At 64.8% G+C, this 224,578-nt stretch carries 210 protein-coding genes, 4 tRNA genes and 1 pseudogene (2 of these 215 cut by a window edge); 107 read left to right on the top strand and 108 right to left on the bottom strand.

From position 1 onward, the window contains the following. The 9 genes from ACO056_RS04970 to ACO056_RS04930 form a co-directional block, all read right to left on the bottom strand. Positions 1–733 carry the 5' portion of an SDR family NAD(P)-dependent oxidoreductase gene (locus ACO056_RS04970; RefSeq protein ID WP_421852699.1) on the bottom strand. It extends 47 nt beyond the left edge of the window, so the window shows 733 of its 780 coding nt (coding positions 1–733); the start codon lies at positions 731–733; its stop codon lies beyond the left edge, outside the window. 294 nt (positions 734–1,027) lie between these two features. Continuing rightward, on the bottom strand, positions 1,028–2,026 hold the full coding sequence (locus ACO056_RS04965; RefSeq protein WP_421852696.1) for an NADP-dependent oxidoreductase: 999 nt from the start codon (positions 2,024–2,026) through the stop codon (positions 1,028–1,030). Continuing rightward, positions 2,026–2,949: an HpcH/HpaI aldolase/citrate lyase family protein gene (locus ACO056_RS04960; protein ID WP_421852693.1), complete on the bottom strand. Its 924-nt coding sequence runs from the start codon at positions 2,947–2,949 to the stop codon at positions 2,026–2,028. Before ACO056_RS04960 ends, ACO056_RS04965 begins: the two co-directional genes overlap by 1 nt. After that, on the bottom strand, positions 2,907–3,362 hold the full coding sequence (locus ACO056_RS04955; RefSeq protein ID WP_421852690.1) for a MaoC family dehydratase: 456 nt from the start codon (positions 3,360–3,362) through the stop codon (positions 2,907–2,909). Before ACO056_RS04955 ends, ACO056_RS04960 begins: the two co-directional genes overlap by 43 nt. Before the next feature lie 31 nt (positions 3,363–3,393). Beyond that, complete coding sequence (locus ACO056_RS04950; protein ID WP_421852687.1) at positions 3,394–5,001, bottom strand: acyl-CoA carboxylase subunit beta; 1,608 nt, start codon at positions 4,999–5,001, stop codon at positions 3,394–3,396. Beyond that, complete coding sequence (locus tag ACO056_RS04945; protein ID WP_421852684.1) at positions 4,998–5,498, bottom strand: biotin/lipoyl-containing protein; 501 nt, start codon at positions 5,496–5,498, stop codon at positions 4,998–5,000. Before ACO056_RS04945 ends, ACO056_RS04950 begins: the two co-directional genes overlap by 4 nt. A gap of 1 nt (position 5,499) precedes the next feature. Beyond that, positions 5,500–6,972 (bottom strand): acetyl-CoA carboxylase biotin carboxylase subunit, encoded by a 1,473-nt coding sequence (locus ACO056_RS04940; protein ID WP_421852681.1) that lies wholly within the window; start codon positions 6,970–6,972, stop codon positions 5,500–5,502. Next, entirely contained in the window at positions 6,969–7,664 is a 696-nt protein-coding gene (locus ACO056_RS04935; RefSeq protein ID WP_421852678.1) for a TetR/AcrR family transcriptional regulator, read from the bottom strand. The genes ACO056_RS04940 and ACO056_RS04935 overlap by 4 nt, the downstream gene beginning before the upstream one ends. Continuing rightward, complete coding sequence (locus ACO056_RS04930) at positions 7,654–8,850, bottom strand: class I adenylate-forming enzyme family protein (RefSeq protein WP_421852675.1); 1,197 nt, start codon at positions 8,848–8,850, stop codon at positions 7,654–7,656. The genes ACO056_RS04935 and ACO056_RS04930 overlap by 11 nt, the downstream gene beginning before the upstream one ends. 109 nt (positions 8,851–8,959) lie before the next feature. Here ACO056_RS04930 and ACO056_RS04925 point away from each other — a divergent pair, with 109 nt between their 5' ends. The 3 genes from ACO056_RS04925 (at position 8,960) to ACO056_RS04915 (ending at position 11,675) form a co-directional block, all read left to right on the top strand. Next, positions 8,960–9,670, top strand: coding sequence for a hypothetical protein (locus tag ACO056_RS04925; RefSeq protein WP_421852672.1), 711 nt, complete (start codon positions 8,960–8,962; stop codon positions 9,668–9,670). 346 nt (positions 9,671–10,016) lie between these two features. Continuing rightward, positions 10,017–10,610: a hypothetical protein gene (locus tag ACO056_RS04920; protein ID WP_421852669.1), complete on the top strand. Its 594-nt coding sequence runs from the start codon at positions 10,017–10,019 to the stop codon at positions 10,608–10,610. A gap of 489 nt (positions 10,611–11,099) precedes the next feature. Further along, entirely contained in the window at positions 11,100–11,675 is a 576-nt protein-coding gene (locus tag ACO056_RS04915; protein ID WP_421852666.1) for a recombinase family protein, read from the top strand. Positions 11,676–11,684: 9 nt separating this feature from the next. On the opposite strand, the gene ACO056_RS04910 is transcribed toward ACO056_RS04915, so the two are convergent. From ACO056_RS04910 to ACO056_RS04865, 10 genes are all read right to left on the bottom strand, one after another. Continuing rightward, on the bottom strand, positions 11,685–12,866 hold the full coding sequence (locus ACO056_RS04910) for a GIY-YIG nuclease family protein (RefSeq protein WP_421852663.1): 1,182 nt from the start codon (positions 12,864–12,866) through the stop codon (positions 11,685–11,687). Then, the gene (locus ACO056_RS04905; protein WP_421852660.1) at positions 12,859–14,952 is read right to left on the bottom strand and encodes a DEAD/DEAH box helicase; all 2,094 of its coding nucleotides are present in this window, start codon (positions 14,950–14,952) and stop codon (positions 12,859–12,861) included. The genes ACO056_RS04910 and ACO056_RS04905 overlap by 8 nt, the downstream gene beginning before the upstream one ends. A 1-nt stretch (position 14,953) precedes the next feature. Beyond that, positions 14,954–15,283 carry a hypothetical protein gene (locus tag ACO056_RS04900; RefSeq protein ID WP_421852657.1) on the bottom strand — a complete coding sequence of 110 codons (330 nt, stop codon included), beginning with the start codon at positions 15,281–15,283 and terminating at the stop codon, positions 14,954–14,956. A gap of 283 nt (positions 15,284–15,566) precedes the next feature. Next, a protein-coding gene (locus ACO056_RS04895) for an IS3 family transposase (protein ID WP_421846432.1) occupies positions 15,567–16,717 on the bottom strand; the annotation gives its coding sequence in 2 pieces (ribosomal slippage) (positions 15,567–16,465 and positions 16,465–16,717; 1,152 coding nt in all). Positions 16,718–16,863: 146 nt separating this feature from the next. Further along, the gene (locus ACO056_RS04890; protein WP_421852654.1) at positions 16,864–17,628 is read right to left on the bottom strand and encodes a hypothetical protein; all 765 of its coding nucleotides are present in this window, start codon (positions 17,626–17,628) and stop codon (positions 16,864–16,866) included. Further along, positions 17,625–17,822: a hypothetical protein gene (locus ACO056_RS04885; protein WP_421852651.1), complete on the bottom strand. Its 198-nt coding sequence runs from the start codon at positions 17,820–17,822 to the stop codon at positions 17,625–17,627. The genes ACO056_RS04890 and ACO056_RS04885 overlap by 4 nt, the downstream gene beginning before the upstream one ends. Further along, on the bottom strand, positions 17,819–19,006 hold the full coding sequence (locus tag ACO056_RS04880) for a hypothetical protein (protein WP_421852648.1): 1,188 nt from the start codon (positions 19,004–19,006) through the stop codon (positions 17,819–17,821). Before ACO056_RS04880 ends, ACO056_RS04885 begins: the two co-directional genes overlap by 4 nt. Further along, complete coding sequence (locus tag ACO056_RS04875) at positions 19,003–21,759, bottom strand: class I SAM-dependent DNA methyltransferase (RefSeq protein WP_421852645.1); 2,757 nt, start codon at positions 21,757–21,759, stop codon at positions 19,003–19,005. The genes ACO056_RS04880 and ACO056_RS04875 overlap by 4 nt, the downstream gene beginning before the upstream one ends. Before the next feature lie 219 nt (positions 21,760–21,978). Next, positions 21,979–22,917, bottom strand: coding sequence for a hypothetical protein (locus tag ACO056_RS04870; protein WP_421852642.1), 939 nt, complete (start codon positions 22,915–22,917; stop codon positions 21,979–21,981). Positions 22,918–23,084: 167 nt separating this feature from the next. After that, the gene (locus ACO056_RS04865) at positions 23,085–23,543 is read right to left on the bottom strand and encodes a hypothetical protein (RefSeq protein ID WP_421852640.1); all 459 of its coding nucleotides are present in this window, start codon (positions 23,541–23,543) and stop codon (positions 23,085–23,087) included. Positions 23,544–23,808: 265 nt separating this feature from the next. Here ACO056_RS04865 and ACO056_RS04860 point away from each other — a divergent pair, with 265 nt between their 5' ends. Continuing rightward, the gene (locus ACO056_RS04860) at positions 23,809–24,294 is read left to right on the top strand and encodes a hypothetical protein (protein ID WP_421852637.1); all 486 of its coding nucleotides are present in this window, start codon (positions 23,809–23,811) and stop codon (positions 24,292–24,294) included. Positions 24,295–24,429: 135 nt separating this feature from the next. Here ACO056_RS04860 and ACO056_RS04855 read toward each other — a convergent pair. The 4 genes from ACO056_RS04855 to ACO056_RS04840 form a co-directional block, all read right to left on the bottom strand. After that, positions 24,430–24,505, bottom strand: a tRNA-Lys gene (locus tag ACO056_RS04855). After that, positions 24,496–25,035 (bottom strand): 2-amino-4-hydroxy-6-hydroxymethyldihydropteridine diphosphokinase, encoded by a 540-nt coding sequence (gene folK / locus ACO056_RS04850; RefSeq protein WP_421852634.1) that lies wholly within the window; start codon positions 25,033–25,035, stop codon positions 24,496–24,498. The genes ACO056_RS04855 and folK overlap by 10 nt, the downstream gene beginning before the upstream one ends. Further along, a complete protein-coding gene (gene aguB, locus ACO056_RS04845) occupies positions 25,019–25,885 on the bottom strand; it encodes an N-carbamoylputrescine amidase (RefSeq protein ID WP_421855306.1) in 867 nt (288 codons plus the stop codon). Before aguB ends, folK begins: the two co-directional genes overlap by 17 nt. A gap of 91 nt (positions 25,886–25,976) precedes the next feature. Further along, a complete protein-coding gene (locus ACO056_RS04840) occupies positions 25,977–26,831 on the bottom strand; it encodes a class I SAM-dependent methyltransferase (protein WP_421852631.1) in 855 nt (284 codons plus the stop codon). A 148-nt stretch (positions 26,832–26,979) separates the two neighbouring features. On the opposite strand from ACO056_RS04840, the gene msrA reads away from it, so the two are divergent. Further along, positions 26,980–27,507, top strand: coding sequence for a peptide-methionine (S)-S-oxide reductase MsrA (gene msrA, locus ACO056_RS04835; RefSeq protein ID WP_421852628.1), 528 nt, complete (start codon positions 26,980–26,982; stop codon positions 27,505–27,507). 108 nt (positions 27,508–27,615) lie between these two features. Here msrA and ACO056_RS04830 read toward each other — a convergent pair whose 3' ends face one another. Continuing rightward, the gene (locus ACO056_RS04830; protein ID WP_421852625.1) at positions 27,616–28,887 is read right to left on the bottom strand and encodes an RsmB/NOP family class I SAM-dependent RNA methyltransferase; all 1,272 of its coding nucleotides are present in this window, start codon (positions 28,885–28,887) and stop codon (positions 27,616–27,618) included. 71 nt (positions 28,888–28,958) lie between these two features. Between ACO056_RS04830 and ACO056_RS04825 the strand changes: the two genes are divergently transcribed. After that, complete coding sequence (locus ACO056_RS04825) at positions 28,959–29,135, top strand: DUF1674 domain-containing protein (protein WP_421852622.1); 177 nt, start codon at positions 28,959–28,961, stop codon at positions 29,133–29,135. 9 nt (positions 29,136–29,144) lie between these two features. Here the strand turns inward: ACO056_RS04825 and ACO056_RS04820 are convergent, their stop codons facing one another. From ACO056_RS04820 to dksA, 3 genes are all read right to left on the bottom strand, one after another. Beyond that, positions 29,145–30,653, bottom strand: a complete 1,509-nt coding sequence (locus ACO056_RS04820) for an ABC transporter substrate-binding protein (RefSeq protein WP_421852619.1) — start codon at positions 30,651–30,653, stop codon at positions 29,145–29,147. A gap of 85 nt (positions 30,654–30,738) precedes the next feature. Then, positions 30,739–31,101, bottom strand: a complete 363-nt coding sequence (locus ACO056_RS04815; RefSeq protein WP_421852616.1) for a PilZ domain-containing protein — start codon at positions 31,099–31,101, stop codon at positions 30,739–30,741. A 213-nt stretch (positions 31,102–31,314) separates the two neighbouring features. Further along, a complete protein-coding gene (dksA, locus tag ACO056_RS04810; protein WP_421852613.1) occupies positions 31,315–31,773 on the bottom strand; it encodes an RNA polymerase-binding protein DksA in 459 nt (152 codons plus the stop codon). Positions 31,774–32,033: 260 nt separating this feature from the next. Here dksA and ACO056_RS04805 point away from each other — a divergent pair, with 260 nt between their 5' ends. After that, positions 32,034–32,384 (top strand): hypothetical protein, encoded by a 351-nt coding sequence (locus tag ACO056_RS04805; protein WP_421852610.1) that lies wholly within the window; start codon positions 32,034–32,036, stop codon positions 32,382–32,384. 16 nt (positions 32,385–32,400) lie between these two features. On the opposite strand, the gene ACO056_RS04800 is transcribed toward ACO056_RS04805, so the two are convergent. Genes ACO056_RS04800 through ACO056_RS04770 form a run of 7 tightly spaced genes read right to left on the bottom strand, consistent with a single transcriptional unit; the run spans position 32,401 to position 36,331 of the window. After that, positions 32,401–32,709 (bottom strand): type II toxin-antitoxin system RelE/ParE family toxin, encoded by a 309-nt coding sequence (locus ACO056_RS04800; protein WP_421852607.1) that lies wholly within the window; start codon positions 32,707–32,709, stop codon positions 32,401–32,403. Beyond that, positions 32,709–32,975, bottom strand: coding sequence for a ribbon-helix-helix domain-containing protein (locus tag ACO056_RS04795; protein ID WP_421852604.1), 267 nt, complete (start codon positions 32,973–32,975; stop codon positions 32,709–32,711). Before ACO056_RS04795 ends, ACO056_RS04800 begins: the two co-directional genes overlap by 1 nt. A 59-nt stretch (positions 32,976–33,034) precedes the next feature. Next, on the bottom strand, positions 33,035–34,165 hold the full coding sequence (locus ACO056_RS04790) for a GNAT family N-acetyltransferase (protein WP_421852601.1): 1,131 nt from the start codon (positions 34,163–34,165) through the stop codon (positions 33,035–33,037). Beyond that, positions 34,162–34,968 (bottom strand): glycerophosphodiester phosphodiesterase family protein, encoded by an 807-nt coding sequence (locus ACO056_RS04785; protein ID WP_421852598.1) that lies wholly within the window; start codon positions 34,966–34,968, stop codon positions 34,162–34,164. The genes ACO056_RS04790 and ACO056_RS04785 overlap by 4 nt, the downstream gene beginning before the upstream one ends. After that, on the bottom strand, positions 34,940–35,407 hold the full coding sequence (locus ACO056_RS04780; RefSeq protein ID WP_421852595.1) for a RidA family protein: 468 nt from the start codon (positions 35,405–35,407) through the stop codon (positions 34,940–34,942). Before ACO056_RS04780 ends, ACO056_RS04785 begins: the two co-directional genes overlap by 29 nt. Next, the gene (locus ACO056_RS04775; RefSeq protein WP_421852592.1) at positions 35,397–36,032 is read right to left on the bottom strand and encodes an HAD family hydrolase; all 636 of its coding nucleotides are present in this window, start codon (positions 36,030–36,032) and stop codon (positions 35,397–35,399) included. The genes ACO056_RS04780 and ACO056_RS04775 overlap by 11 nt, the downstream gene beginning before the upstream one ends. Beyond that, on the bottom strand, positions 36,032–36,331 hold the full coding sequence (locus ACO056_RS04770) for a DUF3572 family protein (RefSeq protein WP_421852589.1): 300 nt from the start codon (positions 36,329–36,331) through the stop codon (positions 36,032–36,034). The genes ACO056_RS04775 and ACO056_RS04770 overlap by 1 nt, the downstream gene beginning before the upstream one ends. A 29-nt stretch (positions 36,332–36,360) precedes the next feature. On the opposite strand from ACO056_RS04770, the gene ACO056_RS04765 reads away from it, so the two are divergent. Continuing rightward, positions 36,361–36,723, top strand: coding sequence for a response regulator (locus ACO056_RS04765; protein ID WP_421852586.1), 363 nt, complete (start codon positions 36,361–36,363; stop codon positions 36,721–36,723). Between the two features lie 4 nt (positions 36,724–36,727). Here the strand turns inward: ACO056_RS04765 and ACO056_RS04760 are convergent, their stop codons facing one another. Continuing rightward, positions 36,728–37,267, bottom strand: a complete 540-nt coding sequence (locus ACO056_RS04760) for a Pycsar system effector family protein (RefSeq protein WP_421852583.1) — start codon at positions 37,265–37,267, stop codon at positions 36,728–36,730. Between the two features lie 194 nt (positions 37,268–37,461). Here ACO056_RS04760 and ACO056_RS04755 point away from each other — a divergent pair, with 194 nt between their 5' ends. The 4 genes from ACO056_RS04755 to ACO056_RS04740 all read left to right on the top strand — a co-directional run bounded on the left by ACO056_RS04755 (position 37,462) and on the right by ACO056_RS04740 (position 41,528). Next, complete coding sequence (locus ACO056_RS04755) at positions 37,462–37,701, top strand: acyl carrier protein (protein WP_421852580.1); 240 nt, start codon at positions 37,462–37,464, stop codon at positions 37,699–37,701. 4 nt (positions 37,702–37,705) lie between these two features. After that, the gene (gene spt, locus ACO056_RS04750) at positions 37,706–38,935 is read left to right on the top strand and encodes a serine palmitoyltransferase (protein ID WP_421852577.1); all 1,230 of its coding nucleotides are present in this window, start codon (positions 37,706–37,708) and stop codon (positions 38,933–38,935) included. Next, positions 38,935–39,744: a GDSL-type esterase/lipase family protein gene (locus ACO056_RS04745; RefSeq protein ID WP_421852573.1), complete on the top strand. Its 810-nt coding sequence runs from the start codon at positions 38,935–38,937 to the stop codon at positions 39,742–39,744. The genes spt and ACO056_RS04745 overlap by 1 nt, the downstream gene beginning before the upstream one ends. 71 nt (positions 39,745–39,815) lie before the next feature. Beyond that, positions 39,816–41,528 carry a hypothetical protein gene (locus tag ACO056_RS04740; protein WP_421852570.1) on the top strand — a complete coding sequence of 571 codons (1,713 nt, stop codon included), beginning with the start codon at positions 39,816–39,818 and terminating at the stop codon, positions 41,526–41,528. Positions 41,529–41,672: 144 nt separating this feature from the next. On the opposite strand, the gene ACO056_RS04735 is transcribed toward ACO056_RS04740, so the two are convergent. Beyond that, a complete protein-coding gene (locus ACO056_RS04735) occupies positions 41,673–43,802 on the bottom strand; it encodes an acetate--CoA ligase family protein (RefSeq protein WP_421852567.1) in 2,130 nt (709 codons plus the stop codon). A gap of 137 nt (positions 43,803–43,939) precedes the next feature. On the opposite strand from ACO056_RS04735, the gene ACO056_RS04730 reads away from it, so the two are divergent. The 5 genes from ACO056_RS04730 (at position 43,940) to ACO056_RS04710 (ending at position 48,826) form a co-directional block, all read left to right on the top strand. Beyond that, positions 43,940–44,013, top strand: a tRNA-Gly gene (locus tag ACO056_RS04730). 195 nt (positions 44,014–44,208) lie between these two features. Continuing rightward, positions 44,209–45,441 (top strand): tyrosine-type recombinase/integrase, encoded by a 1,233-nt coding sequence (locus ACO056_RS04725; RefSeq protein ID WP_421852564.1) that lies wholly within the window; start codon positions 44,209–44,211, stop codon positions 45,439–45,441. Positions 45,442–45,721: 280 nt separating this feature from the next. Then, entirely contained in the window at positions 45,722–47,164 is a 1,443-nt protein-coding gene (locus ACO056_RS04720; protein ID WP_421852561.1) for a DUF6438 domain-containing protein, read from the top strand. A 12-nt stretch (positions 47,165–47,176) separates the two neighbouring features. After that, positions 47,177–48,085, top strand: coding sequence for a TIR domain-containing protein (locus ACO056_RS04715; RefSeq protein ID WP_421852558.1), 909 nt, complete (start codon positions 47,177–47,179; stop codon positions 48,083–48,085). Positions 48,086–48,112: 27 nt separating this feature from the next. Next, positions 48,113–48,826, top strand: coding sequence for an adenylate/guanylate cyclase domain-containing protein (locus ACO056_RS04710; protein WP_421852555.1), 714 nt, complete (start codon positions 48,113–48,115; stop codon positions 48,824–48,826). Between the two features lie 763 nt (positions 48,827–49,589). On the opposite strand, the gene rmuC is transcribed toward ACO056_RS04710, so the two are convergent. Further along, on the bottom strand, positions 49,590–50,441 hold the full coding sequence (rmuC, locus tag ACO056_RS04705) for a DNA recombination protein RmuC (protein ID WP_421855303.1): 852 nt from the start codon (positions 50,439–50,441) through the stop codon (positions 49,590–49,592). A gap of 1,642 nt (positions 50,442–52,083) precedes the next feature. Between rmuC and ACO056_RS04700 the strand changes: the two are divergent. Then, positions 52,084–52,392, top strand: a pseudogene (locus ACO056_RS04700) (IS5/IS1182 family transposase); the annotation flags it as partial. A gap of 585 nt (positions 52,393–52,977) precedes the next feature. Here ACO056_RS04700 and ACO056_RS04695 read toward each other — a convergent pair. After that, a complete protein-coding gene (locus ACO056_RS04695) occupies positions 52,978–54,102 on the bottom strand; it encodes a CDP-alcohol phosphatidyltransferase family protein (protein ID WP_421852552.1) in 1,125 nt (374 codons plus the stop codon). A 408-nt stretch (positions 54,103–54,510) separates the two neighbouring features. Between ACO056_RS04695 and ACO056_RS04690 the strand changes: the two genes are divergently transcribed. The 18 genes from ACO056_RS04690 to ACO056_RS04605 all read left to right on the top strand — a co-directional run bounded on the left by ACO056_RS04690 (position 54,511) and on the right by ACO056_RS04605 (position 75,041). Continuing rightward, positions 54,511–55,560, top strand: a complete 1,050-nt coding sequence (locus ACO056_RS04690; protein ID WP_421852549.1) for a glycosyltransferase family 4 protein — start codon at positions 54,511–54,513, stop codon at positions 55,558–55,560. A 388-nt stretch (positions 55,561–55,948) separates the two neighbouring features. Next, a complete protein-coding gene (locus ACO056_RS04685) occupies positions 55,949–57,232 on the top strand; it encodes a glycosyltransferase family 4 protein (protein WP_421852546.1) in 1,284 nt (427 codons plus the stop codon). Positions 57,233–57,281: 49 nt separating this feature from the next. After that, on the top strand, positions 57,282–58,379 hold the full coding sequence (locus ACO056_RS04680) for a hypothetical protein (RefSeq protein WP_421852543.1): 1,098 nt from the start codon (positions 57,282–57,284) through the stop codon (positions 58,377–58,379). Continuing rightward, positions 58,379–59,185, top strand: a complete 807-nt coding sequence (locus tag ACO056_RS04675; RefSeq protein WP_421852540.1) for an ABC transporter permease — start codon at positions 58,379–58,381, stop codon at positions 59,183–59,185. The genes ACO056_RS04680 and ACO056_RS04675 overlap by 1 nt, the downstream gene beginning before the upstream one ends. Next, entirely contained in the window at positions 59,182–59,880 is a 699-nt protein-coding gene (locus tag ACO056_RS04670) for an ABC transporter ATP-binding protein (RefSeq protein WP_421852537.1), read from the top strand. Before ACO056_RS04675 ends, ACO056_RS04670 begins: the two co-directional genes overlap by 4 nt. Further along, positions 59,877–60,737 (top strand): SAM-dependent methyltransferase, encoded by an 861-nt coding sequence (locus ACO056_RS04665; RefSeq protein ID WP_421852534.1) that lies wholly within the window; start codon positions 59,877–59,879, stop codon positions 60,735–60,737. The genes ACO056_RS04670 and ACO056_RS04665 overlap by 4 nt, the downstream gene beginning before the upstream one ends. After that, positions 60,734–61,390 carry a hypothetical protein gene (locus tag ACO056_RS04660; RefSeq protein ID WP_421852531.1) on the top strand — a complete coding sequence of 219 codons (657 nt, stop codon included), beginning with the start codon at positions 60,734–60,736 and terminating at the stop codon, positions 61,388–61,390. Before ACO056_RS04665 ends, ACO056_RS04660 begins: the two co-directional genes overlap by 4 nt. Continuing rightward, a complete protein-coding gene (locus ACO056_RS04655) occupies positions 61,387–63,627 on the top strand; it encodes a glycosyltransferase (protein WP_421852528.1) in 2,241 nt (746 codons plus the stop codon). Before ACO056_RS04660 ends, ACO056_RS04655 begins: the two co-directional genes overlap by 4 nt. Then, positions 63,624–64,043 (top strand): hypothetical protein, encoded by a 420-nt coding sequence (locus ACO056_RS04650; RefSeq protein WP_421852525.1) that lies wholly within the window; start codon positions 63,624–63,626, stop codon positions 64,041–64,043. Before ACO056_RS04655 ends, ACO056_RS04650 begins: the two co-directional genes overlap by 4 nt. Next, positions 64,043–64,915, top strand: a complete 873-nt coding sequence (locus ACO056_RS04645; RefSeq protein WP_421852522.1) for an FkbM family methyltransferase — start codon at positions 64,043–64,045, stop codon at positions 64,913–64,915. Before ACO056_RS04650 ends, ACO056_RS04645 begins: the two co-directional genes overlap by 1 nt. A 17-nt stretch (positions 64,916–64,932) precedes the next feature. Continuing rightward, positions 64,933–66,219, top strand: coding sequence for a glycosyltransferase family 4 protein (locus ACO056_RS04640; RefSeq protein ID WP_421852518.1), 1,287 nt, complete (start codon positions 64,933–64,935; stop codon positions 66,217–66,219). Positions 66,220–66,254: 35 nt separating this feature from the next. Beyond that, positions 66,255–67,460: a polysaccharide biosynthesis/export family protein gene (locus ACO056_RS04635; protein ID WP_421852515.1), complete on the top strand. Its 1,206-nt coding sequence runs from the start codon at positions 66,255–66,257 to the stop codon at positions 67,458–67,460. A 14-nt stretch (positions 67,461–67,474) separates the two neighbouring features. Then, complete coding sequence (locus ACO056_RS04630; RefSeq protein ID WP_421855300.1) at positions 67,475–68,746, top strand: MFS transporter; 1,272 nt, start codon at positions 67,475–67,477, stop codon at positions 68,744–68,746. Then, on the top strand, positions 68,739–70,805 hold the full coding sequence (locus ACO056_RS04625; RefSeq protein WP_421852512.1) for an alpha-galactosidase: 2,067 nt from the start codon (positions 68,739–68,741) through the stop codon (positions 70,803–70,805). The genes ACO056_RS04630 and ACO056_RS04625 overlap by 8 nt, the downstream gene beginning before the upstream one ends. After that, positions 70,802–71,836, top strand: coding sequence for a UDP-glucose--hexose-1-phosphate uridylyltransferase (locus ACO056_RS04620; RefSeq protein ID WP_421852509.1), 1,035 nt, complete (start codon positions 70,802–70,804; stop codon positions 71,834–71,836). The genes ACO056_RS04625 and ACO056_RS04620 overlap by 4 nt, the downstream gene beginning before the upstream one ends. Then, a complete protein-coding gene (galK, locus tag ACO056_RS04615) occupies positions 71,833–72,960 on the top strand; it encodes a galactokinase (RefSeq protein WP_421852506.1) in 1,128 nt (375 codons plus the stop codon). Before ACO056_RS04620 ends, galK begins: the two co-directional genes overlap by 4 nt. A 69-nt stretch (positions 72,961–73,029) precedes the next feature. After that, the gene (locus ACO056_RS04610) at positions 73,030–74,169 is read left to right on the top strand and encodes a glycoside hydrolase family 68 protein (RefSeq protein ID WP_421852503.1); all 1,140 of its coding nucleotides are present in this window, start codon (positions 73,030–73,032) and stop codon (positions 74,167–74,169) included. Beyond that, complete coding sequence (locus ACO056_RS04605) at positions 74,169–75,041, top strand: ROK family protein (protein ID WP_421852501.1); 873 nt, start codon at positions 74,169–74,171, stop codon at positions 75,039–75,041. Before ACO056_RS04610 ends, ACO056_RS04605 begins: the two co-directional genes overlap by 1 nt. Here ACO056_RS04605 and ACO056_RS04600 read toward each other — a convergent pair. From ACO056_RS04600 to ACO056_RS04585, 4 genes are all read right to left on the bottom strand, one after another. Then, the gene (locus tag ACO056_RS04600; RefSeq protein WP_421852498.1) at positions 75,025–76,029 is read right to left on the bottom strand and encodes a LacI family DNA-binding transcriptional regulator; all 1,005 of its coding nucleotides are present in this window, start codon (positions 76,027–76,029) and stop codon (positions 75,025–75,027) included. The genes ACO056_RS04605 and ACO056_RS04600 overlap by 17 nt on opposite strands. 14 nt (positions 76,030–76,043) lie before the next feature. Further along, positions 76,044–77,420, bottom strand: coding sequence for a 2OG-Fe(II) oxygenase family protein (locus tag ACO056_RS04595; RefSeq protein WP_421852495.1), 1,377 nt, complete (start codon positions 77,418–77,420; stop codon positions 76,044–76,046). A gap of 5 nt (positions 77,421–77,425) precedes the next feature. Continuing rightward, on the bottom strand, positions 77,426–78,940 hold the full coding sequence (locus tag ACO056_RS04590; protein ID WP_421852492.1) for a tryptophan halogenase family protein: 1,515 nt from the start codon (positions 78,938–78,940) through the stop codon (positions 77,426–77,428). A gap of 136 nt (positions 78,941–79,076) precedes the next feature. Then, the gene (locus tag ACO056_RS04585) at positions 79,077–81,590 is read right to left on the bottom strand and encodes a TonB-dependent receptor (RefSeq protein ID WP_421852489.1); all 2,514 of its coding nucleotides are present in this window, start codon (positions 81,588–81,590) and stop codon (positions 79,077–79,079) included. Between the two features lie 406 nt (positions 81,591–81,996). On the opposite strand from ACO056_RS04585, the gene ACO056_RS04580 reads away from it, so the two are divergent. Together ACO056_RS04580 and ACO056_RS04575 are read left to right on the top strand one after the other, a co-directional pair. After that, a complete protein-coding gene (locus tag ACO056_RS04580) occupies positions 81,997–83,190 on the top strand; it encodes an acyl-CoA dehydrogenase family protein (protein WP_421852486.1) in 1,194 nt (397 codons plus the stop codon). Between the two features lie 62 nt (positions 83,191–83,252). After that, entirely contained in the window at positions 83,253–84,383 is a 1,131-nt protein-coding gene (locus ACO056_RS04575; protein ID WP_421852483.1) for an acyl-CoA dehydrogenase family protein, read from the top strand. 152 nt (positions 84,384–84,535) lie between these two features. Here ACO056_RS04575 and ACO056_RS04570 read toward each other — a convergent pair whose 3' ends face one another. Both ACO056_RS04570 and mutM read right to left on the bottom strand, forming a co-directional pair. Beyond that, positions 84,536–85,507: an NAD(P)H-dependent flavin oxidoreductase gene (locus tag ACO056_RS04570; RefSeq protein WP_421852480.1), complete on the bottom strand. Its 972-nt coding sequence runs from the start codon at positions 85,505–85,507 to the stop codon at positions 84,536–84,538. 68 nt (positions 85,508–85,575) lie between these two features. Continuing rightward, complete coding sequence (gene mutM, locus ACO056_RS04565; protein ID WP_421852477.1) at positions 85,576–86,388, bottom strand: bifunctional DNA-formamidopyrimidine glycosylase/DNA-(apurinic or apyrimidinic site) lyase; 813 nt, start codon at positions 86,386–86,388, stop codon at positions 85,576–85,578. Between the two features lie 60 nt (positions 86,389–86,448). Between mutM and ubiE the strand changes: the two genes are divergently transcribed. Genes ubiE through ACO056_RS04550 form a run of 3 tightly spaced genes read left to right on the top strand, consistent with a single transcriptional unit; the run spans position 86,449 to position 89,896 of the window. Next, positions 86,449–87,201: a bifunctional demethylmenaquinone methyltransferase/2-methoxy-6-polyprenyl-1,4-benzoquinol methylase UbiE gene (gene ubiE, locus ACO056_RS04560; RefSeq protein WP_421852474.1), complete on the top strand. Its 753-nt coding sequence runs from the start codon at positions 86,449–86,451 to the stop codon at positions 87,199–87,201. A 10-nt stretch (positions 87,202–87,211) separates the two neighbouring features. After that, positions 87,212–88,765 carry a 2-polyprenylphenol 6-hydroxylase gene (gene ubiB, locus ACO056_RS04555; protein WP_421852471.1) on the top strand — a complete coding sequence of 518 codons (1,554 nt, stop codon included), beginning with the start codon at positions 87,212–87,214 and terminating at the stop codon, positions 88,763–88,765. A 12-nt stretch (positions 88,766–88,777) separates the two neighbouring features. Further along, positions 88,778–89,896 (top strand): acyltransferase family protein, encoded by a 1,119-nt coding sequence (locus tag ACO056_RS04550; RefSeq protein WP_421852468.1) that lies wholly within the window; start codon positions 88,778–88,780, stop codon positions 89,894–89,896. Here the strand turns inward: ACO056_RS04550 and ACO056_RS04545 are convergent. Then, positions 89,893–90,297: a hypothetical protein gene (locus ACO056_RS04545; RefSeq protein ID WP_421852466.1), complete on the bottom strand. Its 405-nt coding sequence runs from the start codon at positions 90,295–90,297 to the stop codon at positions 89,893–89,895. The two genes, ACO056_RS04550 and ACO056_RS04545, sit on opposite strands and share 4 nt — an antisense overlap. Positions 90,298–90,406: 109 nt before the next feature. Between ACO056_RS04545 and coaBC the strand changes: the two genes are divergently transcribed. Together coaBC and dut are read left to right on the top strand one after the other, a co-directional pair. Continuing rightward, on the top strand, positions 90,407–91,600 hold the full coding sequence (gene coaBC / locus ACO056_RS04540) for a bifunctional phosphopantothenoylcysteine decarboxylase/phosphopantothenate--cysteine ligase CoaBC (protein ID WP_421852463.1): 1,194 nt from the start codon (positions 90,407–90,409) through the stop codon (positions 91,598–91,600). After that, positions 91,587–92,057: a dUTP diphosphatase gene (gene dut / locus ACO056_RS04535; RefSeq protein ID WP_421852460.1), complete on the top strand. Its 471-nt coding sequence runs from the start codon at positions 91,587–91,589 to the stop codon at positions 92,055–92,057. The genes coaBC and dut overlap by 14 nt, the downstream gene beginning before the upstream one ends. A 46-nt stretch (positions 92,058–92,103) precedes the next feature. Here dut and ACO056_RS04530 read toward each other — a convergent pair whose 3' ends face one another. The 4 genes from ACO056_RS04530 to secB form a co-directional block, all read right to left on the bottom strand. Continuing rightward, the gene (locus ACO056_RS04530) at positions 92,104–92,805 is read right to left on the bottom strand and encodes a DUF4136 domain-containing protein (RefSeq protein ID WP_421852457.1); all 702 of its coding nucleotides are present in this window, start codon (positions 92,803–92,805) and stop codon (positions 92,104–92,106) included. Positions 92,806–93,015: 210 nt separating this feature from the next. Continuing rightward, on the bottom strand, positions 93,016–94,035 hold the full coding sequence (gene trpS, locus ACO056_RS04525; RefSeq protein WP_421852454.1) for a tryptophan--tRNA ligase: 1,020 nt from the start codon (positions 94,033–94,035) through the stop codon (positions 93,016–93,018). Between the two features lie 6 nt (positions 94,036–94,041). After that, positions 94,042–95,619 (bottom strand): murein biosynthesis integral membrane protein MurJ, encoded by a 1,578-nt coding sequence (murJ, locus tag ACO056_RS04520; protein ID WP_421852451.1) that lies wholly within the window; start codon positions 95,617–95,619, stop codon positions 94,042–94,044. A gap of 42 nt (positions 95,620–95,661) precedes the next feature. Beyond that, a complete protein-coding gene (gene secB / locus ACO056_RS04515) occupies positions 95,662–96,189 on the bottom strand; it encodes a protein-export chaperone SecB (RefSeq protein ID WP_421852449.1) in 528 nt (175 codons plus the stop codon). A gap of 288 nt (positions 96,190–96,477) precedes the next feature. Between secB and ACO056_RS04510 the strand changes: the two genes are divergently transcribed. The 3 genes from ACO056_RS04510 to ACO056_RS04500 are packed head-to-tail and all read left to right on the top strand — an operon-like array spanning position 96,478 to position 98,942. Then, positions 96,478–97,152 (top strand): Tim44/TimA family putative adaptor protein, encoded by a 675-nt coding sequence (locus ACO056_RS04510; protein WP_421852446.1) that lies wholly within the window; start codon positions 96,478–96,480, stop codon positions 97,150–97,152. Between the two features lie 6 nt (positions 97,153–97,158). Next, complete coding sequence (locus ACO056_RS04505) at positions 97,159–98,373, top strand: murein transglycosylase A (RefSeq protein ID WP_421852442.1); 1,215 nt, start codon at positions 97,159–97,161, stop codon at positions 98,371–98,373. Further along, positions 98,370–98,942, top strand: coding sequence for a Smr/MutS family protein (locus tag ACO056_RS04500; RefSeq protein ID WP_421852440.1), 573 nt, complete (start codon positions 98,370–98,372; stop codon positions 98,940–98,942). The genes ACO056_RS04505 and ACO056_RS04500 overlap by 4 nt, the downstream gene beginning before the upstream one ends. Here ACO056_RS04500 and dapE read toward each other — a convergent pair. Then, positions 98,926–100,068: a succinyl-diaminopimelate desuccinylase gene (gene dapE / locus ACO056_RS04495; RefSeq protein WP_421852437.1), complete on the bottom strand. Its 1,143-nt coding sequence runs from the start codon at positions 100,066–100,068 to the stop codon at positions 98,926–98,928. The two genes, ACO056_RS04500 and dapE, sit on opposite strands and share 17 nt — an antisense overlap. Before the next feature lie 236 nt (positions 100,069–100,304). Beyond that, a complete protein-coding gene (locus ACO056_RS04490) occupies positions 100,305–100,973 on the bottom strand; it encodes a glutathione S-transferase family protein (RefSeq protein WP_421852434.1) in 669 nt (222 codons plus the stop codon). A gap of 196 nt (positions 100,974–101,169) precedes the next feature. Between ACO056_RS04490 and ACO056_RS04485 the strand changes: the two genes are divergently transcribed. After that, positions 101,170–103,134 (top strand): putative bifunctional diguanylate cyclase/phosphodiesterase, encoded by a 1,965-nt coding sequence (locus tag ACO056_RS04485; RefSeq protein ID WP_421852431.1) that lies wholly within the window; start codon positions 101,170–101,172, stop codon positions 103,132–103,134. A gap of 6 nt (positions 103,135–103,140) precedes the next feature. On the opposite strand, the gene yihA is transcribed toward ACO056_RS04485, so the two are convergent. The 6 genes from yihA to ACO056_RS04455 form a co-directional block, all read right to left on the bottom strand. Further along, complete coding sequence (gene yihA, locus ACO056_RS04480; RefSeq protein ID WP_421852428.1) at positions 103,141–103,803, bottom strand: ribosome biogenesis GTP-binding protein YihA/YsxC; 663 nt, start codon at positions 103,801–103,803, stop codon at positions 103,141–103,143. Further along, entirely contained in the window at positions 103,800–105,620 is a 1,821-nt protein-coding gene (gene yidC / locus ACO056_RS04475) for a membrane protein insertase YidC (protein ID WP_421852425.1), read from the bottom strand. The genes yihA and yidC overlap by 4 nt, the downstream gene beginning before the upstream one ends. A gap of 37 nt (positions 105,621–105,657) precedes the next feature. After that, positions 105,658–105,870 carry a membrane protein insertion efficiency factor YidD gene (yidD, locus tag ACO056_RS04470; protein ID WP_421852422.1) on the bottom strand — a complete coding sequence of 71 codons (213 nt, stop codon included), beginning with the start codon at positions 105,868–105,870 and terminating at the stop codon, positions 105,658–105,660. Beyond that, positions 105,867–106,322 carry a ribonuclease P protein component gene (gene rnpA / locus ACO056_RS04465; protein ID WP_421852419.1) on the bottom strand — a complete coding sequence of 152 codons (456 nt, stop codon included), beginning with the start codon at positions 106,320–106,322 and terminating at the stop codon, positions 105,867–105,869. Before rnpA ends, yidD begins: the two co-directional genes overlap by 4 nt. A gap of 8 nt (positions 106,323–106,330) precedes the next feature. After that, a complete protein-coding gene (gene rpmH, locus ACO056_RS04460) occupies positions 106,331–106,465 on the bottom strand; it encodes a 50S ribosomal protein L34 (protein ID WP_298165898.1) in 135 nt (44 codons plus the stop codon). 431 nt (positions 106,466–106,896) lie between these two features. After that, positions 106,897–107,676, bottom strand: coding sequence for a universal stress protein (locus ACO056_RS04455; protein ID WP_421852416.1), 780 nt, complete (start codon positions 107,674–107,676; stop codon positions 106,897–106,899). Positions 107,677–107,816: 140 nt separating this feature from the next. Between ACO056_RS04455 and ACO056_RS04450 the strand changes: the two genes are divergently transcribed. Further along, entirely contained in the window at positions 107,817–108,482 is a 666-nt protein-coding gene (locus ACO056_RS04450; protein ID WP_421852414.1) for an HAD-IA family hydrolase, read from the top strand. Here the strand turns inward: ACO056_RS04450 and ACO056_RS04445 are convergent. Next, positions 108,479–109,351: a LysR family transcriptional regulator gene (locus ACO056_RS04445; protein ID WP_421852411.1), complete on the bottom strand. Its 873-nt coding sequence runs from the start codon at positions 109,349–109,351 to the stop codon at positions 108,479–108,481. The two genes, ACO056_RS04450 and ACO056_RS04445, sit on opposite strands and share 4 nt — an antisense overlap. A 93-nt stretch (positions 109,352–109,444) precedes the next feature. On the opposite strand from ACO056_RS04445, the gene ACO056_RS04440 reads away from it, so the two are divergent. From ACO056_RS04440 to ACO056_RS04430, 3 genes are read left to right on the top strand one after another with little or no spacing between them, the layout of a single operon-like run. Then, positions 109,445–110,170 (top strand): CoA transferase subunit A, encoded by a 726-nt coding sequence (locus ACO056_RS04440; RefSeq protein WP_421852408.1) that lies wholly within the window; start codon positions 109,445–109,447, stop codon positions 110,168–110,170. Then, complete coding sequence (locus ACO056_RS04435) at positions 110,170–110,805, top strand: CoA transferase subunit B (RefSeq protein ID WP_421852405.1); 636 nt, start codon at positions 110,170–110,172, stop codon at positions 110,803–110,805. Before ACO056_RS04440 ends, ACO056_RS04435 begins: the two co-directional genes overlap by 1 nt. 4 nt (positions 110,806–110,809) lie before the next feature. After that, positions 110,810–111,493, top strand: a complete 684-nt coding sequence (locus ACO056_RS04430; RefSeq protein ID WP_421852402.1) for a glutathione S-transferase N-terminal domain-containing protein — start codon at positions 110,810–110,812, stop codon at positions 111,491–111,493. Here the strand turns inward: ACO056_RS04430 and ACO056_RS04425 are convergent. Genes ACO056_RS04425 through ACO056_RS04410 form a run of 4 tightly spaced genes read right to left on the bottom strand, consistent with a single transcriptional unit; the run spans position 111,490 to position 115,029 of the window. Continuing rightward, complete coding sequence (locus ACO056_RS04425; RefSeq protein WP_421852399.1) at positions 111,490–111,912, bottom strand: DUF983 domain-containing protein; 423 nt, start codon at positions 111,910–111,912, stop codon at positions 111,490–111,492. The genes ACO056_RS04430 and ACO056_RS04425 overlap by 4 nt on opposite strands. A gap of 40 nt (positions 111,913–111,952) precedes the next feature. Next, positions 111,953–113,506 (bottom strand): DHA2 family efflux MFS transporter permease subunit, encoded by a 1,554-nt coding sequence (locus ACO056_RS04420; RefSeq protein ID WP_421852396.1) that lies wholly within the window; start codon positions 113,504–113,506, stop codon positions 111,953–111,955. Beyond that, positions 113,490–114,560 carry an HlyD family secretion protein gene (locus ACO056_RS04415; RefSeq protein WP_421852393.1) on the bottom strand — a complete coding sequence of 357 codons (1,071 nt, stop codon included), beginning with the start codon at positions 114,558–114,560 and terminating at the stop codon, positions 113,490–113,492. Before ACO056_RS04415 ends, ACO056_RS04420 begins: the two co-directional genes overlap by 17 nt. Then, the gene (locus ACO056_RS04410) at positions 114,553–115,029 is read right to left on the bottom strand and encodes a MarR family winged helix-turn-helix transcriptional regulator (protein ID WP_421852390.1); all 477 of its coding nucleotides are present in this window, start codon (positions 115,027–115,029) and stop codon (positions 114,553–114,555) included. The genes ACO056_RS04415 and ACO056_RS04410 overlap by 8 nt, the downstream gene beginning before the upstream one ends. A 125-nt stretch (positions 115,030–115,154) precedes the next feature. Between ACO056_RS04410 and ACO056_RS04405 the strand changes: the two genes are divergently transcribed. From ACO056_RS04405 to ACO056_RS04395, 3 genes are read left to right on the top strand one after another with little or no spacing between them, the layout of a single operon-like run. Beyond that, entirely contained in the window at positions 115,155–115,778 is a 624-nt protein-coding gene (locus tag ACO056_RS04405; protein WP_421852387.1) for a lysophospholipid acyltransferase family protein, read from the top strand. Then, the gene (locus tag ACO056_RS04400; protein ID WP_421852384.1) at positions 115,771–116,568 is read left to right on the top strand and encodes a DUF1295 domain-containing protein; all 798 of its coding nucleotides are present in this window, start codon (positions 115,771–115,773) and stop codon (positions 116,566–116,568) included. The genes ACO056_RS04405 and ACO056_RS04400 overlap by 8 nt, the downstream gene beginning before the upstream one ends. Continuing rightward, positions 116,550–117,053 (top strand): DUF2306 domain-containing protein, encoded by a 504-nt coding sequence (locus tag ACO056_RS04395; RefSeq protein WP_421852381.1) that lies wholly within the window; start codon positions 116,550–116,552, stop codon positions 117,051–117,053. The genes ACO056_RS04400 and ACO056_RS04395 overlap by 19 nt, the downstream gene beginning before the upstream one ends. 3 nt (positions 117,054–117,056) lie before the next feature. Here the strand turns inward: ACO056_RS04395 and ACO056_RS04390 are convergent, their stop codons facing one another. Next, on the bottom strand, positions 117,057–118,829 hold the full coding sequence (locus tag ACO056_RS04390) for a bifunctional metallophosphatase/5'-nucleotidase (RefSeq protein WP_421852378.1): 1,773 nt from the start codon (positions 118,827–118,829) through the stop codon (positions 117,057–117,059). A gap of 125 nt (positions 118,830–118,954) precedes the next feature. Here ACO056_RS04390 and ACO056_RS04385 point away from each other — a divergent pair, with 125 nt between their 5' ends. After that, the gene (locus ACO056_RS04385) at positions 118,955–119,590 is read left to right on the top strand and encodes a TetR/AcrR family transcriptional regulator (RefSeq protein ID WP_421852375.1); all 636 of its coding nucleotides are present in this window, start codon (positions 118,955–118,957) and stop codon (positions 119,588–119,590) included. Positions 119,591–119,643: 53 nt separating this feature from the next. On the opposite strand, the gene ACO056_RS04380 is transcribed toward ACO056_RS04385, so the two are convergent. Then, the gene (locus tag ACO056_RS04380; protein ID WP_421852372.1) at positions 119,644–120,114 is read right to left on the bottom strand and encodes a thermonuclease family protein; all 471 of its coding nucleotides are present in this window, start codon (positions 120,112–120,114) and stop codon (positions 119,644–119,646) included. Between the two features lie 171 nt (positions 120,115–120,285). Here ACO056_RS04380 and ACO056_RS04375 point away from each other — a divergent pair, with 171 nt between their 5' ends. Then, positions 120,286–120,630 (top strand): hypothetical protein, encoded by a 345-nt coding sequence (locus tag ACO056_RS04375; protein WP_421852369.1) that lies wholly within the window; start codon positions 120,286–120,288, stop codon positions 120,628–120,630. A 1-nt stretch (position 120,631) separates the two neighbouring features. Here ACO056_RS04375 and ACO056_RS04370 read toward each other — a convergent pair whose 3' ends face one another. The 4 genes from ACO056_RS04370 to gluQRS all read right to left on the bottom strand — a co-directional run bounded on the left by ACO056_RS04370 (position 120,632) and on the right by gluQRS (position 123,277). Next, positions 120,632–121,501 (bottom strand): 3-hydroxyacyl-CoA dehydrogenase NAD-binding domain-containing protein, encoded by an 870-nt coding sequence (locus ACO056_RS04370; RefSeq protein ID WP_421852367.1) that lies wholly within the window; start codon positions 121,499–121,501, stop codon positions 120,632–120,634. An 85-nt stretch (positions 121,502–121,586) separates the two neighbouring features. Next, positions 121,587–122,162 (bottom strand): cob(I)yrinic acid a,c-diamide adenosyltransferase, encoded by a 576-nt coding sequence (locus tag ACO056_RS04365; RefSeq protein WP_421852364.1) that lies wholly within the window; start codon positions 122,160–122,162, stop codon positions 121,587–121,589. A gap of 12 nt (positions 122,163–122,174) precedes the next feature. Further along, positions 122,175–122,411: a hypothetical protein gene (locus ACO056_RS04360; RefSeq protein WP_421852361.1), complete on the bottom strand. Its 237-nt coding sequence runs from the start codon at positions 122,409–122,411 to the stop codon at positions 122,175–122,177. After that, positions 122,408–123,277, bottom strand: coding sequence for a tRNA glutamyl-Q(34) synthetase GluQRS (gluQRS, locus tag ACO056_RS04355; RefSeq protein WP_421852358.1), 870 nt, complete (start codon positions 123,275–123,277; stop codon positions 122,408–122,410). The genes ACO056_RS04360 and gluQRS overlap by 4 nt, the downstream gene beginning before the upstream one ends. A 540-nt stretch (positions 123,278–123,817) precedes the next feature. On the opposite strand from gluQRS, the gene guaA reads away from it, so the two are divergent. After that, complete coding sequence (gene guaA, locus ACO056_RS04350) at positions 123,818–125,377, top strand: glutamine-hydrolyzing GMP synthase (protein WP_421852355.1); 1,560 nt, start codon at positions 123,818–123,820, stop codon at positions 125,375–125,377. Between the two features lie 210 nt (positions 125,378–125,587). Next, positions 125,588–126,943 (top strand): serine hydrolase domain-containing protein, encoded by a 1,356-nt coding sequence (locus ACO056_RS04345; protein ID WP_421852352.1) that lies wholly within the window; start codon positions 125,588–125,590, stop codon positions 126,941–126,943. A gap of 69 nt (positions 126,944–127,012) precedes the next feature. Here ACO056_RS04345 and ACO056_RS04340 read toward each other — a convergent pair whose 3' ends face one another. Next, positions 127,013–127,909 (bottom strand): LysR family transcriptional regulator, encoded by an 897-nt coding sequence (locus tag ACO056_RS04340; protein ID WP_421852349.1) that lies wholly within the window; start codon positions 127,907–127,909, stop codon positions 127,013–127,015. Positions 127,910–128,018: 109 nt separating this feature from the next. Between ACO056_RS04340 and ACO056_RS04335 the strand changes: the two genes are divergently transcribed. From ACO056_RS04335 to ACO056_RS04325, 3 genes are read left to right on the top strand one after another with little or no spacing between them, the layout of a single operon-like run. Then, positions 128,019–129,596 carry a proton-conducting transporter membrane subunit gene (locus tag ACO056_RS04335; protein WP_421852346.1) on the top strand — a complete coding sequence of 526 codons (1,578 nt, stop codon included), beginning with the start codon at positions 128,019–128,021 and terminating at the stop codon, positions 129,594–129,596. Between the two features lie 46 nt (positions 129,597–129,642). After that, on the top strand, positions 129,643–132,051 hold the full coding sequence (locus ACO056_RS04330; protein WP_421852344.1) for a YbcC family protein: 2,409 nt from the start codon (positions 129,643–129,645) through the stop codon (positions 132,049–132,051). A 3-nt stretch (positions 132,052–132,054) separates the two neighbouring features. Beyond that, positions 132,055–132,918 carry a DUF6671 family protein gene (locus tag ACO056_RS04325; RefSeq protein WP_421852341.1) on the top strand — a complete coding sequence of 288 codons (864 nt, stop codon included), beginning with the start codon at positions 132,055–132,057 and terminating at the stop codon, positions 132,916–132,918. Positions 132,919–132,927: 9 nt separating this feature from the next. On the opposite strand, the gene ACO056_RS04320 is transcribed toward ACO056_RS04325, so the two are convergent. The 4 genes from ACO056_RS04320 to ACO056_RS04305 form a co-directional block, all read right to left on the bottom strand. Next, complete coding sequence (locus ACO056_RS04320) at positions 132,928–133,764, bottom strand: DODA-type extradiol aromatic ring-opening family dioxygenase (RefSeq protein ID WP_421852338.1); 837 nt, start codon at positions 133,762–133,764, stop codon at positions 132,928–132,930. 76 nt (positions 133,765–133,840) lie between these two features. Further along, complete coding sequence (locus tag ACO056_RS04315) at positions 133,841–135,373, bottom strand: cryptochrome/photolyase family protein (RefSeq protein WP_421852335.1); 1,533 nt, start codon at positions 135,371–135,373, stop codon at positions 133,841–133,843. Next, the gene (locus ACO056_RS04310; RefSeq protein ID WP_421852332.1) at positions 135,370–136,896 is read right to left on the bottom strand and encodes an FAD-binding domain-containing protein; all 1,527 of its coding nucleotides are present in this window, start codon (positions 136,894–136,896) and stop codon (positions 135,370–135,372) included. Before ACO056_RS04310 ends, ACO056_RS04315 begins: the two co-directional genes overlap by 4 nt. Then, positions 136,893–138,125, bottom strand: a complete 1,233-nt coding sequence (locus tag ACO056_RS04305) for an FAD-binding domain-containing protein (RefSeq protein WP_421852329.1) — start codon at positions 138,123–138,125, stop codon at positions 136,893–136,895. The genes ACO056_RS04310 and ACO056_RS04305 overlap by 4 nt, the downstream gene beginning before the upstream one ends. A 265-nt stretch (positions 138,126–138,390) precedes the next feature. On the opposite strand from ACO056_RS04305, the gene ACO056_RS04300 reads away from it, so the two are divergent. Further along, positions 138,391–141,804, top strand: coding sequence for a glycosyltransferase (locus tag ACO056_RS04300; RefSeq protein WP_421852326.1), 3,414 nt, complete (start codon positions 138,391–138,393; stop codon positions 141,802–141,804). Here ACO056_RS04300 and ACO056_RS04295 read toward each other — a convergent pair. After that, the gene (locus ACO056_RS04295; protein WP_421852323.1) at positions 141,760–143,163 is read right to left on the bottom strand and encodes an ATP-binding protein; all 1,404 of its coding nucleotides are present in this window, start codon (positions 143,161–143,163) and stop codon (positions 141,760–141,762) included. The genes ACO056_RS04300 and ACO056_RS04295 overlap by 45 nt on opposite strands. An 8-nt stretch (positions 143,164–143,171) precedes the next feature. After that, on the bottom strand, positions 143,172–143,861 hold the full coding sequence (locus tag ACO056_RS04290) for a response regulator transcription factor (RefSeq protein WP_421852321.1): 690 nt from the start codon (positions 143,859–143,861) through the stop codon (positions 143,172–143,174). A 362-nt stretch (positions 143,862–144,223) separates the two neighbouring features. On the opposite strand from ACO056_RS04290, the gene ACO056_RS04285 reads away from it, so the two are divergent. Beyond that, positions 144,224–147,400: an autotransporter domain-containing protein gene (locus tag ACO056_RS04285; RefSeq protein WP_421852318.1), complete on the top strand. Its 3,177-nt coding sequence runs from the start codon at positions 144,224–144,226 to the stop codon at positions 147,398–147,400. Between the two features lie 61 nt (positions 147,401–147,461). On the opposite strand, the gene ACO056_RS04280 is transcribed toward ACO056_RS04285, so the two are convergent. Beyond that, positions 147,462–148,607: an aminotransferase class I/II-fold pyridoxal phosphate-dependent enzyme gene (locus tag ACO056_RS04280; RefSeq protein ID WP_421852315.1), complete on the bottom strand. Its 1,146-nt coding sequence runs from the start codon at positions 148,605–148,607 to the stop codon at positions 147,462–147,464. Between the two features lie 129 nt (positions 148,608–148,736). Between ACO056_RS04280 and ACO056_RS04275 the strand changes: the two genes are divergently transcribed. Beyond that, complete coding sequence (locus ACO056_RS04275; protein ID WP_421852312.1) at positions 148,737–149,252, top strand: hypothetical protein; 516 nt, start codon at positions 148,737–148,739, stop codon at positions 149,250–149,252. On the opposite strand, the gene ACO056_RS04270 is transcribed toward ACO056_RS04275, so the two are convergent. The 6 genes from ACO056_RS04270 to ACO056_RS04245 form a co-directional block, all read right to left on the bottom strand. After that, entirely contained in the window at positions 149,249–149,935 is a 687-nt protein-coding gene (locus tag ACO056_RS04270; RefSeq protein WP_421852309.1) for a TadE/TadG family type IV pilus assembly protein, read from the bottom strand. The genes ACO056_RS04275 and ACO056_RS04270 overlap by 4 nt on opposite strands. Further along, a complete protein-coding gene (locus ACO056_RS04265) occupies positions 149,926–150,546 on the bottom strand; it encodes a TadE/TadG family type IV pilus assembly protein (protein ID WP_421852306.1) in 621 nt (206 codons plus the stop codon). Before ACO056_RS04265 ends, ACO056_RS04270 begins: the two co-directional genes overlap by 10 nt. After that, positions 150,546–152,540 carry a pilus assembly protein gene (locus ACO056_RS04260; protein ID WP_421852303.1) on the bottom strand — a complete coding sequence of 665 codons (1,995 nt, stop codon included), beginning with the start codon at positions 152,538–152,540 and terminating at the stop codon, positions 150,546–150,548. The genes ACO056_RS04265 and ACO056_RS04260 overlap by 1 nt, the downstream gene beginning before the upstream one ends. Before the next feature lie 348 nt (positions 152,541–152,888). After that, a tRNA-Cys gene (locus ACO056_RS04255) sits at positions 152,889–152,962 on the bottom strand. Positions 152,963–153,049: 87 nt separating this feature from the next. Then, the gene (locus ACO056_RS04250; RefSeq protein WP_421852300.1) at positions 153,050–153,850 is read right to left on the bottom strand and encodes a crotonase/enoyl-CoA hydratase family protein; all 801 of its coding nucleotides are present in this window, start codon (positions 153,848–153,850) and stop codon (positions 153,050–153,052) included. A 29-nt stretch (positions 153,851–153,879) separates the two neighbouring features. Continuing rightward, on the bottom strand, positions 153,880–155,079 hold the full coding sequence (locus tag ACO056_RS04245) for an LL-diaminopimelate aminotransferase (protein ID WP_421852297.1): 1,200 nt from the start codon (positions 155,077–155,079) through the stop codon (positions 153,880–153,882). A gap of 149 nt (positions 155,080–155,228) precedes the next feature. Here ACO056_RS04245 and ACO056_RS04240 point away from each other — a divergent pair, with 149 nt between their 5' ends. The 5 genes from ACO056_RS04240 to lptG all read left to right on the top strand — a co-directional run bounded on the left by ACO056_RS04240 (position 155,229) and on the right by lptG (position 161,181). Continuing rightward, the gene (locus ACO056_RS04240; RefSeq protein WP_421852294.1) at positions 155,229–157,127 is read left to right on the top strand and encodes a PHA/PHB synthase family protein; all 1,899 of its coding nucleotides are present in this window, start codon (positions 155,229–155,231) and stop codon (positions 157,125–157,127) included. A gap of 182 nt (positions 157,128–157,309) precedes the next feature. Beyond that, positions 157,310–158,110, top strand: coding sequence for a phasin family protein (locus ACO056_RS04235; protein WP_421852291.1), 801 nt, complete (start codon positions 157,310–157,312; stop codon positions 158,108–158,110). 186 nt (positions 158,111–158,296) lie between these two features. Beyond that, positions 158,297–158,725, top strand: coding sequence for an ATP-dependent Clp protease adapter ClpS (clpS, locus tag ACO056_RS04230; RefSeq protein ID WP_421852289.1), 429 nt, complete (start codon positions 158,297–158,299; stop codon positions 158,723–158,725). Positions 158,726–158,858: 133 nt separating this feature from the next. Continuing rightward, complete coding sequence (lptF, locus tag ACO056_RS04225; RefSeq protein WP_421852286.1) at positions 158,859–160,091, top strand: LPS export ABC transporter permease LptF; 1,233 nt, start codon at positions 158,859–158,861, stop codon at positions 160,089–160,091. Next, positions 160,081–161,181 (top strand): LPS export ABC transporter permease LptG, encoded by a 1,101-nt coding sequence (lptG, locus tag ACO056_RS04220; RefSeq protein ID WP_421852283.1) that lies wholly within the window; start codon positions 160,081–160,083, stop codon positions 161,179–161,181. The genes lptF and lptG overlap by 11 nt, the downstream gene beginning before the upstream one ends. Here the strand turns inward: lptG and ACO056_RS04215 are convergent. After that, a complete protein-coding gene (locus ACO056_RS04215) occupies positions 161,165–162,058 on the bottom strand; it encodes an MBL fold metallo-hydrolase (RefSeq protein ID WP_421852280.1) in 894 nt (297 codons plus the stop codon). The genes lptG and ACO056_RS04215 overlap by 17 nt on opposite strands. A gap of 70 nt (positions 162,059–162,128) precedes the next feature. On the opposite strand from ACO056_RS04215, the gene ACO056_RS04210 reads away from it, so the two are divergent. Genes ACO056_RS04210 through ACO056_RS04200 form a run of 3 tightly spaced genes read left to right on the top strand, consistent with a single transcriptional unit; the run spans position 162,129 to position 163,763 of the window. Then, positions 162,129–162,473, top strand: a complete 345-nt coding sequence (locus ACO056_RS04210) for an ArsR/SmtB family transcription factor (RefSeq protein WP_421852277.1) — start codon at positions 162,129–162,131, stop codon at positions 162,471–162,473. Next, positions 162,470–162,982 (top strand): rhodanese family protein, encoded by a 513-nt coding sequence (locus ACO056_RS04205; RefSeq protein WP_421852274.1) that lies wholly within the window; start codon positions 162,470–162,472, stop codon positions 162,980–162,982. Before ACO056_RS04210 ends, ACO056_RS04205 begins: the two co-directional genes overlap by 4 nt. 4 nt (positions 162,983–162,986) lie before the next feature. Next, positions 162,987–163,763 carry a sulfite exporter TauE/SafE family protein gene (locus ACO056_RS04200; protein ID WP_421852271.1) on the top strand — a complete coding sequence of 259 codons (777 nt, stop codon included), beginning with the start codon at positions 162,987–162,989 and terminating at the stop codon, positions 163,761–163,763. On the opposite strand, the gene ACO056_RS04195 is transcribed toward ACO056_RS04200, so the two are convergent. Continuing rightward, positions 163,760–164,866 carry a fatty acid desaturase family protein gene (locus tag ACO056_RS04195; protein WP_421852268.1) on the bottom strand — a complete coding sequence of 369 codons (1,107 nt, stop codon included), beginning with the start codon at positions 164,864–164,866 and terminating at the stop codon, positions 163,760–163,762. The two genes, ACO056_RS04200 and ACO056_RS04195, sit on opposite strands and share 4 nt — an antisense overlap. A 130-nt stretch (positions 164,867–164,996) precedes the next feature. Between ACO056_RS04195 and ACO056_RS04190 the strand changes: the two genes are divergently transcribed. Together ACO056_RS04190 and ACO056_RS04185 are read left to right on the top strand one after the other, a co-directional pair. Next, positions 164,997–166,169: a GNAT family N-acetyltransferase gene (locus ACO056_RS04190; protein ID WP_421852265.1), complete on the top strand. Its 1,173-nt coding sequence runs from the start codon at positions 164,997–164,999 to the stop codon at positions 166,167–166,169. A gap of 111 nt (positions 166,170–166,280) precedes the next feature. Further along, positions 166,281–167,420 (top strand): AI-2E family transporter, encoded by a 1,140-nt coding sequence (locus tag ACO056_RS04185; RefSeq protein ID WP_421852262.1) that lies wholly within the window; start codon positions 166,281–166,283, stop codon positions 167,418–167,420. Here ACO056_RS04185 and ACO056_RS04180 read toward each other — a convergent pair. Beyond that, positions 167,410–168,741 (bottom strand): dicarboxylate/amino acid:cation symporter, encoded by a 1,332-nt coding sequence (locus ACO056_RS04180; protein WP_421852259.1) that lies wholly within the window; start codon positions 168,739–168,741, stop codon positions 167,410–167,412. The two genes, ACO056_RS04185 and ACO056_RS04180, sit on opposite strands and share 11 nt — an antisense overlap. Positions 168,742–168,821: 80 nt before the next feature. Between ACO056_RS04180 and glmM the strand changes: the two genes are divergently transcribed. Genes glmM through thiD form a run of 3 tightly spaced genes read left to right on the top strand, consistent with a single transcriptional unit; the run spans position 168,822 to position 171,229 of the window. Beyond that, positions 168,822–170,159 carry a phosphoglucosamine mutase gene (gene glmM / locus ACO056_RS04175; protein ID WP_421852256.1) on the top strand — a complete coding sequence of 446 codons (1,338 nt, stop codon included), beginning with the start codon at positions 168,822–168,824 and terminating at the stop codon, positions 170,157–170,159. 12 nt (positions 170,160–170,171) lie between these two features. Beyond that, positions 170,172–170,396: a DUF1272 domain-containing protein gene (locus ACO056_RS04170; protein WP_421852253.1), complete on the top strand. Its 225-nt coding sequence runs from the start codon at positions 170,172–170,174 to the stop codon at positions 170,394–170,396. A 47-nt stretch (positions 170,397–170,443) separates the two neighbouring features. Then, positions 170,444–171,229, top strand: coding sequence for a bifunctional hydroxymethylpyrimidine kinase/phosphomethylpyrimidine kinase (gene thiD, locus ACO056_RS04165; protein WP_421852250.1), 786 nt, complete (start codon positions 170,444–170,446; stop codon positions 171,227–171,229). On the opposite strand, the gene ACO056_RS04160 is transcribed toward thiD, so the two are convergent. Further along, entirely contained in the window at positions 171,230–171,817 is a 588-nt protein-coding gene (locus tag ACO056_RS04160) for a hypothetical protein (protein ID WP_421852247.1), read from the bottom strand. A 30-nt stretch (positions 171,818–171,847) separates the two neighbouring features. Continuing rightward, positions 171,848–172,729, bottom strand: coding sequence for a TIGR00730 family Rossman fold protein (locus tag ACO056_RS04155; RefSeq protein WP_421852244.1), 882 nt, complete (start codon positions 172,727–172,729; stop codon positions 171,848–171,850). Positions 172,730–173,015: 286 nt separating this feature from the next. Here ACO056_RS04155 and ACO056_RS04150 point away from each other — a divergent pair, with 286 nt between their 5' ends. From ACO056_RS04150 to ACO056_RS04120, 7 genes are all read left to right on the top strand, one after another. After that, the gene (locus ACO056_RS04150) at positions 173,016–173,540 is read left to right on the top strand and encodes an RNA polymerase sigma factor (protein ID WP_421852241.1); all 525 of its coding nucleotides are present in this window, start codon (positions 173,016–173,018) and stop codon (positions 173,538–173,540) included. Between the two features lie 2 nt (positions 173,541–173,542). Then, complete coding sequence (locus ACO056_RS04145; protein WP_421852238.1) at positions 173,543–174,526, top strand: FecR family protein; 984 nt, start codon at positions 173,543–173,545, stop codon at positions 174,524–174,526. A 162-nt stretch (positions 174,527–174,688) separates the two neighbouring features. Further along, positions 174,689–177,784, top strand: coding sequence for a TonB-dependent receptor (locus tag ACO056_RS04140; RefSeq protein WP_421852235.1), 3,096 nt, complete (start codon positions 174,689–174,691; stop codon positions 177,782–177,784). Positions 177,785–177,888: 104 nt separating this feature from the next. Further along, positions 177,889–179,415, top strand: coding sequence for a tryptophan halogenase family protein (locus ACO056_RS04135; RefSeq protein ID WP_421852232.1), 1,527 nt, complete (start codon positions 177,889–177,891; stop codon positions 179,413–179,415). Between the two features lie 16 nt (positions 179,416–179,431). After that, complete coding sequence (locus ACO056_RS04130; RefSeq protein ID WP_421852229.1) at positions 179,432–180,148, top strand: SapC family protein; 717 nt, start codon at positions 179,432–179,434, stop codon at positions 180,146–180,148. A 4-nt stretch (positions 180,149–180,152) separates the two neighbouring features. After that, entirely contained in the window at positions 180,153–180,803 is a 651-nt protein-coding gene (locus ACO056_RS04125) for a DUF6445 family protein (protein WP_421852226.1), read from the top strand. A 272-nt stretch (positions 180,804–181,075) separates the two neighbouring features. Then, a complete protein-coding gene (locus tag ACO056_RS04120) occupies positions 181,076–182,377 on the top strand; it encodes a tyrosine-type recombinase/integrase (RefSeq protein ID WP_421852223.1) in 1,302 nt (433 codons plus the stop codon). A 645-nt stretch (positions 182,378–183,022) separates the two neighbouring features. Here ACO056_RS04120 and ACO056_RS04115 read toward each other — a convergent pair. The 7 genes from ACO056_RS04115 to ACO056_RS04085 form a co-directional block, all read right to left on the bottom strand. Beyond that, positions 183,023–184,927 (bottom strand): DUF3604 domain-containing protein, encoded by a 1,905-nt coding sequence (locus tag ACO056_RS04115; RefSeq protein ID WP_421852220.1) that lies wholly within the window; start codon positions 184,925–184,927, stop codon positions 183,023–183,025. A 22-nt stretch (positions 184,928–184,949) separates the two neighbouring features. Then, the gene (locus ACO056_RS04110) at positions 184,950–185,951 is read right to left on the bottom strand and encodes a HupE/UreJ family protein (RefSeq protein ID WP_421852217.1); all 1,002 of its coding nucleotides are present in this window, start codon (positions 185,949–185,951) and stop codon (positions 184,950–184,952) included. Next, on the bottom strand, positions 185,951–186,862 hold the full coding sequence (locus tag ACO056_RS04105) for a peptidyl-prolyl cis-trans isomerase (RefSeq protein ID WP_421852214.1): 912 nt from the start codon (positions 186,860–186,862) through the stop codon (positions 185,951–185,953). Before ACO056_RS04105 ends, ACO056_RS04110 begins: the two co-directional genes overlap by 1 nt. A gap of 61 nt (positions 186,863–186,923) precedes the next feature. Next, on the bottom strand, positions 186,924–187,877 hold the full coding sequence (locus ACO056_RS04100; protein WP_421852211.1) for a TauD/TfdA dioxygenase family protein: 954 nt from the start codon (positions 187,875–187,877) through the stop codon (positions 186,924–186,926). 25 nt (positions 187,878–187,902) lie between these two features. After that, positions 187,903–189,303: an MFS transporter gene (locus ACO056_RS04095; protein ID WP_421852208.1), complete on the bottom strand. Its 1,401-nt coding sequence runs from the start codon at positions 189,301–189,303 to the stop codon at positions 187,903–187,905. 13 nt (positions 189,304–189,316) lie between these two features. Further along, on the bottom strand, positions 189,317–191,671 hold the full coding sequence (locus tag ACO056_RS04090) for a TonB-dependent receptor (RefSeq protein ID WP_421852205.1): 2,355 nt from the start codon (positions 191,669–191,671) through the stop codon (positions 189,317–189,319). A gap of 796 nt (positions 191,672–192,467) precedes the next feature. Continuing rightward, positions 192,468–192,541: transfer RNA gene (locus ACO056_RS04085), tRNA-Gln, on the bottom strand. Positions 192,542–192,697: 156 nt separating this feature from the next. Between ACO056_RS04085 and ACO056_RS04080 the strand changes: the two genes are divergently transcribed. The 5 genes from ACO056_RS04080 to ACO056_RS04060 all read left to right on the top strand — a co-directional run bounded on the left by ACO056_RS04080 (position 192,698) and on the right by ACO056_RS04060 (position 196,920). Further along, the gene (locus tag ACO056_RS04080) at positions 192,698–194,038 is read left to right on the top strand and encodes a Ppx/GppA family phosphatase (protein WP_421852202.1); all 1,341 of its coding nucleotides are present in this window, start codon (positions 192,698–192,700) and stop codon (positions 194,036–194,038) included. Further along, positions 194,035–194,706 carry an RlmE family RNA methyltransferase gene (locus ACO056_RS04075; RefSeq protein ID WP_421852199.1) on the top strand — a complete coding sequence of 224 codons (672 nt, stop codon included), beginning with the start codon at positions 194,035–194,037 and terminating at the stop codon, positions 194,704–194,706. The genes ACO056_RS04080 and ACO056_RS04075 overlap by 4 nt, the downstream gene beginning before the upstream one ends. 81 nt (positions 194,707–194,787) lie before the next feature. Then, the gene (locus ACO056_RS04070) at positions 194,788–195,024 is read left to right on the top strand and encodes a DUF2312 domain-containing protein (protein ID WP_298195336.1); all 237 of its coding nucleotides are present in this window, start codon (positions 194,788–194,790) and stop codon (positions 195,022–195,024) included. A 65-nt stretch (positions 195,025–195,089) separates the two neighbouring features. Continuing rightward, positions 195,090–196,418 carry an amidohydrolase family protein gene (locus ACO056_RS04065; protein WP_421852195.1) on the top strand — a complete coding sequence of 443 codons (1,329 nt, stop codon included), beginning with the start codon at positions 195,090–195,092 and terminating at the stop codon, positions 196,416–196,418. Positions 196,419–196,422: 4 nt separating this feature from the next. Then, positions 196,423–196,920, top strand: a complete 498-nt coding sequence (locus ACO056_RS04060) for an arsinothricin resistance N-acetyltransferase ArsN1 family B (protein ID WP_421852192.1) — start codon at positions 196,423–196,425, stop codon at positions 196,918–196,920. Here ACO056_RS04060 and ACO056_RS04055 read toward each other — a convergent pair. Continuing rightward, positions 196,917–197,603 (bottom strand): type II CAAX prenyl endopeptidase Rce1 family protein, encoded by a 687-nt coding sequence (locus tag ACO056_RS04055; protein ID WP_421852189.1) that lies wholly within the window; start codon positions 197,601–197,603, stop codon positions 196,917–196,919. The genes ACO056_RS04060 and ACO056_RS04055 overlap by 4 nt on opposite strands. A gap of 119 nt (positions 197,604–197,722) precedes the next feature. On the opposite strand from ACO056_RS04055, the gene ACO056_RS04050 reads away from it, so the two are divergent. From ACO056_RS04050 to ruvB, 9 genes are all read left to right on the top strand, one after another. Continuing rightward, a complete protein-coding gene (locus ACO056_RS04050) occupies positions 197,723–198,487 on the top strand; it encodes a YebC/PmpR family DNA-binding transcriptional regulator (RefSeq protein WP_421852186.1) in 765 nt (254 codons plus the stop codon). Between the two features lie 16 nt (positions 198,488–198,503). Continuing rightward, positions 198,504–198,854, top strand: a complete 351-nt coding sequence (locus ACO056_RS04045) for a DUF3147 family protein (protein WP_421852183.1) — start codon at positions 198,504–198,506, stop codon at positions 198,852–198,854. A 124-nt stretch (positions 198,855–198,978) separates the two neighbouring features. Further along, a complete protein-coding gene (gene ruvC, locus ACO056_RS04040; protein WP_421852180.1) occupies positions 198,979–199,455 on the top strand; it encodes a crossover junction endodeoxyribonuclease RuvC in 477 nt (158 codons plus the stop codon). Between the two features lie 52 nt (positions 199,456–199,507). Beyond that, positions 199,508–200,062 (top strand): DUF4337 family protein, encoded by a 555-nt coding sequence (locus tag ACO056_RS04035; RefSeq protein ID WP_421852177.1) that lies wholly within the window; start codon positions 199,508–199,510, stop codon positions 200,060–200,062. 53 nt (positions 200,063–200,115) lie between these two features. Continuing rightward, on the top strand, positions 200,116–200,736 hold the full coding sequence (ruvA, locus tag ACO056_RS04030; protein WP_421852174.1) for a Holliday junction branch migration protein RuvA: 621 nt from the start codon (positions 200,116–200,118) through the stop codon (positions 200,734–200,736). Positions 200,737–200,894: 158 nt separating this feature from the next. After that, on the top strand, positions 200,895–201,212 hold the full coding sequence (locus tag ACO056_RS04025) for a hypothetical protein (RefSeq protein ID WP_421852171.1): 318 nt from the start codon (positions 200,895–200,897) through the stop codon (positions 201,210–201,212). Between the two features lie 78 nt (positions 201,213–201,290). Then, a complete protein-coding gene (locus ACO056_RS04020; RefSeq protein ID WP_421852168.1) occupies positions 201,291–201,539 on the top strand; it encodes a type II toxin-antitoxin system ParD family antitoxin in 249 nt (82 codons plus the stop codon). Further along, positions 201,532–201,828, top strand: coding sequence for a type II toxin-antitoxin system RelE/ParE family toxin (locus ACO056_RS04015; RefSeq protein ID WP_421852165.1), 297 nt, complete (start codon positions 201,532–201,534; stop codon positions 201,826–201,828). Before ACO056_RS04020 ends, ACO056_RS04015 begins: the two co-directional genes overlap by 8 nt. Then, entirely contained in the window at positions 201,825–202,856 is a 1,032-nt protein-coding gene (gene ruvB / locus ACO056_RS04010) for a Holliday junction branch migration DNA helicase RuvB (RefSeq protein WP_421852162.1), read from the top strand. The genes ACO056_RS04015 and ruvB overlap by 4 nt, the downstream gene beginning before the upstream one ends. Positions 202,857–203,343: 487 nt before the next feature. Here the strand turns inward: ruvB and ACO056_RS04005 are convergent, their stop codons facing one another. Then, positions 203,344–203,988 (bottom strand): hypothetical protein, encoded by a 645-nt coding sequence (locus ACO056_RS04005; RefSeq protein ID WP_421852159.1) that lies wholly within the window; start codon positions 203,986–203,988, stop codon positions 203,344–203,346. Between the two features lie 4 nt (positions 203,989–203,992). Here ACO056_RS04005 and ACO056_RS04000 point away from each other — a divergent pair, with 4 nt between their 5' ends. Next, positions 203,993–204,094 carry a PEP-CTERM sorting domain-containing protein gene (locus tag ACO056_RS04000; protein ID WP_421852156.1) on the top strand — a complete coding sequence of 34 codons (102 nt, stop codon included), beginning with the start codon at positions 203,993–203,995 and terminating at the stop codon, positions 204,092–204,094. Between the two features lie 103 nt (positions 204,095–204,197). Here ACO056_RS04000 and acnA read toward each other — a convergent pair whose 3' ends face one another. Together acnA and ACO056_RS03990 are read right to left on the bottom strand one after the other, a co-directional pair. Then, a complete protein-coding gene (acnA, locus tag ACO056_RS03995) occupies positions 204,198–206,867 on the bottom strand; it encodes an aconitate hydratase AcnA (protein ID WP_421852153.1) in 2,670 nt (889 codons plus the stop codon). A gap of 197 nt (positions 206,868–207,064) precedes the next feature. Then, on the bottom strand, positions 207,065–208,021 hold the full coding sequence (locus ACO056_RS03990; RefSeq protein WP_421852150.1) for a DMT family transporter: 957 nt from the start codon (positions 208,019–208,021) through the stop codon (positions 207,065–207,067). Between the two features lie 118 nt (positions 208,022–208,139). On the opposite strand from ACO056_RS03990, the gene ACO056_RS03985 reads away from it, so the two are divergent. Continuing rightward, positions 208,140–209,570, top strand: coding sequence for a L,D-transpeptidase family protein (locus ACO056_RS03985; RefSeq protein WP_421852147.1), 1,431 nt, complete (start codon positions 208,140–208,142; stop codon positions 209,568–209,570). A gap of 237 nt (positions 209,571–209,807) precedes the next feature. Further along, positions 209,808–210,125, top strand: coding sequence for a GIY-YIG nuclease family protein (locus ACO056_RS03980; RefSeq protein ID WP_421852144.1), 318 nt, complete (start codon positions 209,808–209,810; stop codon positions 210,123–210,125). 242 nt (positions 210,126–210,367) lie between these two features. Here ACO056_RS03980 and ACO056_RS03975 read toward each other — a convergent pair whose 3' ends face one another. From ACO056_RS03975 to ACO056_RS03940, 8 genes are all read right to left on the bottom strand, one after another. Then, on the bottom strand, positions 210,368–210,991 hold the full coding sequence (locus ACO056_RS03975; protein WP_421852141.1) for a murein L,D-transpeptidase catalytic domain-containing protein: 624 nt from the start codon (positions 210,989–210,991) through the stop codon (positions 210,368–210,370). Positions 210,992–211,012: 21 nt separating this feature from the next. Further along, positions 211,013–211,519, bottom strand: coding sequence for a GNAT family N-acetyltransferase (locus tag ACO056_RS03970; RefSeq protein WP_421852137.1), 507 nt, complete (start codon positions 211,517–211,519; stop codon positions 211,013–211,015). Between the two features lie 10 nt (positions 211,520–211,529). Beyond that, on the bottom strand, positions 211,530–212,054 hold the full coding sequence (locus ACO056_RS03965; protein WP_421852134.1) for a retropepsin-like aspartic protease family protein: 525 nt from the start codon (positions 212,052–212,054) through the stop codon (positions 211,530–211,532). Between the two features lie 64 nt (positions 212,055–212,118). After that, positions 212,119–213,252, bottom strand: a complete 1,134-nt coding sequence (gene ispG, locus ACO056_RS03960; RefSeq protein ID WP_421852131.1) for a flavodoxin-dependent (E)-4-hydroxy-3-methylbut-2-enyl-diphosphate synthase — start codon at positions 213,250–213,252, stop codon at positions 212,119–212,121. A gap of 8 nt (positions 213,253–213,260) precedes the next feature. Continuing rightward, positions 213,261–213,833, bottom strand: coding sequence for a GNAT family N-acetyltransferase (locus tag ACO056_RS03955; RefSeq protein ID WP_421852128.1), 573 nt, complete (start codon positions 213,831–213,833; stop codon positions 213,261–213,263). Positions 213,834–213,880: 47 nt separating this feature from the next. Continuing rightward, positions 213,881–214,306, bottom strand: coding sequence for a hypothetical protein (locus tag ACO056_RS03950; RefSeq protein WP_421852125.1), 426 nt, complete (start codon positions 214,304–214,306; stop codon positions 213,881–213,883). Between the two features lie 172 nt (positions 214,307–214,478). Further along, positions 214,479–215,906, bottom strand: coding sequence for a metalloprotease TldD (gene tldD / locus ACO056_RS03945; protein ID WP_421852122.1), 1,428 nt, complete (start codon positions 215,904–215,906; stop codon positions 214,479–214,481). A gap of 46 nt (positions 215,907–215,952) precedes the next feature. Further along, positions 215,953–216,174, bottom strand: coding sequence for a zinc-finger domain-containing protein (locus tag ACO056_RS03940; protein ID WP_421852119.1), 222 nt, complete (start codon positions 216,172–216,174; stop codon positions 215,953–215,955). Between the two features lie 133 nt (positions 216,175–216,307). On the opposite strand from ACO056_RS03940, the gene ACO056_RS03935 reads away from it, so the two are divergent. Then, entirely contained in the window at positions 216,308–217,264 is a 957-nt protein-coding gene (locus tag ACO056_RS03935) for an ABC transporter ATP-binding protein (protein ID WP_421852116.1), read from the top strand. Between the two features lie 402 nt (positions 217,265–217,666). Further along, on the top strand, positions 217,667–219,298 hold the full coding sequence (gene nadB, locus ACO056_RS03930; protein WP_421852113.1) for an L-aspartate oxidase: 1,632 nt from the start codon (positions 217,667–217,669) through the stop codon (positions 219,296–219,298). Between the two features lie 144 nt (positions 219,299–219,442). Here the strand turns inward: nadB and ACO056_RS03925 are convergent, their stop codons facing one another. After that, the gene (locus ACO056_RS03925) at positions 219,443–219,685 is read right to left on the bottom strand and encodes a GlsB/YeaQ/YmgE family stress response membrane protein (protein ID WP_421852110.1); all 243 of its coding nucleotides are present in this window, start codon (positions 219,683–219,685) and stop codon (positions 219,443–219,445) included. A 540-nt stretch (positions 219,686–220,225) separates the two neighbouring features. On the opposite strand from ACO056_RS03925, the gene ACO056_RS03920 reads away from it, so the two are divergent. Together ACO056_RS03920 and ACO056_RS03915 are read left to right on the top strand one after the other, a co-directional pair. Further along, a complete protein-coding gene (locus tag ACO056_RS03920) occupies positions 220,226–222,253 on the top strand; it encodes a ribonucleoside-diphosphate reductase subunit alpha (protein ID WP_421852107.1) in 2,028 nt (675 codons plus the stop codon). 212 nt (positions 222,254–222,465) lie between these two features. Beyond that, positions 222,466–222,855, top strand: coding sequence for a PepSY domain-containing protein (locus ACO056_RS03915; protein WP_421852104.1), 390 nt, complete (start codon positions 222,466–222,468; stop codon positions 222,853–222,855). Between the two features lie 53 nt (positions 222,856–222,908). On the opposite strand, the gene ACO056_RS03910 is transcribed toward ACO056_RS03915, so the two are convergent. Further along, a complete protein-coding gene (locus tag ACO056_RS03910; protein WP_421852101.1) occupies positions 222,909–223,169 on the bottom strand; it encodes a DUF2171 domain-containing protein in 261 nt (86 codons plus the stop codon). 196 nt (positions 223,170–223,365) lie between these two features. Here ACO056_RS03910 and ACO056_RS03905 point away from each other — a divergent pair, with 196 nt between their 5' ends. Together ACO056_RS03905 and ACO056_RS03900 are read left to right on the top strand one after the other, a co-directional pair. Beyond that, the gene (locus ACO056_RS03905) at positions 223,366–224,424 is read left to right on the top strand and encodes a ribonucleotide-diphosphate reductase subunit beta (RefSeq protein WP_421852098.1); all 1,059 of its coding nucleotides are present in this window, start codon (positions 223,366–223,368) and stop codon (positions 224,422–224,424) included. After that, a protein-coding gene (locus tag ACO056_RS03900) for a RelA/SpoT domain-containing protein (protein WP_421855298.1) crosses the window boundary here: on the top strand, positions 224,421–224,578 show its 5' end (the start). 1,129 nt of this gene lie beyond the right edge of the window; only the first 158 of its 1,287 coding nucleotides appear in the window; it begins with the start codon at positions 224,421–224,423; the stop codon falls past the right edge of the window. Before ACO056_RS03905 ends, ACO056_RS03900 begins: the two co-directional genes overlap by 4 nt.

Raw genomic sequence — 224,578 nt, 5'->3', positions numbered from 1 at the left:
CGAACGACGAGCGATCCGAAAGCAACCACATGACGGCCTCGGCCACTTCGCGAGGCTGGCCAAGGCGGCCGATAGGGTGATTGGCGACCGCCGCATCGTGCACGCCCGGCGTCTGAAACAGTGCGGCTGTCAGATCGGTATAGATGAAGGCGGGGCAGACCGCATTGATGCGGATGCCCTGCGCCGCATATTCGAGCGCGGCGGTCTTGGTCAGGCCGACGACGGCATGCTTGCTGGCGACATATGCGCTGTGGCCGGCCCATCCGATGATCGCAGCGGCCGAAGCTATGTTGACGATCGCACCGCGCCCCTGCCGCTTCATCACACCGAGCTCAGCTTGCATGCAATGCAGAACGCCCATGACATTGACGTCCAGCACCCGGCTGAAGACCTCCGCCGGATAGTCGAGAACATCGGATGAAGCGCCCACAATCCCGGCGTTGTTTACCGCCCCGTCCAGTCTCTGGTGAAGCTGGGCCGCATGCTCGATTGCGGTGTGGACATCGGCCGCAGACGTGACGTCGCCGGCGTGGCAGCTTACGCGCAGTCCCTGCGTTAGCAGTGGCTCGGCGACGGTCTCCATTGCCGCTGCATCGAGATCGAACAGCGCAAGGTTTGCACCCGCAGCTCCCAGCGCTTCAGCGACCGCCCGGCCAATTCCAGCGCCTGCGCCGCTGACGAAAATAGTTTGGCCGGCAAGGCCGCGATCGTTTTCCGGCGCAATGTTCGTCATGTCGATGTTCTCTTTCGTACAGCCGTCACCAGCGGGTTGGGTGTTCCGGAAAGGCAGGCGCGCGCTCGAATATCTGCCCCGGTAGCCTTGGCAGGATGGCCGTTGCCGAACGGCTTATCCATGACGCCATCCGCCAGTTTCCTGCCGCGCCTCGCCATCGATCAGCCGCAACTTTCGCACTCAGACGGGTTCAAGGTAGGGCGCACTACCTTCGGTCTGCTCGATGATGCAGAATGGCGGTTATCTGCAAGAGCAGCCGGTCAGCCGCGGGTCGAGGAAATGCCCGCCGACGCTCTAAAGCCGGATCAGGCGTTTCCCGTGGTTCTCGCCGCGATAGAGTCCGGCGAGCGCGTCAGGCGCCGCGGCGATCCCTTCGAGCACGTCTTCCTCATAGCGCAGCGCGCCGGATCGCACCCAGGCGGCGAGCTGGGACGTAGCGGCGGGTACTTCGGCCGCATGATCGAAGATCACAAAGCCTTCCATGCGCGCGCGCTTGACCAGCAGGTGCCGCTCAACGCGTGGGCCGACCGGCCAATCGCTCCAGTCCGGGATCGATGCTGTGCCGCAGACCACGACCCGCGCGCCCTGTGCGAGCAAAGGATAGACCGCGTCGCTGATCGCCCCGGACACGTTGTCAAAATAAACATGCACTCCGTCCGGACAATACCGTTCGATCGCCTCGGCCAGACCGGGCGCGCGGTAATCGATGGCGGCATCGTAGCCGAACCGCTCGGTGCAGGCCGCCACCTTTGCCGGGCCGCCTGCAATGCCAACCGTGCGGCATCCGAGAAGGCGAGCGATCTGGCCCACCGCGCTACCGACCGCGCCGGCTGCGGTCGAAACAAGCACAGTGTCGCCGGGGCGCGGCTGCCCGATCCTGTTGAGCGCGAGCAGCGCCGTCGTGCCGTTGATCCCGAGCACGCCAAGCGAAAGCGAGAGCGGCAGATCGGTCTCTTCCACCTTGCGGACCACGGCATCGCCGGCAACCGTCGCAAACTCCTGCCAGCCGAACCAGCCGGTGAGCAGATCCCCCGGCGCATAGTCCGGATGGCGGCTCTCGATCACCTCACCGGCTGCCAGCGAGCGCATGACCGAGCCGATGGCTACGGGCGCGGAGTAGTTGCCGACGTCAGCAATCCAGCCGCGCATCGCCGGTTCGACCGAGAGATAGCGATTGCGCACGAGGATCTCGCCCTCATCCGGCAGCCGGACTTCGCCCTCCACAGCGGCGAAATCCTCTTTCTGCGCAACCCCGGTCGGTCGGCTCACAAGCAGGACTTGCCGATTGCGCATCACCCCTCGCCTGCTGCCGCCAGGATCCGCCGTGCCTGCACCAGATGCGGGCGGTCGAGCATCTTGCCCTCGAACGCGACCGTACCGACCGCAGGGTCCGCCGCGAACAGCGCGACGATCGCGCGGGCGCGTTCCAGTTCGTCCGCGCTGGGCGTGAAGGCCGCGTTGATCACCGGCACTTGCGCCGGATGGATCGCGATACGCCCGCTAAAGCCCTCGGCCCGCGCGCGTCGGGTACTCGCCAGAAGCGCGGCTTCAGCCCGGATGTCGACATGCAGCGTCTCGACCGCCTGCGCGCCCGCGGCATGGGCCGCAAACAGGGCCATCGACCGCGCCGCGCGAAACGCTTCGAACCAGACGCCGTGCTCGTCGGTATTGGCGGAGGCCCCGATATCGGCCGCAATATCCTCCGCCCCCCAGGTCAGCGCGGTGAGCCGCGGGATCGGACCCTCGGCATATTGTGAAAGCAACAGCACCGCGCGCGCCGTCTCGGTCGCGACGGGAAATATCCCGACCGAACCTGCCGCCACGCCGCCCATGCGCTCGGCCCTGTCGAGGTGCTGGCCCAGCAGCAGGGGGTCAGCCCTGCCTTCGGCCTTGGGCAACATGATCCCCGCAAGGCCCGGGCAGGTGGCGGCGGCGATATCGGCCAAAGCCTCGGCGCTGCGCAGCGGATTGATCCGCACCCACAGCTCCGGCGCGGACGCAGCCTTGCCGGCGCTGCCGATGAACTCCGCCACCAACCCGCGCGCGAACGCCTTGCGCCCCGGCGCCACGGCATCCTCCAGATCGAGGATCAGCGCATGGGCCCCGCTCTCCAGCCCCTTCGCCAGCTTTTTCTCGCTGTCGCCCGGCACGAACAGCCATGAACTGCGCACGGTCACGCTGCCGGCTTCCGCCGCTGCAGCGCGGCCCGTCGGCACGAGGCGACGAGATCGCCGTGCTGGTTGTAGGCTCGGTGCAGGAACGTCACCACGCCCTGATCGCCGCGCGATTTCGAAGGCCTGAGCTCCGCCACCTCGGTCTCCACCCGCAGCGTATCGCCGATGAACACGGGTTTGGGAAAGCGCACATCGTCCAGTCCCAGATTGGCGACCGCCGTGCCCAGCGTCGTCTCGCCCACGCTGATCCCGATCATCAGCCCCAGCGTAAAGATGCTGTTGACGAGGCGCGTGCCGAACTCGGTCTGCTTCATGTATTCCTCGTCGAGGTGAAGCTGCGCCGGGTTGTGCGTCATCGCCGAGAACAACAGGTTGTCGGTTTCGGTCAGGGTCCGCCGGATCGGGTGGTGAAACACCTCGCCCACGGTCAGTTCCTCGAACCAGCGCCCTGCCATCATCTCTCTCCTTGTTTGAACGGGCTCGCCATCAGAACCGGAACACGCCGTTTCCGGGCTCTTCCATTGGCGCATGCGCTATTGCCGAAAGCGCGATGCCCAGCGCGTTGCGGGTATCGGCCGGGTCGATGATCCCGTCGTCCCACAATTCCGACGTGGCGTGATACGCGCTGAGCTGCGTCTCGAATGCCTTCAGCGTCTCCGCCCGCACCGCATCGAGCACTTCGGGCGATGGCTCCGTCCCGCCGCGCCGCAATTGCTGCAGCTTCACTTCCGCCAGCGTGTTGGCCGCCTGCTCGCCGCCCATCACGCCGATCTGGTGGTTCGGCCAGCTGAACAGGAAGCGCCCGTCGAACGCGCGGCCGCACATCCCGTAGTTCCCCGCGCCGAACGAGGCATGGCACATCACCGTCAGCTTGGGCACATGGCTGCACGATTGCGCCATGATCATCTTCGCGCCGTCCTTGGTGATGCCCGCCGCCTCATATTCCGCGCCGATCATGTAGCCGGTGATGTTCTGCAGGAAGAGGATCGGCGTGTTGTTCTGGTTGCACAGCTCGATGAAATGGCCGCCCTTCTTCGAGCTGTCGTTGAACAGGATGCCGTTGTTGGCGAGGATGCCGACACGGTAGCCCCAGATCGTCGCATAGCCGCAGACCAGCGTCGGCCCCCACGCCGGCTTGTACTCGTGAAACCGGCTGCCATCGACGATCCGCGCTAGCACCTCGCGCATGTCGAAGCCCGATTTGATGTCGCGCGGAAGAATGCCGTACAGCTCGCGCGGATCGTAGAGCGGCAGATCGGCCGTGGCCTCGCGCGTCAGGTACGTCTTCGGCAGGTCCCACTGCGCCACGATATCGCGGCCAATCGCGATGGCATGGCGCTCGTCGTTCGCCGGATAGTCGCAAACCCCGCTGACCCCGGTGTGCAGATCGCAGCCGCCGAGCGCATCCGCCGTAATGATCTCGCCCGTCGCAGCCTTGACCAGCGGCGGCCCGCCCAGAAACACCGCGCCGGTGCCGCGCACGATCACACTGTAGTCGCTCAAGGCCGGGACATAGGCCCCGCCCGCGGTGCAATGCCCGAAGACCAGCGCGACCTGCTTGATCCCCCGCTTGCTCAGCAGCGACTGGTTGCGGAAAATCCGCCCCGCCATGTACTTGTCGGGAAACAGGTCCGATTGCAGCGTCAGCTGGCCGCCCGCGGAATCGCACAAGTGTACCACCGGGAGGTGGTTCTCCAGCGCGATATCAAGCGCGCGGACGATCTTCTTGACCGTGAGCGGATACCAGGCGCCGCCCTTGATCGTGGGGTCATCGGCGTGGATCACCACCTCGCGGCCTGAAACGACGCCGATCCCGGTGATGCAGCTGGCCGAGGGCGCCTCGCCGCCATAGGCCTCGCAGGCCGCCAGCGTGGAGAATTCGAGAAACGGCGTGCCGGGATCGAGTAGCAGCCTGATCCGCTCGCGCGGCGTCAACTTGCCCTGGCTCGAAAGCCGCTCCAGCGCCGAAGCGCCGCGCGCATGGCGGGCCGCTTCCTGCCGCGCGCGGAATTCGGCGATGAGCCCGGCGTTGTGCGCATAGCGCAGCTTGAAGTCCTCGCTGTCGGTCTTCACCGCAGATGGCAGGATCGTCACTGGCCCTCCTCGCTCTGGCTCTTGAACGCCACCAGCACCGCGCCGCGATCGAACGAGGCATTGACCGCAACCGGCACCGCCGCGATCTCGGCATCGCGCGGCGCGGTGATCGTGGATTGCAGCTTCATGCTTTCGATCACCATCAGCTTGTCCCCGGCGCGGACCTGTTGTCCGGGCTCGCAATCGACCGAGACGACGAGCCCCGGCATATCGGCGCGCACTTCGTCTTCGATGCTCGCAGCGCCTGCCTCCACCGTACCCGGCAGCGCGAAAACCGTGGTCTCCCCGCCGGTCCGCACGAAGACCTCGCTGGCGGTGCGATAGATCCAGCCGGTGTGCGGCATCCCATCCAGCAGAAACGAGAACCGGCGCGGGTCGGAACTGTCCGCAAGGCTCAGCCGCACCGGCTGCCCATCGATCCGCAAGGCAAGCTCGGGCTTGAGGCGATCGACCGCGATGTCTGTGGTAACGTCGGCAAAGGCCAATTTCAGCTGCATATCAGTTGCTCCACCCGCCGATGGCGGCATGGAGGTCCGGCACCCGCGCGATCATCGTGCGAAACGCCGGATCGCCCGCCAGCGCGGCGCAGATGGCGGCCACCGGCGGCGCGCCGGGTTCGGGCACCAGCTCCCCGGCATGCCGCGCGAGAAAGCCGGTATCGAGTTCGCCCGCGCTGAACGCCGGATGCACGGCAATGCGGTGCAGGTAATCGATGTTGTTCGCGATCCCGAGCAGCGTCGTCTCGCGCAGCGCCGCCGCCAATTTGTCCCCCGCCGCGGCGCGCGTCTCCGCGTGGACCACCAGCTTCGCCAGCAGCGGATCGAACGCTGCCGTTACTTGCTGTCCTTCGGCAATGCCGGATTCGATCCGTGCCGCCTCCGGCCAATCGAGCACCCCGCACACACCCGTCGCAGGCCGGAAATCGAACTCGGGCTGCTCCGCGCAGATGCGCACTTCGATGGCGTGGCCCTGCACGCCCAGCCGTTCCTGCTCGAGCGTGAGAGGCTCGCCCGCAGCGATCTTCAGCTGCCATTCCACCAGATCGAGCCCGGTGATTTCTTCGGTCACCGGATGCTCCACCTGCAGGCGGGTGTTCATTTCGAGGAAGTAGAACGCGCCGTCACCGCCCAGAATGAACTCGATGGTACCCGCATTGCGATAGCGCGCCGCCGCAGCCAGATTGACCGCCGCCGTGCAGATGGCCTCGCGCAAGTCCGCAGCCAGGTTCGGTGCGGGGGCTTCTTCCACCACCTTCTGATGCCGGCGCTGGATCGAGCATTCGCGCTCGTGGAGATGCACAACCTTCCCCGCGCCATCGCCCAGCACCTGCACTTCGATATGCCGGGGCTGGCTCACCAGCTTTTCGGCATAGACCCGCTCGTCCCCGAAATAGCGCAGCGCCTCGCTGCGCGCCGCGCTGATCGCGCCTTCAAGTTCCTCGCGGACCGCGACAATCTTCATGCCCTTGCCGCCGCCGCCTGCCGAAGCCTTGATCAGCAGCGGAAAGCCGATCGCCTCGGCCGCCGCAACAAAGGCGGCAGCATCGCCGGTGTCCAGGGCACTCGGTGCCACCGGCACGCCCTGCGCCTCGGCAAATGCACGCGAGGCGATCTTGTCGCCCATCAGTTCGATGGTCTGAGCAGAAGGGCCGACGAAAACGAGGCCTGCGTCCTCGACAGCCCGCGCAAACTCCGCATTCTCCGAAAGGAACCCATACCCCGGATGGATCGCATCGGCCCCCGCAGCGTGGGCAGCGGCAATGATCTGCGCGGCATCGAGATAGGCCCCCGCCGGAACCGCGCCCTGCAGTTCCCGCGCGTCATCCGCCATGCGCACATGCGGCGCATCCCGGTCGACGAAGTGGTAGACCGCCACGCTGCGCAGGCCCAGGCGCCGCAGGGTGCGGATCACCCGGCAGGCAATCTCGCCGCGATTGGCGACCAGCACCGTACCGATGGCCCGCCCGCTCATGTGCGCTCCCCGCGATTGGCGATCGCCTCCAGCCGGTCGGTCAGCGCAGCAAGGCGGTCCAGCGCGGCGGGTTCCCGAACCGGCGCCTGCAGCCCGCGATAGACGATATCGACAATCGCCTCTGCCGCGTCGACCGGGCTGAAATCGCCCTCACCCCGGATATAGGCAAAGCAGTGGTGCTCGACGCTGCCGAACAGCAGATCGCGCACGATCCTGAGGGGCACATTGCGATTGAGCTCGCCCGTCTCCATCGCCTGCCGAACGATGCCGGTGGTGAGGATCGTGTACTTCTGGTTGAGGTCGTAGACCACGGTCTCGCGGTAGTTCGGCAGCGCGCGGATCTTCTTGAACACGAGGTCCGCGAGATCCGGATCGCGGTGCACCATGTCGAGGTGACGCCAGACCATGTAGCGCAGCTGGTTGCGGCAGCCTTCGATCAGCCTGAGCCCGCGGTCATAATCTTCCAGCGCGCGTTCGTACCACTCCGAAACGACCGCCAGCAGCAGCGCGTCCTTGCTCGGAAAATAGCGATAGACCGCGCCTTCGACGACGCCGACCGCGCGGGCGACATCGCCCATGCCGACCTGATCGAAGCCGCGTTCGCGGGTCAGTTCGCGCGCCGCAGCGACAATCTCGGCGCGGCGCTGTTCTGGCGAAAGCCGCTCGGCCCGCTTGCGGGTGCTAGTCGTCATCAGACGCGCCTTCCTGGCTGTAGTGGGCGGCATATTGCGCGCGCAGCACATGTTTCTGGACCTTGCCGGTCGCGGTCTTGGGCAAAGCCTCGACCACGATCAGCGCCTTGGGCCGCTTGAACGCGCTCAGGCTTTCCCGCAGCGTGCCCATGAGCGCCGCCTCGTCATACTGCGCGCCCTCAGCCAGCGCGATGAAAGCGGTGATCGCCTCGATCCAGTGCGGATGCGGCAGGCCGACCACCGCGACTTCGCCGATACCGGGCGCGGCGGTGTAGATCGCCGTCTCGACTTCCAGCGAGGAGACGTTCTCGCCGCCGCTCTTGATGATGTCCTTGAAGCGGTCGGTGAACCACAGCACTCCGTCTGCATCGAAGTATCCGGCATCGCCTGAACGGAACCAGCCGTCGCGGCAGGCGGCAGCGGTGGCGGCGGGATCGCGGAGGTATCCGGCAAACACCTGCGGCCCGCGATAAACGATTTCCCCGCGCTCGCCCGGCGGAAGCGCGCGGCCTTGCTCGTCCTGCACCTCGATCTGCACATTGGCCGAAGGCGTGCCCATCGCGCCGGCATGGCTGTCATGCAAATCGGGCTTCAGGATCGCGGTGATCGGATTCATTTCGGTCTGCCCGAACAGCAGCGCCATGCCGAAGCCGAACACCTTGCGCAGCCGTGCCAGTTCCTGCGCGCCGATCGGCGCCATGGCATAGACGCCAAGCCGCAGGCATGAAACGTCGCGCGGGCGGGCGGTTTGCTCGGCGAGCAGTTCGCGGTACATCATCGGCAGGCCGAAGATCACCGAGATGCGGTGGCCAGCGATCAGGTCGAGCAGGTGCTTCGCGTTGAAGCCGCGCAGTGGGTAGATCGTCGCGCCCGCCGCAATCGCGGGCATGCACAGCGCATAGAGCTGCGCCGTATGGAACATCGGCATCATCGCCGCCATGCGGTCCGCCGGAACCAGCGCCATGTCGATCACGCCGCCCAATGCCGCAAGGTAGCAGGCCAGATGCGTGTTGCTCACGCCTTTGGGCGCGGATGTCGTGCCGCTGGTGTATGTGGCTTGAAGTGAGCGAGATATCTGCCGACGAGGAAGGCATCGAACATACCTGGCTGGCAGCTGCCACCAAGTCCGTCCCTTCGATGCTCTGCGTTGCGCTGGTGTTTCGCCGCGGTCTGCAAAGCCATGCACAGGCGTTTATCCCAAAGCGGCCCTGGCCTCATCACCATCGACGGAGTCACCTATCACTCATGCGTCATCTGAGCGGGACCGCCAAAATGCCAGCATCACGAGGAAATCCATGAAGGTAATGATCTTTGCTGCGGCTCTGCCGTTCGCTCTCGCCAGTTGCGCACCCCAAGCCGAGCAGGCGGCCACGGTGGCTGTCACCGCATGTCAGCGAACAGACGTCCAAGACGTTGTAGGCAAAGAGGTGCGGAACATGATGCTTAAAGCTGTGTCCGACCGAGGCTACATGGTGGCGCTGCTAGGCTTGGACGCTGCCTTGGCCAAGTCTCTCGAAGAGGCCCACGTCACGTTCACGGATGTTGGCGTCTACACCGGAGCCGGCGTCGAAAGCCCGTTCAAGCAGATCATCTGCGCTGGCAGCCTGCAGATTGATGCCAGCACGACCCGCGCTGGACAGGACATCGTCACCATGCCGCACCTTCGTTGGACGGTGAACTTCTCGCAGCCTGCCGAGGAGCCGGCCACGGCAGCGTTCACAGTCGCAGTCGATCCGGCGAGCCTCCGGGACGGGCTTCTGGTCAATGGCAAACCGCCTGCCAACACGGAACAGAAGGCAGACGAAGCCGCCGTGCCTGAGGCATCGGCGGAGAAATCAGCAGTTGATGCAGCCGCTGCCGCCGATGCGGCAGCCGAGCAAGCAAGAGCAGCACAAGCCGAAGCTGAGGCTGCAGGGGCAGAAGCTGCGGCAGCCAGCGATAGCACAAAGCCTCAGCCCCGTCGCCAGCCTACGGATGACGATCTTTACGCCCCGCACAACAACTGACCCGGATTAGGGACCACGATGGTGATGCTCTCAATTGCGGCCCTCGCTGCAGGTTTCATGCTCACTGGGGCCGACAGGCTGGCTCCAAGCCTCGCAACCGAACTTTGCCTTGATAGTCGCAACCGACAGACCGCTGCGGAACTGATTGGCAGATGGTCGGAAAACTATCCGTTCTCTCGGGTCATCATCGGCAGCGATGGTCAGTATGGGGACGTTGGAGTCGCCGGCCCCGCTGTTGTTGGGGTGGACTAGACATTGGGGTGCTTTCGCCGAGGAAACGAACCGACGGCGACGGATTCGTGATCCATTTCTTGGCATGAGCCCGCAAGGCGCGCGTGATTTTCTGATGACCGACCTTGGAGCTTACCTCCTTCTTCCACTCCCGTTCGAGGACCGCGCCCGGCGGAATGACGGCTATGAAGCGCTCTATGTTCGCGACAGCGGACTACATCGGCGACTGATCTTCCAAAGCCCAACCATTTTCCTAGAGATGCTCGACAGGGCTGGGCGTAAAGGGGGCTCGGTCGACGAACTTCGCCAACAGCGTCTCAATGGCTTCATCGGGCCGAGATGGGAGTCATTTGTTGTCGTGAGCATCCTCGACCTCGTCGGTGAGCGATGCAAAGCCTTCGCGTATCGCCATGAGGAGCGCGATGAGATCGACCTCATTCTCGAATGGCGCGATCGTTCCCCGACTGAGCGATGGGCGATCGAAGTGGCGAGCCGTAAATTTGCGAACCATCCATCCAGTAGTTTTGCGGGGTCCTGCGACTACTTGGGCATCGTCGAGAGTAGCCGCTTCCTTGTGTTTCGAGATGACTCGTGCACTGGAGAGGCGCGCGGAAAGGGGGGAGTCCCTGCATTGACGCTGCCTCGCATCTTCGAACGCATCAAGAAACGAATGCGCTCGTCCGCCGCAACCCTTAGCCTCCCCGATTGACGTATAAAGACTTTCGGACCGATCCATACGAGAACATGAATAAGGCAATGGTGATTGGAGCAGCGCTGGCTGCCTGCCATTCGCCGCCACGATTGAATGGAAGCCCTTGGTAGTCGCACAATAGCATAGAACTGACAGACTGATTGAAGATCGTTGCTATAAGGAGCTCGCTGCTTGCTCTGTTTGGTATCACTAGCCCAAGACGAGCTGACTGACAGATATCAGCCTGCATGCGGTCGAAATTCGTATAAATTCAGCGCTTGCTGATTATAAGAATTTTGTAAATTAATAGATTCCCAATCAATCTAAAGGTTTATTGATTTGATATCCAAAATAATATGCATCTTTTATGGAACTATTACTGATACAGTCATTTCACACATAAAACGCTCGTTTTTGACACACCTTGCTTGCTTGTTACGAAACTTAGCTTGATCTTATTTACGATACAGCTTAATTTTCGAAACACACTTTCAATACAGGTGCGATATGTCACGAGTATTTGCTTACGTCCGCGTGAGCACTGGCGACCAGTGCTCAAGTAACCAAGTTTTAGAAATCGAAGCTGCGGGCTTCCGCCTTGAGCCTCGGCGTGTGATCGCCGAGACCGTTTCAGGCTCTACCGCTGCAATGGAGCGCGAAGGCTTCCGCAGGCTAATGGACCGGTTGGACTGGGATGACGTTCTTGTGGTCACCAAGCTAGATCGACTGGGCCGCAATGCGATGGACGTACGCGCGACAGTCGAGCGACTGGCCGACATGAATGTTCGGGTCCACTGCCTCGCGCTCGGCGGCGTTGACCTCACGAGCCCAGCTGGAAAGATGACCATGTCGGTGATCGCCGCCGTTGCGGAGTTTGAACGAGATCTGCTTGTTGAGCGCACACAGGCAGGTCTGTTACGCGCGAAAGCTCAAGGCAAGAAGTTGGGAAGGCCGCAGTCGCTGACAGATGAGCAGCAAGTCCTCGTTCGGCAAAGGAGGCAGGAAGGCGCCTCACTTGGTCAGTTGGCCAAAGAGTATGGTGTCAGCCGTTCGCTTATCCAACGTGCAAGCCAGACTACCTGAGTGGAACCGTCACCGCGCTTCCACTAGACGACCAGCGTTAGGATCGTAAATCCAATGCAGGATGGAGCGATCACGAATGCGCCCCACTGCCTCATCGATCACGTTGAGCGGCACAAGGAACCACTCACGCGGTTTGACCATGTGGCCGAACCGGTCAGGGATCGACAGATTGATCTGCGCGGCCGCAAACACCTTGTGGATCAGGCTTTCGAGCTTCTGGCAGTTCACGCCGTAAACCTTGTAGGTCGCGATCACTTCGACACCTGCGAGCAGATAGGTCGAACTCTTCTCGGCCCCGGAAATTCGGGCTTCCACTGATCCGCTGGTGACACCGATCTTGTGCATGATCTCGCGGTGCTCAGCCACAACCGGGTGCTCTGACTTGCTCCGCAGGACATAGATCGTGCCTGTCTCTGCCTCACCATCTTCTGCCCGATCAGCGAACAAAGGACCTGGTGCCGGGTCCGTGATGCGACGACCGGCGTCGTCTTCGTTGAGCTGGCGCTGGAGGGAGCGCATCAACATGCCGCTCTCAGTGCCGTTATCAAAGATCACGCGCAGACGTGCATCGGTGCGGCCCTGAGGGTTGGTGAACATCTCGTCCATCTCGGCCACATAGCAAATCTGGCCGAACACGATGAAGAATGCGCCAGGGCGGATTTCGGCCTTAAGTTCGAAGGGCCGGGTAATGCGCGTACCGTTCGCCAAATCTTCCTTCACCTGCCTGAACAAGGCTTCGAACTTCGCGAAATCGAGGCACTTTTCGCGGCGGGCGATTTCTTCCGCCGCCCGTTTGTCCTCGGCAGAGCGAACATGCCGGAGCTGGGTGATGTCCTCGCCCTCACCAAGGCCCGCAAGCTCCGCCATCAGATCGTCAGGATCTAGGTCTTCCTCTTCCTCGACATCCGGCGCGACCCTATCGAGGAGGCTATGCTTGTCGAAGGTGGCCAGCAGGGCGCGGCAGTCCTCTTGTGCGCGCAAGCGGTCCAGCCGCACGGCATAGAGGCGCTCGAAAATGTCGCGGTCCTCGCCATGCAGCGGGAGGCGCCCGTGCTCCTCGTAGAAGCGTTCGATATCCTCGAACCCTGCGATGATGCGCTCTTCGCGCGGGGTGTAGGAGGCTTGCTTCTTCGCGGCTGGCGCAAAATCGGCCAGTTCATCGGCGAGGGCATCAAGGTCGAGCTCACTCATAGCGGCCCTCCGCCTTGAAACGCATGAAGGCTGCCGCGCCTTCGGCAAGGCGCTGTTCCCATGCATCCGCTGTGGTAATCGAGGGCAGGCGCCCGCGCTCCTTCTTGAACTTCACCGCTCGCGCGGCGAGGTCCTTGGCCTCCTCGGCAGTGATCTTGGTGCGCTTGCCGGAAATCGCCGCCTGCACCTGCTTGAGCACCTTTTCGTCCATAGCCTTGGAGAGCACGGCATAGGCCGCCTGCCACGGATTTATGCTGTCGATGAGGTCAATGTCGAGTTCGCGCACGTCCAGGGCGATCTGGCGAACGCCGTCGATCAGAGCGGTGTTGGCACGGATTTCGCCGTCGTCTGCAGCAGCTGACCCCAACGCGAGTGCCTTGGACTTCTGCGTCAGGTTGAGCGCCGCGATGGCATGCTGGCGCACGGCCTCCTGGTCCTCTGCCGAGAGCTCGGGATACCGATCGCGCACGATCTTGCCCATCGCGACCTGAGTCAATTCCTGCGGCGGCGTCTCCTCGTCGAACATGCCGCGCTCGGCCACCGTCTTGGTCTGGACGAAAGCCGCGATCACCTCGTTGAGGTCTTCCTGCACGATGCGGGTGGCCTCGGGGCTCTTCGGCTCGACGAGGCCGGCAATCTCGAAGTGATACTGCCCCCTCTCCTCGTTCACGCCGATATTGACCTTGCCTTCCTGATAGCCAGCGGGGCCATAGTCGAAATCCGGCAGCGGGCCGCGGTTCTTCGGCGTGAAGGTAAAACGGGGTGCGAGCACCTGCTCCATCAACAGGCTGGCGGCGATGGCTTTCAGGGTGTCGTTGATTGCCTCGGCAACGGCGGCTTCGCTGGCATCGGGTTCGGCGATGAGGTTGGTGAAGGAGGCAAGCTCCTTGCCCGGCGCATCACGGGTGGCGCGGCCGATGATCTGGATGATCTCGGTGAGGCTGGAGCGATAGCCGACGGTCAGCGCATGCTCGCACCAGATCCAGTCGAACCCTTCCTTGGCCATGCCCAGCGCGATGATGATGTCGACATGATCGCGGTCGTTCTTGTGCGCCGGGTCCTTGAGCGCGGCAAGCACCCTCGCCCGGCGCGCGGGATCGCTGTCATCCACCAGATCGGCGATCTTGAGCACCCGGCCATCGGGCAGCGCGACCAGTTCGAAACCCGTTACCGGATCGGCCCCGGTCCATTTGCCGAGGTAGTGAAGGATCTCGTTCACCTCTGCGACCTTGTCCTTCGTGCTCTCGCGCGCATTGACCGAAGGAATATGGACGATCGTCTTGCGGCCGGGATCGAGGCAGTGCTCGATCGCTGATAGGTACCCATGGCTCTTGCTGTTGGGGTCCCAGCCGTAAAGGAAATAGCCGATGTTGAGCGCCTTCAGGTGCTCATAGCCGTTGAGCTGCTCGTAGTAGGTATAGGTAACGGTCTCGAACTTCGCCTCGTCCTCAGGGGGCAGCACCGGGGCGGCATCGCCCCGGAAATAGCTGCCGGTCATCGCCACGATATGGACCTTGTCGCGGGCAATGAAGGCGGCGAGCTGCGCGCCCAGCCGGTTGTCCGGGCTGGCAGAGACGTGGTGGAACTCGTCCACCGCGATTAGACGGCCATCGAAGGCCTCCACGCCCAGCGCATCCACCGCAAAGCGGAACGTGGCATGGGTGCATACCAGCACTGGATCGCCGCTGGTAAGGAACTGACGCACGGCCTTTACCTTGGAGGGATCAACCCGCTCCTCGTCCGGCCCCGGCGCGTTGCACAGGTTCCACTGCGGCTTCACGGTCCAATCGGCCCAAAAGCCGTAGGAAGCGAGCGGCTCATCGGCAAAGCTGCCGCCGATCGACTTTTCCGGCACGACGATGATCGCCTGGCGCAGCCCCTGATTGTGGAGCTTATCGAGCGCGATGAACATGAGCGCGCGGCTCTTGCCCGAGGCCGGCGGCGACTTGATCAGCAGATACTGCTCGCCGCGCTTGTTGTAGGCGCGCTCCTGCATCGGGCGCATGCCAAGGGCATTGGCCTTTGCGGAGACGCCGGTTCGCGCGGTTTGGAAGCTGACGGCTGGGATGGGTTTGGCGGTGGTCATGCTAGTTTGTCGTCTCGGTGATCTCTTCCAGAAAAGCTCTGCTTGAGGCCCGCTCGGCTGCTTTCAAACGCAGGACTTCCTCCTTCTTTTGGCGAAGAAACTTCGCAGAGTCCCAATCAGGATTGCCGATCGCAATTGAGTTTTTGGGCAAACTGAACTTGCGTCTCAACGCATCAACAATGGCGAATGCTTCGAGACCGAGGTCTGCATAGCCTTCCCAGCGCGCCTGAAAAAGCTCTTCGTAATCCGGAGGAAATGAATGTTCGGAAGCTGCAATGACGAACCGTTCGGTCCCAAGCGCGATGTTAGGTAGAGAAAGGATGCGATACATTAGGTCTGGGCTTATACTTGTCCAGTCGATGTTATCGGGAAAGGCAGGCGGTTCGGGAGAGTCGACCTGCGGTGCGTAGTATTCTTCTCCGCTGTCGGTCCTACCAGCGGGCCTACCTTCGGCAGTGCCATCATCGCCAACAACCTCGACGCACTTCTCAACATACTGGTCAAGGATGCAAACGATACGAACGGCAGCATATCGTCCAGAATTGCGTCGTCCGATCCAATAGGCAACGAGATCCTTTCCGATGGTGGTGACGTGCTCCCCTGATTGTTACCAGTCAGAGGTAGAGTCTCGCTCCTTCATGATGGGTGTTTGAGGGGATGGCAACGTGTCTGGGGGCATGCCCCCAGACACGTTGGCCGGCGATCTCGGCGGGGGTCTTCCCGCCCAGTTTGGAGTGTGGCCTGACCGTATTGTAATCGTGCCGCCAGGCAGCGAGCACGAACCGGGCATGAGCTAGCGAGGTAAACAGCGTCTCGTTGAGACATTCGTCGCGCAGGCGCCCGTTGAAGCTCTCGACGAAGCCGTTCTGCATCGGCTTGCCCGGCGCGATGTAGTGCCACTCGACCCGGCGCTCCTGCGACCAGCGCAGGATGGCCGACGAGGTCAGCTCGGTGCCATTGTCGCTGACCACCGTATGCGGCTTCCCCCGGATGCCCATCAGGCCGGTCAGTTCCCGGGCCACCCGTGCACCCGACAGTGATGTATCGGCCACCAGCGCCAGGCACTCGCGTGTGTAGTCATCGACCACGCACAGGATGCGGAAGCGCCGACCGCAGATCAGGCTGTCAGAGACGAAGTCGAGCGACCAGCGCTGGTTCGGGCCATCGGGCAACACCATTGGCCTGCGTGTGCCCAGAGCGCGCTTGCGCCCGCCACGACGGCGCACGCGCAGCCCTTCCTCCCGGTAGATGCGCAGCAGCTTCTTGTGATTGGGTGCGATGCCCTCCCGCGCCAGCAGATAGCCCAGGCGGCGATAGCCGAACCGGCGACGCTCCGCCGCCAGCTCGCGCAACCGTTGCCGCAGCGTGCCGTCATCCGGCCGTGTCGGCTCGTAACGGATCACCCTGCGGCTCACGCCAACCAATGCACACGCCCGACGCTCGCTCACCCCGTGATGCTCCCGGGCATGGGCGACGGCTTCCCGCTTGGCGCCGGGCGTTACCATTTTTTTGATGCCAGATCCTTCAACACGGCATTGTCGAGCATCGCCTCGGCCAAGAGCTTCTTCAGCCGGGAGTTCTCCTCCTCGAGCGTTCGCAACCGCCGGGCCTCGGACACCTCCAGCCCGCCGAACTTCGACTTCCACTTGTAGAACGTCGCCGAGCTGATCCCGTGGCGGCGGCAAACCTCCGCCGTCGGCAATCCGCCCTCCTGCTCCTTCAAGATCGCTATGATCTGCTCTTCGTTGAACCTGCTTCGCTTCATATCGTCCGACTCCTTGCGCCAGACTCTACCAAAAAGCGGTCACATTTCAGGGGAGCACGTCAGTGGCAACGACGCCGACGAGCACGCCGACAAAGCCAATGACCGCGTCGTTCATGTCGCCGCTGGCCTATCAATGAGCCTGAGCATTAGCGTCTATCCTCGCGCTCTTTGCGAAGTGCACGATCGAGCCACTTCGGCACCTGACTCACTTGAGAGAAGAAGATGTTCTCTGGCAGCTCATTCCAAAATGCAGTGATCGCATCGGCAAAGCGCAGCAGATCATCGTCGCTGACGGCTAAGGACGAGTAGTCCAAGGCGGAGACGAAAAATGCCGGAAGGCCGTCTTTCTTGCCAACCAGATCGGGCGCGATGGCTTTTAAGGTCTCGAAAGAAGGTCCATTCCCATGCTTGTAGACGTTAGTGACCAGCTGGCATCGGAACAGCTGATCAAACAATCCGAGCGTGCGCACCGGCCAACTACAGGCCTCGAAGAGATCGAAAAGCTCATCGAGCTTCACCGACCAAACTGCAGCATGCGCATGCTTGCCGAAGCCGTGGTGGCCAAGTTCTCGACCCAACCAGTCCCGCACTTGCTTTTCCCACTCGTGAAACATGCCCGCTATGATGCTAAGACGCGTGTTGTCGCGCAGATCAGAGAGCCTCTGATAAAAGCTGACGCTTTCATCCCATGATTGCTCATAATCGGAACCAGGATCGTCGCGATCGGGGTCAAAGGGCCTGCCTGCGAGCCATGCGTCTGCGAACGCATTGGCGTCGGCCTCCATGCTTTCATCCGTGAAATGATCGAGCAGGCGTCGCTTGCCCTCCGCAACATAGAACTCGTGGCTGGCAATCAGGTGCTCGCGCGTAGGCCTCCACATCTGCAAGAAGACACGATCAGGTTTTGTCATGCCGCTGCCTTCCTGCCCGTCAACTTGGTATCGAGTACGCAGAGCTTTTCCAGCCTTACTGTGTGGTTGCGAAAGCGGAGGCCGATGCATGCGCGCTCCTGCATCAGGCGCACGCCAAAGGCTTTAGCCATCGCGGAAACGCCCCTGCGCGCGGTCTGGAAACTGACGGCGGGAATGGGCTGGGCGGTGGTCATGCTGACGCGCTTCCTGCCGTATTCTTCCCGATCGCCCAAGTCCGTTCGATCGCCTCGTCGTCTGCAAGGAAGAACTCCCCGCCGAGGGGGCGCCCCGCATGAATGAGGTCTGAGATCATGGCTTGCTCGCCGGCCTTGGCATGGGCGGCGACGGGATACGGATCGAGCCCTTCATCCAGCGTCGATTTCAGGATACGCCAGCGATAGGCACCAGCGGGCAATGCGCGGTTGTGATCATCCCGGCGCACTGCTGGGCTGCGCGAGAAACCGACCTTGATGATGCGCCTGCCTTCGCTAGCATAGCCGAGGAAATGATCCGCATTGCCTTCCAACTGCAGGATGTAGAGGTGCTTGGGCCCTTCCGCTTCCCGCACCATGTAAGCGGACTGTGAGACGGGCCCGGGACGGCTGGGCTTCAGTGCATCGCGCCCCCGCTCCAGCACGAAGTCCGAGGTCATCTCGGCGCCGAACAGCGGCCTTGGCACGAGTTCAAGATCGAGAATCTTGCGGGCTTCGGTTCGGGTGAGGAACGCGCCGAAACGGCTGATCGCCATGCCTCTCTCGGTCGCATAGGTCTCATTGGCAAAGTCGGAGACCAGCGGCGCGCTATCGGGTGCGACCTGCCACGCGCGCAGGGCGCGGAAGGCGTGGTTCCATGAACCGGCCTTGGGCTCCACCTCATGCTTGCGCTTCAGGCCAGCGGGGGAAAGGAAGGTCTCGGTATCGCCTGTTTGATGCGAAAGCTGATAGATGCCGACCACCCGTCCGCGCATCTCCTTCGGGACGCTGGCCGTGTTGTTGCCATAGACCACGCCCAGAAAGCCGGGCTGGGTTTCCGCAAGGATCGTGCGCAAGCGGCCTTCGTCGGTGAAGGTCAGGCAGGGCCAGTCTTCGGGAGTGAAACCCCAATAGGCGGTGAGCACGACCTTGGGATCAGGCCCCTCTAATGTCGCGAGGGGATTGAGCACCTGATTGCCAGCGAGGCCATCTTGATGCGCGCGCTCGAATGCCTCCACGCTGCCATAGACGCTAACGATCCTCTGCCCCTGCGCAGGCATCATCGCTTGACCGCGTTCCGGCCAGCCATGCGCTTGGAACAGGTTGGCGAGCCGCCCGTCATAGTGCTGCGCGATCACCGCGCTGATTGCCTTGGCGTCCCACCCCGGTTCGCGCCGGGCGTTCATGCGGCTTTCCCCTTGGCGGTCATCTTGGTGTAGAGTTCGAAGAGCTTTTCCAGCCGTTCGGTGTCGTTGCGGAAGCGGCGGCCGATGTAGATGCGTTCCAGCACCTCGTCGTTGCGATCGTGCGCGGCGCGCAGGTCTTCGGGCATGGCTTCGGGATCATAGAGGTCAGCGATCGTCGCCGGGAAATGCGCCTCGCGGGCGAGGAGGATGTCCTCCGCGCAGCGCGTGAGGTCGGCCTTGTTCTGGTCGGTCAGGGTGGGGACTGGGAAGGCATTCCAACCCAGTGTGTTGGAATACCGATATCGCGTCTCCAGTTTGCCGCACACAGTGGCAATCCACACCAGATGCAAGCTCGAAGCGATTAGCCCAATGCACCAGACTGGCGCGTCATAGAGCGCGTAGGCAGCGTTGGAAATTATACATCCCTCTGGAAGCACTCCAACGGGAAGGAAGTTCCTGTTCTCACTTGTGTGGATGGGAACAATAACGGTGCGCTGACCGGGGCACCCCTGAACTTGTCGGAACCGGTGCGGATAAAGTGCGGCTGGTCGAGTTTCTTTCGCCTTGCTGGCCTCCCGAAAAACCCTCACCTGCTCAATGCGCTTGTTCAGGAATGAGCTGAATGGAGCATCTCGCGCCTGTTGGTCGTCAACCCAAATGCAGAACCTTGGAATACCTTTGATAAATTCATCTGACCCATAATATGGGCGTAAGAATGGCTGGTCCTGAGGAAATTCAGTAAGCGCAATTCTCTTATCTGCCGGGGAAAGGACAAGGTGTCCTCCATCCGTTGGCTTGTTGCCCCAGAACATCACTGGGAGACCGTTCAAGGGCTTTGAAGCCGCCTCGATGTAAAGATTGGGGCCAGCCACGATGTATGGGCTAATGTTTGAAACAGCGCGTTCAACGACGCTGCCATCAACGCCAGAGTCGTAGATTTTTGCCTCTTTGCCGTCATTGTGCGAAATGCCAACGACAACAACGGTAACGCCTGCGTTGTTGGAGGCTAAATTCTGCCATTTGAAGGAGGAATGCGCAAAAAATAGGCGCGCTCCATCGCTCAATATCAGAGGCCAAAACATATGCACAAGCTGACCTTGACATATTGAATTTGTTGAAACGAACGCCGCCCGCGCGTTCTGACCTTTTATGAACATCTTGGCTTTGTAGAACCATCCCATCACGTAATCGAACGACTTCCAATATGGTGTTATCGCTTGGAACAGATCTTTGAGGTCATCTTTCTGCTCGTCCTCTTGTGAGCTAAAACCCGAGTATGGGGGGTTGCCACACAGGTACGTCTCGCCTCCTTCATTCTCGAAATCGATCTCTGCCTGATCCAACGGCGTCTCGAACAGGTCGTTCGCCTGCACCTTCACCCCCGTCCCGGTCGGCGGGCAGATGCTCAGCCAATCCAACCGAAGGGCATTCCCGCAAGTAATCCAGTTCTGGCTGTCGAGCGGCAGGAACTCGGCAAGTGCCTCCTTCTGCCCACGATAGGTCACGTCGCACTGGTATTCGGCGATGATCAGGGCCAGCCGGGCGATCTCGGCGGGGAAATCGCGCAGTTCGATTCCGCGGAAGTTGGTGAGCGGAATGTCGCTGCGCCGATCGGGCTCGCCGCGCCGCCGGTTGATCTCGGCCTCAAGCTCCCGCATCTGCTTATAGGCAATCACAAGGAAGTTGCCCGAACCGCAAGCCGGATCGAACACGCGAATCTTCGCCATCCGCTGGCGCAGGTTCAGCAGCTTGCGCGCGTTATCGCCCGCCTCCTCCAGCTTGGCACGCAGGTCATCGAGGAACAGCGGGTTCAGCACCTTCAGGATATTCGGCACCGAAGTGTAGTGCATCCCCAGCGCGCCGCGCTCCTCATCATCCGCCACGGCCTGGATCATCGAGCCGAAGATGTCCGGGTTGATGCGTCGCCAATCGAGGCTGCCGATATGCAGCAGATAGGACCGCGCGATGCGGCTGAAGCGGGGGCATTCGGTAGAGCCGGAGAAGAGCTGCCCGTTCACATAGGGGAACACATCGGCATAGCGCTTGATCCCCGCCGCCGCACGATCGGCCAGCTTGGTATCCATGGCGCGGAACACTTCGGCCATGACGAGGTGCGTATCGGAGGAATCGCGCGCGCTCATCTGCTCGATCGTGCGGCTGAACAGCCCCTCGCCCACGAAGATATCGGTATCCTCGGCAAAGAAGCAGAAGATCAGCCGCGCCATGAAGTGGTTCATGTCGTGCCGACGATCGGCGCTGGCCCAATCCGGGTTGTCCTTCAGCAGCTCGACATAGAGCTTGTTGAGCCGCCCGGTCGCCTTGATGTCGAAAGCACTCTCGCGGATTTGCTCGACCGTGGTGATGCCAGCCAGCGGCAGGAAGAAGCCGAAGTGATCGGCGAACTGGGCATAGGCGCAGGCAACCGTGCCGCCCCCGCTCATGTCCTCGGCCTGAAACTCGATGCCATCGGTGGCGAGGATGAACTTCGCCTTCTGCGATGCTGTCTTGGCGCTGGCGCGCAGGGCGGCGAGCGTCGCGTCCACCTCTCCGGGCGCGCAGGCGGCGATATGGATGTTGCCGCGCTGGAGCACGGCGCCGGGCACGTCTGACTGATTGGTGTTGCCCGCCCTCAACCGCGCAATTGCGGTCTCCTTGTTCCCGAAGGCGCGCAGGAACTGGAACGGAAACTCGGCCCGATCAAACGGTTCGAGCGCGAGGGTGGATACGGCTTCATCGATCTCGACGGGGTTCATGGGGGGAGCTTAGCGCTCCAACGCAAGGGTCGTCCAGCGATGGCCGAGTCTGTCCATGCGAGGGAATCCGGAAAACACCTCCACCACTTAAACTTGGCGGAAGTGAATTCCGAAATTCAGAGTTGGCTGTTTCAATGGCCAAGCGCGGCAAGCTCTCAACGCGGCGCGTGACCCATCGATACGGCTTGCCCCTTCCTCCCTCATCAAGCCAACCTATCATCAATCGATCTCGAATGGTTTGTCGTAGCCTGATCGCTTGCTTGAGTGGCGTCGCCGCCAGAATGCGTCTACGTCGAAGTCGTGGACCTTGGAAGCGCGGTTCAACCTGTCGCGATGCCATTCGACGAGCCTGCGCTTCCAGATCGACCTGAGGTGCTTGCCGTCGCCAACGCTGAAGACTGCGTCGAAGATCGAGTAGTGGGATAGCCCTTCGGCGATGCGCAACGCTAGCCTGTCGGGATAACCCTGCAGCACGGTCTGGAAGCGATATCCGTCCCCCTTGGGCACCCGGATTTTTCCGTCATGCGGTAGCTTTGCGACGTAGCACGCCATTCGCCTGACCTCGTCGAAGTCAAACAGTTCACGCTCCATGACGGGCTGTGCGTCGAACGCGTTTTTCCACGAGCGAGACCCATTCAACTCCTTCTTTGCATCCTGGAACTTACGCCGAGATACCTTTCCCCATGCGATTGCGTGGGCGTGCAACATCAGAGTTCGTCCCTCGCCGCCAGCAGGGTAGTTCAGGAGGGGTTGGTTTTCGACCTCAACGATCGCGGACAGGCCGAGTGCCCTGATCGCTTTGTATACCTTCCGTTTGAGAGCACCGACTCTCAATATGGGAGTCCGATCGGACGTTAGGCCTAGATCGTCAGCGAACGTGATATGGAAGAACCTCATGCTAGGCTCGTCAAAGACCGGCTCGAGATCGTCGATCACCTCGAAAAGAATCTCCGCAGCCTTCTGCCGAGCGACAACATCGCACAGCCGCATGTCCCCCATGCATCCGTTGATACCGATGAGAGCTTCGAGCCTGCGCCGAGCAAGCTTCGAGGGTTTGAGATGATTGATGCCCCGTACAACACGGTTACAGAAGGCACCTGCTTTCGAGAGTTGGTGATTCAGCGTCGCTTCAGGCGACCTGACAGGGTATTTTGACATTTGGAAAAATCCTGCTGGAGCAGAGCAAGTCCCGAGGGTGGTTAAGAGCACTCGAGGACACCAAACTGAGCAGATTGCTGCTGTTGGCCACGCTGCCTACATATACTTCATGGCCCGACCACTATGGGAGCGGGCGCAAATGCCCCCTCCCATAGATCTTACGAGCGCTACTGCTTGCTGGCCTGATCCTTGGCGATCCGGCTCGGGAACGTGTTCGCCGCCTCATAAGCCTGCACTTCACGAAGGCGATAGCGGACACTGCGCCCCAGATAGGTCACCCTCGGTCCTTCACCCTTGTAGCGTTGCGCTCTGACGTACTTTACCGACTGGCCCCACCGGGCCGCGAGCCACTTCTCATCGAAGTATCGCTGTTTCGCGGATGATCCGCCGGTCGCAGTCAGCTTGGCAAGGATCGTCCGAAGCCGCTTGAGCTCCTTGCGACAATCCGCGTCGCTCAGCAGCTCGGGCTCTGTACGTCCTGTAGCGGGCTGCCTCTGCCCTATCTTACTCGTTGTCTTGCCCGGTTTGACGGCACCATCGTTGGCCAAGCGTGCGTTGGCGACATTCGATCCTGACTTTCGTGATGCGCCCAGTGCATGATCATTGGAGGTCTTCTTCTTTGTCATGTTCAACTCCATCGTTGGAAAGAGGGCGCCAAATTCGCAACCCATGGAGTCTCTTTACCGATCATGATTTTCCACCATTTGCGGGCGAGATATGCCGCCAAACATTCATAGATTAGGGCAAAATTGATGTGTTTTGTCCGGCTGTAAACGGATAAACGGAATCAAATTTGTATCCGTTTGACGAAGGATAAAACAGCGAATGACGAGGCGGACGCAATCTCCTGCGCTTGCAACGCAGAACTTTGAAAGGCGTGCTCAACGCATCATGGTCGAATGGCTGCGTCGCCTCGACCGGTTCTCGAACCTTCCACCGGCCGAACGCATCCTGATCGAGCACCCGGACGATTGGATGCGGAGATCGAGCTACCGCTTGATCCGAAACCTTATCCGCCGAGAGCAGGAGCACACCTTAGCTCCACTCGTCGCCAAGCTGGAGGGCGAACACAGACGCGGACGAGGCGTCGCTGGTCAGCCATTCAAACAAGGGCTTCTGGTGATGCAGATCCTGGTCCAACTGCCTGCAATCACCGCACCAGCGATGACCCGGAGTGGTCCGTCAGAGAGCGCGGATCGCCGCTTCATCGCTGATGCCAAGCGCAGAAACGAGCTTGGCGATGCAATGCAGTATGCTCACCTGCACAACGTGCCCTCAAAGTACTTCAACGCGTTCATCCGTCATGCGGGCACGAAGCGAATCAGAGCGATGCTGAAACACGATCGCCGGGAACCGGGGTTCAAGCTGAAGGTCTGAACGACGCGCGAGGCCCATACCGACCCCGCTACTTTGCCATGCAGTGCCGCCAAGTGCCATGCTGCGTGGTTGCTATGTGGTTGCTATTAGGAAAAATCGCCTTGATCGATTTCTCGGTAAGCTATTGATTCTAAATGGTGAGCCCTGCTGGGTTCGAACCAGCGACCTACTGATTAAAAGTCAGTTGCTCTACCGACTGAGCTAAGGGCCCACATGCAGACGGCGAGGGGACGCCCTACGGACCGGGGCGGGCCGGGTCAAGCGGGCGTGGAGGTGGCGGATGGTGCAGGTGCCCGCCGGATCGCGCCAATCCGGGGCGACAGAGGCGGCGGGAGTGAGGACGAAGGTGCGCTGGCGGAAGCGCGGATGCGGGATTGTGAGCGACTTGCTGTGCCAGAGGCCGCCGCTCCACAGCACGATGTCCAGATCGAGCGTGCGGGCGCCCCAGCGCTGGCCGCGGCGGACGCGGCCGAAGCGGGTTTCGACGGTCTGGAGCAAGGCGAGCAGCGCGGGCGGATCAAGTGTCGTGGCGACGCCCGCGGCGGCGTTGGCGTAGCGGCGGCGCGAGGGGCCGATCGGGGCGCTGGCGATGATGGGGGACATGGCCTCGACGGTGAGCCCCTCCCCCGCCATGGCGGCGAGCGCGGCGCGCAGGACCTGCGTCGGCGGGCCGTGGCGCGGATGGCGCTGGTTGGAGCCGAGCGCGATCAGGTAGCGCTGAAGCTCAGATATCTTCGGCAAGGCGGGTGTAGAGCTGGGGCCGGCGATCGCGGAAGAAGCCCATGCCGGCGCGGTGGCGGGCGGCTTCGGCGAGGTCGAGCGCCGAGACCAGGACGCCAGTTTCCTCCGCGCCATAGGCCGCGAGGAAATCGCCCCATTGGTCGGCGATGAAGCTGTGCCCGTAGAAGCGCTGAGGAGGCGTTCCTTGCATGCTCTCGCTGCCGATGCGGTTGGCGGCGATGACGGGCATGCAGTTCGATACCGCATGGCCGATCATCGCGCGGCGCCAGATGCGGCTGGTATCGAGGCCGGGATCGTAAGGCTCGCTGCCGATAGCGGTGGGGTAGAACAGGACTTCGGCGCCCATCAGCGCCATGGCGCGCGCGCATTCCGGATACCACTGATCCCAGCACACGCCGACACCGATGCGGGTGCCGAAGACATCCCACACCTTGAAGCCGGTGTTGCCGGGGCGGAAATAGTACTTCTCTTCATAGCCCGGGCCGTCCGGGATATGGCTCTTGCGGTAAGTGCCCACGATCTCGCCATCAGGGCCGATCATCGCGAGAGTGTTGTAGTAGTGGTGCCCATCGCGCTCGAAGAAGCTGGTGGGGATGGCGATCTTCAGGCTGCGGGCGAGCGCCTGCATGGCCCCCACCGAAGGGTGTTCGGCCAAGGGATGCGCGAGGGCGAACAGGGCCTCATCCTCGACCGTGCAGAAATAGGGCCCGGCGAAAAGCTCGGGCGGGAGGACGACTTGCGCGCCCTGCCCTGCCGCCTGCTCCACCAGCGCGCTGACCGCAGCGATGTTGGTCTGCGCGTCCGGCGCATTCAAGGCGAGTTGGAGGGCGGCGACGGTGAGCTGGGTCATGGCGGGGGAATTGGTGGTTCCGGGGGGGATTGTCAAAGGGTAAGCCCCCTCTCCCAACCCTCTCCCCTGAAGGGGAGAGGGCTCTAGGTAATCAAGGGCGCTTGGCGAAGAGCAGCGTCATGCGGTCGCTTTCGCCGATGGCTTCGTACTTGGCGCGATCCTTGTCCTTCAAGGTGAGGACGGGGGGCAGCGTCCAGACGCCGTCGGGCCAGTTGGCGCTGTCCTTGGGGTTGGCGTTGATCTCGCTCTTGGCGACCAGCTTGAAACCGTGGGCTTCGATGAGCGCGATGACATCGGCCTCGCGCATGTAGCCCATGGTGCCGAGAGTGTAGGACGCGGGCGCATCGGCCTTGGCGCGGTGTTCCTCGATGCCGAGGAGGCCATCATCCTTGAGCAGCGCGCGGATCGCGGTGAGATCGTTGTAGAGGAATCCATCGGGCCACATGTTGTGGACTTCGCGCATGATCATTACGCGGTCGACCGTACCCTTGCGATCGGCCGGGATGGCATCGAGCGTGAAGGCGGGGATGCGCTCTGCCGGCACGCCCGTCCAGCCGGCGGCCTTCGGCGGGAACGCAGCGGGGAACGCAGCGAGGCGGGTCTTCGTATCGCCCGAGGCGGCGGTGAGGCTGGCGGTGATGCCGATGTATTGGCCCTTTTCACCCAGATAGGGGACGAGGATGCGCGTGTACCAGCCGGCAGAGGGCATATAGTCGGCCACCGTCATGCCCGGCTTGATGCGGAAGAAGGCCAGCGTTTCGGCGGGATGGCGGAAGGCATCGCGGACGCGGTCACCATCGCGCCGGGGATCGGCAAGGGCCTTGGCCATGGCGGGATCCGCCGCGCTCGTCGCGTGGGCAGGAGCATCGGGCGCCGCCTGCAGTGCGGCGGGAATAGCGGCGACGGCGGCAAGCAGGATGGCAGAGAACAGGGCGGCTTTGCGCATGGGGGTAACTCCGGGGCTGATTCGAGCGAATGAGGTAGCCTAAGCGGGCAGGAGGCGATGACAACCGGGGCATTCGTTCCTATCTGGCCGATATAACTGACTGGGCATGACATCGGGGGCATTGCCCTCGGAAGCAAGGAACAAGTTGATGGCGCAGGCAATCATGGCAGGCGGGTGCTTCTGGTGCACCGAAGCGGTGTTCCGCGACGTGACAGGCGTGACCGACGTGGAAAGCGGCTATATCGGCGGCAGCGTGCCCGATCCGACCTACAAGCAGGTGTGCAGCGGGACGACCGGGCATGCCGAAGCGATCCGCGTGACGTATGATCCCGCGCTGCTGTCGCTCGACGATCTGCTCGATATCCATTTCGCGACGCATGATCCGACGACGCTGAACCGGCAGGGCAATGACGTCGGCACGCAATACCGCTCAGCGCTGTTTCCGACCGATGACGAGCAGCGCGAAGCGATGGAAGCGGCGATTGCGCGCGCCGCTGCGGCGAGCCCGAAGCCGGTGGTGACGACGATCGAAGGGCCGGCCACCTGGTATCCGGCGGAAGATTACCATCAGGAATACTGGCAGGGCGAAGGCCAGCGCAATCCCTATTGCCTCGCGGTGATCCCGCCCAAGCTGCAGAAGCTGCGCAAGAGCTTTGCGGCACGTGTGAAGGGGTAAGGTCCAGCACCGGCGTGGCGCCTGGCCGCTCTGGATTCCCGCCTTCGCGGGAATGACGAGGGACAAGGAATTGGGCCCTGGGAGAAGAATAGGGACTGTCCCTATTTTCTACTTCTCCCACATCGCGGCGAAGAAGCCGTCGATGCCGCCGTGTTCGGCAAGCATGCCGGGATCGCTGCGGAACCAGCCTTCGGCCGTAGGGGTCAGGCCGGCGGGAAGCTGGTCCGGCGTGACGGCGACGCGGCCGAGGGCCTTGACCCATTCGGCCTGCGCCTCGCCCTCGCCCGGCTCAAGCGAGCAGACCGCATAGACGAGACGGCCGCCAGCGCGGATCGCGCCCGAGGCGCGTTCGAGCAGCCCGCGCTGGAGGTCCTCGAGGCCGGTCTGGTCGATTCTGCGGTGGAGCACGTCCGGATGGCGGCGGCAGGTGCCGGTGGCGCTGCAGGGCGCGTCGATGAGGACGGCGTCGAACAGCTCCGCCGGGGGGCGCCACTGCATGGCATCGGCAGCGACGATTTCGACTTCAGCTTCAAGCCCGACGCGGGCGACGTTTTCGCGCAGGCGTTCGAGGCGGCGGGCGGACTTGTCGAGCGCAGTGACCTGCCAGCCGGCGGCGGCGAGCTGCATCGTCTTGCCGCCGGGCGCGGCGCAGAGATCGAGGACGCGGCGCCCCTCGCCGGGCCCGAGCAGGCTGGCGGGGATGGTAGCAGCGAGGTCCTGCACCCACCAGGCGCCTTCGGCAAAGCCTTCGATGGCCTCGATCGCGCCCGCACGGGCGAGGCGCACGTGGCCGGGCGCGAGCGAGATGCCGCCAAGGCGTGTCGCCCATTCGGCGGTGCGCGCGGGATCGCGCAGGGAGAGATCGAGCGGCGGCGGGACGGCAAGGCCGGCAGCGATGGCATCGACACGGGCGGGCCAGGCGCTGGTCCAGCGTTCGAGCGTGGCGGCGGGAAGCGTGGGCGTGGCGGGCAGGCCATCTCCGCGCAGCACGGCGGAGAACACCCCGTGCGCAAGGCGGCGCGGTCCGCCCACGAGCAGCGGCAGGCCGGTGGCAATCACCGCATGCGGCGGCAGGCCAAGGCGCAGCGCCTGCGCGAGCATGAGCCGCAACACGCTGCGCGCCTTGGCGTCTTCGGGGAGAATCTGGCGAGTGGCGCCATCGATCAGCCGGTCGAAATCGGGCAGCCAGCGCAAGGCTTCTTGCGCAATGGCGAGGGCGAGCGCGCGATCATCCCCGCGCTCGATCGCGCGCAGGACAGGCGGGGCGGCCTGATCGAGCGGATCACCCCGGCGCAGCACGGCATCGAGCAGGCGCAGCGCGGCGCGGCGGGCGGGGACGCCGGGGATATCCTCTTCGGCGGCTTGGGAAGAACGGGCCATTGGCCAGCCTATCGCGCGTGGTGCCCATCTTGGCAATTGCGCTTGCGAGCAGACCCCGGCAGACAGCCCGGATGGACAAGCCGATTTCCCGCGCGACCCAGCGCCCCGCAGGCTTTACCCGGCCAGCGCACTGGACCAACGAACCCGCCCCTGCGCCGGCGCCAGCCGAACAGCGCGACGATCCCGACGGGCTCGATCCCACGCGCTTTGGCGACTGGGAGAAGAACGGGATCGCGATCGATTTTTGAGCGCGGCGATTACTTCGGCAGCGCTGCCAGCGGCGGCAGCGGGTGCCAGCCCCAGGGATTGAGCGCGAAACCGGTGACGCCGGAGCGCACCAGCGACCAGCGCAAGGGCCGGGCAATCGGGATATAGGCGTTGGCCGAGGTCATCTCGGCCTCGGCCTCACCCAGCAGGCGGGCGCGTTCGCGCATGTCGGTGGTCTGCCGGGCCTGGGCCAGCAGCGTATCGCCTGCGGCGAGGCAGGCGGGCTTGTGGACCGAGCAGGCCAGCTGATTGAGGAACCATGAGGCGCGGCCATAGCGCGCGGTCGTGTCGATCAGGCGCAGGTCTGCCGGTTTGTCTTCGGCGACTTGCACCGTGACAATGCCGATGGCCTTGAAATCGGACGCGATCAGATCGATCACGCGGCGCGTGCCCGGTCCGTTTGGCGCGGCGATGCGCAGGAGCGGGGCGGGCTTGCCTGCGGCCATGTAGTGGGTGACACGCTCTGCCGCGAGGGCGCGGCGCTGTTCGAGCGCGACGCCGACCCAGCGTTCACCCACGGTGCCGGCATCGCCTTCGACCCCGGCGGAGACCACGCGGGTGGTCGGTTCCCAGCCGCCGATGTTGAACGCGCCGATGATGGCATCGCGATCGATGGCAAGCGCGAGGGCTTCGCGGTTCGGCGCATCGGCGAGGAAGCCGCTGTCGTTATCGACGAGGAGGCCGAACATGCCGATGACCGGATCGAGCTGCACGTTGCCGCGCGCCAGACTGGTTTCCTCGGCCAGCGGGAGCGAATCGATCCTTCCGCCGAGCACGAGATCGGCAGAACCATCGTTGAAGCGGCCGACCGCCTTGTTCGCGGGGAGGAACTCGACCACGAGGTTGCGCGCGTGGCTGGCGAAGCCTTCTTCGGGCGTGAGGCCGCGCTTTTCCGGCGGGATCAGCGAGAGCACGGTCTTGTCGCCGCGCCGGGCAAGCCCCATCGGGCCGGCGCCGCGGTGGGCATTGGGCAGGCCAAGTTCGGGCTGGGCGAGCAGCGTGAGCAGATCGGGGACTGGGGCAACGAGATCGATCTCGATCACCCGGTCGGCCATCACGCGGACTTGCTCGATCGAGGCAAGATCGAGCCCTAGCGCTGTGCCCTTGAGCTGGGCGAGCGCCCCCCGCAGCGCGGCGACGGCGGTTTCGGCCGTGATCCGCGATCCGCCGGGCCAGGTCCCGTCGCGCAGGCGGAAGATGTAGCTCTGGCCATCGTCGGTGATGATCCAGCGATCGGCAATGGCGGGGACGATGTGCCCTTCGGCATCGAAGGCGACGAGCCCTTCGACCGTGGCGCCGCGCAGCGTGCGCGCGGCAGGCGAGAGGCGCACGCCACTGGGACCGAGCGCGCTGCGATCACCGATCAGGGCTACCGGCAAGGGCCCCTCGCTGCGCCGCCCGCATGCCGAGACGCCGAGAAGCAGCGCACCGATCCCGGCAAGGCCGAGGGCAGCAACCAAAGCGCGGCGGGGCACGGAAAGATCGGGAACGCGCACCATTACCGGCGGTGCTAGCACGCGTGGCCGCGCGGGTCAGCGCCGGAAGGGCGGCAGACCAGCAAGAATCATCAGATTTTTTGCAAGATCAGATCTTGCGCAGGCGTGCCGGATCGACCGCGGCGAGGACGGGCTTGACGAAGCGCGGCATTTCGGACGCCTTGGTTGCAAGCGGCTCGCGCGCGAGCTTGGGATCGATTTCTTCGACGAAAGCGATGCCGAAGCGGTTTTCCTGGATCCAGGCGACGACGCCTTCAACCCAGCCGATATTGCGCAGATTGATTTCGAGCTTGGCGCCGCGAGTGACCTTGACGTGCCCTTCGGCCATCATCCCGCCGCCCGAAAGGTTGCGCACCTTGACCCGGTGCTCGTCCCCCGCCCCGGCAAGACGCACGTCTGCCATGAGAAAGAGGCTGTCACGCCCAACCTGCCGATGATCGAGTTCAGTCACGCCCGGTTTCCGTCTCATCTGCCGAAGAAGGTCTCCGCGATCAGCCGGTGGATCCGGGCTGAACGCTACGAAGAAAATTCACAGAACTTTCTAGCGATTTGCTAAGCGAGGCTGCCTAACGAAACCTTAAACCGGTACGCTGTTAACGGACATTTGCGCAGGCTGTGCCGGAGCGGGACAGTCTGCAGGCAAAGCCTTTCGCGGGGCCGAACCTTACATGTCGCGGGAGATTTTCTCGCGCCGTTCGTGGGCTTCCTGCGCCTCGACCGTCATCGTGGCGATCGGACGGGCGATCAGACGGCCAAGCCCGATCGGTTCACCCGTGACTTCGCAGTAACCATATTCGCCTTCATCGATGCGGCGCATTGCAGAATCGATCTTGGCGATCAGCTTGCGCTGCCGATCGCGCGTGCGCAGTTCGATGCCCCACTCCGTCTCGCTCGACGCGCGATCGTTGAGATCGGGTTCGCGGATCGGACCATCCTGCAGCGCGGAGAGCGTGCCGGCCGAAGCGGACAGGATCGACTTCTTCCATTCGAGCAGCAGGCGGCGGAAATAGTCCTGCTGCGCTTCGCACATGTAAGGTTCGCCATCGGAAGGCAGATAATCGCCTGGCATGGCCCGGCGGGCTTTGGCCAGAACGTCGATCTCGTCACTCAAAACCCCAGCCATCCGGCCCTCCAAGCTGCTGCTCTTGCGACCCTTAGGCGCCGCTTCGCCCACGGGCGGGCGATCATGGCTCCCGGTTTGGCGGGCCTATAGGCAAGTGGCGGAATCCGCACAAGGTTTTCCTCAGGGGCAATCCCAAGTTGTACCCAGCCCCTTCGTGTGGGGTCTTTTTTGCGTCGTTAACCACTTGTTGACCAAGTTTGGTGACTTTGTGCTGCAGCGGGCCAGCCTGACCGGGGGCCGAAGGGACAGGGGAAGAGTTAATGGCACAGACTTGGATCAAGCTGGTCTCCGAGACCGAAGCTTCCACCAGTGACGTCGACAGCATTGCAACCGACACCCTGGTTGCAACCTGCCTCGCGGCGGCGGCGGCGGGCGATATGGACGCGCTGTTCGACCTTGGCGTTGCCTTTTCGACCGGCAGCCACGGCGCGCCCTGCGACCTGATCGAGGCGCACAAGTGGTTTAACCTCGCCGCAGTGGGCGGACACGAGGAAGCCGCTATCTGCCGCGCCGAAGTTTCCGACGACATGACCGCGCGCGAAATCGCCGAAGCCCAGCGCCGCGCGCGCGAATGGCTGCGCATGATGCGGACCGATATCCGCGCGGCTTGAGGCCAGGCCTTAAACTTCAGGCGAATTCGTCGCGGAAGCGCGATAGTTGATGCATCCGGGCGTGAAGCACCGTGACGATGCCGACTGTCTCATCGTCCAGCAACCGCCAGTAGATGAAATGGCTTTCGTAACGACAGAAATAGCCAGGTTGGCCAAACGCGCCCGGAATGGGGCGCCACGGGACCAACCGTGCCGCAATTGCCTCAAACCTTTCGAACAGTCCGCGCAAATATCGCTCGGCCTGCTGATCGCCCCATTGATCCAGCGTGTAGGCGTAAATCTCAGCCAGCCGCTCTTCTGCAACCTGCTGAATCTGGTAGGACATCACTGCCTGGTGCGAGCACGATGGCGGGCAATGATGTCATCCGCTGTTACTGTACGATAGCTTGAGGCCGGCGCCGAGAAGGCAATCGCAAGTTCTGCCTTCAACTTCTCGAAGCGCTCCTGCTCTGCCTTTTCCATATCCTGCCGGATAAGGTGGCGGACATATTCGCTCACGTTCTCGAAGGCGCCATCATCGTCAACGTTGGCAGAGACGAAATCGCCCAGTGCGCCGCTGACCCTGACATTGAGCGTCATTTCCTTGCCCATCTGCGCCTCCTGATGACTTGTCCTCAACATAAGGACATTTCTTTACAGGCGCAATGGCGCTAACCCTTCCGGAACGGGGTGCGTTCGCCGAGCCACATCTGCTCCTGCGCCACGCCGCGGCGTTCGCGTTCGAGGAAATCGGCGACGGCGCTGCGGAAATTGGGGTCTGTGATGTAATGCGCGGACCAGGTCGGCACCGGTTTGTAGCCGCGCGCGAGTTTGTGTTGCCCTTGCGCGCCCGCCTCGACGCGCTTCAACCCCAGCGCGATGGCAGCGTCGATCGCCTGATAATAGCACAGTTCGAAATGCAGGAAGGGCTTGTCGACCACGGCGCCCCAATAGCGCCCGTAGAGCGCTTCGCTGCCGATGAAATTGAGCGCGCCGGCCACCGGCTGTTCCCCGATGAAAGCCATGACCAGCAGGATGCGGTCCGCCATGCGTTCGCCCATCAGGGTAAAAGCCTCACGCGTGAGGTAGGGCTGGCCCCATTTGCGCGCGCCGGTGTCCTGATAGAATATCCAGAAGGCGTCCCAGTGTTCGGGCAGGATCGCCTCACCGGTCAGCGCGCGGATCTCGACGCCGTCCTGCGCTTTCGCGCGCTCCTTGCGCAGGTTCTTGCGCTTTTCGGAGGAGAGAACGCCGAGGAAATCGTCGAAGCTGGCGTAGCCTTCGTTGTCCCAGTGGAACTGGGTATCGGTGCGCAGCAGCCAGCCGGCTTCCTCGAACAGGGGAAGCTGCGCGGGTTCGATGAAGGTGGCGTGGGCCGAGGAGAGCTTGTTCTGCTCGCAGATCTGTTCGGCCACCTTGAGCAAGGGCACGCCAAGCGCCGGGTGATCGCCGGTGAGCAGGCGCGGACCCGTGGCGGGGGTGAAGGGCACGCTGATCTGGAGCTTGGGATAGTACTGCCCGCCCGCACGGTGCCAGGCATCGGCCCAACTGTGATCGAACACGTATTCGCCCTGGCTGTGGCCCTTGAGATAGGCCGGGAGCGCGGCGGCTGCGACGCCGGCGGCATCCTCGATCACGAGCGGGAGGGGGGACCAGCCGCTGCGCCCGCCGACACTGCCGGATTCTTCCAGCAGCGTGAGGAAGGCGTGGGTGGTGAAGGGATTGCCTTGCCCTGCCAGTGTGTCCCATTCGGCGGAAGGGATTTCGCCGACAGCGTGGTGGACGCGCGCAGTGATGCTCACGGGCGGGCGGCCCTGCTCAGCCCCGCTCCTTCCGCGATCGGACCATCGCCGTGCCGCAGTGCGCGTTCCATGAGATCGGGCGTGTTGACCGTCCACGTGAGCACCGGGAAGCCCCGGCGGCGCTGCGCGCCGGCAAAGCGGCTCGGCATGTCCGAAATATCGTAGGCGAGGAAATCGGGCTGCGCGCGCCACAGCATCATGTGGCGCTGCGTGCGCGCGAACAGTGTGCGGCTGCCTTCTTCCGACATCACCAGACCGCGCACGATGTGCGAGGAATGGCGCGCGAACCAGCGGGGAACGCGCGGATCGAAGCTCATCACTGCGACAGGTCCGAGATAGCCTTCCAGCATCCGGCGCACCGCAAGGCAGATCGCGGGGATGCGCGTGGAGGGCCGCGTCTTGACCTCGATCAGCAGGGGTACGCGTCCGGCCACGAGATCGAGCAGCTGGCGCAGGCTCGGGATCGTGTCTTCATCGTTGCCGACGATGTGGATCTGCGCAAGCTTGGCCGCGCTGCGTTCGATCAAGAGGCCGGTTTCCGCCGTCAACCGATCGAGCTCCCAATCATGGAAGACCATGGCCTGCCCATCGCTGCTGCGCTGGACATCGCATTCGATGCCAAGCCCGGCCTCGATCGCAGCGGCGAACGCAGACATGGCGTTTTCAGGCAGAGTCGTCCCATTGGGCCCGGGACCGTGAAGGCCGCGGTGCGCATAGGTCACGCCCTTGAGCCAGGCCACCTTCTCCGCCTGCGGAGGCGGTGTCAGCAGGCGATCAAGCAGGAAGGACAGCAAATACAGCATCGATTTCCACTGCGCAGCCGAGGGGGAGCGAAGGCACGCCGACGGCGCTGCGGCTGTGCTTGCCGGCATCGCCGAACATCGCAACCATGAGCTCCGAGGCGCCATTGGCGACCTTGGGCTGATCGGTGAATTCCGGGGTGCAGGCGACGAACGCACCGAGCTTCACGACACGGACGATCCGGTCCAGCGAGCCCAGCGCAGCCTCGGCCTGGGCGAGCAGCATCAGCCCGCAACCGCGCGCGGCAGCGAAGCCCTGCTCGACCGAGAGATCCTCGCCCAGCCGGCCCTTGACCAGCGCGCCATCGACGAACGAGACCTGGCCCGAGACATAGAGGAAACCGCCAGCCTCGACCGTGGGGACATAAGCGGCGACCGGGGCAGCGGGAGCGGGCAGCGAAAGGCCGAGTTCGGCCAGCTTGGCAGCGGCATTATAGGTCATCGTTGACTCCGTTTATGCGGTCCATAAGCCAGGGCAGCGCATGCTCCCATTCGTCGATACGGGCATGAGCATGGCCCTTTACATGCGCGCAATCGATGTGGCGCGCGATCATCGGCTCACCGCAAAGGTGCAGCCGGCTGACATGCGGGGCGATGTCCATGACCGAGCCGTGGTGCTGCGGCAGATCATCGATGAACACCGCGCGGCTGGGCTGGTATTCATCGAGAATGGCCTTGAGCGCCGGGCCTTTGGGGCCCTGGTTGGTAAAGACGCGCGCCGTGATGCCGACATCGCGCAACTGGCGGGCGCGGGCCTCGCGGCGATCATCGTTGAGATTCGTGAGGATGACGACATCGGCATGCTGCGCAAGCGCATTGATGCCCTCGACCGCGCCGGGAATCGCCGGCTGGCGGTGCATCTCGGTATCGAAGAACAGGCCGAGCAGGCGCCATATCTCCGCCGGGGGGACGGCATCGCCGGTGCCGGCATAGCGCATGGCCTTGCCGAAATCGCTGTTTTCCATCACGAAATCGATGCCGTGCTGTTCGCCCAGCCAATCCTTGTAAGGCGCGACCATGTGCAGCAGCACTTCGTCGCAATCGCTGATCACCAGCGGTTTCGTCATCACAATTTCTCCCGGGCGGCAGCCAGATCGGCCGGGGCGAGGCCCAGCGCTTCTGCCGCTGCAATCAGATCCGCCTCATGCCCGCAGAGAAACTCGAGCACCGCGCCCTGCACGGCCGCATCGCCGAGCCCGGCGCGCAGTTCATCGGGGGTGAGCCCGGTGAGCGCGAGGAACCGTTCGGCCCGCGGCGCATCGCCCAGCACCCAGCCCAGCGCCTGCAGCGCAGTGGCGGCAGGATCAGGAAGGGAGGCGGATGCGCGGGCGATTGTCAGGGCCTTCCGGGGTGAGTAGGCAAGCATCTGGGTGGGTATGAGGATATCGGGGCTCAGTGGCAAAAAGAATACTGGTTGTCGAGGACAACGACCTCAACCGAAAGCTCTTCTGCGATGTGCTGAAAGCAGGCGGCTTTGCTGTCGAGCCGCTCGCCGATGGGCGCGATGTGCTTGTCCGCGCAAGAGAATTCGTGCCGAACCTGATCATCATGGATATCCAGCTGCCCAACATTTCGGGGCTGGAGCTGATCGAGGCCCTGAAGGGCGATCCCGAACTGAGGCCGATCCCGGTGCTGGCGGTGACCGCCTATGCCGGCAAGGGCGACGAGGAACGCATCCGCGAGGCGGGGGCGGAAGGCTATCTCGCCAAGCCGGTCTCGATCGGGCCGTTCATGATGGCAGTGCGCGCGCTGGTGTGAGCACTCAGCCTCTGGCCATCACGTGTTCGATGGCAAAGACCACCACGGTCAGCGTCAGGCCAAGCATGAACAGGCGGTAGGCAAGGCCGAGGAAGCGGTACTTCTTGTGCTGGAGGACCTGGCCGTTCTGGTACATGTCATGGAGCATGGTGCGGAACACGGTTTCGTCCGCACGCAGATCGGCAAGGATGCTCTCGGTCCATTCGTCCTCGTCCATCGCGGTGAACGTGCCGAAGAACAGCTTGTTGGGGCGGGTATGGACCGCGCCGGACGACGAAGGGCGGCCGATCGAGGGAAGCACCGCCATGACTGCGCACATCGCCGAGGCGAAGGCGAAGGCCGCGAGCACGAGCAATGCTGCGGGCAGTTGGCCGTTTTTCGCTTGCCCCATGGTGATGGTGAAGACAACGAAGGTTGCCCCCATCAGGATCGAGGCCTTGGAATCAGCCATCTGGCTCAGCGTCAGATTCAGCGTCTGGGCGGTCCGCACGAGATGGATCGCATGGTTCGAATAGCCCGAAGGGGAAAGCGGCGAAGGGCTCACCTTCGTTGGTTCCGGCCGAGAATCGACAGGGTGGTTCGGATCGGCCAGTTGAGCTCTCCCCCCGCAAGGCAACGCGCTGTTGCACGTTGGTGACAGGTTGCCACACTATCCTTGCGCTTGACAAGCGATGCCGCTGGCCGCTTTTCAGCCTTAATCTTGGGGCAAGGGCGCCTCAAAGCCGGAGAACACGAAACATGGATCGCGCCGCTATCGCCGCCCGCATTGCCGAAGTGATCGAACCGTTCAACAAGAACGCGATCGCAATCGATGAAACCACCTCGTTTGCCGGGGATCTCGAGTGGGACAGCCTCACCGTGATGGACTTCGTCGCCGCCATCGAGGACGAGTTTGATATCATCATCAGCATGAACCAGCAGGCCGAGATCGAAACCTACGGCCAGCTGATCGATGCCGTGAAAACCCTGCAGGGCTGAAGCCATGAACGACATGACCCCGCCTGAAATGCCCCGGACCGACCTCTTCTCGAAGTTCGATCCGCTGATCGAAACGCGCCGTTCGTTGCTGGCGACGGGCGTGACCGATCCGTTCAGCCTCGTGATGGAGAAGGTGCTTTCGCCCACCACCGCGATCTGCAACGGGCGCGAGACGATCCTGCTCGGCACCTACAACTACATGGGCATGACCTTCGATCCCGACGTGATCGCGGCGGGCAAGCAGGCACTCGACGATTTCGGCAGCGGCACCACCGGCAGCCGCGTGCTCAACGGCACGTATGCGGGCCACCGCGCGTGCGAGGAGGCGCTGAAGGAATTCTACGGCATGGACCATGCCATGGTGTTCTCGACCGGATACCAGGCCAACCTCGGCATCATCAGCACGATCGCGGGCAAGGGCGATTACATCGTTCTGGACATCGACAGCCACGCCTCGATCTGGGACGGCTGCAAGATGGGCGACGCGGAAGTCGTGCCCTTCAAGCACAACGACATCGAGGCGATGGAAAAGCGCCTGAAGCGCATTCCCGCAGGCGCGGGCAAGCTGGTCGTGCTTGAGGGCGTCTATTCGATGCTGGGCGATATCGCGCCGCTGAAAGAGATGATCCGCATCGCCAAGGAAAACGGCGCGATGGTGCTGGTGGATGAAGCCCACTCGATGGGCTTCATCGGGCCGAACGGGCGCGGCGTGGCCGAGGACCAGGGTGTGCTCGAGGATGTCGATTTCGTGATCGGCACGTTCTCCAAGTCGGTCGGCACGGTGGGCGGCTTCTGTGTTTCCAACCACCCGAAGTTCGAGATCATGCGGCTGGTGTGCCGCCCTTACGTGTTCACCGCGAGCCTGCCGCCGAGCGTGGTGGCGACCGCCGCAACCTCGATCCGCAAGCTGATGCATGCCGGCAACAAGCGCGCGCACTTGTGGGAAAACTCGCGCACCCTGCATGGGGCGCTGACGAAGCTCGGCTTCAAGCTGGGCACGGCGGAGCCGCAGAGCGCGATCATCGCGGTGATCATGCCCGATCTCGAGCGCGGGGCGATGATGTGGGAAGCGCTGCTGCACGAAGGCCTTTACGTGAACCTCGCCCGGCCGCCGGCAACGCCGGCCGGGATGACCCTGCTGCGCTGCTCGCTCTGCGCCGAACACACCGCCGAGCAGGTGGAGATCATCACGGGCATGTTCGAACGCGCCGGCAAGGCCGTGGGCATCATCTGATGCGCCAGGGGATCATGGCGGGAGCGGCAGCCGCGCTGGCATTGTGGGCGGCCCCGGTGTCGGCGCAAACCGCCCCTGCACCCGCCTTCCCCCCGCCCTCCCCGCCCGTCACCGCGCCGGGCGACGGGATGCTGGAGAAGCCCTGTACCGACCAGACCGGCCTGTGGTTCGGCCATCCTTACGTGAAGGCCAACGACTGGGCGTGGGAATGCAAGTACGCCGAGGCGGACAAGCAGCTCGCCGCACCGCCGCGCGTAGTGTTCATCGGCGATTCGATCACCGAGAACTGGGTGCCGCTCGCGCCTGCGCTGTTTGCAGGCGGCGCGATCGGGCGCGGGATCAGCGGGCAGACCAGCCCGCAGATCCTCGTGCGGTTCTATCAGGACGTGGTGCGGCTGCGCCCGCGCGTGGTGCACATCATGATCGGCACCAATGACCTTGCCGGAAACACCGGGCCGAACAGCCCGGAGATGTACAAGAACCACGTGATGGCGATGGTCGACATCGCGCGGGCGAACGGCATTGGCGTGGTGCTGGGCAGCATCCTGCCAGCAGCGAAGTTCCCGTGGAAGCCGGCGCTGAGCCCGGCCCGGCAGGTCATCATGCTCAACGCGTGGCTGCGCGAACTCGCTCGGGCACGGGGTGCGGTCTATGCCGATTACCACGGCGCGCTGGCCAATGCCGAGGGCGGCATGAACCCCGATATCGCGCCCGATGGCATCCATCCCAACGCCAAAGGCTATGCGGTAATGGAGCCGATCACCCGCGCCGCGATTGCCGAGGCGGAAAAGACCGCAGCGCCGCGCTGACGGGCAACGCGCGGATTGCCAGACGCCGTCGCACGTGCCAGCCTCCCCGCGTGCAAGGGGGAGGCAAGTTGTTGAGCAAGGCTGTAATCCAATCGATCATCGGGGCGGCCATGTTGGGGCTCTCGGTTCCGGTACAGGCGCAAGTCGGCCACGATATGGCGGGCAACGACATGCAGGCGCCCTCCACCGGCAAGCCGCTGAGCGAGGCGCAGACCGCCGAGGGCGCGGCCAAGGCGGCGGATCAAGGACACGCCGATCACGCCGCGGGCGGGCATTCGCATGACGACAACGCCGTGCCCAAGGTGCCGACGCTGCTGACTGGCTATGGTAACGGCGGCTTTGCCGTGACGACCGCGGTGCCCCAGGCGCAGGCGTTCTTTTCCAATGGCCTCGAACTGGGTGCGGCCTTTGCGCACAAGGCGGCGATTGCGGCGATGGGCGAGGCGGTGCGGCTCGATCCTGCCTGCGCGATGTGCCTGTGGGGCGAGGCGCTCGTTTCCGGGCCGACGATCAATTACGGCAGCGAACCCAAGGAGCGCGCGCCGCTGCTGGAGATGGTCCGCAAGGCCAAGGTGCTGGCGGCGAAAACCGGCACTGCGCGTGAGCGGGACCTGATCGATGCGCTGATCCTGCGCTATCTGCCGGGCAAGGACGTCCAGGCTCGGGATGTGGCCTATGCCGCAGCGATGCAGAAAGTGGCGGCGCGCTACCCCGATGACAACGAGATCGCGGTGCTGACGGCAGACGCGCTGATGGTCTCCGCATTTGTGGAGGACGCCGACGATTTCGATCACAAGGCGATCGACGCGGCGATTGTGCTGCTGGAGCGAGTGCTTAAGCGCGCGCCCGAGCACACACCGGCGATCCACTTCTACATCCACGCCACCGAAGTCGCTGGCGAGCCGGCCAAGGCCGAGCGCTATGCTGACAAGCTGGCGAGGCTTGCGCCCAATGCCAGCCATCTCGTCCATATGCCCAGTCACACGTATTTCTGGGTCGGGCGCTATCAGGATGCCGCGGACACCAACTGGCGCGCGGTGGAGATCGGCAAGGCCAATGCCAAGCGGTTGGGCCTGCCCGAACCCAAGGGGGTGTGGGACCTGCCCTATCACGCGCACAACGTGATCTTCGGGCTTGGCGGCGCGATGATGGCGGGCGACGCGCGCACAGCGCTCAATCTGGCGCGGCCGCTGGTAGAGCGCTCAGCCGAGCGCGAGAAGGCCGAGCCGTTTTCGCAGATGCTGGCGGCGGCGGGCTACTTTGCGATGGCCCGCTTCGATGATCCGGCGGCTGTACTGGCGCTGGCCGAACCGAAACTGCCCTACCTCAAGGCAGCGCGGCACTATGCGCGTGGCGAGGCCATGGTGTGGCTGCGCGATCTGGCCGGGGCCAAGGCGGAGCTGGCCGCAATTCCGGCTGCGGTGGCGGAGAAAGGCAAGGACGGCAAGATCGACCGCGACCACCGTGCGCCGGAGCAGATGCTGGGCATTATCCGCGGCGTCCTCGAAGGCCGCATCGCCATGGCCGAGGCGCGCCCGAAGGACGCGGTGAAGGCCTTCACCGCGGCGGCGGAGATCGAGGAAACGAAGGATTTCATGCAGTTTTCCGACCCGCCCGCGTTCTGGTATCCGGTGCGGCGCGATGTCGCTGCGGCGCTGCTGGCATCAGGCGATGCGGCAGGCGCGCGGGCAGCGGCGGAGGAATCGCTGCGGCTGCGGCCAAGGGATGCGGTGGCGGAAGACCTGCTGCGCAGCGCCGAAGGGATGGCGATGCAGGTGCATTGACGCTTTTGCCCCTCCGTCAGCCCTTCGGGCTGCCACCTCCCCATTTGTGCTTCGCAAAAATGGGGAGGAATAAGGAAATCCTCTCCATTTTCCCGCAGGGCAAATGGGGAGGTGGCCCCGGCGCAGCCGGGGTCGGAGGGGTTTTTACCCTTCCACCAGCATCAGGGCATCGAGCGCGACGACGCCCTGCCCCAGGGGATGCAGGATCACCGGATTGAGATCGACCTCGCGGATGCGCGGTTCGGCGCGCAGTATCCGGCCAAGCGCGACGATGAGCTGCGCAAGCGCGGGAACATCGAGCGCAGGCGCGCCGCGGTAGCCCGCAAGGATTGCGGCGCTCTTGAGCTTCATCAGTTCGGCCTCGACCGCTTGCGCTGTCATGTCTGCGGCGAGGAGACGCACGTCGCCAAGGATTTCAGCCGTGACGCCGCCGAAACCGGCGAGGAGCACGGGCCCCCATTCGGGATCGTTCTTCGCGCCGACGATCATTTCAACTCCGCGCGCGCCCATCGCCTCGATCAGCACGCCATCGAGGGTGATCGCGGCGGACCAGGCCGCGACGCTGGCGTGCATCCGATCCCACGCAGCGCGGACGGCGGTAGCGTCTGAAAGGTTCAGGATCACGCCGCCGGCATCGCTCTTGTGGCTGAGCGCGGCGGCCTGCGCCTTCATCGCGACGGGATAGCCAAGCGCATCCGCCGCCGCGACCGCGGCATCGGCGCTGGCGGCGAAAGTCCCCGCCGGGAAGGGAATGCCGAGCGGGCCGAGCAGCGCCTTGGCCTGATATTCGGGGATCACGCCGGCATGATTGGCAAGGCCGGGGACAGGCAGCGGCGCCTCCGCGTTGATCGTCACATCCCGCGCGGACCACTGCGTAAGGCGCGTGATCGCTCGCAGCGCGCGTTCGGTGGTGGGGAACCAGGGGACGCCGGCAGCGCGCAGCTGGGCGATGCGCTCGGCCGGGACGGCGGCGCCTTCATCGAGGCCGGCGAAAATCAGCGGCTTGGTGAGCGGGCGGGCCGTCGCGGCGGCGAGGATCGGCGGGAACTTGATGGTGCACGTGACGGGTTCGGCCTGGATGATCCCCGCCAGCACGGTGCCGACGCGCGGATCTTCGAGCAAGGCATCGAGGCAGCGCGTGTAGATCGCCGGTTCGGAGAGCCCTTGTGCGGTGATATCGAGCGGATTGCTGACAGGGACGAAAGGCGGCAGCGCAGCGCGCAGGGCAGGCGAATCCGCATCGTGCAGCGGAGCCAGCGGCAGGCCGAGCGTTTCGGCAAGATCGAGCGTTAGCGCCTTGAACGCACCGGATTCGCCGAGCACCGCAGTATGGCCCGAAGGCAGCGCGGGGCAGCGCAGCGCGATTTCGGCGATGTCGCCCAGCTCTTCGAGGGTTTCGGCCATGATCACCCCGGCGCGGGTGACCTTGGCGCGCATCAGGGCATGATCGCCCGCCATCGCTCCGGTGTGCGTCGCAGCGGATTCGCGTGCGGCGCTGGATGTGCCGGGGTGGAGCAGGACGATCGGCTTGCCTGCAGCAGCGGCGCGCGCGGCGGCGGCGAGGAATCGCTCGGGCTTGCGGAACTGCTCGACGATCATGGCGATGACATCGGTATCGGGCTGATCGATCAGCCAATCGACATAGTCTTCGACCCCGCTCGCGGCTTCGTTGCCGGTGGAGACGGAATAGGAGACGCCGCAATCGCGCGCGAGCAGCACGGTGCCGAGCACGGCAGCCATCGCGCCGGATTGCGAGACGACGCCGATGGCACGCTTGCCGGCGGGGGGCCGCGCCTCGGTCTCGACGAAGGTGAGCGGGATGCGATCGACGTAGTTGACGAGGCCGAGGCAATTGGGGCCTTCGACGACCATGCCCGCTTCGTGGGCGATACGCGCGATCTCGTGCTGTTCGGCAAGGCCCTCCGGCCCTCCTTCGGCAAATCCGGCGGCGAAGATTACCACGCCGCCGACCTTGCGCGCGGCCAGCGCCCGCACAGCATCAAGCACACCGGCGCGCGGGATGGCGAGGACCGCGGCATCGACGCCCTCAGGCAGGGCCTCGATTCCCGGAAGGCAGGCGCGGCCGCCCAGCGTTTCGCGCTTGGGATTGATCGGATAGACCGCGCCAGTGAAGCCATTGGCATCGAGATTGGAAAGCAGCGTGGTGCCGAGCGCGCCCGGCTTGTCCGAAGCGCCGACGACGGCAACCGAACGCGGCCGCAGCAGCCGCTCGAGCGCCGGGGGAACATAGGCAGGCGCGTGATTGTCGGGCACTTCACTCTCCGGATGGGTTATGTTTTATAACAATAGCCACTGCGGCGGAGCAGGGCAAGGCGCACGGCGAACACCATCTTGGGCAGTGGGCGAACGGTTGACGGGAAGGCGCGCGGCGTGGCAGAGGCCAGAGCGCTGCGGGTATAGCTTAGTGGTAAAGCACCAGCCTTCCAAGCTGGCTATGCGGGTTCGATTCCCGCTACCCGCTCCAGCTCTCAGTCTCAAGACATCCCCGACAGCTTTACAAACCCCTGAAATCTAGGATATTTTTGGCCTTGGCCGGCTCATTGGATCGCGTAAAATTTCAGGACAGCTCTCAAACTTGGGGGCCACCTCGCGAAAATATCGGGCCGGAACATGCTCCTGGCCCCCAACCTGGGGGCCACGTCACGGAAAGGCCCCGACTATGCCTTTGACAGATATAGCGATTCGTAACGCCAAGCCTCGGCAGAAGGCCTACAAGCTGTGCGACATGCAGGGCCTGTTCGTTCTCGTCCAGCCATCAGGCGGCAAGCTGTGGCGGATGAAGTACCGCTTCGGAGGCGTCGAGAAGAAGCTGGGCTTTGGCACCTACCCTCAGGTCAGCCTGCGCGATGCCCGCAAGAAGCGGGACGAGGCACGCGATCTGTTGGCAGGCGGCAAGGATCCTTCCCTTGAGAAGCAGCGCGAGAAGCTCAGAGCAGGCGCACTGGCCGACAACACCTTCACCAGCATCGCCAGTGAATATTGCCGCAAGCGCCGCCGGGACGGTGACAGAGCCTGGGCACCGGCTACCGCTGCGCGCTGTGAGTACCTGCTCAGCCTGCTCGACAATTCGATCGGCAAAATGCCCATCCACGAGATCGAGCCGATCGATGCTCTCGCGGCGATCCGCAAGATCGAGAAGCGGGGCAAGCTGGAAAGCGCGCGGCGGACATTGCAATTGGCCAGCGCTGTCTTCCGCTATGCCGTCGCTACTGCCCGTTTGCGATCAGACCCCACACGTGACTTGCGCGGCGCGCTGATGACCCCGACTGTGACCCACTATGGGGCGGTCACCGACGCCAACGAGGTCGGCGACCTGCTCAGGGCAATCGACGGCTACGAAGGCCAGGGCATGACGAAATGGGCGCTGCAACTTGCGCCGCATGTCTTCGTGCGTCCCGGCGAACTGCGCCATGCGCGCTGGGATGAGATCGACCTGGAAACCGCTCTATGGACCATCCCGGCCGAAAAGATGAAAATGCGCAAGCCGCATCACGTGCCGCTCTCACGTCAGTCGATCGCGATCCTCCAGGAAATCCGCTCGATCACGGGATCGTCGGGCTACGTTTTCCCGTCGATGCGATCCCGAACGCGGCCGATGTCGGAGAACACCATCAATGCGGCGCTGCGCCGCCTCGGCTATGCTAGCAACGAAATGACCGCGCATGGCTTCCGTGCGATGGCGAGCACTCTTCTCAATGAGTCAGGCAAGTGGTCTCCGGACGCCATCGAGCGAGCGCTGGCCCATGGTGACAGCGACAAGGTGCGTGCGGCCTACCATCGCGGCACCCATTGGAAGGAGCGGGTCCTGATGGCGCAATGGTGGTCCGATCTCCTGGATTCGCTGCGGAGTGGCGCCACCATTTTGCCCTTTCCAGGGGCGGTGACTGGCTGACCGCTTTGGAGGTCAATCAGATCGCCGATTGGCTTATCGCATCTCTACATTGATCGACTGCAATTTGGGCCGGTAACAGACTGGCGGCTCACAAATGACGAGTGGACAGAAGCAGACATGAGACGACAGGCAAAGCAGCTGACTGTCAAATCAGCTACTCTTCCGCCGCTAAACCCCAAGATAGTTGAGGCGGCTTACCCCACCTTAGCTCGCTCCGCGCAAGTCGGTCGCATTGCCACTTCGCGCGTCCATCGTCATGCTTTGCCCCCGGGAGACAACCATGCGATTCGAGCGTGCACGGGCGTGCGGCATTCTATTGTTTATCGTTGCTGCTAGCGCATGCGAGGCGGCCGATCCGGCACCAACGATAGGCTTCTATAAGCTGGACGATCAACGCCTTACCGGCGAGACGACGGTCTTGGGGAAGGACGGCGGCTTCAGCGACTTCACCGTGCTCGTGACCGTGAACCCGACCGGTCAGGTGATCGCCGCCGAGCCGATCGACAACTACCAAAAACTCGATCCCGCGCCGGCGCTTGCCCTCGTTCGTACTTGGACGTTTCATCCGCAGACATTCGACGGTAAGCCGGTGAATGCCATCGGCAGAGTCAGCATCAGCTACCGGAAGCAGCCAATTCCCCCGGACACTGCAATTCCTTTTCCGATGCGCGATGACGCGGATTTCGAAATCACGCTCCATCGTGGCGCGTGCTTTGGTAGTTGCCCCGATTATAGCGTGACGGTGCACGGCGACGGCTTGGTCGAGTTCGATACTGGCGACGATCCTTCCAAAGGCACGGCGGGGCAAGTCCATCTTGAATATAACGGCCACAATGTTTTGCTGCCGGGGCGGCACAAGGCAAACATAGATCCCGCTGCGGCGGCGCGTTTGCTCGATCGATTCAGGGCCGCGCGCTTCTTTGGATTACGGAAAGAGTATTTCTACGGTGCAACTGACAATCCGACGCAGGTCCTTACTGTCAGGATAGGTAAGACAAGCAAGACTGTGACGGACTATATTGGCACGATGGCGGGTATGCCCCAGTCCGTTGTTGATCTGGAAGAGGCGGTCGACGCCGTCACGGGCACCGCGCGTTGGGTGGACGGCAACCTCCAGACACTCGATGAACTCGACGCGGCGCATTTCGAGTACCATTCACCGTCAGCCGCGATGCTTGCAGCCGCCTTGGCATCGAAGCTGCGTGGCTATCGCCAGTCGGAGGGTACCGAAAAGTTGCTGATGGAATTGGTCGACCGCAGAGTGCCCCTCGACGCTAGGATCGACGGCCAAGTGCTGCGCACAATCCTCGTTCGCGCTGCGGCAATGCGCGGGAGCGATGCGCTGTTTGGGAAGCTTGCCGAACGCGACGCGCTCGCCGCCGTCCCGCGTGCAGCCCTGACGGAGGCCTTAAACCATGTCGGCTGCAGCGTGGGGATCGCACGTGCGCTTGTGAAAGCCGGCGCAGATCCCAAGGCGCCCGGCGAAGATGGGACGGCCCTGACGGCGCTTCGAGGAAGCGTAGCCACCTGCGAGGAGCATCCCGACAAGGAGCTTGAGATGGCTCGGACACTCATTGAGTTGGGTGTGCCGCTGGAGGCCTGCGACAGCCTTGGCTGGACTGCCCTGATGGGCTGCGATTCTCCCGAGCTCGTAAAGCTTTTGCTGGCACTACCTTGCTGCAACACTATGCGCGAATGCCCAATGCGTACCGAGCATAAATAGGGAGAACGGACAATGGCACTGGCAGATCGTTATGCGGACGATGCGACCCGGCTCGAAGCCGTACGGACTCATAAATTTGCTGGGGGATGTGCAGACCTCGCGGCGGCAGTTTCGGCTGCAGCCGAGGTCGTGTCCTTTCAGCCAGGCGAGCCGCTTATTCAGCAACTCGGCGAAGATCGTGATGTCTATCTGATCCTCGCCGGTACTTGCGACATCATCGTCAACGGACGCAAAATACGCGTCCGCGGCCCCGGCGATCATGTTGGAGAGATGGCCGCGATCCAACCGGGTCAGGTACGTTCCGCGAGTGTGATAGCGGTCGAAGAGGTCGTCGCGCTGAAACTGACCGAGCCGCAGCTCGTCGATCTTGGTAATCGCTTTCCGGCGATCTACCGGACGATCGCTCAGGAGCTCGCCCGGCGACTGCTGCAGCGCAACGCGTTGATCGGCGCTTTTCGAGAAAAAATTCGCGTATTCATAATCTCGTCGCGTGAGGCCGTGGACATCGCGCGCATGGTTCAGGATGCGCTTCACCGTGATTTCACGACGGAGCTCTGGACCGACGACGTCTTCAAGATTGCAAGCTATACGCTGGTGGATCTCGAGGCGAAGGTCGATCAGGCCGACTTCGCCATCGCCATCGCACATGGCGACGATATTACCGAGAGCCGCGGACAAGAATGGCCGGCGCCGCGTGACAATGTAATTTTCGAGCTTGGCCTGTTCATGGGACGCCTCGGCCGCGAGCGCGCTATCCTGATGGAGCCCCGTGACGAGAAGCTCAAACTGCCAAGCGACTATGCCGGCGTACAGACCGTGCCCTATGTTTGGAGACCGGGTTCCGACGCCGCCGTCCATCTCGCGCCCGCCTGTAACAAGCTGAGGCGCTACATGCTCGACAATGGACCGCACAATGGCTGAGATCGGCAATCGCGAGGGGTGTGTAGCATGCCGGTGAACGACGCCTTTCTAAAGGACCGCGTGGACGCGCTCTTCGACACGAATTTCAACAGTCGTGACGGCCGTGTTGTGCCGGAATCGACAGACGTCGCGTTGCGCGATGGCACGGTGAAGATCGAGGCAGCTTTTCTCTATGCCGACCTGGCCGGATCGGCGACGCTCTCGAAAGTCTGTCCCTGGAGCACGACGGCGAAGATCATACGGGCCTTTCTGGATTGCGCGACCCGGCTTATCATCAAGCATGGCGGCGTTGTGCGCAGTTTCGATGGCGACCGGGTGATGGGTATCTTCATCGGCGACAGCAAAAATAGCGCCGCCTCGAATTGCGGCCGCGAAATCCATTGGGCAGTGCGGAATATCATCCAGCTTCAGGCCGCGAAGAAATTCCAGTCAATCCGAAACAACGGCATACAAATCCGCCATGGGGTAGGCATTGACGTTGGCGAGGTCCACGCAGTTCGTAGCGGGATACGAGACAATAATGACCTGATCTGGATAGGGAAAGCGGCGAGTTTTTCGGCCAAGCTGTCCGATATCCGGGACGCGCCCTATCACACTTACATATCGTCGCGATGCTATAACAAATTGAATGAGGCAGCGAAGTTTGACGGCAAAGGGGAGAATATGTGGCTCAAGGCAAGCTTCTCCTTTGCCGGCGATACCGAAACTGTCTATAAGTCGAACCACTGGAAGAAGCCCTGAACGATTTGGAAGCCGGCCCTGCTGTTGTCGTTTGGGTAATGCTCGAATGCAGGGGCGGCAATGCCAGGACCCTGCCTTCCGATCCGGATCAATGGTAGATATTCGCTTTGTGAAGCATCGCTCCAGGAGCGGCTGAGATGTGCGACGAAGCTCGGACGTGAGAACCCGCTTGAACAGGCGCCGACACCTTTCGTGTGGTTAGCGTCTGATTCCGAGGCCCGCCGAACGCGCCCAACTGAGCACTTCTCCGCGTGCTGTGTCCGATGCGATCGGTAACCAGGGGGCAATCAACAGCTATGACGAATACGATATTCTCGGTGAGGTGGACGCATTCATCAGCCTCTGATCGGAGAGCATGACCGTGCTGTAAAAGATGTCCGGCGCCTTCAGCCAGATCTCAACAGACAGCCGGTCCTTTAGACTGCCGAATGGGCGCCGCCGGAAGGCAGCAGCGCGAAGACCCCTTTCGGTCAGTGTTCGCCCGAAAGCAGACAGGCCGCTGTCGGCCCAATTCCGGTCGCTGTGCGTGGCAAGTCAGGTAACGTCTGAGCTTCGGGTATCGACCAACTTTTACCATCCCACCGCAGATGTTTAGAAGTCCGCTCGCGCTGAAACCCAACGTTGCCATACGTCCCGACAGGAGTCGCCGCGAGTGCTGCCATAGCGAGGTTATTTTTGGGCGCTGAAACCCGTTGCATGTTCAGCGTCCGAATGAGTCTACCACAACCCTGCTGATGTGAGCGGAGGCTGATAAATCCTTGGCTTAAATCGGCGAAAGCTCCTGGTCGTCTTCCTCGCCCAGCACCAGTTCGATGAGTGCTGGCGTTTCGGGTCCCTCTAGGGTTTCAACGTCGCGCAGCTTACGGTTGACCGCCCGGGTGCGCTTGCCAGCCTCGTCGACGGTTTTGCGGGCGGTGTCGAGCTGCTTGCCGAGCTTCTCCCAGACTTGCCCGTACTTGAGGAACTCGGCTTTCGCTGCGCCGAGAACCTGCCAGACCTCGCTTGAACGCTTTTCGATCGCCAGCGTGCGAAAGCCCATCTGCAAGCTGCTGAGGAGCGCAGCTAGCGTGGTGGGGCCCTGTATCATGATGCGGTGCTTAGTCTGGATCTCGCTGGCAAGGCCGGGGCGCCGTATCACCTCGGCGAACAAGCCCTCGGTCGGTAGGTACATGATCGCGAAATCGGTCGAATACGGCGGATGGACATATTTCTCGCATAGCTTGTCCAGCGGATCGGAATCCGGATCGAGATGGTCTTCGCGGACATAAATCCGAAGTACCGCCGGGCTACCGCGACGGCCGCTCCGACCCAGGCGTTGCTTCAGACCTGAAAGCGATCTGGGTGCACCCACTTGGGCAACCGATTGGACGCTGCCCAGATCAATGCCGAGCTCTAGCGTAGTAGTCGCTACCGCGGTGGTTGGCTGGTCGCCAGCCTTGAGGCGTGTCTCCAGCATCTCGCGGAGCTCCTTTGACAGGCTGCCGTGATGCGGGAAGAACTCTTCCGGCACATTGGCTCGTTCTGAACGCTCGCGGAGGCGATCCGCAAGGGCCTCGACTGTTCGGCGCGATGCGGCGAAGGCAAGGTTGCTAGATCCGCGCAGGTTGGAGAAGATATGGTCAGCGATCTGGCTGAGCGCATCATGAGCATCACTCTCGGCGATCTCGTCGATACCTGTACGCGCCGCGATTCAGCCCAGCTACAACTGAACTCACCCGTAGGAACTTCGCTTGGGCGGAGCGTCGCGGCGCATGGTATCTGCGCTCATGATTTGGGGCAGGAAGGCTACAGAGCAGGGCGTCCGCCAAGTAGGCATGCGATCACTTATCCTCGAGCATGGCGGTGTTCTCATCACTATTGGTAGCGAGCCGACCCCTAAGTCGATGGCGGCGGCGGCGCTTCTCGAACAGTTGGCGGATGAGGGGTTGGCAGAGCGGGCAGATGATGGCCACCGCCTGAACTGGTCCCAGCTTTTCGTGTTGTTAGAGGACGAGGAGGCCGCAGAAGAGCTTGCGAGACTTGACCTTCCGTCGTTCACAATGGCAGTTCCGAAAATTGTCAGCCGGAACTCATTGACCGACCGAGATTTCTCGGTCGCAATCGATGGCTGGTTAGATGCGGAACGTCGACCATTGTCTGGTGCCAGGCTCAAGGGTGGAGCGCTCGAAGTCGATGGCAGTTTTGAACTCGTTACTCCAAGCGTCTGGAACCTGATCGAGCGCATCCGGCGGTTTGCGCGCCGTCAGGAAGGGGAACGGAACGAAGCCGAGCAACGCCGGGCCTGGGGAGAAATCCGTAAGTTGGCCATGGCAGCTGGCGCCTCGCTCGACGACTTTCTTTATAGAACTGTGGTTCTCACTCCGGACCGGCTGCAGATGGCGGTGCGTCGCTCGGAAGGACTAGGCCTAGTGGAGGTCGAGCCGTGGTTCGAGGGCGCGCCCGCCGACTGGCTCGAAGTATTTGATAAGTCGAGCCAGGTGCGCGGCCGATACGACCTGCCGACGCCTGACGGGATCATCCAGATCATGATCTCACCCGAAGTCGGCACTGTACTGCGCGAGGTCAAGCGCATGCCCGGTCGGCGCGTGGCTGGTGAGCGTGCGCAGGCATTCCTCCTCAATCCCATTGCGGCACTGGGGCCGGACGCGGCGGCAGTCGTCGACGAGGAACAGTTTGAAAAGGCCAAGCAGCAGGCGGGCATTGTGTTCGAACGGTTCGCTGCAGTGACACCGGAAATCCATGGTGAAGGTGCCCTAGGTCTTCTCATTACGAGCGGAATAGGTGACGCGATCGAGACACGCGAGATCATGCTCGAGGAAGCCGACGTGATCGAGTTCGTTGAGGGCGTAGAGCGAAACCTTGATCGCGGGCTTCAGCTTTTTGCCTGGGATGAATACGAGTTCGAACTTGATGGGGACAGCAGATTACACTGCGAAGCCCTTCGCCGGGCGCTCGGCCGTCGTCAGGACGGGGTTATCACGCACGGGCAGGTCTACGATCTCTCCGGCTATTCGGAGCGCGTTGAGGGAATTGGCCAGGAGAAGTCCTTCTACTCCCCGCAGATAGCCAAGCGCGACGATGAAGAGGGCTGGTTCCCCGAGAACCTCGTTCCGATTATCGGATGGACTAATCCAGGCACTGACCAACCCTGCATTTTGCCGCTAACCGACGAACTGTCGGCCGAATTACGCAGCGAGTTGGAAAAAGCGAAGGGAACCGGAGCCACGTCGGTCCATTTGACTGGGTGCCCGACGCCCATATGGGCCGATACCGCCTACCGATCGAAGAAGAACGAGGCGTTCCTCGCCAAGTGCATGTTCACCAGCCACATCCATCAGAAAAAGCCGCCACGCCGGCCGATGCCCGAGCGCATCGCCAGAGCCAATGCCAAACGCTCCGCCATACGCTCGGCGGTCGAGCATGTGTTCGCCGGCCAGAAACACCGGATGGGCCTGATCGTCCGCACTATCGGAATCGCGCGGGCTCGCATCAAGATCGGCATGGCGAACCTGGCCTATAACTTCCAACGCCTCGCCTGGCTTGAAGGGCGTACTGCGCCCGCATGACGCGAAAACCGGCCCCGGAAGGGCAGTCCAGCACGGAAGTCAGCGATAAAGACCAGGAGAACGGTGCTCCGCACGCTCAAATCTGGCCTCTCTTCGCCTCCACGCCGAAATCAGCCGGTTCTTCGAAGTGTCCAGCTCCACGATTGTCCAGTTTCGGCGAAACCAGACGTGCACATTTGTGACGGCGACTGGCAGAATTGTCCCAGACCACGTCAATCCAAGACTGTTCTGTCGGCCCGGATGACCGACATATTTCGATCCATCGATCCGAGGGCGGGAACGACTGGAATTGAGGTGGCAATCGACGTCCATTGTCGCAACAGGCAAGGAGAAACTCAGTCAGCGGAGCGGCTAGAAATTGCCTGCCTTCGCTTGCCGGGGTATCGGAGCACCGCCCAGCGAGTGGTCCACAAGTGGATCACGTTCAAGCTTCAAACCCGATTTACGGAAAGGGAGTGGGGCCATTGCGTAGGGCCTCATTTTCTGCTGCGGTGCAGAATTTCATTTAATTACAGGTAGTTAGGAGAGCTTTGCGGTTCCCGCTACCCCACCTTTCCGACGACCGGCAGCGCCCTGAAACGTCGATCAACGACGTCCGGCACTCCGGGCTAGGATCACGGTGATGGCGAAGAACCAGCACACCGCGACGCTCAGGAAGATGTAGGGCACCCAGATCGCCTTGCCCAGCACCGCCAGCAGCGCGGCGGCGAAGGCGATGAAATCGCGCATGGTCAGCCAGATCAGGATATCGACCAGCCAGCGCCTTGTCGGCTTGCGGCGGAGGTGAACCTTGACCGCTTCGAAGTTGATCGGCTCACCCAGCATCTGCGCGCGTCGGCCGATCTGTGCGAGGCCCGCCAGGAGCAGGGCGAGGCCGGCAAGACCCGCGATCGCCGCAATGGTATCGCCGCGCAACCAGAGATTGGCCGAGAGGCCGGCGACGAACGCCAGATTGGTTGCGGCGTCAATCAGGCTATCGAGCCGGGCGCCTGCCGGTGAGGTGCGGAAGGTCGCGCGGGCAATTTCGCCGTCCACCCCGTCGAAGACCGAGGCCGCCTGAAACAGCAGCGCGCCGATCAGGGCGCCGTGCGCTGGCGAGCCCAGCATGGCGATGAGCATGCACAGGGCAATCAGCGCGGTTCCGGCGGTTGCGTGGAGCGGCTCGATCCAGGCAAAGCGAAACACAAGCCGCGTGATGCTGCGCGAAACCGGCCGGTTGAAGGTGCGCGAGAACAGTCCGTCCTGCGGCTTGGCAGTTGCGAGCAGGAACAGGCGGTCTGCCTCGCGCAGGGCCTGATCCGGGTTTGCCGCAGGCATGCCCGGGCGCGGTGCCCGATTGCCCATGGTTTCGCGCGCCTTGCGCGTGAGGGCCGCAAGCGCATCGAGGGCATCGACCACAAGGGCATCGCTGTCTGGCGCTCCGTCTGCGCCGATCCGCAGGGGGCTTGAACCAGCGAGCCGGCGGCATTCGCTGACGCAGCGGCGCGAGGGAAACCATGGCCCTGTGGCAACGCCCACACTGATCGGCGCGCCTTGCGCCCCTGTTGCAATCGCATGGATCAGCCGCGCCGCCAGCGGCAACCCGGCGACGAGATACTCGGCCGTCCGCGCATCGGGGAACACGAGATGAACCGGCCGCAACCCGGAAGGCGGAGCCAGAGGCTCATCGGTTGGCAGCGCCAGGTCCAGACCTCGTTGTCTGTCGTTCATCAAGTGCATGCCATCCCTGTTGGGGCAGATCCGAGACGCCATCGTGTCAATCGACGAGGCCTTGGCCGCGCCGCATCAGGGTTCTGCTGTAGTGCCGCCCGGGGGGAATCGACGTATGCGCGAATACACGGGGCGGATTGTGGAGCTTTCGCGGATTCAGGTGACATGGCGGCGTTAACACTCGGGATTGAAATGTGGGCTCGGCAAGCAAACGAAACCAAATTGGTTTGATTCGACGCTGATTAGGCCCTAGCATATCTTCGTGTAAGACGTTAATACATTGAAATTGTCACCATATTTTTTACCTCAAGAGTAAAAGTGCCTTCCCGCTCCATGACGAAAATCTGTGTTGACTGCCGCTACATCGGGCCGCGCCCTAGCGGGATTGGCAAAGTGCAGCAGGCATTGGTGGATTATCTACCCATTCTGGCGCCGGATCTGGAGTTTATCTTCCTGAAGCGGACTGACGCGCCGCACCGGCTTTCGTCTGCCGCGAACGCGCGCGAGGTGGTTGTTCATGCAGCAGCAAACAGCCCTGCGACAATGTGGTGGCTGCCGAGAGTGGCCCCGCTTGAGGACGTGCAGTTGTTCCATGCAACCTTCAACATCATGCCCGCCGGCCTGACGATGCCCTGCGTCACGACCGTGCACGACATCATGTGGCTGACTAATCCGGAATGGTGCAAAGCACGCTTCTCGCGCCCGCTCGAAGGCCGGTTCTATCGCCACGGCATCAACCGCGCCCTGCGCAGCGCCGCGGCGATCACCACGGTCAGCGACGCGAGCAGGCAGGAATTGCTGCGCTGGAAGCCCGAGCTTGCCGGGCGGGTTCATGCCGCGCTGCTCGGGGTTACCGGCGAACACCGGCCGGTTGGCAATGCGGCCGAACACCTTGCCGGACTTGGGCTCGAACCTGGAAAGCGGATCGTGCTGACGGTGGGGCAATATGTGCCCTACAAGAACCACGAAGGCGCCTTGCGCGTCTTTGCCGAAGCTTGCGGCAACCGCGAGGACACCTGCTTCGTCTTCGTGCAGCGACTTAGCAGGAATGCCGAGGATCTGCGCGCGCTTGCCGGGTCCCTTGGCATTGCCGAGCGGGTGCATTTCCTCGAGGCCGTCGACGATGCCTCGCTCGTGGCGCTTTATGCTGCGGCGGATTGCCTGCTGCACCCATCGTTCTGCGAGGGCTTCGGGCTGCCATTGCTTGAAGCGATGGCCTGTGGCTGCCCCGTGGTCGCCTCCGATCATTCGGCCATGCCGGAAGTGCTGGGCGGCGCCGGTCTGCTCGCGCCAGTTCACGACACCGCCGCGATGGCCGAAGCCCTGCGCCGCGTTCTCGACGAACCGGGCCTTGCAGAAACGCTGCGCAGCGCGGGCCTCGCCCGGGCGGCAACATTTTCGTGGGAGCGTTTTGCAGTGCAAAATCTGGCGGTCTACCGCAGCGTGCTGGGGTGCTGATGGCATGGCTTAGGCGCGCTTACCTATCGCAGTATACGGTCTTTACCTCAGTAAAAAACATCCATTATGGATATATCGATAGTATATCGTACATTTCATGATTCATCGAACTTTCGACTCGTCGCGCAATTCATTCAATATGGCGCAATCCTTGAATTACACATTTTGTCACATTTGTTTGTCATATTGCGGGCGCAAAAACATTTGTGCTACTCCGACAAAGTCCGGCCTAGCGCAAAGTGAATTGGTTTGATGGTGTCGTCGATCGAGTTTGCAGAATTGCGGGCGGTGGACTCTTTGCATGCGGAGCGTTGCAAAGCCCCTTGCCGCACCTGCGAACGAGCACACGAACGTGACCTCGGGTTCGCTCCTGAATTGACCGCCCGGCATGGTTGAGCGGCCCTTTCTGCTCGACGTGAGCCGCCTGGTCTGGCGGAGCTGGTCCCGCAGGCTCCCCACCGGAATTGACCGGGTCTGTTACGCCTATCTGCAGAACTTCGCAGAGCGCTCGCTGGCGGTCGTGCAGCACCGCGGCGTTGCGCGGGTACTGACACCGCGCCATTCGGACGAACTGTTTGCCGCACTGCAAGTGCCTGACGCCGATTTTCGCGCGCGGCTTGCTTTGCTTGCCCCGCGCGCGCTCTCGCTTGCGCCGAGGCGGATCGACGGGCGCGGTGCGTTTTATCTGAACGTCGGCCACACCGACATCGATCTGGCGAGCCTGCCGGACTGGACGCGCCGCAGCAACGTCAAGCCGATCTACCTCATCCACGATCTGATCCCACTGACTCATGCCGAGTTCTGCCGCACGGAGGCTGTCGAGCGGCACCGCGGGCGCGTGATGAACGCGCTGTTTTCTTCGGCCGGCGTGATTGCCAATTCGCGCTCGACGGCGGACGAACTGGAATCGTTCGGGCGCAGCCATGGCATTCCGATCCCGCCGATCACGGCGTCCTGGCTGGCCGGCGCAAACCTGGGTTCGAACGATGTCGTCCCGATCAAGACGGGGCAGCACTTCGTCTGCGTCGGCACGATCGAAGGGCGCAAGAACCACTTCATGCTGCTGCAGATCTGGCAGCGGCTGGTGGAACGGCTGGGGCGAGCAGCGCCCAAGCTCGTGCTGATTGGCCAGAAAGGCGCCGAGGCCGAGCATGTCCTCAACATGCTCGATCGCGGCCGCGGCATTCGGGATCACGTGATGATCCTGTCGCACTGCGAGGATGCCGAGCTCGGTCGCTGGATCCGCTCGGCGCAGGCCCTGCTGCTCCCTTCGTTTGCCGAAGGGTTCGGCCTGCCGGTGGTGGAAGCCATGGCGCTCGGCACCCCGGTCATTGCCAGCGATCTGCCCTGTTTCCGCGAAATCGGCTGCGGCATCCCGACATTGCTCGACCCGCTCGACGCGATCTCGTGGGAACGGATGATCCTCTCGTTTCTCGAGAATGGTCCCGAAAAAGCGCGCCAGCTGCGCATGCTCGGCAGCTATTCGCCGCCGACCTGGAGCACCCACTTCGCGCAGATCGAAGGCTGGCTAGAGGAATTGAGGGCCTTGCCTCGATCCTTCGGCGCAATGCCGCACCCGCGCATGAGCGGCGAGAGGCCTATCGTTCGATCGGTCGGTCCCGTGCCGTTCCCGCCTGTGGTTGAAGGCCAGCACGCCCTGCTGGGTGAATGAGCACGCGGCCAGTGCTCCCTCGAAGGCCTTACGAAAGATCGAAATACCCGTGTTGAAACGCTTCCCTTTTGCCGATCCCCTGTTTCTGCTGGCTGTCGTTCTGCCAACTGCGATTGCCGTGCTCTATTTCGCGCTGTTCGCCGCGGATATCTACATATCCGAGGCTCGCTTCGTGGTGAGAAGCCCTGACAAGCAAACCAGTTCCGCGCTTGGTTTCGTACTCGGGGCAAGTGGCCTCAGCACCTCGGGCGACAAGAGCTATACTGTGGTCGAATATGTCCGCTCGCGCGATGCGCTGCGCGATGCCAATCGCGACAACGCGGTCCTGAAAGCCTATTCGCGCGACGATCTCTCGATGTTCGACCGCTTCGGCGGGCTGTTCAACGGGAAGACGTTCGAGCATTTCTACGCGTATTTCTCCGCGAAAGTGGGCATCGACTTCGACGCCGGGACGCAGGTCACCCGGCTTTCGGTTTCAGCCTTCAGCCCCCACGATGCGCAGATGATCAACCAGCGGCTGCTCGGGCACGCCGAACAGCTGGTCAACCGCCTCAACGAACGCGCGCAGAAGGATACGATCCAGCTCGCACAGGCCGAAGTCGATCGTGCCAAGGACCGCGCGCGCAATGCCGCCGTGGCGCTTGCGGAGTTTCGCAATTCGCGCCGGATTCTCGATCCTGAGAAGGAAGCGACGGTGCGGTTGCAGATGGTGTCCAAGCTGCAGGACGAGTTGATCGGCGCGCGGACCGAGCTGGCGCAGATGCAGCAGTATACGCCGGAAAATCCCCAGATCCCGACGCTCAAGACCCGCATCGCGGCGCTTGGTGCGGAGATCGCGGACCAGACCGGCCAGATCGCCGGTGCGCCGAATTCGCTTTCGGGTGACGCAGTGCGGTACCAGGCGCTGCAGCTTGATGCCGAAGTTGCCGCCAAGCAGCTCGCCGCGGCGCTTGCCTCGGTGCAGGACGCGGAAGCCGAGGCGCGGCGCAAGCAGGCCTATGTCGAGCGGATTGCCGAGCCCAATCTACCCGATTATCCCCTCGAACCGCACCGCTGGAAGGGTATTCTGGCCACTTTCATCCTGGGCCTGATTGCCTGGGGTGTGCTGCGCACGCTGATCGCCGGGATCCGGGAGCACCACGACTGATGGCCAGCATCGGTCCGCAGCCCACCGCCCCGTTCGCGCATAGCCTGCAGGTGCAGCTGCGCATCCTGCGTGCGCTGTTCATGCGCGAGGTGCTGACGCGGTACGGGCGGCACAACATCGGCTTTCTGTGGCTGTTCGTGGAGCCGATGATCTTCACGCTCGGGGTTACTGCCTTGTGGACCGCGACCAAATCGGTCCACGGCAGCAACCTTCCGATCGTGGCTTTTGCGCTGACCGGCTATTCCAGCGTGCTCTTGTGGCGCAACATGCCCGGTCGCTGCATCGGCGCGCTGCAGGGCAGCCTTTCGTTACTGTTCCACCGCAACATCCGCGTGCTCGATATCTACCTTGCGAGGTTGATGCTCGAGTTTGGCGGCGCGACGATCTCGTTCACCACGCTCAGCCTGCTGTTCATTTCGATCGGCTGGCTTGCCCCGCCGCATGACATTCTCGAGATCGCCGGGGGCTGGCTGACCATCGCTTGGTTCGGATCCGCCCTCGCCATCTGGCTTGGCGCGCTCTCCCACGAGTATGAGCTCGTCGACAAGATCTGGCATCCGGCGGCCTATCTGATCTTTCCGCTCTCGGGCTCGGCCTTCATGGTCGATGCGCTGCCGAAGATCGCGCAGGAAATCGTCCTCTACATCCCGATGGTCCACGGCGTGGAAATCGTGCGCGAAGGCTACTTCGGCTCTGCGGCGCGCGCGCATTACAATCTCGGCTACGTCCTGCCGCTCAGCCTGCTGCTGACGGCGCTGGCACTGTTTCAGGTCCGCAAGGTTGCGCGGGTAGTGGTGCCGGAATGATTTCCGTCAGCGATCTGCGCAAGGTCTACCCCACCCGGACGGGCGGAAAGGTGGTGCTCGACGGGATCAACTTCAATCTCGGCATGGGCGAACGGCTGGGCATCCTCGGCCGGAATGGTGCGGGCAAATCGACCCTGGTGCGCCTGATCAGCGGGGCCGAGCGGCCGACTTCGGGCCGGATCGACAGCAGCATGTCGATATCCTGGCCGCTCGCGTTCGGCGGGGGGTTTCAGTACAACCTCACCGGGACCGACAATATCCGCTTCATCAGCCGGATCTACCAGCAGGATTTCGAGCGCAACCTCGCCTATGTCGAGGACTTTGCCGAGCTCGGCCCCTACCTGCGCGAACCGCTGAGGTCCTATTCCTCTGGCATGAAAGCACGGCTCGCTTTCGCGATCTCGATGATCATCGAGTTCGATTGCTTCCTGATCGACGAGATCGCCTCGGTCGGGGATGCGCGGTTTCACGACAAGTGCAACCACGAACTGTTCGAACGCCGCGGCAACCGCGCCATGATCATCATCTCGCACGATGCCGCCTACGTCCGCGACCACTGCACGCGCTGGGGCGTGCTGCATGACGGCAAGTTGAAACAGTACGACGACTTCGAGCTCGCCTACGCCGACTTCAAGGAACTGATCGGCTGGCGGCCGCCTCCCGGCTGGCCTTTTGTGGAACCTGTAATCGCATGACTTTGAATGCACTGAAGAAATTGACGCGGCTGTTTGCGCAAGCGGTCGTCGTGCCGGGGGAAGCGTCGTTCGTGCACCCGGTCTCGCAGGCGTGCACCTACAAGCAGATGCAGGACCCGCTCTATGCGCAGTGGAGCCATGCGCTCTACGAGAACCCGAGCACCCACCGCAAGCAGTGGGAGTTCTGCTATATCCTGCAAGCCTTGCACACGGCCGGGATGCTGGAAGAGGGGCGGCGCGGACTGGGCTTTGGCGTGGGCGACGAGCCGCTGACAGCCGCCTTCGCGGCGCGGGGAATCGGCGTGATGGCGACCGATCTTGAAGTCGAGCGCGCGGCGCAGCAAGGCTGGGTCGAAACCGACCAGCATGCCCGCAGCAAGGAAGTGCTGAACGGACGCGGGCTGTGTCCGCCCGAGCAGTTCGAGCGGCTGGTCGACTTCCGCTTCATGGACATGAACCGGATCGACCGCGATCTGACCGGTTTCGATTTCTGCTGGTCCGCCTGCGCGCTCGAGCATCTCGGTTCGATCGAGCAAGGGCTGGCCTTCATCGAGGCGTCGCTCGATTGCCTCAAACCCGGGGGGGTTGCCGTGCACACCACCGAATTCAACTGCCAGTCGGATGATCAGACGCTCGACAATGCCTCGACCGTGCTGTTCCGGAAGCGCGATTTCCTTGCCCTGGCGCGCCGCCTGCGCCGCCGGGGGCATGACATCGTGCTCAATTTCGACCTCGGCGACCAGCCGCTCGATCAGCATATCGACGTGCCGCCCTATGCCCAGGAAAATCACCTCAAGCTGCAAATCGCGCAGTGGGTGACAACTTCGTACGGGCTGGTGGTGAGGAAGGCCGCATGATGAAGCCGAGGCTTGGGGGCGGCCTCGCGAAGTCGCTGCGCAAGAGCGCGGGTGCGGTCGTTGCGGGAATAGGCCGAGCGGCGGATATCGACATGACCGATCGCGCCTCGCTTGTTGCTTCTTCGCAGGCTGCTGCGCTGGGTGACAGCCGTTTTGCGGCCCAGATCGCCACTGCGGATTCCCTGCGCGATCAGCAGCGCTGGGCTGAGGCCGAGGCGGCCTATGCCGCCGCGCTCAGGCTCTATCCGTGGGAGCGCAGCTACTGGGTGCAGCGCGGCCACATGGCGAAGGAACAGAACGCCTTCGACCGCGCCGAGATTGCCTATCGCACCGCCTGCGCCTTCGGTGCGCAGCCGTCGGATGTGATCGAACATTTGCGCTTCGTCATGGCGCGTAGCGGCTGCGACGAGGGACAGGCGCCGATCCGCTTCCATACCGAGGGCTCGGGTGCGCTGCAGGTGCCGGGAGAGCCGGACGTCGCGGTGTTCGGGCGGCTGCTGTGGCAGGTTGGCGGAATTGCCGATCATCATACGCTTGACCTCCTGCGCCGCTGCGGCTCGTGCGATGAGCTGGTGGTGGCGATGGTGCAGGACACCCGCTTCGAGCGCGCGAACCGCATCTGGCTCGAACTGGTTGGGGAGCACGAGCTATGAACCGGTTCCCGCCCGACGCGCAGTGCCCGTCGTTCTCGATCGTGATCAACACGCTCAATCGCGGCACTCTGCTTGGCGATGCGATCCAGGGTGTGCTCCAGCTCGATTATCCGTCGTTCGAACTGATCGTCGTCAATGGTCCCTCGACCGACAATTCGGAAGAGGTGCTTGGCGCATGGCACGGGCGGATCAAGCATTTGCGCTGCGACGTTCCCAATCTCTCGGTTTCGCGCAACGTGGGTATCGAGGCAGCGGCAGGTGATATCGTCGCGTTTCTCGACGATGATGCGGTGCCTCACCCGCTATGGTTGCGCTACCTTGCACGGCATTATGCCAATCCCGCGACCGGCGGTGTGGGAGGCTTCACCATCGATAACACCGGGGTGCGCTGGCAGGTGCGCAAGACCGTGTGCGACCGGTTCGGCAATGCGTTCTTTCCCGAGGACTTGTTTGACGAACGCCCCCTGAACTTTCCCGGCTCGCCGCTCTATCCGAGCCTGCTCGGCACCAATTCGAGTTTTCGCACAGCGGCGCTGCGCGAGATTGGCGGGTTCGATCACACCTTTGCCTATCTGCTTGACGAGACCGACGTCTGCCTGCGCCTCGTCGATGCGGGCTGGCACATTCACTACGAACCGGCGGCAATGGTGTTTCACCAGTTCGCCGAGAGCCATATCCGCTCGCACACGCGCAAGCCCAAGACGCTCTACCCCTCGGTGGTCAGCAAGACCTACTTCATCAATCGCCATGGGCAGAAGGAAGGGTTCGGCAAGGTAGCCGAGCAGCTTGCCGCCTATCGCAACGAACTGCTGCGGGCCAACGCCTGGCTGGCGGACCACGGCGACATTTCTTCACAGCACCGCGTCCAGCTCGATCTCGATGTCGAGCAGGGTAGCGAAGATGGTTTGCGCCGGAGTTACGAGGCGATTGGTGCGGGCAAAGCGCGGGGTGACTTGCGCCGTGATATTGCGCCTGAACCGCTCATGTCGGTGCAACGGCCCAAGGGCATGCGGGTCGCGCTGGTCTCGCAGGGGTTCCCGCCGGAGAATGACGCGGGGATCGCGCGGTGGACGGGGCTGCTGGCCACCGGCCTGCGCGATCTGGGCATCGCCGTGCATGTCATCACGCGCGCGGATGGTGAGCCGTTCAGGCGGTTCCAGGGCGGAATCTGGCATCACGGCGTTTCGCGCCAGCCGGCAAACGCGGCCCGGATTGCCGGGCGCTATGGGGTGCCCGAAAGCGGCGTCGCAGAGTGGATGGCGGCGATCATGCAGGAGATCGACTTCCTCAAGACCTTCGGGCTCGATCTCGTATCGTTTCCGATCTGGGATCTGGAGGCCCTGCCAGTGATCGACGATCCCGATCTGGCTGCCGTCGTCAGCCTCCACACGACATATGGCCTCGCTCGCCCCTACAAGCCTGAATGGTCCGAGCGGATCATCCACGGCCGCGCCTTCGTCGATCGCATGATCGCTGCCGAGAGCGCCTTGCTAGCGCGAGCTCCGGCAATTCTCGCGAACAGCGGGGCGATTGTATCCGAGATCGAGCAGATCCACGGGGTGGCCGTTGGTGAGAGCGCCCGGATCGTGCCCCATGGCACGCCCGATCTGCTGGCCGCTGCGGGCCTTACCGTCGAGGCAAAGGCAAGGCAGCGCGATCAGGCTGGTGTGCTGAAAGTTCTCTTTGCCGGCCGGTTCGAGCCACGCAAGGGCTATGACCTGGCGCTGCGTGTAGCGGCTCGACTGGCAGACGATCCGCGTATCCGGTTCTCCTTCGCGGGGACCAGCCTCACCGACAGCGTGGCAAAGGACATCCGCCGCCAGTTTGGCGTCGATCCGCGCAGCCTTGCCAATGCCACCTTCCATGGTGACGTCGACCGGACAACGCTCGACCGGCTGTTCGTCGAACATGACGTGGTCATGATGCCGAGCCGCTTCGAATCCTTCGGGCTGGTCGCGATCGAGGCGATGTCCGCAGGAGCGCCGGTGCTGGCACTGGACCGCGGCGGTCCTACCGAGATCATCGACGCTTCGGCCGGATACCTGTTTGCCACCGAAGACGCCTTCGTTGCGGACGCGTGCAAGCTGATTGCGCGCTGGGCGCAGGACCGCGCTAGCCTGACACGTTTTGCCGAGGGAGCCTACGACACCTTCCGCAAGCGCTACACGGTCGCCGCGATGGCTGAGGGGGTGGCCGAGTTCTATCGCAGTGCCATTTCGCAGGGGAGCGCCCGATGATCGACGAGCAATGGTTTGCGACGGTCCGTTGCTTGACGGGCGCGCGGATTTCGGAGGACGAGGCTGCAAGACTTGCCGCTGTCCTGTGCGTGGAAGACGAGGTTCTTCCCTATCTGCTGCTGCGCACGGCCGCCTTTGCCGACTGGCCCCTGGCGCGCGGTGCCTTTCGCCAGGCGATCCGCTCTGTCATCCGCCCGAAGCTGGCGGGCAGACCAGCGGGCAGGAGCCAGAAAGAATCCGCGGAGCGCGACGCATTTGCGGCTGCGGTCATCGCGGGGATCACGCGCACCAGCCCGAAGCGTTCACCGGCGGAACTGCTGCGGCAGGCGAGGCTCGCGGACCAGAACGCAAGCCTCGATCCCCACATTTTCATTGCTTCGGCAGACCCGGCAAATGGCCAAGAGAAAGCGGACTGATGGAAGAGACAACGACTGATATTGCGGCGCGTCTGGCGATGCTTGAACAAAAGCTCGATGCCGTGATGGCGAAGGTGAGCGAGGTGCGTCAGCTGGTGGGGCCGTATTCCTCGTTGTTTCCCGATGGTTCGATGCTTACCCAGACGATCCATAACCTGAAGTACTTCATCGACCCCGACGATCTGATCATCGCTCCCCAGATGGTGATTTACCGTCAGTGGGAAGCCGATGTGTCGGAAGTCTTTCACCACCTGTGCGGGCCCGAGACGGTTGTCGTCGATGTCGGCGCCAACTTCGGCTATTTTTCGGTGCTGTCCGCAAATATCATCGGCAATCAGGGTTCGGGACGCGTCTTCGCGTTCGAGCCGAATCCGAAGCTGGCCGAACTGCTCCGGCGCAACATCGAGATAAACTGGTCCATCGCGCCGGTCACGTTCCATCAGGCTGCAGTTGCGGACACGCCGGGCGAACTGACACTCTATGTACCCAAGGGCCATGGCGCGAATGCCAGCCTCTCTCCGCCCGAAGGCATCGAAAGTGTCGCGGTCACCGTTCCCGCGGTGTGCCTGGACGACGTGCTGCCGCCGGACCTGATCGTCGACGTCATGAAGATCGACGTCGAAGGGCACGAACTATCCGTGCTGAAGGGAGCGCACGGCGTGATCGGCCGCAGCCCTGGCATTCACCTGATCATGGAATGGTCGCGCAAGCAGATGCAGCAGGCGGGGATCGATCCGGCGGCCGTGCTGGCCGAACTCGAAGGGTTCACGCCCCACCCCATCGAACTCGGCAAGGCACCGCTCGCCAATCCGCAGACGATGGAGTGGCTGCTGGCGCAGGACTATATCGACGTGCTGTTCGTGCGGACATGACGGGCGGGTTCTGATTGATGAAGATCGCTGTCGACGCCTTCAACATCGCGCTGCCGCATGGCACCGGCGTTGCCACTTATGGGCGGAGCCTGGCGAGCGCTGCCAGCCGGTTGGGGCATGACATCCATGTCCTGTTCGGCTCGCGCCGCGCGCATTCGCGCGTCTCGCTGCTCAACGAAATCGCACTTGCGGAGGGTGACGGCGAAATAAAGGGCAAGCGGGCTTCGCAGCTTGCTTCGGCCTCCGCGTTCCTGAGTGCGGCGCGCGGCGTGGTGCGGCCGCTCAAGGCGATGCCGGTGCCGGTTTCGGGCCAGGTGCTGCTGCCGCAGCGATTGCAGGTGCAGGCTGCGCAGTACTGGAACGCACAGAACCTCTATGGCGGGTCCGATCAGGTCTTTCGTGCGACGGGCCAGTTTACCGGCGTGGCGGTGGAAGGTGTCGATCTGGCGCACTGGACCTATCCGCTGCCGGTCCGGATGCCGGGCGCGCGCAACGTCTATACGCTCCATGATCTCGTGCCGCTGCGGCTCCCCTATACGACGGCGGACCGCAAGCGTGCCTATTACCGGCTGTGCCGCCGGATCGCGGACGAGGCTGATCATATCCTCACCGTTTCCGAAGCTTCGCGCCGCGACATCATCGAGATACTCGGTGCCAGCGAGGACCGGGTAACGAACCTCTATCAGGCCAGCGACATCGGCACCGCACTGGGCACTGTCGATGAGGCATTCATCACGCGCTATGTCGAAGGGCTGCTGGGCGTGGGGCTGCGCGAGTATTTCCTGTTTTTCGGGGCGATCGAGCCGAAGAAGAACGTGGCCCGGCTGGTCGAGGCCTATCTTGCCAGTTCGGTACAATCGCCGCTGGTCATCGTTGGCGGACCGGGTTGGGGCAGTGAACAGGACGTCAAGCTGCTGAAATCGCTGGCCGGGCTCGATGGCCGCAAGCGCATCGTGTGGCTGGGCTACCTGCCGCGCGACATGCTGGCCATGCTCATCGCGGGCGCTCGGGCAACCGTGTTTCCCTCGCTCTATGAGGGATTCGGCCTCCCGGCGCTGGAATCGATGGCGCTGGGGACGCCAATCATCACCAGCAACGTCTCCTCGCTGCCCGAAGTGGTGGGGGAGGCCGGCGTGCTGGTCGATCCCTATGACGTCCGCGCAATCGCCCAGGCGATCATCGCGATGGACAGCGACGAAGCGGCGCGCATCGACTTTGCCCGGCGCGGCCTTGTTCAGGCCGCCCGGTTTGACAGTACTGCCTATGCCCAGCGGCTTTCCGGCTTCTACGCAAAGATCGCCTAGCCCCTGCCGAAGTTTATCAGATGGAACCTCTTCCCATGCCCGAGATTGCCCCGAAAACCGGATCCGCTCTGCCGCCGCGGCGCGGCAGGCGCGCCATCGCCCTTTCGGCAGGCTCCGCGGCGCTGCTGCTGATGCTGGGGGGATGTGCTGCGCTGGGCGGATCGGGCCCCACCACCGGGAGCATTGTCCGCGCCTCTCGGCCCTCCGCAGCCGCAGGCAGCATCGCGCTGGTCGAGCTTGATGCGGACGCCATTTCCCGGCTGGATGCCGCGAAGACCAGCAAGAGCTTTGCCGATGTGTTCGGCGATTCCCCCGTCGATCCGACGATCATCGGCCCGGGGGATGCGATCGATATCGCAATGTGGGAGGCGCCGCCGGCCGTACTGTTCGGCCCTGGCTCGAGCCTCATGGGCATGGCTTCCACCCAGACCATCAATCTGCCCCAGCAGATGGTCGGCTCGGATGGGCGGGTCACGATCCCGTTTGCGGGCAGCATTGCCGTTGCGGGCCGAACGACCCGGCAGGTCGAGCAGGACATCGTTGCCCGCCTGCGCGGCAAGGCGCACGAGCCGCAGGCGATCGTGCGCCTCTCGCAGAACGAGGCGCGCACGGTGACGGTGCTGGGCGAAGTCGGTGCCTCGCGCCGCCTGCCGCTCACCGGGCATGGCGAGCGGCTGCTCGATGCGCTGGCCGCCGCCGGCGGGAGCCGCCAGCCGGTCGGCAAATCGACCATCCAGATCACGCGCGCGTCCTCGACACTTTCGATGCCGCTGGATTCGGTGATCCGCGATCCGCGCCAGAACATCCGGCTGCGCCCTGACGATGTCGTGGCTGTGCTGTTCCAGCCGTTCAGCTTCATTGCGCTGGGGGCGAGCAATCTCAACGCCGAAGTGCCGTTCGAGGCGACCGGCATGTCGCTGGCGCAGGCACTTGGCCGGATCGGCGGTCTGCGCGACGAGCGGGCCAATGTGCGCGGGGTGTTTGTCTTCCGGTACGAGAACCCCGCGGTCCTCGGCCCGGCGGCGGCCGGACGGCCTGTCCGTGCCGATGGCACGATCCCGACGGTGTACCGCATCGATCTCGGCGCGCCTTCAAGCCTGCTGGTCTCGCAGAACTTTCCGATCCACGACAAGGACGTGATCTACGTCTCCAACGCGCCGGTGGCAGACTTCCAGAAGTTCATCGGCATCGTCTCGTCAGCGACGTTCTCGGTTGTCGGGATTACCAACGCGATCCGCTAAACCAGTTCCTCGATCTGGCCGAGGCGCTCCTTGCCGAAGAACATTTCCCCATCGACGAAGAAGGTGGGGATACGGGGCTGCTGATCCAGCCGCTGGTCGGCGCGCTATCAGACCGCACCAATTCCCGCTTCGGCCGCCGCACGCCCTATTTCCTGATCGGCGCGGTGATGTGCAGCCTGGGCCTGCTGTTCATGCCATTTTCCGCGAGCATCCTGATGGCGGCTAGTCTGCTGTGGCTGCTCGATGCGGGCAACAACATCACGATGGAGCCTTACCGCGCCTATGTCAGCGACCGGCTCGATGCGCGCCAACACGAGATCGGCTATCTCAGCCAGAGCGCGTTTACGGGGCTGGCGCAGTGCCTTGCGTTCCTGTCGCCCTCGATCCTTGTCTATTGGGTGGGGATCGACCGCGATGCAGTGGATGCGCACAATATCCCGACGATCACGCACATCTCATTCCTGATCGGCGCGGTGCTTTCGATCACGACGATCCTGTGGTCGATCTGGCGCGTGCCCGAATTGCCGCTGAGCGAGGACGAGAAGGCACGCATCGCCGCCGCGCCCCGGTCTGCCGGCGCGACTTTGCGCGAGATCTGGGATGCCATCGTCGAAATGCCGCAGGCGATGCGCCAGATGGCGTGGATGAGCCTGTTCCAGTGGTACGGATTCTCGATCTACTGGTCTTACAGCGCGCTTTCGATCGGGCGGTCGATCTACGACACGGCGGACAAATCGAGCGTGGCGTTCCGCGCGGCGGTGCTGACGACGCAGCAGCTGGGTGCGTTCTACAACCTCGTCGGCTTTGCGGCGGCGCTGGCGATGGTGCCGATCTCTCGCGCGCTGGGAGCATCGCGGGTGCACATGGCCTGCCTTGCCGCCGGCGGGATCGGCATGATCGCCCTCGCCCACGTGGCGAGCGCGCCTTCTGCGCCCGGCCCCTTGTTCACGGCGCTGGCGATGCCTGATCTGGGCAGCCACACCCCGCTGCTGCTGATCGCGGTGACGCTGGGCCTTGCCTGGGCGAGCATCATGGGCAACCCCTACATCATCCTGGCGGGCTCGATCCCGCCAGAGCGGACGGGCGTTTACATGGGCATTTTCAACATGATGATCGTGATACCGATGCTGCTCAACGGCCTCACGTTCGGGTGGATCTACAACCATGTGCTGGGTGCGGACCCGCGCAATGCGCTGAGCTTTGCAGGCGCGCTGCTGGCGGCGGCCGCGATCACCATGCTGCGCGTGCGCGATCCGCGTTCCGCTGCAGGGCTGGCGCATGCCTGACGCTTCCGCGCCCCGGATCATCGCTCTGGAAAGCCCGGGATGCAGCGCCGTGTGGGAACTGCCCCCCGGCGAGGCGCCGCTGTGGCGCTACTGGGGCCCGCGCCTGCCCGATGGTGCGCGGCCTTCCGCAAGCTTGCGCAGCGAACGGCCTGAACCCAGCTTCTCGCTCCATTTCGACCAGCCGCTGACAGTGTTTCCCGGCTTTGGCATGGGCTGGTTCGGGCAGAGCGCGCTGCTGGCGGACCGGGGTGGTCGCGACTGGTCGTTTCAGGCGGGCGAATGCAAGGTTGAACAGCCGGACGCGCAAACCGTGCGTTTCGTGCTGCACGATGCGGTGGCCAGGATTGCGGTCACCACGAATTACACCCTCGATCCCGCGACCGACGTGATGACCGTGCGCACCGCGCTCTCCAACGAAGGCGATGCGCCGCTTCACGTGCACTGGCTGGCGGCGGCGGCATTGCCGCTGCCTGCGGACGCGGCGGAAGTCCATTCGCTGGCCGGGCGGCACAATTCGGAATTCGTGCCGGTGCGCGACCCGCTCACTCGCAGTGTGTGGCGGCGCGAGAACCGGCGCGGGCTGACCTCGCACGATTGCTTGCCCGGCGCGGTGGTGACGTGTGGCGATGGCAGCGCCTATGGCGCGCAGATCGCGTGGTCGGGCAATCACGCGCAGACGATCGAGTGGATCGACGATGGGCGGTGGCAGTGGCAGCTGGGCGAATGGCTCGCCCCCGGCGAGGCGATCCTTGCGCCCGGCGCGGTGCTGCAGAGCCCCGAGGTGCTGGCAACGTCCTCCGCCGAAGGACCCAACGGGGTGGCGCATGCCTTCCACCGCGGCATCCGCGCGCGCATGACCTGGCCCGGCGGAGCGGAAAGCGCGGCGAAGCGCCCGGTGCATATCAACACCTGGGAAGGCTTCTATTTCAAGCACGACGAAGCCGCGCTGATGGATCTGGCGCGGGCCGCGGCGGGCATCGGGATCGAGCGTTTCGTGCTGGATGACGGCTGGTTCGGCAAGCGCGACGACGACACCTCATCGCTCGGCGACTGGACCGTCGACAGGCGCAAATATCCGCGCGGGCTCGGGCCGCTGGCGAAGACGGTGACCGATCTCGGCATGGAATTCGGCCTGTGGGTCGAGCCTGAAATGGTCAACCGCAATAGCGATCTCTATCGCCGCCACCCCGATTGGGCGCTGCATGTCGATGGACGGCCGCTGCTTGAGGCGCGCAACCAGCTGGTGCTCGATCTCGCGCGGCCGGAAGTGAGCGCTTATCTCTTCGATGCCATCGCAGCGCTGCTGCGCGAGCTGCCGATCAGTTACCTCAAGTGGGATCACAACCGCGATCTCGTCCATGCCGGAAACCTGCCGCACTACCGCGCGCAAGTGCTGGCGACCTATGCGCTGATGGACCGGTTGCGCGCGGCGTTTCCGGCGGTGGAGATCGAAGCCTGCGCGGGTGGCGGCGGGCGGATCGACGCCGGCATCATCAAGCGCACGCACCGCTTCTGGACGAGCGACTGCATCGACGCCGTTTCGCGCGCGGGCATGCAGCGGGGGTTCCTCCAGTTCATGCCGCCCGAAGTGATGGGCAGCCATGTGGGGGCGAGCCCGGCGCATTCGACCGGGCGTTCGCAGTCCATGGCGTTTCGCTGCGGGGTGGCGCTGCCGGGGCACTTCGGCGTCGAGCTCGACGCCCGCAAGCTGGGCGATACCGAGCGCGCCGAGCTGATGGCCGGGATCGCTCGCTACAAGGCAATGCGGGAACGCCTGCACGCCGGGCGTGTGTGGATGGGCGATGTGGGCGACGGCACTGTGTGGCAGGCCCATGGATCGGCCGAGGACATGGTCGTGCTGGTCACGCGCACATCGCCCACCACGATGCGCCACCAGCCTAACCTGAGGCTGCCGATGGCCCTGGCGGGGCGCACGTATACGATTGCATCAGAGAACGGCGTGCTGGCCAAGATGGACGGTGGCTGGCTCGCGCGCGTAGGCATCGCTGTGCCTCCGCTGCCCGGCGAGGCGGTTCTGGTGCTTGAGGTGCGTTCATGAGTTTCGATCCGTCCGAACATCCCCATCGGCGTTACGATCCGCTGAGCGACACTTGGCTGCTGGTTTCCCCGCACCGCGCCAAACGGCCGTGGCAGGGTGCGGAAGAAGTGCCCGATGTGACACGTCCAGCGGCGCACGATCCCGGCTGCTACCTGTGCGCGGGGAACACGCGGGTGAGCGGGGAACGCAACCCGGACTACACCGGGCCTTACGTGTTCCAGAACGATTTTGCGGCGCTGCTGCCCGATACGCCGGCACCTGATGCCGGGAGCGGCTTGTTCCGCGCGGAGCAGGCCACCGGCGAAGCGCGCGTCATCTGCTTCTCGCCCGATCACGGCCGCACCCTGCCCGAGCTTACGGTGGCGGAGCGGCGCGCGGTGATCGACTGCTGGTGCGCCGAAGCGGCGGACCTTGGCGCGCGCTACAGCGTGGTTTCGATCTTCGAAAACAAGGGCGCGATGATGGGGTGCTCCAACCCCCATCCGCACGGGCAAGTCTGGGCGACGAGCCACGTGCCGCAGCTGATCGCGACCGAGGACCGCACGCAGAAGGCATGGCTGGCGGACAAGGGCCGGCCCATGCTGGCCGAGCTGGTGGAAGCCGAAGCCAATGGCCCGCGCGTGGTCTGCGCGAGCGAGCACTGGCTTGCCATCGTACCGTTCTGGGCGGTCTGGCCGTTCGAGACGCTGCTGCTGCCGCGCGGGGATGTGGCGCGGCTGCCGGACCTTTCGGGGGATCAGCGCGGCGATCTGGCGGAGATTCTGGGCGATCTCACCACGCGGTATGACAACTTGTTCCAGTGCCCGTTCCCCTATTCGATGGGCTGGCATGGTGCACCGTTTGGCGAGGAGCCGAGCTCACACTGGCGGCTGCACGCGCATTTCTATCCGCCGCTGCTGCGCTCGGCCTCGGTGCGCAAGTTCATGGCAGGCTTCGAAATTCTGGCCGAAACGCAGCGCGATCTGACGGCTGAACAAGCAGCGGAACGGCTGCGCGCTTGCGGCGGCCCGCATTACCGGAGCCGCGCATGATCACAGAGCAATTTGCGCAAGCTTTCGGCCAGCAGCCGGCGCTGCTGGTGCGCGCACCGGGGCGCGTGAACCTGATCGGCGAGCACACCGACTACAACGACGGCTTCGTGCTGCCAGTGGCGATCAGCGTGGAATCGCGCGTCGCCGCAGCGCCGCGCAGCGACCGGCGGATCCGCGTGATGGCCTGCGACTTTGGCGGGGCGGTGGCGGAATGGGAGCTCGATGCGCCTTATGCCGCAAACCCGGCGGCGCCCTGGGCCGACTATATCCGCGGCATGACCGCAGCAATGATCGCGCGGGGCCACAGGCTGACGGGTGCGGATCTTGCCGTGAGCGGAACGGTGCCCAAGGGCGCCGGGCTTTCCTCCTCCGCCTCGCTGATGGTCGGCATCGGCAAGGCGCTGGCAGAGCTTGCCGGGGCGTACATTGCGCCCGCCGAGATCGCGCTCATGGCGCAGGCCGGCGAATGCGACCATGTCGGCATGCGCTGCGGGATCATGGACCAGCTGGCGTCCGCCTGCGGGGTCAAGGATCATGCGCTGATGATCGACTGCCGCTCGCTGGCAGTGCGCCCGGTGGCACTACCGGAGGGCGTGGCGATCCTGATCGTCCATTCGGGCGTCGAACGCGGGCTGGTCGAGGGTGCCTACAACGAGCGCCGCGCGCAGTGCGAGGCGGCGGCGGCAGCGGTTGGCGTTGCGGCCTTGCGCGATGCGGACCTTGCGATGCTGGAAGCGGCCGGGCTCGATCCGCTGACCCTGGCGCGGGCGCGCCACGTGGTGACCGAGAATGACCGCGTGCAGGCGGCCGCAGAAGCGCTGGCCTCCGGCGATCTGGTGGCGATGGGCGCGCTGATGGCCGCATCGCACGCCTCGATGCGTGACGATTTCGCGATTACCGTGCCGCGCATCGATGCGCTGGTCGCCGAACTTGGCACGTTGATCGGGCCGGAAGGCGGCGCGCGGATGACCGGCGGCGGCTTTGGCGGCGCGGTCGTGGCGCTGTGCCGGGCCGACCGCGCTGATGCGGTGCTGGCCGGGCTGACCTACCGCAAGCCCGACGGCGGAGTGCCGCTGGTGCTGCGCGAAACCGCCTGTGACGGGGCCGGTATCGTCATGATGTGATCCCCGCGCCGCTCCCAGTTCCGGGCTGCACAGGCTGCTGCCCTTCATTCGTTTCAGGACCGAGTTTTCATGCCCGTACTCACTTCCCCGACCACGCTCTGGACCAGCGAACATCTTCGCGCGCTGCGGATCGAGCCCTGCCATCAGATCCCGCTGGTCGATGGCACGAGCCTGCGCCACCCGCTGCCAGGCCTCGACTTGTGGGACCTCTGGCCGCTGCAGTTGGCGGACGGGAGCACGGCGGTGCTCGAAGGCTGGACGCTCTGGTTCGTACTCTCGGCCCCTGCGGGCGAGGATCCCGAGGCGCGGCATGACATTGTCCGCATCCGCCTGATGGCCTCGCGCGGGAGCGAATGGCGCGATCATGGCAATGCCCTGCCCGACCATCTCAATCCCGGCAGCCGCGAATGGGCAGGGTCGGCGCTTTATGATCCGGAAAGCGCCGCCGTGACGCTCTACTGGACCGCCTCGGGCCTGCGCGGGGAAGAGCCGCGCTCGTTCACGCAGCGCATGTTCGAGACGACGGGCACACTGGCCGGCGATGCGGATGCCTTCACCATTGCCGGCTGGAGCGAACCGCGCGAGATCGCTGGCGGGCCGATCCCGCACTATGTGCTGGTGAACGCGCACGAAGGCGTGCCGGGCATGATCAAGGGCTTCCGCGATCCGGCACATTTCCGCGATCCGGCAGACGGGGCCGAATATCTGCTGTTCACCGGATCGCTTAAAGGTTCGGAAAGCGGGTGGAACGGCTGCATCGGCCTGCTGCGGCGCGAGGGCGACGATTGGGCGGTGCTGCCGCCGCTGCTAAGCGCGGACGGGCTCAACAACGAACAGGAACGCCCGCATATCGTGTTCCACGCGGGGCACTATTACCTGTTCTGGTCGACGCAGCGGAAGGTCTTTGCGCCGGGTGAGCCCAACGGTCCGAACGGGCTTTACGGCATGGTGGCCGAGCACATGGAAGGACCGTGGCTGCCGCTCAACGGGAGCGGGCTGGTCGCGGGCAATCCCCCCGAAGCGCCGGTGCAGACCTATAGCTGGTGGGTGACGCATGAGCTCACCGTGCATGGCTTTGTCGATTATCCGAACTCGCTCCAGGGCAACGACCACGGCGATGCGGCGTGGCGGCGGGCGCACTTCGGCGGGGTTCCCGCAGAGCCGTTCCGGCTGGTGCTCGACGGGACCCGCGCGGAGGTCGCAGGCTGATGGCGGCGCGCTTTGGCCTGATCGAGGCGGGCGGCACCAAGTTCGTGCTCGGCGTGGCAGACGCGGAGCGCACGATCTACGCGCGCGAACGCATCCCGACGACGACGCCGGACGAAACGCTCGGCGCGGCGGTGGAGTGGTTTGCGGCGCAAGGCGCGGACTATGCCGCGTTCGGCATCGCCTCGTTCGGGCCGCTCGATCTGGAGCCCGCCTCGCCGGGCTATGGCTCTGTTCGCCCCACACCCAAGCCGCACTGGAGCGGGGCGAGCCTGATCGCGCCCTTCCAGGAACGCTTCGGCGTGCCGGTGGCGATCGATACCGACGTGAACGGCGCGGCGCTATCTGAAGCGCTGTGGGGCGCGGGGGCCGGATTGGGTTCGGTGCTCTACCTCACCATCGGCACCGGGATCGGCGGCGGGTTCTGCAGCGACGGGCAATTGCTGCGAGGGCTTTCGCACCCGGAAATGGGCCATATCCGCATGCCGCGCCATCCGGAGGATCTGGACTTCGCTGGCACCTGCCCGTTCCATGGCGACTGCCTTGAAGGCCTCGCCTGCGGACCGGCGGTAATCGCGCGCTGGGGCATGTCGCTTTCGGAGCTGCCCGAAGGCCACCCCGGCAAGCGCATCATCGCCTGGTACATCGGCCGCGCGCTGGCGACGTTCCAGACAGTGCTGGAGCCCGCGCGCATCGTGTTGGGCGGCGGGGTGACGGCCACGAAGGGCCTGCTGGACATGATCCGCGCGGAGGCCCTCGCGGCAAATGGCGGCTATACCGTGGGCAAGATCGACGAGCTGATCGTGCCGCCGGGCCTTGGCGATAATGCCGGACTGCTTGGCGCGCTGGCCTTGGCGTTCAGGTCGATTCCCTGATCAGCAGGCGCGGCTGGAGGATGACCGAGTGGATCTCCTCCCCGGCAATGCGCTGCACCACGATGTTGACGAGGTTTTCCGCACCCTGTTCCAGATCCTGCGCGATCGTGGTGAGCGGGGGCATGGTGTGCTCGCCAAGCGGCAGCCCGTCGTAGCCGATCACCTTGACGTCGCCGGGGACGGCCAGCCCCTGTTCGGCCAGCACGCGCATGGCAGTGACGGCGATGACGTCCGACGCGGCGACGACACCGTCCGGCCGGTTTGATTTGGTGCGGAAGTACTTGCCGATCTCGCCGTGCGCTTCATCCGCCACGAGGTGCGTGGGCACCACGCCGAACTGCACAGAGCCGCCCATCCGCGCCACAGCCGAACGGCAGCCTTCAAGCCGTTGGCCGATTTCGATGGCGCGCGGATCGCCGAAAAACACGATATTGCGGCAGCCGCGCTCGATCAGATGCTGCGCGGCGAGCGCGCCGCCGCGGAAGTTGTCGGACCCCACCGAACAATGCGCCTGCCCCGCGATGTGCGAGCCCCAGACCACCAGTGGCCGATAGAGTTCCGCCACGCGGTCGAGCACCGCGGACTGGTCCGACTGGCCGATCACGATGATCCCGTCCGACTGGCCCGAGCGCGCGAGCTTGAGCAGCCAGTCCTCATCAGTCGGCACCACGCGGGAGAGAAGCAGGCTATAGCCGCGCCCGGTCAGCTTGTCCGCCAGCAGGCCGAGCATGGTGATGAAGAACGGATCGGAGATGTTCTGCCGCAATTCGTGGCCGAGCGGGATGACCACGCCGATCGTGTTCGTCTTGCGCATGCGCAAGTTGCGCGCGGTGGCATTGGGGGTGAAGCCGTGCTTGCGCGCAAGCGCCACGATCATGTCACGCGTGGCGGGCGTGACCAATTCTGAACCGGACAATGCGCGCGAGACAGTGCCGCTGGTAACACCGGCCAGCTGGGCAAGTTCCTTGAGGGTCTTGGGCGCATTCATGGCAAAAGCGGTCTTCAGGCGGAGGTGGGAACCACATCAAAGGCGATGTTGAGCCGTTCTCCCGCCGCGAACGGATAGGTGCCATGCCACAGGATCGACGGGAAGACCACTAGCTGGCCTGCGCGTGGCGGTATCACGGCGTAGGGGTCAAGCGTGACACCAAGTTCGGGCGGCGGCGCGCCGAGGTGGAGTGCGCCGGCGGGGGCCGGGCCCGGATCATCGGGCAGCGCGACATAGAACACGGCAGAAAGCCAGCCGGCGGGGTGGCTGTGCGTAACGTTGAAGCCCCCCGCCCCGAGGCGGACGGACCAGCTGCCGGAAATCTGCAAGCCCCCGCGCGGTCGGCCCAATACCGGGTGGCGCGGATCGGGCGGCGGCAGCGTTGCCACGAAATCGCGCATGGCCTCCATCAGCCGCGCTCGCACGGTGCCGAGGAGCGGCTCGTGGCGCAGCAGGATCGAGCGATCGGTCTGCGTGCCGCGGCGCACCGATTGTTCGGCATAAGGCAGCGCGGCGGTGTGCAGGCGGCGCAGGAGGGCAGCGAGTTCGGTGATCTCGGTGCTGGAGAGGCCCGGATCGAGCACGGCGCGGAGCACCGGATCGCCATCGAGCCACGCTGCGCGCGGATCGCCGAGCAGGCGCCAGGCGGTGGAGAGATAAGGCCAGACCTGCCCGGCAAGGCGTGTGGCCGTGAGCGGCAGCGCAAGATCTCGCGCAGCCACGGCATCTTCGGCGCGCAGCGCGGTGCGGATGCGGCAGAGCGCGAGGAAATCATCGTCCACACCTGCCAGCGCGGCAAGGCGGACCTGTGCATCTGCGCTGTCGCCACTCTCGCTCGCAAGGAAGGCGCGGGCAATCGCAAGCGCTCTGGTTTCGCCGAGCTGCGCGGTAGCTTCATCAAGGATCCGGCGGGCAGCAGGCCAATCGCGCTGCTGGGCGCGCAAAGTGAACCAGCCCAGCCAAAGGCCCTGATGGCGCGGCTGTGCCTTGACCGCGTCGGCAAAGCCCGCGTCATAGGTTTCGGCATCGCCGTGGCTGTAGCGCAGGCTGGCGAGCACGCGCTGGCCATCGAGCCAATCAGGCTTGGCGGCTAGCGCGCGGGCGAGCACGCGGTCCGCCTCGGCCACCTCACCTTCCGAGGTGAGCGCGAGCGCCTGGTTTCTCAGGACATCGGGGTTTTCGGGCCAGAGCCGCGCGGCCTTTGCAAACAGGGCCGCCGCCGGGTAGCCGAGTTCATAGGCCGATTGCGCGCGCAGGAATGCCGTCAGCGGATCATTGGGCGCGAGGCGTGCGGCTTCGTTGATTGCCTTGTCGGCACCCAGCATGTTCTGCACGGCACGGGCCGCGCGTGCCCGTTCGCGCCAGACTTCGGCTTCGATCGGGTTTCCCATGCGCGTCAGGCCGCCGACGCAGCGCCGGTGAGGCCGGCGATATAGGCTTCGTGGCTGGGCAGCTTGGCCGCTTCCGCCGCCATCGCCGCGCGCAGTTTGGCGAGGTAATCGCGCGCGTCGATCCCGCGGTGCTCGATCAGCGGATCAAGGCCTTCGGGATAGTTGTGCTGGCCGATGTGGACCGCGAGCCACGAGGGGGGCGCGAACAGATCCATCTCGCGCGCGATCAGGCGGCCGTGGCGGCGGAAGTGTTCCATCTTGACCGCGAGCGCATCGGGCACGTCCATCGCGGAAACATAGCGCCAGAGTTCGTGATCCTGCCGCTGGGTGAGCTTGTAGTGGAGGATCAGGAAATCGCGGATCCGGTCCGTTTCGGCGTGGGCGATGCGGTTGAATTCGTCGATCGTTGCGGGATCGAAATCGCGGTCCGGGAACAGGCCGATGAGCTTGGAAATATTGGCCTGGATGAGGTGGATCGACGTCGATTCCAGCGGTTCGAGGAAGCCGCTCGAAAGGCCGACCGCGATCACGTTGCGGTTCCAGTGCAGCTTGCGGCGGCCGGTGCGGAAGCGGACAAAGCGCGGATCGCCGAGCGCCTCGCCATCGAGGCGAGAAGCGAGCAGGCTGGCGGCCTTGTCGTCCTCCATGAACTGGCTCGCATAGACATAGCCGTTGCCGATGCGGTGCTGGAGCGGAATGCGCCACTGCCAGCCGGCCTCGCGCGCGGTGGAGCGGGTATAGGGCGTGGGCGGACCGGCGCTGGCGCAGGGCATCGCGACGGCGCGGTCGCACGGCAGCCAGTGGCTCCAGTCCTCGAACCCGGTCTGAAGCGCGCCTTCGATGAGCAGCGCGCGCAGGCCCGAGCAATCGATGAACAGATCGGCCTCGAGCTTTTGCCCGCCTTCCAGCGTGACGCTTTCGACGAAGCCGGTTTCGCCGTTCAGCGTGACATCATTGATCTTGCCTTCGACGCGCCTGACACCGCGCGCTTCGGCGTGTCGGCGCAGAAAGGCCGCGTAGAGCGAGGCGTCGAAATGGTAGGCGTAATCGAAGGTGGAGAGCAGCGAGCGCTGATCGGGGACCGGGCGCGCCATGCGGCCGGCGCGGGCGATCTGCCAGGCCATCGACAGCTCTTCGAGCGGAAAGGCGCCGGGCTCCGCGCGCGTGCGCAGCCAGTACTGGTGCAGCGGCACCATATCGAAATTGCGGCCATGCGGGCCGAAGGGGTGGAAATAGCGGCTGCCGTTGCGGCCCCAGTCGACGAATTCGATGCCGAGCTTGAAGGTGCCGCGCGTCTCGCGGATGAAATCGGCCTCGCTGATGCCGAGCGTCTCGTTGAACAGGCGGATCGGCGGGATCGTCGCCTCGCCCACGCCGACAATGCCGATTTCATCGGATTCAACGAGCGTGACGACGCAATCGCGCTTGAGCATGGTGGCGAGCATGGCTGCAGACATCCAGCCTGCCGAGCCGCCGCCAACGACAAGCACCGAACGGATCCGCCGATCGCTCTGATCCACCTTGCAAACCCTTTTCCCAATGCCCCGCCGTTTCCCGGCCAAGGCTGATCCTTACGCAAAAAGGGGTGGGTGCGGAACCATCTGGCCGCGCCCACCCCTCTTCATTGTGCCTGCCCGCCTGGGGCCGTTCAGCCGATCAGAAGCTGAAGCGGACCGAAGCGTTCACGTTGCGGCCGAGCGCCGGAGAGATACCGCCGACGAAGCGGCCACCGCCCGCGCTGTAATCCGTGCCAGCCGGCCCGAGCGCGGTCAGCTTGTTGAACAGGTTGACGACGTTGACGCCAAGCTCGAGGTTCTTGATCGGGCGAACCTTGATGTTCGCGCCGACCACGCTGCCGCCCGGCCATTCGTTGCCTGCACCATCGAGCGTGCTGGTCACGCCGGTGATGTTGGCGCCAAGCCCGATCATGTCGTTGACGTCGTAGTTGGCCGCGAAGGTGTACGAGAGGTCGGGAATGTTGTTCGACCGCGAGAACACTGCACCCGGGTTCGACGGCTGCTTCTTCGCCTTGTTGTACGTCATGTTGGCGAGGAGGCTGAAACCGCCCAGGCTGACCGTGCCGTAGAATTCCGCACCCGTCGTCTTGTACTTGTCGGAGACGATGCAGGTGAAGGTCGTCGGGCTGCCGGTGACGATCGGGCAGATCGTCTGGCTGAGCTCGTAGGTCGTGATGTTGAAGTGGCTGTGGTACGCCGTCAGTTCGACCGTGTAGCGGGCCGCGCCGATGTTGCCGCGGTTCTTCAGGCCGATCTCGTACTGGTAGACGTTGTCCGCAACCGCTGCTTCACCCTTGGCATTGAGCGTGCCGTCGTTGTTGAAGTAGCCGTTGAAGGTCATGCGATCCGCATTGAAGCGCGTGCCCTTCGAAGCGCGGACGAACAGGTTGAGGTTGTCAACCGGCTTGAAGCTGGCACCCACCGACCACGACGTCAGGCTCTTGCTGTAGTTGATGTTCTCGCGTGCACCGTCGGGCAGGTAGTAGGGAAGGCTGACTGCCTGCGAGTTGCCGGTGACCGGGTTCACCGCGTTGGTGGTGATGAAGTGCGTGACAGCATTGCCGTTGGCATCGTTGGCGTTGATGCCCGATCCCGAACCGTGGTTGATGTCGTGGCGCACCGAGGCGTCGAGCTCGAACTTGCCCACATCGAAGATGAGGTCCGCGTACGGCGCGTTATCGGTGAAGGTGTAGTCATAAGTACGGGCGCAGCAGCCGCCCCAGTTGTTGTTGTAACCGGTGAAGCCATTGGCGCTGAGCAGGTGACCGCTCGAATCGAGCAGATCGATCGGCGAGGCGGCCGGGGTCAGCGACGCGTTGAACTGGTTGGGGTGCCAATCCATCGCGATTTTCTGGTTCATGTAGAACCAGCCGGCAGTCAGGTTGGCCTTGACCGAGCCGCCGAGATCACCCTGCCAGTTGAGCTTCATGTCGTTGACGAAGCTGCCGACGTCGCGGATGCGCGTGTAGACCGAGACGTTGTTGTTGTAGAACGCTTCGGCGACGTCCTTGCCGGCGTTCGGGCCGGCCGAGTAGACCGCGCGGGCGACAACGCCGCCGTTCTTGGTCGAGCCGATCAGGCCCGAGAGCGGGGCGACGCTGAGGAAGTTCGACGAGAAGCCGCCGTGCATGCTGGTGTAGCGCGCGTTGTTGTCGACAGTGATGCCGTTGTCGAACTTGTAGTGCAGCTGCGCCTGGAGCGACTTGGAATTGGTGGTGATCCCGTTGAGCGGGGTGCTGGCAAGGCCGCCGCTGTTGAAATCGACGTAGTTGATATTGGTGTTGAACACCGAGAAGTTCGACGCACGGCGCGGATCGAAACCCGGGCAGGCCGAGAGGCCGGAAACCTTGCCGCCCGAGAGGTTGCCGCAGACGATACCGCCCTGGGTGTTGGGCTCCTGCGTGTCCTGCGCCTTGAAGTAGAGGCGGAAGAAGCCGCGGTTGTCATCGAACTCGCGGGTGATGTTGCCCTTGATCAGGTACGAGTTCGAGAGGTTGTAGCCCGCGTGCCACGGACCATGGCCGACGTCGTAGAAGCCACCGATGTTGAAGTAGGTCTTGTCGTCGAGACCGCCCGAGAAGCGGAAGCTGGCCTTGGTGTAATCGTAGGTGAGGTTGCGCTCGACCTGGATGTAGCCACCTTCGCTGCGATCGGTCTTGCTGATGTAGTTGATCACCGCGCCCGGCGCCTGGCTGGCGAGGGTGGCCGCAGTGCCGCCGCGGATCGCGTCAACGCGCTGGTCCATCGGGCTCGACTTGGTCCAGTAGTCGTTGTTGCCGAACTGCATGTCGCCGTAGAGCACGGTGGGAAGGCCATCTTCCTGCAGCTGCACGAAGGTGGCGCCGCCGGTGGCGACGGGCAGACCGCGAACGGCGAAGTTGCCGTTACCGCCAGGACCAGAGATGTTCGGCTGGAGACCCGGCAGCAGGCGAAGCAGATCGCCTTCCGACATCGGGCGGAAGTTTGCGATGACGGCGCTATCGACCGAGGAGATCGAGACCGAGCTGTCGAGCTTGCTCTTGGTGCCGGTCGACGCGGTGACGACGATTTCGCTCAGCGTATCAGCGGGGGCATCGCCGGTGGCGGCGGGCGCAGCGGCATCGGCGGCGGGCGCAGCAGCTTCAGCGAACACCGGCGTCGAAAACCCGGCCATGGCCAGCGCAATAACCGATGCACACGATTGAATTGATGAAAGCTTCACAGGTTTCCCTCCCGATTGCGAGCACTTTTGTGCGTGCGACAGCAGCGAATCGAAGCCTCGAGACGCCTGCATGGCGTGTCTCTGGCAAAAGGTCGGGCCAAGTGCAAGCAGGAATTCAAGCGATTGAATCGATCCCGGCGCAAGAGTGCGGCAAGTGTGCCTTCTCTGCACCGGGTGGCGGATCACCCTTGCGGCCACGCACGCGAGCGCCTTGTCTGCATGACTGAACCAACGCCCCTCTTGACGTTTACGTAAAGTGGAAGGATGGAGGGTGCAAGAGAACGCCATCGCACGCGCGTGGCGAGTCTCGCTGCGTCAGGGCCGTAAAAAAGGCCACGAACTCAAAACGGAGAGCCCCATGCATCTTGATTTCAGCCCCGAGGATCTGGCCTTCCAGCAGGAAGTCCGCACCTTCATCGCCGAAAACTATCCGGCCGAACTGCGCGGCAAGCAGGACGAAGGCGACGAGCTTTCGAAGGAAGACTTCCTCTCCTGGCACAAGGTGCTGGCAAAGAAGGGCTGGATCGCCCCGGCATGGCCGGTCGAATATGGCGGCACCGGCTGGACCGCGACGCAGAAGTACATCTGGTCCGAAGAGACGGCGCGGGCGGACTGCATCCGCCTGATGCCGTTCGGCCTCTCGATGGTCGGCCCGGTGATCTACACCTTCGGCACGCCCGAACAGAAGGCGAAATACCTCCCCGGCATCCTTTCGGGCGATGTGTGGTGGTGCCAGGGCTATTCGGAGCCGGGTTCGGGTTCCGACCTTGCCTCGCTGCGCACCAAGGCCGTGCGGGACGGCGATCATTATGTGGTCAACGGCCAGAAGACCTGGACGACGATGGCGCAGCACGCTGACTGGGGCTTCTTCCTGGTCCGCACCGATCCCGATGCCAAGCAGCAGGAAGGCATCAGCTTCCTCCTCATCGACATGAAGTCGCCAGGTATCACCGTGCGCCCGATCATTACGCTGGGCGGTGAGCACGAGGTCAACGAAGTCTGGCTCGAGGACGTGCGCGTGCCGGTCGAGAACCGCATCTACGAGGAGAACAAGGGCTGGACATGCGCCAAGTTCCTCCTCGCCCACGAGCGCACCGGGATCGCCGGGGTCGCGGCTTCGAAGCGCGGCATCGAGAAGGTCAAGACCATCGCCCGCACCGAGCTGGACGGGGACAAGCCGCTGCTCGCCAACGCGTTCTTCAAGCGCAAGATCGCCGAGCTGGAGATGGACCTCACCGCGCTCGAATTTACCGAACTGCGCAGCCTGGCCGGTGAAAGCGCCGGCAAGGGGCCGGGGCCGGAATCGAGCCTGCTCAAGATCAAGGGTTCGGAGATCCAGCAGCGCCTGACCGAGCTGACCCTGGAAGCGGTGGGCCACTATGGCGCGCCTTATTTCCGCGGCTTCGGAGAAGGCGACAACGAGCACCCGATCGGGCCGGACTACGCGCACCGCGCCGCGCCGACCTACTTCAACACCCGCAAGACAACGATCTACGGCGGTTCGAACGAGATCCAGCGCAACATCATCGCAAAGATGGTGCTGGGGCTTTGAAATGACATGAGGCCGCCGCGCAGAACACGGACGCGGCGGCCCTGAAGCGGGATTTGAGGACAATGGATTTCAGCTACACCGAAACGCAGGACATGCTGCGTGACACGCTCGCGCGCTTCCTCGCCGACACCTATGATTTTGAAACGCGCAAGAAGATGCTGCTGCGCCCCGAAGGCCGCGATCCGGGCATCTGGAAGGCGCTGGCAACCGAGCTCGGCATTCTGGGTGCGCCCTTTGCCGAAGAACACGGCGGCCTTGACGGCGGCGCTCTCGAAAACATGATCATGATGGAAGAGCTGGGCAAGGTCATCGCGATCGAGCCCTATCTCCAGACCGTGGTGATCGGCGGCGGTGCCTTGAAGCGCGCGCCCGCAGCGATGGCCGATGCGGTGATCCCCGAGATCATCGCGGGCAATGCCGTGATCGCGTTTGCCTATGCCGAGCCGCAGGGCCGCTATGACCTTGCGAACTTGCGCACGACTGCCAAGGCCGACGGCGCGGGCTTCGTGCTCTCGGGCCACAAGGCGGTGGTTTATGCGGCGCCATGGGCAACGCATCTCCTCGTTACCGCGCGCACCGGCGGCAGCCAGCGTGAACGTGAAGGCGTGGAGCTGTTCCTGATCGATGCCAGCCTTCAGGGCATCGTGCGCCGCGATTATCCCACGGTCGACGGCTTCCAGGCGAGCGAGATCTATTTCGAGAACGTGGCGATCCCCGGCGATGCGCATATCCCCGGCGGCATCGGCCTTGTCGAACAGCTGGTGGACGAGGCCACCATGGCGATCTGCGGCGAGGCCATCGGGATCAGCCGCAAGCTGCACGAAGGCACGCTCGACTACATCAAGCAGCGCAAGCAGTTCGGCCAGCCGATCGGCAAGTTCCAGGTGCTGCAGCACCGCATGGCCGACATCTTCATCGAGGTGGAGCAGATCGCCTCGATGGCGCTGATGGGCACGCTGAAGCTTGATCTGCCGGCAGAGGAACGCAAGGCAGCGGTGAGCCTCGCCAAGGCAAAGGTCGCGCGTTCGATCAACTTTGTCGGGCAGAACGCGATCCAGACCCATGGCGGCATCGGCATCACCGTGGAGCTCGCCATCGGCCACTACTTCAAGCGCGGCACGATGATCGAGAACCAGTTCGGCTCGGCGGACTTCCACCTTGGCCGGTTCGAGGATCTGACGCTGGCAGCTTGAGGCTTCGATCAAGCGCTTGCTCTCTCCCCTTCAGGGGAGAGATACGAAGGCTTGGCAGCTTGCTGCCTTGCCGAAGTTGAGAGGGGGCAGTGGCTTGGCGCCAGTCCCCCACTCCCAACCCTCTCCCCTGAAGGGGAGAGGGCCTTGACGGCTCAGACCATCCCCGCAAGCCGCTCGCGGATGATCGCATTGGCCTGCGCCATGATGCGATCGACCAGTTCCTTGCAGGTCGGGATATCGTGGATGAGGCCGGCGACCATGCCGCAGCTCCACGCGCCGGCTTCCATGTCGCCGTCCATCATGATCCGCGGATAGACGCCCGCGACTTCCTCGATGATGTCCTCGAACTTGATGTCCGGCCCGAGGCGGCGCTCCTTTTCGAGGAGGCGTTCGACCGCGGCGTTGGTCAGCACGCGTTCGGTGTTGCGCAAGGGGCGCATGACGAGGCGGGTATCGAGCTCGGAAGCGGCGACGAGCGCCTGCTTCACCTTCTCATGCACCGGCGCTTCCTTGGTGGCGATGAAGCGCGTGCCCATGTTGATGCCTTCCGCGCCCAGCGCGAGCGCGGCAACAAGGCTGCGGCCATCGGCCATGCCGCCCGAAGCTACGAAGGGGATGGTGAGCTCCTCCGCCGCGCGGGGCAGCAGGATGAAGTTCGGGATATCATCCTCGCCCGGATGGCCGCCGCATTCGAAGCCGTCGACCGAGATCGCATCGCAGCCCACGCTTTGCGCTTTTACGCTATGGCGCACCGAGGTGCACTTGTGGATCACCTTGATCCCGGCGTCCTTGAAATAGGGCAAGAACGGCGCGGGATTGTTGCCCGCGGTCTCGACCACCTTGACCCCGCCTTCGATGATCGCGCGGATATAGCCGGGATAATCGGGCGAATTGACAGTGGGCAGGAAGGTGAGGTTCACGCCGAACGGCTTGTCGGTCATGTCCTTGCAGCGCGCGATTTCATTGGCGAGATCGGCGGCGGTTTTTTGCGTGAGGCCGGTGATGATGCCGAGCCCGCCCGCGTTGGAGACGGCGGCGGCCATCTCGGCGAAGCCGACATAGTGCATGCCGCCCTGGATGATCGGGTGCTCGATGCCAAACAATTCGGTGATGCGGGTCTTCATGTGTGCGCTCTCCCTTTTGCCGGGAGATTGGACAGCCGAGCGGCTGGGCGCAAGGCCTCGCCGTCCTCCTATTTCTGGCAGGAGGCGCAGAAGAAGGTGGAGCGGCCGCCCTGCACTACGCGGCTGACAGGCTTGCCGCAGCCACACGGCTCGCCCTCACGCCCGTAGACACGCCAATCCTTGGCGAAATAGCCAAGCTCGCCATCGGGACGGACGTAATCGCGCAAGGTTGAGCCACCGGCGCGAATCGCTTCTTCCAGCACGGCACGGATTTCGGGCACCAGCCGGGTTAGCGCGGCGCGGCTGACCTTGCCCGCCTCGCGCTCCGGGTGGATCTTCGCGCGGTGGAGCGCCTCGCAGACGTAGATATTGCCGAGGCCCGCGACGATCTGCTGATCGAGCAGGAGCAGCTTGATCGCGGCGAACCGGCCGTCGAAAGCCTTGGCGAGGTGGCCTGCGGTGAGGCCGGGGCCGAGTGGTTCGGGGCCCATTGCAGCGAACTGCGGCCATTTCTCCAGCGCAGCGGTATCGACCAGATCGACCGAGCCGAAGCGGCGCGCATCGTTGAGTGCGAGGATACGCCCTGCACCTGTCGCCATCACGAGATGGTCGTGCTTGCCGATTTCCTCGGGATCGATTCGCCAGCGCCCGCTCATGCCAAGGTGGAAGACCATGGTCTGCCCGCGATCGACGTGGATCAGGCCGTACTTGGCACGCCGCGAGAGGCCCGTGATGCGCGCACCGGTGAGCGCCTGCACCAGATCGGGCGGAAACGGGCGGCGCAAGTCCGCGCGGCGGGTCTCGATGCGCGCGATGACCTGTCCATCAAGGACATGGGCAAGGCCGCGGACAGTGGTTTCGACTTCTGGTAACTCGGGCATAGCGCAATTGCACCTAACAGGCTTTGCCGTGGCGGCAATTCCCACGTAAAGGCGCGGGGTATGACTAACGCAACTGCTGCCGAGCCCGAAACCGTCTCCTTCGGCTATGAGGAGGTGACCCCGGAAGAAAAGACCGAGCGCGTGGGCGCGGTGTTTTCCTCCGTGGCGAAGAACTACGACCGGATGAACGACGCCATGTCGGCGGGCATGCACCGGTTGTGGAAGGACCGCTTTGTGCGCCGGGTGAAGCCGCGCGAGGGTGAGACGATCCTCGACATGGCGGGCGGCACCGGCGACATCGCCTTCCGCATGGCGCGCCACGGCGCGGCGATCACGGTTTCGGACATCAATCAGGACATGCTGGACGTCGGCATCGAGCGCGCCGAGAAGCAGGGCATTCAGGGCCTCACATGGTCGCGCCAGAATGCCGAGGAACTGACGTTCGAGGACCGCGCCTTCAACGCCTATACGATCGCGTTCGGCATCCGCAACGTGACCCGGATCGACAAGGCTCTGGCGGAAGCACACCGCGTGCTGAAGCCGGGCGGCCGGTTTTTCTGCCTCGAGTTCTCGACCACCGAATGGCCGGGCTTTGCCGAAGTCTACGACCTCTATTCGCACAAGGTGGTGCCGCAGCTGGGCCAGATGATTGCCGGGGATGCGGATTCCTATCGCTACCTCATCGAATCGATCCGCCGCTTCCCCAAGATGCGCGAGTTCGAGGGGCTGATCCGCGCCGCCGGCTTCCGCCATACCAAGGTTGAGGCGATCCTGGGCGGGGTCGTGGCAATCCATTCGGGCTGGAAGATCTAAGGCCAGCGCTTTGACCCGGCACATCACTCATATCCGCCGCCTGCTGGGCTGGGGCATCACGCTTGCCCGGCACGGCGCGCTGATCGGCATCGAGAACGACCGCAACACACCGCCGCCGGTGCGGCGGCTGGTCAAGCTGGCGCGGTGGGCTTCGCTGACCGGCAAGGGGCGCGAGCGTGACTATGCCGGGGCATTCCGCGCCATCGGCCCGGCCGCGATCAAGCTGGGGCAGACGCTGGCGACACGGCCCGATCTTGTCGGCCCGGAGCCTGCAGCGAACCTGCTCAAGCTCCAGGACAAGCTGCCGCCGGTGGCCTTCGCGCAGATCCGCCGCGAGATCGAGGAAAGCTTCGAGCGGCCACTGGAATCGCTGTTTGCCGAGTTCGAGGAGGAGCCGGTCGGCGCGGCTTCGGTGGCGCAGGTCCACCGCGCGGTGACGACCGACGGCCGCAAGGTCGCGGTGAAAGTGCTGCGCCCGGGCGTGCGGGAGAAGTTTGCAGCCGATATCGCGACCTACGAATGGGCGGCAGCGCATCTTGAGGGCTTTGGCGCCGAAGCCGCGCGGCTGCGTCCGCGCATGGTGATCGCCAATTTCAAGCGCTGGACCTTGCGTGAGCTCGATCTGCGGCGCGAGGCGGCCTCGGCCTCCGAACTTGCCGAGCAGATGCATGCCTTCCCGGGCTACCGCGTGCCGAACATCGACTGGGACCGCACCAATGGCCGGGTGATGACGCTCGACTGGATCGACGGGATCAAGATCAGCGACAACGCTGCGATCGACGCTGCCGGGCATGACCGCAAGGCGTTGGCGAGCCGGCTGGTGATCGCGTTCCTGCGGCAGGCGATCAGCGGCGGGTTCTTCCATGCCGACATGCACCAGGGCAACCTGTTCATCGAAGCCGACGGCACGATCACCGCGATCGATTTCGGCATCATGGGCCGGATCGACCGGCGCGCGCGGCAGTGGCTGGCCGAGATCCTCTATGGCCTGACGACCGGCAATTACACGCGCGTGGCGGAAATCCATTTCGAGGCGCAGTACGTGCCGAGCTACCATTCGGTCGCCGAGTTCGCCACGGCCCTGCGGGCTGTCGGCGAGCCGATGCGCGGCAAGCCGGTAAGCGAGCTATCGGTCGGCCAGATGCTCGACGGGCTGTTCGCGATCACCCGCGATTTCGACATGCAGACCCAGCCGCATCTGCTGCTGCTGCAGAAGACCATGGTCATGGTCGAAGGCATCGCCACCCAGCTCGATCCTTCGATCAACATGTGGGACGTCGCGGCGCCCTTCGTGCGGGACTGGATTCGCGACGAACTGGGTCCGGAAGCCGCGATTGCCGACCGCATCCGCGAGAACGTCAAGACGCTGCTTGGCCTGCCCGACCTCGTTCGCCGGGTGGAGGAGCGCTTCCCGCCCAAGGGTGGTGCGCCCGAAGATCCGCCGCTCCCCCCGGTCGCGCTGATCGGCGATGGCGGCAGCCTCAAGTGGCTGGGCTATGCGCTGGCGGCAGCGCTCGGCGCGGCAGCGAGCGCGGGCGTGATCATGCTCGGGCCCTGGTCGTGAGGGGGGGCTGAGATGGGCAAGAGACCTCCCCTTCCCGGCCTGCGCCTCGACAAGCGGCATTTCAACGCGCTCGACCTCTCGCGCCTGCTCGCGGCCTGCGCGGTGCTGTTCTGGCACTACCAGCACTTCTTCGTGCCGCCGGTGGAGTTCCATTTCAATGTGAACCGCCCGAAGGTCTCGCCGTTCTACCATGAACTGTGGTGGCTGTTCGATTATGGCCACGTCGCGGTGCAGTATTTCTGGGCGGTTTCGGGCTTCGTCTTCGCGCATGTCTATCTGGCGGACGAAGGCGCGCGGGGGCGGTTCTGGCTGGCGCGGGTGGCGCGGCTGTGGCCGCTGCATCTCCTCACGCTCGGCCTCGTCGCGGTGCTCCAAGCGACCTACAGCGGGATGAACGGCACCGAATTCATCTACCACCACCAGGACATGAAGCATTTCGTGCTGAGTCTGGGGCTGGCGCATTACTGGGGCTGGCAGGCGGACCAGTCGTTCAACGGGCCTTCGTGGTCACTTTCGACCGAGATCGTGGCTTACGCAGTATTCTGGCTGCTGCTGCCGGGACTACGCCGCTCGCCCACCGTGCTGGCGCTGACGGCGGCGGTCATGGCGTTGGCGCTGTTCTTCCGGAAAGCGCCCGATGGCCCGGTGTTCACCTGCATCGGCTATTTCTTCGGCGGCGCGGCGGTCTATGGCGCGGCGCTGCGGGGCGGACTTCGCACGGGCGTGCTGACGGTGCTGGCAGCGGGGCTGACCGTGTCAGCGGTGTGGATGGGGCGCAGCTTGCACTGGGAGGACGGCGCGACGCTGGCGGGCACTTTCGCGGCGCTGTTCGGCGTCCTGGCGATCGACACGGCCGACCGCAGCGACCGGCTGGCAGCGGCGCGGCATCTCGGCGATGCGTCTTACGGGGTCTACCTCTGGCACTTCCCGATCCAGCTCGGGCTGGTGCTGCTGATCGATAGCGTGCTGGGTTCACGCGGCATTGCGCGGCAGCCGGCCTTCCTGCTGTTTTTCGTGGGCGCGAGCGTGCTGGCGGGCTTTGCCTCGCACCGCTGGTTCGAGCGGCCGGCGCAGCGGCTGGTGCTGAAGCTGGCCGGGCGGCGGCGGGCGGCGGGAGCGGTTGCCGCTTAACCCGCGATTTCGGCAATCTTGTGGTGCGGCAGGAGGCGCCAGGCCGCGAGCGCCAGCACAACATGGCCCGCTTCGGCTGCCATCGGCAAGGCCCAGCCGGGATAGGTGCCCACGGCTGCCAGATTGACCGCTCGGCCCGCCAGCGTCGTGCCGAACAGCATCGCGGGCACCAGCAGCAGATCGGCGTTACGGCGCCACGCGCCCCACATCATGCACACAGCGCCGACACCGAAGAACGAGGTCATGTCACCCCGGATCGTCGAGAGGCCGGCGATCCCGATGGGCGCGATGCCGAAGACCGCACCGGAGCCCGTCGATTGCGGGGTGAGGAGAAACGAGCCGGCCATCGAGAGGTCGAACATCCCGACGAGAAAGATCAGGGCAGTCAGGATCAGGCGCATCGCTCGGTTTCCTTATGTTTGTTCCAGCGTGGGCCAGCCCGGAGGCTGACGCAAGGGCGGTGCAGCAAAACCATTGCGCGGCGCGGCCCGCCATTGCACAAGCGCGGCCATGCAGGGCAAGCGCATCCTCCTCATCATCGGCGGCGGCATCGCGGCCTACAAGGCCAGCGAGCTCGTCCGCCTGATCCGGCGCGAGGGCGCCGCAGTCACCTGCGTGCTCACCGAAGGCGGCAGCCATTTCGTGACGCCGATGACGCTGGCGGCGCTTAGCGAGAACGAAGTTCACACCACGCTGTGGGACCTCGATGCCGAGGCGAAGATGGGCCACATCCAGCTTTCGCGGAATGCCGATCTGCTGGTGGTCTGCCCGGCGACGGCCGACCTGATGGCACGCATGGCCGGCGGGCTCGCGAACGATCTCGCGACGACCTTGCTGCTCGCAACCGACAAGCCGGTGCTCGCCGTTCCCGCGATGAACGTGCGGATGTGGGAGCATCCCGCGACCCGGCGCAATGTCGCGGCGCTGCGCGCTGATGGCGTGGACGTGATGGAGCCCGATGAAGGCCCGATGGCCTGCGGCGAGTTCGGCCCCGGCCGCCTGCCCGAGCCGCCCGCGATCCTCGCCGCGATTGCCGCGAAACTCGGCGGGGCGCCCACCGGGCCACTGGCGGGGAAACACCTGCTCATAACCGCCGGGCCGACGCATGAGCCGATCGATCCCGTACGCTACATCGCCAACCGTTCGAGCGGAAAGCAGGGCTTCGCGATTGCCGCCGCCGCCGCGCGCGCCGGGGCGCGGGTGACGTTGGTGGCGGGGCCGGTAACCTTGCCGACACCCCCGGGAGTGAACCGCGTCGATGTCGAAACCGCGCGCGAGATGGCCGCTGCCGTCGCGGCTGCGCTACCCGCTGATGCCGCGATCATGGTGGCGGCGGTGGCGGACTGGCGGGTCGCTGCAGAAGCGGGACAGAAGCTCAAGAAGGATGGTTCCGGGCTTATTCCGCCGCTGAACCTTGCCGAAAATCCCGATATTCTGGCGCGCCTGGGTGCGGCGCCGGACCGGCCACGCCTGCTGGTGGGCTTTGCCGCCGAGACCGAGAACGTGGTCCCCCATGCGCAGGCCAAGCTCATCAGGAAGGGCGCGGACTGGATTGTGGCGAATGACGTTTCCGGCGACGTGATGGGCGGCGCACTGAATGCAGTCCACATCGTGCGCGCCGACGGGGTGGAGAGCCTGCCCGAGATGCCCAAAGATGCGGTCGCCGCCGCGCTGGTCGAAAGGATTGCCGATGCACTCGACTGAACCCGTTCCGGTGATGGTCAAGCGCCTGCCCGGGAATGACGACCTGCCCTTGCCAGCCTACGCCACCAGCGGCGCGGCAGGGATGGACGTGGTTTCAGCCGAAGATGTCGATCTCGCCCCCGGCGCGCGCCATGCGGTGGCGACAGGGCTTGCAATGGCGATCCCCGAAGGTTTCGAGATTCAGGTGCGGCCGCGCTCGGGCCTCGCGCTGAAGCACGGGGTGACCGTGCCCAATACGCCGGGCACGATCGACAGCGATTATCGCGGCGAACTGAAAGTCATCATGATCAACCTCGGCGCGGAGACGTTCTCGATCCGCCGGGGCGACCGGGTGGCGCAGCTGGTTCTGGCCCCGGTGACGCAGGCGAGCTGGCTGGAAGTCGAATCGCTGGACGAAACCGCGCGCGGTGCGGGCGGGTTCGGCTCGACGGGAGGCCTTGCGGCACTCCCCGGCTGAGCCGCCAAAGTCCTCTCCCGTTCACGGGAGAGGATTTGAACGCGCGTCAGCGCTTCTTTTCGGGTGCGATCGAGATCTTCACCGTCTCACCGCTGTGGCCGGGGAAGCCAGTGAACATCGCCTCGACCAGATTGGGCACGAGATAGGGAAGGCGGTTCGAGGTGGAGGCGGCCTCCGCCTTGCCTTCGAACAGGCGCTTGCCATCGGCGCGGCGATCGATCTTGAGATCGACACCACTGGTGTAGACCGTCACGACATCGACGTTGTCGTACCCGCCGCCGTAAAAGAACGGATCGTAGAAACCGTAGCCCCAGGGCCCGCCAAAGCCGCGGCGACCCCAGCCGCCGCCGTAACCACCCCAGCCGCCGCCCCAGCGCGGGCCCCAGCCCGGACCGTACCAGCCGCCCCAATAGGGATCGCCGATGCCGGTGGTGCGCAGCTTGTCACGTCCCTTGTCGACGCCGTAATCGAACTGGACGACGAGATCGGCCGCTTGCGGACTGGTGGCAGGCACGTAGCCCACCTTTTGCAGCTGCGCCGAAACGAGGCTGGCGTATTGCGAGAATTCGAGACCGCCAGCGTTGCGCGGATCCTCAGGCACAATCGCGAAGGTCTGGCCCGCGGGGGCCGGCAGTTCGGCCTGAAAGCGCGAGACATTGGCGTTGAAGGGGGTAGCGCAAGCGCCAAGCGCGAGCAGCAGGGGCGCTGCCAGCATGGCAAAGCGATTACGCGTGGGCATCAGACTCATATCCGGCGACTCCTTGGTGCGTGAGCCGGCTCCCCTGTCAGCCAGCACCGCTTGCATTGGTAGCACGCAAAAAGAGTGCGCGTCAGGTGCTGAATGGCGGTTGAACGGATGGGCGAAACCCCCGCAATTCCGGGCTATTCTGGCTTCAAAGCACCGATGTGATGCAATTTGTTACATTCCTGCAGCAGGCCGCCAACACAGCAAGACAGGTTACCCCCGGAGCAGACCAAGCGAGGCATAAGCGCGCTCAAGCGTCGGCGCGGCAAGCGCACGTGCCCGCGCAGCGCCGCTCGCCAGGATCGCATCGAGCGCGGCGGTATCGGTGCGCAATTCGCGGTAGCGCGCGGTGATCGGCGCGAGCTTCTCGACGAGCAACTCGCCGAGCGCCGGCTTGAACGCACCGAAGCCCTGCCCGCCGAACTGAGCAAGGACTTCGGCCTGGCTGATCCCCGCCATCGCGGCATAAATGCCGACGAGATTCGCCGCTTCGGGACGCTCCTTGAGCTCATCGACCCCGTCTGGCAGCGGTTCGGGATCGGTCTTGGCCTTGCGCACCTTCTGCATGATCGCATCGGCATCGTCGGTGAGGTTGATGCGGCTCATGTCCGAAGGATCGGACTTCGACATCTTGGCGCTGCCATCGCGCAGGCTCATGATCCGGGCGGCTTCGGGCGGAATGATCGGCTCTGGCAGGGTGAAGACCGGCGCCTCTTCAGTCGCGAAGTCGTTGTTGAACTTCTGCGCGATGTCGCGCGCGAGTTCGAGGTGCTGCTTCTGGTCTTCGCCCACGGGCACGTGGGTCGCCTGATAGAGCAGCACATCCGCCGCCTGCAGCACCGGATAGGTAAAGAGAGCCACGGAGGCGCCCTCGCGGTTCTTGCCCGCCTTGTCCTTCCACTGCGTCATGCGGTTCAGCCAGCCCATGCGCGCGGTGCCTGTGAGCAGCCATTGCAGCTCGGCATGGGCGGGAACCTGCGTCTGGTTGAACACGATCGAGCGCGCGGGATCGATCCCGCAGGCAACCAGCGCCGCCACCATCTCGCGCGTGCCCGCTGTCAGCGCGGCGGGATCGTGCGGCATCGAAATCGCGTGGAGATCGGCGAGGAAATAGAGGCACTCGCCCCCCTTGGCGGTCCACTCGTCCTGCATCGCCACCCAGTTCCGGATCGCGCCCAGATAGTTGCCGAGGTGGAGATTGCCGGTGGGCTGGATGCCCGAGACGATACGCATGGACGGTTACTCTGGTGCTTTGCCCCTGCGCCGCAGGAGCAGTTTGAGATCATCCCGCGAGAACGCGCCGAGCAGGATGGCGCTGAGCCCATAGACGAGGCTGCCCGCCGAAACCAGCACGGCGAGCGTGAGAAAGCGCACGAACCAAGTGCCATGGACATAGGGCATGAGCAGGCCCTGCCCCGCCCAGAGCGCGCCGCCCATGGCAAGCGCCGCCAGCGCGAGACGCGGTGCACGGCGCTTGAGGCGGTCATCGGTAATGAGCTGCCCGCGCTGGACCAGCGTGCGAAAGAGCATGGCGACGTTGACGGTGGAGGCGATCGCGGTCGCCAGTGGGGGCCCGACATGCTGGAGCGGCACGATCAGCGCCAGATTGAGTACGAGGTTCACGCCCATCGAGATAGTCGCGTAGCGCACCGGGGTGACCGTATCCTGCCGCGCATAATAGCCGGGCGTAAGCACTTTCACGAGGATGTAGCTTGGCAGGCCAATCGAGAAGGCGGCGAGCGCCTGCGCGGTGAAATGCGCATCCTGCGGCGTGAAGCGGCCATAGCCGAACAGCGCGGCAGCAATCGGCTCGCCGCAGAGCACGAGTGCGACGGTGGCAGGAAGCGTGAGGAGAAGCGCGAGCTCGAGCCCGCGGTTCTGCGTTTCCATCGCACCCGCTTCGTCCCCACCGCCGAGCTGGCGCGAGATCGTGGGCAGCAGCACGGTGCCAAGGCCGATGCCGATGAGGCCGAGCGGCAGCTGGTTCAGCCGGTCCGCCATGTAGATGTAGGTCACCGAACCGTGCGCAAGGAGCGAGGCGGCAAGCGCGGTCGAGATGACGAGGTTGATCTGCACCGCGCCGGCACCTGCGGCAGCAGGCCAGATCAGCGCCATCAGGCGCTTCACGTCGGCATCGAGCCGGGGCAGGCGCAGGCGCAGGCTGACCCCGGCGCGGCGGCAGGCCCAGACCAGCCAGGCCAGCTGAAACGCACCCGAGACGGACACGCCGATTGCCTGATTGCGCGCGGTGATCATCGGGTCGGCGGAGTGGAACAGCAGCAAGGCCGCAATCAGCGTCACATTGAGCAGGATCGGCGCGGCCGCATTGACCCAGAACTTGTGCAGCGAATTGAGGATGCCGCCGCAGAGCGAGACCAGACTGATCAGCATCAGGTAGGGGATCGTCATGCGCGAAAGCGTGACCGCGAAGGCGAACTGATCGGCGCTGACGCCGTTGAACCGGCCCGAAAGCACAAAAGTGACCGGCCAGGCGAAGACTTCGAGCAGCACGGTCATCGCGATGAGTACCGGCAGCAACACGGCCAGCGCGCGCTCGGCGAAATCGAGCCCGTCAGGCAGGCCCTGCCCTTCCGCATCGCCCACCTTGCGGTTGAACATCGGGATGAAGGCCGAAGCGAACGCGCCCTCGGCGAAGAGGGCGCGGAACATGTTGGGCAGACGGAAGGCGACAAGGAACGCGTCCGACGCGAAGCCTGCGCCCACATAGCGGGCAAACAGGCTATCGCGCACAAGGCCGAGCACGCGGCTGGCGAGCGTGAGCCCGCCAATCGTGCCGGTCGCCTTCAAAAGGTTCATGGCATCTGCTTCATGGCTGGAAGGGCCATGAAAGTGGCCGGATCAGGCCTGCCCGGCCGTGCCGGCCGCCAGTTCCTCGGCCTGCCGGGCCTGAAGCTGGGCGAGATAGAGGCCATTGAAATCGATCGGTTCGAGCAGCAGCGGCGCGTAACCGGCATCGCGCACCGCGTCCGAGATGATGCGGCGAGCGAAGGGGAACACGAGGCGCGGACCTTCGGCGAACAGGAACGGATGGGCCTGATCGTCGGTCACGTTGCGCATGCCGATCAGCGCGCCATAAAGCAGCTCGACGACATACATCGTGCCCTGCGGCGCCTTCGACGTGGCGGTGATCTTCATCTCGATCTCATGCACGTCGGGGCCCAGCGGGCGCGCGCCGATGTTGAAATCGATCGAGACTTCCGGCGCATCGGTCCACTGGTAGCTTTCCGGCGCATTGGGGTTCTCGACCGAGAGATCCTTGATGTACTGCGAAATCAGGCCGATCGCGGGGCTGGTATCTTCGCCATTGGGGACGGGACCAGACGTGTCGAGATCGAGCGGGGTGATGATATCGCCTTCTTCGGCCATGATCGTGCTTTCATGCGAATGGAATGGAACGGATCGGAAAGGGTTGGCGCGCCGCCTAGCACCTGCCGGAGTCCGGGGCAATCACGCTTGCGCTGCGGGGGCAAGGGCACCGGTTGCGCCAAAGTGCCCCTAGAGGCAGGCGAAAAACCACCTCCGCAAGGCAAACAAGGTGCCGTCCACGCGTTGTTCATTTGTATTTTGTAACCACATAGGGCACGATTGAAGTGTTGGCGGCGATCGGGACCACGCAAGCCCGGATGCCGCCCTGATTATGCAGGATATGGCCTTGTGATTGTTGAAATTGTGATTCTCGCGATGATCGCAGCATTCCTGGGCCTGCGACTCTATGCCGTGCTGGGGCGCCGTCCGGAACAGAACGAAGAGCCGCTGCGCCGCCGGGTGGAACAGCCCGATCCTGCGAGTGCGTCGCGCAGCCTGCAGCCGCGGCTGCCGGAAAAGACCACAGCCACCCCCCGCGCGTTGCCGCTCCCGCAGGATAGCCAGCTCGATTCCCGCGCCGAAGCGGGCATTCGCGCAATCGTCGGCGCGGACCGCCGCTTTGATGTCGGCCAGTTCCTTGCCGGTGCGCGCGGCGCCTATGGCATGGTGCTCGAAGCCTTCTGGCGCGGTGACAAGGAAGAACTTTCGCAGCTGTGCGACAGCGACGTCTACGCCGGCTTTGCCGAAGCGATCGACGCGCGCAGTGCCGCTGGCGAAGCGATTACAGCCAAGCTGATCCGGATCGAGGAAGCCCGCATCGTCGATGCCAGCTACACCTCGCCGCTGGCGCGCATCACCGTCAGCTTCGTCGCCGATGTGGCCTCGGTCACCCGCGATGCGAACGGCGCGGTCGTGGCAGGTTCGCTCGATGACGCGATCGAGACCCGCGATATCTGGACCTTCTCGCGCGATCTCACTTCACGCGATCCCGACTGGGTGGTCGACGAGACCGACGAAGGCTGATCCTGCGTGGCTGTTCGGGTGGCAGGACGGGCCGGCAAGCTGGCCTGGCTTGCCATACTCGCACCTGCATTCCTTTCCGGCTGCATTCCGCTGATCCCGCCCGGCGCGCCGGTTCCTCCGGTGCCGCCAACCGCGCCCAATGCCGCACTGGTCGGTACGCGCCCGGGGCCGCTCGCGGCAGGGCTCGGCTTCAGCGACGCTAATGCGCGCGCCGCGCTTGCCGCCTTCGTCACGAGTTGCCCGCGCCTGACGCGGCGCACCGATACAAGCGGCCTCACCCGTCCCGAAGACTGGGCTCCCGCCTGCACCGCAGCCGCCGGATGGCAACCGGGCGATGCGCGCGGGTTCTTTAGTCGCTATTTCGAGACAGCAACCGTAGCGCAGGGCAATGCGCTGGTGACGGGCTACTACGAGCCGGAAATCGCGGGCGTGCGCCTGCACCAGCCGGGTTTCGACGTGCCGGTCTATGCCTTGCCCCCCGATCTGGTCCGCGCGCGGCCGGGGGATGCGCCGCCGCTGCCTGATGGCAGCCAGCCGCTCGGCCGCTATGACGAGACCGGGCGCTTCGTCCCCTATTACGACCGTACCGCCATCGAAAGCGGCGCGCTCACCGGCAAAGGGCTGGAACTGGCCTGGGTGGCCGACCGCGCCGAACTGTTCTTTCTGCAAGTGCAAGGCTCGGGCCGGCTGCGCGCACCCGATGGCACAGTCATCCGGCTCGGTTTCGCGGGGCAGAACGGCTATCCCTATACCGGCATCGGCAGCGTGATGCGCGCGCAGGGGCTGATCGGCACGGGACCGGGACAATACCCCGGCTCGATGCAGGGCATCTTGCGCTATATCCACGAGCATCCGGTCGAGGGCAGCGCGCTGATGCAGCAGAACCAGAGCTACGTGTTCTTCCGAGAGCGGACGGGGCCAGACACGGTGGGCGCACTGGGTGTACCGATTGCCCCGCGCACGACGCTGGCGGCAGATCCGGCCTATGTGCCGCTCGGCGCGCCGGTGTGGCTGCAGGGCGATAGCGGGAGCGGTGGTCAGAACATTGGGGGCCTTTGGGTGGCGCAGGATACCGGCGGCGCGATCAAGGGGCCCAACCGGTTCGATAGTTTCTGGGGCGCGGGTGAGCAGGCACGCACCATTGCGGGCGGCATGCGCGCGCAAGGGCAGGCGCTGATCCTGCTGCCCAAAGGCACCCTTGCCCGGCTTTACGGACAATGAGGGGCGCGCCGCGCGGGCTGAGCCCGGATGAAGCCGCACTGTGGCGCCGCGTCGCCGCTACGGTAACGCCGCTGCATCCCAAGCGGCCCGTGCTCGCCCCCCCAGCAGTTGCCGCGCCGAGCGAACCGCCACCGCCGCCGCCCAAGCGCGTCAAAGGCCGCGTGCCGCCGCCGCGCCCCGAGCCTGCCCCGGTCGCAACGCCGGTGCGGCCACTCACCAGCGGCGGACTCGATTCAAGCTGGGACCGCAAGCTGGGGCGCGGGCCGATCCAGCCCGATGTGACGATCGACCTCCACGGCCTTACGCTCGCCATGGCGCACGACCGGCTGAACGGCGGCATTGCACAGGCGCTGGCGATGAGCGCGCGGGTGATCCTGCTGATCGCGGGCAAGCACCGGCCGGTGCCGGAAAACGACTTGCGCGGAGAAAAGCGCGGGGCGATCCGCGCCAAGTTGCTCGACTGGCTGGCGGCGAGCCCTCATGCCGGGCGAATCGCCTCGGTCCGCCCCGCCCAGCCGCGCCATGGCGGCGACGGTGCGGTCTACATCGTGCTCAGGAAAGCGCGCTAAGCGCGATCCGGCGATAGATCCGCACGAGGACTTCGAGGTCCTCCACCGCCACGGCTTCGTCAGTCTTGTGCATCGTCGCGTTGGTGAGGCCAAATTCGATCACCGGGCACAGCGCGCGCAGGAAGCGGGCGTCGGAGGTGCCGCCGGTGGTGGAAAGCTCGGGATCGAGGCCGGTTTCCGCCTTGACCGCCGCCGAAACCAGCGCGGACTGGGCACCCGGGAGCGTGATGAACGCCTCACCATGCAAGGTGGCGCGCACTTCGGTGCGGTACCTTGCGGCGATCTCGGTCACGCGGTCGACCAGCGCTTGCCCGGTGTGGTGATCGTTGTAGCGGATCGAAAGCCGCGCGCGCGCTTCGGCGGGGATCACGTTGGTAGCGCGGTTGCCGACTTCGAGATCGGTCACTTCGAGGTTCGAGGGCTGGAACCACGCGCTGCCTTCATCGAGCACGATGGTATCGAGCTCTGCGAGTAGCGCGACAAGGCGGGGAATCGGATTATCGGCGAGATGCGGATAGGCAACGTGGCCCTGCGCGCCCTTTGCGGTAAGCCACACATTGACCGAACCGCGACGGCCGATCTTGACCATGTCACCCAGCCGGTGGACCGAAGTCGGCTCGCCCACGAGGCAGAAATCGGGGATCGCGCCCACTTCGCGCATGTACGCAATGAGCGGGACGGTGCCGTACCTGGCGGGGCCTTCCTCATCACCGGTGATGATGAAGCTTATCGTGCCTGCCTCGGCGGGGATCTGCTCCACCGCGCAGACCATCGCCGCAATCGCACCCTTCATATCGACCGCGCCGCGCCCGTAGAGCAGCTTGCCGCCCGGCACATCGCGCAGGTCTGCGGCGAACGGCGCGCTCGACCAGCCCTCGCCCGGGGGGACGACATCGAGATGCCCGGCAAAGGCAAAGTGGCGCGAGCCCGCCGGGCCCTGCCGGATGGCGAAGAGGTTCTCGACCGGGCCCTCGGGAGGCTCTCCCGCAAGGAAGCGGTGCACCGCAAAACCCAGGGGGGCGAGCATGGCTTCGAAACGATCGAACACCGCGCCGGTGGCGGGGGTAATGCTGGGCGCCTCGATCAGCGCGGCGGTGCGGGCGAGGACATCGGAAAGTGCGGCCATGCCCCGGCGTTAGACGAGGCCGCTGCGGGAGGGAAGCGCCCAAGGGGTGAGGCCGCATGACCCGCGAGGTAATTGCCGGTGCGCGGTTTCACCGCGAAAACTACGCGCACGGCAACCGGCAGGAGGACAACGGCCATGCAATCACGGGCGTTTCACAACTTCTGGCTGAAAGTGGCAGCGGTGATCGTGCAGCTCCTCGCGATCGGGCCATTGTGGCGCCCGGCGCAGGACTGATGTCAGGCCTTGGCGGCTGCGTCGAACCTGGGGATGGACCAGGCCTCGTCGGCGGCGGCCACGCGCCAGGCTTCGAGCCACTCGTGCTCCCAGATCGCGTCCATATAGGCAGCGGCAAAGCCCGGCACCGGCACGCCATACTGGCGCAGCCGCACCACCACGGGCGCGAAGAAGATGTCTGCCGCGCCGAAGGTGCCGAACAGGAAAGGTCCGCCCTGCCCGAAGCGGGCGCGGGCCTGCGCCCAGAGTGTGAGCACGCGCTCCACGTCGGCGTGCACGGCAGGCTCGAGCGGTTTGGCGATCGGCGCCATGCGCAGGTTCATCGGCAGTTCGCTGCGCATCGCGGCGAAGCCAGCATGCATTTCGGCGACCATCGCGCGCGCCATTGCGCGGGCATCATCCGCCTTGGGCCAGAACCTGTCGCGCCCCACCTTGTCAGCGAGGTATTCGAGTATCGCGAGGCTGTCCCACACCACGATCTCGCCGTCCCACAGCACCGGCACCTTGCCTTGGGCGGGGGCAAGCTCGGGAATGGCGCGCTTCGCCTCTTCCCAATTGTCGCCATAGAGCGGGATCACCCGGGTCTCGAACGCAAGGCCGGACTGGCGGGCCGCGAGCCAGCCGCGCAGCGACCAGCTTGAATATGAACGGTTTCCCAGGATGAGCTTCATGATCAAGGAGACCTAACTTCTCTGCGCGGCCCTGTCGAGACTGGCTGGGTCGAGACTGGCTGCGTCGAGACTGGCTGGGTCGAGACTGGCTGGGTCGAGAGAGGCCGGAAGGTTAGTTTTTTCATCCGGGCCCCGCCGGGGTCGCGCGGATAACCGCTGCAACCGGGCGCAAAGGGCGCGCGCGCGAAAAGGCCGCATGACATCGAAGGCTGACGCGGCGGCTCCGTCCTTACCGGCGGCAGACGGAACCCTGGAAGCGGGGTGCGCTCGGCGTCCCCTGCGCGTCGAACAGTTTCTGCGCCTGCGCAAGCAACTGCCGGCGATGTACATCATCCTCACAGTGAGCGCTGCAGGGCTGGCTTATACCCATGCGGGGATTGCTCCGCGCCTGCTGACATTCGGGCTGCCCATCGCGCTGATCGCCGCGTGCCTCCTCCGTCTGGTGCAATGGATACGGCCAATCGACGAAAGCGCGGTGACCGAGGTCTACGCGCAGCACGTGCTGCAACGTACCGAGATCGTGGCGACCGGCCTTTCGCTGATGTTCGTCTCATGGGCTCTCGCGCTCGACCAGTATGGCCATGGCGATGAGCACGGCCATGTCACGGTGTTCATCGCAATCACCGTCATGGGCTGCATTTTCTGCCTGAGCTATCTGCCGCGAGCAGCGCACCTCGTCTGCTTCACCGTACTCGGCGTATTCCTGACCTACTGCCTCGCCCGCGGAACTGTGACGATGGCCGCGATGGCGCTCAACCTCCTGCTGGTGGTGGCGGTCGTGCTGCGCGTGCTGCGCAGTTCGTTCGGATCGTTCACCGCGCTGGAGGATTCGCGGGAGGCTCTGCAGCACGAACGGGCCCAGGCGCAGCGCCTTGCCGAAGAGAACGCGCGGCTGGCCCATTCCGATCCGCTGACGGGACTGCCCAACCGGCGTTATTTCTTCGCCCGCCTCGATGCCCTGCTGGCGCGTGGCGACCGGGCGGCGCCCTTCACGATCGGATTGATCGATCTCGACCGCTTCAAGCCGATCAACGACGTCCACGGCCATGCCCAGGGCGACAGGCTGCTACAGGTGATCGGCGAGCGGCTGCGCGATGCGAGCGGACCCAACACAGTGATTGCACGCCTTGGCGGCGACGAGTTCGGCCTGATCATCGAGGATTCGATGCAGGCGGCTGAAGTGACCGGAGCCTGGTTGTGCCAGCGCGTGCAGGAGCCGGTCCCGCTTGGCGATATCGTGGTCTCGGTCGGCTGCTCGGGCGGGCTGGCCACCTGGCCGGAGGCGGGCGCTTGCGCGCATGACTTGTTCGACCGCGCGGACTTTGCGCTCTACCACGCCAAGAAAGCACGGCGTGGCGGGATCGTGCGCTTTTCGGCCGAGCTTGAGCGGATCATCCGCTCCGAACAGGCGCTGGAAGCGGCACTCCAGAGCGCGGACCTCAAGCGCGAGCTGGCGATGGTCTATCAGCCGATTGTCCGTACGCGCTCGCTGGCCATGGTCGGCATGGAAGCGCTGGCGCGCTGGGAATCCCCGGCGGTCGGCGCGGTGCCGGCCGAAGAGTTGTTTGCCGCAGCCGAGCGGCTCGGCATGGGACGCACCGTTACGCTTGCCGCCTTCGAACGAGTGCTCGATGATTTCCCGCAGCTGCCGCTGGACCAGCGCATGTCGTTCAATCTCGCGCCGACCGATATCGCCGATCCCGGCACGGTGTCTGCGCTGATCGAGCGGATCGCGAGTAGCGGGATCGAAGCAGAGCGGCTGGTGTTCGAGATCACCGAAACCTCCCTGATTGGTGATTTCGCTGCCGCAAGGGCCGCGCTCAAACGGCTGCGCACCTGTGGGGCAAAAATCGCGCTCGACGATTTCGGAACCGGCTATTCCAGCCTCAGCACGCTGCACATGCTGCCGATCGACATCATCAAGATCGACCGCAGCTTCGCGGCGAGGCTCGATGATGGCGAGGGCCGGCGGCTGATCCGGGCGATCTTCAGCCTGACCCGCTCACTGCGGCTCGAATGCGTGTTCGAAGGGATCGAGACTGAAATGCAGCTCATGGAAGCGACACTCGCAGGCTTCCACTATGCTCAGGGCTATTTCATCGAGCGTCCTGTGGCGCTGGACACACTGCTGGAGCGCCGGGCGGACCGCAGCGCGGCGTGATCCCGGTCAGATCGCCGCGTCTTCGAGGATCGCCGCGCGCAGTTCGGGGATACCCATCTTGAGCTCCGCCGACGTCACGTGGATCTGCGGGTACGCTGCCGTCCGCTTGCGCGCCGCTGTCTCGGTTGCAGCGACAGTCGCCGCGAGCTCGCTGGCCTTGATCTTGTCGGCCTTTGTGAGCACCACGCGGTAGCCCACGGCGGCCTCATCGAGCATCCGCATCATGTCCTCGTCGACCGGTTTGATGCCGTGGCGCGCGTCGATCAGCAGCAGCGTGCGCTTGAGCACGACGCGGCCGCGCAGGAAATCGCGGACGAGGCGCTTCCACTGCTCGGTGACACTGGGCGGTGCCTTGGCAAAGCCGTAGCCGGGCATATCGACCAGCCGCATCTGGATCGGCTCGCCCACGTCGAAGAAGTTGAGTTCCTGCGTACGGCCCGGGGTCACCGATGTGCGCGCCAGCGAGTTGCGCCCCGTGAGCGCATTGAGGAGCGAGGACTTGCCGACGTTCGAGCGGCCCGAAAACGCGATCTCGGGCACTGTGGGATCGGGCAGGAACTTGAGCGCTGGCGAGGACTTGAGGAATGCGATGGGCCCTGCGAACAGGCGCCGGGCGCGCTCTTCAAGCGCGGCGCGCGCCGCGGCTTCCGCTTCGGTCAGATCGGTCATCGCGTTTTCGGCTTGCTCGGAGTCGACTTCTGCTCACGCAGGGCCACGCGGTCGATATCGAGCTGATCCTTGCTGGCCTGCGCCTTCAATTGCGGGTGCCTGCTGTAGAGATACTTCTGCTGCGCGATGGTGAGCAGGTTCGAAGTGATCCAGTAGATCAGCAGGCCTGCCGCAAAGGGCGCCATCACGAACATCATCATCCACGGCATCAGCGACATGACCTGCTGCTGTGCCGGGTCCATCGCCGCAGGCTGCAGCTTGAACTGCGCCCACATCGTGATGCCGAGCAGGATGGCCAGCACGCCGATCGCGAGGAACGAAGGCGGGGTAAACGGCAGCAGACCGAACAGGTTCAGCACATGCAGCGGATCGGGCGCCGAGAGGTCCTTGATCCAGCCGAAGAAGGGCTGGTGGCGCATCTCGATGGTGAGCACGAGCACCTTGTAGAGCGCAAAGAACACCGGGATCTGCAGGAAGATCGGCAGGCAGCCAGCGAGCGGGTTCACGCCTTCCGCCTTGTAGAGCGCCATGATTTCCTGCTGCTGCTTCTGCTTGTCGTCCTTGAAGCGCTCCTGGATGACCTTGAGCTTGGGCTGGATCGCACGCATCGCCGCCATCGAGGCGAACTGGCGCTGCGCCACCGGGAACATCATGCCGCGCACGATCAGCGTGAGCAGGATGATCGCGAGGCCGAAGTTGTGCACCGCGCGGAACAGCGAATCGAGCAGCCAGAAGATCGGCTTCTCGAACCAGCGGAACCAGCCCCAGTCGATCGAGAGCGAGAGGTTGGTCGCCCCCTGCTTCTCGTAAGCCTCGAGGACGTTGTTTTCCTTGGCACCGGCGAAGAGGTGCACCGTCTGCGTCGTGGTCTGCCCCGGCGCGATGGCCGTCACCGGATAGATGAGGTCTGCGCGGAAGATATCGGGCGAAACGTTGCGGAAATCACCCTTGGGCTGGACCGCGCCGTTCGATGTGTCAGGGATCAGGGCAGAGAGCCAATAGATATCGGTGAAACCGATCCAGTTGGCGGAGCCTGCAGGGCTCACCGTGCCGGCCGTCTTCACGTCCGAATAATTGTTCTCGAAAGTGACTGCCCCGTCGAACGCGGCGATCGGGCCTGAATGGACGTTCCAGGTGTCGAGGCTCGCGGTGCGGTCGGTGCGGTTGACCAGCGCAAAAGGCTTGACCGTAACCGGCGCGCCGCCCGCGTTGCTGACCGACTGGGTCAGCGTGATCATGTAGTTCTCGTCGACCGCATAGCGGATCGCGAAAGTCTGGCCGGTGGGATTGGTCCAGCGCAGCGTGATGGGGGTCGCGGGGGTCAGCTTCGCGCCATCGGCCTGCCACAGCGTATCCGGTCCGGGCGCGGCCACGCCGTTCTGGCCGATCCAGCCGACCTGCGCATAGTGCTGCGCGGGCGTGCCGGCGGGGGAGAACAGGCGCACCGGCGGGCTGTTCTTGTCCAGCGTCTCACGGTGGCGGGCCAGCGTCAGATCGTCGACCAGACCGCCGAGGAGGTTGATCGAACCCTTGAGGCCGGGTGCATCGACCGGAATGCGGTTGCCGGCGGCGAGCGCCTGGGCGAGATCCTGCTTTTCAAGCGCGACGTCAGCCGGTGCCTGCAGGCCGCCTTCGCGCGTCGGCTTCATGGTGGGCGCGGGAGCGGGGGCAGTACCGGCCGGCGCACCCGGAGCGGCTGCACCAGTGGCGGCAGACTTGGCGGGCTGCGGGTAATAGTACTTCATGCCAAGGTCCCAGCCGACCAGCATGAGGGCCATTAGCACCATCGCCAGAATCACATTGCGCTGATTTTCCACTCTGCCTCGCGTATATCTTCGTGTGCCGGTAGATGAATCACGGCACCGGGTCATGGCCGTGGCCACCCCAAGGATGGCAGCGCAATAGCCGCTTCACCGCCAGCCAACCACCCTTAATCGCACCGTGTTTGGCGAGTGCCTCGATCGCATACTGCGAGCACGACGGACTGTAGCGGCAGGAGGGTGGCAGGACCACCGAAGGACCAAGTTGCCAGAGCCGCACGAGCACGATCAGCACGCGGCGGATCACTTGTCGCGCCCCTTTGACTCCTGGCCCTTTGCCCCCTGGCCCTTCGACTTGCCTCTGGGGCCGGGCCGACGCGGCGGATCGCCCTTGCCGGCAGCGACGCGGGCCAGCGCGGCTTCGAGTTCCTGGCGCAGCAGTCCGAAATCGCGCTCGATCCCGTTTTCGCGGCCGATCAGGACATGGTCTGCCCCGACGATGCCTTGCGAGGGCAGGATTTCCCGCGCCAGCGCGCGCAGGCGGCGCTTCATGCGGTTGCGCGCGACCGCGTTGCCGATGCGCTTGGTTACGGTGACCCCGAACCGCCGCAAGCCATCCGGGCGCGAGAGCGGGTTGACCAAAAGCACGAAACCGGGCCTTGCGACCCGGATTCCGTTGTTCGCGGCGAGAAAATCGGCGCGCTTTGCAATGATTTCCAGCCGGGGCCCCGCCGCATCAGCGGCCGGGGTGGCTGGCACTTCCGGGATCAGGCCGAAAGCTTCTTGCGACCGCGGGCGCGGCGCGCACGAAGGATCTTGCGGCCGCCAACCGTGGCAGTGCGGGCGCGGAAGCCGTGGCGGCGGGCACGCACGAGGTTGCTGGGCTGGAAAGTGCGCTTCATCGGTTTGCTCTTTTCGTCTGGCGAATCGGTTGGCCGGCCGACCTCGCAGGGCAAGGGGCGGAATCAGGAGCGCGCCGATACGCCGGGACGCCCGCGCAGTCAAGCACCGCAGCGGCGCAGACCCCTCTGGCGACCCCATGACCAACCGATAACGTTCACAGAAAAAAGGCCCGGTCGTTGCCAACCGGGCCTGAAAGTTTGGGAGAGGATGCCTGAAAGGCGATTTTGATATGCAACCACCCCGCCCTCTTCGCAAGTGCGAAATGGGTCAGAATGGTTGCATTTTTTGCAATACAGCGGACACAATCGGCGAAGAAGCGCCGGTTTCCTCCGGCTTTACAGCGGTATGACTCAGCGCGATCCCGCAGATGCAAAAACCAGATGACCTACGGCGTTGCGTCGCAGCATTCCCCTAAGGGAACCTCCTGCCATCAATGCGCAAGCAGCAAGGGCACCATCGACTTGTCCAGCAGCTCGCGCGAGACCCCGCCCAGCAGGAGTTCGCGCAGCCGGCTCTTGCCGAACAAGCCCATCACGATCAGCCCCGCGCCAAGTTCGTGCGCCTTGTCCGCGATCGTCGCGGCGATCCCGCCTTGCCGTGCCACCTCGTGTACCTCGGCGTGGATGTCGTGGCGCGAGAGGTAGCAGGCGGCATCGCGCGCGGGGAAGCTATCCTCCTTTTCGCGGACCATCAGGATATGGACCGAGCTGGCAAGGGCGAGCAGCGGCAGCGCGGCGCGCATCGCTCCGGCCGCCTCGTGCCCGCCATCCCACGCAAGGAGCACAGGCTTGTCGAACACGGTCAGCGGTACGCCGCGCGGCAGCGCAAGGACCGGGCAACGCGAGCCCAGCGCCACTTCTTCCAGCGCCGGATCATCGAGGCTGGCGACGATGCAATCGGTGAAGCGGGCAGCGGCTGCTACGCCTTCGACCCGGCCCTGGTCCGTGAGCACCACATCGAAGGGCACGTCCTCGTTGGCGAGGCGCGTATCGAGTTCAGTGGCGAGCTGCTCGTCCGCCGCGCGCACTTCGTTGATGACCTCGGCCGAAAGCGCCGCCCCGCCGAAGGGTTCCCACAGCGCCATCTGGGCGAACGGCGTGGCGATCTGGAACGAGACATGGCCGCGCATGGCCCGCGCCAGCGCGAGCGCGGTTTCGACCCGGTCGTCGAGCGTGTCGGCATTGTCTGCCGGGCAGAGAATCGAACGCATGGGTTCCTCCTTGGGTGTGGCGATGTCCGCAAGGATAGACCCGATCCGGACCGAGGACCAATGATCCAGGTCAATTCCGCGCGCCCTTGCGCGCGCCGCGCCGACCGCTATGCCGCCGGCTGAAAGAAACGGGAGCAGAGATGGTGACCGAGCGGGCGTTTGCGGCAGTGATCTTCGATTTCGGCGGGGTGATCACCTCGTCCCCGTTCGAGGCGTTCAATCGGCTGGAGGCAGAGCGCGGCTTGCCGCAGGACTTCGTTCGCCGCGTCAATTCAGCGAACCCGGACGACAACGCCTGGGCCCGATTCGAACGGGCGGAGATCGATGCGGCGGCGTTCGACGCGCAGTTTGCGGCGGAAGCCCGCGCGCAGGGCCACGAGCTTGCGGGCGCCGATGTGCTGGCCGTGCTGGCCGGCGCAGTCCGCCCGGCAATGGTCAGCGCGCTCGACCGGCTGAAAGCCGCCGGTTACCGGATCGCCTGCATCACCAACAACGTGCCCACCGGACACGGCGGCGCGGGCCTTGCCCGCAGCGAGGACCGTAGCGATGCGCTTGAACAGATCTTCGCCCGCTTCGAGCATGTGATCGAAAGCAGCAAGGCCGGCGTGCGCAAGCCCGATCCCCGCATCTATCTGATGATGTGCGAAAAACTTGGGCTGGAGCCGGCCGCCTGCATCTACCTCGACGACCTTGGCGTGAACTGCAAACCGGCCGCGCAGCTTGGCATGCACGCGATCAAGGTGACGAGCGGCGAACAGGCGCTCACCGATCTGGGCGCGGTGCTGGGGATGGCGCTCGCAGCCTAGGTATCCATCCTGAGCTCGCCCGCACGGCGGAACAGTTCCAGCACGAGCGGATCGCTTTCGGTCTGGCGAATCGCTGCCTCGAACCGGATGGTACGCTCCGGGCGCGGGAGCACTTCGGCGAGGGTGCCGTTCGCCAGAAGAGGCCGGATCATCGGTTCAGGGAGGACCGCCGCGCCGCCGCCGCCGCTGATGATATCGATCAGCATGCGCACGTTGTTGCAGGTGCCGAGCGAGCGCGGGGTGATGGCATGCGCGCCAAGCGAATCGACCGTCACGCCGTGCAGCGGAGAGTGATCGGGTATCGACCAGACGGGCAGCGGGCGGGCGAAGCCGCCCGCTGCCACCGTAGCACGGCTCGCGGCCCAGACGAGCCCGACCGAGCCGATCGGAGCTGTCCTGATGCCCGGGCTCGCCACCGGTCCCGCAAGGAAGGCAAGGTCGATTGTCCCGGCAAGCAGCTGCTGGAACATGCGCGCGGTGAGATCGAGCTCGAGCTCGAGCGCCACGCCCGGCAGATCGCGTTCGACTTCATGGACGAAACCCGGCAGGCACGAGGCGGCGGCGATTTCCCCGCTGCCGATGCGCACGACGCCGCTGGCGCCTTCGAAGCCCGAAGCGGTGAGCAGGACTTTTTCGAAGCCCGCCCACAGCGGTTCGCATTCCTGCACCAGCCGCCGGCCCCGGGCGGTGAGCACCATGTTGCGCCCTTCGCGGCGGAAGATCGCGATGCCGAGCTGCTCCTCGATCTCACGCACGCGAGCAGAAATGGCGGGCTGCGAGGTGTTCATCCGCTCCGCCGCAGCACGGAACGTGCCGAGCCGCGAGATCCACAGCAGGGTTTCGAAATGATAGAGCGCAATCCGCTTCATTGATGCAATTCTCTTATCGATTGCGATAAAAAACAATCGCTCATCGCAATTGATCTCTTGTGGTAACCGGACTGCGAATAGGGAGAGTTCCGAATGCCCAAGAAGCTCTATCCGGATGCCGCCAGCGCCCTTGATGGCCTGCTGCGCGATGGCTTGCTGATCGCCTGCGGAGGCTTCGGCCTTTGCGGCATTCCCGAACGGCTGCTGACGGCAGTGCGCGAATCGGGCGTGAAGGACCTGACATTCGCCAGCAACAACGCCGGCATCGATAACGAAGGCATCGGCATGCTGCTGCGCACGCGGCAGGTGAAGAAGATGATCGCCTCCTACGTGGGCGAGAACAAGGAATTCGAGCGCCAGTACCTTTCGGGCGAGCTCGAGGTCGAGTTCTCCCCCCAGGGCACACTGGCAGAGCGGATGCGCGCGGGCGGCGCGGGTATTCCGGGCTTCTACACCAGGACGGGCGTCGGCACGCTGGTGGCCGAGGGCAAGGAAGTGAAGACCTTCACCAATCGTGACGGAGAGCCGCAGGAGTACATCCTTGAGCAGGGCATCTTCGCCGATCTGGCGCTGGTCAAGGCATGGAAGGCTGATGAGACGGGCAACGTCGTGTTCCGCAAGACGGCGCGCAATTTCAATGTGCCCGCCGCCACTTGCGGCAAGGTCTGCGTGGTCGAGGTGGAGGAGATCGTACCCGCAGGTTCGCTCGATCCCGATGCGATCCACCTGCCCGGCGTCTACGTCCAGCGCATGATCGTGGGTTCGCCCTATGACAAGAAGATCGAGTTCCGCACTGTTCGCGAGAAGGAGGCCGTCTGATGAGCTGGACACGCGACCAGATGGCCGCCCGCGCCGCGCGCGAACTGCAGGACGGCTTCTACGTGAACCTCGGCATCGGCATCCCGACGCTGGTGGCGAACCACATCCCCGAGGGGATGACGGTGACGCTGCAGAGCGAGAACGGCATGCTCGGCATCGGGCCCTTCCCGCTGGCTGGCGAAGAAGACCCGGACCTGATCAACGCGGGCAAGCAGACGATCAGCGAACTGCCGCAATCGGCCTATTTCGATAGCGCGCAGAGCTTTGCCATGATCCGCGGCGGGCATATCGACCTCACCGTGCTGGGCGCGATGGAAGTGGCCGAGAACGGCGACATCGCCAACTGGATGGTGCCCGGCAAGATGATCAAGGGCATGGGCGGCGCGATGGACCTTGTCGCGGGCGTCAAGAAGATCATCGTGGTGATGGAGCACTGCGCCAAGGACGGCAGCCCCAAGCTCATCCCCGCCTGCACCCTGCCGCTGACGGGCAAGGGCGTGGTCGACATGGTGATCACCGATCTCGCCGTGTTCGCGCGGGCGGATCATGCCTCGCCGTTCCGGCTGGTCGAGCTTGCGCCGGGCGTGAGCGCCGAGGACCTGCGCGCCAAGACCACTGCGCACTACGTGGAGTAAGGCCTTGGCCTTTACCCTGATCACCGCCAACCGGAACTATTCGAGCTGGTCGCTGCGTCCGTGGGTGCTGATGAAGGCGCTCAGCATACCTTTCACCGACCGCATCGAGCCCTTCACCAAACCTTCGAACTACGAGGAGTTCCGCGCGTTCTCGCCCACCGGGCAAGTGCCGGTGCTGCTGGACGGTGAGGCTACGGTGTGGGATTCGCTCGGCATCGCGCTCTATCTGGCGGATCGGCATGAAGGCTTTTGGCCCGCCGATCCTGCCGCGCGCGCCTTTGCGCAGAGCGCGGCGGCCGAGATGCACGGTGGCTTTTCAGCACTGCGCAATGATTGCCCGATGAACGTGGGCGTGCGGGTGACACCGCGCCCGATGCGCGAGGCGCTGGTGCGCGACGTTACGCGGGTGCGCGAGATCTTCGAGCAGGGCCTCGCGCGCTTTGGCGGGCCTTGGCTGGCGGGCGAGCGCTTTACAGTGCTCGATGCGTTCTATGCGCCGGTCGCCTACCGAGTGCGGACCTATGGCCTTGACGTCGGCAAGGGTCAGGCCTGGGTAGACCGCGTGATCGCACACCCCGCCATGCTGGAATGGGAAGCGGCGGCGCTGGCCGAAGCCTGGCGTGAAGTGAGCCACGAGGAAGAACTGGCTTCCTCCGGCGCGATCACGGCGGATTACCGGACGGCTTAGGGCTGTTCGTCCGTCTTTTCGCGCGCGTTGAGATCAGCCCAGAGGCCCTCGGTGCCCGCTTCGACCGCCTTGTTCACATACTGCGAGGCGGCGAGCCAGCCCTTGAACGGGCGCAGCGTGGCGACGCAGCCGAGGACGAGGATCGGCATCGAGGTGAACACGTGGACCCACCACGGCGGATCGAACTTCACCTGCACAAAGACAACCACGAAAACCAGCGGGAACGCGGTGATGCACAGGGCGAAGAACGCGGGGCCGTCATCGGTCTGCGCGTAGCTGAAATCGAGGCCGCAGTGGTCGCAGGTCTTCGCCAGCTTGAGCCAGCCGGCGAACATGTGGCCCACGCCGCAGCGCGGGCACTTGCCCTGCCAGCCGCAGCGCAGGATCCAGGCGAGCTTCGGATTGGAAATCAGAGCCATGGGTTCGCCGTTAGACCCCGACGAACCCACCAGCAACCGCTTAGTGATCAGCCGCCGCCATCTGCGGGGCTCCGGCAGGGGGAGCATTGCCAGCCTTGACGAAGAACAGCACCGGGATCGAGGCCCAGCACAACAGGCCCATCATGTAGAAATCATTGAGGTAGCCGATCATCGCGGCCTGCTTGTTGACCAGGCCATCGACCATGCGCATCCCCGCTTCCGAAACGCCGCCATAGGCGGTGATGCGGTCGAGATCGAAGGGCACGCTCATCCGCGTGATCTGGGCGCCCATTTCCGCATGGTTCACCTGAATATTGCGCGCCAGCATGAAGGTGCACACCGCGATGCCGATCGAGGCACCGATCGAGCGCATGAGGTTGTTGAGCCCGGCAGCATCGGTGCGCATCTCCGGCGGCAGGGTGGCAAAGGCGATCAGGTTGATCGGCATGATCGTGAAGGCGATACCCACGCCCTGAATGAGACCGGTGACGAAAATCGGCGCCATCGGCATGTCTGGCGACCATCGTGACATCAGCAGCAGCGACCAGCCCGAAAGCCCCATCCCGATGGTCAGCGCGAGGCGCGGATCCATCTTCGTGATCCAGCGGCCGAGCAGCGTGATCGTGACCAGAAGGCCTACGCCGCGCGGGGCGAGCAGCCAGCCGGCATCGACCGCCGGATAGCCGTAGATGCCCTGCAGCAGCCCGGGCAATAGAGCCAGCACCGCCATCATCACGCAGCCGATCAGGAACATGAAGATAAGGCTGGCAACGAAATTGGCATCGGCAAACATGCGGCCGGGGAACAGCGGCTTCTCGGCGGTGACGAGGTGGACCACTGCCATCCATGCGCTGCAGGCCCAGATCACGGCATACGTCACCACTTCGGCACTGCCGAACCAGTCCTGCGAGGGGCCGCGATCAAGCATGAGCTGGAACGAAGCGAGCGCGAGCGCGACGAGCAGCCAGCCGGTGAGGTCGATCGGGCGGCGGACGGACTCCTGGCGCGGCAGCAACCACCACAGCACGAGGCCGGACGCGATCCCGATGGGCACGTTGATGAAGAACACCCAGCGCCACGAATAGCTTTCGGTGATGTAGCCGCCGAGCAGCGGCCCGGCGATCGGCCCGAGCATGACGCCCTGCGTGAACAGCGCCATCATCTTCGGGCGCTCTTCGGTGGTGCTGGAATTGAGCATCACGGTCTGCGCAAACGGCGAGAGGAACGCGCCGCCCATCCCCTGCACCACCCGGAATGCCACCATCTGCCCAAGGTTCTGGGCAAGGCCGCACATGATCGACGCCGCGGTAAAGGCGATGACCGAGAACGTGAAGACAACGCGGATGCCGAACCGGTCGACCAGCCAGCCGCCCAGCGGCAGCACCACCGCAGAGGCCAGCACATAGCTCGTCAGCACCCAGCTGATCGTTTCCTGCGTGGCCGAAAGCGAGGCTTCCATATGCGGCAACGCGACGTTGGCAATCGTGGTGTCGAGCACCTGCATGACCATCGCCGCCATCACCGCGGTGAACAGCAGCGGGCGGTGCTTCACCAGCCAGGCGGGCTGCTGGGCCGCCTTACTTGTCGCCGACATGGACCGTGACGTTCGCGCTGAGGCCGGCAATCAAGGGGCGGTCGCCGCTGGACGAATCGATCGCGATGCGCACCGGCACGCGCTGGGTCACCTTGACCCAGTTGCCGGTGGCGTTCTGCGCAGGAAGGACCGAAAACTCGGAACCAGTGCCCGCGCCAATGCTGTCGACATGGGCCTTGAGCTTGAGCCCGGGATAGGCGTCGAGCTGCACATCGGCGCGCTGGCCGGGGCGCATGCGGGCAAGATCGGTTTCCTTGAAGTTCGCCTCGACGCGTGCCCCGCCCTCGCGCACGATCGAGAGCATCGGCACGCCGGTGAAGACCATCTGGCCGATCTGCAGGCGGTTTACCTGCGTCACGCGTCCGGAAACCGGCGCGCGGACTACGGTCCGGCCGAGATCGACCGCAGCCTTGGCGCGGGTGGCCTGCGCGGCGGCCACTTGCGGGTTTTGCCCGGGCACTTGCGCGCCGGTGGCAAGCTGCGCCTGCGCCTTCTCGACTTCGGCGCCGATCGACGCGAGCCGGTCGCGCGCGGAGGCTACGGCGTGCTGCGCTTCGTCCATGCGGGCGCGGGTGTTGAAGCCGCGGTCGAGCAGCGCCTTTTCGCGCGCATATTGCGATTCGGCGAGGGCAAGGTCATCGCGCGCGCCGGCCAGATCAGCGGCATTCGCACCGACATCGGCCTGCAGCGCGGTGATATGCGCCTGCGCATTGGCGATCTGCGCATCGGCCTGGCGGATCGCGACTTCGTAGCTGGTGGGATCGATCCGGAAAAGGACATCCCCGGCCTTGACCTGCTGGTTCTCGTGCACGTTGACCGCAACGACGAGTCCGTTCACCTCCCCGGCAATCGAGACGATGTCCTGCTTCACATAGGCGTTGTCGGTGGAAACCTCACCCGGGCTGCCGAACCACCAGATGAGCGCGCCGCCCACGATCAGCGCGGGTATCAGCAGCATGGCAACGAGCCGCAGCCGCTTGGCGCGGGTGGCCTTGCGGCGTTCGCCCGTGGTGGCTGCCGCTTCGGCGGGCTTGAAGGGATCGGCTTCAGCCATGGGCCAGCGCTCCTTCGGCGAGAGATCCTGCGGGCGCTCTTTCAGGCGGCGTATCCTCGAGCAGGTTGGCGCGCATGCGTTCGAGCAGGGCCAGAATCAGTTCCCGCTCGGCCGGCGAAAAGCCCTGCTGCGCTTCCTCGAACACATCGGTGGCGCAGAGGAACAATTCATCGAGCAGCGGCGAGGCGGCCTCGGTAAGGAACAGGCGCCAGGCGCGGCGATCGTTGGGGTCGGCGCGGCGCTCGACCATGCCGGATTTCTCGAGCCGATCGATCATGCGGCCGGCCGTGATCGCTTCGACTTCGAGCCACTGTGCGAGCGCGCACTGGTTGATTCCGGGCGTGCGGCGCAGCGCAGCAAGCATGCGCCATTGCGGGCCGGTTACGCCGAAGCGGCGGCTGACCACATCGAAGCGCTTGCGCAGCAGGCGGCTGACGTCAGAGGTCAGGAAAGCGATGTTATTTTGCATGAACGCGCACATAATAGCCATGCTTATAATAGTCAAACTTGTCTAAAAGGGCAGGCCCGCACCTTTGTTCCCTTCGACAAGGCAATTTCTCCCCGCTAGACCTCTGCGGTAAGGGGGAAGAGTAAATGGGCGAAGGAGGGCGCGAGAGCGGTCCGGGCGGCGGGGCAAGCCTTTCATCGCGCGTGGTGAAGCGCGCGTTGCTGGGCTTTTACCGGATGCAGGGCTGGACCGCGGTGGGCGCGCCGCCACCGGGTGGCCGCTATGTGATCATCGCCGCGCCGCATACCTCGAACTGGGATTTCATCTACTTTCTCGGCCTCGTCAACGAACTGGGGCTCGATGCGCATTTCATGGCGAAGGACAGCTTGTTCCGCTGGCCGATGGGCGGTTTCATGCGCGACATGGGCGGTATTTCCATCGACCGTTCGGCGCGGCACAATGTCGTCGATGCGATGATCGCCGAGTTCGCGCAGCGAAAGAGGTTTGCCCTGACGATCGCGCCCGAAGGCACGCGCAGCGCGGTCCAGCAGTGGCGCACGGGCTTCTATCATATCGCGCTGGGCGCGGGGGTGCCGATGGTGGTGGGGCTGATGGACTATGGCCGAAAAATTGGCGGACTTGGCCCGGCGATCATGCCGACGGGAGATTACAAGGCAGACATGCAGCAAGTGGCCGAAATATATCAGAGCGTGACGCCGAAGCATCCCGAACGCGGGATCAAGGACTTTGCGGGGATGTTCAATGCTTGAAGGCCTGCCAGAGACCTTGATCGTCAACGCGATCGCACTTGCCGTGCTGATGGCGCTGCTGGCGCGCACCGCGGCAAGGATCGGCGACGTCAGTTTCATCGACGCGGTATGGGGCGCGGCGATGGCGGCGCTGGCAGTTTCGGCCTGGGCGCAGGCAGCGGAAAAGGGCCCGCGCGCCAGCCTCATCGCGGCGATGGCGCTGATCTGGGGCGCGCGGCTCGGCTGGCACCTCTACACCCGCTGGCGCGCGCATGGCGAGGACGTGCGCTATGCCCGGATGCTGGGCAAGGCGCGCAAGGCCGGCAAATATGGCGCTGCGGCAGCGCAAGTCTTTGCGGTGCAGGCGGTGCTGCTCTTCGTCACCTGCCTGCCTGCGCAAATCGGGGTGCTCGCCGCCGGAAACGAGGGCATCGGGCCGCTTGCCATGGCCGGCGCCGCGCTCTGGCTGATCGGCTTCGCCTTCGAGACCATCGGCGATGCGCAGCTCACCCGCTTCCGCGCCGATCCCGCGAGCAAGGGCAAAGTGCTCGATACCGGGCTCTGGCGCTATACCCGCCATCCCAACTACTTCGGCGATGCCTGCGTGTGGTGGGGGATCTGGCTGGCGGCGGCGGAAGCGGGCTTGCCGGTCGCGCTTGCCTCGCTGGCAGGGCCGGTGTTCCTGACTTTCACGCTCACCCGCTGGTCGGGCAAGCCGCTGCTCGAAAAAGGTCTCGTCCAGCGACGTCCGGACTATGCTGAATATGTGCGCCGCACATCAGGGTTCATTCCATGGCCGCCGAAACGCTGAAGCGCGCGGAAGCGCTTGCACCCGACCGCCTTGAGCGCGTGCTGGGCTGGGCCGCTCTGGTCCTGCTCGCCGCGGCGCTTGCCGCCATCGTGCGCGGCCATGCCGGCTGGGGCTCGGTACCCTTTGCGATCTGGCTCCATCTTGCCACCGTGATCATCGCCCTGACGCTGACCCCGGTGATCCTGTGGCAGAAGCGGGGCACCCGGCTGCACCGGCGGCTGGGTACTATCTGGGCGGGCGCGATGTTCATCTCGGCGCTGGACAGCTTCTGGATCCTCGAAACCAACCACGGCCATTTCAGCGTGATCCACCTGCTGTCCGCATTCGTGGCCGTGCAGACCCCGCGCCTCGTCCTGACGGCCCGCAGGCATGATCACGTCGCGCATCGCCGCACGGTGCGCGGCCTGGTGATCGGCGGGCTGCTCACCGCTGGCGCGCTGACTTTCCCGTTCCACCGCCTGCTGGGGCGCTGGCTATTCGGCTAAGCCTCAGCCGCCGGTGACCCGCTCCTCTACCGGCACCTCCAGCCGGGGCGCACTGTGGAAGTACGCCTCGAGCGCTTCGATATCGGTCGGCCCGGTCACCGCATCACGGCCCGCCTTGAACACGCTGAAGCCATCGCCGCCGAGCGCGAGGAAGCTATTGGTGGTCACGCGGTAGCGGGCAGCGGGATCGAGCGGCTTGCCGCCGAGCATGATGCCGTTGATGCGACTGCCGACGGGGGCCTGGCGATCTATGCGGTAGGCAAAGCCGGTCGAGGGCGCGAGGGCCTGTTCGGGCCCATTATCGTCGAAACCCTGTTCGAGCAGGGCCTTGATCTCCGCACCAGTCAGCGTTTCGGTGATCAGCGCGCTGCCGAAGGGTTGGGCAATGTAGATGTCGCCGAACGTGACGGTGCCGTCTGCAGCGGGAACGATCGCGGCGCGGATGCCGAAGGGGTTCATCAGCGCGATCTGCGCGCCGGCAGCCCGGGTCGCGGCGAGCTGGGCATCGGCGATCAGGTTGCCGATCGGCCCGCCCATGGCGCCCTCGCCTTTCCCCGCCGGCCCTGACAGCTTGCCCACCGGCCGCGTCGCGAAGGCCTTGGATGCATCGACGTAGCGCTGCACATATGCCGCGATATCCGCGCGCGGTGCATATTGCGCGGTAAGCGGCGAGAGCGCGACCGGGCCCTTGGCCGAGGTGAAGGGCTGCGATTGCACGATCAGGTTGTGTGCGCTGCGGGTCACCACCCGATGTGCGGCGGGATCGATGGTGAGGGTGATCTCCGTCAATTCCTTGCCATAGAGCCCCGCGCTGGTGAGCAGCACCGGCCGCGCCGGATCGCTGGTCGGCATTTCGCAGATATAGTCGGCATGGGTGTGGCCCGAAACGACGACATCGACCGCAGGCGAGAGGCGGCGGAGAATCGGCAGGATCTCGCCATCGAAGCCCGCGCAGCCATTGGGATCGGGCGCTCCGGATGCGCGGCCGCCCTGATGGATCAGCACCACCACGGCATCGGCGCCTTGCGCCTTGAGCTTGGGTACCTCGGCGTTGATCGTGTCCGCCTCGTCGGCAAAGGTCAGGTCGGCAATGCCCGCGGGATTGACGAGGGTGGGCGTGCCCTTCAGCGTCAGGCCGATCACGCCGACCTTCACCTGGCGATCGCCGCTGCCGAAACTCTTGATCGCGCTGGCCGGGAAGAGCGGCGTGCCCCCGGCCGTAAGCGTGCTGGCCGCAAGATAGCGGAAGCGTGCACCGGCAAAGTGTTCGAGCTGGCAGGGTTCGCGCAGCGTGAACTTCTCGCACCCGCCGGTCTGCATGCGCAGCAGTTCCTTCGTGCCGCGATCGAACTCGTGGTTGCCGACCGCCGTGTAATCGAGCCCGAGACGGCCCAGCACCTCGATCGAAGGTTCGTCGAGATAGAGCGAAGACGCGAGCGGCGAGGCGCTGATGAGGTCGCCCGCCGCAACGGTGAGCGAATTGGCATGCCGCGCGCGCAGCGAATCAAGTGCGCTCGCCAGCCATGCCACACCGCCGGCGGGGATCTGCGCGGTGCCGCCGTGGCCATCGGGCATGTCGACGCTCTGGCGCGGGGGCTCGAGGTTTCCGTGGAAGTCATTGAAGGCAAGGACGGCAACTTCGACCGGAGCCGGCGGCGTTGGGGTCGACGCCATGCCTCCCGCAGCGCGCGGCCCGGCGCACGCGGAGAGCAGCGCCGAGAGCGCGGCAATTCCGGTAAACGCAATCCGCCGACGCGAGAGGCCCGTATTCGTCATTTCCCAATCTCCTTGCCCCGCATCAACGTGATAGCGGGCACGATCAAAATCCGGCAGCGCAATTGAAACCGGGGCTGGCAATGCCTAAAAAGGCCTTTAGGCCTCCCCGGCGACAGGATTATAACATGCCACGCGCGCAGTCCGATATCGAAGCCGCACAGGAGCGCCTTGTCGAACTGGCCTGCGCGCTCATCGAGGAGCGCGGCGGACAAGCGCTGACGATGCAGGAAGTGGCTGCGCGCGCTGGCATTTCTCCGGCGCAGGTCCTGCGCTACTTCGATAGCCGCGATGCGCTGCTCGAAGCGGTGGCGGAATGCTGGTTCCGGCCCAAGGTGGCGATCATGGAGGAAGTGGTCGCGAGCGACTTGCCCCCGCGCCGCAAGATGTATGAATTCTTCGCGCGCCGTTTCGTCATGATCCGCGATGCCTATCGCGCCGATCCGGTGTCGCACGAGGTCTATGTCGAGCTGGGCAACGAGTATTTCGAGCAGGTCCGCAGCTATGTGGATCTGGCCGATCACTATCTCAGCATGATCATCGCCGAGGCCATGGGCGAAGGATACTTTGCCGGTCTGGAAGTCGATATGGCACTAAGTCTGATCAACCAGATGGTGACGGCCTATTGCGCAATCGGAGTGATGGGCATGATGATGGACCGGCTCAGCGAGGAAAAGCTCGCGCGGATCATCGATGCCGTGTTCGATGGGCTTTCGGCGCAGGACCGCGGCGCAATGGGCGTGAGCGGTTTGCGCGCGGCCTAGGCCGTAAACTCATAAGCCGCGCCATCGAGGCGGCACCGAAACGGAAATTCCGATCAAACGGCACACCAGTCACCCCGGCGGCCATGCCAATGTTCGGCAAGGCCCTCGCGCTCCAGCACTTCTCCCAAACTGCGCCCGCCGCGCATAACCACGCGCAAGGCGCGGCCATACCGGTCGGTTTCACGCCCTTCGACCGCGAGCGTGAAGGGCCCCGCATTGAGCAGGTCCGTCAGCCGCCGTGTGGCTGTTTCGGCGAGCCGCGCCTCATAGACGCAGGAGGGATGGCCGAGTTCGGGTGCGTTGATATCGGCGATGCGGATCTTGAGGCCGCGATACCAGAACGTATCGCCATCGACGACGCAAGTGACGCGCCCTGGCCCCTCGCATCGGGCGAAGGCTGCCGTCTCGCTGTCCGCAGCGGCAGGAACGGCGGAACCCGACGCGCTGGCAAGCGGCAGGAGGAAGGAAAGGCCTGCGGTCGCCATAAGCGAGGACAGGTAGCGAGCGGGGTGCGAGGTCTTCATGCCACGGGAATGAAGAATTTTCACCCTTTGTTCTAATCCATAAAATACTTATAGGACAGGAACTTAGGAAGGATACTCAAGCGATTTCAGTCCGATCCGGACCGCTTTGGCCTTTCTTAACCACGTCGGACGCATTCTCGCCGGACTGCCAATTTCCGGACCATCGAACCCGTGTACGAACTGCTCTTCCGCAGCCGCTGGTATGCCCTTGTCTGGGCATTGCTGATGACGATCAGCGCGGTCACCTTTACGACCACCGGCGCGGGCGCCTGGCTCACGTCGTCCCGTCCCGATACGCGCGCAAGCGAGGAAGCCCGGGAGAGCCAGTTTCGTGTCTGGGCGGAGGACGACAAGCGGCGGATGAACGACGAGACGGGCTTCGACCCATCGAGCCCCGAGCAAGTTCGCGATGGCATGCCCCCGCGCCAGAACGCGGACGGCACAATCCGCCAGACCGCGCCCTTTGCGCAGGATGATACCGACGAGGATAGCGAGGACGATTCGACCGCCCTGTAGCTTACCGGGTCGGAACGGGAAACTCGCCGCTGTAATCGTAGAAGCCGCGGCCCGATTTGCGGCCGAGCCAGCCAGCCTCGACATACTTCTGCAGCAGAGGCGCGGGGCGGTACTTCGGGTCGCCGGTCGAGGCGAGGTAGATCTTCATGATCTCGAGCAGGGTATCGAGGCCGATGAAATCCGCAAGTTCGAGCGGCCCCATCGGGTGGTTGAGCCCCAGCTTCACGCCCTTGTCGATATCCAGGATCGAACCTGTGCCGCTGCCGAGCACGAAGGCCGCCTCGTTGATGAACGGCACGAAGATGCGGTTGACGATGAAGCCCGGCTCATCCTGCGAAAGCACGATTTCCTTGCCGATATCGGCGACGAAGCCGCGCACCGCCTCGATCGTGGCGACCGAGGTGGCAAGGCCGGGAATCACTTCGACCAGCTTCATCAGCGGAACCGGATTGAAGAAGTGGATGCCGATGAAGCGCTGCGGATCGGGGGAGGAAACCGCCATGCGCGTGATCGGGATCGATGAAGTGTTCGATGCCATGATCGCGCTCGGCGCAAGGTGCTTGCCTGCCGCCTCGAAGATCTTGTGCTTGATATCCTCGCGCTCGGTCGCCGCCTCAATCACGAGGTCCGCTTCGCCGAGGCGGACGTAGTCGCCAACCGGAGTGATGCGCGAAACGGTTGCGATGGCATCCTCGGCCGGGATCTTGCCACGCTCGGCGAGCTTCATCAGCCCCTTCTCGATCTTCGCGCATGCGGCTTCGGCGACGGGAAGCGAGATATCCGAAAGCAGCACGGTCTTGCCAGCTGCCGCCGCGACCTGGGCAATGCCCGAACCCATCTGCCCGGCACCGATGACTGCGATTGTCTGCATGATCTTCATCCCGCGTTATTGCCCTTTGGCGCGCTGCCTAGTGAGATTTGGCGCGCGTGGGAAGCTGCGGAATTGAGAGGATCGCCTAGCGCGAGCCGCCGGGAACCCAAAGCGGATCGTTCCCCGCATTGATCGCGCGGGCGAGTACGAAGAAGTAGTCTGAAAGCCGGTTGAGATAGGCCAGCGCTGCGGGGTTCACCGGCTCTGAAGCGGCAAGCGCAGTGGCAGCGCGTTCGGCGCGGCGCGTGATCGCGCGGGCAAGGTGGACGCGCGCGGCGCCCTCGCTGCCACCGGGCAGGATGAAACTGGTCAGCGGCGGCAACTGCGCGTTGAGCGCATCGATTTCGGCCTCGAGCCGCTCGGGCTGGGCGGCGACAACGCGCAGGACCATTTCGGATGGGGCGAAATCGGCCCCGCCAACGTCGCCCAGCGGAGTCGCGAGATCGGCACCGAGATCGAACAGGTCGTTCTGGATGCGGTGCAGCGGCGCGGCGCGATCGGCCTCCAGCGCCAGCGCGGCGAAGCCGACCATGCTGTTGAGTTCGTCCACCTCACCGATGGCTTCAAGGCGCAGATCGTGCTTGGCACGGCGCGAACCATCGACGAGGCCTGTCGTGCCGTCATCGCCGGTGCGCGTGTAGATCTTGTTGAGCTTGACCACGGTACGGGAAAGTCAGCGGCCGCCGTGGGTGAGCAGCAGGAGCACCGCGACCACGGCCACGGCAAGGCCCTGGTACTTGATGCGGTTGAACATCATCTTGTTCTGCAGCAGCTGCATTTCGGTTGCCCGCGTGCCGTCGCCTTCCAGATCAGCCTTGGTGGTGCTGAGAAAGGCGCCAATTCCGCGAAGGAGCGACCAGACCGTCAGTGCCATCAGCACGAGGATCACGGGGACAAGAACCAATATCATGGCGCTAGGTCTAGGCCGTCATGCAGCGAAATACCACTGTCAAAGCGGCCAGTGTCAATACGGGCAGCGCGCAGGGTTTCGGCAAGCGCACGGCCATCCTCTCCGGAGCGGCGACGATCGGCGAGCGAAGGCGCATCGCGGCGTTTGGCCAGCTTGCGGCCATCGGGCCCGATGAGAAGCGGATGATGATGCCAGCGCGGTTCGGGCAGGCCGAGCAGCACTTGCAGGAGGCGGTGGATATGCGTGGCGGCAAAGAGATCGGCCCCGCGCGTGACCACGGTGACGCCGTCCTCCGCATCATCGAGCGTGGCGGCAAGGTGATAGCTCGCGGGGGCATCGCGGCGCCAGATCACCACATCGCCGAGCATGGCCGGGCGCGCGCTCTGGGGGCCGCGGCGTTCGTCGAACCAGGTGAGCGGCCCGGCAAGCTCCGCCGCCTGTTCGACATCGAGCCGCCAGACCGGATCGGGGGACGAAAGCGGCGGATTGCGCAGGCAAGTGCCGGGGTAGATCGGCCCGTCCGGCCCATGGAGCGTCGCGGCCGCGGCCACTTCGGCGCGGGTACAGCGGCAAGGATAGAGCAGGCCCATCGCGCGCAAGTTGTGCGCCGCTTCCCGGTAGCTATCGATGCGGGTCGACTGGGCGGGCACTTCCTCAAAGGACAGGCCCAGCCAATCAAGGTCAGTGCGGAATTCGTCCGCCAGTTCCGGGCGGCTGCGCACACCGTCGATATCCTCGATGCGCAGAAGAAACCGGCCGCCGTCCTTCAGGGCCCGATCATGCGCGACGATGGCGGCATAGGCGTGCCCCAGGTGCAGCGGGCCGTTGGGGCTGGGGGCAAAGCGCGTGACGGTCGGCAAGTCCATGGGGACCGTCCATAACCGTGTGGCCGGAAAACAAAAACGGCTGCCTTAAAGGGTAAGGCAGCCGCTTCGTTTGGGAAGCCCGCTCTGCGGGTTGCCGTTCACCGGGCCAGGCTCAGACGAGCGTGGCGCCGAAGAACATGCTGCTGATGCCAGCAGCCAGAACCAGCGAAAGGATCGCCGAAGTGTAGTTACGCATAATGTCCTCCTGTTTTGGGCACTTTCAGGGGACCTCTCCCGTTCACGTCGCGCCGGCAGGGTGGTGGATTGCGCAGGAGCGTTCGGAACGAGGGCGCAAATAGGCCTTCCTTGCCGTGCTGCAAGTGCGAACGGAGCAACTACAGTTGCATTCCTTGCAATCCATTTCAATCTGCGACTGATATGCTGAAAAATCAGCATTTTGCCGGTATATGCCCTTTGGTGAAGCATGAATGTTTCAAGGCTGAAGCATTTTCTAAACCAGATGCATGTTGCGCAATCGCAACATCCGGCTTTTTTCGCTGCTCGCTGGACAGCGGATACCGAGATCATTATCCGCCTGCCATGAGCATCCAGCCTTCAGAATCGATCCTGATCGTCGACTTCGGCAGCCAGGTTACCCAGCTGATCGCCCGCCGCGTGCGCGAAGCAGGGGTCTACTCCGAAATCGCCCCCTTCACCCAGGCCGAGGCCGCGTTCCACCGGATGAAGCCCAAGGGCATCATCCTGTCGGGCTCTCCGGCCAGCGTCCCGGTCGAAGGCAGCCCCCGCGCGCCGCAAGTATTGTTCGACAGCGGCCTCCCCATCCTCGGCATCTGCTACGGCCAACAGGTGATGAGCCAGCAGCTCGGCGGCGAAGTGCTGCCGGGCGATTCGGGCGAATTCGGCCGCGCCTTCCTCACCGTGACAGAGCCCTGCGCCTTGTTTGACGGCCTGTGGCAACCGGGCGAACGGCACCAGGTCTGGATGAGCCACGGCGACAAGGTGACCCAGTTTGCCCCGGGCTTCCGCATCGTCGCGGTATCGGACGGCGCGCCCTTCGCGGTGATCGCGAACGAGGAAAAGAAGTACTACGGCACCCAGTTCCACCCCGAAGTGGTCCACACGCCCGATGGCGGCAAGCTCATCGCCAATTTCGTGCGCCACGTCTGCGGCTGCACCGGCGAATGGACGATGGCCGAATTCCGCAAGACCAAGATCGCCGAAATCCGCGAGCAGGTGGGCGATGCCCGCGTCATCTGCGGCCTTTCGGGCGGAGTCGATTCGGCCGTGGCAGCGGTGCTGATCCACGAGGCGATCGGCGACCAGCTGACGTGCGTCTTCGTCGATCACGGCCTCATGCGCATGGGTGAGGCCGAGCAGGTCGTCAGCCTGTTCCGCGGGCACTACAACATCCCGCTGGTCCACAAGGACGTCTCGGCGCTGTTCCTCGGCGGGCTGGCCGGGGTGACCGACCCTGAAGCCAAGCGCAAGTTCATCGGCAAGACCTTCATCGACGTGTTCGAGGCCGAGGCCAAGCAGGTCGGCGGCGCGGACTTCCTCGCGCAGGGCACGCTCTATCCCGATGTGATCGAGAGCGTCTCGTTCACCGGCGGACCCTCCGTCACGATCAAGAGCCACCACAACGTGGGCGGGTTGCCCGACCGGATGAACATGAAGCTCGTCGAGCCTTTGCGCGAGCTGTTCAAGGACGAGGTGCGCGCGCTGGGCCGCGAGCTGGGCCTGCCCGACGTCTTCGTCGGCCGCCACCCCTTCCCCGGCCCCGGTCTTGCCATCCGCATCCCCGGCGAAGTGACGCGCGAGAAGTGCGATATCCTGCGCAAGGCCGATGCGATCTACCTCGAGGAAATCCGCAACGCCGGGCTCTACGATGCGATCTGGCAGGCCTTCGCGGTGCTGCTGCCGGTGCGCACCGTGGGCGTGATGGGCGATTTCCGCACGTACGACAGCGTCTGCGCGCTGCGCGCCGTCACCTCGACCGACGGCATGACCGCAGACATCTACCCCTTCGATGCCGGCTTCCTCAGCCGCGTGGCGACGCGCATCGTCAACGAGGTCAAGGGCATCAACCGCGTGGTCTACGACTATACCTCGAAGCCGCCCGGCACGATCGAGTGGGAATGACAGGCCTCCACGAACAGGTTAGGATTGTCGCGGCTGCCGTCTTGCGAGGGCAGATGATGCGGTAGGGGCAGCATGGGAACACGGCGCAAGCACGTTATATTCGGACTGACAGCCGTGATCGGCCTGACCCTTTCGGGGAGCAGGCTAGGCGCTCAAACCACTGCGCCGGTCCCGCCGCCAATGTCTGGCGCAGCCCAGGCCGAAGCCGATATGGCCGTCGATGTCTGGCTCGACAGTGTTCAGGCGTTTGACCGCATCCCGTCGCTATCGGCGGCGATCGTGCAGGGTGACCGTATTGTCTGGTCCCGCGGCTATGGCACGCTGGATGCCGCCCGCTCGATCCCCTCGGGACCAGACACGGTCTATTCCATCTGCTCGATCTCAAAGCTGTTTACCTCGATCAGCCTGATGCAATTGTGGGAGAAGGGACTGGTCAAACTCGACGAGCCGATCACAACGTATCTGCCATGGGCGAAGCTGAAACCGGTCGAGGAAGACAGCCTGCCCATTACGCTGCGCAGCGCCCTCACCCATTCCGCGGGCTTGCCGCGCGAATCGGACTTTCCCTACTGGACCGGGCCGGGCAATCCCTTCCCGACCCATGAACAGATTGTTTCGCGTATCGGCGATCAGCAGCCGCTGTGGGAAGCCTCCCGCCGTTACCAATACAGCAATCTTGGCCTCACCCTGGTTGGTGAAACCGTTGCGGCAGTCTCGGGCGTATCTTTCGGGGATTACTCCCAAAGCCATGTGCTGGAGCCGCTGGGCCTGAAGGACACACATCCTTTCATGCCGATGCCGCTCTATGGCAAGCGGCTCGCGGTCGGCTGGGGTGCCATCAAGCGCGACGGAACGCGGGACCTTCTGAAACCGTTCGATACGCGCGGGATCGGGCCAGCTGCCGGCTACACATCGACAGTTGAAGATCTGGGACGTTTCGCCATCTGGCAATTCCGCCTGCTGCGCAGCGGTCAACCTGAAGTCCTCAAGGCCTCGACGCTCGCGGAAATGCAGCGTGTCCAGTTTACCGATCCTGACTGGAAGGTCACGCGCGGGCTTGGCTTTCAGATCAGGCGAAAGGGCGATTCCACGTATGTCGGCCATAGCGGCGATTGCCCGGGTTACCATACCGCGCTGGTGATGCGCCCCGCCACCGAGACGGCCGTGGTCGGCATGCTGACCGGGGCTGAACAGCCGAGCGTCTACGCCGACGCGATTTTCGAACTGCTGGACAAGCGCAAGGCCTTTTCGTTCAAGGGCGCTCCGCCCGTGAATGTCGATCTGGCAGCTTATACCGGTCGCTATGGCGGCCAGCCCTGGACCTCGGATGTTGCGCTCATGCCTTGGGCTGGCGGCCTTGCAATGCTGAGCCTGCCGTCAACCGACCCGGCTGGAAGCCTTAGCTTCTGGAAACCCAAGGGCAATGACATCTTTCGCCGCGTCCGAGATGATGGCAGCGAGGCCGACGACTTGCGGTTCGAGCGCGACGCGGCGGGCAAGGTCGTGCGCTATATCCAGTTCAGCAATCCTCGCGAAAAGATAGGGACGTTCGGCGCCAGGCCGTGATGGAACCGGTCGTGCCGGATGCAATGCCGCACGGCGTCCAGGTTCCCTTTGACCGGCCCGCCGCACGCATCACGCGTGATCGAAGCTGTCGCGCATCGCGCGGTCGATCAACTGGCGCACCACCGGATTGGGGAAGCGCCGCTGGGTGGTGACGGCGAGGAAGGTTTCGGCGATTCCGGGCAGCCCTTCGGCTTCCACCAGCGTACCGCTGCCCAGCTCGTCGCGCACCACGATAGGCGGCAATACGCCCAGCGCATGGCCTTTGCGCACCATCAGACGCATCATGGCCATGTCGTCCACCTCGGCGGCGATCTGCGGCCTCAGATCCAGCCGGTCGACCAGCGCATCGAAGCCGCTGCGCACGCCGCTGCCCGCGATTGGCAGGATCACCGGATGCGCACGCAGGAGGTCGGCGACAGCACGCGTCTCGCCCAGCAGCGCGCGCGTGCCGATCAGGCTGACCGGCTGCTGCGACAGCTTGTGGACGATGAACGGGGTCAGCGCGTCGCTTGCCGGGGTCTGGTTGGTCAGCACGACATCGAGCGAGAGCGATTGCAGCGCGTTGAGCAATTCACCCTGGCTGCCCGAACGCAGCACGACTTCGATATCGGTGCGCGCGAGGAGCGGTTCCACGAAGCTGATCTGAAAATTGCGCGACAAGGTCGCAAGCGCGCCGATCCTCACGGCCTGCCGCGCATTGCCGGTTTCCCTGAGCGTGCCGAGCAGTTCCTCGCCCGTCGCAAAGATCGCATCGGCATGGTCGAGCGTGATGCGGCCGGCCTCGGTGAGATGCAGCGCGCGTCCGCGCCGCTCGAACATGGCATGGCCGAGCCGGTCTTCCAGCTTGCGGATCTGCACCGAGAGCGCGGACTGCGAGACGTTGAGCCGCTCGGCCGTGCGCGAGAGGTTTCCGTCCTGCGCGACAGCCCAGAAATAGCGGAGGTGGTTGTAGTTTAGCTCGGCCATATCGTTCACTTAAAACGAACGTTATCGGCTAAACAATGAATTTTTTGCAGAGCATCGGTTTGGGTAGGAGCGGGGCAACGTCGCAAGCCCCTCCAGCGGAGCCCCGATCATGCCCCTTCACGTTCTCGTCCTCGCCCCGCCCGCGCTGCTGCTGATTGCAGCCGTGCTCGGCTTCGCCCAGCCGGGCCGCATCGGCCGCGGCCCGCTTGCCCTGATCGAAGGCCTCGCGCTGCTCGCCGTGGCGATGGCCGGTGGCGCAATGGCAGGGCTTGCCATCGGGGGGGGCACCACGCTCACACTGGCCGCCGCCGGCCCTGCCCTGCCGCTGCTGGCCTTCCGGCTCGATCTCATCAGCGCGACGATGCTGCTCCTTGTCAGCTTCGTCGGCTGGATCGTGGTGCGCTATGCCCGCGTCTATCTCGATGGCGAGACGCGCCACGGCGTGTTCATGGCCTGGCTGGCGACAACGCTGGCGATGGTCATGCTGCTCGTGACGGCGGGCTCGCTGGTCCAACTGCTCGGCGCATGGATCGCGACCAGCCTCGCGCTCCACAAGCTGCTGCTGTTCTATCCCGAGCGTGTTGCTGCGCAGCGCGCCGCACGCAAGAAGTTCGTGACCGCCCGCGCCGGTGACGCTGCGCTGCTTGGCGCCGCGCTGCTCCTCTTCGGCGCCTACGGCACGGCCGACTTGCCCGCGATCCTCGCCGCCGCGCATGCCGGCATGGGCGGATATGCTGCCATGGCCGCCGCAGGCCTCCTTGCGATCGCCGCTCTGCTCAAGTCCGCGCAGTTTCCGCTCCACGGCTGGCTGACCGAAGTGATGGAAGCGCCGACCCCGGTTTCCGCGCTGCTTCACGCCGGTGTGATCAACGCCGGCGGGTTCCTGCTCATCCGCTTCGCTGATGTCATGCTGCTCGCGCCCGGCGTGCTCGCGGTCCTCGTCATGGCTGGCGGCTTTACCGCGCTGTTCGGCGGGCTCGTCATGCTCACCCAGCCTGCGATCAAGACCTCGCTCGCCTGGTCGACCGTCGGCCAGATGGGCTTCATGATCATGCAGTGCGGCCTCGCGCTGTTCCCGCTCGCGCTGCTGCACATCGTGCTGCACTCGCTCTACAAGGCGCACGCCTTCCTCGCTTCGGGCGGCGCGGTGGAGCAGATCGCGGCGGCGCGGCGGCCCGGGCCGGTGGCGATCCCCCGCCCCGCCGCAGTCGGCCGCGCGTTCCTTGCCGCGCTCGCGATCTACACCCTGATGAGCTTTGCCTTCGACGCGCTGCCGGGCTTCCACCACAAGTCGCCGCAGGCGATTGCGCTCGGCGCGATCCTCATCTTCGGCGTCGCCTACCTCTTCGCGCAGGGCCTTGCCGATAGCGCGCCGCGTGCGCTGACCCGCAAGATGGCGGTCTACGCGGTTGCTGCCTCGATCGGCTACTTCACGCTCCACGGCCTCACATTCTGGCTAACCGCCGGGACGCTGCCCGCCACGCCGGCGCCGGGTCCGCTTGAATGGACGTTGATGGTGCTTGCGGTGCTGAGCTTCGGCCTTGTCGCGGTGGCGCAGTCGATGTTCCCGCTCTGGGCCTATCACCCGGCGGCGGCGGGCCTGCGGGTCCACCTTTCCAACGGCCTCTACGCCAATGCCCTGTTCGACCGGATGCTCGGCGGCTGGGCCATCAAGCGGCCTGCCTAGCTCGCCCAGCCTGAACCGAACTCTCTCTTCCCGAAGGATCACTCCCATGCTCATGATCCCCACCGACAACAGCCAGACCCTCGCGCAGCTCAAGGTTGCGGCCGATAGCGCCGCCCGCGCCATTCCGCCGGTCTGGCCGCTGGCCTCCAGCGTCGCAGTCAATCCCTACCTCGGCCAGACGGGCCTGACCCTTGCCGAGACCGCCGCGCTGATGGCGCGCGTTTCGGGGACTCCGACCACCATGCCGCGCAGCTGGTACCGCGAGAAGCTGGCGAGCGGCGCGATCACCCAAGGCGACCTTGCCGCCGCGCTCGCCGCTTCGCCGCATGCGGGCAAGCCCGGCTCGCTCGCCGCGCTGCTGGCTGCGGTCGGGCAAGATCCCGCGCCGATCAAGGCCGTGCCGACGGTGGCCGATCTTGCCGCCAGGGCAACCGGCATCGATTGGCCGGGGATCATCGCAGAACGCTTCGGCGCCTGGGCAGGTGGCTACTTCGATCAGGGCCAGGCGCTGTGGGCCGCACCGCGCGGCAAAGGCGCCTATGCCGCGTGGCAGGCCGTCGCCTCGCACGATCTGACGCCGGAAATCGTCGGCCTCACCGGCTTCGGCAGCTTCGTCGCCGATGCCCCGGAACGCGCCGCGGAAGCGCTGGCGAGCGCGGTCACCGGATTGCAGCTACCGACCGCGGCGCTCGAGACTTACTTCCACAGCCTGCTCGTCACGCTGGGAGGCTGGGCCCATGTCGCGCGCTACGAGCTGTGGCAGGCCGAGCTTGCCGGCAAGAGCGACGAGACGATCACGGACTTCCTGACGATCCGGCTGCTGTGGGAACAGGCGCTGCTTGCCCGCTATGGTGCGCAAATCGGCCAGAGCTGGCTGGCAACTATCGCCGCGCACGAGGAACCGGTTGCGCCGAACGCAGACCAGATCATCGATACGATCCTGCAGGAAGCCGCCGAACGTGCCGGGCAAGCGGCGCTTGCCAAGACGCTCACCTCGAAGCTTCCGGGCCAGGAGCGCCAGCCGCCTGTGCTGCAGGCCGCCTTCTGCATCGACGTGCGCTCTGAAGTGTTCCGCCGCGCGCTCGAATCGCTCGACCGGCGGATCCAGACGCTTGGCTTTGCCGGGTTCTTCGGCCTCACCGCCTCGCACCAGCGCTTTGCCTCGGACGTTGCGGAGCACCGCCTGCCAGTGCTGCTGAACGCCGGGCTTACCAGCCGGACTGGCGGTGAAGGCGCGGCCCATGCCCGCCACACGGCCCGCGCCGCGCGGGCATGGGGCCGGTTCAAACTGGCCGCAGTCTCCTCGTTCGCCTTCGTCGAGGCGGCGGGCCCGATCTACATCGGCAAGCTGCTGAAGGACGCGCTCGGCCTCAAGGCGAACCCGGTGCCGCGCGATCCCAAGCCCTTCGCCGATCCCGCGCCCGATGCGGCAACGCGCGTCGGCATGGCGGCCACGATCCTCAGCTCCATGTCGCTCACCACCGATTTCGCGCCGCTGGTGCTGCTGGCAGGGCACGGCGCCAACGTGGTCAACAATCCGCATGCCAGCGGCCTGCATTGCGGCGCTTGCGGGGGCTATTCGGGCGAAGTCAATGCGCGGCTGCTGGCCGGGCTGCTCAACGATCCGGAAGTGCGAGCAGGGCTGATCGACAAGGGCATCGTGATCCCAGAGACCACGCTGTTCGTCGCGGCACTGCACGACACCACGACCGACGCGGTCACGCTCTATACCGAGGACCAGCCCAGCGCGGTGCACCGCAATGCGATCGCGCAGGCGCAGCAGTGGCTGGCGGCGGCGGCCGTGCTCACCCGCAGCGAACGCGCGCTGCGCCTGCCGCGCGCCAATGGCGACGCAAGCGTGATCAAGCGCAGCCGCGATTGGTCGGAAACACGGGCCGAGTGGGCGCTCGCCGGGTGCAAGGCGTTCATCGCCGCGCCGCGCATGCGCACCTGCGGCCGCAGCCTCGAAGGCCGCGCATTCCTCCATGACTATGTCTGGCGGCGGGACGAAAGCTTCGGCGTGCTCGAGCTGATCATGACCGCGCCGGTCGTCGTCGCGAGCTGGATCAGCCTGCAGTATTATGGCTCGAGCGTGGCACCGCAGCTGTTCGGAGGCGGCAACAAGCTGCTGCACAACGTGGTCGGCGGGATCGGCGTGATCGAAGGCAACGGCGGGCTGCTGCGCGCGGGTCTGCCATGGCAATCGGTGCACGACGGGCACAAGCTGATGCACGAGCCGCTGCGCCTTTCGGTCTGCATCGAAGCCCCGCGGGAAGCGATGGCCGCGGTGCTCGAAAAGCACGCCGGGGTACGCGCGCTGTTCGACAACAAGTGGCTGCACCTCTTCGCGATCGACGACGAAGGGCAACTGGCCTGGCGCTACGCCGGCGATCTCCGGTGGGAGGCGGTCGCCGGGACTGCACCGGCGGAAGCGGCGGCGGAAATGGCGATCTGAGCCGTGGCGGGAGCACCCCCGCCATGGAACGGCGAAAAGGCCGTGCTGGCGACAATGCACGGCAAGGAGCGGGCGATTGCCCCCCTTGCTGCGCGTTTCCTCGGCCTGGAGGTTGGCGTGGCCGAGGGGCTCGATACCGACAGGTTCGGCACCTTCAGCCGCGAGATCGAACGCGCAGGAACCCCGCGCGAGGCCGCGCGTGCAAAGATCGCAGCGGCCTTCCGGCTGGCTCCCGAGGCCCGCGTCGGGATCGCCAGCGAAGGCAGCTTCGGCCCGCACCCGCAGCTGCCGTTCGCCGCGCTGAACCGCGAACTGGTGCTCCTGCGTGACCGGAAGACCGGGCTGGAACTGGTCGGCCACCATGCAACCATCGCCACCAATTTCGCCCACGCATTGGTGACGGATGCGGCGGCGGGCCTTGCCTTTGCGGCAAAGGCGGGATTTCCGGCGCATGGCGTGATCGTGATGGGGGTGCTGGATGGCCAGCCCGCTCCGCAACTGGCGCTGTTCAAGTCCATTGGCACCGAGGCGGAGCTTGTCGCAGTGCTTGGCCGGGCAATCGCAATGACCGGCGCGGCGCACATCGAAACCGACATGCGCGCGCACCGCAACCCGCGGCGGATGCGCGCGATCCGGCGGGCCATGCTCGATCTCGTTCGCCGCTCACGCAGCCGCTGCCCGCAGTGCGCGCGGCCCGGCTTTGCGATGACCGGGCGCGTTCAGGGTCTGCCATGCGCATGGTGCGCCAGTCCCACCCACCTGACCCGCGCCGAAGTCTGGGCCTGCGAGGGCTGTGCGCATAGCGAGGAGCGCCCGGTCCAGGCCACCAGCGCGGACCCCGTGCACTGCGAGGAATGCAACCCCTAGATTCTGGATCTAGGCCGCGAGCCGGTCGAAGCCGCTCGGCGTCATGTCCTCGCCAAACCGCCAGGAGGATACGGTGATCCCGCCGAAGAGATCGTCCTGCGAGTAGATGCAGGTGGCGGGATCAGCCCCCGCCGCGCCGAGCGCAACCATCAGCGGGATCAGGTGATCCTCGCGCGGGTGGGCCTGACGCGCGGCGGGTGCGGCTTCCCAGCGCATCAGTTCTGCGGCGCGGGCCTCCGGTTCAAGATCGAGCAGGGTATGGCGCAGCCAGCCGTCGAACTGCCGCGAAGGCTCGGCGGCGCGCGCGTCGAACAGGCGCAAGTTGTGATAGGATAGCCCCGAACCCATGATCACCACGCCTTCCTCGCGCAGCGGAGCAAGCGCGCGGCCCAAGGCAAAGTGCGCGGCTGGGTCGTAGCCGATCTTCATCGAGAGGCTGACGACAGGGAGATCCGCCTCGGGCCGGATCGGCTGCATCATCGAGAACGTGCCGTGATCGAACCCGCGCGCGGGATCATCGCCGACGGCAATACCTGCCGCTGCCGCAAGCTCTTGCACACGCGCGGCCAGTGCCGGATCGCCCGGTGCGGCATAGCGGATGTGGTAGGTGTGTTCGGGAAAGCCGGAGTAATCATAGACCATGCCCGGCTGCGCGGCGCTGGACACCGTGAAGTCCCGCTCTTCCCAATGGCCCGAGACGGCAAGCACGGCGCGGGGCGGTTCGGGCAGCTGCGCGGGCAGCGCCTTCAGCGAGGCTTCCAGCCAGGCAAAGCCTTCGCGGAACGGACCATCGAGCCAGGGCCAGGGGCCGCCGCCATGCGAGAGAAAGAAAACGGGCTGTTTCATGCTCCTGATCTAGGCAGCCAACCCGCGTCGCAACAGCCCCAAGTTTTGCGGGTATCCGTTCGATTTGATCGAACGGTCAGAGCTTCGCCAGCACTGCCGCCGCGCTCTGCGCAATCCGCGCCTTCTCCGCATCGGCGAACTTGTCGTACGTGCGCACCATCTGCGCCATGCGCGGATTGCCGGCGATCTTGCTGCGGTGGCGGGCTATGAAATCCCAGTAGAGCGGATTGAACGGGCAGGCATTGGCCCCTGTTCGCTGCTTCACATCATAGCGGCAGGTGCCGCAGTAGTTCGACATGCGGTTGATATAGGCCCCGCTCGCGGCATAGGGCTTGGAGGCGAGCAGGCCGCCATCGGCGAACTGGCTCATCCCCACGGTGTTGGGCAGTTCCACCCATTCATAGGCATCAGCGTAGACGCTGAGGTACCATTCGTGGAGTGCGTGCGGATCGATGCCCGCGAGCAGCGCGAAAGTGCCTGTCACCATCAGCCGCTGGATATGGTGGGCATAGGCGTGCTTGCGCGTCTGCGTGACGGCGGCGCGGACGCAGGCCATGTCCGTCTCGGCGGTCCAGTAGAATTCGGGCAGCGGGCGCGTGTGCTCAAGGAAGTTGCGCTGCTCATAGCCCGGCATTGTCAGCCAGTAGATCCCGCGCACATATTCGCGCCAGCCGATGATCTGGCGGATGAAACCTTCCGCTGCGTTGAGCGGCACCCGGCCCGCGTGCCATTCCGCCTCGACCGCGCGGCAGACTTCCAGCGGTTCGAGCAGGCCGCAGTTGAGATACTGCGCAATCACCGCGTGATAGAGGAACGGCTCGCCCGCCAGCATCGCGTCCTGATAATCACCGAAGCGCGGCAGCGCCCGCTGCACGAAGGCAGCGAACGCGGCTTCGGCATCGGGCCGGGTAACGGCGAACTGGAAGGGTTCGAGATCGCCGAAGTGATTGCCGAAGCGGCTGGCAACCAGCATCAGCACCTCCGCCGTGATTGTGTCGGGGGCAAAGACCGGGGGGCGCGGCATGAACAGATCCGGCGCGGCGGCCTTACGGTTCTCGGCGTCGTAGTTCCACTCGCCGCCTGCGGGCTTGTCGCCGTCCATGAGCAGGCCGGTGCGGCGGCGCATCTCGCGGTAGAAGTACTCCATCCTGAGCGCCTTGCGCCCCTCAGCCCAATCGCGGAACACCGGCAGCGGGCAGATGAAGCGTGTATCGGGCATGACCTCAACCGGCAGGCCAAGCGCGGCCGCCCAGCCCGCGATCATCTGCGCAACGCGCCATTCGCCCGCCTCGGTCACGAGGATGCGCTCCGGCCGATGTGCCGCGACCGCACGGGCCACTTCGCCGCTGAAGCTGCCGGTATTGCCCGCTGCATCGAGCGTCACATAGTCGACCGTCCAGCCAGCCCCGCGCAGTTCCTCGGCAAAATGGCGCATCGCGCTGAACAGGAAAGCGATCTTCTTCTTGTGGTGGCGCACATAGGTCGCCTCCTCGCTGACTTCGACCATCAGCACGCGGTCACGCGCCCTGTCGGCGGCTTGCAGCGACGAGAGCGAGGGGCTGAGCTGATCGCCCAGCACGAGGACAAGTTTGCTCTTGGGCGGGCTCACAGATCGAGCGCCAGTTGTGAGGTAGCCGGGCGGCGGCGGGACTTTTGACCGGTCATCGGCATGCCTGCCTTGCGGCTGCCGTGCTTCTCGGCAATCCGGCTCGCGGTTACGCGGTGGCCCTTCGCCACGCGCACGGCATGCAACGCCTCACGCGCCGCGGCGGCGGCCTTGCGGTGATCGACGATCGGCGGCGGATAGGCGAGGCCGGCCGCGCCTTCCCATAGCCATGGCTCGTGGATCAGCGGGGCGGGCACTTCAGCCAGTTCGGGCACCCACCTCCGCACGAACACGCCGTCCGGATCCTGATCGTGGCCCTGCTTGACCGGATTGTAGACGCGCATCGTGTTGATCCCCGTGGTGCCCGATTGCATCTGCACCTGCGACCAGTGAATGCCCGGCTCGTAATCGACGAACTGCCGCGCCAGATGCAGCCCGGTAGCGCGCCACGGCAGCCAGAGCTGGTAGCTGGCAAAGGAGACCAGCATCGCCCGCATGCGGAAGTTGAGCCAGCCGTGGGCATCCAGCGCGCGCAGGCAGGCATCGACGAAGGGAAAGCCGGTGCGCCCCGTGCACCACGCGGCCAATATCTCGGTATCGGGGAGATCGGGGCGCAGCCCGTTGTAGGCGGGGTGCAGGTTCTCGAACTCGATGCGCGGATCGTCTTCCAGCTTCTGCATGAAATGGCAATGCCAGTGCTGGCGGCCGGTGAACGAGATCATCGAGGCGCGCCAGCTGCGCCCTGCCGTGCTTTCATCTGGGCGCAAGCCCTTGAGGCGAACCGCGCTGGCCTGCGCCACCTCGCGCAGTGAAAGCGTGCCCCAGGTGAGGTGCGGGGAGAGCCGCGAGCTTGCATCGAAGGCAGTGACCGGGCTGGACATCTGCCAGCGATAGTCCCGCCCGCGCCGTTCGAGGAAGCTGGCAAGCGTGGCGAGCCCCGCCGCGCGCCCGCCGCGCTGGCGCTGCGGGCAGGGATCGGGCGCAAGGCCGAGATCGGCGGCGGCCGGGATACGCATGGGCCAATCGGCGCCCAGCGGCTCAAGCGCAGCGGGCGGCGCGGTCAGCGGCTCGGCCATGCGGCGATCCCATGCGCGGGCCCAGCCGCGGCGGGTCTTGAGACGGCGGATAACGCCGGTCTGCGGCAGCTCATGCCACGGCACACCGGCCTCTCGCGCCCAAGCGGCGACCGCCCTGTCGCGCGCAAAAGTCCAGCCTTTGCCGGTTTCCTCATGGCTCCACAGCGCGGCAATACCGTGGCGCGCATGGATCTTCTGCAAGACGGCGCATGCCTCCCCGCGCACCACGCACAGCGGCTGGCCGAGCCCGCCGAGCGCCGCTTGCAGTTCGGCGAGGCTCTCGGCAGCGAAAGACCATTGCCGGGCGGAGGCATCCTCTTCCGCCCAGAGCCCGGGTTCGGCAATGTAAAGCGGCAGCACTGGCCCTTGCTCCGCCGCGAGGGCTAGCGGCCGATGGTCCGCTACGCGCAAGTCGCGCTTGAACCACACGACTTGCAACGGCCGCTTCACAGCATGCCCTCGGCGCGCAGATGCCCTTCGATCTCGGCGTTGAAGACGAAGAAGCCGCGCCGCGCGTGGGGCCAGAGGCCCGCGTCCCAGCGGCGGCGCACCGGACGCAGCGCGATCCCTTCGGCAGCAAGGGCAGGTTCCAGCGCGGCAAGCGCGTCGGCGACCGGGCCGACCGGCGCATAAGGTGTCAGCACCTGCCGGGCGCCTGCCGCTTGCGCAGCAGCGATCACCGCTTCCGGATCATAGCCTTGCGCCAGTTCTGCACCGCAACTGAAATGCGCCGCCGCGCGCGTCGCTGCATCGGCAATGCCCTCGCTCGCAAAGCGCTGCGCCGCATCGCCCCACAGGAGCGCCGGATCGCCGACCGCGAGCACACCCGCCACTGGCGCATCGGCGGCAAACAGCGATTCGGGGTTCAGGTCCTCGTGATGGACCAGCAGCAGGCCGGGTGCTGCGGGATCGGGTGCGGTGAGCTGCCCAAGTGCGCTCGCCGGCCCGACGGGAGGTTCGGTCAGCGCCGCCGCTTCTTCTGCCAGCCCTTGCGGCGAAAACCGGCCTTCGGTGTAGCGCGCGATATTGTCTGCGCGCGCGAGGTAGGTCTTCCCGGCCGTCTGCAGCCCCGCCACCCAGCGCCAGGAGAGCGTGTTGCTGGCAGCATCGGCATCGATCAGATGGCGCAGGAAAAAGTCCGCACCCAGCGTCCAGGGCAGGCGCAGCGTGAAGATCCAGATCGAGGCGAACCACATCCGCGCGTGATTGTGTAGATAGCCGGTCTCGGCGAGTTCGCGCGCCCAGGCATCGAAGCAATCGATCCCGGTGCGGCCCTCCGCTGCCGCCGCGAGATCGCCGCTGTCCGCCATGCCATCGCGCGCCGCATCGCGTTCACACAGGAAGCGCTGCCAGACCACGGGGCGCTGCTCCAGCCACCCCTTCCAGTAGGTGCGCCAGCAGACTTCCTGAATGAACTTGCCAGCCGCGCTGAAGCTGTGGCGCGCGAGCACGTTGGCCACCACCTCCTGCTCGGTCACCAGCCGGTAGCGCAACGCAGGAGACAGGCGCGACACTGCGGCGGGCCGCCCCGGGCCCGGATCGGTGTTGCGGCCAGACGCATAAGGCGCACCGGCACGCGGCACGAACCGGTGCAGGTGATCAAGCGCAGCGCGCCGGGTAGGGGCGGGAAACATCGCCAGGCCTTTGGCCTTGCTCGCCATGGCAGCCCATATGGTCATGCGGGCAAGCGCTTGGAACTGCCCGCTTTCGCAAAATGGCCAAAGCGTAATGTTCCGCTCACACCGGCGACGGGCACGCAGGCCTAGAAGGGGTTCCGACGATGGGCGCCTGTCACGGGAATCGTGACGTGACGGTCCCCTGTTCCGATTACCGGTCCGGCGCCCATCGTCACCCATCTGGCTGCCGCAAACCCAGCCCGTGCGAGAGGTGTTCCTTTTGCGCGCGGCCTTGCTGTCGCCAGCTCAGTCTATCGGGAATTGAAAAGTGCCTCGTCCGATCTTCTTCGATCCCACTGGTCGCCGCCGCCGCCTGACCCGGCGCGGTGCGTTCACCGGTCTTGTCTTGCTGCTCGTGGCCGCGATCATCTTTGCAACCACGGTCGTGGCGGTTCCCCCTGCCGCGCCGCTCCCTCTTGGCTTCGAGCGCCAGGCCCCCTTCCCGCTCAAGACGCAGGTCAGCCGCATTTCGCAGCGGATCTCGCAGCGTCTGAGCCAGTTGTTCGGCCGTCACATCACGCCGGCGGCCCACGGCCACACGCAGGCTCTCAGCGTGGGCTTCTATACCTCGTGGACCGACGGCAGCGCACAGACGCTGGAGCGCCATATCGGCCAGCTCGACTGGGTCGCGCCGACGCTTTTCTCGCTGGGCCAGAATGGCAGCCTGGTCGTCACCGACGATGCGCCGCTGCGCCGCGTGCTGGCTTCGGCGTTGCATCGCCCGCTGGTGGTGCCCGTGTTGCAGAACGCCGCAAACGCCAAGTGGGATGGCGCTGGAGCAACTGCGGTGATGCAAAGCCCCGCCCGCCGCGCCGCGCTGGTGAACCAGATCGATGCCGCGCTCGACAAGTCGGGTGATGGCGGCGTGATGATCGACTTCGAAAACCTGCCCAAGCCCGGGATCACGGCGCTGCACAGCTTCCTCGGCGATCTTCACGCCCGACTGGCACCCAAGCACCGCGTTGTGTCGGTGACCATGCCGATCGACGATACCGACTGGTCTGCGAAGAGCCTGGCCGAGGTGGCCGACAAGGTCGTGCTCATGGCCTATGACGAGCACTGGCAGGGCGGTGAGCCCGGCCCGATTGCTTCGAACGCGTGGTTCGGCGGCCATCTCGCCGAACAGCTCAAGGGTCTGGCGGCAGACAAGGTCATCGTCGCGCTCGGCAACTATGGCTACGACTGGTACCGTGGCCACGCCGATGTGCAGACGGTGGAAGAGGCTTGGCTTTCCGCGCACGACAGCGGGACCATGCCGACGTGGGACAAGGCCAGCGGCAACACCGGCTTCGGATATCTCGATGATGAGGACGCCAATTCGGCGACACCGCCCGAGCGGCACCAGGTGTGGATGCTCGACGCCGCTTCCAGCTGGAATCAGATGCAGATGCTCTCGCGCCTTGGCGTCGGTTCGGTCGCGCTGTGGCGGTTGGGCTCGGAGGATCCGGGCTTCTGGGACGTGCTCAAGGCCTGGCGCGGCGGGCGCGGGCTTGCTCCTGATCTGAGCAAGATCAAGGAGACCAACAACGTCGATGTCGAAGGCAACGGCGAAATCCTGCGCATCGATGCCACGCCTCGGGAAGGCTCGCGCCAGATCCACTACCTGTCCGCCCAGCCCGGCCGCCCGACGCTGATCGACGACGAGCATTATGACAACCTGCCGACGCCATATGTAGTGCGCCGCACCGGCGACCGCCCCAAGCTCGTCGCGCTCACCTTCGATGATGGTCCGGATCCCAAGTACACGCCCGAAGTGCTTTCGGTGCTTGAGCGCTACCACGTGCCGGCGACGTTCTTCGTGATCGGCGAAAACGGCGTGGCGGGTCGCAGCCTGCTGCAGCGCATGGTCGCCGATGGGGACGAGATCGGCAACCACAGCTACACCCATCCCAACATGGCCGAGGATTCGCCGACAGGCGTGAAGCTCGAGCTCAACGCCACGCAGCGGCTGATCGAGGCTTATACCGGCCGCTCGACCCGCCTGTTCCGCGCGCCCTATTTCGGTGACGCCGAGCCGACCACGGCCGACGAAATCGGACCGGCGCTCATCGCGCAGAGCGAAGGCTATACCGTTGTCGGGCTTCACGCCGATCCGGGCGACTGGATGAAGCGCAGCGCCGACGACATCGTGAACCGCACGGTCGACGCCGTCGAGCATGCCACGCCCGATCGCAGCGCCAACGTGATCCTGCTGCACGATGGCGGCGGCAACCGCGAGCAGACCGTGCTCGCGCTGCCCCGGATCATCGAGCGGCTCGAAGCGGACGGCTACCGGCTCGTGCCCGCCTCCACGCTGGCCGGGCTCAAGCGCGATGACGTGATGCCCCAGGTCAAGGGCTGGGATCTCGCCGCAGTGCGAGTGGATGTCACCATCTTCTCGGTGCTTGCGCTGCTGCTCGCCGGGCTCAACTGGAGCTTCTTCTTCGCGATCGCGCTGGGCGTGATCCGCGCGCTCGGCCTCACCGGGCTCGCGCTCGTGCCCGACCGGCGCAAGGTGCCCGCACTCGACAACGGCTACCAGCCGCTGGTGAGCGTGATCATCCCGGCTTACAACGAGGAGCGCGTGATCGAGAGTTCGATCCACCGCATTCTCGCCAGCGATTATCCGCACATGGAAGTCATCGTCGCAGACGATGGTTCGAAGGACCGCACCAGCGCGATCGTCGCCGCTGCGTTCGGCAACCACCCGCAGGTGCGGCTGATGACGATGGTCAACGGCGGCAAGGCCTCCGCGCTCAACCGGGCGCTGGCGGTGGCGAGCGGCGAGATCGTCGTTGCGCTCGATGCCGATACCCAGTTCGAACCGCAGACGATCGCGCGGCTTGTGCGCTGGTTCGAGAACGAACGCGTCGGCGCGGTGGCGGGCAATGCCAAGGTGGGCAACCGGGTCAATCTCGTCACCCGCTGGCAGGCAGTCGAATACATCACCGCCCAGAATATCGAGCGCCGCGCGCTCACTCGTTTCGGCGCGATCATGGTCGTGCCCGGTGCGGTCGGGGCCTGGCGGAGCAGCGCGCTGAAGGATGTCGGCGGCTATCCGGAAGATACGCTGGCCGAGGATCAGGATCTCACCATCGCGATCCAGCGCAAGGGCTGGAAAGTGTGCTACGACGAGGACGCGGTGGCCTGGACCGAAGCGCCCGAAACGCTCGGCGCGCTTTCCAAGCAGCGCTTCCGCTGGGCGTTCGGCACGCTGCAGTGCCTGTGGAAGCATCGCTCGGTGCTGTGGCAGCGCCAGCCCGCCGGCCTTGCCTTTGTCGGCATGCCGCAGGCGTGGCTGTTCCAGATCCTGTTCGCGCTGATCTCGCCGCTGATCGACCTCGCGCTCGCGGTTTCGATCTTCGGCACGGCGCTCAGGGTCATGCAGCATGGCTGGGCCCAGACGCAGACCGATGTGCTGCGCATGGGGCTTTACTGGGCCGTGTTTACCGCGATCGATCTCGTCTGCGGCTGGGTCGCCTTCCGGCTCGACGTGCGCGAGCGGCGCTTCCCGCCGATCCTGCTGCTGAGCCAGCGCTTCGTCTACCGCCAGCTGATGTACGGCGTGGTGATCCGCGCGGTGGGCGCGGCGCTGCAGGGCCTCGGCATCGGTTGGGGCAAGCTGGAACGGACAGGCCGCGTTTCAGCAGGTCAGGTTTCAGGCGGGCAGGCGCAGGGTGGCAACAAGGCCCTTCCCGCCTGAGGGCCCCTCCGCGGACGGATCGCCGAGCATGAAGCTGCCGCCATGGAGCCGCGCCACTGCGGCGACCATCGCAAGGCCCAGCCCGACGCCGGGCCGGGTCCGCGCATCATCGAGCCGCACGAAGCGCTCGACCACGCGGGCCCGGTCGGCGAGGGGAATGCCGGGGCCGTTGTCTTCGACCGCAATCTCGGCCCAGCTCATACCGTCCACATCGAGCACGGCGCGCGTGGTCACCAACACCGCGTTGCCGCCGTACTTGAGCGCGTTGTCGATCAGATTGGCGAGCGCGCGTGAGACGAGCTCCCGGTCAGCCGGGGCGGTGACCGGCTCGAGCAGCACTTCGAGCCGCACATTCAGCTGCTCTGCCAAAGGATCGTAGAGTTCAACGAGATCTTCCGCCACGGCCGCCAGATCGTGCGGACGGCGCCGGTCCTCCACCGCGCCGCCTTCGATCAGGCTGATCTCGAGCGCGGTTTCCAGCATCGCGCGCAGGGCATCGGCATCGGCCCGCGCGGCTTGCAGCGCTTCGGATGCGCGCGGCTCCTCCACGCGTGCGAGCGCGAGATCGATAGCCGCCGAAAGCCGCGCCACCGGCGAGCGCAAATCATGCGCGAGCGCGCCGGAGACCGCGCTCAGCTGCCCGACCAGTTCGCCGATCCGCTCAGCCATGACGTTCATCTGCTGACGCAAGTGATCGAAGCCGTCCCCCGTCCCCTCGATCGGCACGCGCGCCCCGAAATTGCCCGAGGCGAGTTCGGCCGCGGTTTCTGCGATGAGGTGGGTGCGGCGGCTGATGACGAAGCCCACGACTGCCGCGCTCAGCAGCGCCATCAGCACGGCCACTCCGATGGTGAGCTCGGCGGTGGATGCAAAAGCCACGTCGATGCGCCGCTCGGTCAGGCTGACCACCCCGACGATCAGCCGTTCGCCATCGGGCAGTTGGCCGACAAGCGCGAGCCCCTCGCTTGGCGGCAAGTCCGGCCCGCGCCGGACCACGACATTTTGCGGCCGCGCCGCCAGCGGTATCTCCGGCACGCGCACGAGATTGCTGAGCACGGGCTGGCCCTGGCCGATCAGCGCGATGAACACGGCGGGATCAGCCGCGCTGCCGCGGCGGGCGGTGATGAATTCCGCGAGTTCCTGGTGCCCGCCGTCGTAGTAGGCGGCGAGCAGGTCATCGCGGACGTCCGTTACCTGCCGCTCGCGGTCAAGCCGTACCACATCAAGCATCTGCCCGCGCAGGAACAGGATCACCAGCGCGCTGGAGACGAGCTGCAGCACAAAGATGGCGGTCACCAGCCGCACCATCGTCGGCGAAAGGCCGCGGCGGGCGGTCCGGCGGAAGTTTCGCAGCGCCATCGGCCCGGTCAGTCGGCGGCGAGCCGGTAGCCCGCCCCGCGCACGGTGTGGAACAGGGACTGTTCCTCGCCATCATCGATCTTGCGGCGCAGGCGGCTGATATGGACGTCGATCACATTCGTGCCGGGATCGAAGTGATAGTCCCACACCGCCTCGAGCAGCATGGTGCGAGTGACGACTTCTCCGGCGTGCATCAGCATGTATTCGAGCAGGCGAAACTCGCGCGGCTGAAGCGCGATCTTGCGGCTGCCGCGGCGGACTTGCCGGGTCAACCGGTCAAGCTCGAGGTCGGCACAGCGCAGCATCGTCTCCTGCGCCTGCCGGACCCCGCCCGCAGCACGGCGCAGCAGCGCCTGGATCCGCGCGAGCAGCTCGCCAAAGGAAAAAGGCTTGCCGAGGTAGTCATCCGCCCCGGCGGTCAGCCCGGCAATCCGGTCATCCGTGCTGGCCAGCGCCGAAAGCATGATGACCGGCGTCGCCATCTCGGCCGCGCGCATGGCCTTGAGCAGCGCGAGCCCGTCCATGCCCGGCAGCATCCGGTCCAGCACGACGAGATCGAACTGGCTGTCCGTCGCGAGAAACAGGCCGTCCCTGCCATTATCGGCGCGGTCGACCGTAAAGCCTTCCTCGGCAAGACCGGACATGATGTAGTCCGCGATCTGGGGATCATCCTCGACGAGCAGAATGCGTCCTGCCACTGGGTCAATTCCATATTGCAACAAAAACGAAGGCTTTCGCGTGCACCATGAACACCGGAGCAGCGCCTCGCAAGCGGTTTCCCGGCACGCACTTTGGCGCCTCCTCCGCCCCCCGATCGGCCGGACCTGAACGGGAACTTTACCGCAACGAAATGTTGCTGAAATTTTCCGCTAAGGCATGGCGCAGAATCGCGTTAAGACGCGCGGAAATCGCACCGGACAACCTGCCCGAACGGGTGTTTCCGGCGCGATTTGCTCTATTGAACGCCGGCAAGCGATGACGCGGCTCGCCGGACGACGTACCAAACGGGCGCAGTTTGCCGCAAAGGCGGGTGTGCCACATGCCGGATGACGAGATACCGATGGACAGCTCAACCCCGATCGCCCGCACTGTTAAGAACGCGGCCAAGAATGTGGCAAACCTCCTCGCCACGGCCGCACCGGCTGCCCTGATTGCAGGTGCAAGTCCTGCATTTGCCGACACCACAGTCAGCACTGCAACGACCACTCCGCTGGTAACTTCGTCGGCCGGCGCGGTGACCGTGGCAAGCGGCGGCACGATCAAGCTCGACACCGGCACGGCCGTGACCGTCGATGCGTCGAAGGACGTGACCGTGCAGAGCGGCGGTACGCTGGACATGGGCGCAGGCAACGGCGCTTCCGGCATCGTGGCCCAGAGCGGCACAACCTCCAACATCTCGAACGCGGGCACGATCCAGGTGCTCGAAAGCTTTACCGCCCCCGATGCCGACAAGAACGGCATTCCCGACGGCCCGATCGCGCAGGCGACAGACCGCTACGGTATCCGCATCGCGCCCGGCGGCACGTTCACCGGCGCCATTTCAAACACCGGCACGATCACGATCGAAGGCCTGAATTCGGCCGGTATCGCGGTGGATTCGGTGCTAACCGGCTCGGTCACCAACACCGGCACCATCAAGACCAAGGGTGACAACTCGGTTGGCATCCGCACCGGTGCGGTTTCCGGCAACGTGGCGGCAGGCGGCACCATCGGCGTGGTCGGCAGCGGCGCGCAGGCGCTTGTCGTGAACGGCGATGTCGGCGGCCTCGTCAAGATCGACGGCACGCTCTCGCAGGCGGCAACGTACACCGCAGACGACGGCACGACGCAGACCCTCCCGCGCAGCGCTCTCGCGACCGGCAAGGCGGCAGTCGAAATCAACGGCAACGTGGCCGGCGGCGTGATCGTGACGACGGCCTCGGGCAGCGGCACCACGGCGGAAACCACCGGTTCGATCCAGTCCGTCGGCAATAGCCCCGCGCTCCAGATCGGTGGCACCCGCGATATCACGATCGGCGGCGGCACCACCACGGCAGGCACCTATTCGCTCGGCATCGACGGCAGCGTGGCTGCGAACGCGACGTTCAGCTCGACCAATGCTGCGGCTGTCGTGATCGGCGGCAAGGGCGGCAACGTCACGCTGACCAAGGGCATTTCCGTGAACGGTAGCGTGACCGCGACGACAGTCGATTCCGGCGCGGTCGGCATCCTGATCAATTCAGGCTCGACGGTCGGCACGCTCTACAACAACGGCACGATCAGCGCCGTGATCAGCCAGCCGGGCATCGGTTCTTCGGCGGCGATCAAGGATCTGTCCGGCACGCTGACCACGATCAACAACAACAAGACCATCTCGGTCACCGGTTCGAGCGAGGACCGGCTTGCTGCGATCGACGTCTCGGCCAACACCACTGGCGTCACGATCAAGCAGTACCTCAACAGCACTGACGCCACGTCGCAGACAGCCGACAAGGCCGCGACCGGCTACAATCCGGATACCGCCACGGTCTACACCTCGATCAAGGGCAATATCTACACCGGCAGCGGCAACGATACGCTCGACGTCGGTTCGGGCGCGATCATCGGCAACACCTTCCTCGGCGCCGGTAACGATACGGTGAAGCTGGCCGACGACGCCAAGTACACCGGCAACATCGATTACGGCACCGGCACGGCGTCGCTGGCGATGACCGGGAACTCGCGCTTCACCGGAACGCTGATCCTCAATGACCAGGTCGGCGCGCTGACCCTTGCCGACAACGCGATCTATCGCGGCACCGTCACCGGCGGTTCGCAGCTTGCGGTCAGTGTCACCGGCGGCACTTTCGGGGCCAATGCGGCCAATACGACCACGATCAAGTCGCTCGACGTCGGCGCCAATGGCACCCTCGGCGTTTATGTCGATGGTGACACCGGCACGGCATCGAAGCTCGTCGCGGGGACTGCAAACTTTGCCGGCGGCGCGAAGATCTCGGCCAAGGTGACCTCGCTGGCCAAGGCGGAAGGCACCTACACCGTGCTCAGCGCCGGCACGCTGACCGGCGGCGCGAACGTCGCGACCTCGGCGCTCAACCTGCCAGTGCTGTTCAAGGGCACCGTCGCGGCCGTAGGCAATGACGTGACGCTCACCATCGCGCGCAAGTCGGCCAGCGAGATCGGGCTCAATGTCCCGCAGTCGCAGGCCTACAACGCGATCCTTGCCAATGCTGCGAAGGATACGTTGCTGCAATCGAGCCTGCTGCAGGTTGCGGACACCGCCACGCTGCAGACTCAGTTCAACCAGATGCTGCCCGATTATTCCGGCGGCTCGCTCGATCTGCTCACGCGCGGCACCCGCCTTGCCGCGCGCCGGATCGACGATGATTCGAGCTGGTTCACGATCAGCGGCGCCGGTGCCTGGATCGAGCCGATCTACTTCAAGGGCAAGAAGAGCGCCGGTGCGACCGCGGGCTACAGCAACAGCGGTGGCGGCCTCTCGTTCGGCTTCGAAAAGGCGCTGGGCTTTGGCCACGTCGGAGGCTCGTTCACCTACTTCACGGGTAATTCGACCACTGACGCCACGCAGAAGGTCAAGGTAAGCGACATCGAGATCGCAGGGTTCTGGCGCCTCGCCTCGGGCCCGCTCTATGCCTATGCGCGCATCGGCTATGGCCGGCCCAGCTTCACCTCGACGCGCACCTTCACTGGCGCGGTCGACAGCCAGTCGTTCAGCTATGCCGCGGCCGGCAAGTGGAAGGGCACGCTGATCTCCGGTGCGGGCGGCGTGTCTTATGCCATTCCCTTCGGCGATCACTTCAAGATCAAGCCGCGCGCAACGATCGAGTACTTCCGCCTTAAGGAAAACGGCTACACCGAGACCGGCAACTCTCAGCTTGCGCTGACGCTGGCAGGCCGCACAAGCCAGGTGGTGAACGGCTCGACCACGCTGGTCGCCAGCTGGAGCACCGCGCCGGGCGATTACGAGAACCGTCCGTTCACGATCGAGGTCGAGGGCGGCCGCCGCAGCCGCATCTCGGGCGAAGTGGGCAACACGGTCGCAACGTTCAACCGCGGCGCGACCAGCGGGGGCGACACGTTCACGCTGACCGGCACGCAGCTGCCTTCGGCGTGGACCGGCGAAGTCAGCCTGATCCAGGGCGGGCTCGACTACACGTGGAAGATCAGCGGCGGCTACGAAAAGCTGGAAGGTGGCGGCACCGGCTACTCGGCCCGCGCGTCGCTTGCCATCGCGCTCTGATTTTCGGAACACCAGCAATAAGGGGGCGGTCTGCGGGCCGCCCCCTTTTTTTGTTGAAGGCTCAGGCCTTAACCAGCGCCTGCTGCGCCTGGAACCATGGCACCATCCGCGCGATGGCTTCCTCCACCAGCGGGGTTGAAACCGCAAAGCTGAAACGCACGAAACGGTGTCCGTCGACGGGATCGAAATCGATCCCCGGCGCGGTCGCGACGCCGGTTTCCTCGAGCAGGCGGATGCAGAACGCCATCGAATCCTGCGTCAGATGGCCGACATCGGCGTAGACGTAGAATGCGCCGTCCGGCGGAGCGATCCGCGCGAGCCCCATGGAGGGAAGCGCAGCCAGCAGCAGATCGCGGTTGCGCGCATACGTGCGGACATGGCCATCAAGCTCTTCGCCGCAATCAAGCGCGGCGAGGCCGGCGTGCTGGCTCAGCGAGGGCGGCGTCAGAAACAGGTTGCCCATCCGCGCCCGCGCCTGATCGACGAGATCCTCCGGCACAACCAGCCAGCCGAGCCGCCAGCCGGGCATGCTGAAATACTTGGAGAAGCTGTTCACCACGATCGCCTCGCGGTCGAACGGCAGCATCGAGCTGGCCGGGGCGCCGTATGTGATGCACTGGTAGATCTCGTCCGAAACGATGCGGATCCCGCGCGCCCGGCAAACCTGCGCAATCGCAGCCATTTCCTCGGGAGCGATCACCGTACCGGTCGGGTTGGCGGGGCTGGCGATGATCACGCCATCAGGCGCGGGTTCGAGCGCTTCGAGCGCGGCGGCGGTGATCTGGTAGCCCACTTCCGGGCCGCAAGGCAGCTCGACCGGTTCGATGTGAAGCGCCCGCAGCGTGTTGCGATAGGCCACATAGCCCGGCCGCGCGATCGCTACCCGCGCGCCGGGGCCGAACCGCAGCGAGAGCGCAATGACAAGCGCGGGCGAGGCGCCGCACGTAAGCACGATCTGGTGCGGCAAGACGGCGACCCCGGTGGTCTCCTCGACATAGCGGGCGAGCCGCGCGAGCAGTTCGCTGCTTTCCCAGTAGCCCTTGTCTTCCTCGTCCAGCACTTCGCGCGCGCGGGCAAGCGCGGCGGCGGGAGCGCCGGTCGAAGGCTGGCCATATTCCATGCGGATGACCGAGCGGCCCTGGGCCCTGAGGCGCTGGGCAATGGCTGAAATCGTGATGGCGTGAAATGGATCGAGCAATGCAGTCATGCCGCACCGCCTAGCACCGGCCACGCAGCGGCGCAAAGCCGCCGCAGTTGACATTGACCGGCGCGCGGGCGAGCCTTCACCTCAGATCCGGGCGGAGAACCGCACCGGACGCCATGGGAGAGCCATATCATGTCCACACCAGCCGCCCCGCCACAGGTGCCCTTGGGGCAAGCCGCAATCATCACGCTGGGCGTGGTCGTGGTGGTTGCCGGGTTCGTCGCGCTTGGCGCGTGGCTTCATGTCACGCCGCTCTATGCGGGGTTCCTGCTACTGTGGGCATGGTCAGCGCTCCACGAACTGTCACTGAAGGCACTGCCGGGCGCGCTGATCGGCGCGCTTACGGGCGCCAGCCTCAGCTTCATGCTGCAGACGGGTGCCGCGATGGGCAGCGTGCAGCTGATCGTGCTGGCGCTGCTGCTGATGGTTGTTGCGCTGTTTCTGGTCGTGGCCGGGCGTGCCGCGCTGTTCTGCAATCAGAGCACGATGCTGTTCATCACCGTGCTCAATGCGCCGGTGATTCAGGCTGGCGAGAACTTCCGCCAGGTGATCGTGGCAGTCGCGCTGGGTGCGGTGTGGTTCGGCCTTGTCGCCTGGGTGATCAGCCGGTTCGTGCCCGCTCCTGCAGCCAAGCCAGCGGCGGCCTAGCAGCTGGCGACGGGCTGTGCGGGGGAAGGATTGTAGATCTGGGTCAGATCGCGATCATCGCGCACATAGAGCGCGGCTTCCTTGCGGATCACCTTCGATGGCAGAATGCTGCCGAGGAAGAACGGTTTGTAGTTGTAGGCGATCTCGACGAACATGATCGCGGTTCCGGCATCTGCGGTCATTTTCGTGGTGGTATAGCCCATGCCGGCGAACGAAGTGCCCGTGGCTCCGGTCCCCTGCGGACCATAGCGTGAAGTCCAGCTGTTGAGCCCCCAGCAGCGCTGCCACGCGATCCACTGCCCGCCCTGGCTGTTGACCTGCAGGCTCGAGACAATCACCCGGCCGCGGGTCGGGATCTGCAGGTCCTCGCCCTGCAGGGCGGCCGCGCGGAACACCTGATTCATGTCGTATTCGCGAAACTGCGGCGCACCATTGACCTGAGTCTGCTTGGCGCGGCTGGCATTGTCCGCAACGGTAATGGCAAGCTGGTTGAGCCGCACATGGATCAGCGCGAGGTTCACGACCTCGATCCCGGTCAGCGACAAGCCCATGAGGAACGGCATGGCGAGGCCCAGTTCGACGGCGCTCACCGCGCTCGTGCTGCGCGCTAGGCGCCCCAGGAAACGCCGCAGCGGCTTCTTCGCGCGGCGATCCTTGGTGCTGTGCGGGATGATCATGGACATATCGAAGTCCCCGTGCGGGTGGCCTGCGTCGCAAAGGGCTGGTTCTTGAGGATCGTCGTCTGCGGGATGGTCTGGTATTCGGGCAGACCGAACATCTTCGCGAAGCCGAACCACTGCTTGTAGGAAACGGAGACCGTGTAGACGACGATATCGTTCGCGCCGCCAAGGCCGGATTTGCCCATATCGGCATCCCACACGCCGTTGCCGTTCATGTCGACAAAGCATTCGGTGGAATCGTATTTCCCGTTCTTGTTGGTATCGGTGAAATCCTCGGGCGTGCCGACAGAGGTGAAGTCAGCATAATTCTTGCGCGTGAACGTGATGCTGGCGGTGGGCATGACATACTTGATCGAGGTCGCCACGAGCGTATCGAGCGTGGTCGAATTGGTCTGCCCGGTTTGCAGCGTCGATTTGCGCGCGGCGGCATTGATCGAACCGGTCAGCACGGTGCGAACGTAGTAGCCTTGCGCAACCTGCAGCGAGCCGAACACCACGAGGAACAGGATCGGCGCGGTCAGGCCGAACTCGACCGCGCTGACCGCGTGACTGTCGCGCAGCAGCGCACTCCGGCACATCCGGCGCAAGGTGAGTGAGAGAGAGCGATGAGCCATCACTTGTTGATCCGCAAGTCGGCGACCTGGCCGGCGATGTACTTGAAGGTGTTGTTCAGCGTGGTCGTATCGTTCGCCTGATAGGCGCGCCCGGCCGTGGCGCAGGTGGTCATCTGCGTCGTCAGCGAGGTACCAAAGCCGATCACCCAGACGGTGTAGCCAAGGTTCTTGGCCTTGGTGCAAGCCGCAAGGAAGCGGTTGTTGTGGTAGCTTACCAAGGTCGAGCTCGAGGTGCCGGAAGGCGCCACGCGGTTGTCATAGAGCTCCTGTCCGTAGGCGCTGTAGGCCGTGGTGGTCGGCGCCATCAGACCGTCGGTCATGAAGATGATGTGGCGGCTGACCGAGGGATACTTGACCGGATCCACGTTCACGTTCGACTGGAAGATGCCGGTCGGGCTGCCGAGACGGGCGCCCCAGATCATGCCGATATCGTGATAGGTGCTGCCGGACGCGACAAGCGTGTTGACGTAGTTGGTCAGCCAGGTTGGCGGCACGGACGGGTTCGTCGTGTCGACCTCGGTGAACAGCATGGCCTTGGGCGGGCACTGCGAGCCGACCCGGGTGGTGTCGCTCTGCAGGCTGGTCTCGGTGCGCGTGGCGACGTTCGTGCTGCCACGATACCATTCCACGTCATTGAGATTGAGCTTCCACCGTGTCGCATCGTTGTACGGCACCGTGTCGATGTCGAGATCGGTCGCGCCGCTGGGCACCGGGTTCATGGCGAGGTTCTGGACGGTCTGGCGTTCCTCGATGCAACCATCCCAGTTCGCCGTAGCCGTGGTGAGGCCGGTTACGCCGGTCGTTCCCTTCAAGGCGGCGAGAGCGATCATGTCATAAGTCCCGGCAGTGGGCACCGTCGCGTTCGAGGCGATATTGGTCACGACCGTCGAGTTGCCGAGCCCCTTGAACCCGGTGACGTCGAGCGTCGCGGCCTTGAAGATCCAGTTGGTGAACTGATAGCGGGTGACATAAGTCGTCGTCGTCACCGACTTGTTGCGCACGCAGGTGCCAAGAGCGCCTGAGCCGCTGCCGGAAACCTTGGTCCACGAGCCAGAAGAATAAGTGGTGCTTGTCGTTGACGCCGGAGCCGGGCCGCCACCACTGACGGGGTTGCCACCGTTCGTCGGATAACTGTTCGTGCCGTAGCTGGTGCACTGCGATTGCGTGATGTTCGAACCGTACGTCTCGGTGGTGGCGGCGGCCGGCCAGACTGCCGTGCCGACATAAACCGGGGTGTTGAAGTTCGCGAGCGCGGTCTGGAACGATTGGGTATCGGCGAAGTAGCTGGTGGGTATCTGCCCCGCAGCGACGATGCCGCCGAGATTGACGGTTGCCGTGAACGGCACGAAACCGAAGCGGATGCGCGTGTTGGTCTTGTCGACCACGGCATTGGCGACGGTGGTGTAGAAGTTGAGGATGGCCGTCCGCAGACCCACGATCTTCGAATCGGGGCCGCTGTTGGAGTAGCCGTTGGATGGAGTGTCAGCCATCGAGCCGGTTGTATCGAGTACGAACATCACGTCGGCGCTCGCCATCTGCAGCTCGGCGCTGCACGCCACGGTGAGCGTGATGTTCTTGAAGCCGAAGATGCCCATGATCACCGTGGGCATGACAGTCGACGCCGTCCCGCTGACCGCGCCAGTGCCGCTCGAAACGGTGGTGAACGTGACGGTATTCGCATTGGTAGCGTTCGGATTGAAGTCGAAATTGAACATCTTGTTCGCCTTCGCCGTCTCCGACGTCCCGTAAGTGCCGGACGTTGCCATGGCCTTGCGCCCGGCCAGCACGCCCGCGTCGCAGGCGTTTTGCAGGCTCGTCTTGGTCATGTAGGCGCGCGCCATATCGGTGCCGCTGCCCACGAGGCTGACGAGGAGAATGATCGTGGCGAGCACGATGCCGAGCGTATTGCCCGCCGTATCGCGCAGCAGGCTGCCGAACAGTGATCGCATCGAAGCGCGCAGCTGGCCTTCCCTTGCTTTCGACCGACGCGGCATGTGGCGACATTCCTCCTACAGACGGACCGGGTCTGGCCCGCAGTCCTCCCCGAAACGCCGCAACCCCCTTTGCCAAGGACGGATTGCGGGCACGAGACTGACCCAAGCTCCGTCCTTGCGGGCAAATCGCCTTCCAAATCGTAAATTTGCGGAAAAAATTGTCTCGGGGGCATTACGCAAGAAGCCCAAGCGCCGCAGGATCAATGGTAAATGGAGTGGTAGCTCCGGGCTCATGCGCAGCTCTGTGTTGCGAGCGAGCATGGTCCGGACGCAGGCCCCTATGCCGGGCCACCGCGCAAAGTACGCGTCACTGCGCGATCAACGCGCGGCTTTGATGTGAAATGTGATTGGAGGCCCGAGCCGGAATCGAACCGGCGTAAACGGATTTGCAGTCCGGTGCGTAACCACTCCGCCATCGGGCCCCGATGCGCATCAGCGTGGAACGGCGCGGTTAGCCGAGCGCTGCGGCGCCCGCAACGGGATTCTTTGAAAGCGCCCCGCCTTCCGGCTCAGGGATCGACGAAATCGGCGGCGCGCTTCTCCATCCCGGCCTTCACCGCCTCGATCTGGTTGCGTGAATACATGAGTTCGTGCTGGGCCACGCTTTCTGCCATGAGTATCTGGTCCTCGTCCATATGTGCGGTGCGGCCCGTCAGCAGCTTGGCTCCGCGCACGGCAGTGGGGCTCTTGCCCGCAATCTCCTTTGCCAGCGCCATGGCGCGGCCAAGCGGATCGGCATCGACGTGAGTGGCAAAACCGAAGGCTGCGGCTTCGGCGCCGTTGAATTCGCGGTGCGTATAGGTCAGCTCGCGCAGCACGTCGTCGCGCACATTGCCGCGCCACAGTGCGTAGCCGCCCATGTCGGGCACGAGGCCCCACTTCACTTCCATGACGGCCAGACGCGCTTCGGGGTGCGCGATGCGGATATCCGCGCCGCTTGCTACTTGCAGGCCGCCGCCGAAGCAGACGCCGTGCACGGCTGCGATCACCGGCATCGGCAGGCCCCGCCAGACCATCGCAGCATATTGCGCGCGATTGGCATTGCCGTGGGTGCGATCGGTCAGGTTGCCGCCGCTTCCCCAGCGATCGGTGTTGCCCATGCTGGAAAGATCGAGCCCGGCGCAGAAGGAACGTCCCGCGCCGGAGAGGACCACGCAGCGCACGCCCTTGGCAGTGTGCAGGTGGCTCCCGGCCGCGATGATCCCCTCAAACATCGCATCATCGAGCGCGTTCATCTTGTCCGCCCGATCGAGCAGGACATGAGCGACGTGATCTTCGATGGTTATGCTGACGCGATCGTGGAACTTCATGGCTTGATCCTGCTCCCGGTCTCTTATGTTCAGGCGGCGCTGGCGTTGACACCCATGCTGCTGAGGTAGCGGCGGATGTTGCGCGCGGCCTGGCGCAGGCGCTGCTCGTTCTCGACCATCGCGATGCGCACATAGCCCTCGCCATCCTCGCCGTAGCCGACGCCCGGCGCGACCGCGACTTCGGCATGGGTGAGAAGCTGCTTCGAGAACTCGAGGCTGCCCATCTCGCGCAGCGCCGGCGGCAGCGGTGCCCAGGCGAACATCGAGGCGCGCGGGCTCGGGATTTCCCACCCGGCGCGGCCGAACGCCTCGACCATCACGTCGCGGCGCTTCTGGTAGAGCAGGCGGTTGGACTCGACGATGTCCTGCGGCCCGTTAAGCGCGGCGCAGGTCGCGGCCTGGATCGGTGTGAACGCGCCGTAATCGAGGTAGGACTTCACGCGGGTCAGCGCGGCGATGAGCTGCTTGTTGCCCACCGCGAAACCAACGCGCCAGCCGGCCATCGAGAAAGTCTTCGACATCGAGGTGAACTCGACCGCGACATCCTTCGCACCCGGCACTTCGAGGATCGAGCGCGTCGGGTTGCCGTCGAAATAAAGCTCGGAATAGGCGAGATCGGACAGCACCCAGACCTTGTTCTCGCGCGCCCAGGCGACAAGGCGCTCGTAGAAGGCGAGGTCGACCGTCTCGGCCGTCGGGTTCGAGGGGTAGTTGACGATAATGACCGACGGACGCGGCACGCTGTAGCGCATCGCGCGGTCCAGCGCTTCCCAGTAGCGTTCGTCGGGCGTGGTCGGCACCGAACGAATCGTCGCCCCGGCGATGATGAAGCCGAAGGTGTGGATCGGGTAGCTGGGGTTGGGCGCGAGCACGACATCGCCCGGCGCGGTGATCGCGGTGGCGAGGCTGGCGAGGCCTTCCTTCGATCCCATGGTCATCACGACCTCGTTCTCGGGATCAAGCTCCACATTGAAGCGGCGGGCGTAATAGTTGGCCTGCGCCTTGCGCACGCCGGGAATGCCCTTCGACGCGGAATAGCCATGCGCGTCGGGTTTCATCGCCACTTCGCACAGCTTTTCGATGACATGCGCGGGCGGCGGGAGATCGGGATTGCCCATGCCGAGATCGATGATGTCCTGCCCGCGGGCGCGTGCGGCGGCCCGCATCGCGTTCACTTCGGCGATGACATAGGGCGGCAGGCGCTTCATGCGGTAGAATTCTTCGGTCACGGTGGTTTCTCGCACTCCTTTGACGCAGCAAAAGCGCCGCGCCATCAGGCCCCTTACGACAATCGTCGGCCCGTGGGAACCGGAAGGGATCACAAGCACCGCAATCGGCGCTATAAGGCGCGCCTAGCGCAACAGGGACACTGACAACCATGGCCGAAGCCACAACGCCCCCCGCAGGCCCCAACGATACGGCGGTCATCGAGGATCTGATGCGCCAGCAGGGTGAGGCGGTGCAGGCCTTGTTCGCGCCGTTCCTGCCCACCGCCTCGACCCCCGTACCAAATCTGGCCCCCGATCCGGCAGCGATGCAGCATTGGGCGATGTCGGCCGCGAAGCTGCAGAAGATGTGGCTCGACTTCGGGGCCGAGCAGGCCGGGCAAGTCGAGCCGGCGATGGCGCGCATGGCCGATCCGGCACGCTGGACGTCTTTGTTCAGCGACTGGTACGCGGCGCTGCCGCTTTCCCAGACAGAGACGCAGGCCAAGCTCTGGGAAGACGGGCTGGAGCTGTGGACCAAGGTACTTGGCCGCTATGGCATCGGGCCGGCGGCGAGCAAGGAAGAGGCAGCGCCTTTGCCGCGCAAGGACCGGCGCTTTGCCGATCCGCGCTGGGCCGACCAGCCCTGGTTTGCCCTGCTCCACCAGACTTACCTGCTGCTCGCCGAGAAGCTCGCGGCGATGGCGTCCGACGTCAAAGGCCTCCCGCCGGAGCGCCAGCATCAGGTGCAATTCTTCACCAAGCTGGTCATCGATGCGCTGAGCCCCGCCAATTTCCCGATGACCAACCCGATCGTGATCGAACGCACGCTTGAGACCCACGGCGAGAACCTCGTGAAGGGCGCCGAGCACTTGCTGGCGGACATCCGCAAGGGGCAGCTGACCCACACCGATCCCGAAGCCTTCGAGCTGGGCCGCAACATCGCGATCACGCCGGGCAAGGTGGTCCACGAAACCCCGCTCTACCAGCTGATCCAGTACAGCCCGGCAACCGACGAAGTGCTTGCCGTGCCGCTGCTGATCTTCCCGCCGTGGATCAACCGTTTCTACATCCTCGATCTCAACCCCAAGAAGAGCTTCATCCGCTGGGCAGTGGAGCAGGGGCTCACGGTGTTCGTGGTTTCGTGGAAATCGGCCGATGCCTCGATGGCCGATATCGTGTGGGACGACTACGTGAGGGCGCAAGTCGAGGCGATCGACGTGGTGCGCGAACGGCTTGGCGTGCCGCAGACGCATGTGATCGGCTACTGTGTCGCCGGCACGACGCTGGCGGCAACGCTCGCCCTGATGGCGCGGCGCGGCGAGGCGGACAAGGTGCGCTCGGCCACGTTCTTCACTGCGCAAGTCGATTTCGAAAAGGCAGGCGATCTCAAGTCGTTCATCGACGACAAGCAGATCAAGATGCTCGAGAGCCTGTCCACCGACGGCTACCTCGACGGGCGCTACATGGCCGCCACGTTCAACCTGCTGCGCGGGACCGACCTCATCTGGAACTACGTCGTCAGCAATTATCTGCTGGGCGAGGACTACCCGGCCTTCGACCTGCTGCACTGGAATGGCGACACCACCAATCTGCCGGCCAAATGGCACAAGTCCTATCTGGAGGACCTCTATCGCGACAACCGGCTGGTCATGCCCGATTCGCTGGAGATTGATGGCACGCCGATCGACCTCAGGCTGATCGCGACACCCTGCTATATCCAGGCCGGGCGCGAGGATCACATCGCGCCGCCGGAAAGCGTGTGGAAGCTGACCCGGCTGCTCTCGGGCCCGTCACGCTTTCTGCTTGCGGGATCAGGCCATATCGCCGGCGTGGTCAATCCGCCCGATGCGGGCAAATACCAGTATTGGCGCAATGACGGTGCACCGACGACCCTCGCCGAATTCGTCGCCGGCGCGCGCGAGACGAAGGGCAGCTGGTGGCCCGACTGGATCGAGTGGATCCGCGCCTCCGACTCCGGCACCGTCCCCGCCAAGGGCAAGCGCGTGCCGGGCGGACGCAGCGACAAGGTGATCGAAGATGCGCCCGGGCGCTACGTGAAGACCCGCTAAGGCATCCCGCAGGCGGGCAAAGCGCCCGCCAAACGGGACAATCCGTGAAATGGTGCAGTGCACAATAGGACTTGACCTGACGGGACGCCGTGCCTATTTTGTGCACTGCAACACGGTCCGCTGCTGATCCAAACTCTTGGGTTTTGTTGATGGGGCGTGTCCGGCGCAGGAGCAGTCAGGTCATGGAAGACGACGTCAAGGATATCGCAAGCGCAGCAATCGCTGTGCCGAGCGCCGAGGCTGAAATCGCCGCGGCCGAGCCGCTCGCGCAGCCGGCAGGGCTTGAAGCGGAAGCCGTCCCGGCTGCCGCCACCAAGCCCAAGGGCAAGCCAGGCCGTCCCCGCAAGGTGGCCGTGCCTGCTCCCGCAAAGGCTGCGGAAGCACCGGTGGCTCCGGCTGCAAAGCCGGTTCGGAAGGTGAAAGTAAAGGCTGCCAAGCCCGCACCCAAGCCTGCCGCGAAGACCAGCACACCACTCGTCAAGACCAACCAGAAACAGGCCGTCTCCGTGAAGAGCGCGGCCGCCAAGCAGAAGGACTTCAGCATCATGAACGCCATTCCCACCGAAATGACCGAGACCATCCAGACCGCGATGAAGGAAGCTGCCGAGAAGGCGAAGGCCGCTCTCGAAAAGAGCCAGGCCGCGCTGGGCGACATGGGCACCTTCACCAAGGGCAACGTCGAGGCAGTCGTTGAATCGACCAAGATCCTCGCCTCGGGTCTCCAGGAAATGACCAAGAGCTACGCCGTCGAGACCAAGACTGTGGTCGAGACGATGCAGGCCGAAATGAAGGAACTCGCCTCGGTGAAGTCGCCGGCCGAATTCTTCGAAAAGCAGAACGCCATGCTGCGCAAGCAGTTCGACGCCGCGGTTGCCGCGACCTCGAAGAACAGCGAAGCGATGCTCAAGCTCGCCAGCGAAGCGTTCCAGCCGATCTCGAACCGCGTCAGCCTTGCGGTCGAAAAGATCAAGCACGCCGCCTGAAACGGCGTGGTTCGCCGGCGCTGAGGCGCGGGCGGGCTCTGAAATAGAAGCGGGCCGGACGGGATACCCTGTCCGGCCCGTTTCCGTTTCGCTCCTGAAAATGCGCCTCCCCAACTGGACTTTCAGGCCAAGTGTTCACCCGCCTCTTGTACGCACGGGCCTGCGATGCGATATTATGACCACGCCATGAGCATGAAAGCCAACCTCGGCGCCCCAAAGGGCCCTGCCGCCTTGTCGACCGCATTCGCGGTTCATAGCCCCGTGCGCGCGGCCGATGATGACGAACCCAAGGGCCCCGGCGGCGGTGGCGGCGGTAGCGACGATCAGGTCGGCATTGCCACCAAGACACGGACCCGGCCCAAGAAGCCCAGCATGTTCAAGGTGCTGATGCTCAACGACGATTATACGCCGATGGAATTCGTCGTGATGGTGCTCAAGCGCTTCTTCAACATGGATCTCGAGCAGGCGACGCGGGTCATGCTCCATGTCCACCAGAAGGGTGTCGGCGTCTGCGGGATTTTCCCTTACGAGATCGCCGAGACCAAGGTGAATCAGGTCATGGATTTCGCCCGTCAGAACCAGCATCCGCTGCAATGCACGCTCGAGAAGGCGTGATTCGCGCCTGAGCGAGCGCCTCAGTCGGCAGACGCCCGTCTCGCCCGGCATTTTCACCTTCCGCCCCGCCCTGAACCGGGCTAACCCCCGGCCTGTTCACACCGTCCATCCGGTCCAGCGAGCCGCCCAGCCTTTGCCACTTCTCACCGCCACTGACCGATACATCGCCCGGCTCGTGTTTGTGCCGATGTGCGCGGTTTTCGTGATCGCGGCGTCGCTGCTCGTGCTCGACAAGATGCTCAAGCTGTTTGACTTCGTGGCGACCGAGGGCGGGCCGGTCAGCATCGTGTTCAAGATGCTGGCGAATCTCCTGCCTGAATATGCCAGCCTCGCGATTCCGCTGGGGCTGATGCTTGGCATCCTGCTTGCTTTCCGGCGGCTCGCCACCTCATCCGAACTCGATGTGATGCGCGCGGTCGGGCTTTCCTACACGCGGCTGCTGCGGGTGCCCTACCTCTTCACCATGGTGCTCGCCGCGCTCAATCTGGTGATCGTCGGCTATCTCCAGCCGCTCTCGCGCTACTATTACGAGCAGCTCCAGTTCGACCTGCGCTCGGGCGCGCTTGGTGCTTCGATCAAGGTGGGCGAGTTCAACACGCTGCAGGACCGCACCGCCCTGCGCGTCGATTCCAGCCGTGATGAAGGGCGGGACCTCCGCGGGATCTTCGCCCGGATCGCCGCCAAGGATGGACAGGTCCTCGTGATTTCCGCGCGCGAGGGCCAATTCTTCGCCAACAAGGAAAATCCCGACACGGTGATTCTGCGCCTTTCCGAAGGCCAGATCGTGCAGGATGGCCCGGGCATCAATTCGCCGCGCGTACTCACGTTCGCGACACACGATTTGCCGATCGACCTGCCCAAGATCGAACAATTCCGCAGCCGAGGCGAGCGCGACCGCGAATATTTCCTGCCCGAATTGCTGCGCATCGGCTGGAGCAAGGATTCGAGCCAGGCCGCGCGTTACCAGAGCATCGCCAGTCTCAACTACCGCCTCGTCGAAGTGGCGATGATGTTCCTGCTGCCGCTGCTGGCGGTTGCTCTTGCGGTGCCGCCCAAGCGTTCGAGCTCGGCGCTTGGCGTGTTCGTCTCGATCGTGATGGTGGTCGCCTATCACAAGGTCAACGAATACGGGCAGGACGTCGCCAGCCTTGGCCGGGTCGATCCAACGCTCGCGCTGTGGGGGCCGTTCGTGCTGTTCTCCGCGCTGATCGTGGCGATGTACTGGCGGCTTGCCTATGTGCCCGGCGGCCAGCCGATCGGCGCGCTGGAAACCGGCTTTACCAAGGTTTCGCGCTCGGTGATGAAGCTGTTCGCCGCGCGCCAACCGCGCCCTGTCGAGGTTTCCGGAGCGGTCGATGCAGCTTGATTTCTTCCCTTCGCGCACGATCACGCTCTACATCGGCCGAATGTTTGCAGTGCGGATCATCGCCGTTCTGCTGATGCTCGTGCTCGTGCTGCAGATGCTCGATCTGCTCAGCGAAAGCGGCCGCATCCTGGCCGCGCCGGGCAATGGCCAGGGTGAGCTGCTGACATATGTGGGCCTGCGCGTGCCCCAGCTGATCAGCCGCTTCCTGCCCTATTCGGTGCTGCTGGCGACGATCATCACGCTGATGACACTCAACCAGAACAGCGAGGTCATCGCGCTCAAGGCTGCCGGGCTTTCCGCGCATCAGGTGCTGGCGCCGCTGTTCCTTGTCGCCGGGCTGACTTCGCTGGTGACGCTCGGCTTCAACGAGCGCGTGGTCGTGCGCTCTTCCGCGACGCTCAAGGCCTGGCAGGCAGTCGAATACAAAGCCATCCCGCGAGACAGTGCGGTCAAGACCAACGTGTGGCTGCAGGACGGCGGCAACCTGCTGTACGCGCGATCGGTCACGGGTCAGGGCAATCAGACCCGCATGAGCGATGTCAGCTGGTATCGCCGCGATCCCGCCGGCATGGTGACCGAGATCGTGCGTTCGCCCGAGGCGACTTACGCCCGGCCCGGCTGGCACTTCAGCAAGCCCGGCGGCTTCGATGTGCAGAGCGCACGCCGCCTCACCTACTCCGCCGGCCAGATCTTCGCCAAGAGCGTCGATCCGGCGCAAGTGGTGATCCGCAAGGCCGATGCCGACGGGGAATCCATCTCGCAGCTCTCAGGCTCGATCGACGCAATTCGCAACGCGGGCTACCGCACCAGCGAGCTTGAGGGCAAATGGTGGCACAAGCTCTCCGGCCCGCTTTCAGCGCTGCTCATGCCGCTGCTCGGCGCGGTCGCCGCGTTCGGTCTGGCGCGCTCGGGCATGCTGTTCGTGCGTGCGGTGATCGGCATGGCGCTGGGCTTTGCCTACTTCGTGGTCGACAACGCCGCGCTCGCCATGGGCAATTTCGGCGGATACCCGCCGCTGCTCGCGGCTTGGGCGCCGTTCTTCCTGTTTCTCCTGATCGGCGAGACGGTGCTGGTCAGGACAGAAGAGTAGCAGCCCCCGCATCGCTTGCCCGCAGCGGCAGACGCAGCGCGCGAACCCCTGCCGCATCGGCAGGCGGGAAACGCCCCGCGCGGATGTTCACCTGAATCGAGGGCAGGAGCAGGCGCGGCGGCGCGAGCGTGGCATCGCGGGCCTGCCGCAGCGCCACGAAGGCCGCTTCATCAATGCCATCGTGCGCCTGCACATTGGCCCGGCGCTGCTCGCCAACCGTGGTTTCCCACGCAAATTCGGTTCGCCCCGGGCCCTTGTAATCGTGGCACAGGAACAGCCGCGTCTCGTCCGGCAGTGCGAGCAGGCGGCGGATCGACCGGTAGAGCGCATGGGCATCGCCGCCGGGAAAATCGCACCGCGCGGTGCCGTAGTCCGGCATGAACAGCGTATCGCCAACGAAGACCGCGTCGGCGATACGGAAGCTGATGCAAGCAGCGGTATGCCCCGGTGTATGCATGACAGTGAAGGCAAGGTTGCCGAGCGGGACCACCTCGCCATCATGCAGCAATCGGTCGAAATCACCGGCCTCGGGCAGCAGGTCCTCCGCTCCGAACATTGGCGCGAACGTGGCCTGAACCTCGGTGATATGGACGCCGATGCCGATCCAGGCCCCGGTCCGCGCGGCGATCAGCTTCGCCCCGCTCAGATGATCGGCATGGGCATGGGTTTCCAGCACCATCTCGATGCGCCAGCCGCGCGCTGAAGCCGCAGCCAGCACCGCCTCGACCGATACGGAACCGATACGCGCCGCGGCCTGATCGAAATCGAGCACCGAATCGATCACTGCTGCAGCGCCGGTTGCGGGGTCGGCCACGAGATAGGTCACCGTGTTGGTAGGCTCGTCGAAGAAGGCGAGAATTTCGGGCTGGGCAAGCATGGCAGAGGTCCTTTCGAGACTGCTATATATTAGGTATTGCTAAATTAGCAAGTCATGATATATAGGGTCCATGACGATCCACCCGCCCCTCGATACCGCCACGTTCGAAGCCAACGCCACCACGGTCGCGGCGATCCTGCGCGAACTTGCCAATCCGCATCGGCTGATGGTGCTGTGCTCGCTGGTCGAGACAGGCGAAATGAAAGTGGGCGACATCGCGCAGCGCGTCGGGCTCTCGCAGTCGGCGCTCTCGCAGCACCTCGCCCGGCTGCGTGAGGAAGGCCTCGTCGCCTTCACGCGCGAGGCGCAGGTGCTGCGCTACCGCATTGCCGACGCCCGGATCGAAGCGCTGCTCGCGACCCTTTACCAACTCTACTGCGCCCCAACTCAGTTGCACCAAGGATTGAAGCCATGACCCTGCCCGTTATTTCCCCTGTCGAAGCGCGAAAGATGGTCGCCGGCGGTGCGCGCCTGATCGACATTCGCTCGCCGGACGAATTTGCCCGCGCCCGCATTCCCGGTTCCGAAAATCGCCCGGTCGATGCCATGGGCCGTGTCGGCGACGCGCCGGCCGTGGTCTACCATTGCCGCAGCGGCATGCGCACTGCGGCCAATGCCGAGCGTCTGGCCGCGGCTAGCGAGTGCCCGGCCTATCTGCTCGAAGGCGGGCTCGATGCCTGGCGCGCAGCGGGGCTGCCGGTGGCAGAAGACCGCAAGGCGCCGATCGAGATCATGCGGCAAGTGCAGATCGCGGCCGGATCGCTCGTGGTGCTTGGCATCGCGCTTGGCCTCATGGTCCAGCCGGCATTCCTTGGCCTCTCCGCCTTTGTCGGCGCGGGCCTCGTGTTTGCCGGCACCACCGGCTGGTGCGGCATGGCCAAGCTCCTCGCGGCCTTGCCGTGGAACCGGCGCGCGGCGGCCTGATCCCGTGCCGCTGGCCATGATCCTGGCGGCGCTCGGCAGTGGCGGGCTGATCGGCCTGATCCTTGCAGGGCTTGGCGCGGGTGGATCCATCCTGATGACTCCGCTGCTGGTCTACGGCGTCGGCGTAGGGTCCGCCCACGCCGCCGTCGGGACCAGCGCGGTTGCCGTCACACTCAACGCGTTGGTCAGCCTTGTCGGTCACGCCCGCGCGGGCACGGTCAAATGGCGCTGCGCCGGCGTCTTTGCGGTTTCGGGGGTGGTCGGCGCAGGCATCGGAGCAGAGGCCGGCAAGGCGCTCGACGGGCGGCATCTGCTACTGCTGTTCGGCCTCCTGATGATCGGTGTGGGCCTTTCCATGCTGCGCCCGCGGCGCGGAGAAGAGCGGGCCGACGTGCGCCTGACCCGGACCAGTGCGGGGCAGCTGCTGCCTCGGCTCATCCCCATCGGCTTTGGGACCGGCCTGCTGGCAGGTTTCTTCGGGATCGGCGGCGGGTTCCTGATCGTGCCCGGTCTGATCGCGGCAACCGCCATGCCGATGCGCAATGCGACCGGCACCTCGCTTGTCGTCGTCGCCGCATTGGGAGCCACGACCGCGACGTCCTATGCGGTTTCGGGCCTCGTCGCCTGGCCGCTTGTTGCCGTGCTCGTCCTGGGCGGCCTCGGCGGCGCAGTGCTGGGCCTTGTCGGCGCGCGCTATCTCGCGGCCCGGCGCGGCCTTGTCGAGCGCGGCTTCGCGCTATTGGTCATCACGGTCGGGATCTACGTGGCGGTGATGCGCTAGCGCGCGGTCATCGTGCTGCGCACCAGCCGCCCGAGCAGCGGGAACAGCCCGGAATAGCTTGAGCGCACATATGTCGATCCGGCGCCCAGCTCCGCGCTCAGGCGGCGATGCGCCTCACCCAGTGCGTGATACGGCACGCTTGGCAGCAAGTGGTGCAGCGCGTGGTAGCGAAGGCCGACCGGCGCCCACAGCGCCGTCAACCAGCCCGGCGGCGGCACGTTGACCGAATCGAGGTACTGCCCCGTCACCGTCATCGTCTCGCCCTCGTTCTCCCACAAGTGGGCGACAAGCGTGCGGGCCTGATTGAGCACTGCGCCGAGCGCGATGACGGCAATGCCGATAAGCAGCGGCCGCCAGCCGTGCGTGGCCGACCATGCGAGCAGGAACCACGCCCACGCAGTTGCGCCCAGTTCCTGCCAGAACACCATCCGCGCAAATTCGCCTTCGGGCGGGCGGCGGCGGAAGGCCGGGTTGATCGCGAGCGCCGAGGCGCGCGCCCAGACCAGCCGGCGCAGCGGCGGGATGACCACACCGAGCGGCACCAGCACGGCAGAGCGCACCAGCAGCGCCACAGGCAGCAGAATGGCCGTCAGCAGGAACACCGGCAGCGACCACGGCTTCATCAGTGCGAGTGGCAGGTACTCCGGATCCTCCACCGTACCGTAGCGCGTGCGCGCGTGGTGCAGCGGGTGGACACCTTCGTACATGAACGAGGGCGTGAGCATCGGAATGCCCACGACCAGGTTCCACACGAAGCGGAAACCGGGCAGGGCATTGCGGTGGATATGCGAAAGCTCGTGAATGAACAGCAGCGCGCGGTAAAACGCCAGCGCCGAAAGCACCCCGAAGGCCGCCGCCGCCCACATGTTCCCGGTCAGGATTGCGCCGGCCAGCGCGGCATAGCCCGTCAGCGCCGAGGCCAGCATATCGGGCCAGAACACGGCAGGCTTCGCCTCGCCAAGATCGCGCGTGAGCTCTACCGCCGCGCGGAGCATCGCCTTGTCGTCCGGCGTGCGAGCGAGGATCGCGGCCTCTGCAGACGCAGCGCCAGCGGGCCGGGGTTCCGGCGCGGACGGCGTTTCGAGGGACGGAGAGGCAAGCATTCACTGATTCCTGATTGAGCCGCTAAGTTTTTTCGGGGGCGTGCCTCGCTCCGTCCGGCTTGACAATCCGGCCCGGGCCAACGCAGGCAAGCCCTTCGTTTGTTCAATACCTTCAAACAAAGGCAAGATCGTGGCCGGGACCCCAGACACTAGTGGCGAAGTAAGCATCACCCCGGTTTCCGGCAAGGCCGATCGCACTGCCTTTGTGGACCTGGCCTATAGCATCAATGCCAGCGATCCCGCCTGGGTGCCGCCTCTGCGGATGGAAGCGGTGGAGCTCGTCACGCCGGGCAAGAACCCGTTCTTCGAACATGCCGACGTGCAGCTGTTCCTCGCCCGCCGCGGCGGGAAAGTGGTGGGGCGCATCTCGGCGCATATCGATCACCTCGCCGTTGCGATGGATCCGGTGCAGGGCATGGGCCCGGGCACGGGCAACTGGGGCCTCCTCGAGGCGGAGGACGAAGCCGTGGCCCGCGCGCTGATCACTCGCGCAGAGGACTGGCTGCGCGAGAAGGGCATGACCCGCGTGCTGGCACCCATCTCGATGTCGATCTGGGAAGAGCCGGGCCAGCTCGTGCGCGGGTTTGAACAATCGCCCACGGTGATGATGGGCCACCAGAGCAAGCGCTATCCGGCCTATATCGAGGCACTGGGCTACAGCCACGCCAAGTCGCTGCTCACCTACGAGCTCGACATCAGCAAGGATTTCCCGCCGCTGATCCAGCGCATCGTCGCCTCGGGCGAGAAGAACCCGCGCATCCGCATCCGCGGCGTGGACAAGAGCAAGTTCGATGCCGAGGCCAAGCTCATCCTGGACATCCTCAACGATGCCTGGTCGGACAACTGGGGCTTCGTGCCCTTCACCGACACCGAGATCGCCTACGCCGGAAAGAAGTTCAAACCGATCGTGCGTGAGGATCTCATCATGATCGCCGAGTACGACGGCGAACCGGTGGCCTTCATGATGACGCTCCCGGATCTCAATGAAGTGATCAAGCCCATGGGCGGCTCGCTGTTTCCGTTCAACTGGGCCAAGCTGCTGCTCTGGCTCAGGAAACCGCGCGTGCGCACCATGCGCGTGCCGCTGATGGGCGTGCGCAAGCGGCTGCAGTCCTCGCGCCTTGCCAGCCAACTCGCTTTCATGATGATCGAATACATCCGCCGCAATTCCGTGACGCGCTACGGCGCAACGCGCGGCGAGATCGGCTGGATCCTCGATGACAATCAGGGGATGGTCGCCATCGCCGATGCGATCGATAGCAAGGTCAACAAGGAATACATGATCTACGGCAAGGGCCTCTAAAGCGGCAGCAACCGCGAAACCCGCGTTTCGCAGATGAATCGGCGTCGGTTCGCCGACGCCGCCTTGATCCGGCCACACGCGAGGTCCAGATAGCGGCCCAAGATGGCCGACATGCCCGATCCCGAACTAGAAACCGGCGTTGCCGTGCCCCGCCTGCCCGATGAGTGGGCGGGCGATACGCGCGCACGGCTGCAATCGGCGATCGTGCTGCTGCTGATGGTCGGGCTGTTCCTCGCCCTGCCCTTCGTGCTTTCGATCGGCGCGGTGGTGTTTCTGCCGCCTGTCACTGCGGTCGTCATCACCATCATCCTTGCTCCGATGGCCGACCGGCTCTGCCGCTTCGGCTTTCCGGACATGCTCGCGGCGCTCATGGCCATGCTGACGATGGCGGGCGTGATCGTGCTCGCCCTCGCGCTGATCCTCCAGCCGGCCTTTGCCATGGTCGATCAGGTGCCGGACATGCTGACGGTGGTCAGTCGCCGTTTTGCCGAATGGCGCGGCAACCTTGCCTGGATCAACGATTTCAACCGCCAGCTCGCCCGTCTGCTGGGCCACAGCCCGCGCGAGGTCGTGCTCGCCACCCCTTCGGTCATCGAGCAGGTTGCCTTCGCGACGCCGAGCCTGGTGCTCGAAACGCTGGTCACCCTGCTGATGACCTTCTTCATGATCGAGACGCGCCTGCGCGTGCGCCGCCGCCTCGCGCGCGACGGGGACAGCGTGAACGCCTCGGTGCGCATTGCCCGCGTGATGCGCGATGTGCAGGACCGCGTGGCAGGCTATCTGCTCACCGTCGCAGTGATCAACCTCGGCGTCGGCGTGATCGTCGCGGCGGGGGCCTGGGCGTTCGGGCTCAGCGCGCCGATCATGTGGGGCGGCCTCGCCTTCGTGTTCAACTTCCTGCCCTATCTCGGCCCACTGGCGATGATGGCGCTGCTGGCGCTGGTCGGGCTGGGCACCGCAAGTTCGGTAGCGGTCGGCGTGGTCCCGGCGCTCGCTTTCCTCGGGCTCCACGCAATCGAGGCGAATTTCGTGACACCGGCGATCCTCGGCGCGCGCCTCACCGTGAGCCCGGTCTCGATCCTTGTCGCGATCAGCTATTTCTCGTGGATCTGGGGCGTGCCCGGCGCGCTGCTGTCGGTCCCGATCCTGATGATCATCGAGGCCATGCTCGACAATCTTGGCCGGCCCAACGTGATCGGCTTCCTGCTGGGCGAACCGTTGTTCCGGCCCGGATCCGGGCTCAGTCGCTAGCGAGTTCCGGCGCGTCGTCCAGCCCCGGCATCGCATCGACCACGGCAGTTACGGCCACATCAAGCGTCACATTGCCCAGCGTGCGCATCAGATCGGGCAGCACTTCCACTGCCACCAGCAGCGCCAGCGGCCCGACCGGAACCCCCATGGCAAGGGCGATCGGCCCGCACGAAGTGACGAGGCTGATGGCGCCGGGCAGGCTCACCGCGCCAAAGCTCATGACCGAGGCGACGGCGAAGCCCGCCAGCATGTGCCAGCCATCGACCGGCACGCCGAGCCAGTGCGCGAGGTAGATCGCGACAGCGAAGTTCATCGCAGGGCCGGTGCCGCGAAACAGCGCGACGGCGAGCGGCAGAGTGAACTCGGCGGCGCGGTCGCGAATGCCGAGCTGGCGGCAGGCGCCCAGCATCGCGGGGAGCGAGGCAAGCGAAGACTGCGTCGAGAGTGCCAGCGCCTGCGCCGGAATCACAGCGCGGGCAAAGGCGCCGAGCGACTGGCGGCCGAACAGCACGGCAATCGGATAAGCGCTGAGGAACATCACCGTGCCGGTCAGCGTCACGATCAGTACGTAGTGTGCCAGCGCGCCGATGGCTGCGGTGCCGGTATGCGCCGCAACCGCAAAGCTCAGCGCGAAGACGCCGGCGGGCGCGGTCCACAGGATCCAGCCGACGACGACCAGCGTTGCCCCGCCGATGGCTTCGAAAAACGTCAGCAGGCTTTCGCGCTGGCGGGCGGCTAGGCGGGCGGCGGCCACAGCGAAGATCGCGGTGAACAGCAGCAGCGGCAGGATCTGGTCAGAGGCGGCGGCAGCAAACACGTTTGCAGGCACGAACGAGGCGACGAAATCGCCCACGCTCGGCAGCGGGCCGGTCGTTTGTGCGTTGCTGGCGGCCATGCCCGCGCGCAGCGCATCGGCGGCGCCGGGCGGACTGGGGATCAGCGCCAGCAGCGCCGGGACGACGAAAGCCGCCATCGCCGAACCACCCGCAAGGATGAGGTAGAACCAGCCGAGCGCACGCCGCGCCATCGCCCCGGCCCGCGCCGCCGCAACCGTCTGCACCACGCCCATGAACAGCAGCGAGACGACCAGCGGAATGATCGTCGCCCGCAGCGCGCGCAGCCACATGTCGCCCACCGGCTCCGCCACCGCGAGCAGCGGCGTCAGTGCGCCAGGCGCGCGCATCGCCACGGCAAGGCCCAGCCCGAGGCCACCGACCAGCCCGACAAACGTCCACAGCGTAGGCACTTTGGTGATTTCGGGCAGCGGGCTCGGCGAACGCGCAGAGTCGCCGGATGACGTATCGTTAATCGCTTGGTTCATGGGGCGGTGACATTAAGCGTGTAGGGGCATATGGCAATCCGCGCCGCGCAAGCGCTTCTGACAAGGATTAGTTTCAGGCAATGGCACGAAAATTTTTCGGCACCGATGGCATCCGGGGCCGGACCAACGCCGGGGTCATGACGGCTGCAACCGCGATGAAAGTGGGCCAGGCGGCCGGCACCTATTTCCTGCGCGGCGATCACCGCCACCGCGTGGTGATCGGCAAGGATACGCGCCTTTCGGGCTACATGCTGGAAAACGCGATGACCGCGGGCTTCACCAGCGTCGGCATGGATGTCGTGCTGCTGGGGCCAATGCCCACCCCGGCGGTCGCGCTGCTCACGCGTGAGATGCGCGCCGATGTCGGCGTGATGATTTCGGCCAGCCACAACCCGTTCGAGGACAACGGGATCAAGCTGTTTGGCCCCGATGGCTTTAAGCTTTCCGACGAGGACGAGCTCGCGATCGAGGCGATGCTCGAGCAGGATCTGCCGCTCGCCGATGCCAATGACGTGGGCCGCGCCCGCCGCATCGAGGATGCGCGGGGCCGCTACATCCACGCCGTCAAGGGCTCGCTGCCTCACAACGTGCGGCTCGATGGCCTGCGCATCGTCGTCGATTGCGCCAATGGCGCGGCCTACCATGTCGCGCCGTCTGCGCTGTGGGAGCTCGGCGCCGAAGTGATCGCGATCGGGGTCGAGCCCAATGGCAAGAACATCAACGCCGGCGTCGGCTCGACGCATCTCGATGCGCTGAAGGCCCGCGTGCGCGAAGTGCGCGCCGATATAGGCATTGCACTCGATGGCGATGCGGACCGGCTGATCGTGGTCGACGAGAAGGGCCAGACGGTCGATGGCGACCAGATCATGGCGCTGATCGGCGGGCGGCTCCACGAAGCTGGCGCGCTGCGCGGCGGCGGCGTCGTGGCGACCGTCATGTCGAACCTCGGCCTTGAGCGGTATCTGAATAGCCTCGGGCTCGATCTGGTCCGCGCCTCGGTCGGTGATCGCTACGTGCTCGAGAAGATGCGCGAGGGCGGCTACAATGTCGGCGGCGAGCAATCGGGCCACATGATCCTGACCGACCACGGCACGACCGGCGATGGCACCGTCGCGGCGCTTCAGGTCCTTGCCGCGCTGGTCGCCTCGGGCAAACCCGCGAGCGAGACGCTGCATCTGTTCGATCCGGTCCCGCAGCTTCTCAAGAACGTGCGCTTTGCCGGCGGCAAGCCGCTCGAGGCCGAAAGCGTCAAGGCCGCAATCGCCGCTGCCGAAGCGCAGCTGGCGGGGCGTGGCCGCCTCGTCATCCGCCCCTCGGGCACCGAGCCGGTAATCCGCGTGATGGCCGAAGGCGACGATGCGCGCGAAGTGGCGCAAGTCGTCGATGCGATCTGCGATGCGGTGCGCAAGGCCGCCTGAGGAGAGCCTGCCATGCTGGAAATGCGCCCCGACTGCGAACGCTGCGGCACCGATCTTCCGGCAGAGGCACCGGGCGCCTTCATCTGCTCGTTCGAGTGCACCTTCTGCGCCGAATGCGCCGAAGCACTGGACGACCGCTGCCCCAATTGCGGCGGCGAACTGATGGACCGCCCCAGCCGCGCCAAGGCGCTGCATGCGAAGTTTCCGCCTTCGAGCGAGCGGAAATTCAAAGGCTGATCCGCAAGGACCCTTCGACAAGTTCAGGGTGAGCGGTAAAGTGGGGCATGACACAAACATCCGCTCGTGCTGAGCTTGTCGAAGCACGCAAACCGCCCCGCGTGCTGTCCATTGCCGGTTCGGATTCGGGCGGCGGCGCGGGTATTCAGGCCGATATCAAGACGATCACGATGCTCGGCGGCTATGCCATGACCGCCGTGACCGCTCTGACCGCGCAGGACACGACCGGAGTCCATAGGGTCGAGGCTGCCAGCCCCGCGATGGTCGCCGCGCAGATCGATGCCTGCGTGAGCGATCTCGGTGTCGATGCCGTAAAAATCGGCATGCTCGGTTCGCCCGAGATTGCCGCTGTCGTGGCGGAGCGGCTGGAGCGGCTCTCCGTCCCGATCGTGTTCGATCCGGTGATGATCGCCACCAGCGGCGCGGCGCTGGCGGATGCTGCTACCATTGCCGCGTTCGAACGGCTGATGGCGCTCGCCACCCTGACCACGCCCAATGTGCCCGAACTCGCAGCGCTCGGCGGCGAGGCAGGCTTGCGCGCACGCGGAATTGCGTGGCTGGCCAAGGGCGGCGATGCCGAAGGGCCCGAAGTGACCGACCGGCTGGCCGTGCCGGGCGAGGCAGAGGTAGTCTGGACCGCATCGCGCATCGAAACGCGCCACACCCACGGTACCGGCTGCACGCTCTCGAGCGCCATTGCGACGCATCTCGCGCGCGGGCTCTCGCTTGCCGATGCTGTGACCGAGGCCCGCGATTTCGTGCGCGCCGCATTGCTGGCGGCACCGGGATTCGGCGCGGGCAGCGGCCCGCTGGGGCACCATGCAGTGCGGTGATCAGCGGCCGGAGACTTTCTCAAGAACGGGGTAAAACACAGCGAAATTCACCGCCAGCAGCACCAGAATGATCAACGGCATGCTGATCTGAACCCATGGTCTGCGCACGAGCAGCGCGACGACAGCAGGTGGTAGCATGGCACCAACTAGCAGATTTTGCCGCGCGGCGTTTTCAATAGAATACGCCAAGCTCTCCAGATAGTTGACCGCCATGGCAGCGATCACCAAAATGGGGATTACGCCGATATAGGTAACGCTTTCGCGTTCATGGAATGCCCGCATGTCATAGCTTTCACCTTCCTCGAAGTCCGGACTGACCAGCGCGCATTGAAAATACATGAGGATGGAAAAACCGAGGCCGATTGCAATCGTCGGCAGCGGCAACTTCTCGACATTATGCAGGTCGTAGCCCCCAATCCAGTTGCCCATGAGGTTCGCGAGCGCCACCAGCATCCACAGGAAGTGGGGCCACGAAAATATCAGCGAGCGCCGATGCCGCAGCATCCGGGTCATGGCGAAAAGCAGGTGGGTGAGACCAATGGTATAGATAAACGAAATGAACAGGATCATGTATTCAAACGGACCCATCCCGCTTTCCCCCTTTGCGTTGCGTCCCGCTCAGTCGAAGTCCAGCCCGTAGAACGCGGTGATATGCCCCCAGGCCTCTTCCGCCGTCTCCACGATGTGGAACAGGTCAAGGTCCTTCGCGCTGATCACGCCTTCCTCGGCCAGCGCTTCGAAGTTCACCACGCGGTTCCAGAAATCACCCCCGAACAGCAGGATCGGGATCGGCTGCATCTTGCCGGTCTGGACCAGCGTCAGCAGCTCGAACAGTTCGTCGAACGTACCGAAGCCGCCCGGAAAGGCCGCAACCGCCCGCGCGCGCAGCAGGAAGTGCATCTTGCGCAGCGCGAAGTAGTGGAACTGGAACGACAGGTGCGGCGTGACATAGGCATTGGGCGTATGCTCGTGCCGCAGCGTGATGTTGAGCCCGATCGATTCCGCGCCGACATCTGCCGCGCCGCGATTGGCAGCTTCCATGATCGAGGGGCCGCCGCCCGAGCAGATCACGAAGTGGCGCTTGCCATCCTCCACCACCGCGCTGCGGCTGGCGATTTGCGCAAGCTTGCGGGCTTCCTCGTAATAGCGCGCCTTGGCGATCAGCCTTTCGGCGACCTTCTGCTTCTCCGGCGTCGCCGCCGCCGCACGGACCGCCTCCACTTCCTCGGGCGCTGGAATCCGCGCCGAGCCATACATCACGAGAGTGGAGCCGATCGCCGCCTCGTCGAGCAGCATCTCGGGCTTGAGCAGCTCGAGCTGAAAGCGCACCGGGCGCAGTTCCTCGCGCAGCAGGAAGTCGATATCGCGGAAAGCCAGCCGGTACGCGGGATCCTGCTGCTGCGGCGTGACGTATTCGTGCGATTCGACAAAGCTGGCTTCCTGCTCGGCCTTGTAGAATTTGCGGCGGCCCAGCTCGTGGGCGATTTCTTCTTCGGTCATATCGCCAGCATGTCGCAAGGGCTGCGCCAAATCGCAATGAAAGATGCCTCCGGTTCAGTGATTGCCGCGATAAACTGAGCCAGTCTTCCGGCCGCGATCACCTCAGCTTGCGCCGGGCTGTGGAGGCGCGGCTTCCCACTGGAATTTTTTTGCGGCACCCCGGAAGGAAATCGTCGGAGCCGGACTCTAAGTGGCATAATTGAAAGAAACTCCGAAGCTTATGGAGGATGGGACGAGACCGGATTTGCGAGCTGAGCTCGAACGCCGCCGCGCACTTGCGCAGTGGGTGGCGCGCGAGATCATGCCGCACGAACCCCGCATTCGCGCGTGGTTCCTGAAGCGGCGCATCGCCCACGATGTGGTGGATGAGCTGGTTCAGGACGCTTACTGCCGCGTGGTGATGCTGGAGACGGTCGATCACATCGAGTGCGCGCACGCCTACTTTTTCTCGATCTGTCGCAACCTCCTCGCGCGGAGGCTCAAACGGCAACAGATCGCCCCATTCGACGCGATCAGCGAGATCGAGAGTTACCGTGATACTGGTACGCCAACGCCCGAAGAGCAGGTTGCAACACGCATGGCGTCCGAACGGGTGCGCGCGCTGCTGGCAGAGTTGCCCGAACGCTGCCGGCGCATCGTCGAACTGCGCAAGATCGAGGGCTGGTCGCAGCGCGAAATCGCTGCGCACTTCGGGATCACCGAAAAGGCCGTCGAAAAGCAGGTCTGGGTTGGCGTCCGCGCCATTCGCAGCGGCTGGGCTGCCATTGAACGCGAACCCGAAGCGACCGGCGACAGCCGGCGGGTGGTGTAACGATGGCGTCGGATAGAACCAGATCAGCGGATCATGATGCGGCAGCGGAGTGGGTTGCGCGCATGGATTCGGGCAACTGGAGCGAGGCCGACGAGGCCGCGCTGCAAGCCTGGCTGGCCGCCGATCCACGCCGCCACGGCCTGCTCCTGCAGACGCAGGCGGCTTGGCTGCTGCCCGATGCCCTGCACGAGCCGGAGTCCGTTGAAGCGCCTCCACCCGCAAACGACACCCGCGGCAAATGGATGCGGCGCGGCGTACTGGGCGGCATGGTCGCGGCGAGCGCGGCGGCTCTGGTCACCTTGCGCGTCGGCTTCTCGCGCGATGCCGAATTCGTGACGCGGGTCGGCGAGATCAGGCGGGTCCCGCTTGACGACGGTTCGATCATGACGATCAATTCGGGCTCCGAAATCAAGGTCAACCTCTCCCGCCGCGCGCGCGAAATCGAACTCCTGCACGGGGAAGCCTGGTTCGACGTGGCGAAAGACGCCGAGCGGCCCTTCATCGTCGCTTCCGGCCCGGTCCGCGCAAGAGCAGTCGGCACAGCGTTTTCGGTGCGCAAGCGCGAGGAAGGCGTCGAGGTGCTGGTCACCGAAGGCGTCGTGGAAACGTGGTCCGATCAGGATGCCAGCCGGCGCCTGACTGTGGTCGCGGGCGAGCGCGCCGTGATCAGGGAACGCACGCTGGTCCACTACCGCGAGGGCGATACCACGCCGGTCGACCGGGCCCTTGCCTGGCGCAACGGCATGATCGACCTCAACGGGACAACGCTGCGCGAGGCGGCGGACGAGTTCAACCGCTACAACCAGCGGCAGATCGTCATTGCCGATCCGGAGATCGCTGGTGAGCAATTCGACGGTCTGTTCAAGCTCGATGATCCCGAGGGATTCGCCCAGACACTCAAGGTTACGCTGCCGGTCGCGATCAACACCAGCGATCCCACCACGATCCGTGTCGAGCGTGCCAGTGAAACAACCGAAGACAAATAAATTGCGCAAAGTGAAGAAGGAATTCCAACGCCCGCGTCTCTAGGGACATGCAGGTCAAGAAAGACCTGAAACGGGATGAAATCCTTTTGGGAGGGATGAGTGATGACGACCACTTTACGTGGCATTCTCTTTGCGTCAGCAAGCGTTGTAGCCGTTGCATCAATGCCGGCTGTAGCACAGGCCAACGCTGAACTGCGCCAGTTCTCAATTCCTGCCCAGTCAGCCGAATCCGCAATTGGCTTGCTTGGTCATCAGGCCAATGTCCAGATCATCGCCTCGCGCAAGCTCACGCATGCCGTGCGCACCAACGAAGTGCATGGCCGTCTGACGGTCAACGAAGCGCTTGACCGGCTGTTTGCCGGCACGGGCCTGGTCGTGCGCCAAACCGGCCCTGCCACTTTCGCCGTAGTGGGCCGCCCGATCGCCGCGCGCCAGCCAGTGAGCGGCGCCCCGGTCGCGCTCGCCGCGCAGGCCGCCGAACCCGCTCCCGCAGGGGTTGCCAGAGCAGCCGAACCTGAACCCGAACCCCAGCCCATCGTCGTGACCGGCCTGCGCGGCAGCCTTGATAACGCGCGCGGGATCAAGCGGGCCGCATCGGGCATCGTCGATGCGATCTCGACGCAGGATATTGGCAAGCTGCCGGACGCCAACCTCGCCGAATCGCTGCAGCGCATCACCGGTGTCTCGATCGACCGCTCCGGCGGCGAAGGCGCGTTCATCACCGTTCGCGGCTTCGGACCCGAGTTCAACACCGTCCTCGTCAATGGCCGGCAGATTGCCACCCCGACCGACCCGAGCCAGGCTTCGGGCCGGGCCTTCTCGTTCGACACGCTGGCCTCCGAACTGGTCTCGGGCGTCGAGGTCTACAAGTCTGCCACCGCGCGCTACCAATCGGGCGGCGTGGGCTCGACGGTGAACATCAAGATCGCCCGCCCGTTCGACTACAAGGAGCGCAAGATCTCGGCCTCGGTCGACGCCAACTACGACCGCAATTCGCGCAAGTTCGCGCCCGATGCGTCATTCCTGTTCGCGGACACCTTTGCCGACGGCAAGTTCGGAGTGCTGCTTTCGGGAACCTACCAGCACCGCTACACGTTGCTGAAGCAGGCCCAGACTGATGGCTGGCTGGTCAATCCGGCCGTCCCGGCCGGAGAAGTCAACGGCGGCAAAGGCACCGTCAGCGACAGCAATCCGGCGGGCAACATCTTCGTGCCCCAGAACTTCGACACCAAAGTCACGCGCGAGGACCGCGAGCGCATCGGCGGGACGCTGGTGCTGCAATACCGCCCCAGCGATGACGTGACCGTCACGGCCGACGCGCTCTATTCCAAGTTCACCAACAAGACCGACGCGCGCTCCTACGGGCACTGGTTCACCGCCTCGAACCTGACCGACGTGACCACCGATGCCAACGGCACGGTGACCGACATCACGCAGGCCAGCGGCGTCGCGACCGACTTTCATGACAAGAAGTTCGACAAACGGACCAACACCCGCGAATTCGGGCTCAATGTCGAATGGAAGGTCTCGCCCAACCTGACCGCCACGGTGGACGGCACCTATTCGCTGGCCAAGGAAGATCCCAACGGCGGCCGGCAGGCGTATCTCTCGCTGCTCGGCTATCTCACCGGCTCCTCGCGCTACCAGTCTGACGGTTCGATCCTGCCTTGGCAGACCGAAACGCTGCCCACTTTCGCCAATCCCGCCAGCCCCTGCGGCAGCGCGGTGACGAATTCGGGCACGCCGGGCAGCACGACGCCCGTGGGCGGCGGGGAGCCGCTTTGCCAGCACGTGATGCTGCTGCGCGGCTACGGCATCCGCGATGAAGTGGGCCAGGGCCGCGCCGATCTTGCCTACAAGGCCGATTCCGATGTGGGCCTCGTCAATGCCAACTTCGGGCTGTATTATTCGCATGACAAGAAGGACACGTCGCTCTTCTCGAACGATGGCGGCACGGGCTGCACCACGTGTGGCTACAATCTCCCTGCACCGCCGGGTGTGGCGATCAGCACCTACAATGCGGGCGACAAGTTTCTCTCAGGCATCAGCGGTTCGGACCGCCTGCCGACCCAGTGGCTGACCTTCGACGGACCCGCGCTGTTCGATGCGATCACCGCGCAGCAGCGCGTAAACAACCCGAACTTCACGTTCGCGCCGCCGCTGGTGAACGACACGATCGTGACCGAGCGCGTGCTTGGTGCCTACCTCGAGACCGAGTTCAAGGGCGAGCTTGCCGGCAACCCGATCGCGATCGTCGGCGGCGTCCGCTTCGAGGACACGCAGACCAGCATCAACGGCCTCGCCACGGCCTACACTGCGCTGGTCAAGCTCGCCAACGACCAGACACAGTACGGCTCGACCTCGTCCGGCACTACGCGGACGGTGGGCAAGGCCCATTACCTCGATATCCTGCCCAACATCGCGCTGAAGTGGCAGGTGAGCGACAAGTTCACCGTGCGCTTCGCCGCCTCGCAGACGATCACGCGGCCGACGCTGGAGCAGCTCTCGCCGGTCACCACGCTGGTCACGCTGCGGCCCGGCAACTTCGCCGCAAGCCGCGGCAACCCGGACCTCAAGCCGTTCAAATCGAACAATCTCGATATCTCGCTCGAATACTACTACGCACCCGGCAGCTACATTTCGATCGGCGGCTACCTCAAGAACGTCAACAACTTCATCGTGCTCAACCAGACGACGGGCACGGTGGCCGATGCCAACGGCGCGCCGCTGATCGACCCGGGCACGGGCCTGCCGGCGCAGTTCACCGTGACCGCACCGGTCAATGGGCAGGATGCGACGGTCAGGGGGATCGAGGCGGCCTGGCAGTATTCGATCGGCGATACCGGCTTCGGCTTCCAGCTCAACGGCACGCTGGTGGGTTCGAACCGCAAGCTCGACCCGCGCAACCTGACCAACAAGTTCGCGCTGACCGGCCTGTCCAACTCGGCCAACGCCGTTCTGTTCTACGACAAGAACGGGATCGAGGCGCGCGTTGCCTACAACTGGCGCGACAGCTTCCTCCAGTACCTCGCGCCGCCGCCGCTCAACGGCGCCGGTCAGGCGGTAACGCAGGTCAGGCCCTACTCGCAGGTCGATGCGAGCGTGACCTACCACATCACGCCGCAGTTCGCGGTCTTTGCCGAAGGGGCGAACCTGACCAACTCGCGAACATTGAAATACGCCTACTATCAGAACCAGTTCCTCTATGCGGAGGACAGCGGCAGGCGCTTCAAGTTCGGGGCGCGGGTCAACTTCTGATCGCTGTAAACAATGGGCCGGGGCGTGCATTGCGATGCGCGCCCCGATCCGCGTAGAACCTGACCGGGGACCAACCAGGCGGGGATGGGAAACAGGAAAGGCGCATGGCCGAAAACGGCGCAATTCGTTCGGTTTGCATTGTCGGTGGCGGTTCCGCCGGATGGCTGACCGCAGGGCTCATTGCCGCCCGGCACGGCCGCGATCTCTCCGTGACGCTGGTCGAAAGCGTGCGGCGCGGCATCATCGGCGTGGGCGAGGGAACCTGGCCGACGATGCGCAACACCTTGCGCAAGATCGGCATTTCCGAAACCGACTTCATGCGTGCCACCCATGCTTCGTTCAAGCAGGGGGCCAAGTTCGCCCGTTGGCGCACCGGTGCCGCAGATGATTTCTACTACCACCCGCTCGTGCTGCCCGAGGGCTTTCCCGATCTCGATCTGGCGCCCTACTGGAATGCCGAGCCGAGGCAGAGCTTCTCCGATGCGGTGTGCTTCCAGGAAGCCCTGTGCGAAGCATCACTGGCCCCGAAGCTGATCACTTCGCCAGACTATGTGGGCGTCGCCAACTATGCCTATCACCTCGACGCAGTGCGGCTGGGCGAGCTTCTCTCGCAGCATTGCACCGGCCAGCTCGGCGTGCGCCATATCGACGACGATATCATCGACGTGAAACTTACCGAGACCGGCGATGTGGCGGCCGTCGTCGGCGAGCGTCACGGCGCCATCGAGGCGGACCTGTTCGTCGATTGCACCGGCTTTGCCTCGCGGCTGCTGGGCGAAGCGCTAGGCGTACCGTTCGTCGATCGCTCCGACGTGCTCTTTGTCGACCGGGCGCTGGCGGTTCAGCTTCCCGTCGAGGAGGACAGCCCGATCGCCTCGCACACCATCTCCACCGCGCAGCGCCACGGCTGGATCTGGGACATCGGCCTGCCGACCCGGCGCGGCATCGGCTATGTCTGGTCGAGCCGTCATGCCGGGGCCGAGCGGGTCGAGGAGGAACTGGCAGCCTATGTCGGCCCCGATTTCGCCAAGCTGACCCCGCGCGAGATCACCATACGTTCGGGCCACCGCGCGCAGTTCTGGAAGAACAACGTCGTCGCAGTGGGCCTCGCCGCCGGATTTCTGGAGCCGCTCGAGGCATCCGCGCTCGTGCTGATCGAGCTTTCGGCAGACTATATCGCCACCGCAATGCCCGCGACGCGGGGCGCCATGGATTTCGTCGCGCGCCGCTTCAACACGATGACGCGCTACCGCTGGGACCGCATCATCGAGTTCCTCAAGCTGCACTATGTTCTCTCCGAGCGGGAGGACAGCGCGTTCTGGCGCGACAACCGCGATCCCGCGACGATCCCGCAGGACCTTCAGGACCAGCTCGAACTCTGGCGCGACACGCCGCCGGGCGAGCACGATTTTGCCAGCGCGCACGAGATGTTTCCCGCCGCAAGTTACCAGTACGTGCTTTATGGCATGGGGTTCCGCACCCGCCCGCACACAGGCCGGCTCGCTGATGTCGACGCGGCGCAGGACGCCTTCGACCGCACCGCCGCGCTCAAGCGCAAGCTGACCGCCGCGATGCCCACCAACCGCGCCTTGCTCGACCGGCTCGCGCAGTACCGCTTCCCTTCCCTCTGAAGGCATGAAGGCCGCCATGACCATCGTCCCCCTCAATCGCGCCGTGCATGCCGGGCTGCGCATCGATCCCGCCCGCGCGGCAGAAAGCGCGGCGGCGGTCCACCTCGTCCCGCTCGTCGCGGACGAGATCCGCCAGGTTGCCGGCCAGTTTCCCGTGTTCCTCGCCAAGGATGGCGAAACCGGCCAGTTCTATCCCGCCGCACTGATGGGGCTCGAACCGCAGGAGAACCTGTTCTGGAACGGCGCGGCGCTCGAGGCCGATGTCCTGCCGCTCAACTTGCTGCGCCTGCCCTTCTTCGTGTTCGGCGATGGCGCCGAGGCGGCAATCGGCATCGATGAGGCAAGCCCCGCGATCGCGCCGGAAGGGCCCTGCGCGATCGTCGACGGCGATGGCGGCGAGACCGACTATTTCCGCTCGGTGCAGGCGATTCTCGGGCGCTTGCTGCAAGGCCGCGAAGCAACCCGCCGGCTGGTCGATCTGATGCTGGAAGCCAGGGTGGTGCGCGAGATCAAGCTCGACCTTGCCTTCCACGACGGCAGCACCAGCGTGCTCACCGGGCTCTACGGCGTCGATGAAGTCGCGCTCGGCCGCGCTCGGGATCGGGTCACTGCGTTTGAGGACCTGATGGTCCTTGCCGCGATGGCGCTCTCGCTGGACCGGGTCGCGGCGCTGGTGCGGCGCAAGAACGCCCGGATCGACGCGCAATCGGCCTGGTTCACACCGGGCAGCTGAGCGCTTGGACGCGCAGCCGGTCATCGCTCTGGGCCGCGAAGGCGTGCCCATCCGGATCGCGGACGAAGCGCATCCGGAACCAGCCGCGCTGGTCGAAGCCGCACGATCTGCGCATTTCCTGCGCAGCGAAGATGATCTCTATCCCGGTATGCGCGCGCCCGCCCCCGAGCGCTGGAAAGCATGGCTCGCCGGCGCGCTTGCCGTCTGGCCGCAGCTTTCCGGCGCGGCGATCCTGCGCGCCGACTATGCGATAGCCAGCCAGGATCCCGCCACGCTCTCCCCGGTGCAGCGGATCCCCCATTTCGACACGACCGATCCCGCCGTCCTCGCGGTCATCCACTATCTGTGCGACGCGCCGCACCGCGGCACCAGCTTCCACCGCCATCGCCGCACCGGATTCGAACAGATAACCCCTCCCCGCGCGCCGCTGTGGCGTCAGGCGCTGGTTGCAGATTCCGCGCGCTATGGCCTGCCCGGCAGCCGGTATCATCAGGACGATACCGCGACCTTCGAACGCATCGGCACAGCCGCGCTTCGCTTCAATCGTCTGGTGGTCTATCCCGCCAATTGCCTGCATTGCGGAGACATCGCCGAAACCTGGGCGCGCGGCGACCGGCTGACAATCACAGCGCTGATCAAGGTATGCGCCGCCTGAAACACCGCGCCTGAGGCGGCCGCAGCTCACGCCCAGGGGGCAGGCATGCCCTGCTCTACCAAGGCGGCGGACCGGCGTCGCGGGCTTGTTTTCTTGGCGGAAATCTGGATGCCCCGCGAGGACTATGACCTTCTTCCGCAAGCTTCCGAATGCTTCCATACAGACTCTGATTTTCCTAGTTTTTTTAGAGATCTCTGAGGATATCTTTCGCAGACCTGCGTTGACTTCCACCGACTTTCGTCACAAAATGTGGGGAAAGAAGTGGGGAAGCTATGGGCCAGCTCACGGTGATGCAAGTCAGGAATGCGAAGCCGAGCGTCGGCCCGGACGGTAAGCGCCGCAAGCGCGTGCTTGTGGACGGTGCTGGCCTGCTCCTGATCGTTGCGCCGACTGGTGCGCGCAATTGGGTCCTTCGCATCAAGAACGGCCAGCGCCGGCGCGATATCGGGCTTGGTGCGGCCGACATCGATGGCGCAGGTCGCAACGCATTGGGAGGCAATGGTAGCCAGCCGGATGAAACGCCCCTGATGCTGCGCCGGATCCTTTCACTTGCAGAGGCGCGCGAGAAAGCAGCCGCACTTCGAAAGCTAGCAAAAGCTGGCGGCGATCCGATCGCAGAACGCGATCGCGAGCGACGCGCAACCCCTTCATTCGCGGTCGCCGTCACCGAGGCGCACGCGGCGCTAAAGTCGGGCTGGTCGGATCGCACGGCCAAGGCGTTTCTTGCGTCGTTGGAGGAACATGCGGTGCCCAGGCTCGGCACCGCCAAGGTCGACGTCATTGGCAGCGCGGACGTGATCGCCGCCTTGGCACCGATCTGGACGACCAAACCTGTAATGGCCCGCAAAGTGCGCAGCCGCATCGGCCAGGTGCTGGCCTTCGCAAAGGCACGCGGCTGGCGGCGGGACGCCCTGCCGGACGCACGGGAACTGCGCTCTGGTCTCGCAAAGCAGGAGCAGAGCAAGAACTTCGCCGCCATGCCGTTCATACAGATTCCCGCCTTCTTCACGGATGAGCTCGGCAAGGACGCCACGGCCAGCCGATTCGCCGTGCTGTTTGCAATCCTTACAGCCGCCAGATCCGGCGAGGTGCGCAACGCAACATGGGCACAGATCGATCTCGAGGCGCGAACATGGACCCGGCCAGCCTCCATGATGAAGATGGCCAAGGGCCATGTCGTCACCCTTTCGGATGCGGCCGTCGCGCTGCTGAAACAATGGAAGCCGGACGAGGCTCTGCGGGATGGTCTGATCTTCCCCGGTCTGAAAGGTAACCCGCTCTCGGATATGTCGCTCACCAAGGCGCTGCGGACGGCTGGGCGGAATGAAACGGTGCACGGCTTCCGCTCTGCCTTCCGCGACTTCGCCGCAGAGCGCTGTCCGACAATCCCCGCCATGGTCGCCGAGATGGCACTCGCGCACAAGGTTGGCACCACGACTGAGCAAGCCTACCTCCGCAGCGACCTGCGCGACCTGCGCCGCTCGTTGATGGACGCCTGGGGCCGATTTGCCGCGCCCTCACTGTCGAGCGTCGCGCCGAACGTGACAGCAATCAGGAAGACGGAGGCGAGATAGGTTTTTAGCGGGCATTGATCCCGATGGAAGCTGGCCAACCTGAAAAATTGGGCGAAGCGGCCGCACGGTAAAGCAAGTCACCAGATCTGCCCACTTACGGGCCCCAAAAGGCCCAGGATTCCGCCGTTTCCTGTCCAAGACCATGCACACTGCGCAGCGCGGCAGGCCCTGAAGTCACTCTACCTGAGTTGCAACATACAGCAAAAACAAGCTAAAACCTCAGTGTTTTCATATTCTTAAGTCGGGCGACAAGTCGCGTAGGGTGTGCCTGAATCTCTTCCTATTTTGTGCGCGTTGTATTCGAGAAATCCCGCCCTTTTCTCTCGGAGACATGGGCCTCAATCCCGCAGGATACCTAGCCCATCAGGCGCCTGAGGGGAAGCCACGCCGGTTCCCGCTCTGCGCTAATGTTCCGCTCCGCGGAAACAAACGGCCGCTTGGGAGGCACCATCTCCGGCAGATCGCAGCCCGCCGGACTATTGCGATCCCGCAGCCATCAACCGCTGTTTCACCGGTCGGCGGCTGCGCGGGCACAGCGTGCTGGCGGCACCGGGGAAGCCGAGCGCGGCAAATCGGCCCAGTGCCGGAAGGACGGATCGCGGCGGAGCAACCATCCTTCCGGCCACCAACAAGTGCGCCGCATAGTCAACTGCGGCTACGCGGCGGCGTATACCAGATCGGTGAGGACCAGGCGCGCTGCTGGATCGTGGGGGCGACTTCCTTGGGCAGTGGCAGGCCGAACTCGATCGCGCGCAAGGTGGACCAGCGCGGGGTCGGGATTTCGAGCACGCGGACGTAGTAGACTGCCGCCTGATCGGCCTTGAACGTCGGGTCGGTCCAGACGGTACTGAGTTCGCCCGCGCCGATCGAGTTGTCCCACTTGCCGGTCTTGAGATCGACCGTGCTGCCCACGGCGGGCAGCTTGCCGGTGGCGGGATCGATCTTGCGGCTGCCCGACCAGACGATATCGAAGATCTTCTCGGCCTGCTTGCCGCCATCAAGGTAGACCTTGACCACCTGCACCCGGTCAAGATTGCCGCTGAGCGGGTCCTTCACCGCCTGCACGGCAAAGCGCGCAGCCTTGCCTGCGGCACCTAGCGAGAGATCGCCGCCCATCGGCACACCGATTTTGTAGGCCTGATGGACCCAGCCCGGTTTGGCGACGAAGCTGGAGGCAAAATCCCAGCCGCCGAAGAAGCGCAGTTTGATACGGCTGCCAGTGGTCCCAAAGGTCTCCTTGCGCCGGAACGCATTGTAGATCGCCTCGCGGGTGTTCGCTTCGGCCCACACGCCCGTCAGCGTGCCGGGGCTGAGGATCACCGGGTTGAGCCCCGAGACGGCACCGGTTGGTGAGGCAGGGTTGAGCGCGCTGGGGGCCTGTCCGAGCGCCGCGGGTGCGGTGGCCTTGGTCAGCTTGCCGCCGCCGAGATTGGGCGTCGCGATGCCGCCGTATTCCTGCGCGGTGCTGACCTGCAAGCCGGAGTGCAGATCGCTCGAGGCGCTGGCGCCATCCTTATAGGGGTTCACGCCAAGCTTGGCCTGCAGCACGAGCCCGCGCCCGAGCGCGTCGCGCCAGTAGGAGCCACCGGGCTTGCTCGATGTGTTCCCGATAAGCAGTTTGTCGAAGATCTCGTAGTTGGCAAACTCATCGTTGGCCGAGAGAGCCGGGTGCGTTTCCGAGGTGCCCTTGTTCTGCGAGATTTCGGACAAGGGCTCATTGGTCGCGCGAAGCTGCGCATAGGCCTCGTCGATCGGCTTGCCATCGAGCGACGTCCAGTCATACATCAGCCCGTTCGAGGCATTACCATTGTGCGGAATGGCGAGCGCTTCGTAGCCCTGTGCCCGGATTTTCGACAGCCATGTCCACAGGTCCTTGGGGTCCTTGGAATCGATCGAGGTGAAGGGCGCAGGCGCGGTATTGCCTTTGAAGATCACGTTGCGGTGCAGGTTCTGCCCGCCCGGCATCGACGTCCATTCATAGGCGAGGAACGTGGTGAACTTGCCCGGCTGGTTGTTTGCGTTGGCGGTGTCGATCTCGCGCTGCCAGGTCGAGGCGGAGACTTTGGCCGCCTCCGCGCCAAGGCTGACGCCACCCGTGATCAGCCCGACGATCTTGAGGAAGTTGGTATAGCCGCCCTGCCGCGCCAGCTTGCCGAGTTCGGAAAGCGAGAAGGCACTGTTCGGGTCATCAAGCTGGTTGAATACGCCGAGGTTTTCGGAGTGATCGGTCACTGCCTGGAAATCGAGTGGGAAGGCGCGCTTGATCGGTTGGCCGAGGTAGTCGATCGTCTCGCCAGCAGAGAAACGATAGGCATCCTCGGGCGTCGTGCGCGTACCCATGAGCACATAGGCGTCGAACGAGTTGGTCGTGTGCAGGTGGAGGTCGCCGTAGAACGCTTCCTTGTCCGCGAACGTCGGCACGCCAGCGGGGGGCGCCGTGGCTGCCTGGACCGGTTCGGCGGCAGAGGCGGCACCGAAGCCGATGATCACGTGATAGGCGAGCGGGGCGGCGATTGCGGCGCCGATCAGCCACTTGTTGCGCTTGGTCATGGGAAGTGTCCCTCCTGTCAGATTAGGCAAAGTCGATCACGGCGTGGAGCCGCTCGAGAAACCAGAAGAATGAAAACGAGCCGATGGCGTAAGTTGCGGCCATCCATGCGAGCCGCGGGGCGGCGGCGGGCCATTTGAAGCGCGAGAGCAGCCACAGCGCGGCCATGACCACGCCGACGAATGTCAGCTGGCCGATTTCCACGCCGACGTTGAAGAGGAACAGCGAGGCCGGGATATTGCCCTGCGGCAGCCCGATCTGGTGAAGAGCACCGGCAAAGGCCGCGCCATGGAGCAGGCCGAAACCGAACGCGACGAGCCAGGGCTGGCGCAAAGTCAGCCCATCCTCACCGCGCGCCTTGCGCACCAGTTCAACGGCGAGGAACAGGATCGACCAGGCGACCATCGCCTCGACCAGGCCGGGGTTGAGCGCCATGACTTTCAAAGCGGTGAGCGCCAGCGTGATCGAATGCGCGACAGTGAAAGCGGTGATCGTGCGAAGCAGTTGCTGCCAGCCCGAGCTCAGCAGGAGTAGCCCGAACACGAAGAGCAGGTGATCGACGCCGGTCAGGATATGTTCGATGCCAAGCAGCAGATAGGCGGGCACCGCCGCGCCGGCATGGGCGTCGATGGTCGTTGCCGGCTCCCCCGGGCTGAGCACGCGGCTTTCCTCGTCGCCGTTCCTGAGGTGGATCAGCAGCAGGGTGTCGGTGATGGTCTTGTCGAGCCCCTCGATGCGCACTTCGCGGCCATTCAGGCCCTGCGCGCCAAGATCGATCCCATCCCAATGGCGGATCTCGAAGTTCATCGCGCTTTCGACGCGGCCCGCGGGGCGATCGATCAGCCCGCCCGAGATGCGCGGCCTCAGCGGCACAACGAGCATACCCATGCTCGGCTGCTTCCACAGCACATCGGCGCAGCCATCGGCGCGCTCGGTGATTTCGAGGAACGCCGGGCGGACCTCGTGCGCCGCCGCGGTTGCCAGCGGCGCGAGGATTGCCAGCAAGGCAAGAGCGAAGCGCAGCATCATTGCGCGCCCGGCAAGGTCACAGCGTAGCGGGCGCGCAGGGTCTGCCAAACGGCGTCGTTGCGCTTCCGCCGGTCGGCCTCGATCCAGTCGCGGCGCACATCGTCGCGGGCTTCGTCGAAACTGCGCGGGTGCGCTGGGCGCGCTTCGGTCACCCGGATCACGTGCCAGCCGAAGCCGGAGCGCAGCGGCTGGCTCCACTGCCTGACCGGCGCGGCAAAGACTGCCGCGCCGAAGCCTGTGCCGCCGAACACGCGCTCGACTTCGTCGGCAGCCAGCGCGACCACGGTGCCGGGACCGGGAAAGCTGTCGCCAGAAGGGGCGGTTTGCCCGCTGCCAAGCCCGTTGGCCGCGCTGGTCGCTAGCGCCTTGGCGGCGGCATCACCGCGTTGGTCGGGGGAATAGAAGCGCTGCTCGAAGCTGCGGCGTGCAGGCTCGGTAAAGCGGGCCCTGTTGCCATCATACCATGCGCGGAGTTGCGCTTCCGAAGGTTCGCGCGGGGCGGCCTGGTCTTGCTGCAGGAAGTCGAACTTCTGCGCGATGCGCCGCCGCACGATCTCATCGTTCTTGTCGAGCCCGAGCGCGAGGCCTTCGCGCAAGTAGATCTCTTCGCGCACCTGATTGTCGACCATTGTGCGCATTTGCTGGAGCGAGGGCGGCGCGCCGTATTGCTGGGTGTAGGTGTTGGCGATCCGCGTGAGATCGGCATCGGAAACCGCGATATTGTAGCGCGATTGCCGTTCCTCGATGACATGCGAGATACCGAAGATCGCGATCCCGATCGCCACGAAATGTGTCAGCGGCTCGCGCAGGATGCGCGCCAACAGAGGGCGGCGAAGAGCCGGCGTCGCAGCATCGCGATTGGGGGTCACAGAGTCCCAGCCGTTGTCGGAAAGGGGATCGCGGTACATCGGGTTTCCTTGGGGTGATGGAGGGTGGCGGCTCCGCGCCGCCACCCTCGCCAGAGCAGGATCAGGCCGGTTCGTATTGCTTGGCCTTTTCCTTCTTGACCGTGCGGCTGCGGCGGCCATCGATGCCCACCGGCACCTCGCCGTTCACCGTCGCGCGGCGCAGGGTGCGACGCTGCAGGCCGAAATCGGCGATGGCGCGGTGCTGGGTCGACTGGTTGTCCCAGAACGCCACATCGCCCGCGCGCCAGCGCCAGCGCACGACGTTTTCGGGCCGCGTGATGTGATCCTGCAGGATCTGGAACAGCCGCGCCGAATCCGCCTGATTGAGCCCGACGAACTGCTTGACGAAGTGCCCGAGCAGGAGGCTGCGCTGGCCCGAGACGGGGTGCACCCGCACCACCGGGTGCTCGGTTTCGTAGACGGTCGAGGCGAACACGTTCTGCTGGAACTGCGAGCGGCTCTTCTCCGCCTCGTCGTTCTTCGGTGCGTTCTGCAGCACGGCGGCGTAGTCATAGACGTTGGTGTGCGTGGCCCAGAGATTGTTCACCAGCTGGCGCAGCGCTTCGGGCAGGCCTTCATAAGCCGCCTCGCCATTGGCCCAGAGCGTATCGCCCCCGGCCTCGGGGATCGTGATCGCCCGCAGGATCGAGCCCTTGGGATAGGCATCGGTGAAGGTCACATCGGTGTGCCAGCTGGAGGCGGCGTAGCCTTCCTTGCTGTCCAGCTCGAGCAGGTAGCGCGAGCCTTCGGCCACCGGCACCGTGGGGTGCGCGACGGGATCGCCAAAGCGCGCGGCGAAGGCTTCGTGGCTGGCGTCGGTCAGATCATGCTGATCGCGGAAGAACACGACCTTGTGGCGCACCACGGCGGCTTTGATGGCATCGATCACGCTTTCATCGAGATCATCCGCCAGGCTGACCCCGCGGATTTCCGCGCCGATCGTGCCGGTGACGGGGTGGATTTCGAGCGGGGAGCTGGGGTCTTTGGCATTCACGTAGGTATTGATCGCAGTCATAGGGGTTCTCCTGAGGGATGGAGCTTTATTCGGCGGGCACGAGAGCGGCAGCGGCAACGCTGTCCCGCGCTTCGAGCTGGCGGCGAATTTCGGAATGGCGTTTGGCGTCGAGCGGGAAGCCGATCATCAGCCCGGCGGCGACGGCATGGGCGAGCGCCGGGCCAGCTGCGAAGACCAGCAGCAGGCCATGCAAGGCTTCCGGTGTGTTGACCGCCGCTTTGGGATCGAATCCGAAGCTGGCAACAAGCGGCAGGGCAATGCCCACGGCAAGCGCGCCGCCAAGCTTGACCGAGATGCTGAACACCGAGAAGTAGAGCCCGACGCGGTCCTCTCCGGTCGCCAGCCTATGCTGGTCGGCAATATCGCTCACGATCGAGCGGAGCATCAGGTTGCCTGAGCCTTGGCTGAGGCCCTGCAACAGCGCGAGCACCAGCATCAGCCAGAAACGGTCGGTGTTGAGGAACAGCAGGCCCAGATTGATCGCGGACTGCACAAGCTCAGCCAGTACCGCCGCACGCGCCTTGCCTAGCGCGAGGCCGACACGCTGCCAGATCGGGGCGGAGAGGATGCCGAACGAGTACTGGAACAGGAACATGCCCGCCGCCCATTCGGGCCGGCCGAGGTAGAACGTGACGATAAACAACAGCAGGCCGGTGCGCACGCCTTGCCCCGCCGTCACCGCCGCATCGGCGGCCAGCACGCGCAGCAACAGCGCGTTGCCCAGGACCGCCGCGAGCGAGGCGCGAAAGGACAAGTGGCGTTCCAGAGCGGGCGGCGAGCGATCCGGCATGGCGGTGAGCGAAAGCCACAGGCCGGGCACCGCTGTTGCCAGCACCAGCGTGCCGAACAGGGTAAGGCGCAGCGGCCCGTCGCCCGGACGAAGCTGATCGACAATCGCGGGCAACACCAATGCCACGACCAGCCCGCAAGACGAGAACAGCGTGAACATCGAAGCGATACGCGTGCGCTGGTGATAATCACCACTGGCCTCGCCCGACCAGGCCATGAACGTCGTGCCCATGGCCGATGTGCCGAGATAGTAGAGCAGCACGCCCGCCCCGACCCAGACGGTGCTCACTCCGACGGGTGGGAAGAACAGCATCGCGCTACCAACTATAAAGAGCACCCCTCCGCCCAAAATCCACGGACGGCGGCGGCCGAAGCGGCTTTCGGTCCGGTCGCTGAGCGTGCCGATCAGCGGATCAAGCAGCGAATTGATGACTTGCCCCACGAGGAACAGCATGCCGAGCGTGGCGAGGGGTATCCCGTAATGGCGTGAGAGCAACGCGGGCACATAGGCCATCATCGGTTGCGCTGCGGCGGCGAGGGGCACAACCAGCGCGGTGAAGCGCAAGAGCCGCGCCAGCGAGAGATCAGACTTCGAAGCCGGGGCCGTGAATGCAGATGGGAGAGGATGGTATGTCACGGCCCCGGCTCCTTCAGAACCGGGTGCGGAGCGTTGCGCCGAAGGTGCGCGGTTCGCCCACCTGACCGGTCACCACGCCGGTCGCTGCCGGGCTGAGGCTGAGGTAATAGTCCTTGTCGAGCAGGTTCTTGGCCCAGATCGCCAGGTCCCACAGGCCGCTCTGGGCGCGCACACCGAGCCGGGCATTGATCAGGCCGTAACCTGCAATTTGCCCCAGCGCCGAATTGCTCGACGAGGTGTTGAAGCTCGACCGGTAGGACCAGTCGATATGCGAATAGGCGCTGATCCCTTGCGCCACCGGCAGGTTGCCGTCCGCGCCCAGCGTATAGGCGAACTTGGGCACACCCGGCAGCTGCTGCCCGCTGAGGTCCGCCGCCACGAGGTTGGGGAGCCCCGCGCGCACCGGGTTGATCTCGGGCGCGAGCGGCGCGTTGGTGTAGGTCACATACGTCGCTTCGGTATAGCTGGCCGAGGCGTTGACCGCGAACCGGTCGCTGGCGGCAAAGCGGAAATCGCCTTCCACACCCTTTGACCGGACCTTGGGAATGTTCGCGATGTATTGCCGGGTCACACCGACCACGACCGGATCGGTATCGGTGATCGCGGTCTGGTAGTCGCTGATATCGGTCCAGAAGCCCGCGAGGTTGAGCGTGGCGCGCCTGTCAAGGAACTGCGATTTCACACCGATTTCGAACGAGTCCACCTTTTCCGGCCGCACGCTGGGATCGGTGATCGTAATCGGCAGCTGTGTGAGATTGAGCCCGCCCGATTTGTTGCCGCGCGAATACGTGCCGTAGACCAGCACATCGGGCGTGACTTTCCAGCTCAGCGAAGCGAGGCCCGAGAGACTGTCATCGGTCAGACGGGTTGTAGTGAGCGGCACGACCCGGTTGAAGTTGTTGCGGATGGTCTGGATCGCGGTCTGCGCCGGTACCGGAAATGCCGAGATATCGGGCGCACTGGCTACGTACTGCTCGAACGTGCCGGTCTTCTCCTCGTGGGTGAAGCGCAGGCCCGTGGTCAGCGTAACGGTTGGGGTGATGTGCCAGTCGGTCTGACCGAACGCGGCGATCGTCTTGGTGCGCGGTTCTGAGCGGGAATTGACTTCAAAGCCATTGAGCGCAGCGTTTGCGACGGCAGCAGGCACGGCCGGGATGAACCAGGTCGGCGCAGCAGAGCCATAGCCGGTTGCGCCATAGCCCTTGACCGTCTGCCAGAAGTAGTAGGCACCAACGACATAATCGATCGTGCGGCTGCCCTTGGACGAGATGCGCAGTTCCTGGCTGAACTGGCGCTGGCGATTGGCCTGCTGTGCCTTGACGATGACAGGAAGCGAGGTGCTGTCGCCATCGTTCGCCGGATCCCAGTCCCACCAGCGATAGGCCGTGATACCGGTGAGCTCGGCACCGCCGAGATCCCAGTCAAGCTGGCTGGACACCCCGTATCCGGCCATGTTGGCCTGATAGTGGCTGTCCGCCTCGCCAATCCGGTCGAAGGCGTTGAACGACGGCTGGGTATAGCCCGCAAAGCGCGCGGTGCGGATGCTGAAGCTGTTGGGGATGGGATTGCCATCGGTGTAAGTCGCGGTGTTCGAGACGAACAGGTTCAGCACGTTGTGCTGCTTCTGGCGCGAATAGTCGCCGATCACGCGCAAGGAGATGTCCGGCGTCGGCGTGAACAGCAGCTGCCCGCGGATCGAGGCGTTGTAGTAGTCCTGCGCGCGCGAGTTCTGCGTCTTGTTGAAGGTGAAGCCGTTGTTCTGGCTGATCGCGCCCGAGAGACGGACCGCAAGCTTGTCGTCAATCAGGCCGCCGCTCGCCGAGGCGCGGACCTGATAATAGCCATAATTGCCCACATCCGCCCAACCGGTGAACTCCGGCGTGAACGACGGCTTGCGGCTGGTGATGTTGATTACGCCAGAGGTGGTGTTTTTGCCAAACAGCGTGCCCTGCGGCCCGCGCAGCACTTCGACGTTATCGAGATCGACCAGGTCGAACTGCGAGGTACCGACGCGGCCATAGTAGATGTTGTCGATGTAAAACCCGACCCCGTTCTCCAGCCCGTCGTTGGTCAGCGCGACATTCGAGCCGAGGCCGCGGATGTTGATATTGGTGTTGCGCGGATTGAAGCTGAACACCTGCAGGCTGGGCACCTGCTGCTGGATCTGCGCGAGCGTAAAGTCGCCCCGCCGTTCGAGCGCGGCGGCGCTGACCACCGAGATGGCGAGCGGAATGTCCTGCACCTTTTCCTCGCGGCGGCGGGAGCCGGTGACGACAATGGCGGCATTGCCGTCTGCCGAGCCCACGGCGACGTCATCGGGGGAGGCCTGCGGGGCTTCCTGCGCGAAGGCAGTGGGAGCGAGTACCAATGCTGCCCCTGCGGCACTGGCGAGAAGAAGGGAGCGCGTGACGAATGACATTTCAAACTACCTGAATTGGGGGTCAAAGCCGCCCGACACGCAGGATTGCACCGCGCGCACAGGGCAGCCGAAAGGGTCTGTGGCAGCGCGGGCGGAAAGCCCGGCACGCGCACAGGTTGGGGAGACCGCGCAGGTGGTCCGGTCGCCTGGAGGCGTGCGGAAGCGCAGCAGGAAGATACTGTCCGACCCGTCAGGCGCCGCGGGGAGTCCCGTCCGGCGGCCAGCGGTCGATCATGGAAATGGCGCTCAGCGGCGCGTGGTCATGAAACGCATCGTATCACCTCATCATGGAGGGGATCACGAAGCCTGGCGGTGTCGCCCCAGCATCGCGCGCTTTAGCGGTTGGTAACGCGGAGCAAGCTGCATCCCGATCAAAGGCCGCGGATCAGGACCCTTGGTAAAAGCGGCTGGCCTGATCACCATCTCCACTCGGGTAATGTCTACTTATTAAGTTGAGTCGACTGCGTCAAGCAGAAGGTTTTCTGTATGGCGCATGAGCGGAGCTATCTGGCGATATTTCAATCAAGGTCGGCGAACCCGCCAAAAGAGGTATTCCTATACCCCTTACGAAGCCCCCGACAGTCAACCACATTCCATAGCGGAATGTCGGGCGCATTTGCCTCTTACTCCACCAACGTCCGTCGGCTTGCACTACCAATCAGGGTGAAAAGTTGGGAAGAAGGTGGGGAAGGATCGCCCAGCCATCGCTTAAATAGCTCATAAAGCGAAGTTATTTTTTGAAGAATGGATGCCCCGCGAGGATTCGAACCTCGATAGACGGAATCAGAATCCGTAGTCTTACCATTAGACGACGGGGCAATGAGGGCGGGCCTTTAGGCGGGGCTCTGCCTCAAGTCAAGCGAGGCAGGCACCCTCCCCGCGCCATACTTGCCCCGGAGCCGCAGGAACGCTAGAGTGCGTGTCAAGTACCTGCCGGGCAGTCCCTTGGCGGGAAAACATAAGCGATTGGGTGACATGGCGGAATTCGATCCGCCGGCGCAGCAGCGCAAGACGCGGCCAGGCAAGCGGCGGGGACACAGGGGAGCGTCTCGCGGCAAGCCCAAGGGGACCCGTCCTGCCCACGGAGCGCCGGCCAGCAACCTTGCCGGACCAATGGCGAGGCCGTGCGCCGGGCCCGAAGCGCAGCCCGCTGCCAGCCCTGCGGCCAACCTCGAAACCAGCCCTGAAACCAACCTGCCCGTGAGCGCGCCCCTGCCTGACGTGTCGGTTGCTCAGCCGCCGCTCGAAGCGCCGCGTCCGCCCTGGCAAAAGACCCTGCCGTTCCACCGCCAGGCCTATGCCGCGATCGATCTCGGGACCAACAACTGCCGCCTGCTGATTGCGCGGCCCTCGGGCGATCACTTCATGGTGATCGACGCATTCAGCCGCGTTGTCCGGCTGGGCGAAGGCCTTGCCCAATCGGGGCGTCTTTCCGATGCAGCCATGGACCGCGCGCTCGGCGCATTGCACATCTGCGCGGACAAATTGCGCAAGCGCGGCGTCCACCTCGCGCGCTCGGTCGCGACGGAGGCCTGCCGCCGCGCCACCAACGGCGAGGCGTTCATCGAGCGCGTCCACCGTGAGACCGGGATCCGGCTCAACATCATCACCGCCGAGGAAGAAGCCCGCCTCGCGGTGCTTGGCTGCCATATCCTGCTCGAACCCGGCTGCGGCCCGGCGATGATCTTCGATATCGGCGGCGGCTCGACCGAGATGGTCCTTGTCGATACCAGCGAGGCGGTTCCGCGCATCCTCGATTGGCAATCGGTGCCGTGGGGCGTGGTCTCGCTTACCGAGAGCATCGGACCGATCGAATTGACCGCAGAAGCCCGCGCCTCGGCCTACAGCGAGATGCGCAGCCGTATCACCGATGGATTTGCGCGGTTCTCCGAACGCGTCACCCCCGCCCGCGAAGCGGCAGCAGCCGACGGCGGGCTGCGCCTGCTCGGCACGAGCGGCACTGTCACAACGCTTGCCAGCCTGCACCTCGGCCTGCCGCAATATGATCGCAGTGCGGTCGACGGGTTGATCGTGCCCACCGCCTCGATGCGCGAGATCAGCCAGCGGCTGGCCCATATCTCCCCGGCCGAGCGCATCGCAGTGCCCTGCATCGGGCGCGAGCGGGCTGACCTCGTCGTGGCCGGGTGCGCGATCCTCGAATCGATCTTCGACATCTGGCCTGCAGAGCGGCTCGGCATCGCCGATCGCGGCATTCGCGAAGGCATCCTGCGCAGCCTCATGGCCGCAGGTGGGCTGGGCGACCGGCGGGCGGAAACGGCGCAGGGCAAGTTCGCCAACGGAGGGATCACCTCGTGAGCCGCAGCGGCCGCGACCCGGGTGAACGGGTCAAGAGTGCCAAGGGCCGCACGGCCTCGTCCAACCGCTGGCTCTCGCGCCAGCTCAACGATCCATACGTCAAGCAGGCCAAGGCCGAAGGCTGGCGCAGCCGCGCCGCGTTCAAGCTGATCGAGCTCGATATCCGTTTCGGCCTGCTCAAGAGCGCGCGCCGCGTTGTCGATCTGGGCATCGCGCCCGGCGGCTGGGCACAAGTCGTGCGCAAGCAGGCACCGCAGGCCGAAGTGGTCGGCATCGATCTTCTGCCGGTCGAGCCGATCGAAGGCGTGACCATTTTCCAGATGGACTTCATGACCGACGAGGCGCCCGCCGCGCTCACCGGCGCGCTTGGCGGCGCGCCCGATCTCGTCATTTCGGACATGGCCGCCAACACCGTGGGGCACAAGGCAACCGACCATCTGCGCACGATGGGACTGGTCGAGACAGCGGTCGATTTCGCCGTCCAGACACTCGCCCCCGGCGGTGCGTTTGTTGCCAAGGTCTTTGCCGGGGGAACCGACGGCGAGCTGCTCACGATCCTCAAGCGCAACTTCAAATCCGTGAAGCACGCCAAGCCGCCCGCCAGCCGCAAGGACTCCTCCGAGTGGTACGTGATCGCCCAAGGCTTCAAGGGCCGCGGGGAAGAGTAAACTTTCCACAGGCAGGGTTTTGCGCGAATCGGCATGACCGCCCTAACGGTCGCAACCTTTTCTGACCGGAGACCTTACCCCATGGCCGATTCTGCCGACGACCGCCTGCGCCTCCTGATCGAGCGCATCGAACGCCTCGAGGAAGAAAAGAAGGGCATCGGCGACGATATCAAGGACGTTTACTCCGAAGCCAAGTCTACCGGCTATGATCCCAAGATCATGCGCCAGATCGTCCGCCTGCGTAAGCTGAAGCCCGACGATCGCCGCGAAATGGAAGCGATTCTCGATACCTACAAGAACGCGCTCGGCCTCGAATAGGATCACTGGACGCGGGGCGGTGAGGCGCTAGGCTGCAGCGAAACGTTCAGCCGGAGTTGCCCTCGATGCGTCTTTCCCGCCCCGCCTTGCTTGCCGGCTTTGCCGCGCTTGTCGCCTTTGCTGTTCCGGCGGCAGCCGAAGCGCCCGCAAATCCGCAGCCCAAAGTGATCTACCTGCACGCCGGGCGGCTGCTCGATCAACCGGGCAAGCCCCCGCGCGGCGCCTCTACCGTGGTGATCACCGATGGCGTGGTCACCAGCGTGAGCGACGGCACGCTGCCTGCGCCGGCCGGAGCCGGCACTGTCGAACTGGGCGATGCCTTCGTGCTCCCCGGCCTCACCGACATGCACGTTCACCTGTTCAGCGACGGCGACCCGATGCGCGAGCGACTGGAAGCCTCCACCCGCGACCGGGAGGATGCGGCCTACCTCGCCGCCCAGCACGCGCGGCAGACCCTTGAAGCCGGTTTCACCACCGTGCGCGATCTGGGCGGACCGCCGCGCGGCATCCGCGCGCTGCGCGATGCCATCAATGCGGGCGAGCTGCCCGGTCCCACGATCATCAACGCTGGCCAGATGATCTCCGTTTCGGGCGGCCACGGCGACAACGGCGGGCTCAACGAGGAGAGCTATGGCGCCTTTGCGCCGCACGATTACAACAACCTCTGCAACGGAGCGGACGATTGCCGCCGCGCAGTGCGTGAGCAGATCCGCCTCGGCGCGCTCGTAATCAAGTTTGCCGCGACAGGCGGCGTCCTCTCCAACGTCGCGGGCGGGCTCGGCCAGCAGATGACCGACGAGGAAATGAAGGCGCTGATCGAAACCGCGCACAGCTTTGGCCGCAAGGTCGCGGCCCACAGCCATGCCGCGGCTGGCACGATGGCGGCCGTGAACGCCGGGGTCGATACGATCGATCACGGCACATTCCTCGATGAACCGACGATCAAGGCGATGATCGCGCATGGCACCTGGCTGGTGCCGACCATGCTCGCGCCCGAAACCGCCGTGGCGCAGGCCCGTAGTGGATTGTTTCCCCCCGCCATCCTGCCCAAGGCCGAGGCGGCGGGCGCTGCCGAGCGCAAATCGCACGAACTGGCGATCAAGATGGGCGTGAAGATCGCCTTCGGAACCGATACCGGCGTCTCACGCCATGGCGACAACGCACGCGAGTTTGCGCTGATGGTACGTGCCGGGATGACCCCCATGGCGGCCATCGCCGCGGCCACCGTCAATGCCGCAGAAGCGCTCGGCCGCAATGACAGCGTGGGCCGCATTGCGCCGGGCATGCCGGCGGATATCATTGCGGTGCACGGCGATCCGCTCAGCGATGTCACCCGCCTCGAGCACGTCGATTTCGTGATGAAGCACGGGGCAGTGGTAAAGCAGGTGCCCTGACCGCATGGCCGAGGTTTTCACGATCCGCGATGCCTGCGCCGATGATGCCGGGCCCTGCGCCGCGATCTACCGTCCGCACGTGACCGATAGCTGGGTGAGCTTCGAACTCGAGCCACCCGATGACGGCGAAATGGCCCGCCGCATCGCGGATTATGGCACAAGCCACGCCTGGCTTGTCGCGACACGCGGCGGCGCAATCGCCGGCTATGCCTATGGCAGTCCGCACCGGACCCGCGCTGCCTATGCCTCCTCCTGCGATGTGGCGATCTATGTCAGCGCCGCCTTCCCGCGCTCGGGCGTGGGCCGCGCGCTTTATGGCGCGCTGCTGGCGCGGCTGAAGGACAGGGGCTTCCACGCAGCCTTTGCCGGCATTGCCCAGCCCAACCCGGCAAGCGTCGCGCTGCACGAAGCCTGCGGCTTCACCCCGGTGGGGATTTACCGGGAAGTCGGCTGGAAGATGGGCGCTTGGCGCGATGTCGGCTGGTGGCAGCGCCTGCTCTAGACGCCGAGCAGCGCGAGGCTCACCGATATCCCGTTCGCCGCCGCATGGATCAGCATCGAGCCGACGATGCCGATCCGCATCCGCGTGTAGCTCAGCGTCATCCCCGCCCAGATCTGCGGCAGCACCATCGGCAGAAGCGCGAGTGAGAACTTCGGATAGTTGCTGAGGTGCGAGAGGCCGAACACCGCGATCGAAAGCCACACCAGCACCGGAAAGGCCCGCTCGAACCCCGGCAGCACACCGCGCCGGCGCAACAACCACCAGCCGGCCGGGGCCACGATCCCCATGCCGAGCACGGCAAAGCTCGCCGGCACTTCATAAACATGCAGGCTCACCATGGCGAGGAACCCGGCGGTCAGGAACCCGCACAGCACCAGCCACAGCGCGCGTACCCGCCCGGTCAGCCAGCCGCGAAAGGCCAGTTCCTCTGCCACCGGGGCCAGCAGCACGACGAAGGGCACCAGCATCGCCTTGGAAACCTGATCGAACGCTTCGGGCGAGGGAAGGCCCATGGCTTTCTGCCAAAGCCCCAGCAGCGGCAGGAGGACGAGGAGCAGGACCACGAGGTGCAGCCCCAGTATTGTCCGCCAGGCCCGCCACGCGCCGCGCGCGCGAAGGCCACTGGGGGTGAACATCCAGGGTCGGGCCAGCCAGGCGGAAAATTCTTCGAACAGAGCGGTCATCCAGCACCTGATGCCGCATGGCCGGTTAAAACCTCGTGTGCGCGCCCGATTGCCGTACCGCTGCGTCTCGGCTAGGGGAGCGGCCAAAGCCAACCCCGAAAGCCAAGCACGAAAACACCATGGCAGGCCATTCCAAATTCAAGAACATCATGCACCGCAAGGGCGCGCAGGATAAAAAGCGCTCGGCGATGTTCTCCAAGCTCTCCCGCGAAATCACCGTCGCGGCCAAGATGGGCATGCCCGATCCGGACATGAACCCGCGCCTGCGCGCCGCGATCAACGCGGCCAAGGCGCAGTCGATGCCCAAGGACAACATCCAGCGCGCGGTCGACAAGGCGAGCAAGGGTGACGGGGATAACTACGAAGAAGTGCGCTACGAAGGCTACGGCCCCGGCGGCGTTGCCATCATCGTCGAGGCGCTCACCGACAACCGCAACCGCACCGCCACCAACGTGCGCACCGCCTTTGCCAAGAACGGCGGCAATCTTGGCGCCTCGGGCGCGGTGAGCCACGGGTTCGAGCGGCTCGGCCTGATCGAGTATCCGGGCAAAGTGGGCGATGAGGACACCGTCCTCGAAGCCGCCATCGAAGCGGGCGCGGAAGACGTCGAATCCGATATGGGCGACGGCGACGAGAACCCCGGCAGCCACCAGATCTGGGTTTCGATCGAGCAGCTCCACCCGGTCGCGCGCGAACTCGAAAAGACGCTGGGCGAGGCCGAGGGCGTGAAGCTGGCGTGGAAGCCCAACATGACGACCACGGTCGATGCCGAGACGGCGGCGACCCTGCTCAAGCTGATCGACGTGCTCGAAGATGACGACGACGTCCAGACCGTCTGGGGCAACTACGAGATCCCCGACGACGTGATGGAAAAGCTGGGTTGATGAACTGCAGCCGCCCATGATGCCACTGGCCATCAAGGCGCTGCTCTCGGGCATCCTCATCGCGCTCATTTCGGAAATCGGGCGCAAGCTTCCCACCGTCGGCGCGCTGGTCGCTTCGCTGCCGCTCGTCTCGGTGCTCGGCATGATCCTGCTCTGGCGCGCACGGCCCGATGCGGAAAACATGGCGATTCATGCCGAGGCGACCTTCTGGTACGTGCTGCCCAGCCTGCCGATGTTCCTCGTGATCCCCGCGCTGCTGCGCCACGGCGTGTCGTTCTGGATCGCGCTGATCGCAGGATGCGCGCTGACAGTGGCGCTCTATCTCGGCATGATGCACTTAGGGCCGCGTTTCGGGCTGAAGCTGTGATACCGCTCGACCCTACCCCCTCCCCGTTTGTGTCGAGCGAAGTCGAGACACCAGACGCCGCGCCCGGTGTCTCGACTTCGCTCGACACGAACGGAGGGGGGTATCCAAATACCCGCAGGCTGACATGATCCTCCTCGGCATCGATCCCGGCCTCACCTGCACCGGTTGGGGTATTGTCGCCAAATCGGGCAGCCGCCTGAGCCACATTGCCAACGGCCAGATCCGCACCAATGCCAAGGCCTCGATGGCCGAGCGGCTCGTCGAACTCGATGCAGGCCTCGCCGCCGTGATCGCCGAGCACCGGCCGGATGCGGGCGCGGTGGAGGAAGTCTTCGTCAACATGAACCCGCAGTCCACGCTCAAGCTGGGCCAGGCGCGCGGGGTTGCCATGCTGGCGGTGGCGCGCGCGGGGATCCCCGTCGCCGAATACCCCACCAAGGTCATCAAGAAGGCGCTGGTCGGCACCGGCGGGGCGGAGAAGGCGCAAATCCAGGCGATGCTCAAGGTGCTGCTCCCCGGCGTCGTGCTCGCGGGCGAGGACGCTGCGGATGCGCTGGCCGTGGCGATCACCCACGCCAACATGATCGGCAGCCATAGGTAGGCCTTACCGAACCTTCATTTGACTGCGCCCGCGCCAAGGCGTCAATGGCGCCATGGAAATCGAAGTCAGCGCCGAAGCCAAGGACAAGCGGCTCAACCGCCTCGTCGCGATGACGGTGGTCGTCCTTTCGGTCTTCACCGGGCTCTGCGGCATCAAGGACGGCAACATCGTCCAGGCGATGCAGGCCGCGCAGGCCGCATCGGTCGATACGTGGAACCAGTATCAGGCAACCAAGACCAAGCTTCACCTCGCCGAAGCCGAGCGACAGCAACTGGCTCTGCTCGCCCCGCCCGGCAAGGCTGACGCTGCGATTGCCGGGCTCGACAAGGACATCGCCAAGTACAAGGCCGAAGCGCCCGATCTCGCCAAGGCGGCCAAGGCGCAGGGCGACCTCTACGACGCCCTCAATGTCCACGACGACCAGTTCGACGCCGCCGATGCGGCGATCTCCACCGCGATCTCGCTCGCCGCAGTCGCCGCACTGGCCGAAACAGCGATGCTGCTTTGGGCGGCCTGGGCCTTTGGCGCATTCGGCCTGTTCATGGGAATCGAAGGCTTCGCGGGCGGCAGTTTCCACCCCGGAGTACTGAGCACCTTTCTCGGGTAAAGCCGCCGCATGGGGGCTGGCGGACGACGACGTTCGCTGCCATAGAACAAACCATGATCGCCAAGCTCACCGGCCTGCTCGACGATTTCGGCCCTGACTGGGCGATTATCGACGTGAACGGCGTCGGCTACCTCGTCCATTGTTCCGCCAAGACGCTGGAGCGCCTCGGCGTGCGCGGGGACAAGGTGGTCGTCCACACTGAATTGCAGGTCTCCGAAAACGACCAGCGCCTGATCGGCTTTACCAGCGCAGGCGAACGCGGCTGGTTCCGGCTGCTGACGGCGGTGCAGGGCGTGGGCAGCAAGGTGGCGCTGGCGATACTCTCCGCGCTTTCGGTCGAAGACCTGCAGCGCGCCTGCGCCAGCGGCGATGCCGCGATGGTCGCCCGCGCGCAGGGTGTCGGCCCCAAGCTCGCCGGGCGCATCGTCAACGAACTCAAGGACAAGGCGGGCGGCATTGTCCCCATCTCCGCCGGCGCCGGCAGCCCGCCAATCGAAGGCCTCGGCGCCGCGCCCGCTGGTTCAGCGAGCGCAGACGCGATCTCCGCCCTCCAGAACCTCGGCTTCAAGCCCGCCACCGCGAGCATGGCCGTGGCAGCAGCGGTGAAGGAACTGGGCGATGATGCGCCGCTCAACGATCTCGTGCGCGTCGCGCTCAAGCGGGCGGCGGGGTGATGGGCATGTATTGGCAAACAGTGCCGATATCGGCCGTCCTAGTGGCTCTGACATGCGGGCAGGCCCAAGCTTGCGACTACCCGGTTAGTGTCCTTGAAGGATTTGCTCCCACAAGGCGGACTATTCCTTCAGATGGCCATGAAGACGTGCGTATACGCGTGTCCGAGGTGCTCGTTTCGGATCGGGATCCTCTCAACTGGTTTGGGATGCGTGGAGAAGTTCTGGCCTCGGATGACCCGTCAGTTCTCAACCGCACAATTGAGGTTCGCGGTCATTGGAATGCACGATGTTTCGTGCCTGATCTTGGTTATGAGATGAGCACCAATCTACAACTTAAAGGCTGGGTGGTCGGCCAGTTCGTCCCTGCAAATGGTGATACCAACACAGTCTTGTCTTTTTCGAGCGAAACCCATCCTGCGCGCAGCAGCACCACGAAACTACGTTGGCAGCGTTTGCGCTGGGCAGGACCGTCATGACCGACACCCCATCCTGATCACCGACGGCGGCACCCAAACACGCTTGCCGCCCCCGCCAAGTTGGAGGATAATCGCGAGATGACCGACCTCAGTTTTTCCCTCCCCTCCTCGCTCCAAAGCTGGATCGAAGCCCAAGTGGCGCAAGGGCACTACGCGGATGCAGGAGACTACCTGCGCGATCTTATCCGGCGACATCGCACCGAAGCCGAGGATGTGGCGCGGCTGCGCGCTCTGATCGAGGAAGGTGAGGCGTCAGGCTACATCGATGCCGATCCGGCAACACTCATCGAAGAGATCATCGCAGAACGCCGCGCCCGGCGTGCCTAGCTTCAGAATCACCGTCGCCGCGCGGTACGATCTGGCGGATATCGACGACTACAGCGTGGAGCGGTTTGGCGAAGAGGCTGCCGAAGCCTATGCTCGCGGCCTCACGGAAGCGTTTCTGTTCCTGACCCGGTATCCTCTGTCTGGCAGGCTGCGCCCTGAACTGCCCGCCGACACCCGGTGCAAGACATATCGCAGCCACCTGATTTTCTACCGCTTTACCGACGACACTGTTTTCATCCAGCGCATCCTCCACCACTCGCAAGACGCAGCGGCGCACCTGAGGCCATGACCGACAACCCCATCCTCACCCCCCGCCGCCAGACCGATGATGCAGACGCCGCGTTGCGGCCCAAAACGCTGGCCGAATTCGTCGGCCAGGAGGCTGCGCGCGAAAACCTCTCGGTGTTCATCGAAAGCGCGCGGCAGCGCGGCGAGGCGATGGATCATGTGTTGTTCTATGGCCCGCCCGGGCTCGGCAAGACGACACTCGCGGCGATCATTGCGCGCGAGATGGGGGTCAATTTCCGCGCCACTTCCGGCCCGGTCATCGCCAAGGCGGGCGATCTGGCGGCGCTTTTAACCAATCTGGAAACAGGCGATGTGCTGTTCATCGACGAGATCCACCGCCTCAATCCCGTGGTCGAGGAAGTGCTCTATCCCGCGATGGAAGACCGCGCGCTTGATCTCATCATCGGCGAGGGGCCCTCGGCACGGTCGGTGCGGATTGATCTGCCCGCCTTCACCCTGATCGGCGCGACCACCCGCGCAGGGCTGCTCGCCACGCCCTTGCGGGATCGGTTCGGCATACCGGTGCGGCTGCAGTTCTACACCGTGGAGGAGCTGGAGCGCGTCGTCACGCGCGGTGCGCACCTGCTCGGCATCGGGATCGACGGCGGCGGCGCCGGCGAGATTGCTCGCCGTTCGCGCGGCACGCCGCGTGTTGCGGGCCGGCTGCTGCGGCGTGTGCGCGATTTTGCGCAAGTGGCTGGGGCAGAGGTGATTTCACGCGAGGTGGCCGACCGTGCGCTCACCCGGCTCGAGGTCGATTCGCTCGGGCTCGATCTGCAGGATCGGCGCTACCTCGGCATGATCGCGGATATCTACAAGGGCGGTCCTGTGGGCGTGGAGACGCTTGCGGCGGGCCTTTCCGAGCCGCGCGATACGATCGAGGATGTGATCGAGCCCTATCTCATCCAGCTCGGCCTCGTCGCCCGCACTGCGCGCGGGCGCTGCCTCAACGATCGCGGCTGGCGCCATCTGGGACTCGCCCCGCCCTCGGCGGATCTGCCCGGCCTATTCCTTGACGACGGCGCCTGATGGTAAACGCCCGTAGCGTAACGGCTGGGACCAATTCGGTTCCAGTTTGGTACAGACTTGCCGGGACGCCCCAAATTGACCCATTTCGGGGCCCCGAATGGGGGTGAAATGCGGTTAACAGCATTGCCGCAGCCGGTCTGATCTGCGTTGTTCAATCTGTCAGGAGAGGGTCTGTCCACCTTTGCGGGGATAGAAGCCGGCTCCCACGGAAATAGAGAGCAACGATCATGTCGGTTCGGATGGCATTGGCAAAACTGGCGGCCTGCGCAGCAGGCGGTGCAGTGCTGGGCGGCGGTGCGGTGCACGTTTCGGAAGCACCTTCGGCTGCAGAAATCCATCATGTGAAGCCGATCAAGGTCAAGCAGGTGAAGCGGCACTACGCCAGCGTGGTTGCGCCGCGGCCGGTCCACCGCATGCGCCGTGTGGTCAAGACCACCATCATCAGGTCGTGCCAGGCGCCCCAGCAGATGGCCTATGCCCCGGTGCCCTACATGGCGCCGATGCCGCCACAGGCGGCGGGCGGAGGCGGCGGCGCCGTTCCGGTCGTGATTGGCGGCGGCGGGATCGGCGGCTTCGGCGGCGGGTTCTTCGGCGGCTTCTTCGGCGGCAGCAGCGGCGGCGGCAGCGTGGTGGTCTCCTCGACCAGCACTGGCTCGACCTCGACTTCGGGCGGTTCCACCTCCGGCGGCTCGACTTCGACTTCGGGTGGCTCGACGTCTTCGTCCGGCGGTTCGACCTCCACGTCGAGCGGCAGCATCTCAACCTCGACGTCGAGCGGCAATGTCTCGACCAGCTCGGGCGCGGTGACGAGCAGCACCTCGACCTCGTCGGGCAACGTCAGCACGTCATCGGGCAATGTCTCCACATCGTCGGGGAACGTCTCGACCAGTTCGGGCAATGTCTCGACGAGCTCCGGCAATGTCAGCACCTCGTCGGGCAACGTCTCAACCAGTTCGTCCACCTCGACCAGTTCGGGCAACGTGACGAGCAGCTCCTCGACATCATCGTCGTCGTCGACCTCTTCGTCGACGTCCTCCTCGTCCTCTTCGTCGACGTCCGGCTCGAGCAGCACCAGCAGCTCGACGTCCTCGAACGGCGGCAGCACTTCGACGACCTCGTCGAACGGCGGCACGCCGGTGCCGGAACCTTCGATGGTCCTGCTGTTCGGTGCAGCTGCGGCGGGCCTCGTCGGGCGGCGGCGCCAGGGCCTCAAGGCCAAGGAAGCCGCGGCGGCCTGATCAGACGTCCGCGGGCCGTCACGTACGGTGCAAACGAGGGCGAAAGGAAAGGGCGGCTCCGGGGGGAGCCGCCCTTTCTGATTCCAGCAACAGCTGGCGGCGATCAGGCTGCCAGGTTGCGCAGCACGTAGTGCAGGATGCCGCCGTTGAGGTAGTATTCCAGCTCGTTGGCGGTATCGATGCGGCAGAGCGCCTTGAACGTGAAGGTCGAGCCGTCCGCGCGGGTGACTTCAACCTCGACGTCCTGACGCGGCTTGAGGCCGGCAACGCCGCGGATGGTGAAGGTGTCGTCGCCCGTCAGCCCCAGCGTTTCGCGCGATTCGCCTTCGAGGAACTGCAGCGGCAGCACGCCCATGCCGACAAGGTTCGAGCGGTGGATGCGCTCGAAGCTTTCGACGATTACCGCGCGCACGCCGAGCAGGTTGGTGCCCTTGGCGGCCCAGTCGCGGCTGGAGCCGGTACCGTATTCCTTGCCCGCGATGACGACGAGCGGCGTGCCATCGGCCTTGTGCTGCATCGCCACGTCGTAGATCGCGCCGACATCACTGCCGTAGCGGCTCATGCCGCCTTCGATCCCGGGCACCATCTCGTTCTTGATGCGGATGTTGGCGAAGGTGCCGCGCATCATCACTTCGTGGTGGCCGCGCCGCGCGCCGTAGGAGTTGAAGTCCGCCTTGGCGACCTGATGCTCCATCAGCCACTTGCCCGCCGGGCTGTCGGCCTTGATCGAGCCGGCCGGCGAGATGTGGTCGGTGGTGATCGAATCGCCCAGGATCGCGAGCGGCTTGGCCTCGATGATGTCGCTCACCGGCGCCGGGGTCATCGTCATGCCCTCGAAGTACGGCGGGTTGGCGACATACGTCGAACCCGCGCGCCACTGGTACGTTTCCGAACCGGTGACGTTGATCGCCTGCCAGTGCACGTCGCCCTTGTAGACGTCGGCATAGCGGGCCTGGAACATCGCGCGGTCCATGCAGCCGGCCATCGTCGAATAGACTTCGGCGTTGGTCGGCCAGATGTCCTTGAGATAGACGTCCACGCCGTCCTTGCTCTGGCCGATCGGGGTCGAGATGAAGTCCTCGATCACCGTGCCCTTGAGCGCATAGGCGACCACCAGCGGCGGGCTGGCGAGGAAGTTTGCGCGCACGTCGGGCGAGACGCGGCCTTCGAAGTTGCGGTTGCCCGAGATGACCGCCGCAGCAACCAGCCCGTTGTCGTTGATCGCCTTGCTGATCGGCTCCGCAAGCGGGCCCGAGTTGCCGATGCAAGTGGTGCAACCATAGCCGACGAGGTTGAAGCCGACCGCGTCGAGGTGCTCCTGCAGCCCGGCGCGGACGAGGTAGTCCGTCACGACCTGCGAGCCAGGCGCAAGGCTGGTCTTGACCCAGGGCTTCGGCCGCAGGCCCAGCTCGTTAGCTTTCTTGGCGACGAGGCCCGCCGCGACCAGCACGCCCGGGTTCGAGGTGTTGGTGCAGCTGGTGATCGCCGCGATGGTCACATCGCCATCGCCGATGTCGAAGTCCTTGCCCTCGACCGGCACGCGCTGCTGCGCCTTCTTGTAGACGTTCGCCATGTCGGCGTTGAACACGTCATCGACGTCAGGCAGCGAAACGCGGTCCTGCGGGCGCTTCGGCCCGGCAAGGCTCGGCACCACGGTGCCAAGGTCCAGCTCCAGCGTCGAGGTGAACACCGGCTCGATCGTGGGATCGATCCAGAAGCCCTGCGCCTTGGCATAGGCCTCGGTCAGTGCGATCTGGTCTTCCTCGCGGCCTGTCAGGCGCATGTAGTCGAGCGTCTTGTCGTCGATGCCGAAGAAGCCGCAGGTCGCGCCGTATTCGGGCGCCATGTTGGCAAGCGTCGCGCGGTCCGCCAGCGTGAGCGAGGCAAGGCCCGGGCCGTAGTATTCGACGAAACGGCCAACCACGCCGTGCTTGCGCAGCATGTTGGTGCAAGTGAGCACGAGGTCGGTCGCGGTGACGCCTTCCTTGAGCTCGCCGGTGAACTTGAAGCCGACCACTTCGGGGATCAGCATCGAAACCGGCTGGCCGAGCATCGCCGCTTCGGCCTCGATCCCGCCGACGCCCCAGCCCAGCACGCCGAGGCCGTTGATCATCGTGGTGTGGCTGTCGGTGCCAACGCAAGTATCGGGATAGGCGACGGTCGTGCCGTCAGGCCCCTCGCTCGTCCACACCGCCTGCGCGATGTGTTCGAGGTTGACCTGATGGCAGATGCCCGTGCCCGGAGGCACCGCCTTGAAGTTCGCGAGGCTCTTCGAGCCCCACTTGAGGAAGTCATAGCGCTCGCCGTTGCGGTAGTACTCGATCTCGACGTTCTGTTCGAAGGCCTTGGGATGTCCGAACTCGTCGACCATGACCGAATGGTCGATCACGAGGTGCACGGGCACCTGCGGGTTGATCTTGCTGGTATCGCCGCCGAGCTTGGCGATCGCATCGCGCATCGCGGCAAGATCGACCACGCAGGGAACGCCGGTGAAATCCTGAAGCAGCACGCGCGCCGGGCGGTACTGGATTTCGCGGCTGCTGGAGGGATCCTTCTGCCAATCGACCAGCGCCTTGATATCGTCTGTCGAAACGGTGAAGCCGCCATCCTCGAAGCGGAGCAGGTTTTCGAGCAGGACCTTCATCGAAAAGGGCAAGCGGGAGACATCGCCATAAGCCGCCGCGGCTTTGCCGAGCGCGTAATATGCGTAGTCCTTGCCACCAACGGTTAGCGTGCTGCGCGCGCCGAGCGTGTCCTGTCCGACCTGGGTCATGGCTTAGCGTAATCCCTTAAAGTTGATGCCGTTTGCCGCGCCGGAGCCGCCCCCGCGACACGCTGCCCGATGCGCCGAGACGGCCCCCGCGTCAAGGCTTGCACTGCGCATGAAATGCGTAGCTCCATCGGCGGCCATTCGCTCGCGCGCAGGTGATGGTTACAGGGCCCCGTCCAGGGGATTTGGCTCACCCGCGATCAGGCGCGTTCGGCAGCAGCCTCGGCGGCGGGCTTGCGCCTGAGCGCGATGAGGCAGCCCGCGACGATCAGCACCACGCCGGCCAGCGTGCGCAGTGTCAGCGGCTCGGAGAAGACCACCCAGCCGGTCAGCGCTGCCCAGATGAAGGCCGTGTATTCGAGCGGGACCAGCACTTGTGCCTCAGCCCGCGCATAGGCCCAGCCAAGCAGCATCAGCGAGCCGGTCGAAAGAACGGCCGAAGCAGCCAGCACCAGCCAGATATGCGCCGGCGGCATCGGCGCGAACCACCAGGCGCCGATGCCGAGAAGGCAGAAGATGAAGAACGTCTGGAAGAACGAGATTTCCTCCGGCCCGGCGAGTTGTGATTGCCGCCGCTGCAGCACGAGGTTCCATGCATAGAGCACTGCCGAAAGCAGTATCGCGATCAGGCCGTGCACGCTTTCGGTGTTGTACTGCCCGCCGAACTTGCCCGCAGCGATTACGCCGACACCGCTGAGCGCCAGGACCGATCCCGCCACGCCGCGCCGCGAAAGCTCCTCGCCCAGCGTCACCGCCGCAAGATAGAGCGCCAGCAGCGGTGCGACGAATGATAGCGCCATCGCTTCGGCCACCGGCGTGCGCGCAAGGCCATAGAAGAACAGCACCGCCATCACGCCTGAAACGCCCGAACGCATGAGGTGCAACCGCATGGCATCGCGCCCGGGCAGGCGGCGGCGGCCATCTTTGTTTCCGCGCGTGAGCCAGACCGGAAACATGATCAGCGAACCGACCAGATTGCGCCAGAACAGCGCAGCGTAGGCTCCCACCGCCAGCGACGCGATCTTCATGAATCCGTCCATCACGCCGAAGCAGGCAAGGCCGGTCAGAGCGGATAGTATCGGGAACAAAGAGGCGGAGCGCTTCATCGCCCGCCCATAGCGACCCTGCCGGCCAAGCGCAAAGGCCCGTCTGCTCATGCAGGCACGGTCACCAGCCCAATTCAGCAATCAGACAGCCGGCTTGCTTGATTGCAGCGCCGGCTTCGGGCAGGAATCATCCCGTGGCCGGGCGGCAATCAGGGAAAGACTTAGACACATGCGTATGATCCATCGGGCCAGTCTCAGCGGCATGCTCTGCACCGCGGCGATCGGCTGGGCCGTGCTTGGTGCACCTGCCTCCGCCGCCCAGCAGGGCCCGGTCGATCTGACCGCCGCTGCCCAGCCGGCCAAGCCTGCCGCCAGCGTCAATGGCCCCAAGCCCGCGCCGACGCCCAGCGCGTCCGCCCCGGCGGCAAGCCCGTCCGCGCAGGCCGCCGCGCCGGGCACACCGGCGCCGGTGCCCGTGTTCCAGCCGGTGCCGCCGCCTCTGGCGCACTGGACCCTTGCCGATGCGCAGGCGCTGCTCGCCGCGATCAAGGACATTGGCCGTGAAGGGCTGACCCCGGCTGACTATGAACCGGCCAAGCTTGCCGCGCAGATCGCCAAGGGCGAGGGCGATGATCTCGATACGATGGCCAGCCGCCTGTTCGTCTGGCTCGCCGAAGACCTGCGCGACGGGCGCACGCCGATGCCCGCGCGGGTGCAGTGGTTCGCGATCGATCCCGATCAGGACCTCCACCCCAATTCGCAGCTCCTCGCGCAGGCGACCGAGACGCATGACATTCCCGGCGTGCTCGCCTCACTCGATCCCACGCACCCCGATTACGGCCTGCTGCGCGACATGCTCGCCAAGGCCAAGGATCCGCGCCAGATCGGGATGATCAAAGCCAACATGGACCGCTGGCGCTGGCTGGCGCGCGACATGGGGCTGCAGTACCTCATCATCAACGTGCCCGAGCAGGAGCTCCGGCTCACGGTGAACAACAAGATCATCCGCACTTACCGCGCGATTGTCGGCAAGCCGGGCAAGACCGCCACGCCGCAGCTGGCCGAGCAGGTCAAGAACGTGGTGTTCAACCCGACCTGGACGGTGCCGCAGTCGATCGTGGTGGGCGAAGGCCTTGGCCAGAAGCTGATCGCCAGCCCGGCGCTGGCCAAGCGGCAAGGCTATGTCGCGACCAAGAACGCAGATGGCACGATCACCGTGGTGCAGCAGCCGGGTGACAACAACTCGCTCGGCCGCGTGAAGCTCGACATGCCCAACGAGCACGCGATCTACATCCACGACACCCCCAACCGGAACCTCTTCGCCCTCCCGGCCCGCGCGCTCAGCCACGGCTGCATCCGCGCCGAACGCGCGACCGAACTGGCGATGACCATGGCGATCCTCGGCGCCGACCTGCCGCCCGAAACGGCGGTGCAGTACAACCTCTCGGGCAAGTACACCAAGGTGCCGATGACCAAGCCCTGGGCGGTCTACATCACCTACTTCACCGTCGCGCGCGACGTGAACGGCCTGATGCGCAGCTTCCCGGACATCTACGACCGCGACGCGCCGGTGATCGCCAGCTTCACCAAGCCGCGCGAACTCCACACCACCCAGCGCAAGAGCACCGAGGCGATCATCAAGCTGGACAATCCGCTGTAGGGCGCGCGCTTGCCTCCTCGCCTCCCGGCCCTCCCCTGCCCCCAACCCCACCCTTCTCTTCGCCCTCCCCTGCCCCCAACCCTTCGTCATCCCCGCGCAGGCGGGGATCCAGGGCCCCACAGCGCAATGCCGCCCTGGATTCCCGCCTGCGCAGGAATGACGAAGAGTTAGTTCGAGAATGAACGGAAACCGGCAGGCGCCATTCCGGAGCAGGCAGATGTTCCGTAGAAGCGCAGGGTGCACCAAGACTTCCAGCCAACCGTCTATCTGCTGGCATCCCGCCGCAACGGCACGCTCTACATCGGCGTAACTTCAAACCTCATCCAGCGCATACACCAGCACCGGGAGGGGGCCTTTGGCGGCTTCTCCAAGAGACACAGCACCCACCGCCTCGTCTGGTTCGAACAGCACGCCACGATGGAACACGCGATCATCCGCGAGAAGCGCCTACAGAAGTGGGAGCGCGCGTGGAAGCTCAACCTGTTTGAAGCAGATAACCCAAAGTGGCGCGATCTGGCGGAGGATTTCGGGTTCCCGCGATTGCCGACGGATTGACCAGCGAGCAGGCAACCCACGTTCGTGATCCCCCACCCCACTCGCTATCCCCAACCCCCACCTTCGTCATCCCCAACACCCACCTTCGTCATCCCCAACCCCCAACACCTCGTCATCCCCGCGCAGGCGGGGATCCAGAGCGGCCAAGCGCCACCCGGCCCTGGATTCCCGCCTGCGCGGGAATGACGAAGTGTTTGGAAGAAGCGAACTGCATACCTGCACACGCGGGAACAGCGAGACGCTCAATAAATCCCCAGCCGGTCTGCATACAAAAGCCGCCCGCCCGAAAGGTGCCACAGCGCCTCGTTGAAATCCGCCTCGGCCATGGCGAAGCAACCGTCGCTGCGGCCCAGCTTGCCCCATTTTTCCAGCATGTCGGGGTTCGCATACCACGCCGGATGCATCACGATCGCGCGGTCGAGCGTGTTGCTGTTTTCGGGGTCGATCCCGCCGAGCCGGATCGAGGTGCCGTACTTGCCCTTGTACCACTCGTAAGTGATGAACGCGCCGCGCGAAGTGGCGAGGCTGCCGACGTCGTTGGAGAAGGTCTTGAGGAACCCGTCATGCTCCGGGTCCGAACCCTTCCCGTGGGCGACGAGGAACGAACGCACTTCACCCTTTTCGAGATCGGCGAAATGGAGCCGCGGCATCGCCGAGGGCAGCGCGAAATCGGCGATGCCCACGATATCGGTGCGCCACAGCACCGAGCCGATGCGCTGCACCTGCTCGCGCGCTACGGCGAGGATACGGCGGTTCTGTTCGGAGACGCTATAGGGCTGGGCGAAGACGCGGGCCGGCACAGCGGCGGCAACAACCGTTGCCGCTGCGCCCTTGATGAGCCCGCGCCTGTTCACCAGTCCCGTCATAGGGCCTGCTTGTACGCTGTTTCAGGCGGATTTTCCACCCTCTACGCCCGGTTCCGCGCCCAGCCGCGCGAGATCTGCGCCGTCCACCCGCATCACCGTCCACTCGTCCATCAGCCGGGCGCCGAGCTTCTTGTAAAAGCCGATTGCCGGCTCGTTCCAATCAAGCACCGACCATTCGAGCCGCGCGCAGTCCCGCTCCACCGCAAGCGCCGCGAGCCGCGCCAGCAAGGCCTTGCCGAGCCCGCTGCCGCGCGCCTCGGGCCGCACGAAAAGGTCTTCGAGATAGATGCCCGGCTTGCCCTCGAAGGTCGAGAAGTTGTGAAAGAACAGGGCAAAGCCCTGCGCGGTGCCATCCAGTTCGCCGATGATCACTTCGGCATAAGGGCGTGCGCCGAACAGCTTGGCGCCGAGCACCGCGTCGTCGAAGCGGACAGCATCTGCCAGCTTCTCGTAATCGGCTAGCGCGCGGATCAGATCGGCGATGAGCGGCAGGTCTTGGGGCGTGGCGGAGCGGATCGAAAGCGTCATGGGCGGGCTCTTAGCCCGCAATGGTCAGCCGGTCACCCTTCAAGGTCACGCTCCCCAGCCGCCGCAGCGCCGATTGTCCGAGCAGGCTGACGGGCAGATCCGGGACCACGACCGCCTCCACCCCGTTCAGGTCATGCCCGCCGATGGTCAGCCGATCGATTTCCACCGGCGCGGCCATCCCGGTGCCCGAGGCCGTCTGCAGCATCGGGCGATATTGGGAGGGATCGGGCTTCAGCCCCAACCGGTCAGCGTCGTCCTCGGTCAGCGCCACCACATCGGCGCCGGTATCGACGAGAAAGCGCACCTGCTCCCCGCCGACGTCGACATCGAGGTGAAACTGCCCCTGCGAATCGCGCACGATCTCGACCATTTCGGCCGGCCCGCCGCGCTTTGGCGGGGACGCGTCCTTGCTCCAGGGCGAGACATGCGCAGGCTTGGCATGCGGCTCATCCGCCTCCGTATGGACCTTCAGCCGCGGCGCCAGCAGCGCGCTACCGGACAGCACCAGGCCTGCGATGAAGAAGTAACGGTTCATGACGGACAACATTCTGCCCGCCAAGGAGTTAGCGAATCGCCAAGACGCCCGGCGCAAGCAAGGTTCAGGCCGGCACTTCGGCCTTCCCCGCGTCGGTCGTGGCCGCTTCCATCTCGGCCGCCTTGGCTTCCACCAGCGCGACGATGTGCTCGAGCATCTCTTCGCTCTGCACCGTGTGGTCGGTCACCCCCGAGAGGTAGACCATGTGCTTGCCATTGCCGCCGCCGGTCAGGCCAACATCGGTCTCGCGCGCTTCGCCGGGGCCATTGACCACGCAGCCGAGCACCGAGAGCGAGATCGGCGTCTTGATATGGCTGAGGCGGCTTTCCAGCGCCTCCACCGTGCGGATCACGTCGAAGCCCTGCCGCGCGCAGCTGGGGCAGGAGACGACGCGCACGCCGCGCGTGCGCAGGCCGAGCGACTTGAGGATCTCGAAGCCGACACGCACTTCCTCTTCGGGCTCGGCCGAAAGCGAAACGCGCAGCGTATCGCCGATGCCCGCCCAGAGGAGGCTGCCGAGGCCGATGGAGGACTTGACTGTGCCGCCGATCAGCCCGCCCGCTTCGGTAATGCCGAGGTGCAGCGGGCAATCGACCGCTTCGGCCAGACCCATGTAGGCGGCGACCGCGAGGAAGACGTCGGAGGCCTTCACGGCCACCTTGTATTCGTGGAAATCGTGGTCCTGCAGCAGCTTGATGTGATCGAGCGCCGATTCCACCAGCGCCTCGGGGCACGGCTCGCCGTACTTTTCGAGGAGGTCCTTTTCGAGGCTGCCGGCATTCACCCCGATGCGGATCGCGCAGCCGTTGGCCTTGGCTGCGCGGACCACTTCGGCGACGCGCTCGCTCGACCCGATGTTGCCGGGGTTGATGCGCAGGCAGGCCGCGCCCGCGTCTGCCGCTTCCAGCGCGCGCTTGTAGTGGAAATGGATGTCCGCCACGATCGGGATGCGCGCCGCGCGCACGATCTTGCCCAGCGCTGCGGTGCTTTCCACATCGGGGCACGAAACGCGGATGATATCCGCCCCCGCGTCCTCGCAGCGGCGGATCTGGTTGATCGTGGCGACGGGATCGCTGGTCAGCGTGTTGGTCATGGTCTGCACCGTGATCGGCGCATCACCGCCAACGGGAACGGACCCAACCATGATCTGGCGGCTCTTGCGGCGCGCGATATCGCGCCAGGGGCGTACGGATGACATGAGGCGGCTTATACCTGTTCGGCCCCGGCAAGGCCATGGTCTTCGCGTACCAGCGGCCTGGCATAGAGAAATTCCGGATCGCAGTGATTGCCCACCCAGAATTCGATGTCCGCGATCTTGGCAAAGCCGTAGCGCTGGTAGAACCGCTGCGCCTCGGGGTTCTCGCTGTAGACGGTGAGCTGTATCTCGTCTGCACCCACCTCGTGCGCCGTTTCCAGCGCCCAATCCATCAGCCGCTTGCCCAGCCCGCCGCCGATCCGCTCCGGATCGGTATAGAGCTGCTTCAATTCCAGCGGTGCGCTGGCCTCGCTGTACTCGGCGGGCAGCGTGCTCTTGAGCACCAGCTTGCAGAACGCGACCAGCGCTCCACCTTCCTCGATCACCGCCACGCGCATGCCGGGATCGGCGATTTCCTTCGCAACCTTGGCATCGCTGTGCGCGCTATCCATGAAGGTCGCGAAGTCTTCCGGCTTGTAGAGATGCTGGAATTTCGCACTGACCGCGCGCCGTGCCAGATCGGCAAGGGCAGCGGTGTCTTCAGATATGGCGAGACGCAGGAGCGGTTGGAGCGAGGCTGTCATGCCTGGCTCCATACCGCCGGCTGCGTGCCAGAATCAATCGGGCGAGATCAGTTCGCCAACGCGACCTTGGCCGGCCGGGTATAGGGCACGAACTTGTCCAGCCCGACGAACCCGCGCCAGAACCCGCCGTTGCGATCGCGCAGTTGCACCGTATCGATGCTGCACAGCTGCGAGGTGGTCAGCTGGGTGACGAGAATATCGTTCGAATCGAGCGTTTCTGCGCCGGTCTTCGGCCGCTGCACGTAGATCGTGCTGCCGCTGCCGTAGACGATCGCCGTCTTGTCGATCACGCTCGACGACTGGACATTGGGCAGCGTGATGCAATCGACCGGCTTGCCGGCAACGCGCCCTTCGAGCAGCTTGGCGAGCTGTTCCTCGCCAGTAAGGCGGGGGCGGGCATCGACGGCGGTGCCAGCCAGCATCAACGCACCGGCAGCGGCAGCGAATCCTAGCTTGGTGACAATGCGGTTCATGATGTTCCCCTTCTCGTTCTGGTCATCGACCAGCTTGCGCCGCGCCGTCTTAACCGTCGCTGACTGTAGTTTTCCTGAGGGCTGCGTAAACCAAGGCGCGGCTCTTTCGCCAATTACGTAGTTTCCCTAGGGTCTCATTGTGAGACTAGCGGGCGAACCGGCGGTAAGCCCGTCAGGCCGTGCCGCCCACGGTCAGCCCCTCGACCAGCAGGGTCGGCTGGCCGACGCCGGCCGGCACGCTTTGCCCGCCCTTGCCGCAGACCCCCACGCCCTCGTCGAGCGCCATGTCATGGCCGATCCCGGTCACGCGCGTCAGCACGCTCGGCCCGTCACCGATCAGGGTTGCGCCCTTGATCGGCGCGCCCAGCTTGCCGTTCTCGACGCGGTAGGCCTCGGTGCAGGAAAACACGAACTTGCCGCTGGTGATATCGACCTGACCGCCGCCGAAGGCCTTCGCGAAAATGCCGTTCTTGACGCGCGAGAGCAGCTCAGCCGGATCATCGCCGCCGCCGCGCATGAAGGTGTTGGTCATGCGCGGCATCGGCGCATGGGCATAACTCTCGCGGCGCCCGTTGCCGGTGGGGGCAAAGCCCATCAACCGCGCGCTCATGCGGTCGTGGATATAGCCCTTGAGGATCCCGTCCTCGATCAGCACGGTTTCCTCGGTCGGCGTGCCTTCATCGTCGATCGTCAACGAACCGCGCCGCCCGGGGATCGAGCCGTCGTCGACCACGGTCACGCCCGGCGCCGCCACCCGCTCGCCGATCCGGCCCGAGAAAGCGCTGGTCCCCTTGCGGTTGAAATCGCCTTCGAGGCCGTGTCCGACTGCCTCGTGCAGCAGCACGCCGGGCCAGCCGGGGCCGAGCAGCACGGTCATTTCGCCCGCCGGAGCATCGACCGATTCAAGATTGACGAGCGCCTGCGCCAGCGCAGTATCGATCGCGCGGTTCCAGGTGGCCGGCTCGAACAGATCGTCATAAAGCCGCCGCCCGCCGATGCCGAAGCTGCCCGTTTCGCGCCGACCGCCCGATTCCGCGACGATCGAGACATTGAGCCGCACCAGCGGCCGCACATCCTGCGCGATCATGCCATCCGCGCGCACGATTTCGACCACCGACCAGCTTGCGGAAAGACTCGCCGAAACCTGTACCACACGCGGATCGCGCGCCCGCGCCGCTGCATCGATCGTCTCGAGCAGCTTGACCTTGGCCGCGAAGGGGATCGCATCGAGCGGCGAGGCATCGGTGTAAAGGTGGCGGTTGTTCTGGCGCGGCGGCGCAGCGGCTGCGCCTTTCGCCGGATCGAGCAGCTTGAGCGTTTCCCCGGCGCGCGCGATCGCGGCGGCGGAAATCTCGTTCGCATGAGCAAAGCCGGTCATCTCGCCCGAAACCCCGCGCAGACCGAACCCGGCATCGCGCGAATAATCCGCGGTCTTCAAGCGACCATCATCGAAGCCGAAGCTCTCGCTGGCGATGAACTGGAGGTAAAGCTCGCCATCCTCGCAGGCCCCGAGCGCCGTGGCGGTCAGCCGCTTTGCCTCATCAGGGGTCAGCAGGCCGGGGCGATAGAGCAATGAGCGGGGATCAAGCAGGTTCGTCATGGGCAGGGATATAGGCAGCCCCGCCACGCGATGCCAACGGGATTAATCAGCCGACGTCTGCCCCATGATCAGCTGGCCCGCCCTTCAGCACGAAACGGCGGTCGCAATAGCCGCATTCCGCATAGCCACGTTCGTCGATCTCGATCCACACGCGGGGATGGCCCAGAGCCGCGCCGCCGCGGATACCGTCCGCGCCATCGCAGCGCACACGCGTGCTGGTGGTCAGGACAGTCTCGGGAGTGGTGCCAATGGCGTTGGGCGTGCTCATGGCCCCGGCGGATAGCAAACCGCCGCCGCGCCGACAAGTCGGTGGTTTGGCGAGTGGTTGCACGCGCACTGCCCTGTCCGCTTTGAATTGGGCCCCCTTTACGCCGCGCGCATCAAGGGGCAGGGAGAAAGCCATGAGCACCATCCCCGCCATCCGCATCCGTGATCTCGTCAAGCGCTACGCGCCCGCCGGCAGCAAGTCGGGCGAAGGCAAACTCGCCTTGGGCGGAGTCAGCTTCGATGTGCCGCAGGGCCAGATCTTCGGCCTGCTCGGCCCCAACGGCGCGGGCAAATCCACGCTGATCAACACCCTTGCCGGGCTCGTGATGAAATCGTCCGGCACGGTCGAGATCTGGGGTTTCGACATCGACCGGGAGCCGCGCAACGCCAAGGCCTCGATCGGGATCGTGCCGCAGGAGATCGTGTTCGATCCGTTCTTCACGCCGCTCGAGGTGCTCGATATCCAGGCCGGCCTCTATGGCGTACCGGCCGCTGCACGCCGTTCGCTCGAACTCCTGCAGTCGGTTCATCTGGCGGACAAGGCCAATGCCTATGCCCGCTCGCTCTCCGGCGGCATGAAGCGCCGCCTGCTGATCGCCAAGGCGATGGTTCACACCCCGCCGATCCTCGTGCTCGACGAGCCGACTGCGGGCGTCGACGTGGAACTGAGGCGCCTGCTCTGGGAGCTGGTCGTCGATCTTAACAATCAGGGTGTTACCATCGTCCTTACCACGCATTACCTCGAGGAAGCCGAGCAGCTGTGCGATCGCATCGCGATCATCAACCACGGGCGGCTGATTACCGACAAGCCCACGCGCGAGCTGGTGGGCATGATGCGCGAGAAGATTGTGGTACTTACGCTCGACCGCGCGATTGATGCTGCGCCGCAACATCCGGACTTCGTCAAGAGCGTCGTTTCGAGCGAGCGCGAACTGCGCGTGACCTATAACAAGGACCGCATGAACGCAGGCGATGTACTCGCGCTCGTCCAGTCGCTGGGCTATGGGATTGTCGATGTTTCAACCGACGAGGCCGACCTGGAAGATGTCTTCGTCAAGTTGACGAGTGCCCCGGCAAGCGCGATCCTCTGAAGGCGCATCGGGGGCTGGTTTTCCAGCTAACTATCTGATTTCAGGCATCTACCTGATCGCTGAAAAGCTTCCAGTAGCCCCGGCCGGACCTGCGGACAGATCGCTTGCAATCGCGGCAGATTCCCACATGGCGGCTGCCGTTCCACTTCACCGTGGACGGATCGGAACGGTGTCGATTGAACAGGCAGAAGGGCAGGCGCCAGAACATTTCCGGTATCCCTCAGGAGAGCGCTGGGTCGTTAAAGAGATACCATTTCGCAGGTGCAGAAACAAACGCTCAAATTGGTTTGGTACTAAGGATTTACCTTTAGGGGCGATTCGCTTGAGGCTTCCCAAACGCCGCGCGGACGGGCAAGGAAGGCGCGTGATCGATCGTATTCCTGATGCGCCCCGGGCTGGGTCATGAGCACCGCCGACATGTCCAGCCCCGATGTCATGCCCGATGTGCTGATCGTCGGCTCCGGTGCTGCCGGACTAACCGCAGCACTGGTGCTGGCCGAACGCTGCCGCGTCCTCGTGCTGGCCAAAGGCGCGCTTGACGGCGGATCGACGGCCTGGGCGCAGGGCGGCATTGCCGCCGTGCTCGACGAAGGCGATACCTTCGACGATCACATCCGCGACACTATGGTGGCAGGGGCCGGCCTCAACCGGCGCGACACGGTCGAGTTCGTGGTCGAGAACGCGCCGGAGGCGATTCGCCGGCTCGCCGATCTCGGCGTGCCGTTCAATGCCGATTCGGGCGCCCTGCACCTGACGCGTGAGGGCGGCCACTCGCACCGCCGCATCGTCCACGTTGACGATGCCACCGGCTGGGCGGTCCAGCAGGCGCTGATTGCCGCCGCCAAGGCCCACCCCAACATCACCTTGCGCCCCGACATGGTGGCGATCGACCTCGTGACCGACCGGCACCGCGCCGACCACACCAGCGACCAGAACGGCAGCGGCCGGGTCTGGGGCGTCTACGCGCTCGATACCCGCAGCGGCCGCGTTGAATGCTTTGCCGCGCGCGCGACGATCCTTGCCACAGGCGGCGCGGGCCGCACCTATCTCTTCAGCACCGCCCCGCGCGGCGCGACCGGAGACGGCATCGCCATGGCCTGGCGCGCGGGCTGCCGCGTCTCCAACATGGAATTCATGCAGTTCCACCCGACCTGCCTCTACAACCTCGAGGTCAAGAACTTCCTGATCACCGAGGCCGTGCGCGGCGAAGGCGGGCACCTCAAGCTCCCGCCGGGCGTGCCGGGCGGCGGCGAGCGCTTCATGCCGCGCTTCGACCCGCGCGAGGAACTGGCCCCGCGCGATATCGTCGCCCGCGCGATCGACCATGAGATCAAGCGCCTCGGGCTCGATTACGTCCACCTCGATATCAGCCACAAGGACCCGGAGTTCGTCCGCGGCCACTTCCCCAACATCTACGAGCGGCTGCTCGGCCTCGGCATCGACATGACGAAGGAACCGATCCCGGTCGTGCCTGCGCAGCACTACACCTGCGGCGGCGTGCTGATCGATCTGGCCGGCCGCACCGATCTCGACGGGCTCTATGCCGTGGGCGAATGCTCGGAGAGCGGGCTCCACGGTGCCAACCGGCTTGCTTCCAACAGCCTGCTCGAATGCTTCGTGTTCGGCGATGCCGCCGCGAACGACATCCTCGCGCGGTGGGACGCGTTTCCGCCGCCGCCCGCGCTCAGGCCGTGGGATGAAAGCCGCGTGTCGGATTCCGATGAGGAAGTCGTCATCAAGCAGAACTGGACCGAGCTCCGGCGCTTCATGTGGAACTATGTCGGCATCGTGCGCACCAACAAGCGCCTCGAACGCGCGGCGCACCGCATCAAGCTGCTCAACGGCGAGGTCAACGACTACTACGGCAATTTCCGCGTGACGGCGGACCTGATCGAGCTGCGCAACCTGCTCCAGACTGCCGAACTCATCGTGAAAAGCGCGCGCGCCCGGCGCGAGAGCCGGGGGCTGCACTTCAACGAGGACTACCCCCAGACCCAGCCCGCCGCGCGCGACACGGTGCTGGTGCCGGACTGAGGGCGGGCGGAGGGCCTGAGCCCGCCCGCCCGACCCTCGTCATTCCCGCGCCCTACCCATCCTTCGTCATTCCCGCGAACCTACCTACCCTCATCATTCCCGCGCAGGCAGGAATCCAGAGCGGTCAGGCGCAGCCCGCCCCCCCTACAAATGCCGCCCGATGAAGATCAGCACCATCGCCCCGAGCACCGAGGCAATGCATCCGGCGCGGCTCACGCCGCCGCCATCCTTGCTGCCCCAGCCCGCCGCCAGCCCCGCCACCAGCGAGCCGGCAATGCCAAGCAGGATCGTCCGGCCAAGGCCCATCGGGACAGTGCCGGGATAAAGGTACCGCGCGGCGAGGCCCACCAACAAGCCGCTGACAACGATCGAGATAAGCTTGAACACGCGTCTTCTCCACCATTGCAACCGCTGCGACGCATATCGCGCGCGGTGCCCTACGCGCCAGTGGATAATCGAGTGGCAAAGATGGTGAAGGGTATGGACAGCGATCTTGTCCACAAGATCGGTTGAAGGCCCGGAATTTTTTTTGCGAGCGCCGATTGGGACTTGAAATGACGGTTTCCGCACGCGTCGCTGCGCTGCAGCATGACTGTCATGACGATGAAACGAATCGTACGTGCGACGAGCCGAATCGATAAGTGGGTGTTTACCCTCTTGTGTCTGATTCCGGTTGAGGCACTATAGGTAGTGGTCGGGTCCCGGGGGAACCTCTAAACCTAGTTTCAGTGGCGCAGCGGGCAGTTAGCTCGCGGCAACGGTGGCTGTCCTGCCGCCGCCTCTGGTCTTGACCTTGGTGACGGGCGCCCGCGCGAGGCCCGAGGGGAATGAAATATTCTCCTTTTGTTCCGCGAGGCGTATGATGGATTTCGCGGGCCTGATTCGGTTGATCCGGAGGGCCCCTCAAAGATGAACAGGGGTTGTGGCGTGGATTTCAGGACTGGTGACGGCGTCGTGGAGCAGGACGGTACGGGTCGTGAAGATTTCGGCCAGAGCGAGCTGGGCCTCACCAGCAGCCCGGCCCCTGCAGGTGGAAAGGCAATCGGCATGAGTGCGGAGGATAAGGGCAGCGAAGCGCTGGTGGCGGCGATGACCGCAGGTGCCGCAAGCGCGCTCGCCGCGGCGGTGAAGCCCGTCTCGGATTCCAAGACAATCAACGCGCGCCGTTTCACGATCGCAACCGATCATGCCCGCGATGCCCTGCTCACCGATTTCGGCAAGGACACGCTGGACGACCGCTATCTGCTGCCTGGCGAGCGCTATCAGGATCTCTTCGCGCGCGTTGCTGATGCTTATGCCGATGATCAGGACCACGCGCAGCGGCTTTACGACTACATCTCGAAGCTCTGGTTCATGCCGGCCACCCCCGTGCTTTCGAACGGCGGCACCGGGCGCGGCCTCCCCATCTCGTGCTACCTCAACTCGGTGTCTGACAGCCTCGAAGGCATCGTCGGCACCTGGAACGAGAACGTCTGGCTCGCCAGCCGCGGCGGCGGCATCGGCACCTACTGGGGCCAGGTCCGCGGCATCGGGGAGAGCGTCGGCCTCAATGGCAAGACCAGCGGGATCATCCCCTTCGTCCGCGTGATGGACAGCCTCACCCTTGCGATCAGCCAGGGCTCGCTGCGCCGCGGTTCGGCTGCCTGCTATCTCGATGTGTCGCACCCGGAAATCGAGGAGTTCCTCGAGATCCGCAAGCCCTCGGGCGATTTCAACCGCAAGGCGCTCAACCTTCACCACGGCGTGCTGCTGACCGACGAGTTCATGGAAGCGGTGCGCGATGGCACTGAATTCCACCTGCGCAGCCCCAAGGATGGCTCGGTGCGCGGCACCGTCGATGCGCGCTCGCTGTTCCAGAAGCTCGTCGAAACCCGCCTCGCCACGGGTGAGCCCTACATCGTGTTCAACGACACGGTGAACCGCATGATGCCCAAGCATCACCGCGATCTCGGGCTCAAGGTCTCGACCTCGAACCTGTGCTCGGAAATCACGCTGCCCACCGGGCGCGACCACCTCGGCAATGATCGCACCGCGGTGTGCTGCCTCTCCTCGCTCAACCTCGAAACCTGGGACGAGTGGAACAAGGACGAGAGCTTCATCGAGGACGTCCTCCGCTTCCTCGACAACGTGCTGCAGGACTACATCGACCGCGCGCCGGACGAGATGGCCCGCGCCAAGTATTCGGCGATGCGTGAGCGTTCGGTCGGCATGGGCGTGATGGGCTTCCACTCGTTCCTGCAGCAGAAGGGCATCGCCTTCGAAAGCGCCATGGCCAAGGCGTGGAACCTCAAGATGTTCAGGCACATCGCGTCTCGTGCGGATGAGGCTTCGCTGCTCCTCGCGCAGGAACGCGGCGCATGCCCCGATGCGGCGGACATGGGCGTGATGCAGCGCTTCTCGTGCAAGATGGCGATTGCGCCCACCGCGTCGATCTCGATCATCTGCGGCGGCACGTCCGCCTGCATCGAGCCGATCCCGGCCAACATCTACACCCACAAGACGCTTTCGGGCAGCTTCGTGGTGAAGAACCCCTATCTCGAGAAGCTGCTCCAGACGAAGTCGAAGGATTCGACCAACGTGTGGAACACGATCCTCGAGCGCGGCGGTTCGGTCCAGCACCTCGATTTCCTCTCGCCGGAGGAAAAGGCCGTCTACAAGACCAGCTTCGAGATCGACCAGCGCTGGCTGCTCGAATTCGCGGCGGACCGCACGCCCTACATCGACCAGGCCCAGTCGCTGAACCTCTATATCCCCGCCGATGTCGACAAGTGGGACCTGATGATGCTGCACTTCCAGGCGTGGGAAAAGGGCATCAAGTCGCTCTACTACCTCCGCTCGAAGTCGGTGCAGCGCGCTGGCTTTGCCGGCGGTGTGGAGGCGGACAACACCGCCGTCGCCCCGGTGATCGAACTCGCGAGCCCGACCGACTACGAGGAATGCCTCGCCTGCCAGTGAGGCCCCGCCTCAAGCGTCACGCCCATCCAGTCCCCAAAGGCACATCATGCCGGATCGTCCGCCCTTTCTCGAAGCCCGCCGCGCCCTCCCGGCGCGGTGCGTGCAGCAGCGCTTCGGGCGGCGTACAATTCGCGACACGATGCCTGCTTGCGCAATGATCCATCGCCCTTCTATTGTTGCGAGTGAATTGCAATATCAGGAAGGCTCTATCAATGCGCAAGTTTCACCGCTGGATCTCGGTGTTCTTCGGGGTGTTCCTGCTGTGGATCGCGGTGACGGGAACGCTCAGCCAGATCGTGCCGCTGTTTGCGGGCGGCGAGGGCGGGAAACCCAAGGCAGAGCAAACCGCCGCGAAGCCCACATTCGTCTGCCCGCCAGACTACCTGTGCCGGCCCAAGCCCAGGCCGGGCGATCCGCGCGCGCTGGTCGGGCTGCTGCATCACCTGCATTCGGGGGAGAGCTTCGGGCCGGTGGGCGTGGTCATCGCCACGCTTTCGGGCTTCGCGATGATCTTCTTCAGCTTATCAGGCCTGTTGATGTATATCCAGATGTGGCGCAACCGCGCGGGTCGCGGCCTCAAGCCCACCTGGTTCTGGAAATAGCACACCGCCCGGCCGCAACCTCGAACGGGGCTGCGGCCGGATATGCGGGATCCTCAGCCTTCCTCTTCCATCGAGTAAGCCACATCGCCATTGGCGGAGAGGCGCACCTTGTCGCCCTCCACTCCGGCAACCAGCCCGAGCGAGAGATAGTGATGGTGGCCCTGATGGGCTTCCCCTTCGATCCCGGCGCTGCTGTCTTTCTTCGTCAGCTTGATGCGGTCACCGTCGACATGATCGACCGTGCCGACATGCACGCCGTCTGCGCCGATGACTTCCATGTGCTCGCGGATTTGTGCGGCGATGGGATTGGACATGATGGTTCTCCGGGATTGTGGTCGGGCCGCGCAGCCGGAAGGGCACGCGTCCTCAGACGCATAACGCGCCGCCAGCCCGGTCGTTCCAGGCGCCGTACCGCGACTTTGCGCTATTCCATGCGTTTACCCTTTGGCGCGGCTTACGCCGCAGCGCCGCGATTCCCATATCAATCTCTTGCCCAACAGGATCTGTCCCATGTCCCTTCTTGAAGCCCGCAGCTCCTACAAGCCCTTCGAATATCCCTGGGCCTACGATTTCTGGAAGCGCCAGCAGCAGATCCACTGGATGCCCGAGGAAGTTCCTCTGGGTGAGGATTGCCGCGATTGGGCGCAGAAGATCTCGGACCACGAGCGCAACCTGCTCACCCAGATCTTCCGCTTCTTCACCCAGGCCGACGTCGAGGTGCAGGATTGCTACCACGACAAGTATGGCCGCGTGTTCAAGCCGACCGAGGTCAAGATGATGCTCGCCGCCTTCTCCAACATGGAGACGGTGCACATCGCCGCCTACTCGCACCTGCTTGACACCATCGGCATGCCCGAAAGCGAGTACGCGATGTTCCTCGAATACGAGGAAATGCGCGCCAAGCACGATTACCTGCAGCAGTTTGGCGTCGATTCCGATGAGGATATCGCCCGCACGCTCGCGATGTTCGGCGGCTTTACCGAGGGCCTGCAGCTCTTCGCCAGCTTCGCCATGCTGATGAATTTCCCGCGCTTCAACAAGATGAAGGGCATGGGCCAGATCGTCTCGTGGTCGGTGCGCGACGAATCGCTCCACTGCGAAGGCATCACCAAGCTGTTCCACGCCTTCGTGCAGGAGCGCGGCTGCCTCACCAAGGCGGTGAAGGAAGACATCATCGATTGCTGCCAGAAGACCGTCCGCCTAGAGGACGCCTTCATCGATCTCGCCTTCGAGCAGGGTCCGGTCCCGGGCATGAGCCCCAAGGAAATCAAGAAGTACATCCGCTACATCGCCGATTGGCGCCTCGGCCAGCTAGGCTTCCAGCCGATCTACATGATCGAGGAACACCCCCTCCCCTGGCTCACCCCGCTGCTCAACGGCGTCGAACACGCCAACTTCTTCGAAACCCGCGCCACCGAATACTCCAAGGCCGCCACCCGCGGTGATTGGAACACCGTCTGGTCGAGCTTCGACTCGCGCCGCAAGGCCAAGTCGGCGGAGCCGGCGAACGAGCTGGTGGAAGAGCCCGAGGCGGATATGTTCAAGGCGGCGGGGATCGCGGCGGAGTGATAAGTTTGCCAGCTCGTCTTTCGAAGAGTCAGATTGATAGAGCTGGTCAAGCTATCGCGCGACCACCAGATCCGGAAACATTTGAATTCCTTCAACTTGAGGAGGTATTCGACCAGTATCGGGCTCGCCATCTTTCTCCTCTTACCGAAACGAC

The organism is Novosphingobium sp. (assembly GCF_965228995.1).
Taxonomy (GTDB): Bacteria; Pseudomonadota; Alphaproteobacteria; order Sphingomonadales; family Sphingomonadaceae; genus Novosphingobium.
The sequence above is the reverse complement of the archived record's forward strand: the minus strand, read 5'-3'. Positions and strand labels throughout refer to the sequence as shown.

What these genes read in the sequence shown, in the direction of transcription:
- ACO056_RS04145 (WP_421852238.1), top strand. Translation starts at nt 173,543, where the DNA reads ATGGCGTCGGATAGAACCAGATCAGCGGATCATGATGCGGCAGCGGAG.
- ACO056_RS04695 (WP_421852552.1), bottom strand. Translation starts at nt 54,102, where the DNA reads ATGAACGACAGACAACGAGGTCTGGACCTGGCGCTGCCAACCGATGAG.
- ACO056_RS04875 (WP_421852645.1), bottom strand. Translation starts at nt 21,759, where the DNA reads ATGAACCCCGTCGAGATCGATGAAGCCGTATCCACCCTCGCGCTCGAA.
- ACO056_RS04770 (WP_421852589.1), bottom strand. Translation starts at nt 36,331, where the DNA reads ATGCTTGCCTACTCACCCCGGAAGGCCCTGACAATCGCCCGCGCATCC.
- ACO056_RS04235 (WP_421852291.1), top strand. Translation starts at nt 157,310, where the DNA reads ATGGAAGACGACGTCAAGGATATCGCAAGCGCAGCAATCGCTGTGCCG.
- glmM (WP_421852256.1), top strand. Translation starts at nt 168,822, where the DNA reads ATGGCACGAAAATTTTTCGGCACCGATGGCATCCGGGGCCGGACCAAC.
- ACO056_RS04065 (WP_421852195.1), top strand. Translation starts at nt 195,090, where the DNA reads ATGCGTCTTTCCCGCCCCGCCTTGCTTGCCGGCTTTGCCGCGCTTGTC.
- ACO056_RS04545 (WP_421852466.1), bottom strand. Translation starts at nt 90,297, where the DNA reads ATGCGCCTGATCCTGACTGCCCTGATCTTTCTCGTCGGGATGTTCGAC.
- ACO056_RS03955 (WP_421852128.1), bottom strand. Translation starts at nt 213,833, where the DNA reads ATGACAGCCTCGCTCCAACCGCTCCTGCGTCTCGCCATATCTGAAGAC.
- murJ (WP_421852451.1), bottom strand. Translation starts at nt 95,619, where the DNA reads ATGAACCTTTTGAAGGCGACCGGCACGATTGGCGGGCTCACGCTCGCC.
- ACO056_RS04830 (WP_421852625.1), bottom strand. Translation starts at nt 28,887, where the DNA reads ATGGCCCGTTCTTCCCAAGCCGCCGAAGAGGATATCCCCGGCGTCCCC.
- ACO056_RS04110 (WP_421852217.1), bottom strand. Translation starts at nt 185,951, where the DNA reads ATGCTGCGCTTCGCTCTTGCCTTGCTGGCAATCCTCGCGCCGCTGGCA.
- ACO056_RS03975 (WP_421852141.1), bottom strand. Translation starts at nt 210,991, where the DNA reads ATGACGGGACTGGTGAACAGGCGCGGGCTCATCAAGGGCGCAGCGGCA.
- ACO056_RS04900 (WP_421852657.1), bottom strand. Translation starts at nt 15,283, where the DNA reads ATGTATCGCATCCTTTCTCTACCTAACATCGCGCTTGGGACCGAACGG.
- ACO056_RS04825 (WP_421852622.1), top strand. Translation starts at nt 28,959, where the DNA reads ATGGACAAGCCGATTTCCCGCGCGACCCAGCGCCCCGCAGGCTTTACC.
- ACO056_RS04715 (WP_421852558.1), top strand. Translation starts at nt 47,177, where the DNA reads ATGGCACTGGCAGATCGTTATGCGGACGATGCGACCCGGCTCGAAGCC.
- ACO056_RS04420 (WP_421852396.1), bottom strand. Translation starts at nt 113,506, where the DNA reads ATGTCGGCGACAAGTAAGGCGGCCCAGCAGCCCGCCTGGCTGGTGAAG.
- gluQRS (WP_421852358.1), bottom strand. Translation starts at nt 123,277, where the DNA reads ATGGACTTGCCGACCGTCACGCGCTTTGCCCCCAGCCCCAACGGCCCG.
- ACO056_RS04295 (WP_421852323.1), bottom strand. Translation starts at nt 143,163, where the DNA reads ATGGCGCTGCGAAACTTCCGCCGGACCGCCCGCCGCGGCCTTTCGCCG.
- tldD (WP_421852122.1), bottom strand. Translation starts at nt 215,906, where the DNA reads ATGACGAACCTGCTTGATCCCCGCTCATTGCTCTATCGCCCCGGCCTG.
- ACO056_RS04440 (WP_421852408.1), top strand. Translation starts at nt 109,445, where the DNA reads ATGCCCAAGAAGCTCTATCCGGATGCCGCCAGCGCCCTTGATGGCCTG.
- ACO056_RS04935 (WP_421852678.1), bottom strand. Translation starts at nt 7,664, where the DNA reads ATGACGACTAGCACCCGCAAGCGGGCCGAGCGGCTTTCGCCAGAACAG.
- ACO056_RS04205 (WP_421852274.1), top strand. Translation starts at nt 162,470, where the DNA reads ATGACCCTGCCCGTTATTTCCCCTGTCGAAGCGCGAAAGATGGTCGCC.
- ACO056_RS04635 (WP_421852515.1), top strand. Translation starts at nt 66,255, where the DNA reads ATGCCCGAGATTGCCCCGAAAACCGGATCCGCTCTGCCGCCGCGGCGC.
- ACO056_RS04335 (WP_421852346.1), top strand. Translation starts at nt 128,019, where the DNA reads ATGCCCCTTCACGTTCTCGTCCTCGCCCCGCCCGCGCTGCTGCTGATT.
- spt (WP_421852577.1), top strand. Translation starts at nt 37,706, where the DNA reads ATGAACGACATGACCCCGCCTGAAATGCCCCGGACCGACCTCTTCTCG.
- ACO056_RS04340 (WP_421852349.1), bottom strand. Translation starts at nt 127,909, where the DNA reads ATGGCCGAGCTAAACTACAACCACCTCCGCTATTTCTGGGCTGTCGCG.
- ACO056_RS04775 (WP_421852592.1), bottom strand. Translation starts at nt 36,032, where the DNA reads ATGACGAAACCGCTGGTGATCAGCGATTGCGACGAAGTGCTGCTGCAC.
- ACO056_RS04170 (WP_421852253.1), top strand. Translation starts at nt 170,172, where the DNA reads ATGCTGGAAATGCGCCCCGACTGCGAACGCTGCGGCACCGATCTTCCG.
- secB (WP_421852449.1), bottom strand. Translation starts at nt 96,189, where the DNA reads ATGGCCGAAGAAGGCGATATCATCACCCCGCTCGATCTCGACACGTCT.
- ACO056_RS04345 (WP_421852352.1), top strand. Translation starts at nt 125,588, where the DNA reads ATGGCCGTCGATGTCTGGCTCGACAGTGTTCAGGCGTTTGACCGCATC.
- ACO056_RS04250 (WP_421852300.1), bottom strand. Translation starts at nt 153,850, where the DNA reads ATGAAGTTCCACGATCGCGTCAGCATAACCATCGAAGATCACGTCGCT.
- ACO056_RS04860 (WP_421852637.1), top strand. Translation starts at nt 23,809, where the DNA reads ATGGTCGAATGGCTGCGTCGCCTCGACCGGTTCTCGAACCTTCCACCG.
- ACO056_RS04800 (WP_421852607.1), bottom strand. Translation starts at nt 32,709, where the DNA reads ATGTCCTACCAGATTCAGCAGGTTGCAGAAGAGCGGCTGGCTGAGATT.
- ACO056_RS04020 (WP_421852168.1), top strand. Translation starts at nt 201,291, where the DNA reads ATGACCGACCTCAGTTTTTCCCTCCCCTCCTCGCTCCAAAGCTGGATC.
- ACO056_RS04685 (WP_421852546.1), top strand. Translation starts at nt 55,949, where the DNA reads ATGGTTGAGCGGCCCTTTCTGCTCGACGTGAGCCGCCTGGTCTGGCGG.
- ACO056_RS04905 (WP_421852660.1), bottom strand. Translation starts at nt 14,952, where the DNA reads ATGACCACCGCCAAACCCATCCCAGCCGTCAGCTTCCAAACCGCGCGA.
- ACO056_RS04865 (WP_421852640.1), bottom strand. Translation starts at nt 23,543, where the DNA reads ATGACAAAGAAGAAGACCTCCAATGATCATGCACTGGGCGCATCACGA.
- ACO056_RS04650 (WP_421852525.1), top strand. Translation starts at nt 63,624, where the DNA reads ATGATCGACGAGCAATGGTTTGCGACGGTCCGTTGCTTGACGGGCGCG.
- ACO056_RS04305 (WP_421852329.1), bottom strand. Translation starts at nt 138,125, where the DNA reads ATGACCATATGGGCTGCCATGGCGAGCAAGGCCAAAGGCCTGGCGATG.
- ACO056_RS04890 (WP_421852654.1), bottom strand. Translation starts at nt 17,628, where the DNA reads ATGACAAAACCTGATCGTGTCTTCTTGCAGATGTGGAGGCCTACGCGC.
- ACO056_RS03970 (WP_421852137.1), bottom strand. Translation starts at nt 211,519, where the DNA reads ATGACGCTTTCGATCCGCTCCGCCACGCCCCAAGACCTGCCGCTCATC.
- ACO056_RS04180 (WP_421852259.1), bottom strand. Translation starts at nt 168,741, where the DNA reads ATGAACCAAGCGATTAACGATACGTCATCCGGCGACTCTGCGCGTTCG.
- ACO056_RS04370 (WP_421852367.1), bottom strand. Translation starts at nt 121,501, where the DNA reads ATGCAGACAATCGCAGTCATCGGTGCCGGGCAGATGGGTTCGGGCATT.
- dksA (WP_421852613.1), bottom strand. Translation starts at nt 31,773, where the DNA reads ATGGCTGGGGTTTTGAGTGACGAGATCGACGTTCTGGCCAAAGCCCGC.
- ACO056_RS04405 (WP_421852387.1), top strand. Translation starts at nt 115,155, where the DNA reads ATGGGCGAAGGAGGGCGCGAGAGCGGTCCGGGCGGCGGGGCAAGCCTT.
- ACO056_RS04260 (WP_421852303.1), bottom strand. Translation starts at nt 152,540, where the DNA reads ATGCCGCGTCGGTCGAAAGCAAGGGAAGGCCAGCTGCGCGCTTCGATG.
- ACO056_RS04135 (WP_421852232.1), top strand. Translation starts at nt 177,889, where the DNA reads ATGGCCGAAAACGGCGCAATTCGTTCGGTTTGCATTGTCGGTGGCGGT.
- ruvB (WP_421852162.1), top strand. Translation starts at nt 201,825, where the DNA reads ATGACCGACAACCCCATCCTCACCCCCCGCCGCCAGACCGATGATGCA.
- ACO056_RS04600 (WP_421852498.1), bottom strand. Translation starts at nt 76,029, where the DNA reads ATGAATGCGCCCAAGACCCTCAAGGAACTTGCCCAGCTGGCCGGTGTT.
- ACO056_RS04400 (WP_421852384.1), top strand. Translation starts at nt 115,771, where the DNA reads ATGCTTGAAGGCCTGCCAGAGACCTTGATCGTCAACGCGATCGCACTT.
- ACO056_RS04620 (WP_421852509.1), top strand. Translation starts at nt 70,802, where the DNA reads ATGAGTTTCGATCCGTCCGAACATCCCCATCGGCGTTACGATCCGCTG.
- ACO056_RS03910 (WP_421852101.1), bottom strand. Translation starts at nt 223,169, where the DNA reads ATGTCCAATCCCATCGCCGCACAAATCCGCGAGCACATGGAAGTCATC.
- ACO056_RS04485 (WP_421852431.1), top strand. Translation starts at nt 101,170, where the DNA reads ATGACATCGAAGGCTGACGCGGCGGCTCCGTCCTTACCGGCGGCAGAC.
- ACO056_RS04595 (WP_421852495.1), bottom strand. Translation starts at nt 77,420, where the DNA reads ATGGGAAACCCGATCGAAGCCGAAGTCTGGCGCGAACGGGCACGCGCG.
- ACO056_RS04445 (WP_421852411.1), bottom strand. Translation starts at nt 109,351, where the DNA reads ATGAAGCGGATTGCGCTCTATCATTTCGAAACCCTGCTGTGGATCTCG.
- ACO056_RS04115 (WP_421852220.1), bottom strand. Translation starts at nt 184,927, where the DNA reads ATGACCAAGCGCAACAAGTGGCTGATCGGCGCCGCAATCGCCGCCCCG.
- ACO056_RS04360 (WP_421852361.1), bottom strand. Translation starts at nt 122,411, where the DNA reads ATGATATTGGTTCTTGTCCCCGTGATCCTCGTGCTGATGGCACTGACG.
- ACO056_RS04270 (WP_421852309.1), bottom strand. Translation starts at nt 149,935, where the DNA reads ATGTCCATGATCATCCCGCACAGCACCAAGGATCGCCGCGCGAAGAAG.
- ACO056_RS03935 (WP_421852116.1), top strand. Translation starts at nt 216,308, where the DNA reads ATGAGCACCATCCCCGCCATCCGCATCCGTGATCTCGTCAAGCGCTAC.
- ACO056_RS04530 (WP_421852457.1), bottom strand. Translation starts at nt 92,805, where the DNA reads ATGAGTCTGATGCCCACGCGTAATCGCTTTGCCATGCTGGCAGCGCCC.
- ACO056_RS04585 (WP_421852489.1), bottom strand. Translation starts at nt 81,590, where the DNA reads ATGGCCGGGTTTTCGACGCCGGTGTTCGCTGAAGCTGCTGCGCCCGCC.
- ACO056_RS04965 (WP_421852696.1), bottom strand. Translation starts at nt 2,026, where the DNA reads ATGCGCAATCGGCAAGTCCTGCTTGTGAGCCGACCGACCGGGGTTGCG.
- ACO056_RS04330 (WP_421852344.1), top strand. Translation starts at nt 129,643, where the DNA reads ATGCTCATGATCCCCACCGACAACAGCCAGACCCTCGCGCAGCTCAAG.
- ACO056_RS03905 (WP_421852098.1), top strand. Translation starts at nt 223,366, where the DNA reads ATGTCCCTTCTTGAAGCCCGCAGCTCCTACAAGCCCTTCGAATATCCC.
- ACO056_RS04780 (WP_421852595.1), bottom strand. Translation starts at nt 35,407, where the DNA reads ATGACCTATAATGCCGCTGCCAAGCTGGCCGAACTCGGCCTTTCGCTG.
- ACO056_RS04120 (WP_421852223.1), top strand. Translation starts at nt 181,076, where the DNA reads ATGGGCCAGCTCACGGTGATGCAAGTCAGGAATGCGAAGCCGAGCGTC.
- msrA (WP_421852628.1), top strand. Translation starts at nt 26,980, where the DNA reads ATGGCGCAGGCAATCATGGCAGGCGGGTGCTTCTGGTGCACCGAAGCG.
- thiD (WP_421852250.1), top strand. Translation starts at nt 170,444, where the DNA reads ATGACACAAACATCCGCTCGTGCTGAGCTTGTCGAAGCACGCAAACCG.
- ACO056_RS04155 (WP_421852244.1), bottom strand. Translation starts at nt 172,729, where the DNA reads ATGACCGAAGAAGAAATCGCCCACGAGCTGGGCCGCCGCAAATTCTAC.
- ACO056_RS03940 (WP_421852119.1), bottom strand. Translation starts at nt 216,174, where the DNA reads ATGAGCACGCCCAACGCCATTGGCACCACTCCCGAGACTGTCCTGACC.
- ACO056_RS04450 (WP_421852414.1), top strand. Translation starts at nt 107,817, where the DNA reads ATGGTGACCGAGCGGGCGTTTGCGGCAGTGATCTTCGATTTCGGCGGG.
- ACO056_RS04625 (WP_421852512.1), top strand. Translation starts at nt 68,739, where the DNA reads ATGCCTGACGCTTCCGCGCCCCGGATCATCGCTCTGGAAAGCCCGGGA.
- ACO056_RS04070 (WP_298195336.1), top strand. Translation starts at nt 194,788, where the DNA reads ATGGCCGATTCTGCCGACGACCGCCTGCGCCTCCTGATCGAGCGCATC.
- ACO056_RS04160 (WP_421852247.1), bottom strand. Translation starts at nt 171,817, where the DNA reads ATGGGTCCGTTTGAATACATGATCCTGTTCATTTCGTTTATCTATACC.
- ACO056_RS04580 (WP_421852486.1), top strand. Translation starts at nt 81,997, where the DNA reads ATGCATCTTGATTTCAGCCCCGAGGATCTGGCCTTCCAGCAGGAAGTC.
- ACO056_RS04610 (WP_421852503.1), top strand. Translation starts at nt 73,030, where the DNA reads ATGCCCGTACTCACTTCCCCGACCACGCTCTGGACCAGCGAACATCTT.
- rpmH (WP_298165898.1), bottom strand. Translation starts at nt 106,465, where the DNA reads ATGAAGCGCACTTTCCAGCCCAGCAACCTCGTGCGTGCCCGCCGCCAC.
- ACO056_RS04670 (WP_421852537.1), top strand. Translation starts at nt 59,182, where the DNA reads ATGATTTCCGTCAGCGATCTGCGCAAGGTCTACCCCACCCGGACGGGC.
- mutM (WP_421852477.1), bottom strand. Translation starts at nt 86,388, where the DNA reads ATGCCCGAGTTACCAGAAGTCGAAACCACTGTCCGCGGCCTTGCCCAT.
- ACO056_RS04045 (WP_421852183.1), top strand. Translation starts at nt 198,504, where the DNA reads ATGATGCCACTGGCCATCAAGGCGCTGCTCTCGGGCATCCTCATCGCG.
- ACO056_RS04390 (WP_421852378.1), bottom strand. Translation starts at nt 118,829, where the DNA reads ATGACGAATACGGGCCTCTCGCGTCGGCGGATTGCGTTTACCGGAATT.
- ACO056_RS04745 (WP_421852573.1), top strand. Translation starts at nt 38,935, where the DNA reads ATGCGCCAGGGGATCATGGCGGGAGCGGCAGCCGCGCTGGCATTGTGG.
- ACO056_RS04915 (WP_421852666.1), top strand. Translation starts at nt 11,100, where the DNA reads ATGTCACGAGTATTTGCTTACGTCCGCGTGAGCACTGGCGACCAGTGC.
- yihA (WP_421852428.1), bottom strand. Translation starts at nt 103,803, where the DNA reads ATGACCGATCTGACCGAAGCGGAAGCCGCGGCGCGCGCCGCGCTTGAA.
- ACO056_RS04185 (WP_421852262.1), top strand. Translation starts at nt 166,281, where the DNA reads ATGCCCGATCCCGAACTAGAAACCGGCGTTGCCGTGCCCCGCCTGCCC.
- aguB (WP_421855306.1), bottom strand. Translation starts at nt 25,885, where the DNA reads ATGACCCAGCTCACCGTCGCCGCCCTCCAACTCGCCTTGAATGCGCCG.
- ACO056_RS03985 (WP_421852147.1), top strand. Translation starts at nt 208,140, where the DNA reads ATGCGTATGATCCATCGGGCCAGTCTCAGCGGCATGCTCTGCACCGCG.
- ACO056_RS04435 (WP_421852405.1), top strand. Translation starts at nt 110,170, where the DNA reads ATGAGCTGGACACGCGACCAGATGGCCGCCCGCGCCGCGCGCGAACTG.
- ACO056_RS04655 (WP_421852528.1), top strand. Translation starts at nt 61,387, where the DNA reads ATGAACCGGTTCCCGCCCGACGCGCAGTGCCCGTCGTTCTCGATCGTG.
- lptG (WP_421852283.1), top strand. Translation starts at nt 160,081, where the DNA reads ATGCAGCTTGATTTCTTCCCTTCGCGCACGATCACGCTCTACATCGGC.
- ACO056_RS04395 (WP_421852381.1), top strand. Translation starts at nt 116,550, where the DNA reads ATGGCCGCCGAAACGCTGAAGCGCGCGGAAGCGCTTGCACCCGACCGC.
- ACO056_RS04280 (WP_421852315.1), bottom strand. Translation starts at nt 148,607, where the DNA reads ATGACTGCATTGCTCGATCCATTTCACGCCATCACGATTTCAGCCATT.
- dut (WP_421852460.1), top strand. Translation starts at nt 91,587, where the DNA reads ATGCACTCGACTGAACCCGTTCCGGTGATGGTCAAGCGCCTGCCCGGG.
- trpS (WP_421852454.1), bottom strand. Translation starts at nt 94,035, where the DNA reads ATGCGTATCGTCTCGGGCATCCAGCCCACCGGCAATCTCCACCTCGGC.
- ACO056_RS04490 (WP_421852434.1), bottom strand. Translation starts at nt 100,973, where the DNA reads ATGAAGCTCATCCTGGGAAACCGTTCATATTCAAGCTGGTCGCTGCGC.
- ACO056_RS04820 (WP_421852619.1), bottom strand. Translation starts at nt 30,653, where the DNA reads ATGGTGCGCGTTCCCGATCTTTCCGTGCCCCGCCGCGCTTTGGTTGCT.
- ACO056_RS04945 (WP_421852684.1), bottom strand. Translation starts at nt 5,498, where the DNA reads ATGCAGCTGAAATTGGCCTTTGCCGACGTTACCACAGACATCGCGGTC.
- ACO056_RS04035 (WP_421852177.1), top strand. Translation starts at nt 199,508, where the DNA reads ATGGAAATCGAAGTCAGCGCCGAAGCCAAGGACAAGCGGCTCAACCGC.
- dapE (WP_421852437.1), bottom strand. Translation starts at nt 100,068, where the DNA reads ATGGCCGCACTTTCCGATGTCCTCGCCCGCACCGCCGCGCTGATCGAG.
- ACO056_RS04415 (WP_421852393.1), bottom strand. Translation starts at nt 114,560, where the DNA reads ATGGCTGAAGCCGATCCCTTCAAGCCCGCCGAAGCGGCAGCCACCACG.
- ACO056_RS04130 (WP_421852229.1), top strand. Translation starts at nt 179,432, where the DNA reads ATGACCATCGTCCCCCTCAATCGCGCCGTGCATGCCGGGCTGCGCATC.
- ACO056_RS04410 (WP_421852390.1), bottom strand. Translation starts at nt 115,029, where the DNA reads ATGCAAAATAACATCGCTTTCCTGACCTCTGACGTCAGCCGCCTGCTG.
- ACO056_RS04955 (WP_421852690.1), bottom strand. Translation starts at nt 3,362, where the DNA reads ATGGCAGGGCGCTGGTTCGAGGAACTGACCGTGGGCGAGGTGTTTCAC.
- ACO056_RS03990 (WP_421852150.1), bottom strand. Translation starts at nt 208,021, where the DNA reads ATGAGCAGACGGGCCTTTGCGCTTGGCCGGCAGGGTCGCTATGGGCGG.
- ACO056_RS04105 (WP_421852214.1), bottom strand. Translation starts at nt 186,862, where the DNA reads ATGTACCGCGATCCCCTTTCCGACAACGGCTGGGACTCTGTGACCCCC.
- ACO056_RS04645 (WP_421852522.1), top strand. Translation starts at nt 64,043, where the DNA reads ATGGAAGAGACAACGACTGATATTGCGGCGCGTCTGGCGATGCTTGAA.
- ACO056_RS04925 (WP_421852672.1), top strand. Translation starts at nt 8,960, where the DNA reads ATGAAGGTAATGATCTTTGCTGCGGCTCTGCCGTTCGCTCTCGCCAGT.
- ACO056_RS04080 (WP_421852202.1), top strand. Translation starts at nt 192,698, where the DNA reads ATGGCGGAATTCGATCCGCCGGCGCAGCAGCGCAAGACGCGGCCAGGC.
- ACO056_RS04710 (WP_421852555.1), top strand. Translation starts at nt 48,113, where the DNA reads ATGCCGGTGAACGACGCCTTTCTAAAGGACCGCGTGGACGCGCTCTTC.
- ACO056_RS03965 (WP_421852134.1), bottom strand. Translation starts at nt 212,054, where the DNA reads ATGAACCGTTACTTCTTCATCGCAGGCCTGGTGCTGTCCGGTAGCGCG.
- ACO056_RS04050 (WP_421852186.1), top strand. Translation starts at nt 197,723, where the DNA reads ATGGCAGGCCATTCCAAATTCAAGAACATCATGCACCGCAAGGGCGCG.
- ACO056_RS04500 (WP_421852440.1), top strand. Translation starts at nt 98,370, where the DNA reads ATGAGGGGCGCGCCGCGCGGGCTGAGCCCGGATGAAGCCGCACTGTGG.
- ACO056_RS04720 (WP_421852561.1), top strand. Translation starts at nt 45,722, where the DNA reads ATGCGATTCGAGCGTGCACGGGCGTGCGGCATTCTATTGTTTATCGTT.
- ACO056_RS04675 (WP_421852540.1), top strand. Translation starts at nt 58,379, where the DNA reads ATGGCCAGCATCGGTCCGCAGCCCACCGCCCCGTTCGCGCATAGCCTG.
- ACO056_RS04665 (WP_421852534.1), top strand. Translation starts at nt 59,877, where the DNA reads ATGACTTTGAATGCACTGAAGAAATTGACGCGGCTGTTTGCGCAAGCG.
- ACO056_RS04640 (WP_421852518.1), top strand. Translation starts at nt 64,933, where the DNA reads ATGAAGATCGCTGTCGACGCCTTCAACATCGCGCTGCCGCATGGCACC.
- ACO056_RS04455 (WP_421852416.1), bottom strand. Translation starts at nt 107,676, where the DNA reads ATGCGTTCGATTCTCTGCCCGGCAGACAATGCCGACACGCTCGACGAC.
- ACO056_RS04215 (WP_421852280.1), bottom strand. Translation starts at nt 162,058, where the DNA reads ATGCTTGCCCAGCCCGAAATTCTCGCCTTCTTCGACGAGCCTACCAAC.
- ACO056_RS04575 (WP_421852483.1), top strand. Translation starts at nt 83,253, where the DNA reads ATGGATTTCAGCTACACCGAAACGCAGGACATGCTGCGTGACACGCTC.
- ACO056_RS04570 (WP_421852480.1), bottom strand. Translation starts at nt 85,507, where the DNA reads ATGAAGACCCGCATCACCGAATTGTTTGGCATCGAGCACCCGATCATC.
- ACO056_RS04060 (WP_421852192.1), top strand. Translation starts at nt 196,423, where the DNA reads ATGGCCGAGGTTTTCACGATCCGCGATGCCTGCGCCGATGATGCCGGG.
- ACO056_RS04785 (WP_421852598.1), bottom strand. Translation starts at nt 34,968, where the DNA reads ATGCTGTATTTGCTGTCCTTCCTGCTTGATCGCCTGCTGACACCGCCT.
- ACO056_RS04385 (WP_421852375.1), top strand. Translation starts at nt 118,955, where the DNA reads ATGCCACGCGCGCAGTCCGATATCGAAGCCGCACAGGAGCGCCTTGTC.
- ACO056_RS04210 (WP_421852277.1), top strand. Translation starts at nt 162,129, where the DNA reads ATGACGATCCACCCGCCCCTCGATACCGCCACGTTCGAAGCCAACGCC.
- ACO056_RS04755 (WP_421852580.1), top strand. Translation starts at nt 37,462, where the DNA reads ATGGATCGCGCCGCTATCGCCGCCCGCATTGCCGAAGTGATCGAACCG.
- ACO056_RS04100 (WP_421852211.1), bottom strand. Translation starts at nt 187,877, where the DNA reads ATGACTGCGATCAATACCTACGTGAATGCCAAAGACCCCAGCTCCCCG.
- nadB (WP_421852113.1), top strand. Translation starts at nt 217,667, where the DNA reads ATGAGCACCGCCGACATGTCCAGCCCCGATGTCATGCCCGATGTGCTG.
- ACO056_RS04605 (WP_421852501.1), top strand. Translation starts at nt 74,169, where the DNA reads ATGGCGGCGCGCTTTGGCCTGATCGAGGCGGGCGGCACCAAGTTCGTG.
- ACO056_RS04265 (WP_421852306.1), bottom strand. Translation starts at nt 150,546, where the DNA reads ATGGCTCATCGCTCTCTCTCACTCACCTTGCGCCGGATGTGCCGGAGT.
- ACO056_RS04425 (WP_421852399.1), bottom strand. Translation starts at nt 111,912, where the DNA reads ATGGCTCTGATTTCCAATCCGAAGCTCGCCTGGATCCTGCGCTGCGGC.
- ACO056_RS03950 (WP_421852125.1), bottom strand. Translation starts at nt 214,306, where the DNA reads ATGAACCGCATTGTCACCAAGCTAGGATTCGCTGCCGCTGCCGGTGCG.
- ACO056_RS04240 (WP_421852294.1), top strand. Translation starts at nt 155,229, where the DNA reads ATGGCCGAAGCCACAACGCCCCCCGCAGGCCCCAACGATACGGCGGTC.
- ACO056_RS04055 (WP_421852189.1), bottom strand. Translation starts at nt 197,603, where the DNA reads ATGACCGCTCTGTTCGAAGAATTTTCCGCCTGGCTGGCCCGACCCTGG.
- ACO056_RS04195 (WP_421852268.1), bottom strand. Translation starts at nt 164,866, where the DNA reads ATGCTTGCCTCTCCGTCCCTCGAAACGCCGTCCGCGCCGGAACCCCGG.
- ACO056_RS04725 (WP_421852564.1), top strand. Translation starts at nt 44,209, where the DNA reads ATGCCTTTGACAGATATAGCGATTCGTAACGCCAAGCCTCGGCAGAAG.
- ACO056_RS04285 (WP_421852318.1), top strand. Translation starts at nt 144,224, where the DNA reads ATGGACAGCTCAACCCCGATCGCCCGCACTGTTAAGAACGCGGCCAAG.
- ACO056_RS04920 (WP_421852669.1), top strand. Translation starts at nt 10,017, where the DNA reads ATGACCGACCTTGGAGCTTACCTCCTTCTTCCACTCCCGTTCGAGGAC.
- ACO056_RS04380 (WP_421852372.1), bottom strand. Translation starts at nt 120,114, where the DNA reads ATGAAGACCTCGCACCCCGCTCGCTACCTGTCCTCGCTTATGGCGACC.
- ACO056_RS04910 (WP_421852663.1), bottom strand. Translation starts at nt 12,866, where the DNA reads ATGAGTGAGCTCGACCTTGATGCCCTCGCCGATGAACTGGCCGATTTT.
- clpS (WP_421852289.1), top strand. Translation starts at nt 158,297, where the DNA reads ATGAGCATGAAAGCCAACCTCGGCGCCCCAAAGGGCCCTGCCGCCTTG.
- ruvA (WP_421852174.1), top strand. Translation starts at nt 200,116, where the DNA reads ATGATCGCCAAGCTCACCGGCCTGCTCGACGATTTCGGCCCTGACTGG.
- ACO056_RS04940 (WP_421852681.1), bottom strand. Translation starts at nt 6,972, where the DNA reads ATGAGCGGGCGGGCCATCGGTACGGTGCTGGTCGCCAATCGCGGCGAG.
- ACO056_RS04805 (WP_421852610.1), top strand. Translation starts at nt 32,034, where the DNA reads ATGGCACAGACTTGGATCAAGCTGGTCTCCGAGACCGAAGCTTCCACC.
- ACO056_RS04870 (WP_421852642.1), bottom strand. Translation starts at nt 22,917, where the DNA reads ATGTCAAAATACCCTGTCAGGTCGCCTGAAGCGACGCTGAATCACCAA.
- ACO056_RS04880 (WP_421852648.1), bottom strand. Translation starts at nt 19,006, where the DNA reads ATGAACGCCCGGCGCGAACCGGGGTGGGACGCCAAGGCAATCAGCGCG.
- acnA (WP_421852153.1), bottom strand. Translation starts at nt 206,867, where the DNA reads ATGACCCAGGTCGGACAGGACACGCTCGGCGCGCGCAGCACGCTAACC.
- coaBC (WP_421852463.1), top strand. Translation starts at nt 90,407, where the DNA reads ATGCAGGGCAAGCGCATCCTCCTCATCATCGGCGGCGGCATCGCGGCC.
- ACO056_RS04885 (WP_421852651.1), bottom strand. Translation starts at nt 17,822, where the DNA reads ATGACCACCGCCCAGCCCATTCCCGCCGTCAGTTTCCAGACCGCGCGC.
- guaA (WP_421852355.1), top strand. Translation starts at nt 123,818, where the DNA reads ATGAGCATCCAGCCTTCAGAATCGATCCTGATCGTCGACTTCGGCAGC.
- galK (WP_421852506.1), top strand. Translation starts at nt 71,833, where the DNA reads ATGATCACAGAGCAATTTGCGCAAGCTTTCGGCCAGCAGCCGGCGCTG.
- ispG (WP_421852131.1), bottom strand. Translation starts at nt 213,252, where the DNA reads ATGTCATCCGTACGCCCCTGGCGCGATATCGCGCGCCGCAAGAGCCGC.
- ACO056_RS04140 (WP_421852235.1), top strand. Translation starts at nt 174,689, where the DNA reads ATGCCGGCTGTAGCACAGGCCAACGCTGAACTGCGCCAGTTCTCAATT.
- ACO056_RS04550 (WP_421852468.1), top strand. Translation starts at nt 88,778, where the DNA reads ATGGGCAAGAGACCTCCCCTTCCCGGCCTGCGCCTCGACAAGCGGCAT.
- ACO056_RS04275 (WP_421852312.1), top strand. Translation starts at nt 148,737, where the DNA reads ATGTCCACACCAGCCGCCCCGCCACAGGTGCCCTTGGGGCAAGCCGCA.
- ACO056_RS04660 (WP_421852531.1), top strand. Translation starts at nt 60,734, where the DNA reads ATGATGAAGCCGAGGCTTGGGGGCGGCCTCGCGAAGTCGCTGCGCAAG.
- ruvC (WP_421852180.1), top strand. Translation starts at nt 198,979, where the DNA reads ATGATCCTCCTCGGCATCGATCCCGGCCTCACCTGCACCGGTTGGGGT.
- ACO056_RS04320 (WP_421852338.1), bottom strand. Translation starts at nt 133,764, where the DNA reads ATGAAACAGCCCGTTTTCTTTCTCTCGCATGGCGGCGGCCCCTGGCCC.
- ACO056_RS03915 (WP_421852104.1), top strand. Translation starts at nt 222,466, where the DNA reads ATGCGCAAGTTTCACCGCTGGATCTCGGTGTTCTTCGGGGTGTTCCTG.
- ACO056_RS04795 (WP_421852604.1), bottom strand. Translation starts at nt 32,975, where the DNA reads ATGGGCAAGGAAATGACGCTCAATGTCAGGGTCAGCGGCGCACTGGGC.
- ACO056_RS04840 (WP_421852631.1), bottom strand. Translation starts at nt 26,831, where the DNA reads ATGCGCAAAGCCGCCCTGTTCTCTGCCATCCTGCTTGCCGCCGTCGCC.
- ubiE (WP_421852474.1), top strand. Translation starts at nt 86,449, where the DNA reads ATGACTAACGCAACTGCTGCCGAGCCCGAAACCGTCTCCTTCGGCTAT.